Below are 230,686 nucleotides of genomic sequence, written 5' to 3' on the forward strand. Positions count from 1 at the left end.
CGATTCTCCATAGAAAGGAGGTGATCCAGCCGCACCTTCCGATACGGCTACCTTGTTACGACTTCACCCCAATCATCTACCCCACCTTCGGCGGCTGGCTCCCTTGCGGGTTACCCCACCGACTTCGGGTGTTGTAAACTCTCGTGGTGTGACGGGCGGTGTGTACAAGACCCGGGAACGTATTCACCGCGGCATGCTGATCCGCGATTACTAGCAATTCCGACTTCATGCAGGCGAGTTGCAGCCTGCAATCCGAACTGAGACTGGCTTTTTAGGATTCGCTCCAGATCGCTCCTTCGCTTCCCGTTGTACCAGCCATTGTAGTACGTGTGTAGCCCAGGTCATAAGGGGCATGATGATTTGACGTCATCCCCACCTTCCTCCGGTTTGTCACCGGCAGTCACCTTAGAGTGCCCAGCATGACCTGCTGGCAACTAAGATCAAGGGTTGCGCTCGTTGCGGGACTTAACCCAACATCTCACGACACGAGCTGACGACAACCATAAGGGATGTCAAGACCTGGTAAGGTTCTTCGCGTTGCTTCGAATTAAACCACATACTCCACTGCTTGTGCGGGTCCCCGTCAATTCCTTTGAGTTTCAGTCTTGCGACCGTACTCCCCAGGCGGAATGCTTAATGTGTTAACTTCGGCACCAAGGGTATCGAAACCCCTAACACCTAGCATTCATCGTTTACGGCGTGGACTACCAGGGTATCTAATCCTGTTTGCTCCCCACGCTTTCGCGCCTCAGCGTCAGTTACAGCCCAGAGAGTCGCCTTCGCCACTGGTGTTCCTCCACATATCTACGCATTTCACCGCTACACGTGGAATTCCACTCTCCTCTTCTGCACTCAAGTTTCCCAGTTTCCAGTGCGACCTGAAGTTGAGCCCCAGGTTTAAACACCAGACTTAACAAACCGCCTGCGCGCGCTTTACGCCCAATAATTCCGGACAACGCTTGCCCCCTACGTATTACCGCGGCTGCTGGCACGTAGTTAGCCGGGGCTTTCTTCTCAGGTACCGTCACTCTTCTAGCAGTTACTCTAGAAGACGTTCTTCCCTGGCAACAGAGCTTTACGATCCGAAAACCTTCATCACTCACGCGGCGTTGCTCCGTCAGACTTTCGTCCATTGCGGAAGATTCCCTACTGCTGCCTCCCGTAGGAGTCTGGGCCGTGTCTCAGTCCCAGTGTGGCCGTTCACCCTCTCAGGTCGGCTACGCATCGTCGCCTTGGTGAGCCAGAGGAGCAAGCTCCCCATCAAGTCCGCTCGACTTGCATGTATTAGGCACGCCGCCAGCGTTCGTCCTGAGCCAGGATCAAACTCTCCAATAAGGGTAGTTCGACTTGCTCATTTCAAAACTGACGAGATATTACTATCTCATGTTTGATCTTGCTAAAAGCAAGATCGGTTTAACTCACTCGTTGTTCAGTTTTCAAAGATCAACTTCTTCAATGTTGCTTGGCAATCTCTCGCTTCAGCAACTTTTATAATATATCACGTTCTTACTTATTTAGCAAGCTTTTTTTTATTGAAAATTTCAAAATGCAATGCTGTGATATATTAGATCCGCTTTAAGCGGCAAAAAATAATATATCACAGCATTAAGTTAGCAGTCAACCTCTATCGTTAGGAAATTACTTCCTCTATGAACAACTGGCGCTGCTGCATGAGATTGACTATATTTCCATTGATCGAGACCATAGGTCTTGTCGGGTTCTGGCTGTCGGTAAATACAATCTCGCCCACTTCGTTTGAGCTCAGTCTCACTCTCGTACCATTGTGCAGTGCCGTTACCTTATGGATAAAGGTCTGGACAATAACCGGATCCAGTTTCCCGAAAGCTTCCAATTGAATTTGCTCCATAACAGCATAAGGGGATTGGGCATTACCGTAAAACTTATCCAGCGTCATCGCATGAAAGATATCTGTGATCGCTACGATTTTCGCATAGATATGAATCTTGCTGCCTTCCAGTTTTAAAGGATATCCTGATCCGTCAATCTTCTCATGATGCTGTAGTGCTGCAAGACGAACACCTTCATTCACGGCAGCCACATTCTTCAGAATCTGATAGCCGTAGGTGGTATGCTGGCGCATCTCTTCATTTTCCTCAGGGGAGAGCCGTGTGGGTTTATTGAGCAGCAGCGGATCAATCTTTGCGTTTCCGATATCATGAAGAAGTCCAGCAAATGCGACTTGAATCCACTCCTTCTGAGGCAGCCCGATCCATTGTGCCAGCTTATATGAAGAAAGTGCGCACAATACAGCATTATGAAAACGGTAATCGTTACGGCTGGTCATCCGGGGTGCGAATTTTAACACAGCAAAATCCTTCTGGTGCGCAAGCAAGCTTTCCATCTGTTTGCGGACTTCATAAATACGAATTTCCCCGGCGATGGCAGACTGAAAACTGCTTTTCACCAAAGACAGCATCTTATCATACTCGTCGTGCAGGGGCTGATCCTTTCTTGGAAGGCTGTCTTCTGAACTAGACGCTCCTTTTGGATCTGAAAACAGGAGCGACGGCTTCTGTCCTGCTGATTTAATCGTCGGTATTTTTCCGGAATCCCCTTCTGCGCCTTCAATCTCAACCTGCTGTACCATAAAAGCTTTTAACACGTCCAGTTCTCTGGGCAGAAGAATCTTGCCTTTTTGCAGCAGGACGCCTCCCAGAGGTGTATGTACATCTTGGGTTAGTTTAACCCCGGCTTTTAAATCACTAACGGATTTGATCGTCATGATTGAACCTCTCCATCTGATCTGTCAGGCTGATCAAAGCCCTTAGGCAGACAATATTTTACTTATTTGCTCCATATCATATTACTTCAGTTGTAGGTGCCTGTACAAGATCTGAATAAAAGAAAGCATGGATGCCTTTGTGCACCCATGCTCCAGTCTTGTTGTCTATTCCGTCGAATCATTGTCGATAGATGGTTCTCCGCCTTCTTCACCGGCTTCAAAACCTTCTTCATCCAGAAGATCCGGCTCATCACTCTTATCCACCCGACAAACGGTCGCAACCGTATCGTCTTCACGAATGTTGATCAATCGAACGCCTTGAGCATAACGTCCCATTGTCGAGATACCGTCCATGCTGGTACGGATGATGGTGCCGCTTGCCGTGATAATCATCAGATCCTCTTCTGATTTTACAACTTTGAGGCTGACCACAGGGCCATTCTTCTCCGTAATGCTGATCGTTTTAATCCCGCGGCCGCCCCTTGTTTGTGAACGGTAATCCTGTGCTGGTGTACGTTTCCCAGAGCCTTTGCTGGTAACAATCAGCACATCAAGCTCTTTATCCACTACATCCATACCGATGACAGTGTCTTCCGTGCCCAGGGTGATCCCTTTGACACCTGTAGCGCTCCGTCCCATAGAGCGGACATCACTCTCTTTGAACCGGATGGACATGCCCATTGCGGTTCCCATGATGATCTCCTGCTGCCCATCGGTCAGCTTCACATCGATCAGGGTATCGTCTTCACGAAGGTTAATCGCGATCAGGCCGCCTTTGCGAATATTCACATAATCCTCAAGCGGTGTTTTTTTCACAATGCCCTGCTCTGTTGCAAAGAACAGATAATTATCATTTTCGAAGCTCTCGACCGGTATGACCGCATTGACCGTTTCTCCCTGTTCGATTTGAATCAGATTGATAATCGGTGTTCCGCGCGCCGTCCGGCTGAGCTCCGGAATTTCATACGCTTTTAACCGGTAAGCCTTCCCTTTATCGGTGAAGAACATGAGATAGTGGTGAGAATTTGTCACGAACAGATGCTCCACGAAATCCTCGCTCTTCGTTCCCATGCCAACGACACCGCGGCCCCCTCGCTTCTGGCTTCGATACGTATTGGCCGGAAGACGCTTGATATATCCAGTGTGGGAGATCGTAATGATCACTTCTTCACGAGGAATGAGATCTTCATCCAGAATGCTGTCTTCCCCTACCGTAATTTCAGTGCGGCGCTCATCATTAAAGCGGTCTTTAATCTCCTGAAGCTCATCACTAATGATCTGCAGCACGAGATGTTCATTCGCCAAAATTTCACGCAGCTCCGCGATTCTCTTCTGAAGTTCCTGATACTCATTCTCGATCTTCTCACGTTCCAAACCGGTCAAACGCTGGAGACGCATATCCAGAATCGCCTGAGCCTGCTCATGGCTGAGTCCGAAACGTTCGATCAATCCTTCACGAGCGGCTTCAGTCGTCTGGGAAGCACGAATCAATGCGATGACTTCATCCAGATGATCCAGAGCAATCCGCAGACCTTCGAGAATATGAGCACGAGCTTCTGCCTTTCTAAGGTCAAACTCCGTACGCCGGCGAATGACGACAACCTGATGCTCCAAATAATGATGCAGCACATCACGGAGATTCAGGATCTTCGGTTCATTATTTACAATGGCCAGCATGTTGATGCCGAAGTTGGATTGCATTGCGGTATGCTTGTACAAGTTATTCAGCACGACGTTCGGATTGACATCCCGTCTCAGCTCGATGACAATACGCATTCCGTTCCGGTCAGACTCATCCCGCAGATCCGTAATTCCGTCGATCCGCTTCTCACGCACGAGTTCGGCAATTTTCTCTACCAGCCGAGCTTTGTTGACCTGATAAGGAATCTCATGAACGACAATACGCGCTTTCTGATTGTTCTCCTCAATGGTCGCCTTGGCACGCATCGTGACAGAGCCGCGGCCGGTCTGGTAGGCCTGCCGGATTCCTGAGCGTCCTACAATATATCCTGCGGTCGGGAAATCAGGGCCTTGAATATAATCCATCAGCTCCATTGGCGTAATATCCGGATTGCGGATCATGGCCTGGACGCCGTCAATCACTTCACCAATGTTATGAGGCGGAATATTGGTCGCCATACCGACGGCAATACCCGAAACCCCGTTGACGAGCAGATTTGGATATCTTGCGGGGAGAACCACAGGCTCATGTTCTTCACCATCATAGTTAGGTGCAAAATCAATGGTTTCTTTATTAATATCCCGCAGCATTTCCATCGCAAGCTTGGATAGACGAGCTTCTGTATAACGCATGGCTGCCGCCATGTCGCCATCAATGGAACCGAAGTTCCCGTGACCGTCGACCAGCATATACCGCATGGAGAAGTCCTGCGCCATCCGCACCATAGACTCATACACCGCAGAGTCGCCGTGTGGATGGTACTTACCGATTACTTCACCAACAATCCTTGCGGATTTTTTGTACGGTTTATCCGGGGCCATACCGAGTTCTGACATTGCAAACAAAATACGGCGGTGAACCGGCTTCAAGCCGTCCCGCACGTCCGGCAGCGCCCGGCTGACAATGATACTCATCGCATAATCCATAAAGGATTCGCGCATCTCCGTACCGATGTCCCGATCTTTGATTTGGGAGAAATTTTCTTCCGCCATGCTGGGCCTCCTTCATTTTCCTATCAACCATGCCTTCATCTATGTGAAAAAAGCAGAATAGTAATTACGATAACGTCCAGTACATCATTAATTATATTACTTTCACAAAAAGAGTACAATTAAACGTCACAGCTGTGCAGCTTGTTCAATCTGTACTTTTTGTCCCCGGACTAGGGATACGCCCTGCCTTTCATACACACTTACACATACAATGCAAAGCAAAGGATTATAAAAATCATCATGAAGCCTACAAATCTTCACATCTTTATATTATACCATTGTTTCCGGCCCTTGTCCTGAGTTTTCAGGGTGCCCTTTGTGAAGGGGATGATTTTTGATGTTCATGTTGAATTCAGATAATCGCCTGACCCAAATGAAACCGGAAAGGATGAATACGGTTGACTGTACAACGCGTTTCAAGCAAGTGGGCCAAGACGACGATCCTGCTCAAAAATAAGGGTTTGGCCTCCTACGTACCGACTACCCGACTGTACTCGCTCGATGAGCTTGCATATATGCTGGAGACGCATACGCTTGTCTATATCAAGCCGGACCGGGGTACTTACGGTAATGGAGTCATGTGTGCGGAACGGGTAGCTGTTGATGAAGGCGGCGACAAAGAAAGCGTTCATTATATTCTCCGGTATGAAACCAAGACCGAGCAGTATGCTGATCTGGAACAGCTTCACCGTGCGGTCTCTCTTCTCTGCCAGGGAAAAGAATATCTGATCCAGCAGGGTATCCGGCTATTAAAATACAAGGGCTGTTCCTTTGATCTGCGCGTGCTGGCACAGCGGACGCCCCTGGGCAGATGGGAGAGCACCGGCATCATCGGACGTGTCGCAGCCTATCAGAAAATCGTAACTAATCACCACAGCGGCGGCACCGTCAAGCATTACAAAACCCTGATGGCTGAGCATATGAATGCAGATGAAGCGGAAAATATCCGCAGAGAGTTAAAAGATCTCGGTGTCAACGTCGCCTATCAGCTGCAAAAGCAATATAAAGATCTAAAGGAAATTGGCCTGGATGTCGCCATTGATGACCGCTGGAATATATGGATTCTGGAGGTCAATACCAAGCCGGCGCTCTTTCCATTCAAGAAATTTTTCAAAAACAAAGACATTTACCGCAAAGTTAGAAAATATGCCCACGCCTATGGACGTAAGGTTTAGCTGTAGTGCAGACGTATAAAAAGCGTGCCCGTTCCTCATCGGAGCCGGCACGCTTTGTGTGTAGTCATTAAACGTCCAGATTCCGGACGGTTTTGGCATGTTCCTGGATAAAGTCACGCCGCGGTTCTACATTGTCTCCCATCAGGGTATCAAAGATACTGTCTGCGAGAATGGCATCTTCAATGGTAACCTGCAGCATGGTGCGGCTTTCCGGATCCATGGTAGTTTCCCACAGCTGACCGGCGTTCATCTCGCCAAGTCCCTTGTATCGCTGGACATTATACTTGGCGTTCTCTCCAAATTCGCGGATAATTTCTTCCCTCTCTTTCTCAGAGCCGGCATAGCGCACAACTTTGTTTCGCTCAATCTTGAAGAGCGGAGGCTGTGCGATATAAATATATCCCGCTTCCACGATTTTGCGCATGTACCGGTAAAAGAACGTCAGCAGCAAGGTCCGGATATGCGCACCATCCACGTCAGCATCGGTCATAATGATGATTTTGTGGTAACGGGCCTTGTCGAGATCGAAATCATCAGCAATACCAGTTCCCAGTGCGGTAATGATCGCGCGAATCTCTGCATTGGACAGAATGCGGTCCAGCCGCGCTTTCTCTACGTTCAGTATTTTGCCACGCAGCGGCAGAATGGCCTGGAAGTGGCGGTCCCGCCCCTGTTTGGCAGATCCGCCTGCCGAGTCACCTTCGACAATGTACAGCTCACTGATCGAAGCATCCTTGGAAGAACAGTCCGCCAGTTTACCGGGCAGTGCGCTGACTTCCAGTGCGCTTTTGCGCCGTGTCATCTCACGGGCTTTACGAGCGGCTTCCCGTGCCCGTGAAGCCTGAAGTGATTTCTCCAGAATGCGTCTGGAGACCGAAGGATTTTCCTGCAGGAACTCCTGCAGCTTCTCGGCGAACAAAGATTCCACAATTCCCCGTGCCTCGCTGTTACCCAGCTTGGTTTTCGTCTGACCCTCAAACTGCGGTTCCGGAATTTTGACGGAAATGATAGCCGTCAAGCCTTCACGCACATCGTCTCCAGTCAGATTGGCACTGTTATCCTTAATCAGACCCGTTTTTCGGGCATAATCATTGATGATACGGGTCAACGCACTTTTAAAGCCAGATTCATGCGTACCGCCTTCATGGGTGTTAATGTTGTTCGCGAAAGAGTAAATATTCTCGGTATAGCTGTCGTTGTACTGAAGCGACACTTCCACCTGAATGTTATCCCGGGAACCTTCCACATAGATCGGTTCTTCATGCAGCGCTTCCTTTTTCTCGTTCAAAAACTTCACATATTCGATAATCCCGCCGTCATATCTAAAGCGGTTGCTTGCACCGGTACGCTCATCGGTTAACGTAAGCGCAATGCCCTTGTTCAGAAAGGCCAGCTCGCGGATCCGGGTCAGGAGCGTTTGATAATTATATTCTGTGGTTTCCGTAAAGATCTCGGGGTCTGGCTGAAAGGTTACCGTCGTTCCATGATCATCGCTTTCTCCAATGACCTTGATTTCATACTGGGGTACTCCCCGATGGTATTCCTGCTGGTAAATATGGCCGTCGCGTTTCACCTGAACAACCACCTTGGCAGACAGCGCATTAACAACCGACACGCCGACACCATGCAGTCCGCCCGATACCTTGTATCCGCCGCCGCCGAATTTACCGCCGGCATGCAGCACGGTCATCACGACTTCCAGGGTCGACTTCTTGAGCTTTGCGTTCTCACCGACAGGGATGCCGCGCCCGTTATCAATAACCGTGACACTGTTATCTTCATGGATAATGACCTCGATATGATCGCAGATACCTGCCATCGCTTCATCGATGCTGTTATCCACTACTTCCCATACCAAATGATGCAAGCCCTTTTCACTGGTGGATCCGATGTACATACCCGGACGCTTCCGGACCGCTTCCAAACCCTCCAGTACCTGAATCTGGTTCTCATCATAAGTCGGTTGATTCATAGACATGCCTTCACCTACTTCTACAGATTGTTAAGCATTTGCAATAAATAAATTTGCTCGTTTCTTGAGCGTTGCGGAAGAAATGGGAGAATAATAAACGATGCCTTTGGTGACGACAATGGATTTGGGATCTTCCTCACCAATAAATTCAACTACCTTGCTCTGTCTGGCATGCGTAATGAACTGCTTGGAGACCTTTGAGGATTTCTCAATCGAAATATCAAAGATGCCAACCAGCTCCGAGGAACGGATAATCTTTTCGCCACCCAAATGAATATAGATCGGAATCACTCCTTAAGCGTCAACCTGTCCGCTGTGAACCTGAAAAATGCGGGCATCCTTTAATTTATCAGCATTGAGGCTTTCCACCCCTGTTGCCGTTATGAAGGTCTGTACCTTGCTTTGAAAGGTTTCGATCAGCTGTGTCTGACGATAGGGATCCAGCTCTGACAACACATCGTCCAGCAGCAGGACCGGGTACTCTCCGATTTCCTCCTGGATCAGTTCAATTTCCGCCAGTTTCAGAGACAGTGCGGTCGTCCGCTGCTGGCCCTGGGACCCGTATATCTGAACTTCATTGCCGTTTATATAAAAGGCCAGATCGTCTCGATGAGGACCTGCCAGCGTTATACCGCGCCTTATTTCTTGGTCTTTCACTTGTGATAATTTTATCATAAAAGCCTCAAATAAGACAGCTTCATCTTCTTCCTCGGGATCGGAGAAAGACGGGATATACTGGAGTTTCAATTCCTCAAGCCCGTTGGTGATCCCCTTGTGGATGTATTCCGCCCATTTTTGCAGCTTTTTTATAAATTGTTTCCTCTTCTTGACGATTTTAACACCATGCTCGATCAGCTGGGCATTCCAGACATCCAGCATCGCCTGCTGGGAGGCTTCCTTGCCCCACAAGGTTTTCAGCAGATTGTTACGCTGCACGAGTATCTTCTGGTACTGCTGAAGATGAAACAGGTAGCTTGGAGTCACCTGCCCGATTTCCATGTCAAGAAACCGGCGGCGGACCCCCGGCGTTCCTTTTACGATCTCCAGATCCTCTGGTGCGAACATGACCACATTGAGCGAACCGATGAAGTTGCTCAGCTTGCGCTGCTCGAGACCGTTGATTTTGGCTTTTTTGCCTTGATGAGAAAGAGACAGCTCCAGCTTCAAGCTCCCGTACTTCCTCTCTATTTCTGCCGCAATGTGTGCATAGCTGCTGTCAAAAGCAATAAGCTCCTTATCTTTGGAGGTACGATGGCTTTTGCTCAGTGCAAGAACGAACAGGGCCTCCACCATATTGGTTTTGCCCTGTGCATTTTGACCGATGATTAAGTTGACGTCTCCAAAGGAGTCCAGCTGCAGCCGTTCATAGTTGCGGTAATGCTGCAGGCTGATGTTGTTCACAAACATGCTTGTCCACTCCTTACTCTTGCAACACACCCGAGCGAAAAGCGTGCGTTCCCCTCTTATTCTGCAGCAATTTTGAAGGTACCGCAATCCTCGACCTGGATGATATCTCCGGGATACAGTTTGCGTCCGCGGCGTTCTTCCTTTTCGTTATTCACAGAAACCATGCCCTCCTGAAGCAGTGCTTTGGCCATTCCGCCTGTGGATACACAGTCTGCCAGCTTCAAGAAGGAATCAAGCTTGATATATTCGCTGTGGATCGTGATCGACTTCATCTCTTCATGTTCCTTTCAAGTTCCCGATCTTTGGGATTTCCTTTAGTTCGTTGTCCGGTACGGCAAAATAATATACATGCTCCGGCTGTCGTCCATCGGCTTGAGGATGATCGGGCTCATCACCCCTGTAAAGGCGATCATCAGCTGTTCGCTCTCCACAACCTTCAGCACATCCAGCATATATTTGGAGTTAAACGAGATTTTTAAAGGCTCCCCTTTAAAATCAGCCAGCTCCAGCTCTTCACGAACCTTACCAAGCTCCGAAGAACTGGATGAAATCTCGATACCCCCGTTTTCTATCGTCTGCATCCGCACAATATTTGTTTTTTCCTCTTTTGACAGCAAATAAGCACGATCGATGGACTCACTCAATTTTTTCGTGTCCAAAATGAGTTCTGTTTTGTGGCTGGTTGGAATAATTCTAGTAGTGTCCGGATAAATACCGTCCAGAATCCGGGAATAAAACAGGACACGGTCTATTTTGAACAGCACCTGGTTATCTGCAACGACAATATCGACCAGCGTATTCTGGTCAGGCACGATCTTGCTCAGCTCGTTGAGCGTCTTGCCGGCAATGACGATGTTATTAAATTTAACCTCGCTTGTGCCGTCCATTTTGGCGGAACGTGTGGCAAGGCGGTGGCGGTCTGTCGCTGTAAATTTGAGCTCATCATCTGCCAGGTTCCACAGCACCCCGGTCAAGATTGGAGTCGTTTCATGTGTGGAAATGGAGAAGACGGTCTGCTTGATCATATTCTTCAGCAGATCACCCGGTACGGAAATGCTGTCACTGTCATCCAGGCTAGGCAGCACCGGAAACTCCTCCGGATCCAGGCCTACCATCTGAATTTCAGTCGCACCTGCAGAAATAAAGGTTTGGAAATTGTCCTTAACCTCCATCTGCACTTCCTGTGAAGGGAGCTTTTTGATGATCTCCACGAAAAACTTAGCCGGAAGCACAACACTGCCAGGCTGCTCCACCTGTACAATAGTCTGCTTCTCATCCTCTGCCGGTATAAACGATTGGATCGATATATCCGTATCACTTGCGGTCAGTGTAACCCCCTGATGATTAACGTCCAGCTTGATGCCGCTCAAAATCGGAATGGTCGTCCGGCTTGAGATTGCTTTGGAAACATGCTGAATAGATTCGTTCAAAAAGGTTTTTAGGATACTGATTTTCATAGTTTCACTCCTTGCGGATTTTGGAAGGTTTTAAGTTGACGGCATGGCCGTAATTCACGGACTGCTATAAGGATAATCTTTATTAATTATTAATAGTAATAGTAGTAGGGGCACTGAATATGTGGATAAGCCCGCTGAAGCCCATAAAATTAAGCCTATCCACATGTGTATAGATTGTGCATAGGCTTTTAACTTGTTCAGGTAGGATTTTTGATTTTCTCTGTAAGGTTGTTGATAACTTTAAAGAGCTCCTGGTCTACTTTTAAAGCTTGAGTGATCTTCTCATGCGCATGGATGACGGTGGTATGATCACGGCCTCCGAATGCTTCCCCGATTTTAGGCAGGGAATAGTCCGTCAGCTCACGGGACATGTACATGGCAATCTGTCTCGGAAATGCGACGGCTTTTGTTCTTTTGCGCGCCTTAAAATCCTCCAGACGCAGATTGTAGTACTCTCCCACCCGCTGCTGGATATCCTGAATTGTAATGATGCGGGGACGGCTGGATGGAATGATATCCTTCAGCGCCTCTGCGGCCAAATGTGTCGTTACATCCTGATTCGTTAGTGAGGAATAGGCAACAACGCGAATGAGCGCCCCTTCCAGCTCCCGGATATTCGTGTCGATCTGATTGGCGATATACATCATCGCTTCATTCGGAATATCCAGATTCTCGGCCTTCGCTTTCTTACGGAGAATGGCAATCCGTGTCTCCAGATCCGGCGGTTGAATATCTGTGATCAGTCCCCACTCAAAGCGGGAACGGAGCCGTTCTTCCAAGGTTGGAATCTCTTTGGGCGGCCGGTCACTGGAAATGATGATCTGTTTCCGTTCCTCGTGCAGGGCATTAAAGGTATGGAAAAACTCCTCCTGCGTGGACTCTTTACCGGCCAAAAACTGAATGTCGTCAATGAGCAGAATGTCGACATTGCGGTATTTGTTGCGGAAGCTTTCCGCCCGGTTGTCACGGATGGAATTAATAAATTCGTTCGTGAACTTCTCGGACGAGATATAAACGACCTTGCTGCTGGGATTATGCTCCAGAATATAGTGCCCGATCGCATGCATCAAATGCGTTTTGCCTAGTCCGACGCCGCCATAAAGAAACAGCGGGTTATAAGCTTTCGCCGGTGCTTCTGCCACAGCCAGTGAGGCAGCATGAGCAAAGCGGTTCCCTGAACCAATAACAAAGGTATCAAACGTGTATTTCTGGTTCAGCATATGGGACTGAATTTCATCACTGGTTACTTGCAGGGCCGGTGCAGGCTGCTGCGGTGCGGGCTCGGCTGACTTTACCTCTTCGATCACAAAGCGTACATCCACCTGTTTGCCCAGCACTTCATAGACAGTAGAGCTTACCAGCTTGGTATATCGGCTCTCCAGCCATTCCACGGCGAACGTGGTCGGGGCGGAGATGACAACGGAGTGATCGTTCAGCGTCATCGCTTTCGTAGCTTTAAACCAGGTATCGAAGCTGGGCTTGCTCAACTTGGTTTGAATTATCGATAATATCTGCTGCCATAGTTCGGAATGGCTTTCCAAAACCGTCACTCCTTTAAATCTCGCAAATCCGGCCCTTGGGCCGATGAAGAATGTCGAAAGAAAATGAATGTTGTAGATTTATCCCCAGAGTTAGACTTCTATAAAAACAAAAAAAGCTGGATAAATTGAAATTGTTCACAACTTTATCCACAGCCTGTTGATAATATAAAGGGTACATTCACATATTCACATCCAAAAGTAATATCATCATAGCAAAAGAGTGGCATGTTTTCAATGGATGCAGAGATTTTATCCACAAATTCAAGACGTTGTGCATAATTTTTATTCACACCACTATATATTGTTTATAAACTGTTCAGGTTTCGACAACATACGCACCTAGGCGATAAAAATTATGCACAGCTTTTCCGGAATATTAGGCGAAATAATTGTGAAACTGTCGGGTTGTGGCTGGTGGATGGCGGGAGATGCCTGTGGGTAACTTTTCCCTGTGTCAGCAGCTTTACCCTTCATTAGTCGGCAGATGAGCCGAAGAGGATGCGCGGTGTCGTTAAATTAGAGACTATGACCGAGGGCAGAGGATAAGGATTATTTGAAGTGGATCAGGATTACAATGAAACGAAAAAAGGATTCAGAACCCGAAATGGGTCTGAATCCTTTTTAGTATATGGTGATGGGCAGTATGCCGTCAGGGGCGAGGACAGAGAACAGAGAACATGAGGATAGGCTCAGCTGCCTCTCAGGCTTCCTTCTCGAAGCAGATCAGCATTATATGAATCTAAATGCCCTTTATTCCTCCTGCCTGCGCTGAAATTCAGCTATGGCCTCGTAATCTTCCTCCAGTTTTCGGGAAATACGAATGAAAATCGGAAGCAGATCTTTATACAGCCCGGCGTTCTTTTCAATCGGCCGGTGTTCATAGGTGCCGCCGACCATACGTCCCACGATATCGAGGGTATCGGTTCGTCCTGTGGCGTACAAGCCCAGCACAACGGCTCCCAGGCAGGAGCTCTCGTAGCTCTCCGGGACGATGACCCGCTGATCAAAAATATCAGCCATCATCTGACGCCAGATAGGGGAGCGGGCAAATCCGCCAGTAGCATGGATCACAGACGGGCGTCCGACCTGTTCCTCCATGGCCAGCATAACCATGTACATGTTAAAAATGACACCTTCGAGCACAGAACGGATCATATGCTCCTTCTGATGGTTCAGCGTCAGGCCAAAGAAGGAGCCGCGTGCATTGGGATCCCACAGCGGTGCCCGCTCACCCGTTAGATAGGGGTGGAAGAGCAGTCCGTTGCTGCCGGGAGGGACACGTTCTGCAATTTTCGTTAATACATCATAAGGGCTGATGCCAAGACGTTTTGCCGTCTCCACTTCCGAAGCAGCCAGCTGGTCACGGACCCAGCGGAAAATCATACCGCCGTTGTTCACAGGTCCCCCGATTACCCACTTGTCTTCGGTAAGGGCATAGCAGAAGATCCGTCCCTTCGGATCAGTCATTGGCTCATTCACCACCGTGCGGATCGCTCCGCTTGTACCGATCGTGGCGGCCACGATTCCGGGCTTTGTGGCATCGACCCCCAGATTAGAGAGGACACCGTCGCTCGCTCCCACCACAAAAGGGAGGGATGCAGGCAGCATCATCGCCGCAGCATATCCAGCATTCAAACCTTCAATAATATGGGTGGTGGGTACCAGCTGGGATAGCTGTTCAGCCGTAACGCCTGCGATATCCAAAGCCTCGTGGTCCCATTCTAACGTTTTCAGGTTCATCATACCTGTAGCGGAAGCGATCGAGTGATCTACTACATACTGGCCGAATAACTTATAAAAGATATACTCTTTTATCGATATGAACTTGGCCGTATTTTTGAAAATATCCTGTTCTTCCTGGCGCAGCCACATCAGCTTCGTGATCGGAGACATCGGATGAATCGGCGTGCCGGTCCGCAGGTACAGCTCATGTCCGTTCATGTCATTTTTCAGAAGGGTGGAATATGGCGCGCTGCGGTTATCTGCCCAGGTGATACAGCGGGTGAGCGGTTTGCCGTCTTTATCCATCGCAATGACACTGTGCATTGCCGAGCTGAAGCTGACAAAGAGCACGTCGGTGTCATTAATGCCGCTGCTCACCATCACTTCTTTAACAGAGGTAATCACCGTTTGAAAAATCTGTTCCGGATCCTGTTCCGCTATAGATGGTGATGGGGTAAGGAGCGGATATTCTCCGCCGGATTTTGCCACCAGCTCCCCATTCTCCTTAAATAGTACCGCTTTGGTACTGGTCGTTCCAATATCTACACCGATCATGTATTTTTGCGTGTTCACGGACGGCATTCCTTCTTTCTGATCATATTTCGGCTTAGAAACGTAATTAGGGCATTATCATATTCGGCCGCATGCTTACCAATCCATATAAGATGGCCCCATGAGTCCAGAATACATATTTGAGAATGGGGCTGCAGCGCTTTTACATGGTTTGGGTGACTTAATGGCACAGAGCTGTCATTTTGACTATGCATGACCAGGATCGGTGCTTGGATGCTCGCAAGCTCTCTGGAGTAGTCTTGCTGGCATTGTTCCAGATCGATTAAGAAACCTGAACAGGAACGTTGTCGATTGTTCATTGCCCTAAACATGACGGAGGACTGACTGTCCAGCCGTTTGGAAATTTCCCGGTAAGGCAGTTTTGAAAAGGAGGATGCCATCATTCTGAACGTCAGCTTAGGCAAAAGGTTATTCATCGCAGCAAGCATCATCCATGTGTTTTTTTCCGCTCCCGGCTTAAAGATGCGTTTGGCTACTTTGTATTCTTTATCCTGGGGCGTGAGCCACGGTTTGGTCACCGCAGATTGAAGTGTGAAGCTATAAACTTTATCCGGAAACATAGCACAGAAAAGTATTCCAGTAGGTCCTCCTGCAGAAACAGCAATGACGTGGACTTTATCCAGTTCGAGATGCTCCAATAACAACTTGTAGTGACTGCATGCTTCTCTCAAATCACCATTCGCTGACGTGAGGCCGTATCCTGGACGAGAAGGTGTAATGACAGAGAAACCTGATGCTGCCAGTTTTTCTAACCCGAACTCCTCTTGGCACCCTGAATGCCCACCATGAAATAGTAAAACGGGGGTTCCTTTGCCAAAAACCGAGTATTCCAGATTACTTTCTCCGCATTTCATTATACTAATTTCCCGCCTGAAAATGACCATCGCCCTCTTTCACTTCTCGTCATTTATAATAAGGTTCATTGTACCATAATCGGCGTCGTTTGTTGTTCATGCAGCATATGTGACACGGTTTATCAGACACCTTTAAGCACCATCAACTCAGTATATATACGTTCTGAAAAACCATATCTGCTGAGATATAGTTCTGTTAAATCGAACGTTTTTCGACACGAAATGCTGTCGATTGTCGTAGCTGCATGACGATGGATATTAGAGAGCTGCAAACATGATGAAGGGATTATATTTATATGAAGAAAGATAGAGGTGTCAGCAGGAGGAGGAAAATAAAATTATCCCCATGTGGATAATTCTAAAACTCTTCATTATAGAGGGAGAGGTTGTTTTCGTTTAAGGTTTGACTTTGGCCTGGGAATATGATTAAATATATAAAGGCATTTTCTGTGAGTTTGTGAACGGATTTTAATCGTGAATTAACGAGAGAATAGACCGTTTCTGCTTGGATATGGCAAGTTCAGATTCCTGTAAGGAGGTGCAACCGATCATGAAACAGACTTTCAAACCGAATGTAAGCAAACGCAGCAAGGTCCATGGATTCCGTAAAAGAATGAGCACGAAGAATGGACGTAAAGTATTGTCGAACCGCCGTCAAAAAGGCAGAAAAGTACTGAGCGCTTAATTTTGTGCCCTGAAGACCACCTCGGTGGTCTTTTTTTCGTCATGGGTGAAGAGCCGTTTGGTATGCGGCATTCATGACGATACTGTTTTAATAGAAGAACATGCTGTTCCAGCGGGCAGGGAAACCCGCCTTATGACAAATGGCAGACAGGGAGAGACTGGTGGAAAAAAAACTTCGTTTACGAAACCGGGCCGACTTCAGCCGTGTATACCGGCATGGAAAGTCTTTTGCCAACCATCAGTTTGTGGTGTACTGGTTCCGCAAAAAAGAGGTTGAGCAGTTCCGGGCCGGGGTGTCGGTCAGCAAGAAGGTAGGAAATGCTGTCGTCCGCAACCGGATGAGAAGGCTCGTCAAAGAGATTGTTCGTCATCACCAGGATGAGATTATCGAGCACATTGATTTGATCTTTATTGTACGGAAAGGCGCGCTGAATAAAACTTATCAGGAACTTGAAAAAAGTGTGCTGCACGTATTGCGCAAATCGTCACTGTTAAAGGCAAAGAAGCGGTGAGGTTGTGTTTATTTGTGCATATAAATATGGTATGATTTACGGTGGAATGGAATGGTTAAGAGAGGGGTTATGAAGTGTCGCTAATGAAGACAAGACGAGGAAAGTGGTTCCTCATCACAGCTTTGCTGGTGCTGTCTATGGCTGTGTTATCCGGGTGTGCACCTGGAGATGACCAGATGCGCAGTATCGAGGACCTGAGGAACGGGGGCTTTTGGCAGAGCAACGTCGTTTATTATTTTACTTTAGGACTGGACACCTTCGCCGAATGGTTTAGCGGAGAATATGGTTTTGCCATCCTCGTGATGGTGCTGATCGTTCGTACACTGATCCTGCCGCTGACGATGAAGCAGGTTCGAAGCTCAAAAGCCATGCAGGCGATTCAGCCTGAATTGATGAAGATTCGTGAGAAGTACAAGGATCAGCCTGAAAAAGTTCAGATGGAAACGATGAAGCTGTTCCAGGAGAACAAAGTAAACCCGATGGCGGGATGTTTACCGCTGATCGTTCAGATGCCTATCTTTATCGCATTGTATCAATCTATCTATTTTAATGGACCGCTAAGATCTCATGAATTTTTGTGGATGCAGCTCGGTGAACCGGACAAGCTCTTTATTTTGCCGGTACTTGCCGCAATAACGACCTATTTGCAGACCAAAATGATGATCAAGATGAATCCGTCTCCACAGATGGGAATCATGCAGTTCATGATGTTCGTATATCCGATTCTGATCTTTGTCATGTCGTTCCAGTTCCCTTCAGCACTGCCGCTGTACTGGTTCTACAGTAACCTGTACACCATCGTGCAGAACTACTTCTTGTACCGTAACAATGACAAGACCGTTGCAACCGCCAATGTGGCAGCAGCAACTGTAAGTCAAAGCAAGGGGCCAAAGGGACCCAAGAACGGTAAAAAAGGCAAAAAAGGAGCCAAGAAGTCAAGATGAGTAAACTCGTCGCAACAGGAAAAACCGTTGAGGATGCTGTCAACCAGGGACTGACCCGGTGGAATGTAGGCCGAGAGCAGGTATCGGTTCAAATTGTAAGTCAGCCGTCAAAAGGATTCCTGGGGCTGTTCAGCAGAGAAGCCAAGGTGGAACTCACGCTTCTCTCTGACAGTACAGGCGGCGATTCACTTGATCAAGGCAAGGCACATATTTCTGGGGCCTCACCTCTTACAGCGTCTGAGCTGCAAGAAGGGGCTCGCAAGACCGTCTTGGAGAAACCAGAGACATCACAGCTTACGGGGATCCTCTCTGATGACGATCGTGAAAGCGGCCCGGATCCTTACGAAGAAGCCGTGCGGTTTCTGAAAGATACCGCACAGGCGATGGGACTGGATATCGGTGTGGATGTGGATCATGGGAAGGACCACACCACACTGCAGCTTTCCGGTGAAGGACTGGGGATGATCATTGGCCGCCGAGGCCAGACGCTGGATGCTCTTCAGTACTTGACCAATATCGTGGCTAACCGGTATGGCAGCAGTTATGTGCGGATAATTCTCGATGCGGAGAACTTCCGGGAACGCCGGAAGAAGACGCTGGAGGGCTTGGCCGACCGGCTCGCGAAGCAGGCTGTCAATACCCGCAAAGAGATTGTGCTGGAGCCGATGCCGTCCTCTGAGCGTAAAATTATCCACGCTCGTTTGCAGCATCATTCCGCTGTCAAAACTGTCAGTAAGGGTGATGAGCCGCATCGGCGTGTCGTGATTATGTACAAGCGACCGTAAAGAATATGAATGCCAATGACTCCTTGACTATGTAAGGAGTCATTGTTTTTTATTTTACAAGCTGGAATCAGCCGATGATATAGAAGGAAAGGAAGGTGCATGCGCATGATGCTGAGTGATACGATTGCTGCAATTTCGACAGCGGTTGGTGAAGGCGGTATTGCCATCATACGTGTCAGTGGACCGGATTCAATCGTTGAAGTAGAGAAGTTATTGAAGAGCCGAACCCCGCTGTCTCAAGCAGAATCGCATACGGTTCATTATGGTCATATTGTGGATCCCGAGAAGGGAGAGCATCTGGAGGAAGTGCTGGTTACCGTAATGCGGGCCCCCCGTTCGTTTACAACCGAGGATGTTGTAGAGATCAGCACACACGGAGGTGTGATTGCTGTGAAGCGGGTAATGGATCTCCTGCTGCAGACCAATGTGCGACTGGCAGAGCCCGGTGAGTTCACCAAGCGGGCATTTTTGAACGGACGAATTGATCTCTCCCAGGCAGAAGCGGTCATCGACCTGATCCGTTCCAAGTCAGACCGGGCATTCTCTGTTGCATTGAAGCAGGTGGAGGGGAATCTGTCGCGCCGGATCAACGAGCTTCGCCATACACTTGTGGAGACATTGGCTCACATTGAGGTCAATATCGATTATCCAGAGCACGATGTGGAGTCATTTACTTCAGAGTTAATCAAGGATAAAAGCCGGCATGTGATGGATGAAATCGACAAGCTGCTCAAGACAGCCGAGGAAGGCAAGATTCTCAGAGAAGGTATTACGACAGCTATCGTCGGCCGCCCGAATGTCGGCAAGTCATCACTGCTGAATACGCTGGCTCAAGATAATCGGGCCATTGTGACGGATATTCCAGGTACGACGAGGGACGTTATTGAGGAGTTTGTGACGATCAACAATATCCCTCTGAAGCTGCTGGATACGGCCGGCATTCGTGAAACGATGGATGTCGTAGAGAAGATTGGTGTCGAGCGCTCACGGCATGCAGTGAATGAAGCCGATCTGATTCTGCTGGTGCTCAACAGCAGCGAGCCGCTGCATGAAGATGAATTGGCATTGATGGAACAAATACGCGGTAGACAATGCATTGTCATTTTGAATAAAATGGACTTACCGCATCAGCTGGATATGGACATTGTCCGCCGTTATTATCCGGATGAACTTATTGTTCCGATGTCCGTAAAAGCTCAAGAGGGGATCGATTCGCTGGAAGAGTCCATTTCAAACCTCTTCTTCAGCGGCAAGATCGAAGGCGGCGATCTGACCTATGTCAGCAACGTCCGTCATATTGCGCTGCTCAAGAAAGCCAGGAAGTCTTTGGTGGAAGCCTATGAGGCTGCGGATGAGCTGATCCCGATTGATATGATTCAGATCGATGTGCGGATGGCCTGGGAGCAGCTGGGTGAGATATTGGGTGAAGCAGTGGGTGATTCGCTGATCGACCAGATTTTCTCCCAGTTTTGTTTGGGTAAATAAGGCGGCTTAATCGCCGCTGGATATGAATAGAAATGCTGCCTTGCAGAGACGTAGGGCTCTATATATGGGAAAAGGCAGGATCAGCGGATTTGTTATCTTTTCCGGTGAGATCCGCAGCTGCCGCTCCAAGACTACAATAGAAAATAGGAGGGTTTATTATGAGTTATACAGGAGGCACTTATGACGTTATTGTCGTGGGTGCAGGCCATGCAGGCTGTGAAGCTGCACTGGCATCCGCTCGGATGGGTGTCCGCACATTGATGGTTACCATTAACCTGGATATGGTTGCTTTTATGCCATGTAATCCTTCCATTGGCGGACCAGCCAAAGGACATGTGGTGCGTGAGATCGATGCACTCGGCGGAGAAATGGGACGCAATATCGATAAGACGTTTATTCAAATGCGCATGCTGAATACAGGTAAAGGGCCGGCGGTTCATGCACTGCGGGCACAAGCAGACAAGTTCTCGTATCAGCATACGATGAAAGAAACGATGGAGAATGAAGACATGCTGACACTGCGCCAGGGTATGGTAGATCGTCTGATCGTGGAAGAGGGCGAATGTGTTGGGATCGTTACCCAGACTGGCACGGAGTACCGCGCCAAGTCGGTTGTGCTGACAACAGGGACCTATCTGCGCGGCAAAGTGATCATGGGTGAGCTGATGTACGAAAGTGGTCCTAACAACCAGCAGCCGTCCGTGAAGCTTGCAGAGCATCTGCGTGAGCTCGGATTTGACCTTGTCCGGTTTAAGACAGGGACACCGCCGCGTGTGCACCAGGATACGATTGATTTTTCCAAAACCGAAATTCAGCCTGGTGATGACAAGCCGAAGTTTTTTTCTTATGAAACCAAATCTTCTGATAATGAACAGCTGCCGTGCTGGTTAACCTATACATCACTGGATACCCACAAGATTATTAATGATAATCTGCATCGTGCTCCGATGTTCTCCGGAGTGATTGAAGGTACTGGTCCGCGTTACTGTCCATCCATCGAAGATAAGATTGTGCGTTTCGCGGATAAACCGAAGCACCAGATTTTCCTGGAGCCGGAAGGCAAGAATACGAAGGAATACTATGTTCAGGGGCTGTCTACCAGTCTGCCTGAGGATGTTCAGCTGGCCGTCCTGCGCTCTATTCCAGGCATGGAGAAAGTAGAAATGATGCGTAACGGTTATGCCATTGAGTATGACGCGATGGTGCCTACACAGCTGTGGCCTTCGCTGGAAACGAAGCGGCTTCTTGGGCTATTTACAGCGGGACAAATTAACGGAACTTCTGGTTATGAGGAAGCAGCAGGCCAGGGCATTATGGCTGGTATCAATGCTGCCCGCAGGGTACAAGGCAAGGATGCGGTCGTTCTGGACCGTTCTCAAGGGTATATCGGTGTGCTGATTGATGACCTGGTTACCAAAGGCACCAATGAGCCATACCGCCTGCTAACCTCACGCGCTGAATACCGGCTGCTGCTCCGCCATGACAATGCCGATCTGCGTTTGACGGGAATTGGCCATGAGATCGGACTGATCTCCGAAGAACGTTACAACAAGTTCCTCCGCAAAAAAGAGCTGGTTGAGCAGGAGATCGAACGTTTGAAAGCAGCCAAGGTGAAGCCGGTGGAAGTGAATGAAATGCTGGAAGGTGCAGGCTCTGCTCCTATACAGGATGGAAGTACATTGCTGACCCTTTTGCGCCGTCCGGAAATTACATTTGACCGTATTGAATCCTTGTCACCGTCTCCATATGAACTGGATGAGGAGATGAAGGAACAGGTTGAGATTCAAATCAAATATGCCGGATATATCGAGAAACAGCTGGGGCATGTCGAGCGTCTGCAGAAGATGGAAAAGAAGCGGATTCCGGAAGATATCGTCTATGAGGATATTCACGGACTGGCGATGGAAGCGAGACAGAAACTGAACAAAATCCGTCCAATCTCAATCGGCCAGGCCTCCCGAATCAGCGGTGTGACACCGGCGGATATTTCCATTCTTCTGGTTTACCTGGAGCATTACAACAGGGTGACTGCAGCGAAAGGAACCGCCTAAATGAGGGATGCCGTTCAGGAAGCATTTGCAGACAGGCTGGAACAGCAGGGGATATCGATCAGCGATGCACAGCTGGAACAGTTCGAAGGTTATTACCGCATCCTGGTAGAGTGGAATGAGAAGATGAATTTAACCGGGATTACCGAACGGGAACAGGTATATACGAAGCATTTTTATGATTCAGTCAGCCTCGCTTTTTTTGTGAATATGCAGCATGTATCTTCACTGGCAGACATCGGATCTGGGGCTGGGTTTCCAGGTATTCCGTTGAGGATCTGTTTTCCGCATCTGCAGCTTACGATTGTAGATTCATTGAACAAAAGAATTAACTTCTTAAAGCATGTCACCGAGGAGCTTCAGCTGAAGCAGGTTGAAATGCTGCACGGCAGAGCGGAAGAAGTTGCCCGCAAGCACAAGTATCGTGACGGGTTTGACCTAGTAACTGCCAGAGCAGTTGCCCGGTTATCTGTACTGAATGAGTTCTGCTTGCCCTTTGCGAAAGTAGGCGGTCAATTTGCTGCCATGAAGGGAAGCGACCCGGCCGAAGAAGTGAAGGAAGCAGCACGAAGTCTGAAGGAGCTGAGAGGCAGAATGAAACAGGTTCATTCTTTCTCTCTACCTGTTGAAGATTCTGCTCGTCACATCATTGTTATTGATAAAACGGGACCTACGCCAGCCAAGTATCCTCGCAAGCCGGGGACAGCTGCTAAAACTCCAATTATATAGAAGTTATGAAAAGGGAATGTTTCACGTGAAACATTCCTTTTTTGCTGTGAGATTTGTAAGAATGCACCAAAAATGAAGGAAAAAAAGGTGACTTTGTAGAATAGGATTATAGGACAAATAGTGGTAGAATAGAAACATAGCATTAATTTGGATATTCAGATATTTTCATTTCCATAGACTTGAACACAATGCAGGGATTGCCGAGCTCTGCCAAAAGCAGAGTATGAAACCGAAGATAGCGCTGAATGAATAAAGTGGTATCTGAACGTTGCAGTGCCCGTTGGAGCTTGTCATACATAAGACCGAGGCGGGCTTTGGCGTCGTCCATGCAATCATGAAATTAGGTGGTAATATACGGGATGAAAGAACAATTTTCGAAGTTGTTTGGGTTAACGGCGGATCGGACACCGGGGGATGAAATTAAACAAATTCCAGTCAATGATGTGGTAAGCAGTCCATATCAGCCGCGGACCATTTTCGATGATGAGAAGATTGATGAGCTGCTTCAGACCATTAAGACCCATGGCGTTATACAGCCAATTGTTGTGCGTATGCGAAACGGTGTGTATGAGATCATTGCTGGTGAGCGCCGCTGGCGTGCAGTGAAGAAGCTGGGGCTGGATACGATCCCCGCGATTATCAGGGACTTTAATGATTCTCAGGCAGCCTCTATTGCCCTGATTGAGAATTTGCAGCGCGAAGGCTTGACCTCGATAGAGGAAGCGGTTGCCTATCAGAAGCTGATTGATCTGCATCAGCTCACACAGGAAAGTCTAGCCCAGCGTCTGGGTAAGAGTCAGTCCACGATAGCGAACAAGATCCGTCTGCTTCAGCTGCCGGAAGAAGTGAAAAACGCACTGATGGAGCGTAAAATCACCGAGCGCCACGCAAGATCCCTTTTGTCACTGGATCAAGTGGAAATGCAGTTGAAGGTGTTGGCTGAGGTCATCAGCAAAGAACTGAATGTGAAACAGACCGAAGCTCGGGTCGCTTTCTATAAGGAAATGACCCAGGCCAAGAAATCTAAACGGATTTCGTACAGCAAGGATGTCAGGCTGGCCTTAAATACTATTCGTCAATCCATTGATATGGTATCCGGGTCCGGCATGGCAATCAAGACGACCGAGAATGATCATGAAGATCATTATGAGATTGTGATCAAGATCCCGAAACGATAGCAGCACATCCTGCCAAACAGATGAAGACATGAGAGCGTGAAGGCGGTATTCATGATGCCGCTTTTTCTGTTGACCTCAAAGGAGAACTATTGAATATGATCCTTGGGAAAACAAAATGCGATATCTGGAACGGTTAGAAATGACGAATATAACGCAGAAGAAAGCGGATCTATAGATTGAACTTAAGAGACCAGCCTTCTATGATGAGGGTGATCAGGGACTTTGGAGAAGCGGCACGGGTCGTAAGAATGCTTGCCATCACAGCAATCCGGAGAGGTAACTTTTAACTTCAGTCTATACAGCTGATCTTTTGCAACCAACTTGAAGAGTCTTCCTACATTGAGGTGAAGTAAGTGTCAAAAACAATTGCCATAGCTAATCAGAAGGGTGGTGTCGGTAAAACTACGACCTCCGTCAATCTGGGCGCTGGACTGGCTTCGCTTGGCAAACGAGTGCTGTTGGTAGATATTGATCCACAGGGTAACACAACGAGCGGCGTGGGCATTAATAAAGCAGACGTCGAAAACTGCATATACGACATTATCATCAATGATGTCCATCCCAAGGATGCCATCAATCCAACAAACATTGAGGGTCTTCATATCATTCCTGCAACGATCCAGCTGGCAGGTGCGGAAATTGAACTCGTACCTACCATCTCTCGTGAAGTGAGATTGAAGAAGTCTCTCAGCTTGGTCAAACCGATGTATGATTATATTCTCATTGACTGCCCGCCATCGCTTGGGATCTTGACCATCAACTCATTGACGGCAGCGGATTCTGTCATTATTCCGATTCAATGTGAATATTATGCGCTGGAAGGGTTGAGTCAGCTGCTCAATACCGTCCGTCTGGTACAGAAACACCTGAACACCTCATTAAAGATCGAAGGTGTGCTGCTTACGATGCTGGATGCCCGGACTAACCTCGGGATTCAAGTCATTGAGGAAGTGAAGAAATATTTTCAGGAAAAAGTGTATCGTACGATTATTCCGAGAAATATTCGTTTGAGCGAAGCTCCGTCTCATGGACAATCCATCATTACCTATGATCCCCGCTCTAAAGGTGCGGAGGTATACCTGGAATTGGCAAAGGAAGTGGTCTCTTATGAGTAAACGTTTGGGAAAAGGGCTGGATGCACTTATTCCTTCTTTGTCTATTAATGAAGATGATAAGGTCGTTGAGATTCCGCTAGGTCAGCTGCGGGCCAACCCCTATCAGCCACGTAAAACATTTAATGATGAGGCGATTCAGGAATTAGCAGAATCCATTCGGCAGCACGGGGTAATTCAACCGATCATTGTTCGGAGTGTGCTGAAAGGCTATGAGATTATTGCTGGTGAACGACGGTTTAGAGCCTCCCAATACTGCGGAAAAGCAACGATACCGGCAGTAGTACGTGCTTTCAGTGACCAGCAGGTGATGGAGATTGCTCTTATCGAGAACCTTCAGCGTGAAAACTTGAATGCGATGGAAATTGCGGTAGCATATCAAGGGTTAATGGAACAATTTTCCTTAACGCAAGAAGGACTATCGATGAAGGTAGGCAAGTCACGTTCACACATCGCTAACTTTTTAAGATTGCTGTCACTGCCGGATGAAGTGAAGGAAAATGTTTCACGTGGAACATTATCCATGGGTCATGCCCGCGCTATTGTCGGTTTGAAGGATCCGGTATTGGTGAAGCAGCTTGCCAAGCAGTGTGTACAGCAGGAATGGAGTGTCCGCGAGTTAGAAGAGGCGGTTCAAAATCTGGATCGGAAAGCCTCGGAAAAAGAAAAGACACTGAAGGCCAAAAAACGTGATCCTTATATCGATCATATGGAAGAAGATCTGAGGGAACATTTTAAAACGACAGTGAAAATTAAACATAACAAAGACAAAGGCAAGATCGAAATTAACTATTACAGTAAGCAGGATCTGGAACGATTGTTGGAACTGCTGAAGTAAAAGTGATTGCAACGGATAAAAGGTGAAGTATTGTATTTGGAATATCACATCTGGATGGAGAAAGACATGTCGGTGTTCCTGGTTAGAAGGGATGCCAGCATGTCTTTCTGAAGTTTGAGGGGGAATTGTATGAGCTCGGTGATCTATCTCGATCATGCTGCCACCTCTTGGCCGAAGCCTGATTCTGTCATGGAGGCGATGAAGACGGCGATGGAGGAGGCGGGGGCCAATCCTGGCCGCGGCAGTCATAGGATGGCGGTAAATGCGTCGAGAGTGTTATATCAGGTTCGTCATCGCCTGGCTTCGTTATTTGCGGTGCGGAATCCGAATGATATTGTGCTTACGCCGAATACAACGGCTGCCTTAAATCTTGCAATTAAAGGATATTTGAAACCAGGGAATCATGTAATAGCAACGATGGTGGAACATAATTCGGTGAGACGACCGCTGGAATATCTGAAAAGGACTGCTGGCATAACCGTTGATTATATTGCCGTCAATGAGGAAGGGGATATCGATCTAAAAGAGGTAGAGAGGTCGTTCCAACCTAATACGGCATTGGTCGTCTGCAGTCATAGCTCAAACCTCTTGGGTTCCATTCTGCCTGTAGCTGAGCTTGGGGAGATGGCAGTACGCCATGGTGCGGTATTGCTGGTCGACGCAGCCCAAAGTGCCGGCATGCTGCATATTGATGTGGAAGAGATGAATATCGGTATGCTGGCTTTTCCGGGTCATAAAGGTCTGCTTGGTCCTCAGGGGACTGGGGGCTTGTATGTGTCATCTCATGTTGAACTTGAACCGCAGCTTCATGGCGGAACGGGAGGGCAGTCAGAAGCACCGGAACAGCCGGATGTACGTCCTGACCGTTATGAAGCAGGTACGCCGAATACGATCGGTTTTGCAGGGCTTCAAGCCGGTGTGGAACAGGTGATGGAGTGGACGACAGAGCATATCTATCGCCATGAGTGGGAGCTGACCCAATATATGATGGAAGGTTTGTCTGCGGTTAATGGGCTGAGAATGCTGGGACCCAAACCAGGCAGACCCAAAACGGGGATTGTTTCTTTTGTTCCCAACAATATTGATCCTGCTCTACTTGCATTTCGATTGGATCGGGAGTACGGCATTGCCGTGAGGGCAGGGCTGCACTGTACACCTCTGGGCCACCAGGCATCCGGCACGGAAATCACCGGTGCGGTAAGAGCAAGTGTAGGGATATGGACAAGCAGGCAGGATATAGACACCTTGGTAGATGCCGTAACCAAAATTATGGAGTGAACGGCCAGACTTTGATTGAGGAGAAGGAATGAACGAGCATGTCTGAATGGAATGAATTGATCCTGGAACAGCTTCATTGGTTTATCGTCGGAATGGTATTGGTCATCCTGCTCTTATGGGTGATGGTGATGGTCCACGGCTCCAAATTAAGAAACATGAGAAAAAAATATAATGCAATGATGTCTGGCAGCGGAGTGGAGGATCTGGAGTCTCTGCTGCTCCAATTGAAAATTCAGATGGATGCGGTGGAAGAGGAGCAAGGTCAGCACCGTGTACAGCTGGATGGCATCGGAAATAACCTGAAAGGTATCAAAACCAAAACAGGCATTGTTCGATACAATGCCTTTGGTGAGCGGGGGAATGATCTGAGTTTCTCAGTCGCATTGTTAAGTGCGAAAGGGGACGGATTCGTATTAACCGGTCTTTATAACCGCGAGAATTCATTTGTCTACGCAAAACCAGTGAATAACAGTGAGTCCAAGCATGCATTATCACCGGAAGAGAGGGAGGCTATCCGTCTTGCGCTGCAAGAAGGTTAGACCGGTGCCATTCTTTCATTGCACGAAATAAACAGTTCGCAATAATATCTGATAACCTCATGACGAGACTCAGACGTGTGTTCTGTAATACAAAGTACTCCATAAAGCCGCCGACGTTAACGATGCCCGTAACATGGATATCGCCAACAGGCGGCAATTCTTTATTTACACCGGCTCCAGGCTTTAAAGGACCATCACTGATTTGGATCGATCCTACACTTGTTGTTTGGCCCAGGCAGGCATCTATGCCAATAATGTATGGATCATCAAAGGTGTTGTAAACGGTAGTCAGGGTATCGCTTAGATTCATAGCATGTACAGGCTCATCCAGTGTGCCGTAAAGATGAAACATGGAACTGTGGTACCGGGCAAGCGATGTGCCGACCAGAGGGCCGAGACAGTCTCCTGTAGAGCGATCGGTTCCGATACAGATGACAACAAGGGGGCGTCGGCCGACTCCAGCTGAAAGATGATAGAGCAGACGATGTATAAGAGCTGAATGGATTTCAGGGTCTGTATGTGGTATTTTTAAGCTTGAAAACTCCGGAAGGGACGGGGAATTCGCTGAACGTTTCAATGGAATCTTCCTTTCGTCTGCAGGTGGTAGTATTCAGTATATGGATGGAAAAATGTTTTTATACTTGCTGCTGAAAAGAAAGATTGTGAATTTCAATAGAGGGGTATATCTTGATATAAAAGAGAGGGAAAACTGCAGATGGAAGAGATCATGCTCATTGCTTTTGACTCCACACAGCAGGCGCTGCGGGCTGAAATGCTGCTGGACTATGCCGAGATCGAGATCGACTTATTCCCGACGCCGAAAGAAATCACGGCAGGTTGCGCCTTGTCCGTACAGTTTCCGGAGAATGACCTGGAGGAGGTGCGGCGCATTATCGTGGAAGAACACGTAGAAATCCGGGGGATTTTTAAACAAGATGCTCCGGGACACTTTCTGCAGGTCGGCATCTAAGCAGGTAAAGACAGAGGTTGGAGGTAGGCTTCAAGATGAAGATGCATACACACTTTTATGCCATGGAGCAGGGGACCGAAGAAACACTGAGGGAGGCGCTGGGTTTGGGAGAACGCTTTTGGAACTGGATGACCAGTCCGGAAATGTGGATGGTGATCATGTTCGCTGCTATTCGGATTCTGATTATTTTCCTGCTGACTCGAATTGTCATTCGTGTTGTATATCAAATGATCGACCGTTTTCTGGCGAGACAGCAGAAGAGCCGGATCAGTGTAAATCCGCGCCGGTTTATTACTGTAGGGGAACTGCTGAAAAACATAACCTCTGTGGTCTGCAACTTTGTAATGATCCTGCTCATATTATCCGAGTTTAATTTCAAGCTGGGGCCGCTTCTTGCAGGGGCAGGGGTGTTGGGACTTGCGATCGGTTTTGGAGCCCAGAGCCTGGTTAAAGATGTGATCACTGGCTTTTTTATTATTTTTGAAGATCAGTTTGCGGTGGGTGATGTGATTAAGAGCGGCGAGTTCCGCGGAACGGTAGAGATGATCGGCCTGCGCACGACACGGGTGAGAGGACTCAACGGAGAAACCTTCATTATTCCCAATGGTTTGATTACGAGCGTTACCAATTATTCATTATCGAACTCTCTGGCGGTGGTTGATCTGCCGGTTAAGAACGAGAAGAGGGTGAATGAAACCTTGTCTCTCATCGAAGGGGCGCTCTCTGGGATCGAGAATCGGTTGACTGTATTAAAGCAGCGGCCGGAGGTGCTTGGTGTTCAATCGCTGACCACTTCGGAATATGTCCTGAGAATTGCAGCAGAGTGCAATCCGAATGCCAAGGAAATCGTGGAGCGTGAGATTTATAAAGAAATCAAGCAGGCGATGGAAGTCAGTGAGATCGGGTCTTCGGCAGAGGGATGACAGGAACAGCAGGCTGGTGAGCCAATAAGCTTGTTATTGATGTTCAAAGAATGGGGGAGGACAGTCCATGGAGCGGAAGGTTTTTCAATTAGGGGATGTCGTGCAGATGAAAAAACCGCATCCCTGCGGAAATAATGAAATGGAGATCATTCGGATGGGAATGGATATCCGGATCAAGTGTACCAAGTGCCAGCATAGTGTATTGGTTACTCGTGCTAAATTTGAGAAAAATATGAAAAAAGTGCTTCGTTCCAAAGAGGATGGGCAGGACGAGAGCTGATGACGTCCAAGGATGGAGGCTGGACAAGGCATTGTTTTCCCGCCCGCCTGCGGTGAGAGATAGTGCCTTGTCTCAAGTACAGAAGCACCCGGACCGCAATTGACAGCAAGAGAGATGAATGATATAATGAATCTTGCTGTGGAAAGGTACCCAAGAGGCCCAAGGGGGCTGACTCGAAATCAGCTAGGCGTCGCAAGGCGTGCGTGGGTTCGAATCCCACCCTTTCCGCCACCAACTGCTTTAATGAAATACATACTAAGATGCGTCTGATCTTGAGGCATCTTGTTGATACCAGAATACCTCTTACGTGATCGTGTGATTGCGCAGGAGGTATTTTTGCTTTGGAGGGAAAAGTGAACAAGAAGTATTATGCTAAAGGTAAAAAAGTAATACAAAGTGAAGAAGGGCCCTTTCGGGCCCTTCCTGCTGGTTAGACGGTGCATGTGATTTGTTCGAATCTGTAACTAACACACTGGCAGTACATTGGTCAACAGCGTTTCACTTGTCCTAAAGGTCAAGCTTTTTGCTAAATCCCTCCGCATGCTTAACGTGCAGAGCTAGATCCTATGCGTAATTCTGCTGCATCGTCCAACGGAACCACACCTCTCTCATTGCACCGTCTAATTATATTGTACCCATGCTGCTGGAAGCTATACATCGGTGCTCCATTTTATTTTGGCTGCACACGGCGTTTGTTTTTCCATACCCGATCTTCGTTTGATACGTCCGGAAATGTATCCCCGGCCTTCATCTTGATCTGGTTTGGATCCTCAATGCCCATAATATGATCGTTCTCTCCTACTTCGATGTACACACCATTGTTTGGAGCCTTGTCGCCTCCGCGAAATTTGCTTTGTTCACCCATGATATGATCCTCCTTCGTGAATAGAGTCGCTGCGTACTTAGCATGTACGATTTATCAGGAAACATGGCAGGGAATGAGCGGAAGGAAAGGAGTTTAGCCTTGCATCCGATCATCCGTTCTGGTATACTATTTTGGTGCGAGTTAGCGCTCGCTCCTTGCTCCCAACCTGGATTGGGGGCCGAAGTCCATAAGGAGGTGTAAAGTTATGCGCAAATATGAAGTGATGTATATTATTCGTCCTGACATTGAGCAAGAAGCTGTTCAAGCTGCAGTCGAAAAATTCCAAGGCATCATCTCCAACGGCGGAGAAATTACAAAGCACGATGTAATGGGTAAACGCCGTCTTGCGTATGAGATCAAGAAATTCCGTGATGGCGTTTTCGTTCTGGTTAACTTCAGTGCAGAGCCTGCAGTAGTTAATGAGCTTGAGCGTATCATGAAAATTTCCGACGAAGTAATTCGTTATCTCATTACGAACGACGTAGCCTAAGACGGAACCGATTTGTAATTGAATTCGTTCTAAGGAGGGGATTGGATTGTTGAACCGTGTCATTTTGATCGGCCGGCTGACCCGGGATCCTGAGCTGCGTTATACGCCAGCAGGAGTAGCGGTCACTCAGTTTACGCTTGCAGTAGATCGTCCGTTTACCGCCCAAGGCGGGGAACGTGAGGCGGATTTTATTCCGGTTGTTACCTGGAGACAGCTTGCGGAGACTTGTGCGAACTATCTGCGTAAAGGCCGTTTGACGGCTGTAGAGGGACGCATTCAAGTACGGAATTATGAGAATAACGAAGGTAAACGTGTATACGTCACTGAAGTTATTGCAGATAATGTTCGTTTCTTGGAGTCTAACCGTGACGGCAGCGGTGGCGGAAACGGAAACCAACGTGAGGAATCATCGTACAGTGGAGGAAGCAGCAGCAGTAACAGCGGCAGCGGAAACCGCGGGAACGGTGGCAACCCATCACGCAACAATCAGGATCCTTTTTCCGATGAAGGAAAACCGATCGATATATCGGACGATGATTTGCCATTTTAATAAGGAAGGACTGACTACACATGGCTTTCAAGCAAAGAGAAGGCGGAGACAACGACAAAAGACCGGCACGCCGCGGCGGCCGCAACAAGCGTCGTAAAGTATGTTTCTTCACTGTGAACAAGATCACTCACATTGACTATAAAGATACAGACCTGCTCAAAAAGTTCATCAGCGAGCGCGGCAAAATTTTGCCACGTCGTGTAACTGGAACTAGCGCGAAGTATCAGCGTGCTCTGACGATTGCGGTTAAACGCTCCCGTCAAATCGCATTGCTTCCATACACTACAGAGTAGTCCTCTGTGACTAAGCAGTCTGCCTTACGGGGCAGGCTGCTTTTTTGTTTTTTCTTTGAAGAAGTGAGTGAATGTGGGGTGTCCATCTTGAATAGACAAACGCACATAACGTGTACGATATGAATGTATATAAATCCAAGTAGTAGAGCTCGAATACGTATGAAAGCAACAGCTGTAATTATATTTATATAACATGATTTTATAAATTTTATGATATTAACTACATGGATTTTAAAATATCCTTCTATATATATCTTAGAGTTCTGTCTGCTGTGGACATCGTTGGATAGTAAACACAATAGAAGGTGTCCTCATGAAAAGGACATTTAAAGTATGCATAAGATTCCTCTTTTATCCAAAAGCTAATGGATATAAAAGGAGGAAGAGCAGCATGTGCAGACGGTTTTCCATGTCATCGAGCAGGGATGAGATTAGCAAGCATTTTGGACTGAGCCGTATGAGATATCTTTACAAAAGCCGGTATAATATTAGTCCGACCCAAACTATGCCGGTGGTGGTGATGGACCAAGGGGAGCGGGTGCTGGATGAATTCCGCTGGGGGCTTGTGCCTTATTGGGGCAAGGCAGCAGTGAATGCAGACCTCCATGCCGTACATGAAAACCCGACTTATCGCAAGACGCTGGATCAGCGCCGATGTGTCATTCCGTGCAACGGGCTGTATTACTTGCGAACGATTGGCAAAAAGAGCTATGCTGTGCGGGTCGTTACCGAGAATCACGAACCCTTCGGAGTAGCCGGTTTGTATGAGAGCTGGAGAAATGCGAAAGGGGAAGAAACGACGACCTGTACGATGTTGATGACAGATGCGAATGTATCGATACGGGAGTTCGAATCCCGGATGCCTGCTATTCTGTCCGAAGAGGATATCGAGAAATGGCTGCACCCGGATTCAAAAGGGATCCATAACCTGCAGCCGCTGCTGAAAACTTATGATCACACTATGAAAATCTACCCGGTTACACCGTTAGTGGTCAATGACCTGCATGATCATCAGCAGTGTATTGAGGAAATGGACCTAAAATCAGCCTGGATCAAATCGGTATAGCTTATCTTTCAAGAGGGGCCCAGAGACATGGGCTCTTTTTTGTGGTTTCTATTGATAAAAGATAACATTTAACGGATTCATTACACCCTAAATGCTCAATCACGTAAAGTAATATCTCTCAATATCCACCCAATCATTGGAATGTACCAAAAAATTCATGAATATCAAGTTCAATTTGGTAGCAATATGTTATGTTAGTTAACATAAAAGTTTGATTTGCCTTATAAAGTGACTCTATAACTGTAAATTCATGAAATAAATCAGAAGTGGTTCATCATTTTCAGCACAATGATGAGAATCATTGTGCTGCGTGCAACTTAGTAAATACACGCAAAGTCGCGCTGCAAAACATTTTTTAAAACTTTCTTTCAAAAAATGATTGACGTCATCTAATTTTACACGTATCATAACATTAATTTTACAAATTAGAAGATATGTTTAGAGACTTTGGAACTAATTGACCAATGGTATATTTTTTGGATGGGACCAAAGTTGACCTCAAGGCTCAGTCATCACTTTCTAACCCGTAATTATGCAAGGGTAATTTCCAAATTATCCTGATAATTTATAGCAACATCATTTTTAGAAGGAGGATTAGCATGAAAAAAAGAATGTCGCTGCTGCTCGCGATCATGCTGCTTACCATTTCTGTATTGGCTGCATGCTCCGGGGGTACTGCTGAAGAGCCGAACCAAGGGGACGAAGGAACACAGCAAGAAACGCCTAACACCAATGAAGGGGAAAATACAGAAGAACCCCCTGCAGAAGGTGAAGATGAGAGCCAAGGTTATTTTGAAGCAGAAGATCCTGCTGCTAACCCTGATACCGCCAAGAATCGTACAGACACATTGATCGTCGGTATGACTTCTCCGAAAGGGGTATTCAACCCTTACTTCTGGCAAACCGCGTATGACAAGTACGTTGTAAACACCGTATTTGACACACTGCTGGAAGTTTCCGGTGATGGAACTTACACGGAAAGCCTTGCTGAAAGTGTAGAAGTTTCTGAAGATGGATTGACTTATACTTACAAACTTAAGCCTGATGTTAAATACTCAGATGGTACTCCGGTAACGATGAATGACTATCTGTTTGCGATGAAGATCATGCTTGATCCTAAATATGATGGCGAATCCGACATGATGTCCTTGAACATCGTCGGTGCTGATGAGTATAAAAACGGCGATGCTACTGAAATCTCCGGTATCAAAGTGATCGACGACCTCACGGTGGAAGTAACGGTAACAGAAGCAACAGCGGTTACCCGTGACTACCTGGGAGATGTGGCACTGCTTCCTGAGAGCTACTATGGTAAAGACTTCAAAAAAGGGGATATGGATTCCCTGAAAGCAATGCATGACAAGCCAGTGGGAAGCGGTCCTTATGTAATGACCAAGTTCTCCCCAGGGCAAGAAGTGGTTTTTGAAGCTAACGAAAACTATTTCAAAGGCGCACCAAAAATCAAAAACCTCGTATACAAAACAACAACAGAAGAAACTAGACTTCCTATGCTGCAGTCCGGTGAAATTGATATGGACATGATTACAGTAAGTGAAGATAACGTTGAAGAAGTGAAGATGATGGGCTTTATTGACCTGAACATCTTCCCAACAAACGGATATGGATATGTAGCGTTCAACCACAATCTGGAGAAATTCCAGGATCAAAAAGTGCGTCAAGCTTTGATGTACGGTTTGAACCGTGCTGAGATTGTTGAAAGTATCTATGGTATTTATGCTAACCCTCTGAACATTCCAGAGTCCAGCGTATCTTGGGCTTACACAGATGAGGACGTTGAAGCTTACGAGTTCGATCCAGAGAAAGCAAAAGCACTTCTGGAAGAAGCTGGCTGGGCAGCAGGTGCTGACGGCACGCTGGAAAAAGACGGCGAGAAGTTCACCATTGATTTCTCTGCAACAGCTGACAATCCGGTTGTAGAAGCACTGCTTCCAATCATGACAGCAAACTATCAAGACCTGGGTATCGAAATTAAAGCCGAAACGCTTGATTTCAACGCGATTATGGATAAGAAAGACCAAGGTAACTTTGAAATGTTCTTCGCTGCTTGGGGTCTGACTCCAGATCCGGATAACACCGTTTATATTACGGATGGTGCCCAGAACGATACGGGTTACTCCAACGAAACGGTCGACAAGCTGATGAAAGAAGGTAAAATGAACCTTGATGGTCCTGAAGCACGTGCAGGCATCTACAAGCAAATGTACCAGGAAATGAACAAGGATCTTCCGAACCTGTTCCTGTATCAAAGACGTGATGGCTGGGCAATCAACAGCCGTGTAAACGGTCTGGATATCACAGCGTATAAGGATTTCCCTTTCAGCCTGTACCAAGCCGAACTTGAACAATAACATCTAGGAAGGATATGCTCAGCTCATTAGAGCTGGGCATATCCACTTATATGCCGGGAGGAATATTATGAAGCAGTACATTATCCGGAGGCTGCTGCAGATGATCCCGACGCTGATCGGGATATCCATACTTGTCTTTGCCATATCCTCTATGGTACCAGGCGATTATATCACTGCAAAGAACAGTCCGAGTATGACGGCCGAGAAGAAAGCCGAGCTCCGGGCTATTTACGGTTTAGACAAGCCGCCCGTGGAGCGTTATTTTACGTGGGCCGGCAATATGGCAGTCGGTAATCTGGGGGATTCCCTCCAGCATAAACAGCCAGTCACCAAAGTTATCAATACCTATGTATGGAACTCTTTTATTATTGCTTTTTTCAGTTTGATCTTTAGTTGGATTATTGCTGTGTTTACCGGGGTATTATCGGCAAAGTTCCAATACTCCTTCTTTGATAAGATGGTCACGCTCCTTGTATTTTTGTGTATGTCTCTGCCTTCATTCTTTATCGGTCTCTTATTGATCAAGGTGTTTGCGCTGGAACTGGGATGGTTACCCATCGGAGGAATGACAACGGCCGGCTCCAAAGCAACAGGCTGGGGTTATTTTGTGGACGTGCTTGAACATTCCTTCTTACCGATCCTCGTACTTACGATGATCAGCACAGGAAGCCTTACCCGTTACTTCCGTACCAGCATGCTGGAGGTCATCCGTCAAGATTATATTAGAACAGCCCGCGCCAAGGGTTTGAAAGAGCGTACGGTTATTTTTAAACATGCGCTTCGGAATGCGATGCTGCCTGCCATTACACTGATGGGATTTGAACTGCCGGCTCTGTTCGGCGGAGCGATTATCCTTGAAAAAGTGTTTGTATGGCCGGGTATCGGTCAGGTTTACCTGGAATCCATCACGGTGCGTGATTATCCGTTTATGCTGGGCTTTACCATTTTCCTGGCTGTTCTTACATTGATCGGAAACCTGATTTCCGATGTTCTGTACGGAGCCGCTGACCCAAGAATCCGTTTAAAGTAGGAGGAGATTACTTTGTCCCTGGAGGCTGCACCTCTTGATATGAAAACTCAAGTCCCAGCGAAGCAGCCGGATTCTCCGTGGCGAATTGCGATCCGCCGATTCACACGCAACCGTCTGGCTGTTATTGGACTTTTAATATTGGTCGTTATGGTTCTCTTTTGTGTTGTAGGACCATGGTTTTCACCTTATGATCTATTAGAATATGATGTGAAAAATAAGAAAAACCTGGCACCTAATGCCGAACATTGGCTCGGTACAGACAAGCTCGGCCGTGACACGCTGCTCCGTTTGATGCTGGCAGGAAGAATTTCACTGCTGGTAGGCCTTGTGGCGACGGCGATCTCCATCTTGATTGGAGCTACGCTGGGCGCCTTGGCAGGCTTTTACCGCAGATTTGCAGACACGATCATTATGCGTATTGCTGATGTATTTATGGCACTGCCAACGCTGCCGATCTTGATTATTATGGGAGCGATACTGTCTGACTTGAAGGTAGAGCCGAAGCACCGGGTTTACTTTCTGATGCTGATTCTCGGTGTGCTGGGCTGGACGACGATTGCCCGTCTCGTTCGGGGACAGATTCTGACCCTGCGCGAACAGGAATTTATGCAGGCTACCGAAGCTTTAGGGCTTCGCGACCGCCGCAAAATTTTCCGTCATCTGATGCCGAATACGATTCCTATCATTATCGTAACGGCTACACTGGGTGTGGCTGGAGCCATTATCGCCGAATCGGCGCTCAGCTTCCTCGGAATCGGGGTCGTTCCTCCGACACCATCATGGGGGAACATGATCACTTCTGCCAACAGTCTGATTGATTTCCGCAGAAGACCATGGCTGTGGATTCCGCCGGGCATGTGTATCCTGATTACCGTGGTGGCAATTAACCTGATTGGCGATGGTCTCCGCGATGCTCTGGATCCAAAAATGAAGAAGTAGGAGATGCGCTCATGGCAAAAGATTTAGTAGAATTCCGCAACTTAAAAACGCATTTTCATACATCTGCTGGCACCGTGAAGGCCGTTGATGATGTCAGCTTTAAGATAAGAGAAGGCGAAACCGTTTGTGTGGTCGGCGAGTCAGGCTGCGGCAAAAGTGTGACGGCCATGTCACTGATGCGTCTGATCGATACACCGCCGACAGGTGGAGAGATTCTGTTCGAAGGCAAGGATTTATTAAAAATGGGTAAAGGGGACATGAGCCGGATTCGCGGTAATGACATTGCCATGATCTTTCAGGAGCCCATGACCTCACTGAACCCGGTATTGACCATTGGTGAGCAGATTGTTGAACCGATCATGCTGCATGAACTGGTCACCAAGAAGGAAGCGCGCACACGGGCTATAGAGCTGATTAACCTGGTTGGTATCCCGCGTGCTGAGAAAATATACGAGTCGTATCCCCATGAACTGAGCGGCGGCATGCGCCAGCGGATCATGATCGCGATCGCACTGAGCTGTAATCCGAAGCTCCTGATCGCAGATGAACCGACGACGGCGCTTGATGTGACCATTCAGGCACAGATCCTCGATCTGATGCGCGGCATTAAGGAAAAGTTCAATACGTCGATTATGCTGATTACGCATGATCTGGGTGTTGTAGCTGAAATGGCGGATTACGTGGTCGTTATGTATGCTGGTAAAGTGATTGAGCAGGCTCCGGTTATTGAGCTGTTCCAGAATCCGAAGCATCCATATACGAAAGGGCTGCTGAAAGCCAAGCCGGTAATCAATCAGCGTCAAGAGCGTCTGTATTCGATCCCGGGTTCGGTGCCCAATCCGGTGGAACTTGGCGACAACTGCCACTTTCACGACAGATGCGAATTCTGCATGAACATTTGTGTGGAAAAGGAACCCCCGCTTGGTACGGATCCTAACGGTCATAAAGTCGCCTGCTGGCTGTATGAAGAGGAGGGGAAAGCACAATGAGTGAAGTGCTGCTCGAGGTCGATCATCTTAAAAAATACTTCCCCATCACCGGCGGCGTATTTCAGCGCAGAGTCGGAGACGTGAAAGCTGTCGACGATGTCAGCTTTACGATCAATAAAGGGGAATCCTTCGGCCTGGTTGGTGAGTCGGGATGCGGCAAAAGCACAATTGGCCGTACCATACTCCGGCTGCTGGAAAAGACCGAAGGCAAAGTGATCTTTAACGGACAGGATATTCATAAATTATCCAAGGAACAAATGCGCGGCATGCGCACCAAGATGCAGATTGTATTCCAGGATCCATTCAGCTCACTGAATCCGAGAATTAAAGTCGGTGAGGCGATTGGCGAGGCACTGCTGGATCACGGTCTGGTCAGACGCAAGGAGCTTAAAGCACGCGTCATCGAGACCCTGCAAATCTGTGGGTTGGCAGATTATCATTATGACCGCTATCCCCATGAATTTTCCGGGGGTCAGCGTCAGCGGATCGGGATTGCCCGTGCGCTGATTATGAATCCGGAATTCATCGTGGCCGATGAGCCGGTATCTGCGCTGGATGTATCCATTCAGGCACAGATCATCAACCTGCTGAGCGATCTGCAGAGAGACAAGCAGCTCACGTATCTGTTTATCTCCCATGATCTGAGTGTCGTTGAACATTTATGCGACCGGATCGGTGTTATGTACTTAGGTTCTATGGTAGAGATGGCGAGCAAGGACGAGCTGTTCCGCAATCCGCTTCATCCTTACACCAAAGCGCTTCTGTCGGCTATTCCGGTTCCGGATCCGACGCTGAAACGCGAACGAATTGTTCTGAAGGGCGATATTCCCAGCCCGGCCAATCCACCGTCTGGCTGCAAGTTTCATACCCGCTGCCCGCTGGCATCGGATATCTGCAAACAGGAAATTCCGGAATACCGGAATGTAGGGGATAATCATTTTGTCGCCTGCCACTTTGCGTAATATTATAGAGTCATTTATTGAAAAAGGAGCGGCCCTCTAAAGATCGTAAGATCTTGAGGGCGCTCCTTTTTTCATGCGCCCGGGATCGGTGAATTTTGCGCCCTGCATAAAAAAATAAAAAAAATTTAAAAAATAGAAGACCAAACCGCCTTTTAAACCGTCTAATACATATGGAGGGTATTTCATATGAAAAACAGATGGTTGTGGATCGTGATTCTTATACTTTGTATGATACCGGCAGGCCTGTTCCTCACTGCAAATATTGAACCTGTGGGCAGGGAACCGGAAGTGGAGGCTAAAGCTGTCGTTTTGATCGATGCAGACAGCGGCCGCATTTTGTTCAGCCGGAATGGAGATACCCCTTTGCCTCCGGCAAGCATGTCGAAGCTGATGACAGAGCTTCTGATACTGGACGAAATCAAGGCAGGTCATCTTAACTGGGATGAAGGGGTGGTTGTCAACCGTCATGCAAGCCATGCTAAAGGTGTACGCCTGCCTCTTCAAGAAGGCGATGTCCTCACGGTCAGGGAGCTGTTTCAAAGCCTTGCCGTATATTCCGCCGATGATGCTGCAGCTGCACTGGCAGAGCATACAGCCGGGTCACAGGACAGGTTCATTCAAGAAATGAACCGAAAAGCCAAGGAACTGGGATTGTCGAACCAAACCTTTTTTCAAAAAAAAGCAGGGATAGCGGAGACTACTATGACCGCCAAAGATACAGCCAGGTTAGCTGCCCATCTGATCTCTCAATACCCGGAAGTCCTGAACACCTCCAGCAAGACACAGATCAAGCTGGCGGGACGGGACGTATACTTAAGCAGCAGCAACTGGATGCTGCCATCCCTGGCAGGTCCCTATTCATACGAAGGAACGGATGGACTGAAAGCCGGATTTTCGGAGCAGGCCGGGTATTGTTTCACGGGAACGGCAGAGCAGGGCGGAACGCGTCTGATCGCGGTCGTGCTTGGAGCTGACAGCAGGGAAGCACGGTTTGAGGAGACCCGTAAGCTTTTTGATTATGGATTTACCAAAAGCTTGACCTGGAAAGAGCGGCTGAATCACTGGTTCCGAGAGGACCCCGTATCGGCTGCTCTTTCTCGTTGAATAATATGGTGGAATTATGGAAGTTCTGCCTGAGACTTCACAGAAAGGCCCCTCATCGTTTACAATAGAGCAGATGTATATTCATGCATATGCAATTTAAAACAGGACGCTGGTCATGTGTCATACACATGCCTAACCGTTTAATGAAAGAAAGGGGGCGAGCTAGAGACAGCGGTGCTTCCGCTATCCTCGGTTTCTCTCAATAATCGGTTTTTATATTATAAAAAAAGAAGGAATTGAACTCATGAAGAGGAAATCAATATATATAACGTTGGCTATTTTATTGGTCGTGGGCGGTCTTGGATTTGTATTCCGCACCCAGCTGACCATCCTGGCATTTGACTTGTTTATGGCGGAAAAAGTGGAAAATTCCCTGCAGCATTCCTATAAGCCGCTGCAGAGCGAGCAGGCTCCCGAGCCGACGGTTCTGCAGAGCGAGCCGTTCAGTGTGATGCTGCTGGGGAGCGATCAGCGGGAAGATGAGGCAGCCCGCTCCGATACGATGATTCTGGCGGTTGTTCGCCCGAAGGAATCGAATATCCTGCTGATCTCGGTTCCGCGTGATACGTACGTCGATATCGTTGGCCGTAACCACAAAGATAAAATCACCCATGCATTTGCTTTTGGCGGTCATCAGATGGCAAAGGATACGATGGAAGCCTTTCTGGATGAAGAGATTGATTATTATGCCTCCATTAACTTCACGGGACTGAAAGATGTCATCGATGCGATGGGTGGCGTAGAGCTGCCAATCGGCAAGGACATTGTGAACAAGGGATGGAATCATGACAAGTTCACCATCAAGGCGAATCAGCCGATCTATATGGGTGAAGACGCGCTGAACTATGTGCGTTACCGGGAAGACAGTGATTTTAACCGCACAAAGCGTCAGCAGGTGTTCCTGGATGCTGCAGCAAAACGCTTGAAACAGCTGGATCAAATCGGAAAAGTACCGGAATACATCGAAGTGATGGGCGACAATTTCCAAACGGATATGCAGCCTAAATTTATTGTAGATCTTGCCAAACAGCTTATGGCTGGCGGTAAACCGGAAATGACGAGTATGACGGTCATGGGAAAAGGAGTTCGTTACAGCGGTGTCTATTACAATGAGCCTTTCGATGAAGACGTTCAGGAAGCCAGAGATATGATCGACAACTGGATGGACCCCAAGACCAAGGAGTCTGAATTGATGAAGCCTGAGAAATCAGACGAGTCGGAGGCACTTGGAACGGTTAAGTAAACAGTGAACAGTTCCGGTCTTATAGGCAGGCAGCATAATGTGTGTACATTTCAATCAGCAGTCCGGGTTGTCTGGCTGCTGATTTTGTGTCCCTATGAGCCCGGTGTCTGTCTTTCACTGTAAGGGAAATAAAGCGCTTGCAAATTAACTTCGATATGTAGGGACCATCTGGCATAGGTATGTAAAGAGAGAAATGAGACTTTAGCAGAGTCAGGTTTAAGTAATAAGGAGGATTCAGGAATTATGAATATCGCGTTTTTTTTGCTGCCCAAACAGGAGGTCATCTGTCTGACGTGGGATAATACGCTGCGGCAGACGCTGGAAAGGATGGAATACCACCGATATACGGCTGTGCCGATTCTGGACAATGATGGGCAGTATGCCGGAACCGTGACAGAAGGCGATCTGCTGTGGCACATGAAAAACTCGGATGGAAAGATTACATTTGAGAATTCGTCAAAGTTTATGCTGAAGGATGTCCCGCTGCGCATGGAAATTAAGGCCGTATCCATTGAAGCCAATATGGAAGACCTCATCAATCTGGCCAAAGTACAGAACTTTGTACCGGTCGTGGATGATATGAACCGGTTTATCGGAATTGTCAGACGGAGCCAGGTTATTGAATATTGTGAGAAGTTTGTCTCTCGGGAAGAAACCGTAGAATCAAGCGGCGCCACCTCCTAAAAGAGAAATCAAATATAGAAGGAATTTCTGATGCAGGCCTGTGATCGCGAACAAAAGCGATGCAGGCTTGTACTGTATAAAGACGATGCACCGGGCTGGCTGCACTTTGTGTAGGCAGCACTCTTTTGTGATATAATCGGGAATAAAGCTTTTTTCAGGGAGAGATGGGACTTGCCGAATATGCCGAAGGATTTGGATGTGGCCAAGCGGGCCAAGGTAATTGAGTGGCTGAAGACCGAAGTTGTCGACAACGTATCCCGGTTGTTCAAGGCTCTGTGGGAGGGAAGTACGGCGAAGGTGGGCGACAGTCTGGCCAGCCTGATCATGAGCTCCTACATATTGGGCCGCAGACTGGGTGTATCCTATAAAGATCTCGATGATCTGCTTCTCGAAAAGTTGAAAAAGCATAAACAGGAAGGACATCAGCTGGAAGATTGGTATCAAGATATTTCTGGTCTCCAAGAACATTTGCGTAAGAGGTGAACCTATTGAAACAGCGTTATACGACCGTAGTCTGGAGTATTATATATCTGCTCCTGCTGCTCTCGTTACTCACTCCATTTTCCATGATAACGGCCTTCCTTCTAGTCGTGCCGGTTGCTTTGCTGTTCACGGCTCTGAATAATAAATCATTCATACTCCATATCGCACCGGTATGGCTGGCAATTGCGTTAATTCATCCTGTTTATCTGGTGATGGCTGCTTTTTTCCTCATACCCGGTATTGTGATGGGGTCTTTGTACCGAAAACGTGCCCCTGCCATGAAGGTGCTGCGTTTCGGGATGTCCGCGCTGCTCGCAGAACTGCTGATTCTGCTCGTGGTTGCAACGGCATTTTTCCAATTGAATTTAAATGAATACGTGGATGAGATCGTTAAAATAACGACAGACCCGCTGAGAGAGATGGGCGTCAGCGGAGGATTTACCGGCGGAATGACATGGACGGCAGAGCAGACGGAGGCGCTCAGCCGCATGACGATGCTGATGGTCCCTTTTGCCATGATTGTCAGCTCTTTTCTGATTACGGTCGTTACACACGCTATAGCGCGTCCGGCGCTGAACCGTATGGATATCGCTGTACCGTCACTTAAGCCCGCAAGAGAATGGATGCTGCCGCGTTCGCTCATCTGGTATTATCTGCTGGTTGTTATTCTTGATTTTGCCAACCAGGATTCAGGTAACCGGTTTATACAGGTCCTTGTGGTAAATGCAACGCCTTTGCTGCAGATGTGTTTCATGATTCAGGCGCTCGGATTTTTCTTCTTTCTGGCACATACGCGGAAATGGCATCCCGTCATTCCCGTGCTGACGGCGATTCCGATCGTGCTGTTTCCGCCGATGATCATCATCGGTATTCTGGATCTGGTGTTTCCACTGCGGCAAGCATTCAGTAAAAACAATAGATAGGGTGATCAGTCATGCCTAAATTTCTGCAGAAACGCTGGCACGGCTATTATACCGTCTGGGCGTTCACGCTTCTGCTCCTGCTCGTCATATTCGTTTCCGTTTATAATACCTGGCTTGGCCTGATCGGTCTGTTTCTCGCATTAGCAAGCGGTTATGGGATGCTCAAGGCAGAAATGAAAGCCCGTCACGATCTGGTGGAATACATCGGTGAGCTGTCGTTCCGCATTCGGCGAGTGGAAGGCGAAGCTGTCAGCTCGCTGCCCTTCGGAATCATTCTGTACAGCGAAGATAAGACCGTGGAATGGAGCAACCAGTTTGTTGCAGGCATGTTTCCTCATCAGCATCTGGTCGGTGTATCTCTGCATGATCTGCTTCCTGAACTGTTCGAAGCGCTTCGGGAAAAGAAAGATAAGAAAGAAAGTCTCCCTCGGGAAATACGGCTGGAAATGCGCCATGGTGAACAGTTTTACGGGGCTACGATCATTCCGGAAGAACGCTTGATCTATCTGGATGAGATCACCGAGCTGGTCATTCTTCGCCAGACCTATGAAGAGGAGCGGCTTGCGCTTGGCATCATGATGATGGATAACGTGGACGAGGCGACCCAGGGTATGGATGACCAGCAGCGAACAGCGCTTCTGGCCAAGGTCAGCAGTGAGGTCACCGATTGGGCCCGTGAGTTTAACGTATACCTGCGCAGACTGTCCTCAGAGCGTTTCCTGATGATGCTGAACAAAAGATCACTGGATGCACTGGAGAACAGCCGCTTTGTGATCTTGGACGAAGTCCGGGAAATGACGGCAGACCTGAAGGTCCCGCTGACCCTGAGTGTAGGGCTGGCCTTTGGCGCTGACGATGTAACGGAGCTGGGACAGCTGGCTCAGTCCAGTCTGGACATGGCACTGGGCCGCGGCGGCGATCAGGCTGCGGTGAAGGCGGGACAACGCCTGTCGTTCTACGGCGGTAAGTCCAATGCGGTGGAGAAGCGGACTCGGGTGCGTGCACGGGTTATCTCCCATGCTCTGCGGGATCTGATGCAGGAAAGCGACCGTGTCATCATTATGGGCCATAAGCTGCCGGATACGGATGTTATCGGCGCGTCGATCGGCGTGCTGAAGGCCGCTCAGCTGTATAAGGTGGAAGCCTATATCGTGCTGGAAGGGCTGAATCCGGCCGTTCAGCGGATTATGAACGAGGTCCGGAAGGACGAGAACTTGTCTTCACGGTTTATCTCACCGGAACAGGCTATGCAGATGTTGACTCAACACTCGCTGCTGGTCGTTGTCGATACGCACAAGGCATCCATGACAATGGAGCCGCGGCTGGTCAAGCAGGCAAGCCGTGTTGTCGTCATCGATCATCACCGCCGCGGTGAGGAATTTATTAACGATGCGGTCCTCGTCTATCTGGAGCCTTATGCGTCCTCAGCCTGTGAGCTGGTGACCGAAGTGCTGCAGTATATCCATGACCGGGTATCGCTGACCCCGCTGGAGGCGACAGCGCTCCTGGCCGGGATAACGGTCGATACGAAGCATTACGCCCTGCATACCGGCTCCCGCACATTCGAAGCTGCGGGCTTTCTCCGCCGTCACGGAGCCGATACGGTCATGATTCAAAGAGTGTTAAAAGAAGATTTAACAGAATTTATCGCTAAGGCAGAGATCATAAAACATGCTAGAATGGTATATGGGCATATTGCCCTTGCGGTAACGCAGCCCGGTCAGCAGATATCACAGCTGCTGATTGCACAGGCAGCTGACATGCTGCTCAATATGACGGATGTTCAGGCATCCTTTGTCATCAGTGAACGAACCGACGGACGGATCGGGATCAGTGCCCGGTCGATGGGCCGGATGAATGTCCAGATGGTAATGGAACGGCTTGGAGGCGGAGGTCATTTGACCAACGCGGCTGTTCAGCTGGACACGTCACTGGAAGAGGCGGAAGCCTCGCTCGTGGAAGTGCTGTCCGATATTGAAGCGAAAGAGGGGTTGTTTGAATGAAGGTTATCTTTATTAAAGATATGAAAGGCCAGGGCAAGAAGGGCGAAATCAAGGAAGTGTCGGAAGGATACGCGAATAATTTTCTGTTCCCGCGCGGTGTGGCGCGTCCGGCAACAGATGGCAATATGAAAACACTAGAGCAGCAGCATGCCTCCGAAGAAAAGCGCAAGCAGCAGGAGAAGGATGAGGCGCTGGCGCTGGGTAAACAGCTGGAAGAGATGACGATTGTGATGAAAACCAAAGCCGGTGAAGGCGGCCGTCTGTTCGGCGCCGTTACCAGCAAGCAGATTGCCGAAGCGCTGGCAGCACAGAAGCTGAAGATCGACAAGCGCAAAATCGAGCTCGGCGAGCCGATCCGTTCCCTGGGTGTTACCCAGGTTACTGTGAAGCTTCACCCTGACGTCAAGGCGACGCTCAAGGTACAGATTACGGAGGAATAATGAGCGGAGAAGCTTATTTCGATCGGGTCCCTCCCCAGAATCTCGAAGCTGAACAGGCGGTGCTGGGCGCAGTCCTGCTGCAGAGCGAGGCGCTGATTACGGCGATGGAACGGGTCCAGAGCGAGGATTTCTATGACAAGTCGCATCAGATGATCTATGAGGTCATGGTGCAGCTGAGTGAAGAAAGCCAGCCGATCGATCTCGTGACCTTGACCTCCCGGCTGCAGGATAAAGGGCAGCTGGAGGAAATCGGCGGCGTCAGCTATTTGGCGAAGCTGGCCCATGGCGTACCGACTGCGGCGAACGTGGACTATTACGCTCAAATGATTGAAGAGAAGTCGATGCTGCGGCGTCTGATCCGTACCGCTACCCAGATTGTCAGTGAGGGATATACGGGCGGAGAAGACGTATCCGGTATGCTCAGCGAAGCAGAGCGGCGGATTCTGGAAATCTCGAACCGCAAATCGGGCAGCGGCTTTATTGCCATACGTGATGTTCTGATGGAAGTGTTCGAGAAGGTGGAAGTGCTGCATCAGAACCGCGGAAACACAACCGGAATTCCCTCCGGATTTGTCGATCTGGACAAAATGACGAGCGGATTCCAGCGCAATGATTTGATTATCGTAGCTGCGCGTCCTTCTGTAGGTAAGACGGCCTTTGCGCTGAATATTGCGCAGAACGTGGCCATTCGCGCCAAGGAGACGGTCGCCATCTTCAGTCTGGAGATGTCTGCACCGCAGCTGGTACAGCGGATGATCTGTGCTGAGGCGAACCTGGATGCAGGTGTGATGCGGAATGGTGATTTCAAAGGTGATGAAGATTGGTCGAAGCTGACGATGGGCATTGCTGCCCTGTCTGAAGCGGAGATTTATATAGACGATACGCCAGGCGTTACGGTGGCAGATATCCGTGCCAAATGCCGGCGACTGAAGAAAGAGAAAGGGCTGGGGATGATTCTGATTGACTACCTGCAGCTGATCCACGGCCGCGGTAAAGCGGGCGAGAATCGTCAGCAGGAAGTATCGGAGATTTCCAGAACCCTGAAGCAGATCGCGCGGGAGCTGGAAGTGCCTGTTATAGCCCTGTCCCAGTTGAGCCGGGGCGTAGAGCAGCGTCAGGACAAGCGTCCGATGATGAGTGACCTTCGGGAATCAGGATCGATTGAGCAGGATGCCGATATCGTTGCTTTCCTGTACCGGGATGATTACTACAATCAGGAGACCGAGAAGAAGAATATTATCGAGATTATTATCGCCAAACAGCGTAATGGTCCTGTTGGCACGGTAGAGCTGGTCTTTTTAAAGAATTTTAACAAGTTCGTCAATTATGAGCGGACGCATGCCGACGCTTTTGCCGCCGGGTAGCTGCTAGTCCCAATTCCGAACAATCGTACATTAAGATGTGCGATTGTTCGTTTTTTATTTGACATAAAAAAAAGAGGCTGTTACACTGATATTGCTGCCTTACGGTGGCAGATTAACGGCAGTTTTGTGCCTGAGATACGAATATAGGCTGATATCCAACTATGAAATGTTAACGTACATCGAGAAGTCATGAGAGACAATATATGGTGAATCATCACCGAGCGGAGGAATGAATATGTCAACGGTAGTCGTTGTGGGAACGCAATGGGGAGATGAAGGAAAAGGGAAGATCACGGATTATCTGGCGGAAAGCGCTGACGTGGTAGCCCGCTACCAGGGCGGTAATAACGCCGGCCATACCATTCTGATTGAAGACAAGAAATTTAAACTCAGCCTGATCCCATCCGGCGTGTTTTATGAAGATAAAATTTGTGTCATCGGCAACGGTATGGTTATCAATCCGGAAGCGCTGCTGCAGGAAATCCAGTATATTCACGAATCCGGATTCAGTACGAACAACCTGGTCATCAGTGACCGTGCCCATGTCATCATGCCATATCACATGATCCTGGATGCGCTGGAAGAAGACCGTAAGGGACCGAACAAAATCGGTACAACCCGCAAAGGCATCGGCCCTTGTTATATGGATAAGGCAGCACGTAACGGCATCCGGATCGCGGACCTGATGGACGCGAAGGAATTCGAATTGAAGCTGCGTCATATGATGAATGAGAAAAACCAGGTCATTACCCAGGTATACGGCGGAAAAGCACTGGACGTTGAGGAAGTGCTGAAGCAGTATCTGGAGTATGCGGAACAGGTTCGTCCGTATGTGCGTGATACGTCTGTCGTACTGAATGATGCGATTGATGCAGACAAAAAGGTTCTGTTTGAAGGCGCGCAGGGCGTCATGCTTGACCTTGACCAAGGTACATATCCGTATGTTACCTCGTCGAATCCGTCCGCTGGCGGCGTATGCATCGGCTCCGGTGTAGGCCCGTCCAAGATTCAGCAGGTTATTGGTGTAGCCAAATCGTATACGACACGTGTAGGCGACGGACCATTCCCGACAGAGCTGAATAACGAGATCGGCGATTTCGTCCGTGAAAAAGGCCATGAGTACGGCACTGTTACCGGCCGCGCCCGCCGTGTCGGCTGGTTCGACAGCGTTGTGGTTCGCCATGCGCGCCGTGTCAGCGGTATTACAGGCCTGTCCCTGAACTCGCTGGATGTACTCAGCGGTCTGGAAACCGTAAAGATCTGTACCGCTTACAAGTTCCGCGGGGAAGAGATCACGCATTACCCGGCAAGCCTGAACATGCTTGCTGAATGTGAAGCGGTTTATGAGGAGCTCCCGGGCTGGAGCGAGGATATCACCAGTGCCAAGACGCTGGAAGATCTTCCTGAGAACACCCGCCGCTATGTAGAACGTGTAGCAGAGCTGACCGGGATTCCGATTTCCATCTTCTCCGTAGGCCGGAATCGCGAGCAAACGAATCAGGTGCGTCCGATCTACGAGTAAAGATTGTAGCTATATAGAGGGAAATGATGAACTGGAATAAGAGCAAGTAGGTAAAATATTCCCTCGATCGCTGTTGTTCCTAGATTTCAAGTATTAAGCCTGCCGGTAATACACGGCAGGCTTATTTTTGCTGAGCGGGATAAAAAAGATACTGTGGGGCAATTTAAGAGGTTGAACCTGCTTTGTGCCGTCCATACTGGATAAAGAGCTGGAAGATTCCGGCTTGGACAAGGTATGCACAAGGGAGGTAAGCAATAATTATGAGAATACTTAAATGGCTGCTCAAAATCAGCGTGACCGCTGTTCTGGTCAGCACACTGACGATCCTGACGACAGGACTGGTCGTCAATGCCTATCTGAAGTCGGTGCTCGCCAGCTTTAATATTGAGCTGGAAGGCCAGCCACTGGGATTTGGAGGCATCGTGAACAATATATTCAGCAATCAAGCAGCAGGCGGCGTTCAGGGGACGACGGCTGCGGAGAAAGAAGCATCCGAGAAAGAAGCATCGGAAAAGGAAGCGTCCCGCCAGGGCAAGGATGACTCGGTCAACGAAAACCCGGTGAGAGATACGGAATCGGAGAGTGATCCGGGTAAAGGAACGGCAGAAAGCGGAGAGCCGCCGGACAACGCGCTGCCGGTTATGGGCAGCGGCGCCGATTCCCTAGAAGGGGAAGAGATTGTGATGACGCCCGATGAGCTGGGAAGCAAGAAAAGCAGCTTGACGATGAAAGAAAAGGAAGAAATTTTCACTCTGCTGATGAGAAAACTGCCCCAATCGGAAATGCAGAAAATTTCTGCGGCGATGGAGGGCGGATTGACGGCTTCCGAGCTGAAGGAAATGGAAAGCGGGATTGCCCAATATTTGAGTGAGGAAGAGTTTCAGAAGCTGATGGAGATGCTGCAATAAAGCCTGTAATCCCAAGAGGCGACATGCTGCTGTCACACTTTTGTCACCATTTGATTGGTATAGATCCGAAAAATGGAAAGAAAACCCGCGCTCTGTGCGGGTTTTTGCCGTTTTTTACATACTTGCTTCCCTTCTTGCCGCTATGTTAAAGTTAACGAAGAGTAAAAAGGTTAAGATTTTGACACCTTTAAGCAATCGTTACCTATAAATAATCACGGTTTCTTACATAAGGTTGTCCAGTGGAAAAGGAGACAAGCATGAAAGGTTTTCAACATTCGCGGTGGTATCAGAGCATCAAGCATCGCTTGAAGAGCCGGTCAGCCGCCGAACCAACGCAGCAGCCCCCTCATGAATCTGGCGTCCAGGTGACGAAGACATCAGCGGGTGAAGAACCTCGTTTATCTGTCTGGCAGAAATCACGTAAAATCATATATATATCGGCAGCTGTACTGCTGACGGCCGGAGGCATTTTCACCGCAAACCGTCAGTATGTGAATGCCAACACGGTGTCTTTCTATCACGTATATGTGAACGGAGAGAGTATCGGAAGTATTCAGGATGACAATCAACTCGATGAACTGTTTGCTTCCAAGCAGCAGTATTATGAAGAGAAGTACCCGGATGCCAATATGGTGCTCTTCACGGAAGGCATCACGACGAAGATGGACCGGGATTACAAACCGGATATCCAGCCGGAAGCGACACTGGACAAGCTGGATGGTATGCTGAAAGCCTACGCCCGAGGTGTGGAGCTGAAGCTGGACGGAGAAGTGATCGCCATCGTCAAGGATCAGGAAACGGCGCAGGCCGTGATGGCTGCAGCTAAAGCCAAGTTTGCACCAGAGCCAGAGACCGTACAGGCGGCCAAGACATCCTCCATGTCGCTCCAGCGTGTCAGCGCATCGGCAGGAGATTCTGATTCTGCTGTTAAGATCAAGGAAGAATTCACGATATCATCGACCAAGGCTGATCCCAATAAAGTGCTGGATCTGGAAGCTGCGGTGGAGCTGCTGACTACAGCCAAGGACAAGCCCGTTCGATATACTGTACAGGAAGGGGACACCATCTCCTCCATTGCCAGGGAACACGGAATGAACAGTGAGGATGTATTGAAGCTCAACCCCGGACTGCAGGAGAAATACGTGCAGATCGGCACCGAACTGACACTGACGTCTCCCACAGCACCGCTTACGGTGCAAACGGTGGAAATGCTGACAGAGAAGATGCCGAGCAAGCCGGAAATTGAGGTGCGTAAAAGCGATGAACTTCCACTGGGCAAACGCAAGGTGGTCCGTCCCGGCCGTGACGGGGTGAAAGAAGTTCAATACAGAGTGATCAAGGAAAACGGCAGGGTCGTATCCAGAGAGTGGATCGGCCAGGAGGTTGTACAGCCTTCGCTGCCGGAAGTCGTATATAAAGGAACAAAGGTGGAGAAGAAAGCTGCTCCGGCCGCCATGTCTGCAGCATCCAAGGCTGCTTCCTCCAGCGGCAAGAAGTTTACCTGGCCGGTAAGCGGAGCAAGAATCACCAGCTCCTACGGGCCTCGCTGGGGCCGGAAGCATGAAGGCGTGGATTTGGTGGGAGGCCGAACTATTATGGCTGCAGCGGGAGGCAAAGTTATTTTTGCCGGAACGCAGGGCACGTATGGAAAGGCAGTCATCATTGATCATGGTGATGGTTATCAGACGCTTTACGGGCATTTGAGCAGCATTTCGGTCCGCAGCGGCCAGTCCATCAGCCAAGGCGGCAAGGTGGGCATCATGGGCAGTACCGGGCGTTCTACCGGCATTCATCTGCATTTTGAAATTCGTAAGAACGGAAATCAATTAAACCCTATGCAGTATCTATAGTCTTGTGCTATACTGTCACTACGACAAACGACATAAGCCATTATTGGTTTTATATATCATAACTTAACCAGAGAGAACCGCTCCTTCACAGGGGCGGTTCTCTTATTGTTAAGGTGCTGTTTTGGCAGCCATACTGGATGTAAGAGACCAGCAGGTATGGTAAAATAGGGTCATCAACCGTTCAGGTAAAGGTATGAGGTGAAGAGGGACATGCAGGGAAACATTCTGGTGGTGGATGACGAACAGCCCATCGCTGATATTTTAAAATTCAATCTGGAAAAGGAAGGCTATGAGGTCATCTGCGCCTTTGACGGGATCAGTGCCGTTGAGCTGGCATTATCCCGGCGTCCGGATTTGATGCTGCTCGATCTGATGCTGCCCGGCAAGGATGGCATGGATGTGTGCCGTGAGATACGTGCCGCCGGCCTGCAGACACCGATCATCATGCTGACCGCCAAGGACGGAGAGATCGACAAGGTACTCGGTCTGGAGCTCGGTGCAGATGATTATGTGACCAAACCGTTCAGTACACGGGAGCTGCTGGCCCGGGTCAAGGCGCAGATGCGCCGCCAGAACAAGAATACCGGTGCCGACGACGCAAATGGTGCAGCAGGAAACGGTGACAAGCAGGGGCTTCGTCTGTTTGATCTGTTCATCGATACCGATATGTATATGGTTTACAAGAGCGGAGACGCGCTGGATTTAACTCATCGTGAGTATGAGCTGGTCTATTATCTGGCCAAAAACGCCGGAAAAGTGATGACCCGAGAGCATCTGCTTCAGGCGGTCTGGGGCTTTGAATATTTCGGAGATGTCCGGACTGTGGATGTCAGCATCCGCCGGCTGCGTGAGAAGATTGAAGAAAATCCGAGCAAGCCGGAATATATTTTGACCCGCCGGGGGCTTGGTTATGTGATGCGCAGTCCGAAAAACGGAGGACTGTAATGAAGTGGCTCTCCTTCTTCCGCACCATTCAGGCGAAGGTGATCATCATTTATGTTCTGCTGATCCTGATTGCGATGCAGCTGATCGGCGTCTATTTTGTCAGTGCCATGAAGAACTCGCTCACGAGCAATTTCACGACCGATTTGCAGGAACGCGCAGAGCTGATGTCGGTGCTGGCGGCAAAAACGCTGGCCGGAGGCAGTGATGCCGAAGAAAACCCGGTGGACAGCCTGCAGGTGATGGTCAACAATCTGTTCAATCTGGACGGTGCCGAGATTCAGGTGCTGGATGCAACCGGACGGGTGCTGACGACATCGCTGTCTTCACAGGCCGATTATGTGGGCAACAAGAATACGCAGACCGTGGTCAGCCGCGCCCTTCAGGGGATCCGTGATAACGAGGAAAATATTCTGGACGATGACGGAATCCGGAAGAAGGTGGTCGCCAAGCCGGTCATCCATAACGGGAAGATCGTTGGCGCCATCTACATTGTCGCCAGCATGAGCGAGCTGTATGAAACCATGCAGTGGATCAATAACATTTTTATATCCGGGATTCTGCTTGCGCTGGGACTCACGGCCATACTCGGCGTCATCCTGTCCCATACGATCACCCATCCGATTAAAGAGCTGACGAAGCATGCGCGGGCGGTGGCAGAAGGACGATTCACGGAAAAGACGCCGGTGTTCGGCAGTGATGAAATCGGCCAGCTGAGCCAGGCATTCAATTATATGACAGGGCGTCTGCGGGAAGCTCTCTCCCAGAATGAAGAGGAGAAGGAGAAGCTGGCATCCATTCTGACCAATATGAGCGACGGGGTTATTGCAACAGATGAAGCGGGACGCGTCATTCTGATGAACCGGCGGGCAGGTCAAATGCTCGGTGTCGAGGGTGAGGAACTTGCCGGCCGGGAGATTGCCGCACTGCTGGGACTAGACGATAAGGAAGCCGAGGCACTGGCCAGAGGAGAAGGCAGTGATTCCAAGCTGCTGGAGGTTGCGCCGCGTGAGGGAGATCCGGCTCTGATGATGCGCGTGACGTTTACCCCGATTCACCGCCGGGACACCGGCATCACGGGTACCATTGCTGTGCTTCAGGATGTGACAGAGCAGGAGAAGCTGGAAGCTTCCCGCCGGGAGTTCGTGGCGAATGTCTCTCATGAACTGCGCACGCCGCTGACCACCATCAAGAGCTATACCGAAGCACTGGAAGACGGGGCGCTGGAGGATCGCCAGATGGCTCCCCGTTTCGTCCATGTCATCCAGAATGAAACCGGGCGGATGATCCGCTTGGTGACAGATCTGCTGCATCTCTCCCGCCTGGATTCGAAAGAAGCTGCCCTGCGCAGGCAGCAGGTGGACATTGTGGAGATGCTGGAGGATGTCGAGGACCGGTTTTCTTTTCAAATGCAGCAAAAAGGGATTACGGCCATCATTGACGTCAAAGCTGGTGTTTCGAAGGGGATGCTGGATCGTGACGGGATTGACCAGGTGCTCGACAACCTGATTTCGAATGCGCTGAAATACACACCTGATGGAGGAACCATCACGATGGAAGCGGCACTGACCGAACAAGGCATGCTGTCCCTGTCTGTAAGCGATACGGGGATCGGGATTCCGAAGAAGGATCTGGACCGGATCTTCGAACGGTTCTACCGTGTAGATAAAGCAAGAACCCGAAATATGGGTGGGACCGGCCTTGGACTCTCCATTGCCCGGGAAATGGTCCGTGCACATGGAGGCAGCATTTCCCTTCAATCCGAGCTGGAAAAAGGCACAAAGGTCACTTTTACGCTGCCTTTGGTCGTTGAAGGAGGCGAAAGCGCATGATGGAGAGAATCAAGACGTCGTTTTTGGCCTTTCTGGTGCTGTGCAGCCTGATTCAGAGTTATTTTCTCATCTACCGTCTGCCGGGCAGCGAATCTGTTGTTCAATCTGGTAACTCATATATCGAAACCGATGAGATGGGACCGGAAGAGAAGACGGAAAACCTGATCTATCCGAAAAATATGGTCGTGCATCTCGGAGCAGACAAGCATACGATGTTCTATCCTGGTCAAATGTTCTATGATCTGATTTATAACCGGGTAAAAGGCCGTTCCTTTGACAGCTTTCAGCGGCGTACGGTCAGTAATATGGACTGGTCGGCCCTGCGTTCTGCAAACAAGGGCATTGAGCTGAATTTCGGCTCCGGCATTCCAGTCACACTACTGCAGCGGGTCATGCAGATTTCCCCCGACTCGCTGTTTGAAGGGGAGAGCATCCATAAAATGTGGCTGTACAGTGTGGATGGGGAGCCAAAGGTGCATGCGCTCTTCTTCAGCACCGAAGGAAATGTCGTGTACGAAGCGGCCCAGGCCGACCTGACGGTACAGGACATCGGGCAGCTGGTCGATTTTGGCCAGGAATGGGTGCCTTATACGCTCAGTGAGGACGAAAGCTACTATATTCCGGAGCAGCCGGTGGATATGGTCTCCCTGGAGCTGACGACCGATCTGTATACCGTCGAACAGATGCAGCGAAGTCTGTTCTTCGATCCCGGGATTACCCGAAATATCCGCGAACGTGATGGATCCGAGATTTATACGGACGGCAAACGAAGTCTCCAGGTCGACGAGAGCCAGCACTTTATCAACTATACCGATCCCGCGGCACCGCCGTCGGGAGAGAGCAACCCCGGGCGAGATGTGCTGACCGCCATCAACTTCGTGAATCAGCATGGGGGTTGGAATGGGAGCTATCGTCTGAGCGGGACGTTGGAAAGTCAGGACCGGACTGCGGTGGAATTTCAGCAGTATTACCGGGGTTATCCGATTTTGGACACACCCGGTCTGAATTATGGCCTGATGGTGATGGAACTGCAGCAGGGTACCGTTACCTCTTATGAACGCTCCCTGCTTCATGCAGAGCGGCAGGAGCAGGAGAAGCGGATTTATAATCTGCCGGGTGGAGACAGGCTGCGGGAGCTGCTGGGTGTCGTACCGGAGAATGTTAACATAACAGCGCTGCAGCCGGCGTACCGGCCGTCCCTGCAGGAGGATCAGCTGCGGCTGACGCCAGTATGGGCCGTGGTGCTGCAGGATGGAACAATGAAGGAGCTGACCAGTTTCTAGATATATGACACGGATAAGAGCAGGAGGGTGAGAAATGGATTGGGGACGAGCCAAAAATGTGCTCATATATGCGTTTTTGCTGTTAAATCTGGTGCTGGGCTATCAGCTGTGGATGGATCTGCGCGATCAGGCCGGAGCAAGCCCTGATTTCACTGCTCTATCCGTGGCCACACAGCGGCTGATGGAGGACAACCGGATTCAGGTGCTCAGTCCGATTCCGGTCGAGACGCCGCAGCTGCCCAAAATTTCATACACCTACAGGCCGGATGCACAGGGGGACCCGGTCAAGCTGACCCAGGCCGTGGACACCAGGCTCATTTACGGTGAATTTAAGGACCTGCAAAATGCGATTGGCGATGAGATTCCCAACCTGGATCAATACCGCCATGATCCCCAGTCCGACCGGGAGGATGCCTTTGTGTACCGTCCGCTGGTGAACGGCAAATGGCCGCTGTTTAATGTGGACCTGGAGCTGTTTCATCAGAGCCAGAAGATTGAATATTTCCGGGAACCGGTGCTGGACATCAAGCCCACAGGGGATGTGGAGGAGCAGAAGGTGCTGTCTGCCTCCAAAGCGCTCGGTACGCTGATTGAGCGGAATGTGATTCCGCCCCGGTCTGCGGTGAAGGACATCCAGCTCGGGTATTATGGCCAGATGTTCGATACGGAAGTGGAATTGGCGGCGCCAGCCTGGCGGTTTACGCTGGATAACGGCGAGATGATTTATCTGCAGGGTATAAGCGGGGACGTATTCACCCCGAAGAGTGATAAAAGCGATCAAGCAAAGGAGTAATCAGTCATGGCGATATCTTTTTCCGTGCTGTCGAGCGGCTCGACGGGCAACGCTACTGTTGTCCGTAATGAGGACACGACACTGCTGATCGATGCCGGGCTTAGTGCACGGCGGATTGATGAGCTGCTGAAGGAGCGGGATATGTCGGGCGAGGAGATTGACGGCATTCTGATCACCCACGAGCACTCGGATCATATTAAAGGACTCGGTGCGGTGGCCAGGAAGTACAATCTCCCCATCTATGCGAATGAAAAAACATGGGAAGCCATGAACCGGTCCATCGGCAAGATCGCCGAGGAGAACCGGATCGTGCTGCAAAGTCATGAGGTGAAGGACTTCGGCACCCTTCGGGTGGAGCCGTTCGAGATCTCGCATGATGCGGCAGAGCCGGTAGGCTACTGCTTCTATGATGGAGATGAGAAGCTGGGTGTAGCGACCGATCTCGGTTATGTCAGCGATAAGGTGAAAAGAGCGGTCGAGGGCTCTGATGTGCTGGTCATGGAAGCCAATCATGATATCGAGCTGCTGCGCATGGGACGCTATCCCTGGAACACCAAACGCCGTATTCTCGGCGATATGGGCCATCTCTCCAACGAGTCTGCCGGCGACGCGCTCAGCGAGCTGATGACAGGCGACACCAAGCGCGCCTATCTCGCGCATCTCAGCCGGGATCATAACATGATGGACCTGGCCAAAATGACGGTGCGCGACACGATGGAAGACCGCGGCTGTTTCTTCAAGGACAGCGAGTTCAAGCTGTGCGATACGTATTATGACCGCTCCACACCGTGGGACAAGATCAAGGATTGAGCAGATTGAAGTTTAAAAGTTATCGTTCTGAATGACTGCGATGTCAAGTGTTCTTAGGACCGCTGTTGCTTAGAGAGAGTTAATAAAAGCCCCGGACGCAGAGACTGTCTGCGAGCCGGGGCTTTTATTGCTCATTTTCCGAACACAATGCCGATCTGGTCGTCCTCGACGATAACCTTATAGATCTTCACGCGGACGCGGCTGCTGAACAGGGACAGGCCGGTTTTGATGTCAAATTCCCAGCCATGCCACGGGCAGCGAATGATCTCGCCGCTGCGCCCATGCTGATATTCATACACCCCGGATGCCAGCGTGGTGCCGGACACATACCCGGCGCACATAGGCGCACCCTGATGCGGACAGTAATTGTTCAGGGCGAAGAACTCACCATTCACACGATACAATCCAATCTCCCGGCCCTCCAGCTGGAGCAGCAGATGGCCGCCCTCCGGCACATCCTCACTTCTGGCTACGATATGAACCGCCATATGAACCCTCCCTTCAGGGGAATGTCTCACCATGTTAATTAGAGGTGGAATGACCTTTGGTTCAGTTTAGTCGTACCCTCCTGGTGACTTGGAATTTTTAACGGACTGAATGTCCGTTAGAGCCGAAAGTTATCTTAATGTGTTTAAAAGATGGGGCGCAGACAGTCAGCAGCAAGCAGCAAAAACTCGCAATTGACAGCCACAGACAGCCAACAGTAATCAGCGAACGGCAACCAGCAAACAACGGCAACCAGCAACTGACAGTCAATAGTAATCAGCAACTTCTAACGGACCCTCAGTCCGTTAGAGTGTCGATTTGAGCTCTGTTCCCAATCTAACGGACATACAGTCCGTTAGATTGCTCAAAGAGCCCTTTTCTAGCATGATTTGTAGCTCTAACGGACTCAATGTCCGTTAAAAATTAGAAACATCGGTTTTATTGGCTCTAACGGACTGAATGTCCGTTAGAGCCGAAAGTTATCTTAATGTGTTTTAAAAATGGGGCGCAGACAGTCAGCAGTAAGCATCAAGCTGCCACCAGCCACCAGCCACCAGCAACTAACAGCCAGCCACCAACTAGCAACGAGCAGCCAGCATCCAACATCAAGCAGTCACCAGCCAACAACAACCAACGACCAGCCTAAAGTTTGTACAGCTTCTTGGCATTATCATAGAAAATTTTCTGCTTGGCCTCGGGACTCAGCTTGCGCAGAATCATGCCGGGATCATCGAAATCCCAGTGGGGATAGTCGCTGGAATACAGCAGCATGTTCTCTGCATCGAACATATTGAACAGGTCGATCAGGTGCTGCGGGTTCTCCGGCTCCTCAATCGGCTGTGTGGTCAGGAAGCAGTGCTCCCGGATGTATTGGCTGGGAAGCTTCGTCAGCCAGGGAACGGTGGAGCGCAGCGCTTTATAGTTCTTATCGAGCCGCCACATGAGCGGCGGCAGCCAGGATACGCCGCCCTCAACGAGGACGAGCTTCAGCTCGGGGTACTTCACGAATACGCCTTCGGTCACGATGCTGACGAGATGGGCCATAAAGGTCTGCGACAGATTCGTATGCCATTCAATATACCTCGCGGGATACCCGACGGAGGTAGGAGCGGTAGAACTGCCGGCACCCTCAGCCCCGGGATGCACGGCTATAGGCAGGCCATTGCGTGCTGCCGCTTCATAAATCGGATGATAGAAGCGGTGGCCCAAGGGCATACGTGCCGCGCTGGAGATGATGACCTCCACGATGTCCGGGTGGCTGCCGACACGGTCGATTTCCCTGGCTGCGAGCGCAGGGTCCAAGGTGGACACGGCCAGGGCTCCCTTGAATGCAGGGTGGCGGCCGAGCCATTCGTTCATGAGAAAATCATTATAGGCCGAACAGATCGCCGCGGCGAAATCCGGATCGTGTGTAGCCGAGATGTTATATACGACACCGGTCAGGACGGCATACTCTACATCGTAACGTTCCACCAGCTGCTGAACCATAAGATCGGGGTCACTTCCGGCTTTGCCGCCTCCCGGCGGGATCGCGTCTTTCTTCATCACGCCCACAGGCGAGTAGTAGCCGGAGCCGGCATAGCCAACACCGGACTTCGCCACACGGGAGCGCCAAGGCTCTGGCAGGTAGGGGACCAAGGCGGCATCATCTTGCTCGTTATGCACATCAGCGTCGATGACTTTCAAGGGACGGGACAATGAGAACACCTCCAGGATAAAAGTTTAGGGACGGACAACGTTACAGCGGCGCCGCACCGCGAGGGCTAACCGGCGACTGGGCGTGCGCACCAAGCGTGTGCACCAAGCGTATGTACCCAAGCGGCCCGACCATGCACAGCGAGTGACTCGATCATGTGCAGCAGGGACCCATCAAGCACACTGGGCTGCCAGATCAAGCAAACTGAGCACTCGATCATATGCACTCCGTACAACCCGATCAAACAACCCGATCAAGCACACCAAGCGGCTTCATGATGCACAGCAGGCGGTCCGATCAAGCGTTCTGATCAAGTGCACCGGACGTACACAGCGGACGTTCTGGCTGAACATCCGCTGTATACCGTGCATCCATGACCTAGTTAAGCGTTATTTCCCGCCGTACGTGCGGTCATAGGCGGTATTATACATATTCAGCAGATCATCCGCGCCGAGCTTCTTGCACTCGTCCAGGAACTGCTGGTAAGCTTCATCGGTCATTGGCGTTTTGCCGGTGACGAACTCGGTCAGGCGCTGCTCCAGGAACTTGTTCAAGTTGTTCAGCTTGGATTTCTCCAGCTCCATCTCTTCTTCGGTCTTGACGATCTGTTTCGGTGCCGGAAGAATGAACGGCTCATACAGCTTGTTGATCTCCTTGCTCTTGTCGCTCAAACCGCGCTCCCATACTTCGCGGGACTTGGCGTTGTTCAGCGTAATCAGGTCATACCAGACGCCCCAGTCCTTGCGCAGCGTATTGAACGGAGAAGCGCCGAACTCCTTCATAAAGACCGGTTGGCCGTTTTCGATCGTATACGTCTTGCCCTCAATGCCGAGGGACAGTAAATTCGAGCCTTCTTCGCTCTTCAGGTAATCCAGGAACTGCACAGCGCGCTCCTTGTCCTTCACCTTCGCCGAGATGGCACGGCCCACGCCTCCGATCACCGGACGGGAGTACTGATAATTCTTCACGCCGTCTGCGGCAAACATCGGAATGGCATCCAGCTCGTAGTCCGCAGCGCCCGCTTTACGGGCCTTATCGGTCAGCGATTCCAGATCGGCCTTCCAGAAGTAGGTGACGAGCGATTTGCCGGTCAGAATCCGTTCTTCCCACTGCGCCTGCGTCAGCAGCGAATATTCCGGATCCAGCAGCTTCTCGGTATACAGCTTGTTCAGGAACATCAGCGATTCTTTATAGCCGTCATGATATGGTGCGAAAGCGTAGCTGCCTGTGGCCGGGTCGATGTTGAAGAAGCCCTGAATGCCGGTAAAAGCCCGCCCCATCACGGTATACAAGCCCGTATCGCCCACGATGGCGTTCGAGATCAGCGGATAGGAATTCGGCTCCTTTTCCTTGTAGGCCTTCAGGAATTCGTAGAATTCATCCGTCGTCGTCGGCGCTTTCAGACCATGTTTGTCCATAAGGTCCTTCCGGGTGTACCAGATGAAGTTAAAGCCTTTGCCTTCGGCATCGCCTTCAATGACAGGCACGCTGTAGATTCCGCCGTCTGCGCCGGTGGCGACAGCCTTGGCTTCCGGATAATCCTCGAAGAATTTTTTCAGATTCGGTGCCCCATCCAGATAGTCATTCAGATTCAAAAAGACTTTCTCCGGCCCGTGCTCCCGGCCTTCCTGCGTATCCACCTGCATAATGTCGGTCACGGAGTTCGTGGCGATCATAATCTGCTTCTTCTCCTGCAGACCCTCCTGGCTCACGATCTGAAAATCCACCTTGACCCCGGTTTTCTCCTGCAGCTCCTTGAAAATCTCCCAGTCGTCCCGCACCTTGCCCTCCACCCGGTCATACACCAGCCAGGACAGCGTCACCGGTTTGTTCGGATCACTGCTGCCGCCGGCGCTTTCGCCCCCGGAACAACCTGCCAGCAGACCAGACAGCAGTCCAGCCATAAGGATCATGCTTAAGCCTCTCTTTTTCATAAAACAGCCTCCCTTTGGATCAGATATGGGTCAAACCTGCAAACCTGCTAACCTGTAGTGCGGTATATCAGCAGATGGACGGGACCTCAAGACAACTAGCCCTTGATTCCGCCAATCATGGTGCCCTGGACAAAATATTTCTGGAGAAACGGATACACACACAGAATCGGAATTGTGGCAATCATAATCATGGCGTACTTCAGCGTCTCCAGGTGACTGAGGTCACCCTCGCCCTGTACGTTGGTGCCGGCAATGAGAATGTTGCGCAGCATGATCTGCAGCGGATACAAATCCCGGTCATTCAGATAGATCAGTGCATCAAAGAACGCATTCCACTGATTGACCGCCGTGAACAGCCCGATCGTGGCCATGACCGGCATCGACAGCGGCAGCACGATCCGCAGCAGCACCTGGAAGGAACTGCAGCCGTCGATAGTGGCCGCATCCTCCAGTTCCTCAGGGAGCCCTTCAAAGAACGTCCGCATAATGAACAGATACCAGGTACTGACCAGCGAAGGCAGGATAACAGCCCACAGGGTGTCCAGCATGCCGAGCTTCTGCACGACGAGGAAGGTCGGAATCATGCCTCCGCCGAAGAGGAGCGTAAATGCAGCCAGCAGCAGAATGATGCGGCGGCCGGGCAGCCATCTTTTGGCGAGTGGATAGGCCATGGCTGACGTGACCAGCAGACTGAGGAACACCTGCATTGCCGTGTAGCGGATCGTGTTCCAGTAGCTCATCCACAGATCCGGGTTATAGACCAGCTGCTCATAGGCGATCAGTGTGATCTCCTTGGGCCACAGCAGCACCTCGCCGCTGGCGACCAGCGCATTGTTCGAGATGGATGCAGAAAACACGTAGACAAGCGGGTACAGCATAACGACGACGAGCACCAGCATCAGCAGCGTATTGAACACATCGAACACTCTGGAGCCCAGGCTTTCCTTGATTTTCATTGGTTTTTCCCCCTCTACCACAGACTCGTCGCAGAATATTTACGGACAATCCGGTTCGCAGCGACAATCAGGACAAAGCCGATGACCGACTGGAACAGTCCCACAGCGGTGGCGAAGCTGAAGTCGGCATCCAGAATCCCGCGCCGGTACACGAAGGTGTTAATGACGTCTGATGTCTCATAGTTCATGGAGTTGTACAGGAGCAGGATTTTGTGAAATCCGGTTTCCATAAAATTGCCCAGCGTGAGCACGAACAAAATAATCATGACCGGCAGCATGCCGATGAGCGTAATGTGACGCACCTGCTGGAAGCGGTTTGCGCCGTCCATTTTGGCCGCCTCATACAGGGTTGGATCAATGCCTGCAATCGCAGCGAGGTACAGGATCGTGCCCCAGCCGACTTTTTGCCAGATTTCTGAACCGACGTAGACACTCCGGAACCACTCCGGAATCCCGAGGAACATGATCGGCTCCATACCGAATACCCGGACCAAAAAGTGATTGACGACACCGGTCGTGGGGGACAGAAATGTAACGAGAATGCCCGCAATGACGACGGTAGACAGAAAATGCGGCATGTAGCTGATGCTCTGCACGAACCGTTTGAAAAATTTGCTGCGAATTTCGTGAAACAGTATGGCCAGGATAATGGGTGCCGGAAAATGAAACAGAAGATCATACACATTGAGCATCACCGTATTGCGGATCAGCTTCCATGAATCCGGCGTGACATAGAAAAATTCGATAAAATGCTTCAGCCCCACAAACTTGCTCTCCAGGATGCCGCGGCCGACGGAATAGTCCTGAAAAGCGATGATGATGCCGTACATCGGAATGTACTTGAAGATGATGTAGTACAGGATTCCGGGCAGCATCAGCAGGTACAAAATTTTGTGCTTTTTCATCATGGACCACAGTGATCTCTTATTAGTCACCACGCAACCCCCTTCATGATGGTCTGCTGCTCTTTGGGCTCGACCTTGATGGCCTAACTATAAGCAGGGCAGAGAGGGGCGTAAAGACGGCATATTTGGGGGAGGGTGCTTTTTTTGCAAAGCCTGTGGGAGCGGGAAAAAAGGACCTTTTTCGAAAAAAAAGAGACTCCCGAAAAAAAGGAGTCATCCCTTTACTGGTGCAGCATCCGGTACTTCGCGGGCGTAATGCCCTCGTATTTGCGGAACATGCGGATGAACGAGTTGCGGCCCCAATAACCGACCTTACCGGCAATGTCATCAATGCGCAGATCGGTCTCCCGCAGCAATTCCTTGGCTTTCATCAGACGGTAGCGGGCAAGGTATTCTACATATTTCTCCCCGACCTCTTCCTTAAACGTGCGGCTGAAGTGACCGACCGACATGTTCAGTGTCCCGGCAAAATGCTCAATTGACAGCTCTTGGTCATAATGCTCGTGGATATAGGCCACAATGTCCGCGAATTTCTGCGGCTTCTCGTCTGCCGGCTCTTGAAGAGGAAAGAGCAGGGCATGGATGCTGCCCAAGGTCGTTTTCAGCTCCTCCATCGTCATGCACCGGTTCATCTCCTCAAACAATCCGGCATAATAGAGGACGTCAAAATCCTTCCGCTCATGCTCCACCGCACGAATCCACGTATTCAGCATGTCGGTGCAGTGCTGTTTGATCTGCAGAGCTGTGGCATTCGCGGCCGCTCCCTGATCCAGGGTCTGCAGGGCGGTATGCAGCACCTTGTCGTACTCCCGGCTCTGCACCTGGTTCAGCATGCGGTTAATGTCCTGCAGCGAGAGGAAGCTGTCATAAGGAGCCTCCGGATGGCTGGCCGCAGAGCAGATTTCCACACCGGAGTGAAGACGTCTGCGCTGCAGAACGGAGAATCCCTGTTCATAGGACTGGTGCAGCTCCTCCAAATGGTGAACCGTGCTTCCGACCCCGATGGTCGCTTTGAAATACTGGCTGTAAAGCTGCAGCGCCAATTTTAGAATATCGGCACATTCCTCCGGGGACATTTGCAGAAACGGGTCATGGTGCATAATGACGGCCAGCATATCCGGCTTGCTCTGGCACAGCCACAGCTCCAGCGGCACCAGCGCGCACATCCGCTCCTTCAGCTCGGTCATGAGAAAGGATTTGGACGACTCAGACAGGACCGTGAACATGGGCTCTACATGAAAAGCGACACACAGGACCGTACGGGCAGGCTTGCGATTGTAGGAAAAGCCGATCTCTTGGGCATACGTTTCAATGGAAAGCGGATCCCGAAACTGTCCCTGGAGCACTTTCGTCAGAAAATGCTCGTGCACAATCGGTGTCATGCCGTTGACACGCTGGGAAAGCTGCTGGTTCTCGGTCAAGATCAGCTTCGAGTAGCGCTTGATGACGTCGAAGTCATTCCGGCTGCCCGCTTGTGTTATCTGATTGGACTGGCAGGCGAGGCCTTCCTTAATTTCCATAATAGGCTTGTAAATCCGCCGGCTCAGATAGTAGGAGACAATACTGCCGACGACCAGAAAAAAGAGCAGAAACATCCAGCTGACGAGCCGCGTTATGTGCGCTGGCTTCATCAGGGTGTTCAGGTCGATCACGCTGAGATAGGACCAGGAATCATCGAATGTGGAGGGGACCAGCGAGACTGCCTTATCACCGGCTACATTAAACAGTGAATTTTGACCGCTGATGGCGGACAGCAGTTCACGCGGAATGACGTCCCAGGCGCTCTCCCCTCCGGCTTGCCGCAGCACCTGTCCTTCCCGGCCGAGGATGGCCGTGCCTGCCGCCCACTCCTGCTTCACATCAATCAGCTGCTGCAGCCGGCTTCCGTTCAGGTTGACGACCAGGTAAGCATCCGGCGTATCCGAATTGAAGGGATAGCTCATGAGTGCAGGGAGATCCTGACCCTGGGCCGGCAGGAAATCCATCATTTTTTTACCGGCCAGACGGGAGAAAAGCTGATTCTGGTCCTGTTGTGACAGCGGATGCTGGAGATTGAAGTAGTACGACTTGCTGGTGTACGTCTCGGCGTCAATGACCAGATCGTGCTGGGGAAATATGAGGTAGGCCTTGGACACCAGCTCATCCGCCTGCAGCTTGATCAGCTGCTTGCGAAGCCCATGAATCATCTCGGAGCGCTCCGTATTGTCCAGGGAGGAATCCCTGGCCTGTTCTTTCTGCAGACTGCGGATGCTGGACATGCTGAGCATGTTGATCATGTTGGTCTTCAGGGTGTTCAGCTCTGTGTCAGCCTGCTTTGTGAACTGGCTCATAATCACATCGCTCAGCTTGCGGGCATCCTCTTCAATCAGCCGTACGACCAGCACATGGGCCAGCATGCTGGCGACAATGACAGGAATCAGGATCAGCACAAAATAATTGGCAAAATGCCGCCAGAACAGATTGGCCCGCAGCGATTTCAGCTTGGGGAGAGGAAACATACCGGTCACCAACTTTCTCGAGATATAAGACAAGAGATAACCTGACATGAGAAGTAAGAAAGCGTTTACAACTTAGATTATATTATTATATTTGTGTTGAAATAATACTTCAACAGATTTAACTATAATAAAATTTTATTACAGAATGTGGATTTTACTATGAGGGAATACAAGTTCGTTTCTGCTAGGAAAGATGTGCCTGAATTCCAGCTTGGTTTTTTCTTGAAATCGTACGCCAATCAGACACATAAAAACAGGTGAAAACCCCTGCGGTTGTGGTACAATGAACGAGGTTAAGCAAGAGATCGGCCAGCGAATAAAAATGCTATATGGCACAGAATGAGCATGCCGGAACAGCGGTATGTTTATTTCGTTCTCCTTTTTGTGGAAAACTGGCTTATTTTTCGTAAAAAATGATCTTTTTCGAAAGTTATCTGAAAATAGACGCTTACCAGGCGGGGAACGGTGGTATAAAGATGTAGAGGTTTTTGCATGCGACCAAAAATAATGTATGACGTATTGAATAAAAGTCTGTTTTTATTGCAACTTTTTCAGCTGCATAAGTGTTATAAAGGTATACACCTTTGGACAGGTCGAAAGGGGGATGGATGAACATGGGATTGTTTGATGATGATTTTTATTCGACGAAAATATCCAGACGGGGAAACAAGGAAGATAAGAAAAGCCCCGCCCCGACGAAATGGCGGGTCAGCCGCCGGCGCAAGGGACTGTCCACGCTGCAGATATCGGCGCTCAGCTCGGTCTGCAGTGCATTGATTGCGGTACTGCTGTTTAGTCTGCTGACTGGACATTCGTCTGGTTCAACAGGTGCAGCAGCGATAAACGGACATTCTGTTACGCAGACCAATGGCGATCCTTATGAGCGGCTGGTGAATGCGGCTGCGAAGGTTCGGCCTGCGGTGGTCAGCGTCGTTACGCATATGGATCCGGAGCCCGTTCTTCCAGAAGAGCAGGAAGAGACCGTGCCGGAAGAACCGGCAGCTCCGGAGGATGAAGAATGGCTGGAAGAGCTGCCGGATGATTTTGATTTCGGCGAGGAGTTTGATTTTGAAGGGGAATTCGGAGATGACTTCGGCGGTGCCGTCGAGGAGAGCTCCCTGGGCTCTGGCGTGATTTTCAAGAAAATCGAGAATAAAGCGTATGTAGTGACGAACAATCATGTGGTGGAAGGCGCAGATAAGCTGGAAGTGGTTACGGTGAATGGCGAGAAGAAGCCGGCTGTGCTGATCGGAACGGATAAAGTGAGCGATCTTGCCGTGCTGTCGATCGACAGCAAAGGCATTGGCGAAGTCGCGGAGCTGGGCGACTCCTCCAAGCTGCGTCTAGGCGAGACGGTGATTGCCATCGGCAATCCGCTCGGACTTGGCGATTCCCTGACCTCCGGGATTATCAGCTATACGAACCGGATTATCCCGGTATCGCTGAACCAGGACGGTGTCTATGACTGGGAGACTGAGGTTATCCAGACGGATGCAGCCATCAATGAAGGCAACAGCGGCGGTGCGCTGGTCGATCTGAATGGCCGCGTCATCGGCATCAACACGATGAAGATCGCGGAGACGGGCGTGGAAGGACTTGGTTTTGCCATTCCGATGAATGAAGCTACCGAGATCGTGAAGGAGATTATGCTGACTGGCAAGGTAGCCCGCTCGTATCTGGGCGTATACACCGTGGACCTCGGCAATCCTTACGCACCGCTCAGCAAGCAGGATCTGAAGGATCTGAAGCTGCCAACAACCGTGAAGGACGGTGTCGTGGTCCTGGATTCCCTGGGACCCGCGAAGAAAGCCGGCCTGCAGCTGAACGATGTGATTACCAAGTTCAACGGCAAGCCGATCACCACAACGTTGGAGCTGCGTAAGTTCCTGTACCGTGAAACTAAGATTGGCGACAGCCTGAACGTCACCTTCTTCCGCGAGGGCAAGGAGCAGAGCCTGAAGGTGAAGCTCGAGGAGAAGCCGGCGGAGTAGGGTGCGGATGTGATAAAAGTATTAGGTACGTGTGGAATGAGGAAAGAGAAGCAGGTAGATAGGGAAGTAAGTAATCAAGAAGTTATGGGAGTATCCCCCGCGAGTGTGAAGGAGTATGGGGCAGTGACGCGGGCGGGGATGATGTCATGGAAGGGTAGGAAAGAGCGCAGCGGCGCTCTTTCTTTATGGTTGGAGGTTTCTTTTTGAAGTAGAGTGTGATAGAACTGAAGAGTGGTCATACTGTAAAACAGCAGAAGCTGGACACAACCACATCACAATGATGGAACAGACAGAAAGGGATGCTAATCATGTACGTCGTATGCAAAGAACATGTGGAATTGGCCATTGAGAATTTCGTGGATGAGTTCGAAGATGCTCCGGATATCGTCGATTTGAAGGAGACCGAATTCTCGGATTGGGATCCCCCGGTGAAGTGCGTGGAGTGTGAGAAGCATGCGGAATTTTTGGTCGTGTGATTAAGGTGATGAGGGGCCCAAGAGCCCAGTTGAAGGTAATGAGATGAAGTTATAGGATGGCATAACTCGATATGGAGAAGGCCATTAACATGAGTGAACTTATACGGGATAACCATCATGGATGCAGAGATGTCCCGCGGTTCGGATTTGGCAGTACATGGGAGTGCTTGGTGATGAATGAAAGCAGAAGCGAGTGGTTGCAGCGTGTGAAGTGGTCATCCAGTCTGCGGGTGCCTGCGAGCGTGCTTGCTTTTATTTTGTCCGTCGGCACCGTCGTAGGTCTGATCTACCTCGCCAAAACCCTGATCCAGGATGTGCTGCACCTGACAGGCTGGGTTCAAACGGTTACCCAGGTTATTGCGATTATTGTGGCGTTATATCCGGTCAAGTTTGTGTTTAGGCGTGTGGTGCGTAAGCTAACTACTGATGACCATGTAAAGCCCGAGTCGGGGACATAGATAGTATGGATGAAGAGCGTGATGCAGCGCTCTTTTTGTTATATATGGGGGTGTGGAAGGTAACTTTTGGGGTTGGTGCGGGCGCTTGGGTGGCTGTGTTGTGCGGTGGAGTGGTGTGAGTAGTGTGCGGGCGGGATTGTCGGAGTTTTGTGTGAAACGTCGTATAAAATGTGCGGCTGGGTGGGTGAATTGGTTTGACTTGTGTGAAACGTCGTACAAAATGTGCCGTTTGGTGAGTGGACGCGCGTAATTTGTGTGATAAATCGTATAAAGTGTGCGGTTTGGTGGATGTAAGGGCAGAATTTGTGTGAAGAATCGTACAGGATGGGCGGTTTGGTAGGTAGAATAGCAGAATGAGTAGAAAGTCCGATAGGATGAGTGTTTCGGTGGGGGCGTTGGGCTAGTGCGTTGACCGGTGAGAGTGGTGAGCGGGCGTACAAATGTGCTGCTGAATAGGCGAATTGGTGTGACTTGTGTGAAACGTCGTACAGGATGAGCAGTTTGGCGGGTGAAGTGGCGTAACTTGTGTGATAAATCGTATAAAGTGTACAGATTGGTGGGTGGGGTGGCGGAACTTGTGTGAAGAATCGTACAGGATGGGCAGTTTGGCAGCTGAAGAGCGGAGTTAGTCTGAAGAAACGTGTGTGTAGAAACATATAGAATGTGTGATTTGGCGTGAGAAGGCTGGAACGTGTGTGAAAGGCCATATAGGATATACGGTTGAGCGGGTTCAATAACGGAGTGTGTGCGAAAACTCATATACATAATAGCGCTACGACAGGGTTAAGCCTTTTGCATAGGGGAGTTTGTTGACTGCTGGTCGTGGTGAATGTTACTTATCTAAGGGGGATGGACCTATGTTGATACAGATTATCGGAGTCGGGAAGCTGAAGGAGAAGTATTTGGTGCTGGGTATTCAGGAGTACGCGAAGCGCCTGGCCCCGTATGTGAAGTTTCAGGTGCTCGAGGTGCCAGACGAGAAGGCACCGGATAGCCTGAGCGAGGCAGAGGTCGCTCAGGTGAAAGGACGCGAGGGGGAACGAATTCTCGCGCTGATCAAGGAGAGCGCGCATGTGATCGCGCTCGACATTGGCGGCAAGCTCTGGAGCTCGGAAGAGCTTGCCGCCGAGATCGACAGGCTCGGCACGTATGGGACGAGCCATGTCGTGTTCGTCATCGGCGGGAGTCACGGGCTCGCCGATGACGTTGTGCGCCGCGCGCAGCAGCGCTTGAGCTTTGGGCGTATGACGCTGCCGCACCAGCTCATGCGTCTCGTGCTGGTGGAGCAGGTGTATCGCGCAGTGAAGATTAATCGGGGGGAACCGTACCATAAGTAGGGCGAAAAGATCTGGTTTAGCCTCTGGTTAATAGAAGTAGCTTTATTGTTGAGTTTTTTAAAAAAACGCTCCGGTTCCCTCGTTTGTTAGACAGGGATCCAAGTCTAAGTAGCCAGTTATCGGAAATGAACCGGCGACTGGTTACTTAGTTTCGCATTTTCTATGTTTAGCAAGAATATCTTAATTAGTTTCTTCCCTGTATTACGTGCATTAGAAGGCTACATTAAATTATTATTCTTGACGAAGGGTATCCGAATTGCTAAGAGAAATGGGTTTGATGAGCATATATTTTGTCATGATCAGAAATATTTTTTAAGGCCAGATAAAAGAGCCCTTATAAATTGTGAGGCTACGTGTGCAGCAATTGAAAGATCATTTAATTATTTTAACGAACATAGAAATGGACTATTTCATGCTGATGGAATTGACGCCAATATTCGACTTGTGGAAACAAAACAAGAAGCGGATCGTATAATAAATATAACATTTCAGATAATTGAGGAAACTTATAGTAAACTTCCGGTGGAATCAGCAGTTAGTTAAAAGGAGGGTTGGAATTGATGACTTATGAGATACAAAAAATTGGTCATAACTCAACTTATTCATTTCTTGTTCTCTCAACAAGTTATTTTAGCCCTCTTGATTATTTAGACGAAGTAGCAGATACATTAGGTAGTGAATGCGAAGGGAAAATACTTTTTGATTTGTTACTTTCTAATGGAAACTCCTCTAATCGGTATATAGAAGCAACATTTAACGGACGGGAATTTGATTATTTCAGCTTTAAAATTCCATCGAATATTGATCTTGAAACCAAAGGGATTTCAGTGTGTTTTTACAAAGATCATAAACAGTTTTGGGAAAGTAACATTGTTAGTAACTCTTTCAAATTCTTGTTAAAAAAGGGTGTACTTTCGTAGGTTTAGCTAAAAAACATCAAGAACAGTACTTATGTTCTTGATGTTTTTTTATTATGGAACAATATATATATTAGGCCTTGTTGAACAAAATAGATAAAATATTTCTTGATACGGTTGTTTATTTAATTTTCAGTTTACAACTACCTCCCGAATTTGATCGCCGCGAGTCCTTCTGGTGAAGCGTGAATAAACATAGCTTATGAAGTGCCAGCTCTAGAACAGATCAAATGTGGTTTCCATAGGCTCAAGTAGCACATTTCAATTCAGAAACAAACCCACTATTATAGACATTAAAGATCCATAATAGTGACAACAACATTTGTGAAGGGGGAGGGGATTTTGCAATTCTCTAAAAGTACAGATTATGCGCTGCACGCCTTAATTCATCTGGGACTCTCGGAGAGAAGCCATCATGTTGGAATAAAGGAACTATCGGGATCGCTTGGCGTATCTGAAAGTTATTTATCTAAAATCATGTCCAAGCTAAGGCAGGACGGAATCGTACGTGCCGTACCCGGAGTGAATGGCGGTTATGAATTAGCCAGACCGGCGGAGCAGATCTCGTTTCTGGATGTGATTCAAGTGATTGAAGGAAGGCAGCAGCTGTTCGAATGCTCAAATTCCAGTTCACAGCAGCATCAGTTGTTGGTAGAGCAGGGGTCTGCACCGGACGAACAGAGAAATTTGGCAAGGAAAGATTGTCTGATTGAGAAAGTAATGCTGGGAGCGGAACAGCAGATGCATCAGTACATGCGGGAGCATACGATCCAGTCGGTACTGGATGAAGCTGTAGAACGTCGTAGTCATGAGGCAAACAAGAAGTGATAGGCTTCTTGCGCTTTAATTATGGATATTACAGATCTATTAAAGGAGTGATTATAGATGGACAATCAAGTTTATGATGTAGCTATTATTGGCGGCGGGCCAGCTGGACTGAACGCAGCTCTGATGCTTGGAAGGGCGAGAAAAAGCGTAGCTTTAATTGATGAAGGCCAGCCGCGCAATGCTGTAACGCACGAAATGCACGGTTTTCTTACCCGTGACGGGATCTCGCCGAGCGAGTTCAGACGGCTTGCACATGAAGAGATCGCTGCTTATCCCTCCGTATCATTTTTTACAGAACAGGCAGTGAACATCACCGGAGCCGACGGCCGATTTGAAATGGAGACCATGCAAGGTAAGCGTTTGGTAAGTAAAAAAGTACTGTTTGCCGTGGGCATGAAGGATCGGCCGCTACATATCCCGGGACTGAAGGAAGTGTACGGAAAAAGTGCATTTGTCTGTCCATACTGCGACGGCTGGGAATTGAGGGATCAGCATCTTGTTGTCATAAACAAAGGGGCAGAGCTTATGCATTTCGTTCCACTCCTGTCCGGATGGACGAATCATATTACGGTTTGCACGAATGGCCCTGATGAATTAACAGAAGCCGAGCGAGAGGAACTTAGACAGCATCAAGTGCTGTTGTTTGACTCCCCGATTCGGCAGATTGATTCCCAGGATGGAATTGTGCAGCAAGTTGTTCTTGAAGACGGCTCGTCCCTAGCATGCAGAGGTATCTTCTTCAAGCCAGAACTGGTGACGGGATGTAATCTGCCGAGAGCGATCGGGTGCGAGATGACGGAAACGGGAGCCGTGGTTGTTGATGATTTTGGCAAAACGAACATCCCGGGTGTGTATAGCGCTGGGGATGTGACATCCCGATTTCAACAAGCTGTAGCAGCAGCTTCACAGGGGGCAATCGTCGCTGCGATGATCAACAATGAGCTTAATGGAGCAGCCTGGAGATCGAAGAGCGCGCGCATGTAATTGCGATGGACATTGGCGGCAAGCTCTGTAGCGGAAGAGCTTTGGTTATGGGGGAAAGCTAGGAGAGTATTGATATAGGGAAGGAACGGATTCAGTTTCTTGTCAGTGAATCAAAAAAAGTGATCAAGGCAACAGGGCTCACCCTTATGCCAAGATCACTTTTTTGTTCTTTCCGCAAGCCCCGTAATCGACTCAATGTCTTGATCGGTTAACTTATCCAGAAAATGCTTGCGTATTGCCCGTGAAACGATGGGAAGGGCATCATTCAAAGCTGATTTTCCGACAGATGTAATGACGACCTCAACACCGCGATTAGCGTCTAATGGTTTCCTTAGAATAAGCCCGCGTTTTTCCATCCGAGTTAAATGGTGAGATAGCCTGCTCTTATCCCAGTCCATCGAGTCAGCTAGTTCCTGTTGCCGAAGCTTACCATCTCCGAGTTGGGCTAACCGGTCTAATACTCCAAAATCCCCCTCAGATAGTCCAGTGTGTTCAGACATCTCTTTCACAACGAGACCGAAGATTCGTTTGAAGGAGCCCTTCCACATATTCCATATTCGCATTTCATCTTCATTCACTTCGTTAATATTCATAAAAGTATATTACCACAGTTGACATGTCAACTACAAGGTGATAAAGTGCATCTAGGTTGATACGTCAACCTAGATGAGGGTGTGCAAAATGTAGTCGAATACTTCATTTTATGGTCAGATTCTAATTATACTTAAGGAGTGTGTTATGGAATGGAATATGTAAAACTTGGACGCAGCGGATTAGAGGTTTCAAGGTTAAACCTTGGAACCATGAGTTTCGGAGTACCTGAACGCGGTAATACCCCATGGTCATTGAATGAAGAGCAAAGCAGGCCGATTATGAAAAAGGCACTCGAATTGGGCATTAACTTTTTTAGTAGTGCTAATATGTATTCCGACGGGACAAGTGAAGAATTTCTCGGGCGTGCTTTACATGATTTCGCTCGTCGTGACGAAGTGGTCATCAGTACAAAGGTATTTGTTCCCATGCGCAAAGGTCCGAATGCAATGGGGCTTTCCCGTAAAGTCATCATGACCGAAATTGACAATAGTCTAAGACGGCTTGGGACAGATTACATTGATTTGTACCAGATCCACCGCTGGGATCCTAATACGCCAATTGAGGAGACCATGGAGGCTCTTCACGATGTAGTGAAGTCTGGCAAGGTTAGATACATCGGGGCATCCTCCATGTTGGCGTGGCAGTTTGCCAAAGCTCAGCATGTCGCAGAACGCAATGGCTGGACACGGTTCATTTCTATGGAAAATAGGCTTAACTTGCTCTATCGGGAAGAAGAAAGAGAAATGCTCCCACTCTGCAAAGATGAAGGAGTTGGCGTCACGCCTTACCTGCCTCTAGCTGCGGGTCGGTTAACCCGTGATTGGAATGAGCAGACCTCGCGATCCGAGATGGATCAAGTGGCAAAAGGATTGTTTGTTCATACGGAAGAGGCGGATCGTAAAGTCGCGGAAAGAGTTGCGGAAGTTGCCGTTAGCCGAGGAATTCCACGAGCACAGGTTGCTCTTGCATGGCTGCTGCAAAAAGAAGAGGTTACAGCCCCGATTATCGGAGCGACCCAAATCAGCCATCTTGAAGATGCGGTTTCAGCATTGTCGGTTACATTGTCGCCTGAAGAAATCAAGAGTTTAGAAGAACTGTACACACCACATCCATTGATGTAAATTGCGACCCCTCAATGTTAAAGGCGAGATCTTGTGGAATGAACTCTTCATGGATATAGTTCATGAAGAGTTTTTTCATTTTTTGTGGTGATATGGTGAACCGTATCACAAGGAAGGGCAAGTTTTTTTATTGTACTAAACACCGACTAGGTTTAAGAATGGCAGACTCATTCTTTAGAGTAGGACGTAACCCCCTTTGAATAGAGGTTGTCCACTAACTTGAAAAACTCGTTTGACGATAAATCCTTTTGTCGCTGGACCCAAAGACGAAACAAGGAAAAGGAGGTTGACAGGTAAAACTCTATCAAGTATGGCGTTAAGGAAGGGTTTTGCGGCGGAACATTTAATTCTAACCGATTTAGAGTGATTTCTTTTTTTAGGCGTGTTAAAAAACGGGGACTTCCATAATCACCTAAAAGGGCATTGAGAACCAAGAGATGTTCGGGTTTGTCCAGACAATGGAGCGCATCTTGAATCGTATGCATCGATAGTTCTTTATTCTCCACTCCTTCTCTTATGTCGTTCAATAAGTCATTTTCAACAGCTTCTAACAATTCGTAAATATCAGTAAAGTATTGATAAAAGGTGCTGCGGTTATATCCTGACTTATTCGCAATTTCCTGTACTGAAATTTTCTCGATTGGTTTTTGGCTATATAACTCACAAAAAACGTCAACAAAGGTTTGTCTTGTCTTCTCGGTTATTTGGGGCTGCTTTTTCATGTTTTCCTCCTGCTGGCATCTAAGAATATCATCCGACAAATCATAAAAAACTGATGGTTGATCAATGAATAATGAAAATTTATAATCACATCATACAACATGTTGTCGGGTAATTAAATTAGAGGTGTTAGTAAATAGGAGCGGTTTTAATGTCCAATAAACAAGTTCGAATTTTAATTTTTGGTGCAGGTGTCATCGGGAGCATGTACGCAATGAAGCTTATTGAAGCAGGGTGTGACGTTACCCTGTTTGCACGTTCTAATAGATATAAATCATTAAGAAAAAATGGCCTGCGATATGATGAAAAAGGTACAGTGAGATCGGTAAAAGTGAATGTCATTGATACACTCGAAAACGACGATGTATACGATTTTATTTTCGTTACCGTTCGTTATGATCGGTCCGAATCAGCGTTGTTCACGCTTAAAGATAATCAAAGCAAAAATATAGTTACGATGACTAGTAATTCAATTGGATTTTCTTCGTGGCTGGATATCGTTGGTGATAGACTTTTACCCGCTTTTCCGGGCTTCGGCGGACAGATTAAAGATGGAGTATTGCATGCTCGATTTCTACCAAAGATTTTAGCGGCAACTGCATTCGGAGAAATTAATGGTGTAGTGACAGAACGGATAGAAAAACTCGCAATAATATTGAAAGCAGCAAAGCTCCCTTACGTTATTAAAAAGGATATGCAGGCGTATCTCATCACACACTCCGTATCAGACATTGCCATGTTGAGCTTTTTGCAATCCGACAATAAGTTAATGGACAAAAAAACAGTCAAAACCAGAGATACGGCACGCAAAATAACAGTCACTTTAAAAACGCATCTAACTGCAATACAAAAAGCTGGCGTTTCAATTGATCCACCCATGCTTAAAAGGGTGCTTAAATTTCCAAACTTATTTTTGGATTTTTTCTTTATGATCTGGCTGCGAACTAAAATGGTTAGAGATATGATGCTGCCGGATTATAAGAAAAATGCTAACAATGAGATTGTGCAGCTGAGTAATGATTTAATCAAATTTTTAAGTCAAAATGGTATCAAATCAGAAATGAATATTCAGTAATTAGATGATGACGATCAAGAGGATATTGCGACTAGTAGTCGACAACACATCAATGAAGATGATCCGAGATAGATTGAGCTTCGAAATTGGGTAAGAGAACAAATAACGCAAATGCTTTCTAAAATCCATTAAAAAAAGAGTGAGGATATACTCCTCACTCTGACGGAAGTCTAGCTGTAGAATTGCCAGAATACAAGCTGTCCCACCAGAACAACCATAATACCAACAGGCAGGATGGCGGACCACTTGCCCGAGGCCATTGTAGCAGATCGATTCTTCTTCCAGGATAGCAGCAGCGTACAGATGAATAATGCAGCCAGTCCAGTCAGAACATAGTTGATTATAATATGCGGATATACTTCGGCATAGGCCCGCTCATAGTTGCTGAGCATCCGTAAGGCGAGAATCAGATTGTTCAACACGATGCTGGTACCCGTCAAGGTGAGTCCGACCACCAGCTTACGGCTGACGGCACGAGGTGCAGGGGGTATTCCGCCTCTCCGCCGGTTCATCACCCCCAGTAGGAGCAAGACGAATGGGGCGATCAAGAAGTAGGCAATGGCCAGCACCGCCAAAGCGGCACTCAAGATCAGCACCGGCATGGATTTACTGGCAGGCAGCGGCAAATAATCAGAGGTATATACCGAGACCGCCTTCACTTTGTCATCACGGACCGTGGCATACAGCATTGGCCAGGCATCGAGCGCAGCGTCACCGCTCACTTTCTCATAGAGGTAAGGCTGAACCTGCTTATAGCTTCCGGTTAAGCCCGATAGAGTCACCTGCAGCTGATCTGCTCCCTGCGGCTTAAGCTTCATCAATGTAAGATAGGGAAATAAATTCATGAAGCCATGCTCCGGGCGGCGTGCAGCTACGAACTCGCCTTGAATCTCTGACACATCCGGCAGATCGACAGCATCCGCTTGCTTGTATGTGCCTACTATCGCTTTGGTCAGACCATGAACAATATTGGATTCACCGGCCTGATTGGTCATAATGATGATCGCAAACCGGTCTTCAGGCACAATCTGCAGATTGGTGGCAAAAGCAATCGTGTTACCGCCATGTCCCAGCGTCCGGTGTTCTCCGGGATATTCCCAGAACCCATGGGCAATCCCCGGCATTCCTTCAGCGGGGGTATAGCTCTGGGTGAGCATCTTGTCCAGCGTCTCCGGTTTCTTGAACAAAGGGGACTGTTGTCCGTCTGGCGGGAGGAGTGCCATCGCAAATGCAGCCAGATCTTCCGCAGTACCATTATTGCCGCCGTTGGGGTACATGGACATATAATTCCATGGCCCAGGAGTAAAGGCGCCCTCTGCTTCAAAGAAATAACCTTTAGCTTTACGCTTAAGCAGCTCCGGGCGGTCCTCTACGACGGAATGTGCAATGGAGTCCCTCATGCTCAAGGGATCAAAAATGTGCTGCTGGACGTATTCATCAAAAGGCTGACCGGTGATTTCCTCCACAATATACGCAGCCAGTGAGCTGCCATAGTTCGAATAGGCCACAGCTTCACCGGGTCTGTATATCTGTGCCGGCTGGGCAAGCTGCAGCCCGTCCTCCAGCGTCCGTACTTCCTCAGGGGATTGATAGGCCATATCGAACATATACTCTTCAAACCCGGCATTGTGATTCATCAGATGGAGCATCGTTATGGGATCGTCATAGTTCAGCCTGGTTAGGAAATTCACGGGCAAATAGCGCCGGATATCTTCATTGAGATCAATTTCCCCTTGTTCCGCTAACTGCATCACGGAGGTCCATACTGCAAGCTTGCTGATGGAGCCCCACTCCATGACCGTGTCCGTCGAGACAGGGATCTGCTGCTCCACGTCTGCGTAGCCGTAACCCTTGGACAGCACCACTTCGCCATCCTTCACCATAACAATGGATGCGCCTACCGTTTGTTTTCCTATGTACTCTTTTACGTAATTGTCGACAAAGTCTTCCAAAGCGGTCAACGGAATCCCGGAAGGAGTTGCTTCCCCCGTTCCCCCGCTGGTCTTCTCTGCTGCAAACACTGTGATACTACTGCATAACAACAATAGTATGGTGAACACGAAGGTACATCTTTTTCTTGACAAGAAATCCTCTCCTTTAACCCGCTTAAATTCCTGCAGCACTTCTATTTTAGCAAAAATACCCAATCCAAACCGTTTAATATTGTAAATTGAAGGAGTTGTACTTGATGGAAGCACGATCGTTAGAGATACAATTCAATTGTACTTGCCCCCAATCAGTGTTACTCTGAGAATCGAAAACCTCAATCGTACGTTTACAACACTTCCAACCATAAACCCCATTTCAGATACCAAGAAAGGTAACACCATGATCAAAGTTGAACACTTATCCTTCTCGTTCCCGCAAAAGGAACTGTATACCGACATTTCATTCACGCTCGAAGAGGGGCAGCACTGCGCCTTTATCGGCACAAGCGGCAGCGGAAAAAGTACGCTGATCGAAATCTTGATGGATCCGGAAAAACATTTGTTCGACGGCAAGCTGGAGATCGATCCGGACTGTCGAATCGGATATGTGAGTCAGTTCTCTCAGGTAGACCCAGCGGCAGAAATGACCGTTTTTGAATATATCGGGGCAGAATTTATCAAGCTCCAGGATGAAATCACAGCGATGTATGCAGAAATGGCAACTACGCCGGATATGGATTCACTCTTGGAAAAGGTTCAATCGGCTCTGGACGCACTTGATGCCATGGGTGGAGATGATTTCGAGAGTACCATTCATAAACAGCTGGGTCTGGCCAACCTCATGAAGCTAAAAGACGTTAGCGTAACCTCTTTGAGTGGCGGGGAATTCAAGCTTATTCAAGTCATGAAGGAAATGCTTAGTAGTCCCGATCTGATGATTATGGATGAACCGGATGTATTTTTAGACTTTGAAAACCTCAATGCGCTCAAAAAACTGATCAATTCTCACAAAGGCATGCTGCTGGTCGTTACGCATAACCGCTATCTTTTGAACCATTGTTTCAACAAAATCATTCACCTCGAAAACACGGAACTCCAGGAGTTTGAAGGAAGCTATATCGAGTACAATTTCTCCTTGCTTCAGACCAAAATCGAGCTGCAGGAGATCGCGGTTGCTGAAGCGGAAGAGATCGAGCGATACGATCAAATCATCGACAATCTTAGAGAGATCGCGACGAATGTAGCAGACGCTTCCAGAGGCCGAGCGTTAAATGCCAGAGTGAAGTTCCAGGAAAGATTGGAAGCGCGCAGAATCAAAGCGCCGTTTGTCGAGATCAAGCAGCCGAATATTGCGTTTGATCTGGATCATGAAGTCGAAGACAGCATCGCAGTAAAGGTGAATAACTATAACGTTTCCTTTGACGAGCTGTTGTTGAAAGATGTGAGCTTCGAGATCAAATCTACAGATAAAGTCGCCATGATCGGTCCGAACGGTACCGGGAAGACGACTCTGCTCCGGGATATTTTCAAGAACAATCAGGATTCCATCGAGATCCATGACGATGTCAAAGTGGCTTATTTATCCCAGCATCAAGGCGAAACGCTGAAAGGCTCAAATAGTATCCTCCATGAATTCATCGACGCCGGATTCCAGACGTATGACGAGGTCAGAGCGCATCTGGCGAAATACGGTTTTGAAGGTGAGATCTTGGAGCAGAAGATACAATCACTATCCGGCGGCGAAAAAAACATACTTCAATTGGCTAAAGTCGCGGCTACTCAAGCCGACCTGCTGCTTCTTGACGAACCGACAAGCCATCTGGACATCTATACGCAGGTCGCACTGGAGAAAGCCATCATCGACTATAAAGGCGCGATCCTCATGATTTCCCATGATTTTTATTCGGTCGTTAACGGTATGGATTATGTCCTCATCATTGACAACAAGACGATTCGAAAAATGAGTATGCGCAAGTTCAGACAGATGATTTACGCCAGTCATTTCGATAAAGACTACTTGGAAATGGAGCAAAAGAAAAAGGCCGTTGAAATGCAAATCGAATTGGCTTTGAAAGATACGGATTTTGAACGCGCAAAAGGATTGATCGAGGAGTTGGAAGGGATCATCGAGCAGCTTTAATTATAGTAGTAGAAAAGTATCCATACCAAAGACACTGAGGAGCAGAACTTCAGTGTCTTTTGTTATTTATCGAAGTTATTAAATTCTTTAAACACCGAATTGTGACCACGTTTATTGATATATGCGGGTGAATGTAATTATGTTCAATTCTCCGAAAGTATCCTAATTACTGGCTTATTAGTGCTTAAACTAGTAATTATAGTAAATAAATAAATTTGAAAACGAACAATCTTTATATTAGAATGTGTAATGTTCGTGTTTTGGCCTTTTGTACTGTATACACCGTAATAGATTCACCAGTAAGCTTTTGATGAATGGATTGGGGGAACTTGTGTTGATTTTCAAAAACCAGTACGAGGATATTAAGAGAATGGCAGAAGACATTTATCATCATCCGGAGCTGGGATATAAAGAAGAACGAACGAAACAAAAGGTAATCGCTTATCTAAAACAGCTAAATCCGGATATTCAGTTGGAGGAATTCAGCACAACCGGCTTCCGAACGACGTTAGGTGATTCCAGTAAAGAGCTGCATGTTGCGTTTATCGCAGAATTGGATGCGGTATATGCTCCTTCACATATGTATGCCGATAAGGCTACAGGCGCTGCCCACAATTGTGGTCATTACACGCAGGTTGCCATCGCGCTTGCTCTATACAGCTATCTTGTGAATAGCAAGGCGTACGACCATTTTGATTATAAAATATCCTTTATTTTTGTGCCGGCGGAGGAGTATTTGGATCTCGCTTACCGGGATGAGTTAATGAAGCAGAACAAGATCACTCACTACGGCGGAAAGCCGGAAGCCATGAAGCTTGGCGTCTTTGATGATATTGACGCGGGGATTTGTGTGCATGCGATCGGCGGGGAATTTGCGAAGCGAACCATCAATACCAACTGCGATTTGGCTGGTTTTCTGTATAAAAGATATACCTTTATCGGAAAAGCCTCTCACGCGGGGTTCGATCCTTTTTCCTCAGTTAATGCTTACAGCATGTCCACCTTGTTTAATGTGGCGGTCGGCTTAAGTCGTCAGCAGCTTAAAGACTCAGAAAAAGTACGAATCAATCCGATTGTCATGAATTCCGATATGTCCACGAACGTCATTCCGAACGGTATCACCGTAGGAACGGATTTGCGGACTTTGTCCGTTGATTATATGAAGGAAGCTGCGGGAAGGCTGGATGACGCCGCCAAGGGAAGTGCTCTCGCCCTGCAGGGAGATGTAGAGATCTCCACCCAGATGGGTTATCTGCCTTTTAGCCAAAATCGTTACTTGTCCTCTTTTGTTAAAGAGGCATTTAAGAACACACAGGACATTGGAGTGCTGTTGGATGAGGATTCGATCAGTGCAGCGGGGGATATCGGGGACCTGTCCTACATGCTTCCTTGTATCCAGATCGGTTACAGCGGCTTTACCGGAACGATTCATGGCGATGACTTTATCGATATTGATCCTGAGTTTATCTATGAAATTTTCCCGAGGTTTCTGGCACAGGTGTTTGAGAAAATGAACGGAGCATTGGATAGAACCAGATTGTACAAAAGAAGTTATGAAGAGTATGCCCAATTGATTCAAGAGATTATTTGTGAAGAGGAAGGACGTCATCATGAAGAAAAATAACTTTATCTACCTTATCATCTTTGCATTATTGGTCGTAACGATCTCTGAAATGATTGGCTTTCAGAGTATCTCGATCGGGGGAGTATCCATCGGCCTGCTGCCTCTCGTGTTTGCTATTTTGATTACGATGATACTTGGGTTGAATATTTTGCGAAAAGGCTTCTGGAAAAAGGTGTACAGCAAAGAAAATATCGAGTTTGCCGGCAAATATCTCATCTTGATTATGCTACCGCTTATGGCGAGATACGGTGCAGATGTTGCTCCTAAAATCGTTGATATTCTTGAGATCGGGGGGATTTTCCTCGTTCAGGAGCTGGGTAACCTGGGCACCGTGATTTTCGGACTTCCTATTGCGATTCTGCTAGGCCTGAGACGAGAGGCGATTGGCGCTACATTGGGCATTGGACGTGAAGGTGAGCTTGCGTACATCTCGGAAAAGTACACGCTGGATTCAAAAGAAGGAAGAGGCGTATTGTCCTTATATATTATTGGAACCTTGTTCGGCACGATATTTTTCAGCATATTTGCACCGATTCTGCTTAACTTTGGTTTCCGCGTTGAAGCCTTAGCGATGGCATCTGGAGTGGGTTCAGGAAGTATGATGAGCGCATCATCGGCATCTCTAGTTGCTCAAGTTCCTGAAATGAAGAGTACAATCCTGGCCTACGCAGCCACAAGCCAGCTGCTGACCAGTTTTTTAGGAACCTTTACCATGGTATTCCTTGCCGCTCCTTTACAGCAATTCCTATATCGAATCTTCACACGAGGTGACCAACATGCAAAACGCGCTGCGTAACAAATACATCAAATACGGTCTGATTGTTCTCATAAGTATTGCTTTGATTCTGTTTACGCAGTCCATAAAGCTTATGAAGAATCCCGACTCGGCACCTGTCACTTGGATGACCATAGCAGGACTGCTTTCCCTTTGGGCTTTCTCCATGATCGGAATCTTTATATCGGAGAAGTTAAATTCTTCGTCCGTTAAAGTATTGAGGGAATTTCCGGTATTGGGATGGGTATCCATCACTTCTCTTGTCATGTGCTTGCTTTCTGATTTTTTTGTCGATGCTATTCGAGCAGTTGATTTCCTTTCGATTACGACACCGATCCTTACGTTTGCAGGCATATCGGTTGCTAATCGTCTTGTTGATTTAAAGAATACTTCCTGGAAAATTGCTGTTGTTGCGATATTCGTATTTAGCGGAACCTACATTGGCAGCACCATGGTGGCAGAACTCGGGTTGTACATTTCTGGAAAGTAAGAGTAGCTTGCAGCTTGCTTAGAAACCACTCCATCATGATGGAGTGGTTTTCTCATTAAGTGAAGGTTACGTTCAGCAAATTCTTCCACGTTCTCGTGGTATGGATCCATCGTCAATGAGACGAAGATTCCGCGTTTCTTTAGAAGTAAAGCAGATATAATTGGAGGTGAAGATTCATCGGGGAGAGCCGTACCCTAACAAACAGCAAGTTAAGCAACCCCACAAATCGGTGCATGAGATGTCGGATGTGAACTTTTTATTCTTGATATTCTATACCTGAAGGGAGGTCATTCATATGGATTGGCTCGGAGACCTGAATAGAGCATTACAGTATATTGAAGAGAATCTGGAGGAAGACATTGATTTGAAGGAAGCGGCGAGACTGGCTCATTGTTCGGACTATCACTTTTCAAGAATATTCTCTTTCCTTGCGGGCATTTCCCTGTCGGAGTACATCCGCAGGAGACGCCTCACGCTCGCGGCATTTGAGCTTCAAGCTGGAGACTTGAGAGTTGTGGATGTGGCCGTGAAATACGGTTATACATCGGCAGACGCTTTTTCCAGAGCTTTTCAGGCATTGCACGGGATATCGCCTTCTTTGGTCAAGTCTCATGCCCCATCTTTAATAGCCTATCCACGAATGACCTTCCAATTAACGGTTCAGGGAGGAAATGCTATGAATTATCGTATCGTTGAGAAAGAAGCGTTCCGTATCGCAGGTATTATGAAAAGGGTGCCGATTCAATTTGATGGGGTCAATCCTGAAATTGCATCCATGTGGAAAAGCCTAACCACTGAGGATATCGAACTATTAAAGAAGCTTTCGAATATTGAACCACAGGGATTGATTTCGGCTTCGGTCAATTTTTCTGAAGGGCGAATGGAGGAGAAGGGAGAACTCGATCATTATATAGGCGCAGCTACATCCAAGGAGTGTCCTGAGAATTTTTCAACATTAGAGGTTCCCGCATTAACATGGGCGGTGTTCGAAGCTGTGGGACCGTTCCCGGAAACGTTACAGCATGTCTGGGGCCGAATCTATTCGGAGTGGTTTCCTTCTGCAAGCTATGAATTGGCGAGGGGACCGGAAATGTTATGGAACGAAGGCAAGGATGTATCTTCACCCCAATACCGAAGCGAGATTTGGATACCCGTGATCAAAAAATAATAGACTTGAAAATTCCCAAGAGTTGACATGGAAATTCTTCTTATGCTAGCATACACGTAACTGATTGGAACGGAGGGGTTACGTGTGTTGAACTAATTCTTTGATTTTCTTTGCGCAAAGGAACGAATAGTGGTTTAAGGCTATTTTGTGTGCATAGTAATCGAAGAATGGTTTGCCTTCACGGTAACCCGACTTAATTATATGATATGGAGGACAGAGAGGTCTCTGTCCTCATAGCTCTTTTTCGATTACCAATGCACAGGCTAATAGCCTGTGTTTTTCTTTTATTACAGGTATGGGAGGGAATCATATGAATGAACAAGTAATCAAAATTGATGGAATTGAAATATGTACAGACTGTTTTGGAGACCCTGCTAACCCGGCTATTTTATTAATTATGGGTGCCCAGTCCTCCATGATTTGGTGGGAAGAGGAATTCTGTCAGCGCCTGGCGGATGCAGGTCATTTTGTTATTCGTTATGATAACCGGGATGTGGGTCGTTCAACAGCTTACGAACCGGGTCAACCGAAGTACACGTTTGAAGATATGGCAGACGATGCCGTTAACGTATTGGATGCTTATGAGGTGGAGCACGCGCATATCTTAGGCATGTCCATGGGCGGTATGCTGACGCAAATGATCGCGCTGCGGCATCCGGAAAGAGTGCTAACCATTACCCTCCTATCATCATCCAATTTTGCACCGCATTTTCCCCCGATGGAGGAGAAGGTGATGGAGTTTTTCTCGAATATGGAGGCAGTCGACTGGACAGACGAACAATCCGTAGTTGAATTTACGATGGCTAGATCAAGAATCCTCGTTGGTTCAAAGCATCTCTTCGATGAGAACAAAGTTAGTGAATTAAGCAGGAAAGATTTTAGAAGAAGTAAAAACCCGGCTAGCATGACTAATCATGCGTTGCTGTCAGGTGGAGAGTCTTATCTTGCGAGGGCTGGGGAAATACAAGTTCCCGCTTTGATTATACATGGAACAGAAGACCCCGTTATCCCTTATGAACATGGAAAACATCTTGCTAACGAGATTCCAGATTCCGTGTTACTGTCACTTGCGGGGGCAGGGCATGAACTTCATTACGATGACTGGGACATTGTTATTGATTCTATTGCAAAGCATACTTCAAAGCGATATCGCTAATCAGTACAATAAGGCCGCCGATTACTTCGGCGGCCTTATTGATGAGTTGTTATTAGGATGGAAGAAAAGGAACTCTTGATTTAACGTTTACACGAACATACTGATAGCCTCTCTCATTACGAACATCCGTGATCCAACCTAAGGCGTCCACTCATCATGCACAATGCCCACCAGCGAGCGATCCATGCCGTTCTTCTCAAATACGAGACGCAGGCTGCGCCAATCCACGCCGCCGTATTCGGGGTTCACGCCCTCAATGTGGTACTCTACGAAATCATGCGTCTCCTTCGGGTACACTTCGTTCAGATTGTTCACGGTCGTCCCTTCGCCGAGTGATTTGTTTAAACCGACCTCTGCATCGTCGAAGAAGTTGGCATCATACACAAATTTCTCGTGGTAGTCGGCGTAGGTTAACTCGATCTCCTTACCGCTTCCAGCGAACTCTCCCCATTTGCGCGCCGTATTGCTCGACATGACATCCGACATTTCCTCTCGCGTCAAAACCTGATCCTTCTTGGGATCAATGTAGGCATAGGGCGAGAAGCGGACGCCTCTCTCCGGATGAGCCCAGGCTGCCACCGTTTCCATATCGCCTGACTTCAAGGCTCGAAGCACGGTCGTTGCTGCTTCCTTCGCGGTCGGCGGCATGCCTTCGTCTACGGCTTCCTGCGGTTCTTCCACCGGCTGTTCAGCCTGCGGCTCTTCCTCCACTTGAGGTTCTTCCTCTTGTTGAGGCTCCTCCATCTGAGGCTCCTCCGCTTGTGGCTGTTCGGCTTGCGGGTTCTGCGGCTGTGACTGTTCTGACGGCTCCGTTTCGCTGCAAGCGCTCAGCACCAGCACCCCTGCAAGTACGGATATATACCAGAATTTCTTCATAGTACCCATCACCTGCCCTTTCTCCAATGTACATATTAGACGCGTGATAGCGGAAGGATGTTTCAGATAAACATCTGAACACGATAAATAGGTTATACTATATAGGATGAATTAAAGAAAAACCTTCCTATAGCGGAGGTGACAAGTGATTCTGGAGAAGCGAAGCGTCCGCCTTTGCCTCCAAAATGCCACCATAGACTATAATTCAAAGCATTTTGGAGGCAACAGCGGTCGTAAGAACACTTGCCATCGCAGCCACCAGGGAGAGTAACTTTTAACTTCAGTCTATATAGAGCTTGAAAAACCAATCGGATGATTACATAAAAGGGGTTTACGTATGAGTGAGCAAGGCTTTCAGGATTACAGGTTAGGCGAGGACATTACCCGTGCTTTAAACAGCCTCGGATATAAGCAGCCAACAGAAGTGCAGCGCAAGGTGATTCCTTCCGCGCTGGAGCAGAAAGATATGACGGTCAAGTCCCATACAGGAAGCGGTAAGACGGCGGCGTATGCCATACCGATCTGCGAGATGCTGAAGTGGGATGAGAATCGGCCGCAGGCCCTGATCCTGACGCCGACGCGAGAGCTTGCGGATCAGGTTACGCAGGACGTAATGAATATCGGCAGATATAAGCGAATCAAGGCTACCGCTGTGTATGGGAAGCAGCCTTTTTCCAGGCAGAAGGTGCAGCTGCAGCAGAGAAATCATGTCATTGTCGGCACACCGGGGCGGTTGATCGATCATATCGAGAAGCAGACAATTGACCTGGAGCAAATCCGGTATCTGGTGATTGATGAAGCGGATGAGATGCTGAACATGGGGTTCATTGAGCACGTGGAGAAGATTATCCGCGAGCTGCCGCTGGATCGAATGACAATGCTGTTCTCGGCGACGCTGCCTGGGGATGTGAAAAGCCTATGCCACAAGTATATGGATCATCCGCTGGACATCGAGGTGGTAACGGAGGCCAGAACGACAAGCCAGATTGAGCATGCGCTTTACCCGGTTCGGGATGAGAACAAGCTGAGCCTGCTTCGGGATGTTACCGTGGCGGAGAATCCGGATAGCTGCATTATTTTTTGCCGTACCCAGATCCGGGTTGAAGTTGTGTTTAAGGAGCTGGATCAGCACGGATACCCTTGCGGCCGAATCCACGGCGGCATGATGCAGGACGATCGTACGAAGGTGATGAACGCGTTCAAGCAGGGGGCCTTCCGCTATCTGATCGCGACGGATGTCGCCGCCAGAGGAATCGATATCGAGAACATCAGCCATGTGATCAACTATGATTTTCCGCAAGAGAGCGAAAGCTATGTTCACCGCACCGGCCGAACGGGAAGAGCCGGACAGTCGGGGACCGCGATCTCCTTCGCCACACCGAAAGAAGATAAATTCGTAGCCAGCGTCGAGCGATATATCGGATTTGAGATTGCGAAGCGGGACAAGCCTTCTGCAGAAGAGGTATCACGTAACCGTCCTGCTTTTGAAGCGAAGATCACAAAAGCAGCAGCGATCAAGAAGGACCGGAGCTCGCGTGCGAATCAAGAGGTGCTGAAGCTTTATTTTAACGGGGGAAAGAAAAAGAAGATCAGAGCAGTGGACTTCGTCGGCACGATTGCCAAAATTGACGGGGTGTCCGCGGATGACATCGGAATTATCTCGATCGAGGAGAACGCCTCCTACGTGGATATTCTCAACGGCAAAGGACAACTTGTGCTCGCTGCAATGAAGGAGACGACGGTGAAAGGCAAGCTGCTGAAAGTGCATGAGGCGAACCGGAAGTAAAAAGGCGGCGTAGAGCTTTGAGCAAAGCAATAGACACCGTTCATGCGCTCGGACTTCCCAATATATCTAGTGGTTCTCTATCATGATAGAGAGCCCTATTGGTATTTCAGAGCTGCTTAAATAACGGGCAAAATGTTTAATATCCAATAAAAAAGGAGTGGAGAATCATCATCTATAGAGCGGCTCCCTACACTCTAATGCTTGGTATGTTTCTTATCGCTTTGGATGGTCTCTGGATCATGGATAGCTATGATTACATAGATATGTATCCGAGGAGAGCATATTTTCTGTTAATTCTCGGACTAGGCATGATGTTTATCTCTCATTGGATCATTCAGCATGAGCGCAAGGGTGCTGTACATACAAAGAATGAAAGCAGCCATGAAGAAGCAGACAAGACGGCTGCTCAGCGATTTGTGAACCGCATGTGGGAACAACGAGAGACCGTCGGAGGCAAATTGCTCCTGTCTGTTCTTGTGATCTTGGGTATTATGGCGATTGTTGATCTGGGGATGGCGCTGCGCATCCTGCAGCCGGTCCTGTTTGTCGGCATGATTGTGACTTCATTTATCTATATCATGAATGATGAGGGCGAGAAGGTGAAGGAGGAGGAGCTTGAACCCGAAAGTCACACCATGCGGGTGATTCTCCGTCTGATCGACTACAGAAGGCATCCTTTCAGCCTAGGCCTGCTTATCTTCCTTATCATTGTGGTAACGGTGCTGCTGTCCAAGGAGCTCGGATTCACGTTTAGTCTGGAGACCGGCGGCCATCCGAGATACACCATGAGTTTACCCGTGGCGGCCTTTCTCTTATCCGGGTTAACCATGGCCTGTGGATGGATATATATCAGGCAGCACTGTGATTTCTTCGGTCTTCGTCAGGCCGAACAAGGTCCTTATAAACTTTTTCATATTCATTTTTTCGAAATTGTCCTTTGCGGAGCCTCGTTTTTTATCTGGTTGTTCGTTTTAGTGATAGAATTGTTTTTGAATGGATTGTGAGCTTGAGCTGGCGATGTAAATGCTCAGTGACAAAGGAGTTTTTTTCAAATGTACGGAACAGAACAACAAAAACAAGTCGATAAGGTGCTGCAGTATATTGAGCAAAATTTAAGTGAACCACTCCCTCTCGAGAAGCTTGCAAAAATCTCCACGTATTCAGCTTATCATTTTCAGAGGCTTTTCAAGTCACTTACCGGCGAAAACCCTGCAAGCTATGTAAAAAGGCTCAGGATGGAGAATGCGGCCCATTTATTAATCTATGAGTACAATATTTCTGTTACCGATGTAGCCTTCATGTCAGGTTTCACATCCTTGTCTTATTTTACGTACGCCTTTAATCAGCACTTCCATACGAGTCCGAAGAAATGGCGTGAAGGCGCCTATCTGGAACGGTTTCCTCGAGCATATGATAGCAAGAATTCTAAACCTAACCGCAGTATTAAGAAAGAAGAACAATCATCGACTGACTATAATAAGTTTACATGGCTGGATTTGAATAATGTGAAGACTATGGAGTTTCCAGTCTGCCTAACTATCAATAGAAGGAGGGTAGGTCCCTATACAGAAGGAATTACGAATGTGTGGGAAGATCTTTATCATTGGGCAAATTCAAGGGAATTCATTAAGTCGGATACGTTGATTTTCGGGGTTCCCAGGAACAACCCTTATATCACCCCTCCGGATAAAAGCCAGTATGATTGCCGGGTTGAAATTGATGAGCGTGCAGTCCAGGCATTCCATCATGAAACCGTTTATCCGTTCATGGGCGGCAAGCATGTGGTCTATACGTTCGAGGAGCCGGTCGATTACAGCGAAAGAAGCCTGCTGATCGAATGCTATTCCGAGCTCTACAGCTTTTGGCTGCCGAAAAGTGGATACAGATATTTAGGGAATCCGATTGAATTGATTCAAATGAAACCTGTATGTGGATCGCTGTCCGTTGAGTGCAAAATTAAAGCGATCTGTTTAGCTATTGAACCGAAATAAAGGGGGATTTCTGTATGATCGATTGGGGAAGTATCAATTACTTGCCGGTTGTCGTCGGCGCAATGATCTACATTGTTTATGGGGGGGGTTATTATTCTATCTTATTGACAGGCAAAAAGGGAGACAGTCATGGAATGGTACCGAGTAAGGGGCCCTTTAAATATATTTACTCCATCATCATAGCATGGGTCAGCTCCTATCTGCTGGCTGTACTCGTTCAATCCATCGACTCTGCCGGGGTGATGACAGGAGCGTTGATAGGGTTTATTATTGGGATGATCATTACCATGGTCTACCTTAAAAACTACCTGTTTGGACTAATGGGTAAAACGTCGTTTCTGACGGCGATTGGAGATCACCTCGTGATCTTCACCCTATTGGGAGCAGTGCACGGAGCATTCATTTAAAGAATCAGGTTATCGTCTGGTTCTTTTTTTGTACATATTTTTAGGCAAAACCGAACCTTTTCGCCACATGGAGCCAATATAGGTCAAAGCTAAATTTTAGGGAGGGCCCCCCGATGAAGGAAGTGAATGTCCAAGCGCTGCTAACGCGGATGGCGGACGGGGATGACAGAGCGTTTGAGGAGCTGTATATGGAAACCCGGCATGATGTCTACCGGATGGTCGCTTTTCTGATCCCGGATTCGCACGATGCGGTAGAAGTAGCCAATGAGGTATACGTTCAATTATGGAAGTCATTTCGCACATATGACGGTAACCGGCCATTTCATTTCTGGCTGCATGGGATCGTGGTTCGCCTGGTGAATAATCACCGGAGAAGCCTGTGGCGCCACTTCCGCAGGCACGACATGCTGAAGCAGACTCTTCGTACGAGTGATCCGCAGCATCACGAACCGATGAATGATGTAGAAACCCGGGATGAGATGATGTATCAGGTCATGAAGCTGTCCAAAAAGCTGCGTACCGTTGTGGTGCTGCGCTGCTATCAGGATTACAGTTTAGAGGAAATTGCAGATCTTCTGAATATACCAGTGGGTACCGTGAAATCTCGTTACCATGCCGCGATCACGAAGCTGCGAACAACGTGGAATCACATATCGGATGAAAAGGTGGAGAGCTCTCATGAATATCGAATCACACATTCGTAAGTCCTTTCAAAGGTATGCCCCAAGCCTGGATGTCCCGGCGGAACTGGACACGAAAGTTGCCAAAGGCTTGAGACGACAGAGGTCCCGTGGCAGAAGAGTCGTGAGAAAATTCCAGCGTGTCGTGTTTATTGCTTTACTCTCTGCGTGCGCTGTTACGGCAACCGCTGCTGCTGCCAGCCCGGAGTTCGCTGACCGCATTTACGGCTCTTTTGAAGAAATTAAGAAGAACGTTGCCACGATGACGATCCAGCAGTACCAAAAGGTCGGGATGAAGTTTGCCGGGGCGCAGAAAACGCTGGGTGAAGACTACCCTGTATTTGAGAAGCTGTCCAAACAAATGGTCGCCTATAAGGTGGAGTATGCCAACAAGCACTGGCAGGTTGATTTCTCCGTCCTTCCGCCTGACACATACGCAGCACTAAAGCAGCTGTATGGGGATATCCAGCCGTATTTTGATCGCTTGAATGACCTGCCGGCTGCCCGCGATGTGCTCACCCCGGAGGAGTATGAGATCTACATCTCAGCACAAGTGCAGCGAGAGACCATCATGTCGAAGGCCGGGGTCAATCCGAGCGATGGTCCCGTGCAGCTGAAGCAGCTGCCAAAGGAACTGCGCTCTGAATACAAGAAGGCTAAGAGCACGATCCTGGGGGTAGAAGAGCGCCTCATTCAGATGAAAGATCAGAAATAGGTCATTAAAAACATGCTATGTCACCGCGAAGGCTGCCGGGTTTATCGGCGGCCTTTGACGCCTGCATAAACTGCCGTCACGAACAGCACGGTGGGACGTGCCAGAAGGCAAGCAGGCCAAAGTGATACAACAGCAAGGAATTTTGCAATGCGGTACAGAAATAATTACAGGGTTACATTTCTCTTCATGTGATACAGAAATAGTTATCGTTACATTTATGATAGAAAGAGAGGAAGTCGTTATGATGAGGGTTCAAAACCTGATTTGCTTGAGAATATTCTCGGCGCAAGGTTTCAGTACTCGCTCCATGCAAAGTCTACGTGACAAGCGAGATCGGTTATTTGCATGGAGCAGTGTGATATAGCCGAACAAGTTCCGTGCAGCTAGTAAGCTTGTCACATGGGCTTTGCAACCTGGCCATCTCTATCATGGTAAAAGGGGCGAAGCCGATGAAATATGTATCAGCAAGTAAGATTTTACCCGATGATTTACTCCATGAAATACAAAAATACGTACATGGCAGTGTGCTGTATATTCCTTCACCGGAAGGGCGCAGAAAAAAGTGGGGACAGGTCTCGGGGCAGAGAGAGTATTTGCAGAAACGAAATTTAGAGATCAAGCAATTATTTCGAATGGGCCATAGTATTCAACAGCTCACAGATTTGTATTGCTTATCTGAAGATACGGTCAGGAAGATTGTATACAAAAGAGAGAAATAGCAGCAGGCTCGTGTTGGAATCAAATCCGATGCGAGCCTTTTGATGATTTCGTAAACGGTTATAAGCATTGTTTGCCTACTTTTTGATATCGAGGGCCTGTATACTTCTGGATATATAATGGCGTCAGCCAGGGAAAGGAAGGGGTCAGCCATGAAGGTAGAGCTGCAGCTTAGCCGTATGGAAGACAAATTTATTATCAACAATATTTATCCTTTATATCTGTATGATCTATCCGAAATTTGGGGGCATCAAACCAATCGGTACGGCGTGTTTGAAGAGGACGATACTCGGACATTAGCCGAACAAAACCGGGTTTTTGATATATGGTGGGAACATCCGGGCGTTTTGTTTCCTTATCTCATTAAGGTGAATGATCTCCCTGCGGGGCTTGCTTTTGTGGCAACTTCGCCCTATACGCCATGTCCGTCTTACATTGATTACTATTTGAACGAGTTCTTTCTATTGCGTCAGTATCGAGGAAAAGGAGTAGGAGAACAGGCAGTACGGCAGCTGATTGACAAAATGCCAGGTCATTGGGAGCTGCAGACTAATCCCACAAACCGAAATAAGCGTGCGCAAAAATTCTGGCGTAAGACGCTGGCTGTCTGCACGAACGGCGACTATAAGGAAGAATTAGGTCATCAGCAAGAACACGGGGAGATGCTTATATTTCGTTTTCTCAGATAAATTTGTCGATATTGGTTCACTCAATGCAGACAGTAAATTGTTTCTGAGACAGAATGCATCTATCTCCGTGTGGCTCACACGACAGACCGTGGTTATATGTCTTCTTTTATTATCATGGGAGGTTGATGGAGTGCTCCCCACTCACATAACCCCTCCAGAATGGGGAGCAGGGTTTTCGCTTTTTCAGTAAGCCGGTATTCCACTTTTGGAGGGACTTGGGGATATTCTTTTCGTTCCACCATCCCATCCTGCTCCAGCTCTTTAAGCTGTGAACTTAGTGTTTTATATGTAATCGCCCCGACTTGTCTCTTCAGATCGTTAAATCGAACCGGCTCGTTCTCCGCCAAGAGGTAAATAATAACCATTTTCCACTTGCCGCCAATGACGGACAGTGTATAACCGAACGGAGTGTCTTTAAGATGCTTCACTTTGCCCCTGTACTCAGCCATACTCATGCGAACACTATCCTTTCTGGTAGTACCTATCTTTAAAGTGCGTACTACTTTTTTGTTTGCCACCATTTTATACTAACCATACTTTGAACGGAAGGGGAACAAAAATGAGGATAGCAAAAACGTTTGATCACGGTGTTGCATGGGAGGAAGGCAGCGGCATATCACAGGGCTATTCGATTAACGGCACGATCTATGTTTCGGGTCAGTTTTCTCACGATATGAAGAGCACATTCGTCGGTGCAGGAGACATCAAGGCGCAGACCAGGCAGACACTTGAGAATTTAGATCGCGTACTGGCAGGGTTCGGTGTCACGAAGTCAAACCTTGCTTATGTTGAGATATACCTGACAGACGTACAAGAGCATTTCGAGCCTTGCATTCAGTTGTTCGCAGAATATATGGGCCAGCATCGTCCTGCGGGCAGTCTCATTGGCGTGAACGCGCTGGCGTTTCCTGAGCAATTGATTGAAATCAGTGCTGTCGCTCACACGTAATGAGCACGGTCATCGCGGACCGATTGAGTAATTCTCCGCGAAAAAATGAAGCTCGGCACTGCAAAAGAAATGAGTGACGTCCTAGCTTATAGCTTGATCACAGGGGAGAGGCCAAAGGGGTCTCTTCCTTTCGGTAGGTTTAAGCACCACTTCCCCGTATCTGGTACGAAAGTATACCATCACCCCCTCTAAAGAACTCTTAAAAAATCACTCTCATGACTGACGTGACAGATTGGTATAGGCGATATAATGAGGACAGCGAATCGGTAACAACCTGAAAGGAGGACGCCTGATGAAGACAAGGAAATCGCGGATATGGATTGCTGGTGTTTCGTTAGGAATTTCCTCTGTGCTGGTCCTTGGCATTGTCAATGGTCAAGCTAATGTCGGATCGCTGATGTCGAAATGGTACGCCGATAGTTCTCATGGGATCCAAGAGATGCTGAACGGCATGTCGATTCACGCTATGAAAAAAGGTACGGCGGAAGTAGAGAATTATGTAAGCGCATTGTCGGAAAGCTCAGGGCAAGAGCTGTCCAACGCTGCGGACAAAGCCTTGTACAGGATGGATCAAAGTATCAGCCGTTACAGCCAGTATTATATCGAGCAAATCGATAGGGCCGAGGCCGAACTTGGCCGGAATTTGGAACAGGAGCTGGAGCAGTTCAGGGCAGAGACTTCAAAAGAGCAAAGTGAGCAGCTGGAACAACTTGCTGAAGATACCATCAACGAGCTGACACAGCAGCTAAATGTAAGCGGCGGGCTTAGGTAATCAGCAATTGAGTCATAAGGAATGTTATTTAACAGAACTATAAATGAGGAGATGATTTAAATGAAGAAGATGAAGAAAAAGGTAGTAGCAGGGGTAGTCACGGTTGGGATGGTAGCTTCGATGGGAACCGCATTTGCAGCAACAGGTGCCGGGGTTCAAGTACAGAACTGGTATACAACTGCATCAGGCGTTGTAAAAAGCATTGTTTCCGGCAACTTTGCTACCTACTATGCGAGCGAGAATGATATCCATAATAACAAGGTTAACAGCTCGATCGGCCAGGCACGCCAGGATATCCGCGACGCAGGGAACGCCGAGAAGAGCAGAGCAACTGATGCGGTAAATGCTGAAGTGGATGCATACATCGCGCAAATCCAAGGTGCTCAAGCAAAAATTGAGGCTAGCATGCCGCGTGAATATGACGCATACGTTTCTGTGACGAACAAAGAGACGAATACAGAAGTTAATAAAACGGGTGCAGCCAACGAGACAGCCCTGAATAGTGCGATCAAAAACCATCAAGGCGTATACATTGGCCGTCTGAATGAGGGTGTAGCTGCAACTCAGGACGCAGCAGTTAACGAATTGAACGAACAAATTCAGGCAACAAAAGATGCATTGAGCGCATTACTTGCTTCCGAGGGCGAGAATGCACAAGGTGAAATTGAAGAAAACCTGCGCAATAAGCTTGATGCTCTGCAAGCGAAGCTTGCCAAAGTTCAAACAGCTGGCGTAAACAACGCGAAGAAGGCAATTACAGACCGTGGAGCGGAGCTGGAGCAAGCAGCAAAAGCCGAACTGGACAGTATCGTTCAAGGCATCGCTATGGATCCTAAATAATAAAACTGGACGCACATAAACCGACAGAAGCCCTGTACAAACAGGGCTTCCCGGTTATTTTTAATCGAAAGGAGCATTAGAGATGGCACGCAGCAGACGAAGAAAAACAACAGGCTTCACCGTTAGAAATAAAGTCGCAGCCGGAATTCTCTCTTTAACAGCCGTTCTGATGGCCACGGGTATAACATACGCAGATATCGATCTTGCAGGCACCATGAAGGCATGGTTCACCCAAAAAACCGAGATAGCCCAACAAAGCCTGCAGCAAAGCATTCAATCCGAGACGGATCAGCAAAAGGCTCTGTTAAAGGCGGAATTGCAGCTTCGACTTCAGACATTATCTAATGAGCTGGATGCGTACACGGAGGAAGAGAAAAAACTCAGAATTGCGGCTATTGAACAATATGCGGCATCGCTGCTGGAGAGCCTCAACATTCAAAATGCCGAAGATCGGGAGCAGATCCTGAGCAAGCTGGAAGCCATTGCACAGAGCGCGCTCACGGCGATGGATTCCCTGGCTGCTAGCTATGTGGCGCCGGACTTAACATTTGTCCCAGCACCGAAGGAAGTACCGGTAGAAGACCCAGAGTCAGCGTCACCGGAGGAAGCATCGGAAGAAACACCGAAAGAAACACCGAAAGAAACACCAGTAGAATCGGCGGAAGAAGCACAGAAGGAAACGCCGGAAGCAGCTCCAGAGGTTAAGCAGCCAGAATCGTCGGCGGAACAAGCAGCTGAGCCTCAGCCTGAGCAGACACCAGAGTTACCGGAGGCTGCGCAAGAGTCTTCCGAAAAGCCGCCCGCAACCGAATCTAATGAGACACCGGAAGCCAACCCGGTAGACGAATCGGCACCTGTACAGGAACAAGCGCCAGCGCCGGCAGTCTCGCCGGAGCAGTCAGACGAAGCAGCCAGCGAACAATAACCGAAGGCGGTGCAATCCGGATTGGAACAAGTGAACGACAAGATCAGCGAGAATTCCCCGGCAGTCAGTGAGAAATCAACCCTGTGGGGATGGGTGAAGCTGATCCTTATTATTGGAGCGGTATATCTGGTTGTAAACAATATAACTGGACTAGACAGGGTTTCGGGCAACTCGATGAACCCTACCCTGCAGAATGGCGACGTCCTGGTTTTAAATAAGTGGTCTCTACTCTTCAAGCCTCCCCAATATGGAGATGTCGTCATTGTCCACGAAGAAGAACTCGGTTACAGCATCGTAAAAAGGGTTATCGGCGTAGATGGTGACCGAGTAAGGATAACGGACGGTATTACATATGTGAACGGGACGCCGCTCTCCGAGCTATATACCTATGGAACCTCGGAGGATGTGAACGAAGTCACCGTCGGAGATAATGAGCTCTTCGTAGTGGGCGATAACCGCAATCTTGGCGAGAGCTTGGACAGCAGAGATCCTGGTCTGGGTCCAGTCCATATCAGCAGTGTAAAAGCATATGTGTGGTTTTCGCTATGGCCGATGCACGGCATAGCGAAGCCCTTAGACCTATAAGAAAAGGAAAAATCCGACGGTAAGCGGCGGATTTTTCTTTATATCTCTAAGAAGGGCTGAGCTCGAACTCGACAAGTCCATGAGAGAGTGCGAACAAGGCGGCTTGGGTTCGATCCGTGAGGGATAGTTTGGACAGAATTTGACTGACATGCTTCTTGACGGTGAATTCGGTAATATGGAACTCGCTTGCGATTTCTTTGTTTGAGCGTCCCTTTCCGAGTGACAGCAGCACTTCAAACTCCTTGGGCGTAAGTTCATCAAGAGCTGGTTTACTATAGCTTGGTGTCGTTGTCTCCATTAAAGCTTCCATGCATACGGGATCGTAATACTTGCGACCGCGTGAGACCACGTCGATTGCATACAGCAGATCCTCTGGTAGCGCTTCCTTCAGGCAAATGCCTTCAACCCCCAGCTCTTGTGCCATGCGCAGCTGCTCGCTAGTAGCAGAGGAGGTCAAAACAATATATTTGCATTGAAATTTATTCTTTCTGGCATGGCGAATAAATTCAAGCCCGTTGTCTCCACCCAGATTTAAATCGACCAATACGAGTCCAGGGTTGGCGCTTGACATCAATTCCAGAGCTTCTGACGGGTTTGCGGCTTCACCGACGATATGGATGTTGTTCTCGGTGGATACGACCATACGAATCCCATGGCGAACAAGAGGATGATCGTCAAGAATCATTAAATGAATCATGCCTGGTTTCACTCCCTTACTTCAAATCGTATGATATACTTGAAAATAGTAAGAAGTGCCTATTATTGCTATATAAGTATTGTAAATGAAGCAAGACCTTTTGCCTACTAAAATATTCATCTTTAGGAGAATTCAGGAATGGTACATCGGATGCAGAATATATCTCTCTCGATCATATGGAAGTGGATCCTATTGTTGTCCTGTTTTATGCTGTATTTGGGATCTCGCCAGGAAGAGCCGGTTCAACCGGTTCTAGCAGCAGCTGGCATGCAAGCGGCGTACAGCATCGCGGTCTTCAGCAGATCATCGGCGCGAAAACTATCGGCCCTTATGTTCGCTGGAGACCTCCTCGTTCAAGCATACCTCCTATGGATGACTGGGGGGACTTCCAGTCCGTTCCTTCTATATAGTCTCGTAAGCTTAGCCATGATAAAACTGCATGTCCGCTGGAATTGGTATTATATTGCATCCTGTGCGTATCTTTCGCTGATACCCATTATTTTCGCAGCAGCGGATGGCATAGAAATCAGTATATACATCGCTAATAGCCACACTTACCTGATGCTGTGTTTTTTATTTTTTATCTTCTCCTTGGCCGTACACCACGGCGTTCAAAAAATAACACATCATATCCGCCTGATGACTTCCATCTATATTTCTCGTCCATTGCCGCTCCAATCCAGTCCTTCGGCAGCGGTTGAGTATGTTGAAAGAGCACTCAAAACAATTTTAAAAGACCGCCCGCTCTGGCTCTGCCTCAATACATCAAACCTGGAGCCTGAGGATCAAAGCTGGATTCACGCTTATTACAAGAATCAGCTTATGCTCCAATCGCCCTTGAATCACAAGACCAATCTTAGCTTGGTTTCGCCGACGGGTGAAGCGCTGGACATGCTCGTACAGCCCTTAAGAATCCGTAGCGGCAGGAAGTATGGCTGGCTGCTGATAGCAGCGAAGAAAGGCGAACTCCCGCTGTTTGACCAGATGTATACCAAGTTGATACTTATGAAGTTTGAAGCTTATTTTGATATGAACAAACAGGTAAAGGAAATTCAGTACAAAGCTGTTGCGAACGAGCGCGAAGTGGTGGCCCAGAATATTCATGACGGCATCGCCCAGGAGTTATTCTTCCTGTCTATTCAGCTGTTCCAATTCAAGGGCATGCTTCAGACGAAGAGCTCGGAAGAGCTGCTGAGTATGGTATCCGAGATGGAGAAACGGGTGAAAGAGAGCCATGGTGATATTCGGAAGCTGATTACCGAGCTTAAGGGAGAGAAACGGAGATTCAACCTTAACGAAGCGATCGAGAAGATGCTGCATCGCATCGCCGGTTCTGCCGGTGTAGATTTAATCTTTGAAAATGCGGGATGGACCTCGAAAGAAAACGTCGAAATCGAGGAGACTATTTATCACTTTATTGAGGAAGCGGCGAACAATGTTATTAAGCATGCACAGGCTAACAAGCTTTTTGTCCGCCTGGAGGTCACGAGCGTCCAATGGACCATTGTGGTGAAGGATGATGGTGTTGGATTGAAGAATAACGGTAACCTAGAGCAGCAGGGCAAATTTGGTATGATAGGTATGAGTAATCGGATTAAAGCGCTGGAGGGGTCGATCTCTGTTCATTCTGATGATGGGAGGGGAACTAGAATAACCGCCACAATCCCTCGGGAGAGGAGTTTAACGTATGTTTAAAGTTATCATCGCGGACGACCGTCCACATGCCCGGCTGGGTCTCCGAATGCTGCTGAGCGCAAGCCCTGAATATCGTATTGTGGGGGAAGCTTGTAATGGTACGGAAGTACTGGAGTGCTGCAAAAGATTACTGCCGGATCTGCTGCTTACGGATTTGAAAATGCCGGGCCTGTCGGTCATTGAAGGTGCAGAACGTCTGAAAGCCAAAGATGCAAATATGAAAATTATCATACTGACAGCACTCGACGAGTGTGAGGATATCTATAAGGCCGCCAAGGCCGGCGTAGACGGTTATTTTATGAAGGATACCGATCCCGGACAGCTTTTGTCTGCGATTCAGTGCATCATGGGAGGGGCCAAACTCTATCAGACGAAGGAGAATATTGATCATGCGCAGGACAGGTGGAATGCACATGCTGGTAAATAGACTGTTCGCGGAGCCTCCGCATCGTCTGCTTCTGCTTCTGATCAGCTCCATCTTCGCGATTCTGGCACTCTTCGAGCTGGTGAATACGGCGCTCGCGGAACGTAACGGATCCAGCGAGCTGGCTGCGACGCTGGCAGTGCTGTCGGTCGTTTCAGGAGGGCTGCTGTATGTAGATAAGCGAACCAAAGGGTATCAGAATCCCAGTCGGAAGGTAATTGCATTCATCGTTTTTTTGCTTATCATCGGAGTGTCGATATATTTTCACCCAGGAATATTCGATCAGGCATGGACGTTCCTTTTATTTTATCCTGTCATGCTCGGCTTGATTGCGAGTGGACGAGAATATAAGCTCTATTCTCTGCTCTACCTATTGTTGTTTTTCGGTTTAGGCATAGTGAGACACGAGGGTTCGGAATTCTCAGAAAGCTCCATGATTCAAACCGTCGAATTTCGGATTCTGATCTCCTTGGGCAGCGTACTGCTTGGAGGCATTGCAGTTCTGACCCGCGAACAACAAAAGAAACATGTTGAAAGCATTGCTCTACAGCAGCAAAAGCAGCAAATTATTAACCTGCTGCAAAGCTTCATTTCCGTTGGCGAGCGGAAAACACAAACCTCACGCAAAGAAATCAGTGACATGAGCCATCTGCTTAAAGCGCTTTGGAAGGAGCACCAGGGCAACACTTCTAAAGACTGGGAAATCGATATGCTGTCCCTATTACACTTTGTGAGCCGGGTAAAGCTGCCGGATTATATGTTTGAGAAGGAAGGAAAGTTGTCAGAGTTCGAGCTGGAGGTTGTCCAAGAGCACTGCTTCATGGCGAGGGAATTGTTCGGAGATGTGCCGGATCTCCTGGACGCTCAGAACACATTTCTCTATCACCACGAGAAGGTGAATGGCACCGGGTATCCCTACCGTCTGAAAGACGACCAAATCCCGATCCTCTCACAAATGCTCGGACTGGTGGAGGTGTTCCTGGCGATCACGACGCCGAGATCTTACCGGGACTCCCTGTCCAAAAGTGAGGCTTATGAGGAAATAGAAAGCTTGGCCGGTACCGCCTACAGAAAAGATATTGTCGAGGCCTTCGGACGGATCATTAACAGAGAGCCACCGAGAATTGAACGCCTGAAAGAAATCATTCATACTCGTGAGCCGCAGGCGCGGGCAGATGACTATAAATTGGATGTGAGAGAGAACATTGCATACAGCGGTCTGCAGGAGGAACAAGAGTAGCGTGAACCTATAAGCATTGGACATTAACAAAACAAAGATGCCTGCACCTATATCGATGGGGACAGGCATCTTTGTTTTTCAGCTTTGTCTTTCGCATCAAAGAGACAGCGTATCCAGCGGAATTTCGAATGCGTGCTTAATAACTAATCCGGCTGCAAGCTTGGTTTCGTCCGGTTTATCCTGAAGGTGAATCAGCTGCACGTTATTAACCGTTACAGGCAGCTCGTGCAGCACGCGGGCCTTGATCTCGCTGAACATTTCGGGACTGATGGCTGGAATGACGCGGCCTGTCATAAGCACACTGTCCGGATTTATAAATGTGATGATATTGGTAACGGCGATGGCAATGCCATTCACAATTTTCTCATATAAACTAAGGAACTTTGGATCTCCTGTTCTGATCCCTTCTGCGAACTCCTCTAGTGTGCATTTGATAGAAACGCTAAGCCCGCTGCTGGAAGCCAGCGTCGTCAAGCATCCGGATCTGCCGCAGTGACATGGATAAGCGTCTTCTCCATAAAAACCTTTATAATGCCCGAATTCACCTGCAACAAAGCTCGAGCCCGATATAATTTGCTTGTTCTGGACGATGGCGCCGCCAGTACCATAATCAAATTTGATCGTAATATTGTTGCTGGATTCCTTCAAAGAGCCGTTCATATTTTCATTGACAGAGAGAAGATTGACATCGTTCTCGATGTACACAGGAATGTGATATTTACCTTCAAGCAGCTGCTTGAGCGGGAGGCGATGAACCCCAATACCGGGTGTCCGCAGAACGATACCATGCTGAGAATCTACGAGACCCTGCATACTGATTCCAATTCCTTTTATTTTGGAGGGGTTGGGCACCTGAGTGAGCAGCTCATCGATTACTTCATGCAGCAGCTGCATCAGCACATCGATCGAACCATATTTGCTGCTTGTGCGTTCAGCGGAAGCGACAGCCTCTTGACGCAGGTTGTATACTTTTCCGCGAATGTATTTGCCCGCGAGTTCAAGGCCGATGGCATAATAGTGACCGCTATTAATGTGAAGGCCGACTCTTTTTCTTCCGCTGCCGACCTCCAAATCCATAAGCTCACCGGTCACGATGATTTTGTCTTCCAGCAGCCGATTAACGATATTGGTTACCGTTTGTCTGCTTAGTCCTGTCTTTTCCGCAAGCTCTACTCGAGAGATCGGGCCTTCTGAATAGATGAGAAAAAGAACCTTCTGCTGATTAATGGATTTCAATAACATATGGCTAGTTTGTCTGATCGTATCCTTCACGGTAAGCATCCTCTTTCCAGCAACATTTTATCTATAGTAATTCAAAACATTTGACAAATTAAGTCGGTCTTTGTAATAAGTGTAGCATTAATTATATGGGAATTAAAGTTCCAATCCATTGTATTGTTCTTGTACAAACTAAAAATTGTGTTGACATTGTCATCAGATGATATATTATATTTGTAAACTGAATTGATTAAATGAATTTTCAACTGCAAGCTATAAGAGATGGCTTGGACCAGGGAGGTTATATACTCAACCTAATAATTCTCGAACAAAGCGGGAAGTTTCTTATTTTTACCAAAATGTAAGCGCTTGTATGAATGTGAAGAAATATGATAAGCCGTCTAACATCAGTAAATATTTACAAATGATTTACCGGGCTTTGACAAAAGCCGAACAAAACAGCGTTATGCTGAAATAGTTAATCCAATATATTTATTAATTAATTGGGGGTCGAAGAAATGTTGAATGGAAACAAGAAACGGTGGATGAGCTCGGGTATTGCAGCATTATTATCCATAGCCATGCTGGCGGGCTGTGGCGGAAACAGCGGAACGAACGAGGGCGCATCAGGTACAACCCCTGGCTCGGATAAACCAGGTGCAGAAGTCGAGCTTTATGAGAATGGATTGCCGAAGAATGAAGAAGTCACGCTGAAGGTGGGTCTCTTTGTAGGAGGCTATGGCCGGGATTTTTTTGACAATGCCGCTGAATCGTTCAAAGCCAAGTACCCCAATGTCAAATTAGACATCACTGCTTCAGCAGACATGAAGACGATTCTTTCCACCAGGATCTCCGCAGGAAATGATAAAGATATGTTTGATCTGTTCAATACAGAGCCGTCTGGAGGCATTGTCGGGCTTGCGGAAGCCGGCAAGCTGGAACCGATGGATGATATCTGGGAATACCCGCTTCCAGACGCACCGGACAAAAAGGTCAAGGATCTCATGATGCCGGGTATGTACGAATCCACACCGCTGATCCAGGGGAAAAGATATGAATTTACGACAGCGAGCAGCTTCGGAGGATTGTTCTTTAACAAAAAGCTGTTCGAGGAGCACGGCTGGAACCAAAACCCGAACACATGGGATGAATTCAAGACCCTTCTGGCAGATATTAAAGCGGATGGCATTGCTCCCATAACGTTCCCGGGCATTCATCCAAGCTACCATAACTGGGCTTTCGGCGTTGCGAAAAACTTTGAGCTGGCTGATATCAATGGACATGTGGATGAATTTATCGAAAATTACAGAACGTACGGTTTGCCGCAATACACCAATCCAGAAAACATTGAAGCCTGGACGCGCTTCTATGAGCTTGGCAAAGAAGGATATTTTGCTGAAGGACTTCCGGCCTTGAACCATACCCAATCCCAAATGCAGGTGATTCAGGGGCAGGCCGCCATGGTATCCACAGGGACACATGTTGAGAATGAGATGAAAGAAGCGACTCCCGAGGACTTTGAATGGGGCTACATGGCGGTTCCTTTCCGAGAGAACACGGATCAAACGCTCTGGATTCGCAGCGGAACGACCAACTTCAACTATATCTGGGCAGCGAAGCCGGACTTGAACAAAAAGTGGGCAAAAGAGCTGATCGCATGGATGGTTACGCTTGAGAATCAACAGTTCGCTGCCGAAAATGCAGGTGCTTTGCCAATGCGTAAGGATCTGGCGGAGGACCCTGAAAGAGCAGCTAAACTTACCAGCTCTGCGCAAGCTGTACTGAAGTACATTGCAGATAACAAAGCTCAGACCTATAAGGCAAGCCGGTCGATCAGCATTTCTGATCCGAATCTTGCCCAGGCAGAAAAATTAATGAATGAGAATATTGTGAAATTTGCGATGGGCCTGCAGGATCCGAAGCCGATTCTGGAACAGGCGGAAGAACTGCTGAAAAAAGCGGTGGAAGCTGAAAAGAAATAAGATTGGGCGAAGCGGGGAGAACCTTCTCCGCTCTTCCTTTTTAAAAAGATAGGAGTTGAGCTCTTGTGTCGGATTCAACTGTTGTGAAGGCACCAAAAGCACCTGCGCGCAAGCGTTTAGGCCTCGATAAAGCGAATACGCAGAAGTGGATATTTCTGATCATAGCCATTGTGCCTCCCTTTGGCGGCTATCTGCTCTTTACCTTATTTCCGAACATTCTGTCCGTATATTATGCGATGCTCGATTGGGATGGATTTACAGATGCGACGTTTGTCGGGCTGTCCAATTTTGTTACCGCGTTCCAGGATAAGTATGTATGGCGTGCGCTTACCCACAATTTGATTTTTATGATTACAGTGCCTTTCTTTGTCATTGTCATTTCCTTGCTGCTCGCCTATTTAATTACGAACAAGACGTATAAAGAAAATAAGTTTCTGAAAGTGTTGTTTTTCTTCCCGAACGTATTATCTACCGTCGTTGTTGCGCTTCTCTGGGCTTTCATTTATGACGGATCGTACGGGCTGCTCAACGGGGTTCTGAAGTTTGTCGGAATCGATGTCGGGAATTTCTACTGGCTGGGCAATGAAAGCACGGCGCTGCTATCTATTATTCCGGCTTGGGTTTGGGGCGGCGTCGGCTTGTACGTCATTATTTTTGCCAATGCGATGCTCGGAATTCCGAAATCATTGTACGAGGCGGCTATTCTTGAAGGAGCCGGACATATGACACGCTTGATGAAAATCACCATGCCGCTCGTTACGCCCATTATCCGCGTCAGTGCATTGTTCCTCGTCGTCGGCACCATGAAGGGTTTCGAAATTATCCTCATCATGACGAATGGGGGCCCCTTCGGGTCAACAGATGTCATCGGCCTCTACATGTTTAACCTGGCGTTTGGTGTTGAATATCGGAATTACGGCTACGCGTCTGCAGTCGGTATGATTCTGTTCGTGATCTTGGTCACGGCCAAGCTGTTAATTGATAAATTTGTACCGAATAGAGGCTACGAGTACTAATTCGCATATGAAGGTTCGGAGGGATTTCATTGAAGGAAAAACGAACATTAATGGACATCGTATGGCGATTGGTGCTGTATGCCTGGTCGCTGACCATACTATTCCCCTTGATTTGGATAGTTTACGAATCGTTTAAAAGCAATCCTGAGTTTTTCAAAAATATATGGTCACTGCCTTCGGAACTGCGTTGGCAAAATTATTCGAAGGCCTGGAACCAATACGGCTTCGGACAATCACTCTTAAATACCCTTTATTATGTTGGGGGGAGTATGGTGCTGGGGCTGTTCTTCACAACCATTAACGCCTATGCACTGACTCGGATGCAGTTCAGGGGTAGAAAACTGATTTGGGGCTTGATTATGCTGTCCCTGTTCCTGCCCGGCATCAACGCGCTTGTACCCCAGTATGTCATTATGCGGGAACTGGGCTTGACCAACAGCTTGACCGGATTGATTCTTCTGTCCAGTCTGGGTGAAAGCGTGTTTTACCTCATGCTGCTCGGCGGATTTATGAGTTCTCTGCCCGTGGAGCTGGAGGAGAGCGCAACGATGGATGGCGCGACATTATTTCAAAAATTCTGGCGCGTGATTGTTCCGCTGTCTACACCGGGTATTGTAACCGTCGGTGTATTCAAGTTCTTAGGCTTCTATAACAATTTCCTGGCACCATTTATCTATTTGAGTGATCCCGGGAAGTACCCTATTGCGGTGCAAATGTATTCTGCCAATAAGCAAATGGAGTTTACAGCAGACTGGGTAACCTTGTTTGCCGGTGTAACCATTGCGATGGTACCGTCCATTATTATTTATATCTTATTCCAGAAACTGCTGATGGAAGGCGCAACCATGGGAGCGGTAAAGGGATAGCAGCACATTAAAGTAAGGGAGTAGACATAGATGACCGTTCAATCGAAAGACGTAAACCTGGATAAGCTGGGCGGAACGTTATACCCGGAGACCAAAAATAGCGAGCAGTTGAGATGGCATTCTCCGCTTGAAGCGCCTTTTCACATCGCGGGCTTCCCTTGGCTTGCGGAGGATGGCATTTACAGACGCCTCCCCTTGGCTTCCAGTGAAGTTGTGCCTCCTGCGGTGGATACCCTTGCTTATTGTACGGCAGGCGGTCAAATTCGCTTTCGCACCAATTCTTCCAGGCTGGTGATCCGGGTGCGGCTTGCCGGACCAGCCAATATGTATCACATGGCGCCGACAGGGCAGTGCGGGGTGGACTGCTATATTGGAGAGCAGGGAGAGCAGAACTTTATCACCACAGCGAAATTAAAACCGGCGGAAAGTGAATATGAATCACAGCTTTATCACTGGGAATCTCCCAGAGAAGTGGCGGTCACCTTGAATCTGCCGCTCTACCAAGGGGTAGAAGAAGTGTGGATCGGTGTAGATCAGGATGCTGTCCTAAGTCCTGCACCTGCCTATGCAAGCAGCAGACCCGTTATTATATATGGAACTTCCATCACGCAAGGAGGCTGCGCCTCCCGGCCGGGTATGGCCTATCCCAATATTCTCAGCCGTATGATTCCGATGGAGTTCGTCAATCTTGGCTTCTCGGGAAATGGAAAGGGTGAGCCGGAGCTCGCACAGATCATGGCGGACATCGAGGATCCTGCGATGTTCATTCTGGATTACGAAGGGAACACAGGGAAGTCCGAGAACATTGCAGGAACACTGCCTGCATTCATTCAGATTTTGAGAGATCGGCATCCTGAAGTCCCTATATTGGTTGTGTCCAGAATCTGCACTGCGGAAGACCAGTTCTACTCTGAAAGGAGGGAGCTTAATGATACCCGCAGGCTGATTCAAATACAGAATGTTGAGCAGCGGCGGACAGAAGGAGACCAGCATATCCATTTCGTCGACGGTTCTGAGCTGCTGGGGAATGACTTCGTCAATGACTGCACGGTTGACGGAACACATCCAACAGACCTCGGATTCCTGCGCATGGCACAGTCGCTCGCCCCCGTCATTAAGGGGCTGCTGCAGCTGTAATGAAGCCGATAAGGGAGAGGATTTAATTTGAAGTCTCAAAGAAGAAGACTGCTCTTTGTTGTGATGGCTTGTGTTATTGCAGGTGTGTTTAATCAAAGTAATGGCATCAATGTGTCCGCATCCTCAGATCAGGATGGTGTTTCTAATGAGGGTAGAGCCACACACTTAGGGGCTTCCCTTTACAAAGGTCATTTGCATTCTCACACATCGCTAAGTGATGGAATACTGCTGCCTAATGATGCTTACAATTTTGTGAAGAACAATACAGACTTTGATTTTTTTGCCGTGACTGAGCATGACGTGACGTATGACATCAGTACAGGCAGTGATTTTATTACCAATGTTCAAGACTCTTATTCCGACGAATACAAGGTACTGCATGAGCAATCCGATGTCCATAACCATGATAACGAATTTGTGACGCTGCCCGGTACGGAAGTGACGTGGTACGATGAATCGGGCCATATGAATTTATTTAATGCAGAATGGTTTGCCAGAACACATGGAGCAGGTGCGGACGGCACGTGGGGCTGGGGCGATATTAAATATGATCTGCCCACCTTTTACGCAAGACTGGCTCAGGATCCTCAAGCGATAGCTCAGTTTAATCATCCGCGCTTCACAGGTAACTGGAGCTTCCAGGACTTTAAACACTTTAACCAGGACGTTGACAACAACATTAATATGATGGAATACAAATCCGCCAATGATTTTGCAACCTATACCAAGGTGCTGGATCGGGGCTGGCATGTCTCTCCTGTATTTGGCGGAGACGAGCATAAAGGAAATTGGGGCATGGTTCAGCCTCATGTGACAGGAATGTGGGGAGATCAACTTACTCGGGAAGGTCTTTACGATGCGATGCAAAACCACCGCACCTATGTATCCTTTGACCGCAACCTGGAGCTGGCAGTTTCCACAAAAGGTAAGATGATGGGATCGATCCTTCCGGCTAAGACAAAGAAAATCAACCTAAAGATCGAGATCCATGACCCGGATGCAAACGATCATCTGGACAAAGTTGTGGTCTACAAAAACAGCGGTGAAATTCTGCAGGAGTACAACAATATTGCCAGCAGTTCATTTGAAAAGAATGTAAACCTGGACAGCGAAAATGGGGACTATTTCCTCGTCAGAGCTTTCCAGACCGACGGGGATGAGGCGATCAGTGCTCCGATCTGGATTGGTGAGGAAACGAGAGGTACGGTACATGCGCCTGAAATTACGGTTCAAGGACAATATCCGGACACGATCCAGCTTGGAAATCAAGTGGAGGTGCTGGGCGCTTCCGCGACGGCGGATGGCGGTCAATCCTTAACGGTTGAGGCTACCGTATTGAACGATAAAGGAGAAGTACCAGTTTCAAATCAGCAGTTTAACGTGGACATGTATGGTGAATATTTTATTAAATATGCAGCCACCGACGCCCAAGGAAATACGCGTGTGGAGCTTGTTCGATTGCTTGTAGACGCACAAAATCTGGATGCAGACAGCATTCTGGATGAGTTTCAGCCTGTGGTAAATGTAGGCGGAAATGAACGAGAAGTAGGCATCAATATTGTGACCGATAAGGCACTTGAAACAGCGTATGTGCAGTATAAACCGGAGTCTGAGGCATCCTGGGACAATGCGGACCTCGTACAAGCGGGCGCCTCTTATTTTCAAACTGCCTATGGCGATACATTTGCTGACAGTAACTATCGGGTGCTGGCAGCCCATGAAGTCAGTGTCACCGATCTCGACTTAGGGACAACATATGACTATCGATATGGCATGTCACCAAGCGGCCCTTGGAGCAGCAGCTACAGCTTTAAGACCGCTGCATCCTCTGAGGAAGCTGTGATGTATGTCATGGGGGATCTTGGCGTCCCGGATCGCAATTCGGCAAGCTTCCAGCTCTTTCAGAATATGCTGAACGTGCTGCAGTCTAAAAATGCAAACGGCCAGACGGTGGTTCAAGTCGGAGACTTGGTCGAGACCGGCGGCAATATGTATGCATGGAATGATGTGTTTAACAGCATTTATAACAACGATCTGGGGCTGGTTTCAGCTCATGTTGTAGGGGACCGTGAACGTTTGACGGATCGGAAATTTGGATCATTCTCCGGGTTCTTCAACCTGCCGAAGAACGGCGAAGGCAGTTACCGGGAAACGAATTATTCGTTTGATTATGGCGATATGCATATTGCGGTTCTGAATTCTGTACTGGATTTTGACAAGCAGCTGTCTTGGCTGGAGAAGGATATGCGGACAACGGACAAGAAGTGGAAAATTGTGATGGGACATTACCCTTATTATGGCGGTCAATCTGGCGATGAGACCGGTATGGACATGATGAGAGGGAAATTGTCTCAAGCATTTGAACGGCTTGGCGTCAGTTTGTATATCGGGGGCCATGATCAAGTATACAAACGGACCACGATACGAGACGGAGTCAAAGATTTATCGGCTGAAGCGATGAATTTAGGGACCACTTTTGTGACCGTGGGTTCATCAGGTCCGGCGTTTCAGGATAACAAAGTATTTGACTGGGATCATATCGTATATGACGAAAACAAGCAGACCGGCGTTATTTTGGAATCAAATGATCAAGCTCTCACATTGAGGGCTTACAACAGCGACGGCACTGAAATTGATGCATTTACGATCAATCAGCCTGTAGATTATTTGAACCTGACGAGCGCGGTGGTAGACAATAATGTCCTTGAGGGTGTCGGCGTCCTGAATTATCCGAGCTCGCTGGCGACGGTGACCGTGATTGCAGAAAAGCGGGATCACACGGGTGAACAGCTGCTGGAGACGGTGGTACAAGAAGCCACGCTGGAGCATCTCGGACGTGAGCAGATCATCGTACTCGATACCCCGCTTGCGTTCAGCGATGAACATACGATCATTGTAAGATTGGTGAATAATGCAGTCGATAAAGAGCCGTTAGCAGACCCTTTAACGGTGAAAGAGGGCATGCTGGGCGATGGTTCGGCAAGCAATCCGTATCAAATCAAAAGTGCAGGCGGACTCAACAAAATACATGAGTTCCCGGACAAACATTTTGTTCTGGTTCAGGACATTGATGGTCAGGGTGTGTTCTTTGAAGCGATCGGGGCGGATGGAACGCCATTTACCGGTACACTGGATGGACAGGGACACAGCATTACAGGCGTCAACGTATCTTCGGGCGGCGCGGGTCTCTTTGCCATCAACGAAGGCACAATTACCAACGTAGGCATCCATGCTAATATTGATGTTCGCCGAAGCAGTATCGGGATTCTGGTGGATCAGAATGATGGCGTTGTGGAGTATGCCTATAGTACGGGATCGATTAAAGGCAATTCCACTGTGGGCGGCCTCGTGGGCTATTCAAGCGGGACTGTGAGAAACAGCTATTCAACTGCTTCCGTCACTGCACGGGGTAAGCAGGCCGGCGGCCTGATCGGGATCACCAACCGGGGAAGCACAACAGAACAGGTGTATGCCAAGGGTGCTGTTAAAGCAGAAGAATCCAATGCTGGCGGGATCAGCGGATACGCATATAACAGTACGGTTATTCAAAACAGCATCGCACTGAATCCGTCGATTGTTACAGGATCTGCATCCAACCGGATTGTCGGAAGAGTGTTAGCTGGGGAAACAGCAACGCTTCTCAATAATTATGGTGATGAGAACATGTTTGTCAGCAGTGAGAATGTGACTGTCAATGATCCGAACAATGAGAAGGGACAGGGAGTCAGTGCAGCAGCACTTTCGAGTTCAGCTTTGTATATCGGATCCCTGGGCTGGGATTTTGATTCGGTCTGGGTCTGGAATGAAGATGCGAAGCGTCCATTGCTGCAAAGTAATCTGGAGGAATTGAACGAAGACAATATTCCAAGGCCGGATCTGGATCAGAATGAAGATGGCTACTACATCATCTCTTCGGTGAGCGAATTAAGTACCATCTCAGAATTCCCGAATGAAAATTATATTTTGGAGAATAATCTTGATTTTGCAGGGCAGCTGTTCGAGCCTCTGTTTAAGGGAACGCCTTTCCTTGGCGTATTTGATGGAAACCATAAATCCATACTCAACCTAACTTCAACTCAGGGCGGCTTTTTTCATCTCAATGGCGGTGTGATTAAAAATATTGCTGTGGTCGATGCAAACGTCACTGGGGCAAGCAACATAGGCATACTCGTGAATACGAACAACGGAACGGTAGAGAACAGCTATGTAACGGGCTCCATCGAAGGTGGCAGCACCGTCGGCGGTCTTGTCGGCTATTCCAACGGTACGGTAAGAAACAGCTACGCTGACGCAAATGTTACTGCGCGGGTGAGTCAGGCCGGCGGCTTGATCGGGATTACCAACGCAGGCAGTCTAACAGAAAACGTTTATGCAGCTGGAGCTGTTCAGGCACTGAAAAGTAATGCAGGCGGTGTGACAGGCTACGGCTATAACGGAACCGTTGTCCGAAACGTCATTGCGCTGAATCCCTCCGTGACAACGCCAACGATGGCGAACCGGGTGATGGGACGAGTGCTTTCGGGACATACCGCCACACTTCAGAATAATTATTCATCAAACAGCATGACCGTGAATAAGGAAGGTGTCACTGCAGGATCACTAACCAACATTAGAGGGTTAGGCCTGTCTGTAAGTGAAGTAGAGACGCTGTCCACCTATACAGGACTTTTAGGCTGGGATTTTGACACGGTTTGGGAATGGGATAGTGCCGGTAAACGCCCTGTTCTGCAGTCGATGTCAGCGGCAGCCGAAGTAGAGTAAGTTAGCAAGGTTTCATGATTGAGCTAAAGGCCCTCTTTACAGAGGGCTTTTTTTCTTGGAATTTCTCACGATCCTTTGGCAGGGCCTTTTTTACGTAAATAAGGGACACGGCGCAATACCTCTTGCATCCTGGTGGCTTCTCTGTTATTTTGTTAGTAACAAATTGTAAATATCATATTGATAATAAGTTAGAAGTGACCAGGGAGGGATATTTCATGAAGAAGTACACAGGTAACTGGAAGGCATTCGAGCTTCTTTGGCTGGTTTTGTTCACATTGATTGCTGTCAGCATTACAATTGTATCCAAGGACACTCTGTTTGGTTTCTCGGTCTTTATAACCGGAGTGCTGTGCGTGGTGCTTACGGCAAAGGGGAAGCTGATGAGTTATGTGTTCGGTATGTATAATACCTTCGGGTATGCTTATTTGTCGTATACCAACGGATTGTTTGGTGAAGTGATGCTGAATCTGCTGTTCTTTGTCCCGATGAATGTGGTTGGCTTCTTGATGTGGCGAAATCATTTTCAGAGCGGTAAATTGGTGATGCGCCAGATGGATGTCAAAGGCATTCCAATCGTTGGGGCGGTCTGTATTGCAGGCTTCCTGTTACTGGGGTATGGCCTGTCGCTCATTCCGGGGCAGAACTCCCCCTATATTGATGCGGTTACAACGGTACTTTCGGTAGTAGCCACCATTCTGATGGTGAGAAGATTCAAAGAGCAATGGCTGCTCTATATTGTGCTCAATATATTTACGGTGCTGCTGTGGGTAATCCGAACACTGGACGGCAGCGACGATGGTGTGATTATGATCGTGATGTGGAGTGCGTATCTGATGAATGCGGTCTATGGTTACTATAACTGGAACAAAGGCGCGAAGGAGGCGTTGGCATGAAGACGCTCGGATTAACACTTGGGAAGTTCGCTCCGCTGCATAAAGGGCATCAGTTCATGATCGAAACGGCACTTCAGGAGGTCGACGAGCTGATCGTGGTCATTTATGAGACAACCGTCTCTCCAATTCCGCTTCATATCCGGGCGAACTGGATTCGACAGCTTTATCCTGCGGTTCGGGTTATCGAGGCTTGGGATGGTCCGGATGGGTATTCCGATGACCGGGAGCATGAAATGCGGGAAGAGCAGTATATTCTGGGGCTGCTTCAGGGTGAGCAGGTGACCCACTTTTATTCCAGTGAGTTTTATGGCAAACATATGAGTATAGCTTTGGGTGCTGTCGACCGCCGGGTGGATGAAGCGCGCGGGCAGGTACCGATATCGGCGACGATGGTCCGCTCCGATCCGTTTCAATATCGGGATTATGTCAGTGATCTCGTCTACCGCGATTTAATTACAAAAGTGGTGTTTGTTGGCGCGATGTCGACCGGCAAGTCGACCATTACCGAGGCGTTGGCCCGTCGGTACGGCACGACGTATGCCAGTGAGTATGGACGGGATTACTGGACAGCGCATCAGGAGGACCGGCGAATCGGGTTTGAAGCGTTTGATGAAATCGCCGTGGGCCATATACAGCGGGAAGAGGAAGCCATCCTGAACGCGAACCGGTATCTTTTTGTCGATACCAATGCAATTACCACGTACAGGTTCGCTATGGATTATCACGGGCGGGCACCGGAGCTGCTGACACATCTTGCCTTGGAGAACGCGCAGCGGTACGATATATTTTTCTTATGTGATGATGATATTCCTTATGACGATACGTGGGATCGCAGCGGGGATCAGAAACGGCATGTGTTTCACAAGCAGATTATTGCGGATTTGAAGGAGCGGCGCATTCCCTATATCACGCTGAGGGGGACGCTGGAGGAGCGGATGCACAAGGTCGATGAGGTGCTCAGGAAGTTCCAGCCTTACAGCAATTATTTTGGCGACAAGAGCGATTATAAAAACACTTGCCATCGCAGCCACGCAGAGGGGTAACTTTGAATTTTAGTCTATATGTAGGAAGATTAGGAGGCGATGATTCTTGGACATGGTGGATCGCGAAGGACTGACAGAGCGTGAATTCCTGGAGAAATACCGGGCAGGGAACTATGAGCGGCCTTCCGTAGCGGCGGATACGGTGATTTTTACGGTTACACATACGGAGACGGACAATTACCGCAAGCTTCCGGAAAAGGAGCTGCGTATCCTCCTCATTCGCCGCGGAGGGCATCCCTTCCTGGGGAAATGGGCGCTGCCTGGCGGTTTTGTCCGGCCGGAGGAGACTGCGGAGCAGGCAGCGGCGCGTGAGCTGTATGAGGAAACCGGAGTGAATGATGTCTACTTGGAGCAGTTGTATACCTTTACGGATGTGGGGCGGGATCCCCGCACCTGGGTCATGAGCTGCAGCTATATCGCACTGATCGACAGCAGCCGGTTTTCTCTGCAGGCGGGGGACGATGCCGAAGCTGCAGCCTGGTTCCAGGTGAGCTATCGGCTGCTGCGGGAGCAGAAGGAGCTTCTAGACGAAGGTTATATCCAAACCTTCAGCTATGAGCTTAAGCTCAGTGCCGAAGGGAAGGAGCTTACGGCTGTGATCGACCGGATTGTGACGGCCAAGCCGACTTCAAGGTCTACACAGTACGCCATCACGTCCAATGATGGATTGGCGTTTGACCATGCCAAAATCATTGCCTGTGCCCTCGACAGGCTTCGAAGACAGACGAATGATACCGACCTGGCCCTGCACTTGATGCCAAAACAGTTCACCTTAACGGAATTGCAGCAGGTGTATGAGGTGATTTTGGATAAAGAGCTGCTGAAGGCAGCCTTTCGGCGTAAAGTGGCCGATCTTGTGGTTGAAACCGACCATTACACGGAGAATGTCGGACACCGCCCGTCGCGGCTGTACCGAAGGAACTGGGAGTCACTTTGATGCAATGAAAGCCCTCTGCGAAGAGGTGCTTTTTTTATTTCAGAATTTTATCGATCTCCTGCACTATATTGACCAGATTTTTTGGAAATACAGACTTATGGGTAGTGACTGCATGTCTGACTATGGCGATGTCACTTTTTAGCTTGATCGGCGTTGGATTCATGCTACGTTATTTGTTGCGAAAATAACGCAATAGCAAGAGGAGTATAATAATGATATAATATCGTCAGAATTATATCATTTCAAAGGAGCGAAATGAAATGAATATTAAGCCGTCCACGACCATTCGACAGGATTACAACGGGTTTTCTAAATATTGCCACGAACTTGATGAGCCGGTTGTATTAACTCGGAATGGTGAAGCTGATTTAGTGGTTATGAGTCATGAAGCTTACAGACGGATGGAGGCTCGCATTAAGCTCCAATCCAAGCTGTTGGCAGCAGAGAAACAGATTGCTGAAGGGGAACCGTTACTTGACCATGAACAAGTCATGGCAAGGGCACGGAGGAAAATCAATGCCGCCAAAGAATAAGGTCAAATATACGCCTGCGGCGGTCGATGACATTGATGAAATTTTTTCGTATATATCCAGTGATGACGTTAACGCTGCTGAACATTTGCTGCAAAAGTTAGACCATCACATTTCGAGTCTGGCGGACTTCCCTGAAATGGGATCTGTCTTGTCGGAAGATCGCTATACTCTTGTTCAACGGGGGTATCGTTTTATTGTAGTCCATCCTTATCTGGTCTTCTACCGAGTTGTTCAAGAAAACATAATTATCCACCGCATACTGCATGGACGAAGGGATTATCTTCGGGAATTATTTGGCTCATTTGAATAATGGGAGACGAGCGCCAGGCATCTATGCTACGATATCATTCTATACGTAAAGAGGACGTGATAAAAGTTGATAACCATTACAATTCCAACACCAGAAGTCACTATTCACAAGCAGGAAAATCCTGAATTAAGTCACATTTACGGCTTCACCGATTTCCACCTGATCACCAGGGAAAAAGGCGGCATCTTCATGTTCTACAACAACCAGGATGAGCTGCTCTTTGTCGGGAAGGCCCGGAAGCTGCGGCAGCGGATCAAGAAGCATTTTGAAGATACCGTCTCGCCTATGAAGAACCATAGAAATGAAGTCGTGAAAATAGAGGTGTACATCGTCGAGGATCCCGTGGAGCGGGAGATTTACGAAGTTTATGCAGCGAACAAGCTGGGCGCAAAGTACAACGTGGATAAGCTGGTTTAATATTATACACGCTGATAGGCAGGAGCAATGTGCTGGTCCCGATGGGAGTGGTGCATTGCTTTTTGTGTTAATAGTTGCAGCTGCAGGAGTGTTGACAAAAATCACCACAAAATACGCAGAACTAGATTATATATGTCTTTTTTCCTGGTATAATAGGGAAGATTCTGCATGCATGAGTACATAAATAGGTCTTTCGTCAAGTTACAGCGGTAAGAAGGAGGCAGCAAACGTGAAGCTTAATATGGAGCAAAGGCGAATTGTCGAGCTGGAGCCAAGTGGGCATATGATGATCAAGGGAGTCGCTGGTTCCGGGAAAACAACGGTGTCGATCCGCCGAATCTCTTTTTTACATCGTCATTACTGCCATGAAGCGGATGATAAAATTTTACTGGTTACATATAACAAGACACTGCTGAACTTTATTAAATATCAATATGATAAGTTTGTGGAAGGGGAAGAGGTGCAGCAGTCTGAGCTGTGGTTCACACCTAATCCTGAAGTGGAAATTACGACCATAGACAGTCTGATGTATCGGTATTATATAAATTATCAAAATCGAACGAAGCAATCACTTCAAGTGGCTTCAGGCCATGTTGAAAACCAGATTATGCTGAAAGCCATTCAGCTTGTGGCAAATCAGTATCCTGGAAGCAAAATCCTGTCTCCCAAGAATAGCAGTTTCTTACGGGACGAAGTGGCATGGATTAATGCATGTCATATTACAGACGCAGAGACGTATCAAAATATAGATCGGATTGGCCGGGCGACAGGCGGGGGCGGAACACCACAAAAGCTGCTAAAAAACTCAGAAGTGCGTGCTGCTATATTCGATTTAATGGAGACCTTCAATCATATGCTCATGCAAGAGGGGTTTATTACGTTTAAGCAGATGAATCTTCTGGCCTTACAAGAAGCACAGCAGATGAATTATGGGAAATACACTCACATTATTATTGATGAAAGTCAGGATTTAACGAAGGTGCAGCTGGATTTCTTAACCTGTATTTATCACGAAAAAAAGCATTCATCCATCATGTTTGTGGCAGATAACACGCAGAGTATATACTCCCAGTCCTGGCTGGGCAAAGGGCGTCCCTATACGTCCATTGGGTACGATATGAGCGGAAAGTCAAGAATACTGACGAAAAATTACCGAACGACAACGGAAATCTCAACGGCGGCCTATGATCTTATTGAGTGCGATGCCAACATCAGGAACAATGTTGACTTCGTCAAGCCTTCCTTAATTGACAGACATGGGCACCCGCCGATCTATCGTTTTTTTATGACAAGCGACGGGCAGCTTTCGTACTTGGTTGGAGAAATAAACAGCTTGTTGAATGATTACAGCTATTCCGATATTTGCATTGTTGGGCGTGAAAAGCGTCTGATTGAAAGCGTTTGTTCTGCATTAGCGGAGTACGGCCTTCCTTCTGAGATCTTGAATGCGTCTGTGCCTGATTTTGAATCGGACAGCATTAAATTAGTTACCATGCACTCTATTAAAGGATTGGAATTTAAGGTTATCTTCCTTATTGACCTTAATGAAGGGATCATTCCGAATGACCGACTGTATGATTTTGATGATGAAGACACATTTGACTCTGAAGAACGCAAGCTGCTTTATGTTGGCATGACACGGGCCAATGAGCTTCTGTACATGTCATCTGTAAGAAAGCCTTCCAAATTTATAAAAGAGCTAAATGTCGAGAATTTAAGAATCAAACGTGATTGCAAGCTAAAACCATTTCAGTCGACTGGAATTCAGAACTACCAGCTGGTGGATCAGATTATGGACGTGAATGCAAAAGAAGAGGTAGTACGTCAATGGCTGCTTAAAGAGCTTCAGCAAACATACAAATATCCCTTAGAGCTGATTCAGTTCGAGTATCCCGTACAGCAATTTTCCAGGAAAGGATATGTTGATCTGGTCGTCAGCATTTATGTGAATGGAGAGAAAATCCCTTATATTTTTGCTGAGGTGAAGCAATTTGGCGCAGGGATCGAGGACGCAAGCCTCCAGCTGAAATCATATATGGATGTCGTTCCAAAGGTACGGTACGGGATTGTGACAGACGCTTTAGAGGTGAAGTGTTTAGATCGCGAAGGTGGGACACTAAATGATCTGCCGCCTTTCCAGCCGCAATTTCTTCCCGAGACAAGAGGCCGCAGACTGTACTGGAACCTGAAGAATGGGAAAAAATATGTATATGCAGCAGACTTAGAGGATAACGAGGATATTGAAGTCAGTGATGCTGAGAATGGGCTGTATGTCGATTGCGACAGCAAAGTCATGATCCCGGTGGTCGGCAATGTAGCGGCTGGGGTGCCCATTACAGTGCATGAGCAGTATGTGAGAGAGTTATGCGTACCCCTAGATTGGATCTATGCAAAACAAGATACCTTTGCTTTAATCGTAACGGGCGACAGTATGATAAACGCCGGTATTGATAAGGGCGATCAAGTTATTGTGCACCGGCAGAACACGGCGTCTAACGGAGATATCGTCATTGCGATTATAGATCAGGAAGCCACGATGAAAAAGTTCATGCTCATGGGCGATTCCGTGCTTCTCATCTCAGAAAACAGCAGCTATGAGCCTATCCAGATGAAGCGCGAGGACGTCTTGATCAATGGTAAAGTGATTGGGGTATTAAAATAAACGGGCGGACAGCGTGCAGCGCGACCTAAAGCAATGTTTCTCCCGACTGCTGCACCCATCGAAAAAGCCCCTTCGACCTTAGCGGTGGAGGGGCTTCTAGCATAACAGGAAGAATGCCATGGCCTGCAAGCAACATGAGTGCATTTGGGCGGGCGAATGGCGAATCTCACAAGATAAGCTTGAAAATCAGTCTTATTTCTTCCAATTTCCCTGCTTCACGGAGTTTAAGCGTGAAAATCAATCTTAAATTAGCAGATTATCACAAATCAGACGAAAAATGAGCAGAAGTCGCAGCTTTAAGATTGAAAATCAATCTTAACCCTGAAATTTCGCCTGTTTCGAGGTAAATAAGCGTGAAAATCAGTCTTATTTCCTGGGAGACCGGTACAGAAGCGAAGATGGTGGGGTCACTGATGCTAGCAGGCCGGTACAGGAGTGCGACAATGGTGCAGTCATTTTTGCCTGGAAGCCGGTAGAAGAGCGACAAGGGTTTCGGTTACTGATGCCTGGAAGCCGGTACGGAAGAGCGAAGGTGCCGCGGTTATCTTAATGCTGTCATGCTAGCAGGCGCAGGCCGATCCCTAAAAGCGAAGCGGCTGCCGGCCCATCAGCACTTGCCGCTGGCCGGAATCGCCAGAGTAAAGCCAGACATCCGCCGCTACTCCACCTCGATCGCTTTCACGGTTTCACCTTCAATGAATTCAGGCTGGTAGTAGGTAACCGTGGACAAATCCTTTTTGCCCTGTAAATGTTTAATGATCCAATCGGCCGCGTCGCGTCCCATTTGTTCTTGAGGGTGAGTGAGCGTCGTGAGCTGAATATTCGCGTTCTTGGCGATGTAGGAATTGTCCTGGCCGACAATGGATAAATCGTCCGGAATGGAAATGTCCAGTTTTCGGCAGACGTTTACCACTTCCAGCCCCACCTCATCGTTGTAGCAGACCAGCGCGGTCAATTCATCCCGATTGTCGTTCAGATACGTTTCCAGGTTAGCAGACAAGTCCGGCTTCGTATCGGTATCAAAAGAAAGTACATGCTCGTTCTGGAAACGTAATTTGGCTTCTCCCAGCGCTTTGATGAACCCCTTCATACGCAGCTTCCCCTGCAGATCATCCATCTTCGAGATAATGCCGATCTGAGTATGCCCTTTGCTGATCAGCTCCCGTGTGCCGAGATAGCTGGACTGCACGTCATCAAGACAGAAGAACGGAACCTCTAATTCTTCATAATAGGCATTGATCATAACAAAAGGCAGCTCCTGCTCCTTGCAGGACAGGTAGTAGGCGATATTGGGGTTGTACACATTGCTTCGGGTCGGCTCAACAATCAGTCCGTCCACGCCGTAGGACATCATCATTTCGAGCGCTTTTCTCTCCCGTGTAATATCATTATTCGTGCTGGCTAACAGCAGGGAATAGTTGTCTTCATTCAACCGGCTCTCAATGCCGCGAATAATGGAGGGAAAGATGTAATCCGAGATGTAAGTCGTGATGACGCCGATCGTCTTATTGGTGGTCTTGGCCCCCGCTTTGGACCGGTATTGGCTGCTGACGTAGGTGCCGGATCCTCGCTCACTTCGCAAATACCCTTCGTTGGACAAATCCAGAATGGCTTTTCGAACCGTCTGCCGGCTAACCTGATAGCTTTCCTGCAAAACGATCTCTGAAGGGATCTTCTCGCCAACCTTGTATGTCCCAGAGAGGATGTCTTTTTTAATATCTTCTATTATAAGCTGGTATTTCGGCTTCATCATGTCCACTTCTTTCACAATTGTTCAAAAATATAAAGTTGTGCGTACATATTCTAGCATAAGGTGAGTGAAATGCAAGTGCAGCGTCGCAGGTTATTAGCTTTAAGGTGCAGAATACCCGGTAAGTTTTGCCTCCTGCGGCGATGGTCACAAGTGATTGTAACGCCTTATCAAATCATGTCAGTATAACTCTTAAACCTCGTTGACAAATGTACGTACAGAAATTATACTGGTGCTGTTGGAAAATGAAACCGCATTCTCACGGTCAAGGCATGTCGGTTGTCTACTCAATTGGCCGATTTATCAAGAAAGCAGTCCGTACCGGATTTTTGATTTCTGTGCAAACCGCGAACAGAGAGGGGATAACGTGTATGAGTCAAGTGGACGTGAAAGAGGCGATAACCAGGGGAGAAACCTCGCTGGGTATCGAGTTCGGATCTACGCGGATTAAGGCAGTGCTGATCGATCGCCGTTTTGAGACCATCGCATCCGGCAGTTTTGAATGGGAGAATCTGTTGAAGGACGGATTTTGGACATATAACCAGGAAGATATGATTACAGGTCTTCAAACCGCTTATCGTGAGCTGAAACAGGAAGTGGAACGGGAGTACGGTGTTTCTCTGGAGACCGTTGGTTCGATCGGCTTCTCCGCCATGATGCACGGTTATCTGGCATTCGACAGCACAGGGGAGCTGCTTGTGCCGTTTCGGACCTGGCGCAATGCAACGACGGGCGCGGCAGCAAGGGAGCTAACGGACTTGTTCCAATTTAATATTCCCGAGCGCTGGAGTATCGCCCATTTATACCAAGCGATATTAGATCAAGAGGAGCACGTGCCGCGCGTTGATTTTGTCACGACGTTAGCCGGGTATATCCACTGGCTGCTGACTGGCAATAAAGCGATCGGCATCGGCGATGCTTCCGGTGTTTTTCCTATAGATGAAGCAGCCCATAACTACCATCCAGCGATGGTGAAGCAGTTCGATGAATTAATCGCGGACCGGGGCTATCCGTGGAAGCTGGAACAGCTCCTTCCCCGAGTGTGTCTCGCCGGCGAGCAGGCTGGTGAGCTGACGGCAGAGGGAGCGGCCATTCTCGATCCTACCGGAATGCTTCAGCCAGGCATTCCGCTCTGTCCGCCGGAAGGCGATGCCGGAACAGGCATGGTGGCGACGAACAGTGTCCGAAAGCGCACAGGCAACGTCTCCGTGGGTACTTCGGTTTTTGCCATGATCGTACTGGAGAAGGAATTATCTAAGGTGTATCCAGAAATCGATATGGTCACGACACCGAATGGCAGTCCGGTCGGCATGGTGCATGCCAACAACTGCTCCAGTGATCTGAATGCCTGGATGGGACTGTTCCGTGAATTTTCCGAGGCGATGGGATTCAGCGCAGATTCCGGCAAATTGTTCAGCGTGCTGCTGAATAAAGCGCTGGAAGCTGACCCCGATGGCGGCGGGCTGCTGAGCTACGGTTATCTCTCCGGCGAGAACATCACAGGGATCGATCAAGGCAGACCGCTGTTCGTTCGCTCACCGGAAAGCCGATTTACGCTGGCGAACTTTATGCGAACGCACTTGTTCACCGCTTTCGGAGCATTGAAGATCGGCATGGACATTTTGACAGAAAACGAACAGGTAGCGATTGACAGTATCCTGGCTCATGGCGGTCTTTTCAAAACACCTGTCGTTGGACAGAAGATGTTAGCCGCGGCGCTGAACGTACCGATCTCGGTCATGTCTACGGCTGGCGAAGGCGGGGCATGGGGTATGGCGCTTCTGGCTTCTTACATGACAGGCAAAGGTCCGGAAGAGAAGCTGGAGGAGTACCTTGAGCAGACCGTCTTTAAAGATGCTGAGGGACAAAAGCTGGATCCGGAGCAGCGTGATGTCGAAGGGTTCGGGGCGTTCATCAAGCGTTATGAAGCAGGCCTGGCCATTGAACAGGCGGCTGTCGACCATCTGGTAGAGAACGGGAGGGGTTAAGAAATGTTAGAGCAGCTAAAAGAACAGGTCTATGAAGCGAATTTGGAGCTGCCGAAGCATGGCCTCGTGAAGTTCACGTGGGGCAATGCAAGCGCGATCGATCGGGAAAGCGGTCTGTTCGTTATTAAACCGAGCGGCGTCAGCTATGAACAGATGAAGCCGAGCGATATGGTCGTGATGGATCTGGACGGGAATGTGGTCGAAGGAGAGATGAGGCCCTCCTCCGATACCGCGACGCACGCCGTGCTGTATAAGCATTTTGAGCAGATTGGCGGCATTGTGCATACGCACTCCAGTTGGGCCACAATCTGGGCGCAGGCGGGACTGGATGTGCCTGTTATGGGGACGACACATGCGGACACCTTCTATGGCGCCATACCGTGCGCACGTTTCCTGACACAGGAAGAGATTGACCGTGGGTACGAAGCGGAGACGGGGAACGTGATTATCGAGACGTTCGAGAAGCGCGGATTAGACGTGATGGCCATCCCGGCCGTTTTGCTGCAGGGACATGCGCCATTCACCTGGGGAAAAGACGTACAGTCCGCTGTCGTGAACAGCGTTGTGCTGGAGGAAGTGTGCAGAATGAATTTGTACGCGCGGCAGCTGAACCATTTTGCCAAAGAACTGCCTCAAGGCATTCTGGATAAGCACTATCTGCGGAAGCACGGGAAAGATGCGTATTACGGACAGAAATCATAGCGTTATCCAATCCTAAATGAAGAAAGAGGTTGATCCCATTGACAGTAACAGCAGCAAAACAGTTTTGGTTTGTCGTCGGTTCACAGCATTTGTACGGAGAAGAAGCGCTGGGTGAAGTAACGGCTCATGCTCAAAAAATGACAGATGCCCTGAACAACAGCGGTGTGCTCCCTTATAAAGTCGTGCTGCAGGATCTGGCTGTCACTGCGGACAAGATCACGAACATCATGAAAGAAGCCAACTATCGCGACGAGGTAGCGGGGATCATCACATGGATGCATACATTCTCACCTGCAAAAATGTGGATCCGCGGCACAAAGCTGCTTCAGAAGCCGCTGCTTCATCTGGCCACCCAGTACAATGAAAGCATCCCTTGGGCTACCATTGACATGGACTTCATGAACCTGAACCAGGCGGCTCACGGTGACCGCGAGTACGGCTTCATCAATGCCCGCCTGAACAAGCAGAACAAAATTGTTGTCGGCTACTGGGAACGCCCGGAAGTGCAGCGCCAGATTGCAGATTGGATGGATGTGGCGGTTGCTTATAACGAAAGCTTTAATATCAAAGTTGCTCGTTTCGGCGACAATATGCGTAATGTTGGCGTTACCGAAGGCGACAAGGTTGAAGCTCAAATTCAGTTCGGCTGGACCGTGGACTATTATGGCATTGGTGATTTGGTGCAGTACGTAGATGCTGTCTCGGAAAAAGAAATCGATGATCTTATGGCTCAATATGCCGAGCTTTATGATTTTGATTACGGCACGTACAGCAAGGAAGACTGGGAAGGCAGCGTCAGAGTCCAGGCAAGCTATGAGATTGCCATCAAACGTTTCCTGGATGACAAAGGGTACAATGCCTTTACGACGAACTTCGAGGATTTGTATGGCATGAAGCAGCTGCCAGGCCTTGCCGTCCAGCGCCTGATGGCGCAGGGTTACGGATTTGCCGGCGAAGGCGACTGGAAGACAGCGGCGCTGGACCGTCTGCTGAAAGTCATGAGCCGTAATCAGAATACCGGCTTTATGGAGGATTACACGTACGAGATGGCAGAAGGTCAGGAAGCGATCCTGCAGTCCCATATGCTGGAGGTCGATCCGTCACTCGCAAGCAGCAAGCCGAGAATTGTGGTGTCACAGCTCGGCATCGGCGACCGTGAAGACCCGGCACGTCTTGTATTCGATGGCAAAGCCGGCGATGGCGTGGTGGTATCCATGGCAGACTTCGGCACTCATTATAAGCTGCTGATCAATGAAGTTACCGCATTCGAGCCGAATGTTCCCGCTCCCAAGCTTCCGGTCGCCCGCGTCCTGTGGCAAGTAAAACCGAACTTCCAGGATGGCGTGAAGGCCTGGATCGAGAATGGCGGCGGCCACCATACCGTGGTGTCGCTCAATCTAACGACAGACCAGATCGTCACCTACGCCAAGCTCGTGAACCTGGATTACGTCGTCATTAAGTAATCCGCTAATACACAACCGCTTCTTTCGTGAAGGGCTGAGCCCTTTGACGAGAGAAGCGGTTTTTTCGTATTCGGGAGTGCTTTGATTTACGTTCAGCCGAGAGATAAGCTACTATATAAATATCTGAATAGATATTTATATGCTCTTAAACTCATGGGAAGGAATGACAAAAATAATGCTTTATTTATTCCTCTTTATAGCTCTGGTCATTCTTGCCGCTGTATTGTTTATAGCCATACACCCAACGTTTGGCGGCAGTCCAGCTAAAGAACAAAAACAGGTGTACAGCGGGTTGGATAATTTCTCTAACGGGAGATTTGTGAATCAGGTTCCAACCAAGATGAACATGAGTTCCAGGGACGCCCTCTATATGATCAAGGAATCCATTTCAGGAGGAAAAGATCGCAGACCCAGCAGTCCGATCCAGGTTCCGGACATCGATTGGAACAAAATAAACAGCGAAGAAGATAGCTTAACCTGGTTCGGGCATTCTGCTTTTCTGCTCAGTATAGATAACAAAAAGCTGTTCGTAGATCCCATGTTAGGACCCGTTGCTTCACCGGTTTCCTTTGCAGGCAGTAAGCGGTACAGTCAGAGTATGCTCCATTTTATTGATGACACGCCATTTATAGATGACACGCCATTTATAGATGCGGTGTTGATTACACATGACCATTACGACCATTTAGATTATCCATCCATTAAGAGATTGAAAAGCAAGGTAGAACATTTTTTCGTTCCTCATGGCGTAGGTGCTCACCTCAACAGGTGGGGAGTGGCAAAGGACAAAATAACAGAGCTCAATTGGTGGGATGAAGTGACGTTTCAAGGATTAACGATGGCTCTAACGCCTTCGAAACATTTTTCGGGCCGGGGGATTTTGAATAAAGATACAACCTTGTGGGGCGGTTGGGTTATTCTTGGAGCACGTACTCGCTTCTATACCAGCGGAGATGGCGGATACGGCTCACATTTTAAGGAGATCGGGCAGAAGTATGGTCCCTTTAACCTGACCCTAATTGAAGGCGGCCAATATGACGAACGATGGTCCTGGGTACATATGACACCCGAAGAAGCGGTTCAGGCTCATCTAGATGTTCAGGGTGAGCGTATGATGTTAGTTCATTGGGGAGCGTTCACCCTTGCATATCACAGCTGGACAGACCCGATAGAACGAGCCTTGCAAAAGGCAGACGAAGCAAACGTTACATTAATTACGCCTAAAATTGGTGAAACATTCCCGTTAGATGGAGCGTTTACCGTTCCTTTTTCATCATGGTGGAAAGCTTAAGCTGGATACTTTATTCTCAATAAAATATCTTAGTATTAATAAATATACCTAAAAGTATAAAGTATACTTTACATTTTTAGGTCGATATTATAATAATAAGTGTGAGAGGGGGTTGGAGCATGAAGAATTTGATTACGGATGAGAATATCCTGCAAGTATTAAGAGGGTATAACAGGTGGTGGGAAATAGGTGAAGTTCCTGAGGATTTCGCCAAACCTGTAAAACGATTCGCATACTATGATGCCAAACAAAGTTTCGAGCACACAACGATTCGGAGGCATGTCATATTAACAGGACCACGTCGAGTGGGAAAATCAACCATCCTGTATCAGACCATACAAGAGGTACTGGAATTGGGGGTACAATCAAAGAATATTCTTTATGTTTCTTTTGATCATCCCATTCTTAAAGTTTCTGATATAGACCGAATCCTGAAAATTTTTATCAACAATATAGCCATCGACGAAGGTGTTCACTTGTTTTTGGACGAGATTCAATATGCCCAGGATTGGAATGGGTGGTTAAAGACGATATATGATAACAACCCTTCGTACCGAGTTATGGCAACAGGATCAGCAAGCCCGGTTCTGAGTGAGAAAATGCCGGAAAGCGGGGTTGGACGCTGGGTCCAAATTCGGATCCCGACTTTATCTTTCTATGAATATCTTGAGCTCCGAGGGATTGAGAACCCGAAAATAGATGAAAACATCAGACCGACAGCGTTAAGCGAGTTAAGTCACAAGGAACTAGTCGGGCTTATGGGGAGCCTCCAACCGTTGGAGCGTCACTTTCATAGGTATTTATTGATTGGCGGGTTTCCAGAAATCGCACAAAGTGACGATCTGTCCTATGCGCAAAGAATAATTCGAGAGGACATTGTCGATAAGGCATTAAAAAGAGACATGGTGTCTCTTTTTAATGTACGGCATATCGATGAGCTGGAACGGATTTTTTTATATTTATGTATGACCACAGGAAACATTGTGGAAGTATCAACTATATCCAATAACATGGACATCACTCGGCCAACGGTTCTGAAATACCTTCATTTCCTGGAGCTGGCTAATCTTATTTACACCGGCTATCCCGTTGATATGGCTGGGAAAAAGTTGAAAGCAAAACCGAAGGTTTATTTGGCGGATGCGGCTATCCGTAATGCTGTTCTTTTACAAGGTGAGGAAGTGCTTCAGGATCCAGAACAGATGGGCATGATCGTGGAATCCGCTGTGTATAAGCATATCAGCACATTCTGTTATAACTTCAACCCCAAGATTGGATATTACAGAGATTCTAGTTCGCAAAAGGAAATCGATATTGTAGTGATGATGCCCAACTCTAAAATTCTGATTGAAATCAAATATCGGGAGAATCCAAAGATAAAAGAGAGCGAGGCTATTGTAGATTGGTCTAAGAAAGATAAACTGGCATCGGCCTCTTTATTGGTAACCAAAAATGCGGGAGATTATGGTTTACTGGATCATGCCCCTATTATGAGAATACCTGCGTTTGCTTTCTTATACTTGCTTGGCCACGCGGAGAAAACTCGGTTTAGAAAACCACAATGATAGCGATGAAGTCAAATAGGATTGCGTAAGGGGAGAAATGGTATGAGCGAGAAAGCATTGGATCTGCAGCTACTGGAGGGGCTAAGGCCGGAGTTAACCTCTTTTTGTTACAGAATGCTGGGATCGATGGATGACGCTGACGATGCTGTTCAGGATACCTGCATCCGGGTCTGGCAAAGCTGGGACTCATTCAGACAGGAATCGTCTTTTAAAACGTGGATTTACCGTATCGCTTCAAACGTATGCCTGGATAAGCTAAGGAAAGCTAAACGACGTACTCTTCCTGTAGACCTGACTGAACCGGCGGTCTCCATGGTTGTGCCTCATGAAACGCAGCCGGATTCTTCCTGGGTATGGGTCGCTCCTGATTTTGGGGAAAACCCTGAGGACATACTCGTCCGGAAAGACACCCTTCAGCTATGCTTCATCGCACTCTTACAAACCCTGCCTCCCCGCCAGCGGGCGGTCCTTATTCTGAAGGATGTATTTGAATGGTCTTCTAAACAAATCGCGGAGACGTTAGGGATATCCGCAGCAGCCGTTAACAGCGCACTGCAAAGAGCCAGAGAGTCGATGAATAAAACCAAGCTCCGATCGGATGAACTCAGCAAGATGGATGCCGAACCGGATCACGAGCTGCTGTCACGGTATGTGGAAGCCTTCGAACAATTTGATATCGATGCGCTTGTAGCGTTATTTCATGAAGAAGGCTGTATGTCCATGCCGCCTTTCGCCATGTGGATCCGCGGCAGGGACGATTTGTTTCAGTTTTTCTCCCTTACCCGAAGTCATTGTGAGGGTTCAAGGTTTGTTCCAGTAACAGTGAACGGCGGCTATCCTGCCCTTGCGCAGTACATGCCTAGCGAGGATGAATCCATTCTGATCCCATGGGGTATTCACGTTTTGGAAATCAAGGATAAGAAAATACTCCACGTTCAGAATTTTATTAAAACGAAATTATTTTCTCGATTTGGGCTGCCGGATCAAATATACCGATGAATTTTGAACCCGGATGACGTCTATATCATTGAGAAACATAAAAACAATTAAATTGAACGGGGAGTGTTACAAAAATGGAATCAAATAAACAGGCGCAAGTAACCGTTGAGGCAGTCATTCTGGCACCGATTGAAAAAGTATGGACGTACTGGACTGAACCGGAACACATCATGAAATGGAATCAGGCTTCTGAGGATTGGCATGCACCCCGGGCGGAGAATGATTTGCGGATTGGCGGCAAGTTTGTGACCAGAATGGAAGCCAAAGACGGCAGCCAGGGGTTTGATTTTGGGGGAGTGTATGACAACGTAAAACCGCATGAGGCGATAGCCTATACCATGGAAGATGGGAGAAGGGTCGAGATCACCTTTACCAAGCAAGGCGATCACACACAGGTGAGCGAAACTTTTGATGCTGACAGCACTCATCCCGTTGAGTTTCAGCAGGCCGGCTGGCAGGCGATTCTGAACCATTTTAAAAGCTACACAGAAGCTAGATAATCAGCTCCTTTCGAATAAAATTCGTTGCTGTGTGCATAATACAATACCTTATGTATTCCACGTATATAAGGGAGCAGATGTGTGTGAAGAGGAAAGAGCTGCTGGCGATGCTGTTATGCGGGGCAATTATTGTGGGCATGGCATGCAACGATGGCGATGAACAAAGAAGCGGATAGATGATATCGCAACGTTTCTAAGCGAGGCTAATCCGAACTTTAGCAGATATCCTGACAGAGGGCATAGTTAAACAGTTTCCGGAGAAGTTTTAAGAGGTTGCAGCCGAGTTCAAGCATTCGGGAGAATTTCTGTATCGAATAAAAAGGCACACGGGTGGGGTGCCTTTTTTTTCTGCGCTGTACTTTTTTCCATTAAAAACGGATGAGTCCACTTGCGCTTCTAGTTCAGGCCTCTTCCATTTTAACAACAGGAATCCATACTTGCATTTCATACATATTACCGCCATGATCATACGTCATTTCCATCTCAGGACCATTGGCGAATTCGTAATTGGAACTTGGAAACCATTCACTCCAGATCCGTTTCCACAATCCGTGAATATCATTCTGTCCGTCAGGATTGACTCCGGTTGAGAAGATCGCGTAGGTTTGAGGAGGAATAGACAGGGTTTCAAATTCCTTAGGCACTCCAGTTTCGGGCAGGAAATAACCCATCATATAGGAAAGCTTCTCGCCATCATTGTTGTACAACACCGCATGAATCTGGCCATTCTCCCCTAGCCCCGCTGCTGTACGAATACGATCGACGGTGCCATCAGCAATCCGCTGCCTCCAAAATTCAGGTATTTCTACAAATGGCTTCTCGCCATCTGCATGGATCAGAGTAGAAACACCGAACATCTCAAATCCTGCTTTATCCTCAATCTTGTAATTCATCTCTTCATCACCCCGTATCGAAATATGAAAGGTTAGCCGGGGATAGGCTTTTAGTGAAACGCCCTTATCGCGCGCTGATATAGGCATTACACCCTGCATTTTTTTGAACGCTCTGGAAAAAGCTTCTGGTGATTCGTAACCATACTTTGCAGCGATATCAATAATCTTCGTACTGCTTTGTTGAAGTTCGAATGCAGCAAGAGTCAAACGCCGGCGCCGGATATATTCCGAAAGCGGAACATTTGTGATGAATGAAAACATACGCTGAAAATGATACGTGGAACAGCAGGCCAATAGAGCTGCCTGATCATAATCCACCGCTTCAGTCAGATGAGTTTCGATATAATCCATAGCGTGGTTCATGCGATCCAGCCAATCCATATTCCAAGCCTCCTTTCAAGGTTTACTATACGAGGTACTGAAAGAGGTTGCCTTGCTATCTCTGCACCAAAATATCATGTTCTACATAGGGTTTGTAAAAACCTCTTAATATAGGTCTGTTCTGGTAGAATGCTTTATGGTTTAAGGGGGGGCTATATGTAAAGCTTCTTTAATCTATATACGGCCTATATGCCGCCTCACTATCGATGATATTCTTAACCTGTATCAGATGCGCACCTGATCATCATTTATGGAAGTGGGGATGGAAAATGGGTAAGGATACGGTCATTCGATCATTGCTGTCGGAACAGGTGAGTATAACGCCGAATGGATTTGTCGCAGATCTGCTGACTCCTGAACAGTTTACGGCGCACCATGAATTGTTTTTTGATAAACTGTTGGAGATACATGCTTCTGATCTAGCAGGCTTGGAGGGCTACGGGGAGTTTGATGAAGAGTGCAAAACAGGATATAAATCCTGCGAGGATTTCTTGATCCATACCTTTGCGGATGATCAGGAGGGCTACTGGTATCATTGGAGAGAGATGTTTGATACCACGATTCTCGAACGGGAGTTTTTCGAGAAATATTTTAATGAAATGACAGCCAGAATTCCTTATTGTGAAGGGCATCGTTATCTGGTTAACAATAATACATTTTTTGAGATCATGATCACGGACGGGAGGTCTACACTCGGATTTCCGGATTGGAGCAGATCGGGGATCTGTGATTTCTTACTCGATTGGAACTGTTGAAGCAAGTTCAGAAATATGCGGCGGGCAAGCTTCTTTATATTCCCTCCGGGGAGGAAAAAAGAGCTTGGGGCGAAACGACCGGCTACCGGGAACAACTGCAGAAGCGCAATCAGATGATTCGTAATAAGTACGCACATGGGCTTACGGTTTCAGAACTTGCGGACGAATACTGTTTGTCCCTGGATTCGATTAAAAAGATTCTTTACTCCAAGAACCGAGACAAGAATTTGAATTATGTTCCCACTCTGGAATCCGCTGTACGCTACGCGAATGCCGGGATGCTCGAAGAGTGGGCCCAGTCTTATTTACTGCTTACCCAACAAGCGCTGCTCGCTGCAGAACACGTTATTCAAGAAAATGCTCTATATTTTGGGGTGATTAAGTTTCCCCTGCGTCTCATTCAATTTGAAACCCAGACCCAGGATACTGTGGGGCTGAAAGATGATCATGATGAGCTCAGAGGGAATGCGGAGTATAAAAGGTTCATGAAGTACTACGGAAACGTATTTATCTATATCAAAAATGTTTGATTTGCATTTGAATCGTCAATGAACATGACCTCTGTTCTTGGCGTTTTTTTACTTGAAAATATTGTTAATCGGACAGCTTTCGTGCTATGATAAAAGTAATTCAAATTGATTAAGGTTACTTAAATCAAAAGAAAAGAGGGTGGGAATGGACAACGATAATACGGTCAAAGTGGGGGTCTCTAATAAAGAGGGGCAGTTAGGTTTTATGTTCACAAGAGGCGGTATACGTGAAGGCTCTGGACGAAAGAGCATCGGTGTGACAAAGAAAATATCATTAACCTTACCGGAGGAGCTGTGGGCGGAAATTGAAAAACATGGCACTGAACATCAACAATCCCGGTCGGAAGTGATTCGCAATATTTTGGATTCCTATTACTCCCGTTAAATCGAGCTTGAGGAGAGATGAGGTTAATGTGGGTTCAACTAACCAAGGATAATCTAATCCACGCCATGCAGCATGTTATAAAGGCGGTATCTCTAAACAGTCCGATACCTATACTTACGGGTGTACATATTCAAGCGCGTCTAGACGGAATCACGTTTACGGCGAGCAATACAAGTATGACGATACAGACGTTGATCCCTCAAAACTGTGATTCCGTTCATATTCAGCGGGAGGGAGTCGTCGTTATACCTTCAAAATATTTCTATGAAGTAATTCATAAGCTTAATGCAGAGACGGTTATTATGGAAACTAAGGACGCACAATTAATGAATCTGTTTAACAGGCTAGGCCGATATCATTTTAGGAAGCTCATTCTTTTAAAGGGGGAAATAACATGGAAGTGTTTGCCGAATTTTTAAACAACATCGATAACCCGGAGCATCGAGCGCGTATGGAAGAGGTTTTATCCAGCGTTATACATAAGTTCCCGGATCTTGTGCCTGTGATCAAGTGGAATCAGCCTATGTTTACCCATCACGGAACCTACATTATTGGCTTCAGTACCTCAAAAAAGCATATGGCTGTATCCCCGGAGAGTGCGGGCATGATTCACTTTTCGGAAGAGATTAGTCAGGCTGGTTATGACCAGACGAAGCAATTAATACGTATCCCGTGGAATCATCCGGTTGATTACGAATTACTTGCGAAGATGATCCAGTATAATCTGGAGGATAAGGCAGACTGCACGACATTTTGGCGATAGTTCATGAAGTCAACATTAACAAAGCCGGTGCACTTCTCAATGGAAGTGTACCGGCTTTTAACGTTCTCTATTACATAACCCACTCTACGATTTCTTCGATGGCTCTTCTTGCTTGCGGGTGTTTTGGATCTTCCGCACGATATCCAAATGCAACCATCACAGAAAGCTCATAGGTTTCGTCATCCAGCACATCGGCTTCTTTTAAGATGCGGGTTACTTTATCAAGATTAAACCCTTCCATCGGGCAGGAGTCGATACCAATTTGAGCAGCAGCGGTCATCATATTGGCGAGGGGAAGATAGGTCTGCTTGGATGCCCAATCGATCAGGGTTCTTTCATTGTCGAGAATACGGAAATCATTTCTTTGGAAATCTTCATAGACGACGGGTATAGGTTTAAATGCTTCTTCTGAGAATCCTTTAATGTTCTTATAGATGTATTCTACATATTTAGAATCATATCGGGCGTCTTTACGTGCCAGCAGAACCACCAGATGACTAGCCGTCGGAATTTGTCCTTGCCCGCCGAAAGAAACTTCACGAATCTTCTCGCGCAGTTCTTCATTTTGCAGAACGAGAAATTTCCAAGGCTCAAACCCGACAGAACTCGGTGATAATCTCCCAGTCTCTAAAATAAATTGAAAATCCTCATCTGATATTTTCTTGGACGGGTCGAACGACTTTGCAGCATGACGGAAGGTGAAAGCCTCCAGAATTTCTTTTTTCTTTTGCTGTATATTCATAAGGATTCATTCCTTTGTATTATATTTTTTTCAACATTGTGTTGAGGTCATTGCATATGTTAAACTGCGTATAGTTTTTGAACAAGTACGCACATTTTTGTTTTGTAGTATTAAAAATGTAATGTAGTATCATTTTATATACCGTAGATATGTCTTGGAGGGAGGGGCTAATTGATGTCCGATGCTGCGAATCATACTGGCGTGGTGAATGCCGGGTGTCCGGTGACGGTGACGGTGGATGTGATCGGCGGGAAATGGAAAGGGGTGATCTTGTATCACTTAAGCTCCGGCGCCAAGCGTTTTAACGAGTTAAGAAGATTAATGCCAAGCATAACGCAGAGAATGTTAACCCTGCAGCTGCGGGAGTTGGAAGTGGATGGGGTTGTGCATCGGGAGATTTACCGGGAAATACCGCCCAAAGTCGAGTACTCTTTAACATCGTTTGGTGAAACGTTAAAACCGATCCTATTCATGATGAGAGACTGGGGAATAAAAAACGAGGAAGTCATTGTTACTAATCGAAATACGATGCTGGATGCTGGCCGCGAAGAATAAACGTTAGAATATAAAAAACGCAAGCGCCGTACAGGCTGCAGCTTACATGCAGTCTGTCGCACTTGCGTTTTTTAATATGCGTCTATCCTTTAACAGAACCCAGCGTCATGCCTTTAACGAAATATCGCTGCAGGAATGGATATACGACCAGAATCGGAACCGTAACGACCATGGTGATGGCCATCTTCACGGATTCCGGCGAAACCTGGTTCATGACTTCGCTCATATTACGGCCATGGACGGAATCGACATTCGTCGTTGTACTCTGCAGCACCTTCATCAACTCGAACTGGAGGGTGGTCAAATGCTTGCTTTGTCCGTTAAACAAATAGGTATCAAACCATGAGTTCCATTGTCCGACGGCAAGGAAAAGTCCGATCGTCGCCAGCGCCGGCTTCAACAGCGGAAGAATGACCCGCCAGAAGATCGTCCAGTCGTTGGCACCATCCAGCTTAGCAGATTCCTGAAGTGCATACGGGAGACCGTCAATGAAAGAACGAATGACGAAGACGTTGAAGGCACTCACGATGCCCGGAAGGACATATACCGAGAATGTACCCAGCATATTTAAATCCCGCATCAGAATATAGAACGGAATCAATCCGCCTGAAACATACATGGTAAGTGCGAGGTAAGTGGAAACAAACTTACGTCCGATGAAGTCCATTCGGCTGACGGTAAAAGCAAGCATAGCGGACGCGGCCAGACCCAGCAGCGTTCCGATAATCGTACGGAGAATCGAGATTTGCAGACCGGTGATCATTCCTCCGTAGGCGAAAATGGTCTCGTAGTTTTTCAGTGTGAATACTCTTGGATAGATGGTGATACCGCCACGGACACTGTCCGTAGAATCGTTAAGCGAGATCGCCAGTACGTTAAGAAATGGATATAGTGTGACAATGGTAACCAGAAATAGAACAGTGTAGACCACGATATCGAATACCCGGTCGGACCAGGATGTTGTGGAGCGAGATTTACTTGAACTTGAAGCCATCCGGCGTTCCTCCCTAAAATATACTTTCCTTACTCATCCGCTTAAACATTCCATTGGCGAGCAGCAGCAGCACGATACTGACTGCCGAGTTCAGCATGTTGATCGCCGTACCGAATGAGAATCGTCCCATCCCAAGTCCATAGTTAAGCGCATATAAATCCAGGACCTGCGAGTAATCGCTGACGAGCGGATTTCCGAGCAGGAATTGCTTCTCGAAGCCGATACTGATCAGATGGCCAATCGACATAATAAGGAGAATGATAATCGTCGTTCGAATACCCGGCAGTGTAATATGCCATGCTTGACGAACGCGGCTGGCCCCATCGACACGAGCCGCCTCGTAGAGCTCAGGCCCGATTCCGGCCATGGCCGCCAGGTAAATAATCGCATTCCAGCCCATTTCCTTCCATATGTCAGAGGCAGTTACGATATACCAGAACCAGCTGCCCTGTGCCATGAATTGAATCGGTTGATCGATCAGATTCAGTGAAAGAAGCAGGTCGTTGACAGCTCCCTCTGAACTCAGCATCTTGGTTACAATCCCCGCGACCACGACCCATGATACGAAATGGGGAAGGTAAGAGACAGTTTGGACAAAACGTTTGAGCGCCATGTGCCGCACTTCGTTCACGATGATGGCGAATAAGATTGGAACGGTGAAGCCGGCTATTAAGCCCATGAAGCTCATAGCGAGCGTGTTCCGCATCACGAGATAGAAGGTTGGATCCTCGAATAACGATTTGAAATGCTCAAATCCGACCCATTCTTGTTCGAAGAATCCGCGCGCAGGGCGGTAATTCTGGAATGCCATAGTCCATCCCCACAGGGGTAAGTAACTGAAGACGAACGCCCAGGCCACGAATGGCATCGACATAAGCAGCAGATATCTCTGCTGCACGATTTTGTGCCATAATCCTCGGCTTTTTGCAGGCACAGGTGCTTTCTCGTCAGGTGTAACGTTTTCCATCGAAATCCTCCTTGCAGAATACTTATCAAAAAAAAACACCCGGCCGATCAGGAAATCGTACCGGCCAGATGTTTCACATCATCTTATTTCCCGCCGCTGCCCCACAGTTCGACGCGGCCTTGCACGTATTTCGTAAATTCTTTTTCCATCTCTTCGACGCCGGATGCTTCGATTTCTTTCATGTAGTCATCCCACAGCTGATCGAATTGATCTGGCTTTGCTGTAATGATCTGCGGAATGCGCTTCCATGTGATATCCTGCATCTTCTTGCCGATAATTGTTGCTTTGGAGTCTGCCGGTGTTGAAATATTCCATCCAGCACCATATGCTTTCTCCTTGAATTCATCCTCTTTCGGGAACAGGTCTTTCCAGTTCTTAATCTTGTAAGCGGCTAACGTTTCTTTCTCTGCGGTATTATTGCTCGTATCTTCCATATCCGGATTGTTCTTTGTGAAATAATTTCCGGTAGAATCCTTCACACCATCACCATAATGCACGCCGATGTTCCAGTAGTTGCCCAGACCGGATTCTTTATAAAACGCGTTGCTGTCGCTGTTAATGCGATCTTGTACTTCTTTCGGAACGACACGCTTGCCGTTTTCAACAACATAATGTTTGCCTTCGATACCCCAGTTGGTCAGGATTTGTCCTTCTTCAGAAGCCAGGAAGTCCAGGAATTTGATAATGCGGACCGGATCCTTCGCCGTGCTGGAGATGGCGATACCATAGCCGCCCATGAAGCCCGTCGGCCAGAAGTATGGATGCTTAATATCTTTGGACAGGGTTACAGGGTAGTAGCCATAGGTTTTGTCAAACTGGCCGGAAGCGGATAATGAATTGATTGCCTCGCCGATCTGCCAGTCCTGATCGATTAAGCCAAGGACGCGTCCGGAAGCGATCTTTGCCTTATACTCATCATATTTCTGGGTAAAGCTTTCCGGATCGAGCAATCCTTCGGCATTGATATGATTGAGCCAGCGGAAGTACTCTTTCTCTGCAGGATCACGATAGTGATATGTTGCTTCATACGTTTCCTGATCGATCTTGAACTCCCCGTCTTCCGGCTTGCCGGTATGATACATCGCATTGTTCGTTACCGTAATGAAAATGCGCCAGTCGTCTGCAAGCAGGGATACGCCGATATTTTTGTTGCCGTTCTCGTCGGTCGGATGTTTCTCAAGATATTCTTTAATTACGCGCTCGTAATCTTCGACCGTCCGGATTTCCGGATATCCAGCTTCTTTCACAACACGATGCTGCAGCTGGGAACCGCCGCCAGCGTTAAACTTGACTTCATCAATGGCGGAATAGGTTGGAAGCGCGTAAATAGCGGGATCTTCCAGTGAATATTTCGCCCGGTTCATATAGTCTCCCATAACCTTCTTGATGTTAGGGGCATGCTCATTAATTAAGTCTGTCAAATCGATAACCGCTCCGGCATCAACGAGTTTGTTGATATCGCCTTTCGCGGAAATAATGTCGGGATATTGGCCGGATGCGGCCATCATCGCAATTTTGGCTGCAGGGTCACCTACTGCAAACTCTGCATCCAGGGTAACGCCAGTACGTGCTGTGATTTCTTTGGAAACTTCGTCATTCATGTCGTTCCAGTTTGAAATCGGATCTTCGCCGAAGAATGTAAACGTGATCGGCTCCAGGCTGTCTCCATTTGCGGACGCTCCGTTTGATGTTCCTTCATCTACGGAATTCTTTGTCGTATTGTCGCCCCCGGTGCAGCCTGCCATTAGACTCGCGCTCAGCAAGAACGTCGTAAACAGCGCGACGACTTTCTTTCCCTTCTTTATCATGTGATACCCTCCCCTGAGAATGTACGGGTCTTTATGAGGTGCTTTTCCTCTGACGCCATAGTTAAATGATAAATTCGTACGAGTCTGGCGAATATGATAAATACCTGACATTCATAACAAATATTTAACATGAACGTGAATTTCTTGACAAAAAACCATATCGGCGCAAAAATGCGGTCTTTTTAACATGGGTTTATGCCGTTCCGCGAATGTCCTCTTTTCCATAACATTAGGTATATGTTCAGGGGAAGGGTGACGATATGACGTTGTTCCAGACATCCAAAGACCGGTTGTTAAGGAATGTGGGAAGACTGAAGAGCAATGAGTTCACGTTTATTGGTATGGGTGATAGTTGGGCAGGGAATGGCCAGTCCAGCAATGCAATATTTACGGCAGCATTATCCGCTGTACGAAACTTGAAGAAAAAGCCATTATTTATTTTGCACAATGGAGATGCCGTATTCACGGGAACCGTACAAGAATTCAAGACAGGAGGCACCTATTCCGGTGTACCGGTAAAGAGCCTGCTGCAGATGATTCAAGATCGTAACAAAGGTGTACCAGACATTCCCTTTTTCATCGTTCCTGGGAACCACGAGCACACAGGTATTAACGGCCCGCTAACGAACTTCAGAACCTATATCGGTCCTACGCATTTCGCAATCCACCTCCCGAAGATCAAAACGAGCATCATCGGCCTGGATAATTCACAGGTCATCGGCTCCAATGGGAGTGGGCAGTCGATCTATGGTTTTGCACCCGGGGAACTGACTTTTCTGGAAAATGAATTGAAACAAGCGCAGAAGAACACGGTATTGACCATGCATGTTCCTCCGAGGATCGGGAAATGGGGTGATCCCCGTTATTTTAAGGATCCGACATCGACGTTCGGCAATGCCCGCGGCCAATTGACCAGGTTTCTGTCAGCGGTTCGCGGCAAAGTCGCTTAAGTTCTGGTGGGCCATGTTCATGCCCTGGATCAATTGACCTTTCAAGGTACGAGGTATCAGTTGTCTGGTGGAGCAGGTGCAGCTCTTGTCAAAAAAGGTTTTCTGAAAGGTGCGCCGACTCCGATCTTCCACATCATCGAATTCACTGTAAAAAATGGTGTCATTGTTAAACGCCGTGTCATACCGGTGGGTGAAACAGCATAGATTAATGTAAAAATAGGCACCTCGAGACCCTATTTTCATAAATTATGACTTGTTTTCAATGAAATACATTCGATTTTCACTATGATTTCTTTTAATAAAGGCGTATACTTGATTGTACACACCAGTGGTGAGGGGATGGACTAGAGGCTCTGCCTCTTCCGATCCATGGTAATCATGATGTGATGTAAATGAGAAGGAGGCGGTAGATATGATATGGCTGCGATTTTTTGTTGTCGGGATGTTCTCGGTGACTGCGCTTAGCTTACTTGGCTACCAAGTCGTCGAAATTACACACGCCGTTGCAGATGTTATTAAAAGCTATAAAGCTTAATATGTACAACAGCCTATGTGAAGCGCCAAAGAACAATATCCATGTTCTTGGCGTTTTTTTGTTTTTATAGTCAGGTATGCTCCTCTTTGCATAAAATTCGGGGTTGCGCACATAATACAACAGCCTATGTATTTCACGTATATGAGGAGCAGATGAATGTGAAGAAGAAAGAATGGCTTGCCATGCTGTTATGCGGGGCGCTTATTGTTGGCATGACACAAGCCGTGATGCCTGTGTCCGTGCATGCGAAGATGGATGAAATCAAGAAAGCGGATGGCCTGAGTCCCGCGATGGTGCAGTTGAAAGCAGATATGCAGAGGGCCTGGATTGACCATACCATATGGACGCGAAGCTATATCGTGAGCGCCCTTTCTAATCTTCCTGATCAGAAGGACGTATTGGCTCGGCTTTTGAAGAACCAGCAGGATATAGGCGATGTGATCAAACCGTACTACGGAGAAGCTGCAGGCAGCAAGCTGACGGCTCTTCTGAAGGAGCACATACTGATTGCAGGGAAGATCGTTGCAGCGGCCAAAGAGGGTCATTCTTCAGATGTGAAAAAGCTTGAGGCAGAGTGGCACAAAAACGCCGACGATATCGCAAAGTTTTTAAGCGGAGCCAATCCGAACTGGGACTTTAAAGAACTGCAGGATATGCTGTATACGCATCTTCAGCTGATCACGGAAATCGTCCTTGACCGGATTAAAGGGGATTGGACAGCGGATATTGCAGCAACCGATAAAAACGAGATCCATATGATTCATCTAGCGGATATTCTGACAGAAGGCATGGTTAAACAGTTTCCGGAAAAGTTTTAGAGGGTGCAGCTGAGCCCAAGCAGGCGGCTGTTGTTATATCAAAAAAAGGCACCCAAATTTGGGTGCCTTTCTTGATTTGAACACGATCTGTGAGCTTGCTGCTGCTTGTGAATTTCTTTTTTAACGTGTAAGCAAATTGTAGAGCACTTGTGCCATCTCCGCACGGGTTGTCGTGCTTTTCGGATTGAGCTTGCCGCCGCTGCCGGTGATCATTCCACTTTGTATCAAGTGGTCCATTGCTTCCAGGGCGTAGCCGGAAATTTGACCTGCGTCGCTGTAGTCACCCGCAGTCAGATTTCCCTTCTCTCCTGGAACTTCGCCAAGCAGCTCAAGTGCCCGGTAAAGGAGCATGAACATGTCTTGTCTCGTAATCTCGCGCTCGGGTGCGAACTTGTTACCCCCCACCCCGGTGGAGAGGCCAAGCCGCTTGGATGCTGCGAGATAATCCGAGTAATAGGTATCTCCTGCATCGGAGAAGTTGTTCGCTGCATTCTCATCGGGCTCTATACCATAGGTGCGCATCAGCATGACGATGAACTGGCCGCGGGTCAGCTTCGCGCCTGGGCTGAAGACGTCTTTTCCCGTGCCGTCTGTAATCTCGCGCGCTGCGAGATAGGTCACCGCAGCATGACTCCAGTGCGCCGGTGCCACGTCGCTAAACGTTACCTTATGGTAGCCGATGGCGAATGTGGATACATTCCCGGTCGTCAGATCCATTGTACCTGCAGCCGCATTATAGTTGCCACGGATCGGTTTCAATGTGCCGTTCTCCTGGATGGAGTAGACCAGAATGGCGTTTGGATCTTCGTTTACACTTGGTTTATACGGCAGACGGATGCTCGCTCTACCATCTCCGAGCTCGGTAACGTCCCGGCTGCCGGAGGATACACTATAGCCGTACACCGGACGATTGCCGATTTTCGCTGCTGCATCGCCCGTAAGTCCCGAGGTGTCCTTCCGGTCCACGCTAATTTTAATATCGCCGGAGATTGCTGCCGCGTTGATGGCATCAACCGCTGCAGCATCAAAGGTCAGTGTTCCGAGGATTTCGGCATTCACCATGAGCTCGGCGCTTGTGTCAGTCGCAAGGCTGCTGAATGCATCCTTCGGGATGGTGAGATCTACCGCCTGGGCTGATGCTCCCGGCGCAAGCGTTAGCTTCACCACCGCCTTATTGCCTGCCAATTCTGCTTGACTTGCGCTTTCGATCAGCTTTGATACGACGCCTGACGCTGCACGTGCCTCCATTCGGCCGGAGCTGCCCGCAGTGCCGGGAATGGTGCTGCTGATCATTGTTGTTCCGCCCTGTGTGCTGCTGTCAATAACAGGGTTACCTGTTGCAGGTGTCTCTCCGCCGCTGCCCGGATTACCGACAGGCGGAGGCGTTACACCGCCGCTGCCTGGTTGCTCAACAGGCGGAGGATTACCGCCAGTTTTCGTGGAAAGCTGGCTGTAAGCCTTGCCTGCAGCGTTTGCTGCAATGGCAATCCAGGATGTTCCTGAAGGCAGGTTTCTGGACTCAAGGGAAGCTTTCGCATCCATCGCTTTCACCGTGCCGAGAGCGTTGTTGTCATACAGAACAGCATCCACAGACTTGACGTTCAGCGTCTTCGGTGCGGTATCGAAATTCATACGGAGCTCGTAGGTGTCCAAATCAGTCGCCTTCAGGCCCGCATCGTAAGAAGGCAGCTTGGGCACATTGTAATAACTGAAATCATCCAGCTTCGGTGAATAGGAAATGACGTAAATCTTTCCGTTCGCAAGATCGAAGTACAGTGTCTGATAGTAAGCATCTCCGCCTTCATTAGCGGACTGGTAATCGGTCAGGATCTGATACACGTTACGTTCCTTGATTCCATCCCCACCGTCATCAAAGCCGGCAACGTTGATGGCGGCTCCGTGATAATGCCCGTTGAGCACCATGACGACATTCGGATTCTTGGCGACCACTTCATTTTGGAAAAAGAGGCCGTGTGCGTCCTGCTCTCCTGAACCATTGGTATAACTGTGGAAGGCCAGCACGGCCTTGCGGTTCGGATACTTGGCAAGAACCTCGTTGATCCAGTCCGCTGCACTCCGGTCATAATCGTAGCTCATATACACGAAAATCATGTCCTGGCCGCCGGCGGTCACCAAATCGTAATGGCCCAGGTTATTGTTGTAAGACTGTCCATAGACGGAACTTCCGCTAAAGCGGTCCGCTCCGAAGTAATGCTGGTAATTTTCATATCTGGCGTTATGGTTGGCGATGTCATGGTTACCGGCTAATACGCCATAAGGCAGCCCTGCATCCTCCAGAATCTTCATGTACTGATCGGCATGCTCCCATTGATAGGTCTCGTCAATATCGTCTACAAGGTCACCGGTATTCACAAGATAACGGAGATCCATGCGTTCCTTGTTGCCCGCGATATAGCGGTTGCGGATATCAAAATTCCACGGGTAGCTCTCCGAGTAATACTGTTCGTCGGTGGTCCAGGCAATCGCAAAGTCATACTGCTCCGGCTCCCGGGTGCCATCCCAGACATAATCGTTCTTCACGGTGCTTGGGCGGCCGGCATTCGTGGCAGGCGGCAGCTCAGCGCCTCTGCCCTGGGCCAGCACGTAGACTTTACCGTCTGCAGCGTATTCTTGGGTCTCAAATACCGCAGCAATCTTGCCCTTCTCCTCGGTGGACGGAAGCGGGAGCCAGCGGCTGGCATCACTGCTGCGCACATAGAGGCGGACATCCTTGCCGTAATCCGTATCAGCATGCAGCTCCATTCTTAGAGAATGGTCTCCATCCTTGACATCCAATTCATACAGCTGGTAAGGCAAGCTGCCGTTTGTCGAGGAAACCGTTCCAATAGTACCGGTTTCCGCGGCCGCTGTGTCGTCGCCGCTTCCCTGATAGACGGTGATGCCGTTGTCTACGGTAAGGGCTTTTGCTTTATGGAAGGACACCTGTGCATCCTCTCCTCTGCCAAGAACAGCGGTCAGCTTGGCTGAATCCGCATTTACGCCGGTAGAAGAGACCGACGAGAACGATGGAATGTTTACGCTGGATGTAAAGGTCCACGTACGTGTGCCCGTATTTTCGTGAACATCCTGTACGACAGCTGTTAATTCATGATTTCCCGGTGCGAGGGAAGAGCCGTTGAAGCTTAGTTCATCCAGCGGTGTTCCGTCCAGTTTGAGGATCAGGGTCTCCTCCAGCACCTCGGACGCATCACTGTAATGAGGTTTGAACGTGAACGCGCCATTAATATGCTCTGGAACATCGGCTCCAATAACCGGTGCCGTGTTATCTACAACGACGTTAATGTCCAGGCTTTCTGTACCGGAAGACAGGGAAATCGTATGGTTTCCATCTGTGAACTCTGTCGTGTCCCAGGTCATGCCATTAGCATCCATGGATCCGGACGGGACCGTAAAGTGCAGCTCCACGGAGCGCTTGCTGCTGTTCAGCGTGATCCGGTCCGAGGAGTGGACCGCGCCGTCAGGCTGCAGCTTCGTTCCATCGGGCAGCACCAGCTGAAAGCCTGTCATATTGAAGTTATCGCTCTGGGTGCCAGGCGAAATATCCAGTGCATCAATTTCCGTACCGGCAAGGATCTGAATCGTCACTTCAGCGCTGCCGTCAGGATTGACTTGAAAGAGCTGATGGTGAATCTTGATAGCACGGGAAGGCAGCACATTATACCAGCGCGAGAACACCTGCACGAGGGTCCCGTTCGCCATGACGGCATTCTTGCGCCCGTCCAGTCCACTGATATCCAGGGTGAAGTAAGCACCCTCCTCCAGTGTGCGTGAGCTGTCAACCGCAGCACCGTCGATCTGGATGTCAACCTCTGCGTTGTCACCGGACCTGCCTGTGATGTCGACCTGGCCGGAGACAATCTGACCCTCCGACAGATTAGCGCGCAAGCCTGTAACCGGTGGATTACCAGCCACATTTACCCGATGAACAGGAGAGCTCGTTGTATGGAAAATATTTTGAGCTTCCAGGTAATATTCAATATAAGAGGCATTCAGAAACCGGTCAGCACCGATCTCTACATAGAACTTACCGGGTGTTCGTGTGTTGAATGAGTTGGATGGCTGAGCTGTCCAATCATCGGATGAATCCGTACGGTAATAGACGGTGAAATTCCGAATACCGGTAGAATCCGCGTAAGCATAAGGGATGCTGAGATCTTTCCTCGCCTGAATGGCGTTAAATTCGCCGTCATGTCCAAGTAGGGTCAGCTCAGGAACGATGCCGGAATCCTGAATCGTACTTTTCTGCTGGTCGCTCACCCGTCCGGCGGTAGGAGCGGCCTTCTTGGCAATCGGGACAGCGCCAGCCACGCCCTCTGCTGCCTGAAGCTGAACGCTGCTGCCTTCTTCAGAGCCGGCATCGGCAGAGATGTAGGCATATGAAGATATCGTTTCCTGGCTGCCTTTGGCCGTGATGGAAATACGGGCGGTCGTATTCTTCAGCGCTTTCTGATTGTTCACCGAGAAGAGAGGCACACCCTCGGGTACACTGAGGCTTGCACGGAAGTCGGCTTCAGACGGCATCGTAACGCCGTTTTTCTCCAGATCTACACGGCGGACCCAGAATATCGCTGCGCTTTGGGCCGGGATTTTCACCTCGGCTTCATTAAAGGTCAGCGGCAAGTCAGAGACCACGGCTGCATCCATGTCGGTATAGACCAGGTCGAAGCTGCTGCCAAAGTCCAGCTCTGAATCGGATGTGTTATAGACCTCAATGTAATCCATGCTGTCAATCGTAGCACCGCTCAGTCCTGTGTAGGACTCATGGCGCGCGATGTCATTGGGATAAATCTCGGTCAGGTACACTCCTCCGGTTGCAGCCGTTACATAGGCCGGAATAGGAATGAGCAGTGGCTGGCTTATTTCGCCGGAGGCGTCCTTCACCACAACATATAGATCCTGAGCACCGGCAGGGAGCGTTGTAAGCGGGATACTTTGCTCGCCTGCATCGATTAATGTGCCGCTTCCTGCCGCATCGATCGCTGGAGCGACATCGCCGCGGGGCACAGCAGCGTAGTAATAGGCCCCCGCTTTGCTGGAAGTAAAGGTTACCGTTGCTGAGCTGTCACTTGTGCGGTTTACGGTGCCGGCAGTGAGCTGCGGCTTAAGAGGAAGGCTTGTCTGCTCCTGGCTCACCTGTCCAGCTGATGGAAGAGCTTGCTTGGCAATGGCAACAGCGCCCGGGGCATTAGCTGCCGCGCGGAAATGCACACTGGTCCCTTCCGTCGCCCCGGCATCTGCGGTCACGTAGGTGTAGGAAGAGATCGTTTCGCTCGTATTCTTGGCCTTGATCGTCACCGTGGCGGTCGTGTTCTTGAGCGCCTTCTGGTTATTGACCGAGAAGACGGGCACACCCTCCGGCACACCAAGGCTTGATCGAAAATCGGCCTCGGACGGCATCGTAACGCCGTTTTTCTCCAGGTCTACACGACGAACCCAGAACACAGCTGCGCTGTGAGCCGGGATCTTCACTTCCGTTTCATTAAACGTGAGCGGCAGTTCGACTCCATCAGCGTAAACCAAGTCGTAATCTGCGCCGAAATCAAGCTCTGTGTCAGAGCCGTTATAAACTTCAATATAATCCATGCTGTCAATGGTACTGCCGCTGAGTCCTGTGTAGGTTTCATGGCGCGCAATGTCATTGGGGTAGATCTCGGTAAGCCATACCTTCTGTTCGATTGAGGGGATCTCCGGGTCAGCCGCTTGCACAGCAGTATGAGGCCATACACCTGCCATAATGGGCAGTGTCAAAAATGCAGCTAAATATTGTCTAGTTCTTTTCTTCATGCTGTTTCTCACCTTTTTCCTGGAAGTAAGTGCTGGTTTGCTTTTATTTAAAAAATGTCCTAACACCCATATGTAAGCCAGTTTGATGTATGGACTGTCCCCTTTCTGGCATAGTTATCCAATCCTCTGAATAGGACCAGTATAAAGATCAACTGTTATCGCCTTGTAAGCTAGATATAAAGCATTTGTAAAATCGGTTTTGCAAACACAAACAGAATGGTATGATTTGGATATATAGAAGGGAGTGATGTGGTATGCGTAACATTCATGCTCTGTTGTTCGGTTTAGAGGAACTTCACTATTGATCGCAGAGGAATCGTTCCTCTGTGAAGTCAAATTCGGGAGGAAGATGGGATGGGAATTGATCTTAAGCCAGTATCTGTCCAGAACTGGTATGCATGTACGAAATTAAAAGTGACAGAAGAACAACGAAATGTATTTCCAGCACCTGTTGTTTACTGGATTGCTGAGTCGAAGTTTGTGGATGATTTTGAGCTGCGTGCGGTGTACTGGAATACGGACTTAGTGGGATTTATTGTTTTTTGTAACAGGCCCGATGAGGACGGGAATTATTGGATCCCCGCATTGATGATCGATGAGCAGTATCAAGGCAGAGGCTTCGGGAAATCTGCAATGGACAAGCTTATTGAGCATATGAGCTCCATGAATTGCAACAAGATCATGATCGGACACAGACCGGATAATCTGCTGGCGGCACAGTTGTATGAATCTCTGGGATTTAAAAAAGTCAGTGAAGAAGTCATCGACGGTGAAATCATACGTTTACTGGAACTTACTTAAGCAAATCCATTCAGGAAATCAGATCGCAAGAGCGATGGGAGGAATGATTCGTACCCGCAGTGTCTCTAAGCATCAAATGGGACAGCCCTTTAAACTTGCCGTAGCAGGAAATGAACCGTATCATGAATAGTGTTATTCAATACATTGTAGAAGGCAGGATGTAATTCAATTGACAGATCAACATAAACAACAACAAAGCTATCGCTTTAGTGAAGCGCCGCTATGGAAGATTCAACAGGAATATTATGAAGAAAAAGGCATGAAGGCATGGGACAACGATCAGGTCCCCCAATATATTACGAGCAATCCGATGATCGCTGCTGCTTATGCAGACATGATCTTCGGATTTTTGCAGGATCGCGTCAACCAGGAAGGTTCCTCTGACGAGCCTGTGTACATCGTTGAGCTTGGGGCAGGGGCAGGACGATTTGCTTATCATGTCATACAGGAGCTTTGTCAGTTAAGGGATCTGGCTGGCAGTTCGCTGCCTCCTTTTCGTTATATCATGACAGACTATGCGATGAGTAATGTGAAGGCTTGGCGGGAGCACCCTGCACTGCAGCCGCTCGTTGCCGAGGGCCTGCTTGATTTTGCGCGATTTGATGCCGTTACAGATACATCTCTAAGTCTTGTTGAATCAGGGACTACCATCAAGCCGGGAGATTTGAAGCAGCCGCTGCTGGTGATCGCCAACTACTTGTTTGACAGCCTGCCGCAGGAATTGATGTATATCGGGGACGGGCAGACGTATGAAGCTGACGTATTTGTGGAGTATCCAGCCGACAAGGACGCATTGAATCGGACAGAGGTTTTAAATGGGATATCGCTAAGTTATGAGTACCGCCGGACGCCGCATTATGAGCAGGAGAACTATCCTTACCGGGATGTAGTCGCCCTATATCAGGAGCAGCTGGAAGATTCCCATGTCCTGTTTCCTGAGGTGGGATTAGGCTGTCTTGAGCGGCTCAATGACTTGTCCCAGTCTGGATTTCTGTTGATTACCGCGGACAAGGGAGATCATCTGCTGGAGAACTGGAAGTTTAACGATCCGCCGGAGCTGATTATTCATGGTAGCTTTTCGCTCACGGCCAACTTCCATGCGTTTCAGCACGTGTATGAACGCAAGGGTGCCCTGGTCCTGTTCCCGCCGCATCATTATAAAAATATTAACGTTGGCTGTATTCTCCATGTTGATCATGCGCAGGACTATCTTCAGGTTAAATTGGCATACCGCCGAGCGGTAGAGCGGTTTGGCCCCGACGAATTTTACAGTCTGAAAGAATGGGTAGACCGGCATCTAGAGAGCATGGGCATGCAGCAGCTGTTAAGCTTCTGGCGTCTTGGCGGATATGATGCGGAATTTTTCATCTACGGCACTGCACGGATCTCCAGCCTGCTGCCGGAAGCAAATGATGAGGAAAGACAGGATCTATGGCGAGGTATCCAGCTGATGTGGGCTTCTAACTACGTCATGGAGCAGCGGTATGATCTGGCGCTCGATATCGGATTGCTGCTGTTCGAAATGGACCTGTACAAAGAGTCCAAACGATTCCTGGAAATTTCCGTGAAGCAGAACGAGGATGAAGTCGTATCCACGGTATTTTATTGCCTGGCGATTTGCTGCTTTGAGCTGGAATGGAATGAAGAGGGATTGGAGTACATCAGGAAATTGCTCCAGCTTGAGCCTGATAATGAAGAGGCGCTGGCTTTGTTGAATGAGTTTTATTAATTTTTAAAAGATAGATTGACCTCGTCCAAAGCGATCCTGAGCTTCGGCATAGTACTTGGACCGACGCCGTGCAGCTTCAAAATGTCTGCCTCGGTATATTCAGATAGGCGCTCGAGGGAGGTGATGCCTTCCCGTTCAAGAGCCCTTCGGGCAGGTGCGCTGATGTTGGAGAGAAAGGAATTACTTTCTGTCATGGCAATACCGCTCCTTTGAAGAATTTACCTTTATTTTAGCGGCTGTGTGTATACTCTGCAAATAATGCATGGAGGATTGGAGATAAGCCCGATTTTCGGGCTTATTTTTTTATTCCATATGATGCCGCCAGCCCCTGTCACACATCAATCCGGCTAATCGTCATGTATGTATCAGACTCGAAAGGAATGGTACACATGATTCAAAATCACAGCGACCGCGATTGGGATGTGATCATTATCGGAGCCGGAGCCGCAGGATTAACCGCTTCGGTGTATTTGGCGCAGGCAGGAAAAAGCGTACTGATGCTCGAAAAAGGAACACATCCCGGAGGACGCGCTATTTCAACGGAAATGGCGGGGGCACGCGTAAATCTGGGCGCTCATGCCCTGTTCAGGAGTGCATTGGATATTTTGCAGGAGATTGGCGTCACGGTTACCGGCTCAGCACCGAAGCCGCCAGGGCTGCTCATGTTTAAAGAAGAGGACGGCCATGTCAGAGCGGTTCCGCTCACGCAGTTACTGCTCGGATCGTTCTTGACGTTTCATGAGAAAATCCAGCTAATTCGATTTTACAGTCGTCTTCGCAAGACGGATACATCCACGCTGCACACTGTGACGCTGCAGGCCTATCTGGAATCACAGCTGGCCAGTCTACGGGTGCGAAGTGTCGTTGAAGGATTATTCCGGCTGTCCACGTACTGCGAAGATCCCGAGCTGCTAAGCGCCGGAGCGGCTGTCGAACAGCTTCAGCAGGGCCAGGTCATGTACATCGACGGAGGCTGGCAGACACTGGTGAACAAGCTGGTAGAGAAGGCGCAGAAGACCGGTGTATGTATCCGTGCAAGTTCCCCCGTCCGGGAAATCAGAGGCAGCTCCCCCGACATGTGTGTCGTCTTGAAAGATGGAACAGAGCTGAGGACCCGTCAAGTTTTATCCACGGCAGGACCTGAAGCTGGGCTGTCGCTCCTACATCCGGCTCTTTCAGCGGAAGAAGCGGCAGCGTATGAGCAGCATGTTCCTGTTTATGCCGCCTGTCTGGATCTAGTAGTATCCGGGATGCCTCGCCCAAAGATAAAATTTGTAATCGGTGCAAATGTGCCGTGGTACTACGCCAACCATTCCGCGGCGGCTGCACTCTCCGGACCCGGTAAAAAGGTCATCCATGTTATGAAGTACCTGCCGGCTCATGACCAGAGTGACCCCAAGCAGAATGAACTTGAACTCGAAGGTTTTCTCGACAGCATTCAGCCGGAGTGGCGCAAGCATGTCATCCAGCAGCGTTTTCTGCCGCGTATGCTGGTATCGCATGGCATGGCTATGGCTGCTAACGGAGGTCTTTCACGCCGGCCCGGACCTGAGGTGAAAGGGCGGCCGGGGCTGTATATGGCCGGGGATTGGGTTGGCTCCCAAGGGCTGCTGCTTAATGCATCTTTAAACAGTGCAAAAGAAGCTTCAAAACAAATGATAGCTCAGCGTGAATGATGCTTGAAAGGAGGGGGAACCTTGTGGAGATAGATTCCGCGTACAGGACCTATCGGCCTCTTTTGCTTTCTATTGGGTACCGTATGTTAGGATCCGTCACGCAAACCGAGGACTTGGTGCAGGATGTGTTTATGACACTGCAGCAGCAGAATCTCCATCAAGAAGAGGGTGGAATCCGCAGCCTGAAATCCTATCTGTGCAAAATGGTAACCAACCGCTGTCTCGATTATATGAAGTCCGCCAGCCATAAAAGAGAGGTGTATGTAGGACCCTGGCTGCCAGAGCCCCTGGTGCAGGACGTTAAAGACATTCCAGGGTATGCGCCGGGACAGGATCCGCTGCAGAAAATCGTTCTGGAGGACACCATTTCCTATGCTTTTATGGTTATGCTGGAGCGGCTGACACCGATCGAGCGGGCCGTCTTTATTTTGCGGGAGGCGTTTCAATTCGAGTACCGGGACATCGCAGATTTTGTAGACAAAAGCGAGCTTGGCTGCCGTAAAATCTACAGCCGCCTCAAGCGGAAAATTGGGGAGGATCGGCATGCTGCCGAGCCCTCCGCCGGTGATCGGTCCGAGCAGCTTGTCCTGCAGTTTCTCCATGCGGCTTCAACCGGGGATATGGATGGGCTCTTTGCCTTGCTCGCGGATGATATTGTGCTTTACTCCGACGGCGGAGGCAAAGTTCTTGCGGCGATCAAGCCAGTCACAACCAGCAAGCGCGTATTGGCCTTTATACAAGGCTTGTTATCCAAGGAGAGGGGGGAAGGCGCCGTACGTCTGGTGAAAATCAATGGTCAGCTGGGCTTTGTGATCAGCAGTTCTACCGAGAAGTTCCCGACCATTGTCAGCTTGGATGTGAAAGGTGGTACCATACAGCATATGTACATGCTCCGCAATCCAGATAAAATGCAGCATTTGAACTTGGGATAGAAGCTGACATGTGGGCATATGGTCGACAGCCATCCAATCCAAGCATGTCCCGAGCCACGCACCGTGCGCACGATGTTCAAATTAGCTTTCGACAGAAACAGTGGCAGCAGCCGTGGGCGGGAAACCTAATATCTCAGGCTTATATTAAGCGCGAAGTCGAGTGATACAGCGGCTTATGTTTAGTCAATAGGAGGCTGCTGCCCTGCCTAGCCGTCCGCTAATAAGATTGTTTTTCAATCTTATTTGTCTATAAAAAAGGAAAATCAGGAGATTAAGATTGTTTTTCAAGCTTAATCTCCTGATTTCTACCAATTTCACAGCTTGAGGCACCATAACCTGCAGTTTAAGACTGAATTTCAATCTTAAACACGGCACGTTAGGCAGATCACTAAAAATAAGATTGGTTTTCAGGCTTATCTGCTTAATTTAATGGGAAAGCGCACCAGCCCGCACCAGCCCGCCCTCTTTTCTCTCTTCACTAGATAGTTCTAAAGACGTATAATAGGCTTCGGGACTCATTTTCTTATGTTGGATCTATAAGAAATGAATCTATCATCATCGCAGGCGTCATAGGAGGAAGCATACAATTGAAAAAAACCGTTATTTTGTTCATTTGTTTTACACTGCTGTGGCCGCTGCTAGGCTCCGGTCGTGAAGTGTCTGCTGCACCCAAGGGGAGTGTGGACCAAATTACGCTGAAGGAATCGCCATATTCTTTAGGTGAGGGCTGGACCCTGGATGCGTCGTACAGCTCGAGTCCCCCATATTCCCTGGCGATCGGGAAGAGGGAATATTTGGCCGTCGGTCCTTACGGGACCGTGATGAAATCCAAGGACGGACGAAGCTGGAAAGCATTATCGAAGTTCGGTAACTACCAGCTGACCACGATCGCCTGGAATGGCAGCAAGTATGTGATATTCGGCTCGAACACCGAATATGCCAGAGAGGCAGCATATGCGCCTTCCGAGGGATTTGTTTCTGCCGACGGACTGAAGTGGACCAAAATCGCTTTTGAGCCGGGTGAAGCCATTCATTACGCAGCAGCGGGTAAAGGTGGCTTTGTCGCTGTTGGGCGGGAGCACGTGTTCACATCCGGCGACGGGGTAAAGTGGACCAAGACACTGACGCTGGGCTCCACATACGGGTCCAACTCCATCAAGTATGTGAACGGCACGTATTTTATTTTTGGCTATGAAGAGAAGAAGATTTATATCTCCAGGGACGGACGGAAATGGACAAGCAAGCCTATGAATACCGGGGCAGGCATTAACGATCTGGTATGGACGGGCAAGCAGTACCTGGGGGTCGGCAATGGAATCTATACCTCGAAAGACGGCGTGACCTGGAAAAAGCAGAGCAAATCACCGGCCGGCGTCCAATTTCAATCTATATTCACCAACGGAAAAACCTATATTGCGGTCGGTTCTGCCTCGGGCAGTCTTTCAAGCGGGCAGGTTTCGTATACCTCTAGTAATGGTGCAAGCTGGGCAAAGCATGATATATCCCATGTAGCCTCCGTATATACCATGTATCCTGTATCCGGCGGTTTCGCCGGTATCGGTTCGAACAAGGTGGATGGGATTTCTTCTGACGGTACATACGCCCTTTTTACAAGTGACGGCAAGAAGTGGAGCTACAGGCTGGCCGGCACATCCGGCAGTGGAGACTTCAGAGGCATTGCCACGAATGGAAAAAGAACGGTAGCTGTCGGTTTGGACGGAAGCGTGGTCTACACGGTCAATGGAAGTCAGTGGAAGAGCAGTCATCCGTTCTCTTTTTCAGAAAGACTGGGCAGAGCGCATCTGTTTGATGTAGCTTGGGGTGCAGGCAAGTTCGTAGCTGTCGGCAACGGGGGTGTGTATGTGTCTGCCGATGGCGTCAGCTGGAAGTCTGTGCGCGTGCCTTTTAAAGATCAGTATGGAGGTTTACGACAAATCCTGTGGACCGGGAAGTTCTTCGTGGCTTCGGATCAAGTCTATGGTGTCTATACATCAAAAGACGGACTCAAGTGGACCAAGGTCAGCAGTGTCAGCAAATCGGATTACTGGCTCACCTCGATGGTGTGGGACGGAAAACGCGTTGTGGCTGCATTCCAGATGTACAATAACGGCAAGCAGTATACGAAGATCATGCAGTCCACCAACGGAACGACATGGGCAGAGCTGGCAAGGCTGCAATTGACGGTAGCAGATATGGCGTGGAATGGAAAAGGGTATGTTGCCGCCGATCTCACTTCACCCACCAGAATGTGGGTGTCCAAGGATGCTAAGCGGTGGACGAAGGCGGGATCTGGATCCGGACTGGATCAGCAGGACAGCTTTCAGTTCATCACATCCTTTAATGGGCAATTTTTTGCATTCAATGATTCATTGAAGGAAGCAGGCGGGGATTATGTCACGTATCATGCCTACTACGTATCAAAAGACGGCCTGAAGTGGAAGGAGATCCCGGTTCCCGACAAGAATTCGGACGTGGACACTCGCGGGAATGAGATGATGTATGACGGCGTGAAAGCCCATGGTAAATATATTTTTGTAGGTGCACACGGTCATATTATGTATACCAAGACTTTGAAACTTTAAACTGTGCTTTGTTCAAACAGCCCCGCTGGAGGATCTCTCCTCAGCGGGGCTGTTTGTGATTGCCGGGATTGGATGATTCAACCGGTTATGCTCTGCCAGCGGCAGCGTAAGCAGCAGCAGAGGCAGGCTGGGCATGGTATCGCCCGATCGGCACCACCAGAGGAGAGCCGGACACCGGATCTGCAATGACGGTGCAGTCCAGCCCGAAGATGTCCTTCACAGCGGTACTCGTAATGACCTGGGACGGTTTCCCTTCTGCCACAAGCGTTCCTTCCCGAAGTGCAAAGATATGATCCGCATACCGTGCAGACAGATTGATATCATGAAGAACCATAACCATGGTGATGCCAAGCTTTCGATTCAGCTCGGTGAGCAGGTCCAGAATTTCGATCTGGTAGGTGATGTCCAGATAGGTTGTCGGTTCATCGAGAAAAAGGATATCGGTCTGCTGCGCCAGGGCCATGGCAATCCACACCCGCTGCCTTTGGCCGCCGGACAGCTCATCGATATGATGGTTGGCGAAGTCTGTAATGCTCATGATGTCCATCGCTTCAGCAACGGCCTCCATGTCCTTTTTACTCCAGCTGCTCAGCCAGGACTGATGCGGAAACCGACCTCTTCCCACCAGATCAGCGACGGTAATACCTTCAGGGACAATGGGGGATTGCGGCAGCAGTCCTACCACCCGGGCGAATGACTTGGACGGGATATCATCCAGCGGCTTTCCGTTCAGGGTAATGGTTCCGGAACTAGGCTTAATGAGGCGGGCCAGTGTTTTCAGAAGTGTGGATTTTCCGCAGCCGTTGGCACCGATCATGACACTGATTTTGCCGCTGGGAATCTCGAGGCTGATGTCATGGAGAATTGTTGTATGATCATAGCCCGCAGTGAGGTTCTCGGCTTGAAATGTATGGGTAGGCTGCATTACAAATCCCCCTTTCGATTCATTCGGATTAACAGATAGATCAGATATGGCGCACCAAGAATGCCGGTGATGACGCCAACAGGGAATCTGACCTCGAATGCGAATTGTCCGATAAGATCGGCCGCCAAAACCAGATTAACCCCGACAAGGCCGGCAGGAACGACACTGGAAAAACCGGCTCCGACCAATCGTTTGGCGATCGGCCCGGACAGAAAAGCGACAAAGGCAATGGGCCCCGTGATCGCTGTGGCCACTGCAATCATGCAGACGGAGCTCAAGATCATCGCAATGCGGGTTTTATCTGTCTGAACACCAAGCGAAGCAGCGGTCTGCTCCCCCAGCTCCAGGATGCTGAGATGTCTGCTCAGCAGAATAATGACCGGTGTACCCACAAGGACTGCGATCATAAGAGGCGGAAGCTCATGCATGCGGGATCCGTTCAGGCTGCCGGCGAGCCATCGGAGTGCTGCAGGAATATCCTGCTGGCCGCCAATGAGCAGCAAATAGGATATGAATGCATTCAGCATCGCCTGTATGCCAATGCCGACCAGGATCAGGCGTCCGATAGAGAAGGATCTTCCTCTCGAAAAAACATAAATCAGAATGACGATCAGCAGGCCGCCAATGACAGAGGCGATAGAAACCATCGCATCGCTGGACTGCAAGATCAGGATGCAGAATACCGCCGCCGCACTGGAGCCTGCTGTAATGCCAATGACATTGGGATTCGCAAGCGGGTTGCGCAGCATCGTCTGAAAGGTGGCTCCCCCGACACCGAAGGCAAATCCGGCAAACAGGCCTGCCAGCATCCTCGGCAGACGGATACTATTGACGGCAAACGACACGCCCTTAATCTTTTCACCCGTCAGGGCCAGGATCACATCCTGCAGCGGATAGAGGGTGCTGCCCAGAAGGAGCATGGCACAGCACAGAAGGCATGCCAGGATGACAAGCAGGGTGGTAACAAAGACAAAACGTCGGCGCCGCTGACGCCTTCCCGCCATAATAAATGCAATCGCTGTATTTGTCATAAGGAACGCACTTTCGATTTCATCGCTAAGAGTATGAGCAGAGGTGCTCCAACAAACGCCGTAACGACACCGACCTCCAGCTCGCCGGGGCTGCCAAGCAGCCTGCCGCTGACATCGGACACCGTTAAAATAATGGCCCCTGAAACCGCGGACAGCGGAATAATGAAGCGCAGATCAGGACCCAGGATCAGGCGGATGACGTGGGTGGACAGCAGCCCGACAAATCCGATCGGACCTGCCAGTGCCGTAGTCGCTCCGCACAGCAGCACACCGCCCAAAGCAGCAATGAGACGCAGGACCCCGGTGCGGACACCGAGACCTGTCGCCACATCATCACCTAGTGCCAGTGCATTAAGCGCCGGAGCGGTAAGGAAGCCGATCAGCAGGCCGATCAGAAGAAAAGGAATAAAAGCGGCAATCACGCTCCAGCTCCCTGAACCAACGCTGCCCACCTGCCAGAACCGGAATTGATCCATCACGGACGAACGCGGGATCATGACAGCACTGACCAGGGAGGACAGGGCTGCACTGGTGGCCGCTCCCGCTAACACAAGCTTGAGGGGCGTAGCACCGCCGCGCCCCATGGAACCGATGCCGAAGACGAACACGGCGGTCATGACCGCGCCAGCCAGGGCGAGCCCAATATACTGGCCGGCGGTGCTGATGTTCAGGAACGCGATGCCGCATACCACGAACAAGGCAGCCCCTGTGTTGACGCCCAGGATGCTGGGATCTGCGATCGGATTCCGGGTCACCGCCTGCATCAGTGCCCCGGATACGCCGAGGGCCGCACCGCAAAACAAACTGAACACGGTGCGCGAAACCCTTTTGCGTACGATGTCAGCCCCATAGGAGTTGGAGCCCGGGTAGAACAATCCATCCATCAGTTCATGCCATCCCACCAGGCGCGAACCGAAGACGAGGGAGGCTATCGCGCATAAGAGAAGCAGGATAACAGAAAGGACAAGGACTTTTCTAAAATGCCGGGGTACCGCCTGGATCAGCCGTTTGTCTGCTGTGGCAAGTGCTGCATTATTCATGGATCTTGTCGGCAGCGCCTCCGATAAGCTTCAGCAGCTCATCAATCGTGTACGAGATGGACAGCGGATTGGGATTGCCGGCCGCTGCCAGCGGTGTGCCGTTACCAATAAATACAACTGAACCTCGCTTAATCGCTGGGATTTTGCTCAGCAGCGGATCAGCTTTTACCGCTTCATACAAGCTCTCATCACCATATCCGACCAAGATATCTGCATCGTAAAGGCTGTCAGCATTCTCAGAGCTGAGCGTCAGGGCAAAGCTTGCGTCATCCTTAATCTGGCTTGTCACGCTCTCTGGATATTCCATGCCCAGCTCGATCAGAAAAGCGCCTCTTGGGTCACCTGGAGTATAAATATGAAATTTGGACAAGTCGTTTGCTGAAAAATTGACCCATGCCACTTTTTTGCCCTGCAGATCCGGGTACTGGCTGGCTTTATCCTGAATCAGCTTCTCGGTGTCTTTAATGAGCTGCTCGCCTTCGGCTTTCATGCCCATACCTGCTGCATTATAGAGCACCTGCTCGCGCCAGGTCGTTACCCAAGGTGTTGTCTGGTAGGCCACGACCGGAGCAATTTCACTCAACATATCATAATCTTCCTGCGTGATTCCGGAGTACGCAGCGAGAATGACATCCGGGTCAGCATCCGAAATAGCTTCGAAATCCAGGCCGTCCGTGTCCTGAAAAACATTCGGGTCCGTGACGCCAAGCTCCTTCAGCTTCTTCGCTGTCCAGGGCAGCAGCCCGCTGTCATCCTGCACGCCGTAGTTGGCTGCCGAGAAGCCTACAGGCACCACGCCTAGGGCGAGCGCAACATCATGGTTTGCCCACTGGATGGTAGCGACCCGTTCCGGCTTGCTATCAATCACCGTTTCCCCGAACGCATGCTTGATGACGATTGGATATTCCGTGTTTTCTGCATCCGAGGAAGGCGTTTTCGATGCGGCTTCGGATGTAGTTGCTTCTGTGCCTTCAGGAGTATTGGCAGTCGGTGCCGATGCAGGTTCGGATTGCTGCGTGGAGCAGCCCACCAGGAGTAGAAGCAGCATAGCTGAAAATACGAACGATCTTACAGAGGTTTTTTGCTTGGTATTCATGTACAAATCCACCCTTATCCTATGTATTTTAAATGATAATGATTATCAACATCATTAACAATACTATCCTTTTCCATCGTTGTCAATGAGAATGTTTCTCAAATAACAAGTTATATAGACTATCCCTTGATTGCGCTTCATAATGGAGCTATATCTATGTGAGAAAATTCGGAAGGAAAGGAATTGTGGGAGTATTGATGAGAGAAGCATGTAAGCGATTGGTGGAGCACCGTTATTTTCAAGCTATTGTGATTGCAATAATTCTATTGAACGGTGTCATTATTGTTGCCGAAACTTACGAACCGGGCAGCTCCGTTCTGATCACCCTCGATAAAATGATCCTATTGATCTTTGTACTGGAAATTGTGGTGAAGGTTATTGGGCTGGGGTTCAGGCGTTACTTTTCCAGCGGATGGAACTGGTTTGATTTCATCATTGTGGCCGCCAGTCTGGCGTTTTTGGCTGCACCATTCGTAAGTGCACTGCGCCTGGTCCGGGTTCTGAGGCTGTTCCGCATGATTCCGGCCATCCCGTCACTGCGCAAAATTATCGATTCACTGATGCGGTCGATTCCGGCCTTAACCGGTGTGCTGGGGTTAACACTGCTGCTATTTTCAATTTATGCGATTATTGGCACCACATTTTTCAAAGATGTGCTGCCTTATGAGTTTTTCGGGAGTTTCCATACTTCGCTGTTCACCTTGATGCAGGTTGTGACGTTTGAGTCGTGGGCTAGTCAGGTTGCGAGGCCGATTATCGAAGAGATGCCGTGGGCCTGGATTTATTTTGTCACGTTTATCATTGTCGGTGCGCTTGTTATCCTGAATCTTGTGGTGGCGGTCATTTTGAGCTATCTGGGGCAGGAGGACGATGCAGATCGTGATGAGCGCCTGGATCGGCTGCTGCAGGAGAATACGGAATTGAAGAAGGATGTTCAGGAGATCAAGCAGCTGCTGCTGGAGCAGCGGAGAGATTGACGCAGATATAAAACTCACAGTCGAACAGGGAGAGAACAATATGATCAAAAAAAGAATACTGCCCGTTATGATAACCACCTTATTGCTTGGTGGATGTTCAGCAGGTGAGATGGAATCGCTCCAATCTGATGTGGAGGCGATCAAGCAGGAAGTGGCTGCACTCAAGGAGCAGATTAGGAACTGGGAGACCACAACAACGAATGTCGCGACTCAGCTTAGCGGTTCCGGAGAGCCGGCTGCCGTACAGCAGAAGGATTTGTTTGAGCTGGGGGAGCCATTTGAGTATGAAGGGGTTACATACACGTTCACAGAGGGTGAGCGCAAGCAGAAGTTAGGGGAAAGGCTGGCTGCTGACGAGGGACAGGAATTCATTGTAATCAACTCTGAAATTCACAATACGAGCGGTGAAGATTATAAATACAGCCAGACCCATTACAGCATCGTGACAGGGTCGGGTGAAATTAAACGCAATTATCTAATCATTGACACGAGAGATCAATATGATGACTTAGGTAATGGAGACCTCGCACCTGACGGAAAACGGTCAGGCTGGATCGCTTTTGAGGTGCCTCAAGGAGATCAGCCGGCAGAACTGAGGTTTGAGTTGCACACCTTGACAAGCCAATCCACCTTTAAAGTCAAGCTAAAATAGAACCGTTGAATCAGCCTTCTCTATGATCGCTGTTCAGCAAGCCAACCTGGCTTGGCAGTTTAAGTAAGATTGTTTTTCAATCTTATTTCTTTGAAAATAGAAGCCATTATCTCAATAAGATTGATTTTCAGGCTTATTTTTCACTTTTTTGCCCATTCATCGTATGTAGGAAGACATTCAGGTGTTTTTAAGATTGTTTTTCAATCTTAAACTGCTACACAGCGGAAAAATGAGAGAAATAAGATTGTTTTTCAATCTTATTTCTCTCGGCCCTCACGGACATGAAGCAAATTTGGACATGTGGTTAGATGCTGAGCATTCCGAACAACGGCCATATGCTTTTCACAACATTCATTCCGATTCGGATCATCGGCATATATTTATTAACTGTGTTGAAAATCCCCCCGAACCCGAGGCCCGCACCGGCGCCAGCGTTTGGTGCCGATCCGCCCTCACCGCCTGCAGATACCGGACCTGCGCCGCCTCCGCCTCCACCGAAGAAAGACGGTCCTCCTCCGCCTGCACCACCCGCGGGTGGGAAATTTCCGCCGAACGGTGCCGGACCTGGGCCAAATCCGCCAAACATCGGACCGAACAGACCGGATGTTTGTGCGCGCTTCTTCGACTTACGCTTTTTGCGGCTGTTTCCCTTCCCCTTAACCTGGGACAGGGTTAATTGGTGTTTATTTATTTTCTCCAGTGTTCCAATATAATAGCTGCCATCATTCAATAACAGGCAAACCGGATGTCCAACCCATTGCTTTGCTGCTGCATGGTATGCCAAGGCACTCTCCTCCTCTCTCGCAATCCACGTATTACATGAGCATTTTATTCAGAGTATGGGTCACATGTTTGTACGCTTGTAACGGGTAAAGCGGGCTTAAGCTGGATATCAGGTGCGTAATACGCTGTTGCCAAATTCCCGGCGTTTCGTTATGCTGAATTTAAATGAAAATAGAATGCGGGTGCTGGATCAAGTCCGGCTGAGATTGGAGCCTTATGCTTCGGACCGTTAATCTGATCCAGGTAATGCTGGCGTAGAGAACCTCATTCGAATTGTCCAAGCCATTCGTGTATTCTCGAATGGCTTTATTGCATATCCAAATTAACCGCACATAGAACGATTGACGACAAAGGGGATGAATGACATGAAAGAGCGGTATTCCAGACAAATGTTATTTTCTCCGATTGGGGAAGAAGGACAGGAGAAGCTTGCAGCAAGCGCGGTGTGTATTGTCGGCATGGGTGCGCTGGGCACCGTTCTGGCCAACCATATGGTCCGCTCCGGGGTAGGGCGGGTCCGTATGATTGACCGGGATTATGTGGAGCCCAGCAATTTACAGCGGCAGATGCTGTTTGACGAGCAGGATGCTGCAGAGGCGCTCCCGAAAGTCGTAGCAGCTCAAAATAAGCTTAAGCGTATCAACACGGAAACCCGGCTGGAGGCGGTGTTCACGGATGTGACGTCTGCCAATGCCGCCGAGCTTCTTCAGGATATGGACCTGGTGCTGGACGGGACCGATAATTTTCAAACCCGCTTTCTGCTGAATGATGCCTGCTTTCGGGAAGGGGTTCCTTTTGTATACGGCGGGGCAGTCAGCTCACGGGGTATGAGTGCCATATTTGTGCCGGGTGTGACGCCATGCCTGCGCTGCTTCATTCAATCGGCGGATTCCGGGGGCCAAACCTGCGATACGATTGGCGTAATCTCTCCGGTGGTCGATATTATCGCTTCGTATCAGGCGGTGGAGGCGCTGAAATACCTGGTGGGTGCCGCGGAGGCGAGAAGAGACAGCCTCATTACGCTGGATGTGTGGCATAACCAGTACCATGCGATGAAGCTGGGGAAGCCGCGAGTGGACTGCCCGTGCTGCGGTCTTCATGAGTATCCTGCACTGCAGGAGGAGAGTGATGCGGCCTTATCGCTGTGCGGTCGGGATTCGGTTCAGATTGCCGGCCATGAGCCGTTCGACCTGAAGCTGTGGCAGGAGCGGCTTGAACCGGCTGTAGTGAACATGAAGGTGAATGAATACCTGATCCGGGCGATGCTCCCGGAAGGCGAACGCCTGGTGCTGTTCGCAGATGGCCGGACGCTGGTGCAGGGGACGAACGACCTCGTCAGGGCGAAGACGATTTATGCCCGTTATATCGGCAATTAACGAAGATTAGAACAGGAGAGAAAATCAAAATGCCAAATTTCAGATTGTATGGAATCACCGGCGAGAACTTTCACCCTGGCCGGAGCCTTGTGGACGTGATGGAAGAAGCTATTCTGGGAGGCGTGGATATTGTTCAGTTCCGCGACAAGAGCAGCAGCAAGGAGGAGCTTGTACGTAAAGCAAAAGCCCTTCGGGCGCTGACTACAAGGTACGGCGTTCCTTTTATCGTGAACGATCATGTCGACCTGGCGCTGGAGGTAGATGCCGACGGCATTCATCTGGGCCAGGGAGATATGCCGATCGCAGAGGCCCGGCAGCGGGTCGGCAGCCGGATCATCGGCATTTCGACGCATGCCATCGGCGAAGCGCTGCTGGCTGAACAGCAGGGTGCCGATTACATTGGGGCGGGGCCCGTCTATGCTACGGCAACGAAAGCTGATGTCGTGGCACCGGTCGGTTTATCGTACATCCGAGAGGTGGCGGAGCAGATATCCATTCCGTTCGTAGCGATTGGCGGAATCAAGCTGGATAACGTGGAAGAGGTTATCCGCGCCGGAGCGACCAGAATCTGTGCAGTTAGCGAGATCGTAGGGAGCACGGACGTTACAGGAACATGCCGGACGTTCCTTACGAAGCTGGATCGAAAAGGGGTAGACACATGGAACTGATCATCAATGGCAGCAGGCGGGAAATGGCAGCGGGCAACATCGCTGATGTAATCGAGAAGCTGGGTTTGACCGGCAAGCCGGTCGTTGTGGAGGCTGGCGGAGAAGTGCTGGTGGCGGAGCAGTGGCCGTGCGTGAAAGCCGTGCCAGGTATGACGATCGAGATTGTCCATTTTGTAGGAGGGGGTTAAAGGAATGAACCAAGATACTTGGCGTATCGGGAATCATGAGATGTCTTCACGTTTTTTTCTGGGGACGGGTCTCTTCCCCAGTCCATTTGTCCAGAATGAAGCGATTGCGGTGTCGGGTGCAGAAGTGCTCACCTTTGCCATCCGCAGAGTCAATCTGGATGCGGTGGAGGATGATTCTATTCTGCAGCATGTTGAGCCAGAGGCTTTTCAATTTCTGCCCAACACATCGGGAGCCCGGACGGCAGATGAAGCGGTCCGGATCGCGCGTCTGGCCAGAGCTTCGGGCCTCAGTGACTGGGTAAAGGTGGAGATTAGTGCCAGCGAGCGGACACTGCTCCCGGATCCAATCGAAACGCTGCGGGCTACAGAAATTCTGGTGAAGGAAGGCTTCACGGTACTCCCCTATATCTCGGACGATCCGGTCATCTGCAGGAAGCTGGAGGAGGCCGGAGCTGCCGCCATTATGCCGGGGGGCGCTCCAATCGGGACGGGACTTGGCATTCTGAACCCTTACAATATCAGCCTGATTGTAGAGGAAGCCAGCGTACCGGTCATCGTGGATGCAGGGCTGGGAACCGCCAGCGATGCCGCCTTGGCGTTGGAGCTGGGCGCATCCGCTGTCTTGATGAACACGCCAGTCGCCAAGGCCAAGGATCCGGTCGGCATGGCGCTGGCCATGAAGCTGGCCATTGAAGCAGGAAGGCTTACGTATCTGTCCGGCCGGGTGCCGAAGAAGCAGTACGCATCCGCCAGCAGCGGACTGGAAGCCATGGTGAGCCGGCCGTCTTCCCCGGATGTACTTTAGACAGGAGTGGAGCAGATGAAGGATCTCATCTTGGTCATGGGCGGCGGCATTATCGGGCTGTCATGTGCCCTTGAACTGAGCCGCCGCGGCGTCAACGTCCGGCTGCTGGAAACCGGGCGATGCGGCGGGCAGGCCTCCGGCGCAGCCGCCGGGATGCTGGCACCCTATTCAGAGAATGTGGAGGCGCCGGATGAATTTTTTATGCTGTGCCGGGAAAGTCTGAGCCTTTATCCAGCCTGGCAGCAGCTCGTGCGGGAATGCTCGGGGAACAGCTTCGAGTACACGCCGAGCGGCAGTCTGTATGTCGCGTACCATGAGGCGGACCTGCTGGGTCTGCAAAGCCGGATGAACTGGCAGAGAACGTGCGGATCCAGTGCGGTCATCCTGCAGGGAGACGACCTGTTCGAGGCAGAGCCCGGCTTGTCCCGCAAGGCCTTGGCAGCGCTGTGGACACCGGAAGAGAGTCACATTTATGCGCCGGATTTTGTAACCGCCTTGAAGTCAGCCTGCCTGAGTTCAGGGGTGGACATTCAGGAGGAGCTGGGCGCGCTTGATCTGGCGGCATGGGAAGATCACATCGAGGTACAGGCAGCAAGCGGTGAGATCTTTACAGGGGATCAGCTCGTGGTCTGTACCGGTGCCTGGGCGGGAGAGCTGTCGGGCAAGCTGGGCATGCGGATTCCCGTTCAGCCGATCCGGGGACAGATTTGTGCATACACCTGGGATGCGGAGCAAACGCCGCTGAACCATATGGTGTTCAGCAGTCAGGGGTACCTGGTGCAAAAAGCCAACGGTACGCTCGTGTGCGGAGCCTCGGAGGATATCGCCGGATTCGACACCAGCGTGACGGACAGAGGCATCCGTCGTCTGCTGCAGTGGAACAAGAACGTAGTTCCAGCACTGGAGCAGGCAGAGCCGTTCCACCGCTGGGCGGGACTGAGGCCGTCCACGCTGGACGGGCGGCCGCTGATCGGCCGTGTGCCGCAGGCGGAGCGCGTGGTGTTCGCGGCGGGGCATTACCGCAACGGGATTCTGCTGAGTCCCGTGACCGCCAAGCTGGCCGCAAACTGTGTAGAAGGCAGGCCATTGCAGGCCTGGCAGCATGCATTTCGCCCGGACCGGTTCGGGGTGGCGGCGAAGGTTTTACGATCATGACACACGAGCATTTTGCCGTTTATGGATACCGGTTTCTGGATACGCTGGAGAGCTCCTTTTATCAGCTGTTCGCACTAGGGAGGGAACATATTCAGACCCATGCTTATAACTGGGATGGTATGAAGCGGATTGACGGTCCGCTCTATCTTTTTCAATACACGGTGTCCGGCCAGGGCGCTGTTTGTATCGAGGGTCAAACGTATGATCTTAAGCCAAGAACGGCTTTTATGGTGGAAATCCCCGGTGAGCACCGTTATTTCCTTCCGGAGACCAGCTCGGAGTGGGAATTTTACTTCATTCTGTTTCGTCAGAAAAACCTGAGTGAGCAGTGGGCTGAACTCGTTACCCGGCTGGGCCACACTCCTTGCATTCCAGAGGATTCGGGAGCCATCGGATTATTAAAGGACATGTTTCATGCATCTGCAAACCACAGGATTACCGATGGGTATATCGCCTCATCGCTCGTTTACCGCTTTGTGATGGAGCTGTTCCGCTTCAGCGAGACCCGCCGGAAAGAAAAGGCGTCCTGGCCTCTGCCGGTGCAGCGCGCGGTACAGCAGCTTGAGACATCCTATTGTGAACTGCAAAGTCTGAATGAGCTTGCCAGCAATGCAGGCTTGTCCAAATACCATTTTACGCGTGTATTTCGCGATGCCACAGGGCTTACCCCGATCTCGTATTTAACGAAGATCCGGATCGAACGATCCGTCGAGCTGCTGCGGAGCACTTCACTGAGCATGGAGGAGATCGCAAGAGAGATCGGATATTCCAGCGGAAGCTATTTCATCAAGGTGTTTCGAAAATGGGTCGGTTACCCGCCGGGTGAAGTTCGCGATGGTCGCGAGATCGTCGGGTTTCATCATTTGAAATTCGACTAGAACAGACCGCAATATTGTACATACCGAAGCAAAACATTGCTGTAGACGCGGCCGCGTTTTTCCCTCTATGCTACTTGTACAAGCTTTAATCACGAGTAGGAAAGGAAGTGCGCAAGTGAACCATCATGACTTTGCTCAAACACCGCCCATGGGCTGGAACAGCTGGGATTGCTACGGGGCCAGCGTCACCGAGGAGGAAGTGCTCGGCAACGCCCGCTACATGGCAGAACATCTGAAGGACTATGGCTGGGAGTATATTGTTGTCGATATTCAGTGGTATGAGCCTACCGCAAAATCGTCCCAATATAATGCTTTTGTTCCTTTGGAGATGGATGAGTACTCAAGATTGATTCCAGCCGTGAACCGGTTTCCGTCCTCCGCGGGAGGCAAGGGCTTCAAACCGCTTTCCGATGCTGTCCATGACCTCGGGTTAAAATTCGGTATTCATATTATGAGAGGAATTCCGCGTCAGGCCGTTCATGGTAACACGCCGCTGCTCGGCACTTCTCAAGGCGCGCGTGATATCGCCCATCCGAACTCGATTTGCCCGTGGAACACCGATATGTACGGCGTGAATGCGTCACGGGAAGGCGCACAAGCTTACTATGATTCTCTGTTTCAGCTGTATGCAGAGTGGGGAGTCGATTTTGTTAAGGTAGACGACATTGCCGCTTCCCGTTTATACGGTATTCACGGCCGCGAGATTGAAATGATCCGTAAAGCCATCGACCGCTGCGGCCGTGATATGGTGCTGTCGCTCTCCCCGGGACCCGCACCGGTGGACCATGAGGAGCTGCTGAACCGCAATGCGAATATGTGGCGGATGACCGATGACTACTGGGATTTGTGGGAGCTGCTGCATGACATGTTTGACCGCTGTGAACAATGGTACCGTCATGTCGGTCCCGGGCATTGGCCGGACTGTGATATGCTGCCACTGGGCCATATCGGCATCCGTTCGGTAGACGGCGGAGCCAGCGACCGCTGGACGCGGTTTACGAAGGATGAACAGCTGACGATGATGACACTCTGGTCCATCTTCCGCTCTCCGCTCATGTTCGGCGGCGAGATGAGGGATAACGATGAGTGGACACAGTCCCTGCTGACGAATGAGGAAGTGCTTCAGGTTCACCGTGAAGGCGTGGATGCAAAGCCGGTATATCGCAATGGCGATATCATTGCCTGGATGTCAACGAACCCGGCGGGCGGCACGTATGCCGCATTGTTTAACGCAGGGGAAGAATCGGCAGAGGTTGGTGTCACCTGGGAGCAGCTTGGCCTGTCAGGTCGCAAACAGGTCCGCGATCTTTGGAAACATGAGGATCTTGGAACGGCTGAAGCGTCATTCTCCAGGGTCTTGGCCCCGCACAGTGCGATGCTTCTCAAGCTGTCCTAGATTCTTAACTTCTTCTATATATACACGCATGAATCCAACCTTCTCCATCTACCGTGGGGAGGTTGGATTTTTCAGCATATCCTCCATCAACTATTCATAAATTCATATTCAATTCCAGATATAATAGTGATACACTAGGGTTACGTAACCTCGTTCCAGAAAAGATGCGTGACCGGGTGCGCCATGATCTGTTGTGGCGGCTAAGCTGAGGAGTCTACATTCTTTTTTGCAAATCTTAGGCATAAGGAAGGTAAAAATGAGCAACAGACAAACCGAAACAGACGTTATCTTAATTGGTGCCGGTATCATGAGTGCGACTTTAGGGACACTGTTGAAAGAATTAGTACCGGACTGGAAAATCACGGTGTTCGAGAAGCTGGCAAGCGCAGGAGAAGAAAGCTCGAACGAATGGAACAATGCAGGTACAGGCCATGCAGCGCTGTGTGAGCTGAACTATACCTCCCAGAAAGCGGATGGTTCGATAGATATAAGTAAAGCGGTAAAGGTCAATGAGCAGTTTCAGGATTCCATGCAGTTCTGGTCCTATCTTGTAACCCGCAAGCTGATCACCCAGCCGCAGGATTTCATTATGCCGCTGCCGCATATGAGTTTAGTGCAGGGGAAAGACAATATAGATTTTCTTAGAAAACGTTTTGAAGCGATGTCGGCCAATCCTTTGTTCCATGGAATGGAATTCTCAGAGGATCCGGAAATCTTGAAGACATGGATTCCTTTGATTATGAATGGGCGGCCATCGAATGAGCCAATAGCGGCTACCCGCATGAATGCAGGTACCGATGTGAACTTCGGGGCTTTGACTCGTATGCTGTTTCAGCATTTGAAGCAAAAGAACGTCGATATTCGCTATCGTCACAGCGTAGATGATTTGAAGCGTACGAGCGACGGGAAATGGGAACTGAAAGTTCGTAATGAAAGCGGTAAAACCGAACTTCACACCGCTAAGTTCGTGTTTATCGGCGGCGGGGGCGGCAGTCTGCCGCTGCTTCAGAAATCCGGTATTCCGGAAGGCAAGCATATTGGCGGATTCCCGATCAGCGGACTGTTCATGGTGTGCAATAATCCGGAAGTGGTTGCCCAGCATCATGCCAAGGTATACGGCAAAGCGAAGGTAGGCGCACCTCCGATGTCAGTACCGCATCTGGACACCCGTTTTATCGATAACAAGAAGTCCCTGCTCTTTGGACCTTTTGCGGGCTTCTCGCCCAAGTTTCTGAAAACCGGGTCCATGTTTGACTTGATCGGCTCCGTGAAGCCGAACAATGTGCTGACGATGCTCGCAGCAGGCGCGAAGAACCTGTCGCTGACGAAGTACCTCATCCAGCAGGTCATGCTGTCCAAGGAAAAGCGGATGGAGGAGCTGCGAGAGTTTATCCCGAATGCCAAAAGCGAGGACTGGGGCATGCTCGTAGCCGGCCAGCGTGTACAGGTCATCAAGGATACGGAGGCTGGCGGTAAAGGTACGCTGCAGTTCGGTACGGAAGTGGTCAGCGCAGCCGACGGTTCGGTCGCCGCACTGCTCGGCGCTTCGCCGGGTGCTTCAACCGCGGTGTCCGTAATGATTGAAGTGATCCACAAGTGCTTCCCGCAGCATGTCAAAGCGTGGGAGCCGAAGCTGAAAGAGATGATTCCTTCATACGGCGCACCGCTGCTCAACAACCCTGAGCTGATCAAGCACATTCATACTTCGACCTCGCAGGCGCTTGGACTGAACGATGACACACCTTCTCAGCGGGACAAGCGTAATAAAGCGAGTGTATTGTAAGAAGCATAAAATTTATGAAGCATCCTTGCCATCGGGGCGAAGGATGCTTCTTTTTTTTGCGCACGATTTCAAGAGGATGAGCCTTGAAGGATCCGATCGTCTTGGGTCTTTGAGACCATAGTCGGATTCGATAATACCTTCTAGAGGGAGGAAAGTCACATTTTTCCTTTATTGTCTTCTTTTCGGCTCGGTTGCTTTTGACAACACGTTGATAAGCATGACAAAATGTTTATATTATACAAGGGAAAATGTGGAAGTTAGAGGGGGTGCCGTATGTCAGAAGCTGTAGAGAATACTCAGGAATGGGTGCGCGAAATTGGGCAGCGTGAGCTGTTTTTTTTAATGAATATGGTGGAACATAACGGGATTGCCGGATTTTCAGATCCGTATTCCGGATATTTGATAGATGAGCTGGAGGATGAGTGGGCCAAGATCCGGGGGCAGCTGCTGGAGCGAGAGCTTCTCATGGCAGATGGAGATGATCTGGCGATCGAGCCGGTGCTGGAGGCTTTCTTGGCAGTGCTGGACAGTTCGTATGCGGTACGTCTGGAGTTAAAGCGCGGCGGGAAAACCGTCTACGATGCCTACCTGCATCTTTTGCCGCAGATGGTGGTCGAGCGAGTGCAGACTGACAGCGGTGATGGGGAAGGGAATCACGCCATTCGGTTGAGTGCCATAGCGAGCCTGGAGCTGTCCTTGCCTCTCATCGAGCAGGTGTTTCCGGCAGAAGCCGCAGCACAAGGAACGATCAAGCAGCCTTTTACACTTCCGGTTGAGGTCTATGACAGCCTGATGAGCGGCAGTGAAACCGAAGGAGCAAAGGCCCTGGATCCCGGGCTGAGCCCGGATGCCAAAGCGCTGAAGTCTCTGATGGAGCAGGCGGACTTTCAGGGGCGAATGACCTTGATGCAGCGCAGCGGTCCGGTGTGGCGCCAGCAGGTGATGACCTGCGGGATCGGAGAAGATGGCGGATGGATCGCAAGGCGTGACGAGGAGCAGGGCGTACGGGTGGAAAATTATCGGCGCGGGAAGCTGGGCCAGGCTGTGAGAGCTCTGGTACAGGATGTGCTTGCGAAGAGTAAAGAGGATGGCGGAGGTGACGGGCATGACGAAAATCAAAATTAATCCCGAACAATTGGACGAGGCAGCTGCTCGATTCTTGGCATGCAGCCAGAGCAACCTGGATATGGCAGTAGAGCTCAAAGGGATCATTGACGGAATGTCTGGTGAATGGGAGGGCGTGACCCGAGAGCGATTTTATCAATCCTACACGGGATCTCATGAACAGCTCCAGAGTGTATCCGAGACGCTGAAGACGATCGGGGACGAGCTGAAAGCCATTGCAGACCGGTTCCGGAGTGCGGATGAGAGCTCCTAAGAGACAGAAGTTGAAAGGAGTGGAACGATGGTGTCGAGAATTCGTGCGAATATTGCGGCCTTGGAGCGGGCGGCGTCCCACTTTGCGGCGGCTGGGCAGCAGCTGGGGCAGATTGCCGGAGAGCAGCAGCAGCGGAGAGCTGCTATTAAATGGTCGGGCCGGGCGGAGCAGGAATATTCAGTCTCATGGAATGAGAGTGAAGCTACAGTCAAGCGCCTGACGGTGCTGGCCTCACAGATGGCCTCACAGTGCCAAAGCGTGGCCGAGGCGCTGCGCCGGGCGGATGAGGAGGAACGGCGTAGAGAACGTGAAGGCTGATGAAGACTTTCGTTGATGGGTAGTCAGGGAGGAGAGGATGACACTTGCGTATCATTGTGGAGCCGGGAGAACTGGCGGACCTGCGCAAAAAAATGAAAAGTGCGGCGCATGACATCGAACGCCTTGGCCGCATGCTGGAGCATACCTGGCGCAGTGTGGATTATGAAGGGTCGCAGCGGGGAGCGCTGGACGCGACATGGGCAGAAATGGCGGGTCTGTTCGGTAAGCTGGCTCAGCAGTATGAGGACATGGCATCGTTTTTAAATAAGAAGAGCCAGGATTTTGCCGAGGCTGACGGGCAGGAAACCGGCTTCTCGGCTGGAAAGCTGCTGAAGTGGGCGGCTGTTGTGCTGGGAACTACGCTGGATTTTGTTCCGGTGGTCGGTAATGTGAAGGGCATTGTGGATGCCGCGGTGGGATACGATGTTTTTACCAAAGAAAAGCTGACGAACGTGGAGCGTGTGCTCAGCCTGCTGGGGCCGGCGGGCAAGACGGTGAAGAAGGGCTCGCAGCTGGTCGGATTTATTGATGATGCCGCGAGCATCGCTAAACACGGAGAACACGCGTCTGATGCCGTTCGAGCCGCCGACCGTGCCGGTGACACCGCTAAAGCGGCAGACTCTGCGGGCGATGTCAGCAAAGCAGCAGATCGTGCCGGCGATGCGACCAAGGCGACGGACCATGCGGGAGACGCGGCCAAAACAGCAGATCAGGCAGGGGATGCAGCCAAGACAGCAGATCATGCGGGCGATGCATCCAAGGCGGCCGACCATACGGGCGATGCGGCCAAGAGCGGCGGAGATGCTGCGTCAGGACCGGTTACCGTGAACGCTGCGCCAGGAGCGGCTAGGCATGGAGATGAGGCTGCAGCGGCAGCAGAGACTGGTGTGAAGCACGCGGACGAAGCGGTAGAAGCCGCCACAGGAACAGCGGGCATGGCAGCTGCTGGAAGTGCCACCGCGGCAACGGGAATTGGAATGGTGCGCAATCCCCGCTCGGGCGCATCTGCCGGCACCCAGATTCAGAAGAAGGACGGCGTTAATCCGCGTTCCACCGCAGGCGACCCGGTCGATACTTCCACTGGAGCCCAGATTATTGAGCACCCGCTGCTGCATATCAAGGGCGCCGAGGATATGGCATTCTCGATGAACTATAACTCTCTGCTGAAGGGCAGCGGAGCTTTAGGCCTGGATTGGAGCCATAACTACGAAATTCGTCTGGAACAGCGTGCTGAAGGTACATTGGAGGTCTGGTGGAGCAGCTTCCGCAGCAACACCTATCAGCGTGGAGAAGATGGGATATTCCGAAGCGAGGATGTGGACGTGCTTCATGACCGGGTTATCCTAACGGATGGAGGCTACCGGCTCGTCAGGAAGGATCAAAGAGTCCTATTGTTCAATGCAGAGGGGCAGCTGGAGGAAATCTGCAATCCGGCAGGCCAGGCACAGCATTTGTCTTACGATGCACAGGGCCGTCTGCTTGAAATCAAGGATGTCTTGAGCGGCAGATCATTTCAATTATCCTATGGTGAGTCAGGACTGCTTCAATCTGCTGTCGATCCGCTGGGTTATACGGCTACCTTTCATTACACGGAAGGGCGGCTTACGGATATCACGCCGCCGGATAACAGCCGGATCAGCTGTGCATATACACCGGAAGGCCGCTTATCCTCGATGCGCAGCGGAGAGGGCATCGTTTATTTTGTCAACGAATATGACGATGAAGGGCGTGTGGCCCGTCAGAAGGATGCATTGGGTAAATGGTGTTCTTTTGACTATGATGAGGAGAGCCATCCGGGATGGATCATCACGACATTCACGAACCGGGAAGGCGCAGCCCGGGTGTTTACTCACGACGATCGGTACCGCCTGATTGCACTGCAGGATGAGCTTGGACATGTCACACGGTATGAATATGATGAGCAGGGGCTCTGCACCCTGGAGGTGGAGCCGGACGGCAAAGAGAGCGCGTATGTGTATGATGAAAAGGGACGGCTTCTGGAAAAACGCATCAACGGACAGCTCCGCGACCGCTACCGTTATGATGAATTCGGTTCCTTAATTTCTTACATAGACGGTGAAGGAAATGCCATCGTTTTCGAGTATGATGAACATCACCGGCCGATCCTGCGGAAAGACCCGGAAGGCGGCCTGACCCGGATCACCTATAATGAGCAGGGGCTCATGGAGACGATGGAGGATCATTCCGGTGCAGTAACCCGGTATGCCTATGATGCATTCGGGAACCTGGTGACGGTTACGGATCCGCTCGGCTATGCCACCCGCTATGAGTACGATGCCGGAGGGCGCATCACCCAGGTGACTGATCCTGCCGGAGGCGTGATCCGCCAAGCCTACAATGTCAGCCATCAGGTGGTCTCGGTAACCGATCCGCTGGGTGCGGTCACCCAATATGATTACGACAAGGAAGGTGCGCTGCGCAGACAGATCGATCCGCTCGGCCATGCCCGGCTGTTCAAGTACAATGCGGCAGGACACCTGACCGAAGAACAGGACGAGCTTGGGCGTACGGTCCGTTACCGGTACGATGACGAGGAGCGCGTGGTTCAGGTTGTTCATAAGAACGGTGGTTCCACCCGTTATGCATATGATGGGGCAGGACGTCTTCTGCAGAGCACCGATCCATCCGGTGTGATCACCCGCTATCAATATGATGCGGCTGGCCGTGTAACGAAGGTTACGGATGGCGAGGGATATGTGCTGCGCTCCATGCAGTATGACAAGGACGGCAATCCGGCCGCCGTGGCGAACGCGCTGGGGCATGTGGTGAACTACCGTTTTAACCGGCTGGGACAGATCCTGGAGGAAGAGAACGCGAAGGGCGATGTCACGGCCTATGCGTATGACGGCCTTTCCCGCCTGGTGCGGGTGAATCAGAGCGGCCAGGAGAGCAGCCGTGCCTTTACCGCAGCAGGACAGCTGACAGGCTACCGCGATGCGGCCGGAAATGAGACGAGGTTCCGCTATGATGCGGCGGGCAGGCCGGCAGAGGAGATCACACCGGCGGGCACGCAGCTGGCCTATGAATATGATTCCCGCGGATTTCTCATCCGCCGCAGCAGTGCACGCGGCAGTGTCACCACCTATACGCCGGATGCAGCCGGCAGGCTGCATAAGCAGGAAGACGGGGCCGGAACTGTCGAGCATCAATATGATGCGGCCGGGCGCCTGATCACCATCAGTGAGCGTGCAGGAGTCGACGCACGAGCGCGGGTAGAGAAGCGCACCTACGATCCGCTGGGACGGGTGACTTCTTACACCAATGAACGCGACCAGAGGATCCGTTATGAATATGACTGGCTCGGAAATCTGTCTGTGCTGCACTACCCGGACGGCAAAAAAGTCACGTACCGCTACGATGCAGCAGGCCGGATGACCGAGGTCCGGGACTGGAAGAAGCGGGTAACCGCCTACAGCTATGATGACAGAGGCCAGCTGGTCCGAACAGACCGGCCGAATGGCACCGCAGAGCTGCGGGCCTACGACAAGGAGGGCCAGCTGATCTCGCTGCTGGACACGGGCGTAAAGGGACGGCTGCTGCAGCAGTACCGCTACTCCTATGACGCCGCAGGCCTGCTGGTCAAGGAGAATGAAACCCGGTACGATTATAATGCCTGGGGAGCGCTCATCGCGGCGAACGCCAGCCGGTACACCTACGATGCCTCCGGAAACATGACCTGTATGGAGGAGGGGAATTCCCAGCTCCACATGTCCTATGCTGCAGACAACCGCCTGAGAAGTGTCAACGGCGAGGACATGGTCATGGACGAAGACGGCAACCTGCTCCGCGGCCCGCTGCGGGAACGGAGCCAGGACTTTGTCTACGATGTCCGGGACCGCCTGGTCCAGGCTGGCAGTATTATGTATGGCTACAACGCAGAGAACGAGCGGACCTGGATGGTCGTGAACGGTCAGACCACCCGGTATGTTGTGAATCCGCATGCGGAGTACAGCCAGCTGCTGCTGGAGACCGATGAGGCGGGCAGCGTGAGCACCGCCTATGTCTACGGCCTCGGCCTGATCGGCCGCGAGAGCGCAGACGGACGCTACCACAGCTACCATTACGACCTGCGCGGCAGTACAACCCTGCTCACAGACGAAGAAGGCAGCGTCACCGACCGCTACACCTATGGCGCCTTCGGCGAGCTGGTGAAGCATGAGGGCAGCACCCGCCAGCCGTTCGCCTACAACGGCCGCGATGGCGTACAGACCGACGTAAACGGCCTGTACTACATGCGCGCCCGCTACTATAACCCGGACATCAAGCGGTTTATGAACCGCGATGTGCTGCGTGGAGATCTGAGCCTGGGGCTCAGCATGAACCGCTTCGCGTATGTGAACGGCAATCCGGTGACGTTTGTGGACCCGCTGGGGCTGGATGCGATCCAGGCGAGGAAGAGCGGGGGGATGGGTGATTCTAACGAAAATATAGTATATCGTGCATTAAATCAGAAAGATGCCGATAGACTTAGTCAGGGATTAGGATTAGAAGCTAAAAACCCAAATGGAATATGGAAGCTTGATGAACATCTTGTTGGTGGTTCTGGTAAAGGCTCGTGGGCAAATGATCCGTATATTTCTACAACAACAGATATTGATGTTGCAAGAGGATTTAATCAATCAGGGAGTAATTTAGGAATAGTTGAAATCGATTTGAATAAGGTACCGACTCTTGCTTTGAAAGGATATGAATTATATCCAAGAAAAAATGGTGTAGAAGGATTGCCATATCATTATTCAATTTGGCAACAAGAAGTTTCTGTACATCAAAGGATACCAAAAGATGCAATAAAGGGGTTTATTAAATGATAAATGATAGAATGATTGAAATTGAAGAAGCAATAAATAAACTAACAATTGAGTTATTGGTTCCACTTAGAACTTCAAAAAAGGTAAATAAAGAAGCATTCGATAAGTTGTATGCACTACTAGAAGAATTAAAGGAACTTGTTAAGGGAGAAGTTTTGATTAGAAGAAAGTTAGCAGGTTTGTTGTTCTTTATATATTCATCTATTTCTGCAGAAGGAGAACACACCCATTATTCAGACCCTATTTTTATTGAAGCTGGAAAGCTAGAAGACTATTTAAGTAAAATACTTTGGGATTCACCGTTTGGTAAAGGATTCTGAAAATTATTGACTGCAGGGGTGATGATATGACTATATACTTCTATAAGATAGATGATGAGTATGGTTGTTTCTCTAACTTCTCTCCACACGGATTTGAATTAGATGGTGTGTTTTGGAATACTAGTGAACACTACTTTCAAGCTCAAAAATTTGCCGGAACTGAATATGAGGATCAAATTAGGCACTCCTTATCGCCAATGGAAGCCGCTAAACTGGGGCGTGATCGGAGTAAACCACTTAGGAAAGATTGGGAAGATATCAAAGATGAGATTATGAAGAAAGCAGTTCAGAAAAAGTTTTCTACGCATAAGGACATACAAAAGGTACTACTTTCAACTAAAGATAACGTAATTATTGAGCAAACGTCTAATGATTACTATTGGGGGTGTGGAAAGGATGGAACAGGGAAGAACAGGTTAGGTTTAATCTTAATGGAAGTTCGAGAACTATTAAAAAAGTATGATTAAGTCTAATCACTAATTCCTTTTAACAAAAAATGATACTGCCAATAAAATTGCGAGTAAATTCATTCCAAAGATCGATTGCCTATCTTTTTTAGTGTCTTGGATCTTCGTCCGTACGCGAAAGAACTGAGAGGCCGTTCACCCCGAGGGGCTGGGGGCCATTGCAGAGAAGGTATCTGCGTGCACTTTTGGCTGCTCCTCTTGAGCGTATTCAGACCTTTACTGGCCTGCATTCTGGGGAAACTTAGTTCAAAGAATTATCCGAATCCTGACCCAGATATGTCAGTTCCTCCAGTACGATATGAACCACAGTCATTTCACGAAGTCATCAGAATGCGTCAGGGTAAAGGACCTACAACCAAGGCTACCCATGGTACACAAAATATTGAGGCTCATCACAGACAGCAGATTCCAGTTCATAACGGTGGTATACTGGATGAGTTAGAACAGAATGTTCATAGAGGGGCTGGCAATCATACTCGACATCAATTGCCGTCTAATTTGACACCTGCTCAAAGAGCCAAGGAAATTCGTGAGCATTGGAAGCAACGCGGTAGTGAGTACATTCTTCCAGGAGAAGGGATTTAGGGGGAGTCATGACGAAAGACGAGATCGAGTTAATATTAAAGTCGTTACTTGATAAAGAAGATATAGAATATAACCCGCCTTCAATAAATGACTGGAGGGAACTGGAAAGAAAGTTTTCATGTGTGATTGGTGAAGATTTTAAGTTGTTTATTGACTTAATGTCAAAGTACTCATTTCCAGGGGATATTCTAAACGTCTCTACTGGTTTAACAAATAGTAATGATACGATTAGTTTTACTTACGACTTCGAGATGAACCAGGGCGGAAAATGGAAACCTGAAATGATCCCATTTTACTCGATAGGTAATGGTGATTACTTTTGCTTAAATTCAATCGAGTCGCCAGATTCACCAGTATATTATTATTACCATGAAGACTTTTATTTTGAAGAGTATACCGAGAATTTCGCGTTATGGATTAAAGCGCTCCCTGAGTTTTTATCTTAAATCGAGATAATCTTGACTGGCTCTGCCTTTCGAGGTTTATCTCTTAACCCAATGACATACCTGGGGACCACACACCGCACATTATATAGGTTTAAGAGAAGCGAAACTATATATCCTGTATTATTTAATAAGTAAGTGGGGTGGAGAGTATGGATGTTGAATCGGAATTAAAGAAAATCTACACAAATAGACTATTACAATCTCAACAAGAAATATCCTCATTTGAAGAAGCATTAGTTAATCTCATTGGTTTAGAGGATAAATCAGTTATTACAGGATTATGTATGGGATTTGATGATGATACTGAACAATATGAAATAATGTTCGGATTAGTACATGGCATAGAGCATCTCTATAAAGATAATATTGAAGAGGGGTTACATTTAATCGCTTTAGCTATCCCACGTGTTATTGATAGGGCAAGAGAATGGATAGAAGTTTTACATTACAGAATTTTAAATCATGAACAAGTAAGAAGAATATACGGTAGTGTACTATCTAAGCTAGATGTCACAACAAAAGAGATAATAATAAACTCATTAAGAGACATAAAAAGTGAAGACCCAAATATGTTTAGCGATTCTGTAGATGAAGTATTAAAATCAATATAAAAAAACCACCTTAATTGGCTAAAGACCTTTTAAGGTGTTTTTTTTAGAGTCTGTAAAACAGAATGTGTAAACTCCCGAAACAATTTGCGAAGGAAAAATCAGGCTGAATTATGGTCATTTTCTTCCTAAAAAGAGCCTGGGGCTCAGCATGAACCGCTTCGCGTATGTAAATAGTAATCCGGTGACGTTCGTGGACCCGCTGGGGCTGGATGCGATCCAGGCGAGGAAGACTCAGGGTACGGAACAAGTCGTAAAAGAGTATGATGTGGTTTCTTATCGTCCTGCAAATGGAAAGCATGGTCTTGAAAATCATCATGGAGTAATGAATGAGTGGGCAAAACAAAACATTCTAGGATATAAGGAAGAGGTGGGTAAGTCACCGACAGTGGCTCTTTCAGATAGGAATAATGGTGGGATGCACGAAGAAACTAAAAAGGTTATAGAGAATGGCTGCGGGAGAGAACAGGTAGACCTGTAGGAGCGAAAGTTGATTGGAAAAATGTTAGCCCTAAAGAGATACAAAAATTATCAGAAGATATGTTTGATGCTGCAAAGGTTCCGGAAATAATCAGGAAAGAATATTACAGACAATTAAGTAATTTTTTATATTCACTCGACTAATAATTAGGAGGATATTATGAATATAAGAGAGATTCTTCAAAAAATAAACAAAACACAATACTGTAATGTTTACCCGCCTCAAGGACCTCCAGAAAATATTGAAAAGGGTGCCATTCTTCCGAAAGACTTAGTTGAATTTTATACGATCTGTGGAGGAGTGGAATTGTTTACTAATGCAGACTTTGGTGTATCTATCGTTACTCCGGATAAATTTGTGCTAGCAAACCCTATAATTGTAGGGGGAAAATGCGAATACGATATTTCCTCACATTGGTACATTTTAGGTGACCTAGGTAGTGGCAATTATTTATCGATTGATTTACATCCTGACAGGTTAGGAAAATGCTACGATAGTCACTGGGATTCCCATGGCGTAGTAGGAAGCAGTACAGTTGTGGCAATTTCATTTACTGACTTGTTAAATAGAATATTAGTAAGTAAAGGCGAAGGTGAAAGCTGGTATTGGTATAGAGATGATTTTGAATCACTAGGAGATGCTTATGATGGAATAGAAATAGAATAGATTTAATACTTGTTACCTTGATTGGCTCACAGCTTTTCAAGGTTTTTATTTAATTCACTCGACTTTCGCAGCTTAAATTACCAAACAAATTCTTGATATACTAAATGAGTTGTTAAAACAGAATGTATAAATAAATAGAATAATTTGTAAATAGAGAATCAGGTTACGGTCATTCTCCCCCTCAAAAGAGCCTGGGTCTCAGCATGAACCGCTTCGCGTATGTGAACGGCAATCCGGTGACGTTTGTAGACCCGCTGGGGCTGGATGCGATCCAGGCGAGGAAGAGCGGGGGGATGGGGAGTTCCGGGGCAGACAATATAGCAAAGTATCCGAAACTTAAAGAAGATCTGAAAAATGAAGAATTTACTTCTTTATTTAAAGATAGTTCGCTTCATCCCGAGGTAGTATCAAAATCGGTACCTATAATTCCAGGAAATCAGTTAAAAGATGTGAATGTGATACAAGCATTAACAGAGCGTGGAAGTTCGATGTGTGATTGGGCAAAAATGGAGTCGCCTACTTACAGTAGCCCTTATGGGAATTTTAAATTTCACTTTTATCAAAATTTAAAGACTGGAGAAGTCAGTCCTTTTGATAATAAAATGAAAATGAACGGGGTCGATAAATCTTATATTTATCCGGAACAAATGTATCCTAAAGGTTAAAATTTAAAGAGAGTTGGGCAAATTAGCTTGCTCAACTCTCTTTAAACAAGGGAGAGGATCACTTGAGAGTTGAATGCTTGAAAAGAAAAATAAATGATAAACTTTACGATTCTATAACTTTGAATAAGAGTTATATTGTTTTATCAATTGAAGTTTATGATATGAAGAATTCTAATTTTGCCCAATCGGTAGGTAACCACATTTTATATAGAATAGAAAATGATAATGGAAGTGTTGTACCGTATCCTTCTGCATTATTTCAAGTGAAATCCGGAAAATTATCAAAGGGATGGGCAGCAATTCAAAGTCATGAATGCTTTCAATTAATTCCCGAGAGTTGGACTATTGATGGTTTTTGGGAAAAATATTATAACGATGATAATAAAACATTAGAGTTATACAAAAAAGAAAAACAAAGTATTTTTCTAGAAGAATTAACAACAAATGAAATTATTAATATTATTATGCGAAATGAGGATTCAATGGATAAAGAAACAATTTTGTATGCACTAATAAATCATAAAGATGAACGCTTTATAGATACTATACTTGAGTACTCAAGAAAATCTCTACAAAATGATATCCATTACTATTCATCAATTGAGGTTTCACACTCATTGGTTTTAGCGTTTATTTATCTAAGTAAATTTAATAGCTCTAAAGTAGAAGACTATTTTATCGAATATTTATCGGAGCCTGCCCTAAAAAAGCAACTAACAGATATAGTTAATAGTTATTTCACATAATGCATTTAAACAGGGCCTTTGAATACTCACAATCAATATTATTGATTCATTTAAACAAGTTAATTATGGGTCAGTTACCTCCATGATTGGCTTCATGTCGTTCTAGGTTTCTTTTTTTAGTGGGGGCTAAAGTGACTTTTTCCCTGATGCAGCTGCAATTATAAAAGAAAAATACTGAAGCATGAGGGCAGCACCCGCCAGCCGTTCGCCTACAACGGCCGCGACGGTGTACAGACCGACGTAAACGGCCTGTACTACATGCGCGCCCGCTACTATAACCCGGACATCAAGCGGTTTATGAACCGCGATGTGCTGCGTGGAGATCTGAGCCAGGGGCTCAGCATGAACCGCTTCGCGTATGTGAACGGCAATCCGGTGACGTTCGTAGACCCGCTGGGGCTGGATGCGATCCAGGCGAGGAAGAGCGGGGGGATGGGTGATGGTGCTCATAAATCTAGCTCACTGAAATTGAATTTACAGTTGTTTGGTGGTGGAAGAGGGAAAAACAATCTCAAGCCTGACCTTGATGCGATTGGTGACCACATTGTCTATAAGCGAGATTTTGTTACTGGAAATATAACAAATTATGAGACGTTTAAACTTCAGACAAATCCTAGAAATCCAAATCCGTTTGAATTTGATAAACGTTTTGATGGAGTTGGTGGAAGTCACTATGATAAATCAACAGGGCAAGAGATCCCAACCCCTCATGTCCATGAGGCGATAAATCCTGGAGGCGCTAGGATACCCTACCCTAACGAAATACCAAAAAGGAGATGAGAGATTGGACGTAATGAAATGGATAGAAGATTGGTTTTCTGAAAATTGTGACGGTAATTGGGAACATTCACAGGGGATTAAGATATCAACACTCGATAATCCAGGATGGTCAGTTTCAATTAATTTAGAAGGAACTTCATTAGAATCAGAGACGTTTACACCAGTAATAATTGAACGCAGTGAAACAGATTGGGTTCAATGTAATATTCAAGAAATGACATTTAAAGGATATGGTGGCATTCATAATTTAAATGAGTTGCTAATTATTTTCAGGCAGTGGACAGAGTCCTTAGAAATAAGTTAATACATTTGGCCACAGTAGAGGTGCGTTTGTACTTACTGTGGTCGTTTTTTATTAGTAGGTGTCTCAATTAAAAAAAGATAAAGCCAAGAGACCACCCGGTATGTCGTCAATCCGCATGCGGAGTACAGCCAGCTGCTGCTGGAGACCGATGAGGCGGGCAGCGTGAGCGCCGCCTATGTCTACGGCCTCGGCCTGATCGGCCGCGAGAGCGCAGACGGGCGCTACCACAGCTACCATTACGACCTGCGCGGCAGTACAACCCTGCTCACAGACGAAGAAGGCAGCGTCACCGACCGCTACAGCTATGGCGCCTTCGGCGAGCTGGTGAAGCACGAGGGCAGGACCCGCCAGCCGTTCGCCTACAACGGCCGCGACGGTGTACAGACCCGACGTAAACGGCCTGTACTACATGCGCGCCCGCTACTATAACCCGGACATCAAGCGGTTTATGAACCGCGATGTGCTGCGTGGAGATCTGAGCCTGGGGCTCAGCATGAACCGCTTCGCATATGTGAACGGCAATCCGGTGACGTTCGTAGACCCGCTGGGGCTGGATGCGATCCAGGCGAGGAAGAGCGGGGGGATGGGTGATGGATTAGTAGGTAGAGGCTATACACCAGTGCCTGGAGAAAGAACACATCCAAGCCTGAATTTCAAGAAGCATCCTTCGCCGCCAGAGCAAAGGATGCTTCTTTTTTACGTGCGTGTGGAATTGTATTACATCTTCGCCTTAAAGTGCACAACCGCGGTGTAAAGCACCTTACTCCGATTTGGATCGAACACGGTCTGATGCTGCACGGCTGAGACATCCAGGAGCAGCGCTTTGTTGTTCTCGATCTGGCTGTCGATCTGCTGCTCCAGTGACTTCAGGTCATACGACTGGAAAAATTCCACCTTGTTTTCGATACGGCTGAGTGAAAAATCCATTCTGATTCTCTCCTGTCCTTGAAAATGGCGCTACACCGGATAGACAGTCTGGTGATCGGCTGTAATGGTGAATCTGCCCTCGTCCTCCGCAAATGTAACATTGCCCTCAGAAGAATAATACCAGGTTTTGAGATGATCCTGCTCCACATGAAAGATATTCAGTTCATCCCGGAACTGCAGCAGGATATCAGCGTCTTCAGCGCCGATGGGGAAAGAGATACTCCAATGTTCTCCGTCCTCCATAATCTCATACTCCGTCGTCTCATAGAACAGCCGGCTGCCCACAGCATGTCGAACGTACAGCATCAGTCTTCACCTCCTGGAAGATCGATCAGAAGGAAGAAAGCATCCTGCTTGGCCTTCAGGGTCAGCTCATGAAGGTCAGTGATTCTGACCTCATCCCGCTGCGCAAGCGTCACCTCGTTCTGGATCAGAACCTCGCCTTCAATAAGGAAAACATAGATTCTCCGACCTTCCTGCTGGTGGAACTGAAGCTCATTTCCAGCGTCAAGTCTGGATAAATAAAGCGTAACGTCCTGATGAATCAGCGCCGCCTGTTCTCCGGGGTGGCTGGAGAGGACAGGGTGTAGTGCATTCTTCAGCTGCTGGTCATCAAACGAACTTTCCTCATAAGAGGGGGGCAGCTGTTTTTGGTCAGGAATAAACCATAATTGCAAAATATGCGCTTCCTCATCCTGTGATGGATTAAACTCTGAATGGAGAATGCCTGTACCGGCGGTCATGCGCTGAATCTGGCCGTACCGCAGGATTCCCACATTGTCCAGACTGTCTTCATGCTTGAGCTGTCCTTTGAGAACGATCGAGACGACTTCAGCTTCGCGGTGTGGATGAATGCCAAAGCCCTTGCCTGGCTGAATAATATCGTCATTGAGTACCCGCAGCGGGCCGAAGCGGATATTCTCGGGATCGTAATAAGGGCCGAAGGAAAAGCTGAAATGGCTCTCCAGCCAGTCGCTTTTAGCTGCATATCGGTCATGGGCAGGTTTAACCTGGATCATATGAAAGTCTCCTCTCGAATTTGGACGTTCTTTGGTTGATATCTTTAATTAAAGATATTATACAGTAATGACGGGGCATTTACCAATTTTCCTGCCGTCACGCTACCTTGATACGTTCAGGTCTTCAAGCGAAAGCGGATACACGGTATGCAAGCTGTGATATTATAGGGGACAGGTATTTTGAAAGGGGAACTTATGAACCGTATAACGATAGGCATGTTCGCTCACGTGGATGCAGGTAAAACCACACTGGCCGAACAGATGCTGTACCATACACAGAGTATCAAAGAGCGGGGACGTGTGGATCACCAGGACACGTATCTCGACAGTCATGAGATCGAGCGGGCCCGGGGCATTACGGTGTTTGCGGACCAGGCGGTCATGTCTTATAAAGGGACGACTTATTATCTGGTGGATACGCCGGGGCACGTCGATTTTTCACCGGAAATGGAGCGTGCTGTTCAAATTATGGATGCCGCTATTCTGGTGGTCAGCGCGGTGGAAGGGGTTCAGGGACATACGGAAACGGTGTGGCAGCTGCTTCATAAGCACGGGATTCCGACGTTCTTTTTCATTAATAAAATCGACCGGGCTGGCGCAGATGTCAAGCGGGTAAGGGAGGAGATTGGCCAGCATCTGACCAGCGATATCTGCGTGCTGGACGAAAGCTTGGCAGGCGGCTGCGTGAGCGAAGCTCTGATTGAACACATGGCGGAACGGGACGAGGAGCTGCTGGATGTATTTCTGGAGGGGGCAGGGGATGAGTCATTCTGGCTATCGGCTCTTCAGCGGATGATCCGGGAGCATCGCATCTTTCCGTGTGTAAGCGGGTCGGCTCTGCAGGATGAAGGTGTGAAGGAGTTTCTGGATCAGCTGCATCAGCTGGCTGCTGTTTCCTATGACGAGACAGCTTCCTTCGGAGGCCGGGTATACAAAATCCGCCACGATGAGAACGGGGTGCGGCTGACCTACGTCAAAGCGCTCTGCGGCACGCTAAAGGTTCGTGATGAGCTGATGTATCTCAGCGGAGAAGAAGAGATGTCTGAGAAAGTGACGAGGCTTGCGATTGTGAACGGAAGAAAGCTCCAGACCGTAGATCAGGTGAACGCCGGGGATTTGTTCGCTGTGGTTGGACTTTCCGGTGCAGAAGCAGGGCAGGGTCTGGGAACCTGCTCTGACAAGCTGGTTTATGAAATGGTGCCGACGCTCACGTCAAAAGTCATTTTCGATGATTCACTGAACGTGAAGGATGTGCTGAAGTCTTTTCAAATGCTGGATGCCGAAGACCCCTCCCTGGCCGTCATCTGGGAGGAACGCCTGAAGGAAATCCATATTCATGTCATGGGTGTCATCCAGCTTGAGGTGCTGGAGCAGCTGGTGAAGGAGCGGTTCGGATTCAATGTCTCTTTCGGTCCTCCGGTAATCCTGTACAAGGAGACGATCGCAGCGGAGGTAAAAGGATACGGCCATTTCGAGCCGCTCCGTCACTATGCCGAGGTGCACCTGCGGCTGGAACCCGGAGAGCGGGGAAGCGGCATCACCTTTCACAGCACCTGCCATGTCAATGAATTAAGTCTGGGGCATCAACGTCTGATTCAGAGTCATCTGGAGGAGCGCGAACATCATGGTTTACTGACCGGGATGCCGCTGACGGATATCTCCGTGACACTGATCAAGGGAGCTGCTCATAACGAGCATACGCATGGCGGTGACTTCCGGGAAGCGACCTTCCGGGCACTGCGGCAGGGCCTGGAGAAGGCGGAGAACCTGCTGCTGGAGCCTTATTATGATTTTAAGATCAAGGTGGATATCGACGACCTCGGAAAGGTGATGTCCGATATTCAGCGGTACTCGGGCCATTTCGAGGCCCCGGAGACTAGCGGGAAGCATGCTGTCATCAAGGGCAGAGTTCCGGTGGCTACCTTTATGAATTACAGCACAGAGCTGGCTTCGTTTACACACGGCAAAGGCATCCTGCAGCTGAAATTCGGAGGCTATGATGTCTGCCATAATGAGCAGGAGATTATCGAGCGCAAAGCATACCGGAAAGACGCAGATCCGCTGTACACGTCCACCTCGATTTTTTGCGCGAAGGGAGCCGGGTATGCGGTGCCTTGGGATGAGGCGGAGGCGAAGATGCATTTGCTGTAAGTTTCTTATCAAGGAAGGTGCAGCAAAGGTTTGGAGAAACAGGGCAGGATAAAGGTATAAAGCTACATTCAGCTGCTGTAAAAGGTTACCGTATGATTTCGATCGCCCGTAATGATGAGCTGGTTCGCGTAATCTTTGGCTGTGAAAGATGGCGGGAGGGGATAAGGGATACTGCTCTCCTTGATCTCGTAATCGTAGTATTTTCCAACCGTGAGATGTCTCCAGGCATCCTCAGGCCCTTCCCAGGACACGCCGCTAAACACATATTTGCCTTCCTTCAGCAGTCCGTTGAACCGGGCTTGTTCCTTCTTCTTTCCGGTCTCGATCTGATGTTTGATTTCCCAATTCTCCATAGCGAGCGCGTGTAAGGCGGACTTCACTTCTTCCAGCTGTTCTTTTACCGTATAATCATCACGGCTAGTCGCGAGCTGCTGTTCCAAGCTTCGTTCATTTGAATCACCTTGTTCGCTTTTCATCATCTGGTATAGAGGACTGTCTGGGCTGAGAACAGAGAGCAGTTTATCCAGAGGAATTCTGACTTCAGGGATACCTGCTGCTTCCGGGCTGTACAGGCCCATAGGATAATAGAGAACCAAATCGTGATTCGTTATATAATACCGCCGATGATTAGAGGGTGGAGGATTGGAGAATGGACCGTTTGCCGCTAAAAGGAAGCGGTTTAGTACAGCCTCATATGACACTCCTTTTGCGAATAATTCTGATAAATCATAAATTTGGCCTGTCTTCGTATTCAAGAACAAAGAATCTTGGACTGTTTGGGAGTGTGCACTTCCGCTGGCATAAATATCAAGGGTAAGAACAAGGCTGAGTAGATCATGATTATTGTAGGGAACGCTGTAACTTCCTTTTACAATATAGGAAGAGCTCGAAACGGCTTGGCCCATCAATCGGATGATTATCGAAAGAATCAAGCTGTTGATCTTGCCGGACATGTGCTTATGGATCAGTTCTACCTGTGGGAGTTCAACTGTCAGCAAGGGCCGCCTCAGCTGGGCAGAAATAACCTTGGTTTTACCGGGACGGATCCTCCTCACGGTTATGGCCTCGATTCTGACAGTGACCGCGTGGTTCCAATCGAAGCCGGGGACGATGTCGATCTCCACAGTTCCGGGTTTGATCATCATGGCGGCTGCGCGTCTTTGTATAAAAGCAACCAAATTGTCTACATGCTGTTCGCTCCGTATCCTGATCTGATCACAGGGCGCGCCCCAATCGGTCCTTACGATCTGCACCACGGTACCGACGGGAACGACGAATTGTTTACTCTTGATCCGCACCTGTCCATAATCGTCGATGGCATATTCAATACGCAAAGCTCCAGGGACACTAGGAAGCAAATAAGGAATCATGACAAAGTGCTCTCCCTGCCTGATCCACTCCCCATACTTGCTGCATTCCTTGACCAGCAGTCTTCCCTGCTCTAGCCATATGTCGCCTGAGGCAATGCCATCCACCTTCAGAAGCTCGAGCAGTTTTCCGTTCACTCGTCCGAACACACTGTAATATAACCCCCCACCTCCGGTAATCGTATAAAGCACGACTACATTGTTCATGATGGCGTTCCAGAATCCAGTAACCATGTCTACAGGCATGGTTTTTTCTCGTGTCAATTCGGTAACCCATGTATGTGTGTTTTTATCATAGTGCTGGAAATGGATGGCTTGATCTGACTCCCATATCCTTTCCGTGCCAGGTTCACCTCCAAGATGGATGATCGTGATGCGGCTGATGGGGTCTGTATTTACGGTGTATCTCCAGGAATAGATCATGGATGATGTCACACTCCTTCAATCCTTATTTTCCTGCTCCAGTTTATACACAGTCTTGTATAGGCGTTCCAAACCGGGATAGCCCTTATTAGGCAGATGTCTATTCATGACCGGGACATACACCCAGGACCCTAAAAGGAATACACTGTGATCAGTGCTTTTCAAATTCCAAAATCTGGGGGGGTTATTTTTCATGAATCATAATCATTATCATAATCAGAATGTTCCATGCGGCTGCAGATCGGTCGGCTATCTTCAAAATCCGATGATGCAATATTCTGCATACCCATATCCACATGAAATTATCTGGGTTCCTATGGTTCCTCTGCATGCTGCTATGATTCAGAATCCGGCGCTCACAGCCAAACAGCCTAACCAGACCTGGCAAAAGTGCATGGCCGATCAGGCAGCGATGGGCAACAAATATGACGTGGCGTATCAAAACTGTCATTGGGCCACGATTCCTTAATTGTGAACCTGTTTCAGAGAACAGAAGGTCTCCGTGATACAAACGGTTTTAGACTGGCTGTATTCAGTGTTAGCACATTAAATGCGCCCTGCATCCCTCATCTTTCACACAGCGATGCGCTTGTTTTTCGGGACTTTTTGATGGATAAGGGATGGCACCTGTGTTATGAATGCGGCGATAGCCTCGTAACAGAACTCCTTGTCCGGCAGGCTGGGAGCAGCAGCGATTTCTTGATGTTCACAGGTCATGGTTCAGAGAACGGAGATCTGGCTCTGTACGATTATGGCCTTCATCAGCCCTGCTGTCCGTTTCAAGTAAAGGTGAATTGGGACAGTGTAGGTGACAGTTGGTACTGCGTGAAATTTGCCATGTTTCTCGCTTGTCTCGTTTTGAACAAAGCGGAGTGGGGAAGCATCCTGGGGAACGGCATGCATCACATTCTTGGATATACTGGGGATTCCCATGAACCGCTGGATGCATTGGTCGTGGAAATGTTCTTGTCCAGGTGCTATGGCGAAGTCGGCAAAGAGGCGGTTTTTGCACCGCGCACGGTACTTGACGCATGGCGATATGCGAATATCCTTGCAGACGAAAATCAATGGGCTGTAATTGGACATAACGGTAATGGTAAGGACTATTTATTTGGCGTTAAGGGAGGACCCACGCCAGATGTAAGGGGAACAGGGGATATTAAACGCTGGCGAATGGGAAGTGCACAGAGCATCTTTTTAAAAGATACGAAAGCTGTCACTTCCAGTAGTGCTTCGGCTGCTGGGAGAATCGGCCGCATTCGGGGAATTCGACGAATACCGGAGGCATATCGCTGCTGGTCTGGCAGAACCTTCGGAAATGCGAACCTCATTCCGCTGGAGTACGGAGCTGTTATCTATGAGCGGGACAGCTGCGGTTTGCCTTATCGTGGTAATCCAGCCGAGGCAATTGAAGAAGCAGAGAATTTTATACAGCGATTCGGCGGCCTTCCTGAGGATGCAGGCATCCGGCATATGCTCCCGATATTCGCAGAGAGTCTGGTTCATTCGGGCAGAGAGATCATCGCATATCTCATCGTCTACAAACAGGTCTTTAACGGAATAGAAGTCGACGGTTTGGCCGGAAGCTCCATCAAGGTTTTGGTGGATAACCATGGCGTTGTTTTCTTTTATCGCTATTGGCATGAGCTGCTGGCGGAGGTGGAAGGGTCAGAAGATGACATAATGACTACCGTGGAAGCCATAAACCAATTCAACAGGCTGCATCAATTTCGTTTTAAAACGGCGGAAGCGCCTAGCGTGAAAAAAGCCGAATTGGTGTATTGGTCTGCACCGCACTGGCTGCCAACAGATGAATGTGTCCCTGCCTGGAGAATGCATACTGAAGCTGGCGGTGTTCTATTTATGGATGCTCACAGCGGGGAGTATCTGAATGAAAGAAAAGTGACTTCAACCTAACGGGGGGATTACCATTTATACGTACTCAAATATGTATCCTAACATCGTGTGGGTTCCTATGGTCGTGAAAAAGCCGTGGCCGCCAGACATGTCCCATGTTCCGGGCTGGAATCCGTGTTATATTGCCTGCCGTAATCGGGGACAGTCCGATCAAACATGCCGAACATATTGTAACCAAATCTTCATGTGGCAGTACCACCCTTGAAACCGAGGTGTGTGAATAGTTTGAAAAAAAGGCGTCCATAAGGACGCCTAAGACTCTAACTCATCAATCCGGCTGATGAACTCTTCTGCCGCGCTGTAGCCCAGCTGCTTCAGATACCAGCTGTTGGCAGCGGCCTCGATCAGGCCGGCCACATCGCGTCCGGGCTGGAGCTGGATCTCGATGTACGGAATCTGGACACCCAGATAATCCGTTTGTTTGTGCTCTACTTCCAGTTCATTGTTGAGCGCGCGATCCTGCCAAGAGGTGAGCTCGATGTCGAGCACGATTCGTGATTCATCCTGAAAGGCGGTCCGTCCGTACTGGCGGACGACGTTAATGAGCCCGATGCTTCGCAGGGCGAGGAATTCACGAGTCGTCTCATTATGCGTGCCGAGCAGGGTTCCTGGTCCGAGCTTTTTCAGCACGACGATATCATCGGCTACAAGCCGGTGTCCCCGCCGGATGAGCGTGTGCGCGGTCTCGCTTTTGCCGATACCGGATTTGCCGCGCAGCAGGATCCCGATGCCTGCCACATTCAGGCATACCCCGTGGATCGACATCTCCGGCGCCAGCTCCTTCGTCAAGTACCGGTCGACCTTCGCAATAAACTCCGTTGTGGTATCTTTCGTACGCAGCAGCGGAATACCTTCCTGTTCACAGAACAGTGTAATATACGGAATCTCCTGCTGATTCGTAGTTACAATAAAGCAGGGTGGATGATATTTAACGATATTGCCGATATGCAGTAAACGTTCTTCGACGCTGAGTGTAAGCAGATAGGTGATTTCTTTGCGGCCGAGCACCTGTACCCGTTCCATAGGGAAAAAATCAAAATACCCGACAAATTCGAGTCCCGGTCTATGCGCTTTCGAGCGGGTGATCTCGCGGTCCATGCGGCCGGATCCGGCCAATACTTCCAGATGAAAAGCTTCACACAGGCTTTGAACAGTGATGGATTTCATGATGTTCCCTCCTTTCGGTAAATCGCTTGAACCTATATTCTACGGCAAAAGGAAGCATTCCTGCAAAGGCCGGGTCATTGAGCGCGAGCCTTCGTTCTCCTGGCCGCCAGCTAGAACAAAAGCCCTTTCTGAAGGCTGAAGCCAGTCAGAAAGGGCTTTTTAGCAATTTTGCGTATATTTAGAGAGGTTTTACAGGGATTCCCCGTTCAGATAACGGAAGAACGGCTTGTCCACCCAGAACTTGTACGGGGTGATGACGGCTTCCGGATCAATCTTTTTGAGTCCTGCAACGACCTTCGCAGACTCCTCGTTCAGCGAGAACGGGTTCACGGTAAATGTGCTGTCCGGATCGGTGATCAGGTTGTTCGTAATTTGCTCATAACCTGCAATCGGCGTGCTGGAATAATACAGCGGCTGCCACCACGAACCATAGATCAGGCCTTGCTGGTCAGCAGCATTTTTCTTCGCAAACTGCTCAATAATACCGTCGAATGCTGCTTTATCAGCTGCAGTCGCAAATTCGAAGGCCAGATCGTATTCTTTTGCAAATGCAATATAGTTGCCATTCTCAATCTGTACAACGTTCGGACCTGGATCGCCCCACTCCGCCAGGAAGAGGAACGCGGATGTTTTTGGCTCGAATTGTACTTTTGCGTCGAGGCCTTCACTGCGCAGCAAACCGATAAGCTGACGTGCATGTTTGAAATCGGAATGTCCGTAGATCAGGGAGAGCGATTCAATAAAGTTCGCATCATAGCGGGTATCCTTGATGTTGTAGCCAGTGACCAGTTCCTGCTCCAGTGCCGTATTGACCAGATCCTGAAGCTTAGGTGCGTTGATCAGATCAGAGGTCTCGTAGGCTGTGGCCAGCTTGGCATAAATGTCGGAATCGCTCGTGTAGCCGATATACTGCTTGTAGAGGCCCTTCTTGATCAGCATTTGGCCCAGCAGCGTCTGGATCAGCTCATCACTTGCCGGAGCGTTTGGCTTAAAGCCTTTGCCTAGGGAAACTGGCAGCAGGCCCGTATCCAAAGCAGCAGCAACCTCTTGTGCCGCTTTTGTGCCGAGTGTACCCTTTTTCACGTTTAGTTTGGCAAGAGACTGATCGGCTTTCGATGCCGGATAGGAGAGCGCAAGCTCTTTCAGATCGGCAGCCCGCAGTGCAATCGCAAGGGCGACGTAATTGGTGAGCGGCTGGTCCGCTTGAATGGATGGTCCTGTCAAAATGCCTTGGTCATACAGTGCGGCTGCATCATTAAACAGCGTCTCGCCGGCACGAAGATCCGTAAAGGTTACGGCTTTGTCTGAAGGCTTCGCATCCAGAATATCAGCAACAGCAGCAATCAGGTCACCTTTGGTTACGGTGCCGTTAAGCTGGATGCTGTATTTCTCCTGAAGGAACTGCTTGTACTGTTCAGCGCCATCCTTCGCTGCAGCTTGGGCCTGTGCGTGAGCGGCTGATGCTTCAGGTGCTGCTGGTGACGCAGGTGCTGCGGCCAGTGCGCTTGCCTGTGTAAACAATAAAGAGCAAGAGAGCAAAAAGGCAGCAAACATTTTGGTACTGGAAAATGGTGTGCGGGACATGGTGTCGACCTCCATCAAAGTAATAATTCCGACAAAAATAATCGGGTTATGTAATGTGACATAGTATAGCAATGTACTCATAATTATGTCAATGAAAATTATAATGATATAATCACAGCAACAGCACTTAATAGGAGGCGAAAAGGTTGAGAGAAGAGCTTTTGACACAGCTTGAAGAGTGGCATGAAGAGGACGAATTTGAGGAAATTGTAGATGCCATCACGAATATTCCGGCTGAAGAACGGGATTATGAGCTGATCAGCCATCTGGGGAGAGCCTACAATAATCTGGAGCGTTATGAGGACGCTATAGAGCAGTTCCTGCTTGTGGAAGAAGAGGGAACAGACGATCCGCTCTGGCACTACCGTATGGGGCTGGCCTATTACTATCTGGAGAGATATGAGGATGCAGAGCGGGAATTCCGGATTGCTGACCGATTGGAGCCCGGAGATGAGGATACATTGGAGTTTCTGGAATGGATTGAGCGTGAAAAAGCGGAAGACTCCGGTGAAGAGTCTGTCTCAGCTGGCGAAGGTACTATAGCCGAAGACGGTGCTCCGCTTGAAGAAGAAGGCGCCGCAGTTGGAGAACCGGCTGCTTCTGGAGCTGCTGCACCTGTCGTAAGGGCGGCAGCATCTGCTGTTCCGCTTGACCTGGCCCATGATCCATTGAGCTTCTGGAATGACGAAGCTCCGGCGGCGGAACTGTATACATCTGCCCCGCCTTCGGACGAGCTGATTGCTTCAATAGAGGAGGAATTGGTGTTCAAGCTGCCAATCTCCTACATCTCTATGATGAAACAGCATAACGGCGGAGCTCCCCGAAACCGCTTCTACCCGGCAGCAGCTGTCGGTACCGGGGAAGCTATAGAGATCACCGGAGTGCTTGGCATAGGGCGGGACAAGAAGCGTTCGCTGTGCGGTACCTCCGGCAGCCGGCAGATCATCGAGCAGGGCGGCTATCCGGAGATTGGTGTCGTCATCGCACAGGGACCTTCTGGCAATGATATAATTATGCTGGATTACCGGGAGGCCGGCAATGACGGTGAACCGGAAGTGGTTCATATTGATAAAGAGCATGGCTATAAAATGACGACACTGGCCCCGAGCTTTGAGAGCTTCATTCAAACATGGGCGCAGGGCTGACTGATCCATAACCAACAAGGAGCCTTCGTGCGAAAGCGCGGGGGCTTTTTTCGGCACATACACGGCTGCACGTACAGAAATAAAGGAGGGATTGGACTGTATGAAGACAACCTTACATGAAGATCGCAGCACGGAAAGAAGGCAGACCGCCTGGTTTGCCATGGGCTGCTTCTGGTCACCGGAGGCACTCTATGGTGCGCGTCCTGGTGTTCTCTCAACACGTACCGGCTATGCCGGTGGAACGCTGGATAATCCGACGTACAGACAGATGGGTGACCATAGTGAAACGGTAGAGGTGACATTTGATCCTGGCTTGATCACATATTTGGAACTGGTGGAGCAGTTCTGGAATCACCATAATCCTGACAGCATCAACGACTATAAAGGACGGCAGTACCGCTCCATGCTCCTATATAACGGTGAGGCACAGCGGGAGGTTATTGCCAAGGTGCTGGAGGAGCGCAGCCGAACTGGCGGTGGGAAGCCTGCAACCGAAATTGTACCGTATACAAGCTTTTATCCTGCAGAGGAGCGTCATCAGAAATATTATTTGAAACGTTTTCCGGATGCCCTGGAGAAGCTGGAGACTCTATATGCTTCTCACGAAGACATGCTGAGTTCGACGCTCGCTGCCCGGTTAAACGGATTGGCGAAAGGGTTCACGAACCGGGAAATCATCCTGCAGGAGGTGCGGCAATGGGACATAGCTGACGACGAGCGAGACCATATCATGTCGCTGATCCGGAGTATGCGGTGGTAATTCCACCCATCCCGAATGACAAGTGCTGTAAAAGGTTAATGTAACTTTGAATGTAAAATGTTTGACACAGGAGGAGAAATAAACATGTCCAAAAAAGTATTGATCGTCGTTACGACCGCAGACGAGATGGCAGAAGGTCACAAAACAGGCCTCTGGTTGTCCGAATTCGGTGAAGCCTATCTTGAATTCAGTAATCAGGGCTATGACATTACGGTAGCCAGTCCCTTGGGCGGTCAGGTGCCTTTGGATGCCAGCAGCCTGGAAGGCGATGTGCCGCAGGAAATGCTGGATACGAAAAAGTATCTGCAGGATACAGCCAAACTGGCGGATGTAGAGAACATCTCTTCTTTTGATGCGATCTTCCTTCCTGGCGGCCATGGTACCATGTTCGATCTGCCAGACAACGTGAAGCTGCAGGATGCGATTCGTACCCTGTATGAAAACGGCAAGATTGTTGCCGCGGTATGTCACGGGCCAGCGGGCCTCGTAGGTGTGAAGCTGTCGGATGGAGCTCCGCTTGTCGCTGGGAGAACGGTAACGGCTTTTACAGATCAAGAGGAAAAAGAGACGACGCTGGACAAATTTATGCCATTCCTGCTGGAATCCCGGCTGCGTGAACTGGGAGCCAAGGTGGTCACTGCCGCCAACTGGAGTGATCATATGCAGGCAGACGGCCGCTTGATTACAGGACAAAACCCGCAATCCACCCTGAGTGTAGCCAAAGAGGTTGTACGCCAGCTGGGATGAGTAAAGGAGGCTTCACATGTCTGCAATAACAATTGTGGCGATTATGAAGGCCAAGACAGGAAATGCGCAGCAGCTGCGCGGGATCATGGAGTCCATGATACGTCCCTCGCGTGGCGAGTCTGGCTGTGTGGAGTATGTGCTGCACGAGTCCACGGACGATCCGGAACAGTTTGTTTTTTACGAAACCTGGCAGGATGAGGCGGCTTTTCAATCCCATATCGAGAGCCCGCATTATAAACAGTATCGGCTGGATATCGAACCGCTCATTCAGAGCCGGGAGGTTCACCGCTTGCGCAAGCTCACTTCCTAGTACAATTTAATCGGGGCTGCTCCACTAAGATCATAGATCTTTGTAGGGCGGCTTCTTTTTTCAAGTAATATAGAATCAATAAACAATAGTTGCAAAAATCAATTATTGTTGTTATACTTGGATCCAGGTGATGACCATGAAAGAAAATTCTCGTTACGTTGCCGTTCGGGAAGTGTTCCAGCAATTCGTAAGAATATTCGGTCAGCTGCAGCGAGGCGGAGCACAGGATTGCGGCATCTCTGTCATTCAGAGCCATATCCTGTATGAGCTTGGCAAGCGTCCGAACATTTCGCTTAACGATCTGGCCGCACTTCTCCATACCGACACCAGCTCGCTCAGCCGTCAGGTACAGCAGCTTGTAGAGTATGGTCAGGTTAACCGGCTGCCGGATCCCAAGGATCGGCGTTATGTGGTACTGTCACTGACTGCAGAAGGGGAACAGAAGCAGCAGTATATTGCTGAATTTATGGAGACCTTTTTGTCTGAGGTGTTCTCGAAGATTCCTGAGGATCAGCATGAGCAGGTTTTTCAAACCCTCGAGGTTATGAAAACCGCGCTGAACAGCACCAGCAGTCCTTGTCGTAAAGAGCCTCCCTCTTCTTAGGAAGAAGGGATGCTTTGATCCAATAGTTGCAAATTTCAACTATTGGATCCGAATGAACAGGAGCGAAATGGTAAACGCTGATTAGGTAATAAGCACACGCTCTTATTCCTAGGCGGCACAGCACGGAAACATCTTAGCTAGATAGAATGAAAATAAGAATTACGCGTCAACGGAGATTGAGAACCGATCTGGAGAAGCGAAGCGTATGTAATTCATAACTTCATGCTGTATAAACACTACTTTATTAAGGAGCTGGTATATATGAATAACGAAGTATACAACACATTAATGAATCACCGTTCCATCCGCAGCTACACAGACCGTCCTGTCAGCGATATGGATCTGCAGCAGATTATCGAGTCTGTACAGGCCGCACCATCGTCCATTAACGGACAGCAGGTAACGGTGATCAGTGTCCAGGATCCGGCCACTAAAGCGAAGATTGCCGAGTTGGCAGGCAACCAGGTCTGGATTGCTCAGGCACCCGTATTCCTGCTGTTTTGTGTAGACTATAACCGGGCCCGTATCGCCGCCGACTTAAATGGTGAAGAACTTGTCATTACCGATGCTGTGGAATCTCTGATCGTCGGCGCGGCTGATGTCGGCCTGGCGATGGGGAATGCGATTGCGGTCGCTGAATCTCTGGGTTTGGGGATTGTACCGATCGGAGGGGCACGCAGACAGCCGCTGGAACTTATTGAGCTGCTTGGGCTTCCGGAATATGTATTCCCGGTCAGCGGTCTGGTAGTCGGCCATCCGGCCGATCTATCCGAGAAGAAACACCGTCTCCCGCAAGCAGCAGTGTGGCATAAAGAGAAATACCATACTGAAGATCTCGAAGAACTGATTAAACATTATGATGAAGAAGTATCTGCTTATATGCAGAAACGGACAGGTGGTAAGGAGTCTCGGAACTGGTCGCAGACCATTTCGTCCTTTTACAACCGGATTTATTATCCACAGGTTCGCCAAATGCTGGAGCAGCAGGGTTTTGATTTTAAATAATAGGAGGCGTATTTATGATACATTTACAAGTGCATATGCATGTTAAACCAGAGGCGCGGCAGGATTTTGCAGAGAAAGCCAAGGCGTTGATTACTTCAACACAGGCCGAAGCAGGCAATATCAGCTACGCGCTGTATGAGGATGTTTCCAGTCCGGGCCGTTTTGTCATGATTGAAGAATGGAAGGACGAACAGGCCATCGAGCAGCACAATCAGACAGAGCATCTTACAGGCTTCTTCGCCTATGCCCGCGATGTGCTGACAGAACCGGTCAACATCCATCGTTTCTAAATCAGTGTCACACACAATACCAAAAGGGAGGGGCCGTAAAGGCTCCTCCCTTTTTAGAGATAAGGTTATATATGGGTTCTTCCACCTGCTGCAGCAGCATGCTAGCCGGAAAAGCTTACAGTCCAGGCAGGATACCGGAAAACAGGCTCAGGATAAATACCGTAGCTAAAGCCGTCAATCCTGCGATAAATCCGCCCAAGGTCCAGGCCTGCAGGGTCTGGGTAACAGTCAGCTTGCCGAAGCGGCTGACCACCCAGAAGCCGGAGTCATTCGGCAGGGACAATCCGATTCCGCCCGCACAGATGGCGAGGCCGAGCAGGATTGGAGAGACGCCCAGATCAACGGCCATCGGGCCGAGAATGCTGGAGGTGGTGACCAGAGCCACGGTTGCCGACCCCAGTGAAGCCCGCAGGATCTGCGAGAAGATGAAGGCAAGCAGCAGGACAGGAATACTCCAGCTCTGCATGGTCTGAATCAAGTAGTCTCCGATACCGCTGTTGTTGATGACAGCCCCGAACGCTCCGCCCGCACCGGTGATCAGGATAATAATCCCGGCCGAGTTAATGGCTTCGGAATACAGGCGGCTGTAGGGAATCGAGATGTAAGGACGCAGCAGGATAATGGCCGCAAACACACTGATCAGCAGGGCGACGTTCTTCTCACCGACAAAGCCGAAGAAGTTGGCAATTCCGGTGTCCGGAGCAAGCAGTTTCGATACGGTATTTGCCAGAATCAGCATGATTGGTAGCGCTAACATAAAGAAGCTGAGACCGGTGCTGATTTCTTTTTTGGGCAGATCTGCTTTATCGACTTTGATTTCTTCCATCTCACCGGAGTGCTTTATACGCTTGCCGATGAACATGCCGTATAGGTAGCCGCCGACCAGTGTAGCTGGAATCGCTACAATAATTCCATACAGGATAAACAGTCCAAGCTCGGATCCCGTGTTCTCGGCAACTACCAGCGGTCCAGGTGTAGGTGCGATCATGTTATGCGAGACGATCAGGCCTATGCCAAGCGCGGTGACGAAGGAGACGACGGTAATGCCGGTTTTTGTAGCCAGACTGCGGACCAGGCCGCTTAGAATAACGAAGGCCGCATCGAAAAATACCGGGATCGAAACCGCGGTCCCTGTTAAGGCAAGGCCTGCAGGGGAGCCTTTTATACCGAACACTTTCAACACGGACTGGGCAATTTTCTCAACCGCACCGGACGCACCGAGGAACTGGCCGAAGATAACACCAAGTCCGATCAGAATACCGACACCGGTCAGCGTATTACCGAATCCGGTCGTCACGGTAGAGGCCACTTCGTTCAGCGGCATTCCTATGACCAGGGCCGTGCCCATCGCGACACCGATAAGCGACAGAAATGGCTCGATTTTCAGCTTCAAGATGGCAAAGAACAATACAGCCAAGGATGCCAGAAAGATCACAATTAACAGGTTACCCGTAACCATGGATAACTCCCCCTTATTTATCAATATAAAATATTATGTCCGGTTCTCAAGCATAGCGGCCACATCTCTTAATGTGGTGACCGCGCCTACATTTCCGGGAAAGATTACATAAGGCAGATGCGGAAATTTGCTTTCCTCTCCTGTGGTCCATACCGGAATGCCGGGAGCAACTTGACCAGCTACGTCTGCCCGCTTGACACCAAGACCACGGGTACCGATGTCGCTGGAGGTGATGCCGCCCTTGGCAATCAGATAACGCGGACGGACCGTAAAGTTCTGTACGATCGATGTCACGGCACGCGAAATATCTACGGAAAGCTGAAGCTCCTTTTCTTTCATATTCTCTCCAAGATCCAGCCGCTCACGACGGGTATAAATTACAGTGGTGACGCCTTCTCTGACGTTCTCTTCAGCATCGAGACGGACACGTTCCACTTCCTCACGGAACCGTTCGGGCTCCAGCACCAGATGCGCATCCAGCTCAATGAAATGAAGCTGGGGCAGCTCTTTTAGCTTATGAAGCTGATCGGTTGTCTTCTGGACGTGGGAGCCCACCATAATCAATCCTCCCGAAGCCGAGTCCGGGTCTACCAGCTCTGATGCGGTAAGCAGCGGTCTGGAGGTGATATCTCCGATAACCTTGGTGAACGCAGCCGCAGTCCGGTACAGAAAGCGCTTGCCCTGCTTCAGCGCACGCATGAGCGCGATGGCGAATACCCGCACATCCTGCTCCTCAGCAGCATCCACCACAATCTTATTAAAGCCGTTAACGTTCATCAGCAGGTCGGTAATCTCATCGACAGCCAGCTTGCGGATCAGATGCAGCGGAATGAGCGTCACGTCTTTGGCCGGGAATCGTCCTCCGGTTTTCTCCTCTACATAATCCGCGAGATGGCTTGACCTGTACCCGAAGGTGCGGTCTTTCGCAAACTCGGTTTCCCCGGCGGGAATCAGTTCATCCTCCTGGCGTACATAGTGCACACCTTCAATGGTCAAGCGTCCGCCTTCATAGAAGAAGGGCAGGATCACCTCGCCGTCAATGGAGTCGCCTTGTTCTTTCAAGGTTTGGTACAGCACCTCCGTTTCCAGCGGATAGTGACCTCTCAGGGTAGAATCCCCGCGGCTGATCAGCAGATAAGGTCTGTTCAGCTGCTTACTGACGGCTGCTGTGCGCTCTGCAATATCCTGGTGAACCCGGCGCGTCTCTTCTTCGGAAAAGGCGCGCGAGTTGGTCAGAATGAAGAAGATGTCATTGTCTTCTAGAAAACCTTGTTCGATCGATTCCTGGGTCCAGTCCGTATAGACCGACACCCCATGCACGGTCTGTACGCCTGTCGGATCATCATCGAGTACAATGATTTGATGTGTGAATGAAGACCGTTCCTTCTCCCATAGAGTGTCTACTGCCTGCTTGGAGAGAGCTGGATAACGGGACAGTATATCTTTGGCTTGAATATTCATTGGTCATCACCTATATCACCTGTGACTTGAAAGTTAGCAATCTTTTCATAGTATTGCACCAATCCGCCGTGATCATCCGCTGCCTTGCCGTCGGCTTTCAGGGAGTGGAACATTTCCAGCACCTGGCCGGTGAGAGGAAGAGGCACCCCGATGGCATGGGCTGTATCCATAACGTTCGTCAGATCCTTAGCATTAATGTCAATTCGTCCGCCTGCCACGAAGTTACGCTCCAGAATCAGCGGTACCTTCGCGTCGAGCACCGCACTTCCGGCGAGTCCGCCCCGAATGGCTTCGTACATCTTCTTCAGATCGATTCCTGCTTTGGCCGCCAGGATTAAAGCTTCTGACATCGCCGCGATGTTCACATTGACCAGAATCTGATTGGCGAGCTTGGCTGTGGTTCCGCACCCGTGATCTCCAACCAGCGTAATATCTTTGCCCATATACTCCAGCACAGGCTTCACCTTGCTGAATACTTCTTCTTTCCCGCCGGCCATAATCGCGAGCGTGCCGTCCACGGCTTTCGGTTCACCACCGCTGACCGGGGCATCGAGCATATCCAAACCTGCCGCTTTCAGCGCCTCAGCAATCTCCTTCGAGACGACAGGTGAGATGGAGCTCATGTCCACCACAACAGTTCCCGGCTTCGCGCTATGAATGATGCCGCTTTCACCAAGCACTACACTTTTCACATGTTCGCCGTTGGGCAGCATGGTGAAAATGATATCACTGTGCTCCCCGACCTCCTTCGGTGTGGATGCCGCTCTAGCACCGCTTGTAACCAGTTCTTCTATAGCGCTTACATTAATATCGAAAACGGTCAGCTCATAGCCGGCGCGTACCAGATGAAGAGACATCGGTTTTCCCATTATGCCTAGACCAATAAATCCAATTTTCACAGGAAAGACCTCCTAATAGTTAAAATTCGTAGTTGTTTGATATCGCTTACAAGGTCATTGTACACAATAATATTAATTTTGTATACAAAATATTTAAAAAAGTATACACAATTAAAACTTTTCATGTCGAAAAGATCACATTATACTTGAATTAGCGGGCTTTTTTCGTGCTTTGAGCAGGGTGAAAGAATATCGCCATTTTAGGAGACGACATGACTTATGATTAAAAAATCATCCATCGCTTTTAAGAAATCTTATGAATATATTCGGGACCAGATTTTGAACGGAGAGCTGCCCAGGGGCACCAAGCTGATAGAAGAAAAGCTGGCCGAAGAGATCGGCGTGAGCCGCACACCAGTGCGGGAATCCATTCGCAGACTGGAACAGGAGGGCCTCATTCAGCAAAAGAGAGTGGTGAATCCTTCCGAAACGGATCTGCGGAATCTGTTTCAAGTCCGGATTCTGCTGGAGGGCTTTGCCGCCCGCTCTGCCGCACAGTTTCTGCGAGAAGAGGATCTGGGAGAGCTTCGGGAATGTGTGCGCATCGGCCGAAGCGGAAATGCGGAAGAGATTATGACTGCGAATGAACGTTTTCATGATCTAATCGTCCAGTCCACCCATAATCCGTTTATGATCGATACCATTGCGAGAATGCACTCCATCATCTATCTGTTTCGAAAGACAGTGGTGTATCACAAACGCCCTTTCCTGATTGATGAGCATGAACAGATCTGCCAGGCGATTGCCGAGCATCAGGGGGAACTGGCGGAACGGCTGATGCAGGAGCACCTGCAGGCTGACCTCGAATTCTGCATTCATCTGCTGAAATAAAGGACAGCATTTCCTTCAATAAGGCTGTTTTTCAAGCTTATTTACAGTGTCTCTTCAAGGATATAGGTAAAAAATGGGGCCGCCCCTCAAGATCCAGGATCTTTTGGGACAGCCCCATTGATTATTCAAATATCGATTCGTCCATCATCCCCAGCAGCATGCCGACCGGAATCATGGCATTCGTCCAGCCGCTCTCCAGGCAGTACGGCCCCCATCCGGTATCGCCGTTGTTTCCGAAATACTCCTCCAACTGCAGCGAGTAGGCACGCATCCAGCCGCCGTTATAGCGGGCATCATGACTGCGAATCTGAATCCGGCACAGGAAATCAGACAGCTGGTTATACCACTGCTTATATCGTTCATCTCCGGTTGCTTTCCAGCATTCCCACACATTCATCAGTAAAAAGTTGTTCGTATACAGCTGGTCGGCAATTCCTTCGCCATTATGGATGTAGACTCCGGCATCTTCTTCGCCAAACCGGTCCGGATCCGGATTATCCGCTTCCTGAATCGCTCCGGATGCATCCTGATGGGACAGCAGGTAGGTAGAAATATCCTCAAGGCCTTGACGGAGTTCACCGGATTCATCGAATTGCTGCAGGTAAGCCAGTGCCAGCGTAAACCGGCCGTAACCGGAGGTCTGACTGTACATAAACCACAGCTCGTCCCGGCGTCTGAGCAGCTCTTTGCTTCCGCGGACCGAGGTCTCAATATACTTCATGTCTCCGGTAACGAGGTAGGCTTGAATGTATGCCGTATGTGTGATGCTCTCAAAATGAGGACTCATGCTCGGTTCAAGCTCCTGTGCTGCTCGTTCTCGTCCCAGTTCCTCCAGCTGTTCTCCGATCATAACCTTGTGGCGCAGACCGCTCGGGTGCTGAGTAGCCATCATGGCCTCTGCGACCAGCAGGCCGTGGCGTTTGTATTCTTCCACACCGGTTTTACGGTACAGATACAGCAGGGCCACACAGACCCAGGCATTATCATCGGTAAACATTTGATGAGGCTGTTCATCCGGGAACTGATACCATTTAAAAAAGCCATAAGAAGACGATGCCGGATCCATGTCCTGAAATCCGTTCTCGAACAGATACTGCAGCAGGCCATGGGCCGCTTCGATCCATTCTTCCTTGCCGCTGTGAGTTCCGTACAGGTAGAACATCAGTACAGCATGCGCATGGCAATCCGGCCGGTAATCCCGGGAGAGTGCGCCGGTTACAGAATGGATATTTTCCAATACCCCGGCAGAGCCGTCAGCCTTCGGCAAGATGCCAGAGCGCACAAACCAGTCTGCGCTTCTCGCAACCGCGCCTTCGGGAGACTGCTGGCCGGACGTAGTGATCTGCGGCTCCCACATCACGAACGGAATGCCGGTCTTGTCCGACAAACCCCGGATGACCTGAGACCAGCGGCTGTGCGGCCGCAGCGGCGTCAGATCTCCCGTGCCGAACAGAGAGAAACAAGATGATACAACCAGCCCGTCCCCGATCCGGCGAAAACTCAGTGCCGGAGAGGTCTTCGTTTCCCCCGAGCTTGTCGATACATGGGTTTCCCGGAATCCGCCAACTTCCAGCAAGGGCTCGGAATCTGCCGAGAAGCCCAGGGCAAAAGCGCCGTCCCACTCCAGGATGCTGCCCTTGTCTAAACCGCTGCCTTCTGCACCGGTTGTCCGCAGTTTCTCCAAGGTGCGGCGGCTCTTGAGGAAGTCCTGCTTCCAGCCAAGAAGACGTGAGCTTGGGAAGTCAAAAGCCGAGATCAGCTCGGCGTACAGCCGGCCGCCCTGTTTGACATAATGCCAAAGCGCATGCGATTCCTTCAGGGACAGCACAGTTTCTTCGTCCAGGGAGCCGGTCCCGATCAGCAGAATGGCATCATAGCCGGAAAGCTCGCTTTGTTCCAGGGATGAAAAGGGCTTCCATTCTGCACCTGTGACGATATCCCGCTTAGGCTGAACTTGTGAAAATATCATAGTTTTCATCTTGATTGATTCCTCCATGTTTTTTTATCGTGTTGAACACTCGATACTTTTCACGTTGAGATAATATCATTCCTTAACATTTTCCTTGTCGAAGGCGCAATCTCCTTTAATTATGACAGTATATCACCAATTTTTTATATGAAAATAAATAAAATCTCCTTTTTTTAAAATGAGGTGTTGGGAAATATGAACGGTGCTGGAGAAAGTCTGTGCGCAAAAGGCGATCTTTCACGCTGCGAGGGGTATAATAGTTTATAAGACATCCTGCACCAGAAAAGGAGCATACTATGACACCATCACAGACATCGGCAGAAGCCGGCTGGAATTTTGACAACAGTTATGCACGCCTGCCGGAGACCCTGTTTACGAGACAGCATCCGGGTGCGGTTAAAGCACCGGAGATCGTGATATGTAATGAGGATTTGGCCTCAGCGCTGGGATTGGATCCGAAGGCCCTGCAAACGCCCGCCGGAGCTGCGGTACTTGCCGGAAACGACGTGCCTGAAGGGGCTGACCCTCTGGCACAGGCTTATGCCGGACACCAATTCGGTTATTTCAATATGCTTGGCGATGGCCGGGCGGTGCTGCTCGGAGAGCAGATCACGCCTGCCGGAGGCCGCTATGATATTCAGCTTAAAGGATCAGGGCGCACACCGTACTCCCGCGGCGGCGACGGGCGGGCCGCGCTGGGACCGATGCTGAGGGAGTATATAATCAGCGAAGGTATGCATGGGCTTGGCATACCGACGACACGAAGCCTCGCGGTCACGGCGACCGGACAGGAGATCCAGCGGGAAATGTCGCTCCCGGGAGCAGTATTAACCCGCGTGGCAGCAAGCCATATTCGGGTTGGGACATTTCAGTATACTGCTCAATGGGGGACACCTGAGGATCTGAAGGCCCTCGCGGACTATACGATAAACCGTCATTATCCCGATGCGGCACAAAGCGATCAGCCATATCTATCCCTGCTGCGGGAAGTCATCCGCCGTCAGGCTTCACTGATTGCCCAGTGGCAGCTGGCTGGCTTCATTCACGGGGTCATGAACACCGATAACATGGCGCTTAGCGGTGAAACGATTGATTACGGGCCTTGTGCGTTCATGGACGTATATCACCCGGCGACGGTTTTCAGCTCGATCGATACCCAGGGACGCTATGCCTACGGGAATCAGCCGTATATCGGTGCGTGGAATCTGGCCCGGCTGGCCGAGCCGCTGCTGCCGCTCATTCATGATAAACCGGAGAAAGCGGCTGAAATGGCTGAAGAAGAAATTGCCAGGTTCGCCGGATGGTTTGAAGAGAACTGGCTGCACGGCATGAGAGCGAAGCTGGGACTGTTTAATGAGGAAGAAGAGGATGGCAAGCTGATCAGCAGCCTGCTGGATTTGATGAAGGAGCATCGTGCAGACTACACGAACACGTTCCGTGCCTTGACGTTAAGTGAAGAGACAGATATGGATGGCATCGAGGCATTCAGCCAGTGGCTGGAGCAGTGGAAGCAAAGACAGCACCGTCAGGAGGAATCGCTGGAAGCTGCCTGGCGCTTGATGCGTGGAAGCAACCCGGCAGTGATTCCAAGAAATCACCGTGTAGAAGAGGCCTTAAGTGCTGCGGGGCAGGGGGATCTGACGGTGATGCAGAAGCTGTTAGCTGTACTCGCGAACCCGTATGCCTACTCCTCTGAACAGCAGCCTTACTGCATGCTGCCTGGACCTTCAACCCGTGCGTACCGCACGTACTGCGGGACCTAAAGCAGGCGCAAACGAGCCACAAATGAGTGCAAACCTGACATCATAAAGCATACAAGCGTGAAAAAGCGGCCTATCCCTGGTGATCTGTGGATAGGCCGCTTTTGTTAAGTTTTAGAGTCCCGCCGGACGCTGCATAACGGGGCGGTCCTGCCGGTACAGATCAAGATCAGGATGGCTGCCGTTCGTGATAGCCCCTGTAATAATCTTGGAGAGAGCTCCGCTGTAGACCAGACCATTGTCGCCGTAGGCGAACAAGAAGTAACAATTCGGAAATTCCTCGTATATGCCGATCATGGGCAGACCATCATGGGTCCCGCCGTAAAAAGAGGCATAGTAGTACTCCGGTTTAACGTCAATGCCAGGAAACAGCTTGTTAAACTCCTTCACCAGCTCATCCTTGCGGTGCATCAGCTTGGCATCACGGTCTTGGGGACGTGTCGCATTGTCATCCAGGCCCCCGATGATAATACGCCCGTCCTGCGTGGTGCGCATATAAATGTACGGCCTGGCCGTTTCCCAGATCAGGGTTTGCTGATACCATGCGGACAAATCCAAGACCGGGTTCGTGACGACGGCATATGAGCTCGTGAGCACACTGTTCTTTTCCTTCCGGATCTCCTGTCCTTCATATCCAGCAGCAATGATGACCTGCCCTGCATCAATACGGTGGCCGGTGTCTGTATAAAGAACAGCCTGCTCTGAGCCGAACTTTTTGCCGGTAATCCGGGTGTTTTCATACACCTTGACACCCTTTTGACGTGCCCGGTCCAGCAGTCCGTGATTATATTTATAGGGATTGATGACGGCATCATCATAGAGATAGAGCGCCCCCTGCTTCGAGAAAGGATAACGCTCCGCAATCTGGGACGCCTCCAGCCAATCGACTTTAAAACCATGCTTCTTCAGCAATTTCAGCTCATTCTGCAGCTTACCCACACCTGCGGCATCGCTGGCATAATACAGACTGTCCCGCAGGACAAACTCAGGATCGATGTCCAGGGTCTGAGAGATCTTCTCCATGTCCCGGATCGCCTGCTCGCACAGCTTGGTATGCCGGATTGCGGCTTCCTCGCCGAACGAATTCACCAGCTCAAACAGCATTTTATCTCCCAAATATTGAATCAGCGCGGTATTGACCGCTGTGCTGCCTGAACCGATGCTCCGTTTATCCACCACAGCGACCTTTAGTCCGGTTTCACTGAGCAGATGAGCACATTGGGCGCCGGAGCTTCCCCCGCCGATAATGAGCACATCGCACTTGAGATCCTCTTCCAAGGCAGGATATAGGGGAGGGTCTGGAAGTGTAGACGGCCAGTAATAGTTCCCATTATGCAAATCCATGAGTTCATCTCCCAAATGTCAGATTACAGGTATTATCTCCCGTTAAATACCTTCCATATACGTGAATGAAGGAGTCGCACCCGGCTCAGTCATAAGGAGGCGAAAATGTTCCTTGTTCATGCGAGGATATTCCGATGTGTTGGGATATTCTGTCATGCTATAACTTACACATGGAGTCGCTGCAGACCGTGATTCTTAAAAACCAAATCAGGTCAAGGGGGATTAAAAACGTGAGAAAGACCAAAAAATTCATGAGCCTGGTGCTCGGACTCACATTGACGATGGGACTCGCTGTCGGCTGTAATAATAACAATTCTGGAGGCACTGAACCTGCCAAAACAACCGGAGAAACTCCTCCGAAGACCGAGACAGCGAAGGTAGATGAAATTTACTTCCTGAACTTCAAACCTGAAATTGCACAGGTCTATGAGAAAATTGCCAAGGATTATGAGGCAGAGACCGGCATTAAAGTAAAAGTGGTGACCGCAGCAGCCGGAACATACGAAACGACGTTGAAATCCGAAGTTGCAAAATCCGATCCGCCGACCATTTTTCAAATTAACGGACCTGTCGGCTACAACAACTGGAAGGACTACACAGCAGACTTGAAGGATTCCAAGCTGTACAGCTTCCTGTCCGACCAAAGCCTTGCCGTGAAGAGCGGTGATGGCGTTTACGGTATTCCTTACGTTGTTGAAGGCTACGGCATTATCTATAATGACGCTGTGATGAAGAAATACTTCGAAATGGCTGACAAAGCGGTATCCATCTCATCGGCATCCGAAATCAACAACTTTGCTACCCTTAAAGCGGTGGTAGAGGACATGACGGCGAAGAAAGATGCACTGGGCATCAAGGGTGTATTCGCATCCACTTCCCTGGCTCCTGGTGAGCAGTGGAGATGGCAGACACACTTGGCAAACCTCCCGCTCTACTATGAGTTCAATGACATGGACGGGTTCGACAACACCGTACTTGCTGGTCTGGATGCTAAGGAAATTGAATTCAAATACGGCAGCAATTACAAAAATATTTTCGATCTCTACATTAACAACTCTGTAAGCAAGAGCTCCATGCTGGGCAGCAAGTCGGTTGCTGACTCGATGGCAGAATTCGCACTCGGTCAAGCAGCGATGGTGCAGAACGGAAACTGGGCTTGGTCCCAAATCAGTGAAGTCGGCGGCAACACAGTAAAGTCAGAGGATATCAAATTCCTGCCTATCTACACAGGTATTGACGGTGAAGAAGAGCAAGGCCTGGCTGTTGGTACTGAGAACTATTTCTCCATCAACAGTAAAGTGTCCCCTGAGAAGCAGGAAGCTTCGCTCGCGTTCCTGGAGTGGTTGTTCTCCAGTGACAAAGGGAAAGAGTATATCGTGAAGGAACTGGGCTTTATCGCACCATTCAACACATTTGCTGATGACGAGAAGCCTGCTGATCCGCTGGCAAAAGAAGTAACGAACTGGATGGATCAAGGCAAAACATCCGTTGCCTGGACATTTGCAGCCTTCCCGAGTGAAGACTTCAAAAACCAATTCGGTGATGCTCTGCTGCAATATGCACAAGGCAAAGCAACATGGGAGCAGGTAGCGGGCACGGTACAGGAAAGCTGGAAAGCTGAGAAGGCCAAAACAAGCCAATAAGATGTTCAAAGTTCAAGCCACTGCGTACCTCATGTGCGTAGTGGCGCTTCTCTTTCGGATTTCAACGGCGATAGGAGAGTCAAAATGGAGAAATCAATCAAAAGATATTTCATACTGTTCACGTTTCCGACCCTGCTCGCATTTACGGCCCTGTTCATCGTACCGTTTGTGATGGGCATCTATCTGTCATTTACCGAATTCACGACGGTGAATGATGCTACATGGGTAGGCCTCAGCAATTATTCCAAAGCGTTTGCCAACCAGGATTTCCAGAATGCCCTATGGTTTACGGGGAAATTCACCGTGGTCTCCATGATTACGGTCAATATCCTGGCCTTTCTGCTGGCGCTGCTGCTCACACGCGGTAAACGGGGCACGAACCTGTTTCGTACGGCTCTGTTCATGCCGAACCTGATCGGCGGCATCGTGCTCGGCTACATCTGGCAGCTCATTCTGAACGGTATCTTGTACCGCTACGAAGTTACACTGACCTATGATGCCAAGTATGGCTTCTGGGGACTGGTCGTATTAATGAGCTGGCAGCTTATCGGATACATGATGGTCATCTATATTGCGGGCATTCAGAGTATTCCGAAAGACCTGTTTGAAGTAGCCAAGATCGAGGGTGCGGATCGCTGGGCGATCGTGCGCCATATCACCATTCCGATGATTATGCCGGCGATTACCATCTGTTTGTTTCTGACGATGACCAATTCCCTGAAGCTGTTTGACCAGAATTTGGCGCTGACAGCAGGGGCACCGGCCAAGGAAACGACGATGCTGGCCCTGGATATTTACAATACCTTTTACGGGACACCGGGCTGGGAAGGGGTAGGTCAGGCTAAAGCGGTTGTGTTCTTCGTATTGGTCGCGCTCATCGCCATGATCCAGTTATCTGCAACCAGAAGAAGGGAGGTTGAGCAATAATGCAGAGAGAGACCGTCAGAGACAACTCCATCTTTGTTCTGTTTCTGGCCTTGATTGCTGTATTCCTGTCGCCGATCCTGATCGTGGTCATGAACTCCTTCAAGGGGAAATTTTACATCAGTGACGCGCCGTTTAAACTTCCAGACAGCACCACCTATGTCGGATTGGAGAACTATGTAAGCGGCCTGGAGAAGACCAACTTCTTCAACGCCTTTGGGATGTCGCTGTTTATTACCGTATTCTCGGTTGCGGTCATCGTATGGCTGACAGCCATGACAGCCTGGTATATTACCCGTGTGAAAAGCCGATTCAGCAAAATGCTCTACTTCTCCTTCGTATTCTCCATGATCGTTCCTTTTCAGATGGTCATGTTTACAATGACGAAAGTGGCCAATGTACTCAACCTGGATAATCCGCTGGGCATCATTATTATTTATCTGGGCTTTGGCTGCGGTCTGTCCGTCTTCCTGTATTCCGGCTTTGTAAAGTCCATTCCGATTGAAATCGAGGAGGCTGTCATGATTGACGGAGGCAACCCCCGGGAAATGTTCTTCAAGGTTGTCTTTCCGATTCTGAAGCCGATCGCCATTACGGTGGCCATACTGAATGTGATGTGGATCTGGAATGACTACTTGCTTCCATATCTGGTCATCGGCACAGAATACAAGACGATTCCGATTGCAATTCAATATCTGAAAGGCGGTTACGGCTCCATCGACATGGGTGCGATGATGGCCATGCTCGTTCTGGCCATTGTACCGGTAGTCGTATTCTACCTGTTCTGTCAGCGCTATATCATTGAAGGCGTCGTGGCAGGCGCGGTTAAAGGTTAGAAGGTTAAGGGTGTGACGCTAAGTCACCCCTTTATTTTTCTTTTCAGGGCTTTGGCAGGAGGAACATTTTACCTGTCGAAATGTAGTACAGAAGATGGGCGCATAAAGCTAGTTATGAACGACACCGTGACCGGAACACGGATGCAGGAGGAAAGCTATGTGGCTAAAGAAAAGTCTGCTGACAAAATTACTGCTTGGCATGCTTGTATGCGCGATGATCCCGCTGAGTGTATCGATTATCATCTCTTACCGGACGACGACAAGTTCCGTGCAGAGCCAGATTGCGGATATCAATCGGCAGGCGATGGACAGCAGCACCTATTATCTGCAGCGCTATCTGGATAATCTGGATCAGATCACGCTGTCTTTTTATTTTGACCCCGTGATGATGGGTTATTTAAGATCTCCTTCGCCGCCGGACTATGCGGAAAGGCTGTATATATCCAACCAGGTCTATACCATCTCCAAGGAGCGTCCGGAGTTTCGGGCGGTACGCTTTTCGAGTGCGCATACGGGGGAAGTGTACACCAACTCGGCGTTCCTGCGTTTGGGAGAGGGGTACACCTCCGGAACCGGGTCCACGCCGGAGAATGACCCGGAAGGGTGGGGGGAGACTTACGGCTACGAAGTCGTATCCATGAACGGGGAACGGCTGCTTGCATTTCACAAGCCCATTATTGATTATCCAAGGACCACGCTGTTAGGTGTGCTGACGATGTATATCGGATCCGATGAACTGGAGCAGCTGGTGCGGTCCGGGGCGGCATCAGAGGGAGAGCAGGTTTTTCTGATGATTCGTAAAGACCGGCAGCTGCTGTATTCCTCCGATGGCTCAGTGACATCTGAACAAGAAGCGCAAGCCGCTGCGGCTGCCGGAAGCGGAGCACGCGGTGCTCTCAGGGCGGAGTGGAAGGGTCAGCCGGGTGTTATGGTGCATGTAAGCAATGATTATAAAGGCATGCCGCTGACTTTGGTCAAGTTCATTCCTTCCGCAGTGATGAATGAAGCGGCTGACCGGAGTCTTCGGCAGTCCCTCGTCATTCCGTTGATTATGACAGCTCTGGTGCTGATCTGTTCATTTTTGCTGTCGTATATGTTCATGTCTCCGATTAAGAGGCTTGTCCGAAGTATTGCCCAGGTTCAATCGGGAAACTTTGATATGCAGCCTATTCCTGCACGGCAGGATGAGCTTGGTGTGCTGGAGCACCGTTTTCAGGCCATGATCCGGGGTCTGGATGATTTGATGAACCGGGAGTACCGCCACCGTCTGGAACTGACGACGGCCCGGCTGAAAATGCTGCAGGCCCAGATCAATCCCCATTTTTTATATAATTCGCTGCAGTCTATTGGAACGCTGGCTTTGCGGCAGGGCGCCCATGATGTGAACGACAAGATTGCCGAACTGGGCTTCATCTTGCGTTACAGCATGGATATAAGCACGGAAACTGTACCTTTGAAAAAAGAGATTGAGCATATTGAGCATTACATGTCCCTGCAGCTGGGGAGATTTAAAAATCGTCTGTCATATACAATGTCCTGTGCGCCGGATGCCCTCCATATTCCTGTTCCCAAAATGATTCTTCAGCCGCTCGTCGAAAACAGCATCATTCACGGGATCGAGCGGGGCCATGGTTCGGGAAGCATTCATATCAGCATTGAGCTTCATCAGGAGCTGATCATCCGGGTCATGGACAATGGAAAGGGAATGACCAGGGAAACCATCGAGAGCATTCGCAGGGAATATGGCGGAAGGCACCGGACTGCAGGCAAGGAAACCGGCATCGGGCTGATCAATGTGCTGGAACGGCTGCGCCTGCGGTACGAAGGGGGATTTGGTTGGGACATCCGCAGCACCCCTTATGAAGAGACGGTGATTCAGCTCTGCATTCCGCAGGAGTACCTCTGGGAAGAAGCGTTGTCCTCAGGGAAAAGGGAGGAGGAATCAGCATGAAGGTATTGATTGTAGATGATGAGGAACATGTTCGGGAAGCGATCGAGCTGTCCATAGACTGGCAACAGTACGGCATTACGCAGCGGTTGATGGCTGGTGACGGCATGGAAGCGATGAAGCTGATGCGTGAGCACCGTCCTGCAGTGATTTTTTGTGATATGAGTATGCCCCGGATGGATGGAACCGAACTGCTTCAAAGGCTTCGGGAGGAGAACGGGGATGTGCAGGTGATTGTCATCAGCGGCCATGATGATTTTCGTTATACCCAGGCAGCGATACGTGCGTGGGGTGTCGACTATTTGCTGAAGCCATTCCGCAAGAGCGATCTGGAGCGTGCACTGGCCAAGGCGGTTTCCGTCTGGGAGGAGAAGCAGTCCAGCCGCTCGGGCCGCCGGGAAACTGCCTATCGAATGAAGCAGGTGGATGCCCTGCTGGAGGAGCAGCGGCTGGCCGCTTATTTGAAAGGCGAGATTCCGTATCATGAAGGAATTCGCAGTCTTCTGAACAGCCTTGGCCGCCTGGAAGAGGGTGTTCGGATAACGCTGATTCTGCCGCGCAACCGGACCGAGATCGTGAACCGGCGTTTCGACGGGGACGCCGAGCTGTTTGTATTCGCAGTGCATAACATCGCACAAGAAGTGCTGACTTCCTGCGGAGCCTATTCCTTCTGCCGGCTGGACTCCCATCAATGGGTGCTGCTGATGTCAGAAGGTACCCGGAGCCTGCCGGCGTCAGGGTCGCATATAACCATCCGGGCATTATCCGATGCCTGGAGGAGAACACTCGGCTTGACCGTATTTACAGGGTCTGCGGAGGAAGAAGCGTTGGTGGAGCATCTGCCCAGGGCATTGAGCGAAGCCAGAATCTCTCTGCTGAACTCCCCGGTTCTGGATTCTGGTGCAGTCCCGGCTGAGAGGAGTCCCGTTCTTCGTTTGTCTGATCAACAGGTTCTGCTGGAAGCGGCATTGCATAGCGGGAACAAAGCCTATGCAGCTGAGCTGATCGGATCGTTTGTAAGGTCTATCCGTGAACGGGGAAGTCTGACGCTGAAGGAGCTGCAGGCGTACACCATGGAAGGGAATCTGCTGCTTGATCATGCCAGCCGTCTGCATCATGGGGGTCAGAGCAGGGCGGATTTGCAGCTGCCGCTGTGGATCTGCGACCTGGAAGAGTGGGAGCGCTTGCAGCTGCAGCAGTGGTGGCGCCTCATGGAAGAGTCGGGCAGTGAAAGCACGGGTACCCGGAGTGTGGAATCCATGCGGGATTATATGAATCAGCACTATCAGGAAGACATCTCTTTATCGAGCCTTTCCGAACGTTTTCATTTCAGTCCGCAGTACATCTCGAAGAAATTTAAAGAGATGTACAATACAACGGTGGTTACCTATCTGACAGAGCTCCGGATGGAGAAGGCGATGTCTCTGCTGATGCATACCGGCATGCCGGTAAGTGAGATATCCGAACGGCTGGGATTTGCCGATGAGAACTATTTTGGCAAAGTATTCAAGAAGCATACCGGCTGTTCGCCTGTACAGTACCGGAAGCAGGGGCAGCAGAAGGGGGCAGTGACATGAGCAAAACCTGGCGGGCCTTCCTTCTGGCCGCTCTGCTTGTGCTGGCAGCCGGGAGTTATCTCGTGATGGGATCAGGAGATCGGGAAGATGACTACCAGTCTACAGCTGCCCCGGTTGAACCGGAGAGCAAGACGACCATCCGTCTGCTTCAATTCAAGGTGGAAATTACGGAGCAGGTTCTGGCCATGGCGGAGGATTACATGCGTGAGCACCCTGATGTGATCATTGATGCCCAGGTATTAAAGGATTACGATACAACGCTGATCACCCGATTTGCGGCAGGAGAGGCACCGGATATTTTCTCCATCAAATCGTTTACCGATATGCAGGACTGGTCTCCGCGGCTGGCAGATCTCTCCGGTGAACCCTGGATGTCTAAGGTGGCGCCCGCTGCCGTGCAGGGGATGACGGTGGACGGGAAGAAGCTGGGGTTCCCGATCTCTTTTGAAGGATATGGATTTATTTATAACAAGGATCTATTCGCCAAGGCTGGCATTGAGCAGGTACCCAGGACACTCAGCGAACTCAAGCAGGCCAATCAGAAATTGAAAGGGGCCGGAATTTCCTCGTACACCGAAGGCTACAAGGAGTGGTGGATCCTGGGCCAGCATCTGTTAAATCTGCCATTTGCCTACGAGAGGGATCCGATTTCAACCATTCAGCGCCTGAACCAGGGCGAGACGACGGTGGACGGTCTTGCGTACATGAACGGATTTTTTGATGTGCTCGATATGACGGCAGATTTCGGTAAAGGAAGGGACTCCACGCTGATTAGTTATGACGATCAGGTATCTGATTTTGCCACAGGCAAGTCCGCCATGATGCAGCAGGGGGTATGGACGATTGAGACCATCACCAAGATCAATCCGCAGATTCGAATGGGGATGTTCGCCATTCCGCTCAGTGAGAACCCGTTGGAAACGAAGCTTCCTGTAGGTGTGCCGGGCTATTATGTGCTGAACAAAAACTCGCCTCATCTGGAGGAGAGCAAGCAGTTCCTGAATTGGCTGCATGAGAACGGACAGAAATACCTGGTCGATTCGTTCAAGAGCATTCCCGCTTTTACGGATCTGAAGACGGAAAACCTCGGGCCGCTGGCCGCGGATCTTGATGGGTATGTGAAGCGAGGCGAGATCATTCCATGGGCGCATGCGCTGTGGCCATCAGGCGCTAACCCCGAGCTCGCCAAGCCGCTACAGGCCTATGTGGGCGGCGGAATAGACCGCAAACAGACGCTTCACCGGCTGCAGCAGGTTTGGGAAACCCAGGTGAGCCGCTCCTTGTCAGCTCCTGCCCGAGAGGAAGGGCCGCCATGAAGATCAGTACACTCTGTCACCGGAGGTATCGGTGGAAGCAGAGTGTTCTTTGCTTATAATATTCCTTTACAGGAATATTCCTGTTATGGTATATTCGGTGTGAGAAAAGGAAATTTGCGGAAAGTGGTGATGTGACGTGTTGTGTTGCATACAGGCTGTAAGACGATGATGGACACGGCAGCACTAAGCGCACTTTCGGAGCCTAAACGCCAGCAGATCGTGGAGCTTTTGGCAGAGGGGCCTTTAACGGTGGGCGAGATTGCGGAGACCCTGTGCCTTAGGCAGCCTCAGACATCCAAGCATCTGCGGGTTCTGCTGGAAGCTGGCATCGTGAACGTTCGGGCAGAGGCCAACCGCCGCAGCTATTCTCTTCGGCCAGAACCGTTCCAGGCCATGGATCATTGGCTGAATGCCTTTCGGAACCTATGGATGGAGCGGCTTGACAACCTAGATCATTACCTTCAGCAGCTGCAAAGCAAGGATAAGAAGCAGGATCGATAACGGATGTTCAAGGAGGATATTCATGATGTCAAATCAAACTATGGTCAAAGTGGAAGGCAATGAACTTATTCTGGAGCGTGTATTTCAGGCACCGAGAGAGCTCGTGTTCAAAATGTTTTCAGAGGCGGAGCATCTGAAGCACTGGTGGGGTCCGCGAGGCTGGGAGCTGACAAAGTGTGATGTGGATTTCCGTCCGGGAGGCGTATGGCATTACTGCATGAAATGTATGGATCCGAATCAGGGTGATTTTTACGGTTTCGAATCCTGGGGCAAAGGGGTGTATCAGGAGATCCATGAACCGCAGGAGTTCGTATACATTGATTATTTCTCGGACGCACAGGGCAATGAATCGAAAGAAATGCCGGCTACCCTCTGTACAATGACATTTATCGAAGAAGACGGAGCGACACGTCTCATTAACCGCTCCAAATACGATGAGCCGGAACAGCTTCAAAAGCTGCTCGAAATGGGCATGGAACAGGGAACACGGGAGACCTGGGATCGTCTGGACGAATACCTGCAGACCCAGGTATAGACAGAATGCTTCCACATATAACAAAGGACTCAACCCCGTCGCCAGGCAGGGTTGAGTCCTTTTTTTGTGCTTTGCGGCTGACCTTATTCGGAGGATATTTCTTCCTCCGGGACGATCACTTCCACTAGCCGGGACATAATGTTCATCTCAATCGGCAGAGGGGGACCTTCTTCACCATCCACATTCGTTTTTACAGGTTCTGGGGAGGTTACGGTCACCTTCTTGGCTGTGAAATAGATCACGTCCTTATGATTTTTCAAGCTGCCGAACAGCAGGGAAATACTGGCTGTTACGGTATTGAACAGACCCAGATCCTTGACGATAAAGCAGTGCAGCAGGCCGTCATCCACGGAGGCTTCGGGCGCGAGCTTCTCAAATCCGCCGACCGAATTGGTCAGCGCAGCGAGAAACAGCGGGGATTCGCCTTCCCATACCTGATCATCATACGCGATTGTCATAGGAATCGAGTGGTTGCCTACAAGCTCTTTCAGGCCTTCTTTTATGTAAGCGAACGAACCGAACCGGGATTTGTCCTCCGAGGTGACAGCAGACAGGGATTCGGCAAGGGAGCCGGCGGCTACGACATTGACGAACAGCTGATCATTGAGCCTGCCCAGATCCACTTTTCTGACGTTTGTGGACGCCAGGGTCTGAATGGCCTCTTCTGGATCTAAAGGAATATGGAGCGCACGTGCGAAGTCATTGACGGTTCCAAGCGGCACAATACCGAGCTTAGGCCGATGATCTCGATCGATAATTCCATTGATGGTCTCATGAAGGGTGCCGTCCCCGCCGATCGATACGACCAGGTCAAAGCAATCGTCACATGCGGCAATGCAGAAGTGGGTCGCATCCAGTTCCTTGGCGGTTTCTTTTATGATGACATCAAAGCCTTGATCCAGCAATAAGGCTTCCACCGTTTGGACATGTTTCAAAGCTTCCTCTTTCCCGGATGAAGGATTTATAATAATCATGGCCTGCTTCATAAACACACATTCCTCTCTATTGCGGGTGATATGTATTCATTACCCGGATTCCGGGTGTTTGATGAGATCTTTTTTTTGCTGGCTAAATAAATATGGATGCAGGAAGGGCCCGTCAGTGATATGATGGATGCAAAACCATTAATAAGAAGAGGTGGCATCATTTGATAGGTAGAAGCGGGAATCCAACCTTAAATGAGAGTACGTTCGAGCGGGATCATTCCTATACCGGGGAAAAACGCATGACGATTGACGGCACGGTACACAGGACCTTGATTACGCTTGTTCTGCTGCTGGCAGGAGCCTTCAGCTCCTGGAAAATGTATTTTGAAGGACAGAATGTATTTCCCTATGCAATTGGCGGGTTAGTCGTTGGACTGATTCTAGCTCTTATTATTTCTTTCGTGCCTAAAACTGCGCCTTATCTGGTGCCATTCTACGCAGTCGCGGAAGGGCTGTTCCTGGGTGCTCTTTCAGCCAATTATGAGTACGCCTACGATGGAATCACCCTGCAGGCAGCGCTGCTGACCATGGGTGTTTTCGTGGCTCTGCTCCTGGTATACAGACTGCGGATCGTCAAGGTGACCGAAAACTTCAAGCTGGGTGTTATTGCTGCAACTGGGGGAATCGCCCTGGTGTACCTGCTGAGCTTTGTGCTTGGGTTCTTCGGGATTACCGTTCCCTTTCTGCACGAAAGCAGCCCGATTGGTATCGGGATCTCGATCGTCATTGTCATTGTGGCTGCGCTGAATCTGGTTCTGGATTTCGACTTCATCGAAAACGGAGCACAGCAGGGTGCGCCTAAGTATATGGAATGGTATGGTGCGTTCGGTCTCGTGGTGACGTTAGTATGGCTGTACATCGAGATGCTGCGTCTGCTTTCCAAAATCTTCAGCCGTGACTAGATGACTAACGTATGGGTCAAAGAATAAAGGCATGATCGTGCCGGGATGATCTCCCGGACAGTATCATGTCTTTTTTTCATTGGAACGATGATTACATAGCAACAGGCGGCGGTGGCGTAAACTGGTGGATCATATCATTAGCCGGCATCGGCTTGCTGTAGAAGTAACCTTGGGCATTGAAGCACTGCAGTTCCTTCAGCAGCCCCACCTGATCTTCGGTTTCGACGCCTTCGGCCACGATGGTGAGGTTGAGCTGTCTCGCCATGGAAATGATCATTTCGGCAATGGCTCTGCTGTCAGCATCGGTGGTCAGCTTTTTGATGAAGGAACGGTCGATCTTCAGGCACTGGATAGGAAGGCTGTGCAGGTAGCTGAGCGAACTGTAGCCTGTTCCGAAATCATCCATCGAGACGGAGATGCCTGCCCTTTTTAAATCGTTCAGGATCTGAATGACATGCTCTTCGTTATACATCATGGCACTTTCCGTAATTTCCAGCTCCAGCAGGCGGGTGTCGAAGTCGAGTTCCTTGATGGTGCTGGTAATAGATTGGAAGATCGTCGGCTTCATCAGATGAATCTGCGAGATGTTGACAGCAACCGGAACGACACTGTAGCCGTCGGCTTCCCACTGCTTGATCTGTTCCAGCGCGGTCCGCAGTACCCATTGTTCCAGAGGAACAATAAAGCCTGATTTCTCGGCTAAGGGGATGAATCGGTCTGGAGGAACCATCCCCAGCTCAGGATGATTCCAGCGCAGCAGGGCTTCTACCCCGGTCATCTCGCCTGTGCGAATATCCATTTTGGGCTGGTAGTACAGCTGCATCTGATTTTTCTGAATGGAATCTTCCAGGTCATTCTCCAGCGTGATCTGTTCCATGCTGGTCTGGTCGCGTTTGGCATCATAGAACTGATACTGCGCGCTGCCGTTCTGTTTGGCATCATACATCGCGGCATCTGCACGTTTGATGAGGAGATCCGCATCGCTGCCATCCTCCGGATAGCGGGCAATGCCTACCGATGCGGACAGCTTGACCGTATGATGACCGACAGGAAACGGCTGTGTAAATTCGTCAACAAGCCTGGACCCCAATTGTTCGATGTCCTCCCGCTCATTCAGTTCCGGAATCAATATGGTGAACTCGTCCCCACCCATGCGGGCAATCGTTCCGTGAGGCGGCAGACAGCTTTTCAGCTTGGCAGCAGCTGTCTTGATCACTTCATCTCCAAAAGCATGGCCAAACAGGTCATTCACCCGCTTGAAACGATCCAGATCGATAAAAAAGACGGTGAATGCACCAGCTGGCTCATCATCCTCAGGCTGAGTGCATGCACTCAGGAAATTTTGGAAGGAACGCCGGTTGGACAAGCCGGTAAGCTCGTCTTCATAGGCGAGATGCCAGATGGTCTCCTGATCTTTTTTACTCCGGGTGATGTCCTTGATAATGCTATAGGCTCCCTGTAAGGAACCTTCGATCACTATGGGAAGTGAGGTCAGGGATAAGGTCAACAGCGCACCGTCTGCTGCAGGGGCCTGAAGTTCAAGCTCTGCCGATTTACCCTGAAGAACCTGCTTGTAATGCGCAGCGGCGGCTTCGCGGGATTCACCCTGAACCACATCGCTAAAAGCAAATCCGACCAGCGGCCTGCCGAGCGTCTTGGCCAGATGTTCCGCTTGACGATTCTGCATGGTAATGATCCCTTTATCATCAAATGCAAGCACACAGTCCGGATTATACTCGAACAGGGACATATAATGCTGCTCTGTCTCCATAATGCGCTGGTTTTGAACATTTTGACGGGTATCATGATAGGTGTCCGGAATCATCAGCAGGCCTATGGATACAAGCATGGTCAGAATATGAGGAAGCAAAAACGCATAGCTGATCACCGTTGTGCCCTCCACAGGCAGAACAGAGAAGGCGGTCAGCATCGGGAATCCCATAAGCGCTGCAGCAACGAGCAGAATGCCAGGTATGGTTGTTTTTGAATACAGATTCAGTTCCCGGTTGCGGTTGGATAATGCCAGCAATCGGACAAGCGCCGGACATAAGAATAATACGATAATAATCGTCAGCAAAAGCAGTCCGGGCCTGAATACGATGGCGCCCCGAAACAGAAACAGGGTGTTTAAATAATCAAAAATCAGGATCGTAGCGCCAATGGCAAAGCCGGTTCTTATGTAATGTGCGGTTTTGTTCCGCGGGAGCCTGGCATACCAGATGCCAAAGTATGTAGCAGCATAACAGCCAGCGAATGTAAACAGGATATGTATGACGTAATAATGCGGTGCAACAGGTACATTCAAAGCAAGCGGCACAAACATGTGAGACAAACTGAAGGCTATGGCACCGATCCATACCGTAATGTGGTAAAAGGTTTGATATTGGCTTCGCCGGGCGGACGTCTGGGAGGGCACCGAGCCGAGTGTGATGACGGCCGTTCCCACCAGGCTTGCCACAAATGCGATCGCGAGCTGCAGCCAGTTCATCTGAAGCGGTTCCAAGTATGTCATGGGAATACCTTCTTTGTATTAATGTATTGGGTTTGGGCTTAACGAACCAGATAATAGGTCTTTCATACTATGGGACTTTACTCATAATTAAACAAGCAAGCATGACTTTAATCAAATACTTTTTTTAGCACGATTTCTGAGAAGGAGTATTCTTGAACCGTTAGCTGTAAATGGCATGAAAAATCAGCCCGGGTGGATGGCATATGCCCGGGCTGAGGTGCTGGATTCCACAATAGTCAGGAATTAAAAACGAGCGACATAAACTTCCCGGTCAGCAGGCACGTTGCGGGTAACCTGGAGTTCACCGTCTGCATTGCGAATTCTCAAAACATACGAAACGGTAGTCAATGTGCTGATCGTGTCGAAGCGAGCGACACCAAAGTCATCGAAGTTCGCTGTAATGGTCGTGGTGCCGCGTGTCAATGTGGCTGTCCATCCGGTTGTTGTGCGCGGTACATCGTTATTGTTCGTGGCAATTACCACAAACCGGTCCAGTGTCTGCCGGATACGTCTTCTGCGTCTGACCGCTGCGGACCTTACAGGCTTTTTCAGCAGGCCTCCGTTTCTTGTGGCTGACGTCTTGCGAATGGTCATAATCAATCACCCTTTCTAAAAAGATACTATAGTAGATGCTGAACCGGTTCGGCCCGAGACGATCAAACGTCCTGAAGGATAATAGATTAGGAGAATGGCCAATAGAATCAGAGACTAAACTGGTGTAAACCGATCCTATTGACTCCGCATAAAATGGATAGGAAAAACATGAAAGAAGGGCTCCCGTCATGAATGGAAGGAAAGGGTCTTCCCGGGATATGAATAAATTAAGCCGGTCCTTAAGGACAGTGCTTTCCAGGAACAAAGAGTTTAACAGCAGCAAGCCGCCGGCTTACCGGATCATCATTCAGATGAAACAGGGCTTGTCGCAGGCCAGTCTGCGGGAACTGCAGCAGGCTGCCGCGCCGGAAACAATCCGAAGGGTTCGGCATCTGCCCCTGATCCGGGCCATATCCGCCCAGGCAGCGGAGTCCTGTCTGCTCCGGCTTTGTGCATGTGACAGCGTGAAGCGGATTTACCCGGACCGGCTTCACCGGAGTTCTCTGTACATTGCAGCACCGGCTATCGGAAGCGATACTGTGCGGAAGAAGCAGGGATATACCGGCAAAGGCATCCATATTGCGGTGCTGGATACGGGTGTGTACAATCATCCCGATTTGACGAAGCCGGTAAACCGCATTGTGGGATTTAAAGATTTCGTGAACGGCCGCAAGCTGCCGTATGACGATAACGGACATGGTACCCATGTGGCTGGCGATGCAGCAGGCAATGGGTGGGTCAGCAAGGGAAAGTATAAAGGGGCCGCTCCGGAAGCCGGCATTGTGGGGGTTAAGGTGCTGGATCGTGAAGGCAAGGGCTATGATTCAACGATCATCCAGGGGATTCAGTGGTGCATGGCCAATCGCAATAAGTTGAAGCTGCGTGTTCTGAATCTATCGCTGGGAAGTCCAGCCCTGGGTCCCTGGAGTGAGGACCCCATGTGTCAGGCTGTGGAGAAGGCGGTACAGGCGGGGCTGGTCGTAACGGCGGCTGCGGGAAACAGTGGACCGGGAAGAGGCAGTGTGGAATCGCCGGGAATCAGTCCATCCGTGATTACGGTTGGCGCGGTGGATGACCGCCGGACGGTGACCCAGGCAGATGATGTGATTACGGTATTCTCTGGACGAGGACCCGCCAAGGGCGGAGGGGTTAAGCCGGACCTGCTGGCTCCCGGCGAAACCATCATCTCCCTGCGCTCACCGGGTTCGCTGCTGGATCGGGAACTTCCATACCAGCGTGTGGGCAGAAGCTATTTCACTTTATCCGGCACCAGCATGGCCTCACCGCTGGTGGCTGGGGCAGCGGCACTGCTGCTGCAGAAACAGCCAGGGCTGTCTCCGCAGCAGGTGAAGGAGAAATTGAAACGACATGCTTATTCCCTTGGACTGGATGCCAACACAGGTGGAAGCGGTGAGGTCAATGTAAGGTTTCTCATTCCAGGTGCGAGGATTCGGCACAGGCCCAGACGGACAGCCAGGCACGCTCACCGCAGCTGATGTCGATACCACAAACTGCAGAGTTGAGGTAGGTGCAGTCCAGCTACTTGCGGTTGGCTTCCATCCATGATACTGCCCAGTCGACCAGGTCCCGCTGTTCCAGCAGTCTAGCCACTGCGTTTCCGATCCGGTGCACTTGTACGTTCCTTAGCTGGTCATAGGCAGCGCCCAGATCACGGAAATCGGCGTCGTCGACAGCCAGGGTCTCATAGGTAACCCACTGGCGCTGTCCATCCACCAGCATGGCGCTGCTCTCCTGCATGGAGGATTTACCGGGATAATGGGCCCGAGTTTCCACCAGATGGAGGGATGTGCACTTATCGTAGCCGACGCCCAGAAGCAGAATATGTCCGTTCAGCTGATACAGTTTATCCAAGGGAGAGTCCTGGCCGAAAATGTTGCTGAGATCATGGTTCGCAGTCAGGTATTCGGCATGCCGTCCAACGGCCGCGAAGGAGCGTGCAGGATGGTCCGAGCGGAAAGCGCCTGGCCAGCGGCGCAGCATTTCGGCTGTGACGCCCATTCCGATGGCGGGAGTCACATGCTTATCGTATGCGGGCCAGTGCTGTCGGATGGTCGGCCACCATTCCTGAGGCTCTTCCCAATGCACGCCAGCAGCCGGATCGAGGTTCTTCCAGGTCTGCGATGGCACCATCAGCGTGCCTTCCGGACCTACGATCTTCAGCATGGCGCGGATCAAGGTTTCAGCACCTCCAACCACAAACCCGAGCTTGCTCAGTGAAATGTGGACAATCACCGTCTGTCCTTCCTTTAGTCCGGCCTGAGTGAGATCAAACATCAGATCTTCCTGTGTCCAAATGTTTCGCTCTTCATTCATATTCATAGCTATCCCTCCCGGATAAAAATAAAACAACCCCGCTGCGCGCAGCGGGGTTGTCACTAGCCGATACTAGAAATCAGGGCCCTTAGGTTGATGAATTGGCTATATCGTATCAGATGCAGGGAATGCCTGCAATCTCTTTTTAGACGTTTGTATCCGACAGGGAAGGGCGTATTATGGCAGTACGTTGCCGGCTGCTCTGTAAATTTCATACCATTCCGGGCGGGAAAGAGTAACATCAGCTGCCCTACAGCAATCTTTCAACCGCTCAAGGTTCATGGTACCAACTACAGGCTGCATGCCCGCCGGATGGCGCAGGAGCCAGGCGATCGCGATCGTCGTGCTGCTGACATTGTATTTTTCCGCAATCTCGTCGATCTTGGCATTGAGCTCCGGAAATTTATCACTGCCCAGGAACACACCTTCGAAGAAACCATACTGGAACGGTGACCAAGGCTGAATCGTGATATCGTTTAACCGGCAAAAATCCAGAATACTGCCGTCACGGTTTACGGCAGCCTCATTCTCCATATTCACATTCATGCCGCTGTCCATCATCGTGGTGTTGGTGATGCTCAGCTGAAGCTGGTTGGCGACCAGCGGCTGCTTGACGAATTTTTGCAGCAGCTGAATCTGCATCGGATTCTGGTTGGATACCCCGAAGTGGCGGACTTTGCCGGACTGCTCCAGTATATCAAAAGCCTCGGCAACCTCTTCCGGCTCAACCAGCGTATCCGGCCGGTGAAGCAGCAGAACATCAAGGTATTCGGTTCTTAGCCGCTTCAGGATCTGGTCGACGGAATCCAGAATATGATTTTTCGAGAAATCAAACATTCCCGGGCGGATACCACATTTGGACTGAAGAATGATCTTTTCCCGAATGTCATCATTCATATGTATAGCATCCGCGAAGATTTCCTCACATTTCCCGCCGCCGTAAATATCTGCATGATCAAAGAAATTCGCGCCTTGCTCCAGTGCTGTCTGTACAAATGTTTCCGCTTCCACAGGTTCCAGCGAATTAATACGCATACAGCCGACCGCTACCACAGGGACTTCCAGATTGCTGCTTCCAAGCTTCATTGTTCTCATACTCATATGATAAGTGCCTCCTTCAAGTCTGTGTTTCTATATCCATTGTGACATAGGTGTACAGGCTATTTCAATGGACGGTGTTTGTTTAAACGTGAGGCCGTTGGAAAAGGCTTGAAATCATCCTGGAAAAAGTTCAAACTAGTAACATATACACAGAAACTTACCTCAGGTAAGCAAGTGAAACGGCAGGAGGAATATACGATGGAAATTGGAATTAGCACGTTTGTAGAGACACTGCCTGATGTGCATACAGGCGAGACGATCAGCCATGCCCAGCGTCTGCGGGAGGTTGTGGAAGAGATAGTGCTGGCTGACCAGGTCGGACTGGATGTATACGGCGTAGGAGAGCATCACCGCAAGGATTATGCGGCTTCTTCTCCTGCTGTCGTTTTGGCTGCAGCGGCTGCGCAGACCGAGCGCATCCGTCTGACCAGTGCCGTTACGGTGCTGTCCTCTGCAGATCCGGTTCGAGTCTTTCAGGACTTCGCCACACTGGACGGCATTTCGAATGGACGTGCCGAGATTATGGCAGGGCGGGGGTCCTTCATTGAATCCTTCCCGCTGTTCGGAAATGATCTGAACGATTATAATGAGCTGTTTGATGAGAAACTGGATCTGCTCCTCAAGCTGAGAGAATCAGAGAAGATCACATGGGAAGGCAAACACCGTCCTTCCATCCAGGATCGCGGCGTATACCCGCGTCCGGTTCAGAATCCGCTTCCGGTATGGATTGGGAGCGGAGGCAATCAGGAGTCCGTGGTTCGCGCGGGGCTGCTCGGACTGCCGCTGGTGCTGGCGATTATCGGCGGACGTCCGGCACAGTTCGCACCGCTGGTAGAGTTGTATAAACGGGCAGCGGCGCATGCCGGCCATGATGCTTCAAAGCTTACCGTCGCATCGCACTCCCACGGTTTTGTAGGAGCGGATGAGCATGAAGCGGTAGAGAAGTTCTTCCCGCCGACCCAGGCTGGCATGAACATCATCGGACAGGAACGCGGATGGGGCCATTACAGCCGTGCCACTTATGACGCTGCCCGGAGCCCGGAAGGTGCACTCTATGTCGGCAGTCCGGATACCGTAGCGAAGAAGATCATTGATTTGCGCCAAAAGGTGGGCATTACCCGCTTTATGCTTCACGTCCCGCTGGGCACCATGCCTCATGAGGATGTGATGCGTGCTATTGAGCTGCTGGGAATGGAGGTAGCCCCCCGGGTTCGCGAGGAAGTCGCAGCATGGGAGGCGGCGGGAGGCAAGTAAGCCATGTGAAGCATGGCAGGGAGGGCAGCCCAAAGGAGACCCTGCCTGCTGTGTGTCATGTGCGTGCCTTTGCTCACTGCTCAACCTGAAGTAACTGCCTGGCGGCTGGTGTAGGATGTACGGACATGGATACACGGGATATGGGATGATCACGGCATACGAAATGACCTCGGAAGCTGTGGCTCAACGGAATACTGTGGCTCTGCGGGGAACTGTGGCTATATGGAACACTGTGGCTCTAAGTAATACTGTAGTTCTACGAGAAACTAGCTCTACGCAAAACAATGGCTCTAGAGGTAACTGTGGCTCTGCGGGAACTGTAGCAATACGGAACGCTGTGGCTCTACAAGAAACTAGCTCTACGCAAAACAGTGGCTCTAGAGGTAACTAACTATGTCTCCGTGGGTAACTGTGTTTTTACAGGTAACAAAAGCGGCTGTCTCCTGAGTAACTTTCCCTTACTTAAAGAGACAGCCAGCCCAAGGGATGAAGAATTCGAATTGTAATGAGATATTCAGATTTTTAGAAATTTAGATAAGGTTGTTTTGCAATCTTATTTCTATAAAAAATGAACCTGTTGCCAAAATAAGCCTGATTTTCAGGCTTATTTTTGTATTTCACACCTATTTCCTGCCTGAAGTGAGATTTTCAGCTAGTTTAAGATTGATTTTCAATCTTAAACTGCCACTTAGCGGGAAAATGAGATAAATAAGATTGGAAATCAAGCTTATTTATCTCGCCTCTTCACGAACGCCAGTCCATGTGGAAGTGAGACTGCACGAACGGTGGCAGAAACGATTACCACCCACAGCATTTTATAGTCAGCACAAGGGTCGCCCCGGAATCCACAGGATTGAAAAAACCTTGATACCGAGGAAGTGCTATCGTGAACTGAACGGTCAGTTCACGTGAAAGCAGCCCCGATACTCCATGGGTATAGCGCCCTGAAAGGAGTGGACCTTAACGGCGGCTGGAGACAATAGCTTCCACCGGAACAGACTGTATAGGGTTTCCTACGTAGTCTGTCAGGCCAGACAAGATGATGTGAAGCTTCCCGCCTTGCCCATACATAGCCAATTTTTCTTTTCCTTCAGAGGTTAGTTCAATGTCAATGCTAATTCTTTTCGTAGTCAAAGGATTCGTGATATTAAAATCGATACCCTGAATTAATGATACTGGAAGGTCCTCACCATTGGGATTAAACTGTATGTCTGCATTCGCGCTTCCGTCGGGTAAATAGAGGAGCTCTTCGCTGTTCACCGTGATGATACCTAAATAATATTCATAAGTTGCCCTAGTTGCCGTCGGCCCTGTCAGGTCAAACTGGATAGGCAGCTCAATACTTCCGATTTCCTTGCCATACTGGAAAATCCTAAATCGAAGCTCAGCATCATAGTTTCCATGCCCGACTACTGCTGCAGGAGTAATAGTCACACCATTTGAGACTTTTGTAACCTCCATCGATCCATCTTTAGACTCGATTTCAACGTGACCAACTACCCGGTAATCTACTTTGACTTCAAACTCTTCTAAATTCGGATTATATTCCACGTATGCTGCTTTATTCGCCTGCTTTAACTGAATAAGATTCTTGATGTTACGTACGTGGTAGGAATCTTCTGCAGCGTGGATAGCGGTGATCGTTACTTCATCCGGGTTTCCGTTCAACACAAAGGGTGTTGCATTCTTGGCCAGCGAGTATGTTATTGGCTCGAAAATATTCGTGGCGTTATACAGATTATAATATGTACTCTGAAGTTCTGTCTTAGGCGATTGCTCATTCTCCAGCACGTCTTTGGCATCTGCTATACTGTGTCCCAGTGTCTCTGTAATATCCGGCGGATATGGTACTGTGAGCTCTTCGATCTGAGCCAGCAGTTCCTCTGCATCTTCCAGTAAACCTGCTAGAGCTGAACGCAGCTGCTCTTCATCAGGCTGCTGGAAAAGCACAGTCCCATATTCAACAAATTCGGGAGATTCTCGGCCTTCAAGGGTCCGAATTCGTTGATCATGCTGCGGAGAATTTTTATAGGAAACGTTTAAATCAAAAAGGGGCAATGAATATTCGAGCCTGATCCTCACGGAGCTGCCATTAATAGTTATCTGTTCAATAGGAAGATTAAGATTATTGTAGGCTTGAATTGAGATCAAATCCTTTGTTGGAACATAAAGAGGATCAAGCTCGTTATCATACTCATACTCATACTCCAGCGCAAGCGTCTTGTGATCCACCAGAATCAGCTTAGGAAGATGCATGGCATTTGCAGCAGATTCTACTTTAATGGTGCTTGACGGAGCAGAAACATTGCCTGCTGCATCCACGGCGTAAACTTTATAATCACCAGGCAGCAATCGGTTGGTGGGAAGCTCGGTTTCGGTATTGGCTGCCGAAATGGTCGCTTTGGCTGCTTCCTTAAGATTCCCTGCGATTTCTTCCAACGATGTACGTGCAGGCTGATTCAGCGATGAAGGCACGAGATAGACCGTACCGGCTTCAGAGCTTTTGACCTTGACCGATGTTCCGATGCCCGTTATAGGCTGAGAGACTAGAGTAAGGGTAGGGGATGTCGTGTCTGGCTGCGGCTGTTCCGGATCGGTCGGCGGGTTCGGGTTCGGCGGGTTCGGTGCCGGTGGATTCGGGTTGCTTGGCTGGCTTGGCGTGCTCGGTGCAGGTGTGGATCCGCTTCCCGGTGTGGACGGCTGTGTCGGTTCGGGTTTTGGCTCTTCCTTTACCGGGGGAGTGTTTTGATTGTTCTCCAGCTCCTGCTTGGTTTCCAGGAAACGGCTGGCAACCAGAGCAACCGATTGACGGTCTGCACTGCCCAGCGGGTTAAACGTTCCGTTCGGGTTACCGGTAACCAAACCAAGTTCAACGGCGGCACCCACAGCGTCTTTGGCATAACCCGAGATCTGGCTAGCATCGGTAAAGCTCAGTTGGCTGCCCATACCTGCGGAATCAACCCCCAGAGAACGGACGAACAAGACGGCCATATCCTGACGTGACAGATTCTGTCCGAGCCCAAACCGACCGGAACCTTGTCCCTGAATCAAGCCGGCTTGTACGGCTGCTTCGACATAGCTGAAGGAATAATGCTCGGCCGGAACATCGTTGAACGTGGGTCGGGATGGGGTGGAAGAGGTGTCCAGCTCCAGAGCTCTGGCCAAAATGATGGCAAAATCCTGTCTGGAGATTTTACTGGTTGGATCAAACTTCCCGTTTCCTTTTCCGTTGATGATGCCTTTCTCAACCAGCTCAAGAATGGCGTCCTTGGCATAAGAGCCTTCGATGTCCGTAAGATTTACGTCGGCATAGGCAGGAAACGTGCAGGCACTGAGCAGTGCTGCTGTCGTCATGACTTTCACGAATAATCTGGGTCTCAATGGAGATCCTCATTGAAATGATGGATTGGATGAATTTTCCTATATCATATAATTCAAAGCTGTTTACAGGCAATAAGTTTTTTCGACAAAATGAAAATAGGATCAAAACCAAGAAAATAAGATCAAAAACACGAAAAAAAGAGAACGGCTAAAGCGCCGTTCCCTGTATGACCAGGCATCTCAATTACTCTTTACAGCTGAGCTGCCAGAGAAATCAGAATATCTGCATGTTCCTTTTGAATTTGGTTTCCGCTAAACGCCTTTACCTGGTTTGTGAATGCATTCAGCATATTTTCTTTCAGATGCATTTTGCCCTGCTGCTCTGCAGCCTGAGCATCTTCCAGCTTTTTATTCAAGATTCTTGCCTTTACACTGTCTCCTTCCAGGAACTGGTCCACAAGGCCTGACACACCGGAGTAGGAAACATGAATGGTAACCGTGGCTGTCACTTCGGACACGTTGCCTGCAAGATCTTCAGCCGTGACCGTCACATCCTGTGCAGCCAGCGTATAAGCAGGACCTTCCAGCAGCGGAGCTTCACATGGATTTGAAGAGAGACCTGACAATTGATCAGAAGCCTCACAGCCAATAGAGACGAACTCGTTCACTTCATATTCCGTCTTGCCGGTGATCTTCAGCTCAGGTCCGGTTTTATCAATCTTAACCTCCAGTGTTTGAGGTGTTTCCTGAACACCGGTTGCTCCTTCTGCACCGTAAGTGACGGTGGTCACGCCCTCTTGAGTAATGTTCAGCTCGGCAGAGGTGCCGGACACCGCCGTGCTTTCCAGCGTTTGGGCACCTTCAGCGGAATACATGATC

211 protein-coding genes, 1 tRNA gene, 1 rRNA gene and 4 pseudogenes (1 of these 217 cut by a window edge) are annotated in these 230,686 nt (G+C 49.2%); 159 read left to right on the forward strand and 58 right to left on the reverse strand.

The window, feature by feature from the left end; genetic code table 11:
• Positions 1-13: 13 nt before the first annotated feature.
• From HII30_RS00005 to gyrA, 3 genes are all read right to left on the reverse strand, one after another.
• Positions 14-1,335, reverse strand: a 16S ribosomal RNA gene (locus HII30_RS00005).
• Positions 1,336-1,630: 295 nt separating this feature from the next.
• The gene (locus HII30_RS00010; protein ID WP_169502882.1) at positions 1,631-2,743 is read right to left on the reverse strand and encodes an HD-GYP domain-containing protein; all 1,113 of its coding nucleotides are present in this window, start codon (positions 2,741-2,743) and stop codon (positions 1,631-1,633) included.
• Between the two features lie 165 nt (positions 2,744-2,908).
• Positions 2,909-5,416 (reverse strand): DNA gyrase subunit A, encoded by a 2,508-nt coding sequence (gene gyrA, locus HII30_RS00015; protein ID WP_169502883.1) that lies wholly within the window; start codon positions 5,414-5,416, stop codon positions 2,909-2,911.
• A gap of 398 nt (positions 5,417-5,814) precedes the next feature.
• Between gyrA and HII30_RS00020 the strand changes: the two genes are divergently transcribed.
• Positions 5,815-6,591 carry a YheC/YheD family protein gene (locus HII30_RS00020; protein WP_169502884.1) on the forward strand — a complete coding sequence of 259 codons (777 nt, stop codon included), beginning with the start codon at positions 5,815-5,817 and terminating at the stop codon, positions 6,589-6,591.
• Between the two features lie 67 nt (positions 6,592-6,658).
• Here the strand turns inward: HII30_RS00020 and gyrB are convergent, their stop codons facing one another.
• The 8 genes from gyrB to HII30_RS00060 all read right to left on the reverse strand — a co-directional run bounded on the left by gyrB (position 6,659) and on the right by HII30_RS00060 (position 16,117).
• Positions 6,659-8,569, reverse strand: a complete 1,911-nt coding sequence (gene gyrB / locus HII30_RS00025; RefSeq protein ID WP_169502885.1) for a DNA topoisomerase (ATP-hydrolyzing) subunit B — start codon at positions 8,567-8,569, stop codon at positions 6,659-6,661.
• Positions 8,570-8,593: 24 nt separating this feature from the next.
• Entirely contained in the window at positions 8,594-8,845 is a 252-nt protein-coding gene (gene remB, locus HII30_RS00030; RefSeq protein WP_169503242.1) for an extracellular matrix regulator RemB, read from the reverse strand.
• Positions 8,846-8,857: 12 nt separating this feature from the next.
• A complete protein-coding gene (gene recF, locus HII30_RS00035; RefSeq protein WP_169502886.1) occupies positions 8,858-9,970 on the reverse strand; it encodes a DNA replication/repair protein RecF in 1,113 nt (370 codons plus the stop codon).
• A gap of 56 nt (positions 9,971-10,026) precedes the next feature.
• On the reverse strand, positions 10,027-10,242 hold the full coding sequence (gene yaaA, locus HII30_RS00040; protein WP_169502887.1) for a S4 domain-containing protein YaaA: 216 nt from the start codon (positions 10,240-10,242) through the stop codon (positions 10,027-10,029).
• 42 nt (positions 10,243-10,284) lie between these two features.
• Positions 10,285-11,427 (reverse strand): DNA polymerase III subunit beta, encoded by a 1,143-nt coding sequence (dnaN, locus tag HII30_RS00045; RefSeq protein ID WP_169502888.1) that lies wholly within the window; start codon positions 11,425-11,427, stop codon positions 10,285-10,287.
• 197 nt (positions 11,428-11,624) lie between these two features.
• Complete coding sequence (dnaA, locus tag HII30_RS00050; protein WP_169502889.1) at positions 11,625-12,968, reverse strand: chromosomal replication initiator protein DnaA; 1,344 nt, start codon at positions 12,966-12,968, stop codon at positions 11,625-11,627.
• Between the two features lie 750 nt (positions 12,969-13,718).
• Complete coding sequence (gntK, locus tag HII30_RS00055; protein ID WP_211184342.1) at positions 13,719-15,272, reverse strand: gluconokinase; 1,554 nt, start codon at positions 15,270-15,272, stop codon at positions 13,719-13,721.
• Positions 15,260-16,117: an alpha/beta fold hydrolase gene (locus HII30_RS00060; RefSeq protein WP_246245884.1), complete on the reverse strand. Its 858-nt coding sequence runs from the start codon at positions 16,115-16,117 to the stop codon at positions 15,260-15,262. The genes gntK and HII30_RS00060 overlap by 13 nt, the downstream gene beginning before the upstream one ends.
• Before the next feature lie 550 nt (positions 16,118-16,667).
• Here HII30_RS00060 and rpmH point away from each other — a divergent pair.
• From rpmH to HII30_RS00120, 12 genes are all read left to right on the forward strand, one after another.
• Entirely contained in the window at positions 16,668-16,802 is a 135-nt protein-coding gene (gene rpmH, locus HII30_RS00065) for a 50S ribosomal protein L34 (protein WP_169502892.1), read from the forward strand.
• 160 nt (positions 16,803-16,962) lie between these two features.
• A complete protein-coding gene (rnpA, locus tag HII30_RS00070) occupies positions 16,963-17,313 on the forward strand; it encodes a ribonuclease P protein component (protein ID WP_169502893.1) in 351 nt (116 codons plus the stop codon).
• Positions 17,314-17,387: 74 nt separating this feature from the next.
• The gene (locus HII30_RS00075; RefSeq protein ID WP_169502894.1) at positions 17,388-18,257 is read left to right on the forward strand and encodes a membrane protein insertase YidC; all 870 of its coding nucleotides are present in this window, start codon (positions 17,388-17,390) and stop codon (positions 18,255-18,257) included.
• Entirely contained in the window at positions 18,254-19,042 is a 789-nt protein-coding gene (gene jag, locus HII30_RS00080; RefSeq protein WP_169502895.1) for an RNA-binding cell elongation regulator Jag/EloR, read from the forward strand. The genes HII30_RS00075 and jag overlap by 4 nt, the downstream gene beginning before the upstream one ends.
• A gap of 108 nt (positions 19,043-19,150) precedes the next feature.
• Positions 19,151-20,527 carry a tRNA uridine-5-carboxymethylaminomethyl(34) synthesis GTPase MnmE gene (gene mnmE / locus HII30_RS00085; protein WP_169503243.1) on the forward strand — a complete coding sequence of 459 codons (1,377 nt, stop codon included), beginning with the start codon at positions 19,151-19,153 and terminating at the stop codon, positions 20,525-20,527.
• A 158-nt stretch (positions 20,528-20,685) separates the two neighbouring features.
• Entirely contained in the window at positions 20,686-22,578 is a 1,893-nt protein-coding gene (mnmG, locus tag HII30_RS00090) for a tRNA uridine-5-carboxymethylaminomethyl(34) synthesis enzyme MnmG (protein ID WP_169502896.1), read from the forward strand.
• Complete coding sequence (gene rsmG, locus HII30_RS00095; protein ID WP_169502897.1) at positions 22,579-23,304, forward strand: 16S rRNA (guanine(527)-N(7))-methyltransferase RsmG; 726 nt, start codon at positions 22,579-22,581, stop codon at positions 23,302-23,304.
• 359 nt (positions 23,305-23,663) lie between these two features.
• The gene (gene noc / locus HII30_RS00100) at positions 23,664-24,482 is read left to right on the forward strand and encodes a nucleoid occlusion protein (RefSeq protein WP_169502898.1); all 819 of its coding nucleotides are present in this window, start codon (positions 23,664-23,666) and stop codon (positions 24,480-24,482) included.
• A 353-nt stretch (positions 24,483-24,835) separates the two neighbouring features.
• Complete coding sequence (locus HII30_RS00105) at positions 24,836-25,597, forward strand: AAA family ATPase (RefSeq protein ID WP_169502899.1); 762 nt, start codon at positions 24,836-24,838, stop codon at positions 25,595-25,597.
• On the forward strand, positions 25,590-26,432 hold the full coding sequence (locus HII30_RS00110) for a ParB/RepB/Spo0J family partition protein (protein ID WP_169502900.1): 843 nt from the start codon (positions 25,590-25,592) through the stop codon (positions 26,430-26,432). Before HII30_RS00105 ends, HII30_RS00110 begins: the two co-directional genes overlap by 8 nt.
• Positions 26,433-26,561: 129 nt before the next feature.
• On the forward strand, positions 26,562-27,710 hold the full coding sequence (locus HII30_RS00115; RefSeq protein WP_169502901.1) for an aminotransferase class V-fold PLP-dependent enzyme: 1,149 nt from the start codon (positions 26,562-26,564) through the stop codon (positions 27,708-27,710).
• A gap of 38 nt (positions 27,711-27,748) precedes the next feature.
• Positions 27,749-28,249: a DUF4446 family protein gene (locus HII30_RS00120; RefSeq protein ID WP_169502902.1), complete on the forward strand. Its 501-nt coding sequence runs from the start codon at positions 27,749-27,751 to the stop codon at positions 28,247-28,249.
• On the opposite strand, the gene yyaC is transcribed toward HII30_RS00120, so the two are convergent.
• Positions 28,221-28,826 carry a spore protease YyaC gene (gene yyaC / locus HII30_RS00125; RefSeq protein ID WP_169502903.1) on the reverse strand — a complete coding sequence of 202 codons (606 nt, stop codon included), beginning with the start codon at positions 28,824-28,826 and terminating at the stop codon, positions 28,221-28,223. The genes HII30_RS00120 and yyaC overlap by 29 nt on opposite strands.
• A gap of 138 nt (positions 28,827-28,964) precedes the next feature.
• Here yyaC and HII30_RS00130 point away from each other — a divergent pair, with 138 nt between their 5' ends.
• The 4 genes from HII30_RS00130 (at position 28,965) to HII30_RS00145 (ending at position 30,653) form a co-directional block, all read left to right on the forward strand.
• Complete coding sequence (locus tag HII30_RS00130; protein WP_169502904.1) at positions 28,965-29,219, forward strand: putative Se/S carrier protein; 255 nt, start codon at positions 28,965-28,967, stop codon at positions 29,217-29,219.
• 35 nt (positions 29,220-29,254) lie between these two features.
• Positions 29,255-30,142: a mechanosensitive ion channel family protein gene (locus HII30_RS00135; RefSeq protein ID WP_246245887.1), complete on the forward strand. Its 888-nt coding sequence runs from the start codon at positions 29,255-29,257 to the stop codon at positions 30,140-30,142.
• A gap of 67 nt (positions 30,143-30,209) precedes the next feature.
• Positions 30,210-30,422 carry a DUF951 domain-containing protein gene (locus HII30_RS00140; RefSeq protein ID WP_169502905.1) on the forward strand — a complete coding sequence of 71 codons (213 nt, stop codon included), beginning with the start codon at positions 30,210-30,212 and terminating at the stop codon, positions 30,420-30,422.
• 140 nt (positions 30,423-30,562) lie between these two features.
• Positions 30,563-30,653, forward strand: a tRNA-Ser gene (locus HII30_RS00145).
• 439 nt (positions 30,654-31,092) lie between these two features.
• Here HII30_RS00145 and HII30_RS00150 read toward each other — a convergent pair.
• A complete protein-coding gene (locus tag HII30_RS00150; protein WP_169502906.1) occupies positions 31,093-31,287 on the reverse strand; it encodes a YjzC family protein in 195 nt (64 codons plus the stop codon).
• 205 nt (positions 31,288-31,492) lie between these two features.
• On the opposite strand from HII30_RS00150, the gene rpsF reads away from it, so the two are divergent.
• The 25 genes from rpsF to HII30_RS00275 all read left to right on the forward strand — a co-directional run bounded on the left by rpsF (position 31,493) and on the right by HII30_RS00275 (position 58,159).
• The gene (gene rpsF, locus HII30_RS00155) at positions 31,493-31,777 is read left to right on the forward strand and encodes a 30S ribosomal protein S6 (protein ID WP_169502907.1); all 285 of its coding nucleotides are present in this window, start codon (positions 31,493-31,495) and stop codon (positions 31,775-31,777) included.
• Between the two features lie 46 nt (positions 31,778-31,823).
• Positions 31,824-32,327, forward strand: a complete 504-nt coding sequence (ssb, locus tag HII30_RS00160) for a single-stranded DNA-binding protein (protein ID WP_169502908.1) — start codon at positions 31,824-31,826, stop codon at positions 32,325-32,327.
• Positions 32,328-32,347: 20 nt separating this feature from the next.
• Entirely contained in the window at positions 32,348-32,620 is a 273-nt protein-coding gene (gene rpsR, locus HII30_RS00165; protein ID WP_023960207.1) for a 30S ribosomal protein S18, read from the forward strand.
• A gap of 391 nt (positions 32,621-33,011) precedes the next feature.
• Complete coding sequence (locus HII30_RS00170) at positions 33,012-33,686, forward strand: SOS response-associated peptidase (RefSeq protein WP_169502909.1); 675 nt, start codon at positions 33,012-33,014, stop codon at positions 33,684-33,686.
• Between the two features lie 599 nt (positions 33,687-34,285).
• The gene (locus HII30_RS00175) at positions 34,286-36,055 is read left to right on the forward strand and encodes an ABC transporter substrate-binding protein (RefSeq protein WP_169502910.1); all 1,770 of its coding nucleotides are present in this window, start codon (positions 34,286-34,288) and stop codon (positions 36,053-36,055) included.
• A gap of 67 nt (positions 36,056-36,122) precedes the next feature.
• Positions 36,123-37,085, forward strand: coding sequence for an ABC transporter permease (locus tag HII30_RS00180; RefSeq protein WP_169502911.1), 963 nt, complete (start codon positions 36,123-36,125; stop codon positions 37,083-37,085).
• Positions 37,086-37,124: 39 nt separating this feature from the next.
• Positions 37,125-38,024, forward strand: coding sequence for an oligopeptide ABC transporter permease (gene opp4C, locus HII30_RS00185; RefSeq protein WP_211184345.1), 900 nt, complete (start codon positions 37,125-37,127; stop codon positions 38,022-38,024).
• An 11-nt stretch (positions 38,025-38,035) separates the two neighbouring features.
• Entirely contained in the window at positions 38,036-39,013 is a 978-nt protein-coding gene (locus HII30_RS00190) for an ABC transporter ATP-binding protein (protein ID WP_169502913.1), read from the forward strand.
• The gene (locus tag HII30_RS00195; RefSeq protein WP_169502914.1) at positions 39,010-39,975 is read left to right on the forward strand and encodes an ABC transporter ATP-binding protein; all 966 of its coding nucleotides are present in this window, start codon (positions 39,010-39,012) and stop codon (positions 39,973-39,975) included. Before HII30_RS00190 ends, HII30_RS00195 begins: the two co-directional genes overlap by 4 nt.
• A gap of 186 nt (positions 39,976-40,161) precedes the next feature.
• The gene (locus HII30_RS00200) at positions 40,162-41,079 is read left to right on the forward strand and encodes a D-alanyl-D-alanine carboxypeptidase family protein (protein WP_169502915.1); all 918 of its coding nucleotides are present in this window, start codon (positions 40,162-40,164) and stop codon (positions 41,077-41,079) included.
• 244 nt (positions 41,080-41,323) lie between these two features.
• The gene (locus tag HII30_RS00205) at positions 41,324-42,322 is read left to right on the forward strand and encodes an LCP family protein (protein WP_169502916.1); all 999 of its coding nucleotides are present in this window, start codon (positions 41,324-41,326) and stop codon (positions 42,320-42,322) included.
• A 243-nt stretch (positions 42,323-42,565) separates the two neighbouring features.
• Positions 42,566-43,006 carry a CBS domain-containing protein gene (locus HII30_RS00210; RefSeq protein ID WP_169502917.1) on the forward strand — a complete coding sequence of 147 codons (441 nt, stop codon included), beginning with the start codon at positions 42,566-42,568 and terminating at the stop codon, positions 43,004-43,006.
• Positions 43,007-43,186: 180 nt separating this feature from the next.
• Entirely contained in the window at positions 43,187-43,489 is a 303-nt protein-coding gene (locus HII30_RS00215; protein WP_211184367.1) for a MazG-like family protein, read from the forward strand.
• On the forward strand, positions 43,486-44,412 hold the full coding sequence (locus HII30_RS00220; protein ID WP_343045021.1) for a DUF2232 domain-containing protein: 927 nt from the start codon (positions 43,486-43,488) through the stop codon (positions 44,410-44,412). Before HII30_RS00215 ends, HII30_RS00220 begins: the two co-directional genes overlap by 4 nt.
• Positions 44,413-44,423: 11 nt before the next feature.
• On the forward strand, positions 44,424-46,415 hold the full coding sequence (locus HII30_RS00225) for a DHH family phosphoesterase (RefSeq protein ID WP_169502920.1): 1,992 nt from the start codon (positions 44,424-44,426) through the stop codon (positions 46,413-46,415).
• A complete protein-coding gene (gene rplI / locus HII30_RS00230) occupies positions 46,412-46,855 on the forward strand; it encodes a 50S ribosomal protein L9 (protein ID WP_169502921.1) in 444 nt (147 codons plus the stop codon). Before HII30_RS00225 ends, rplI begins: the two co-directional genes overlap by 4 nt.
• Entirely contained in the window at positions 46,855-48,219 is a 1,365-nt protein-coding gene (gene dnaB, locus HII30_RS00235; RefSeq protein WP_169502922.1) for a replicative DNA helicase, read from the forward strand. Before rplI ends, dnaB begins: the two co-directional genes overlap by 1 nt.
• 235 nt (positions 48,220-48,454) lie before the next feature.
• Positions 48,455-49,741 carry an adenylosuccinate synthase gene (locus HII30_RS00240; RefSeq protein ID WP_169502923.1) on the forward strand — a complete coding sequence of 429 codons (1,287 nt, stop codon included), beginning with the start codon at positions 48,455-48,457 and terminating at the stop codon, positions 49,739-49,741.
• A 260-nt stretch (positions 49,742-50,001) separates the two neighbouring features.
• Positions 50,002-50,649 (forward strand): hypothetical protein, encoded by a 648-nt coding sequence (locus HII30_RS00245; RefSeq protein ID WP_169502924.1) that lies wholly within the window; start codon positions 50,002-50,004, stop codon positions 50,647-50,649.
• A 257-nt stretch (positions 50,650-50,906) separates the two neighbouring features.
• Positions 50,907-52,499, forward strand: coding sequence for a M23 family metallopeptidase (locus tag HII30_RS00250; RefSeq protein WP_169502925.1), 1,593 nt, complete (start codon positions 50,907-50,909; stop codon positions 52,497-52,499).
• 210 nt (positions 52,500-52,709) lie between these two features.
• The gene (gene yycF / locus HII30_RS00255; protein WP_169502926.1) at positions 52,710-53,444 is read left to right on the forward strand and encodes a response regulator YycF; all 735 of its coding nucleotides are present in this window, start codon (positions 52,710-52,712) and stop codon (positions 53,442-53,444) included.
• A complete protein-coding gene (walK, locus tag HII30_RS00260) occupies positions 53,444-55,273 on the forward strand; it encodes a cell wall metabolism sensor histidine kinase WalK (RefSeq protein ID WP_169502927.1) in 1,830 nt (609 codons plus the stop codon). The genes yycF and walK overlap by 1 nt, the downstream gene beginning before the upstream one ends.
• On the forward strand, positions 55,270-56,556 hold the full coding sequence (locus HII30_RS00265) for a YycH family regulatory protein (protein ID WP_169502928.1): 1,287 nt from the start codon (positions 55,270-55,272) through the stop codon (positions 56,554-56,556). Before walK ends, HII30_RS00265 begins: the two co-directional genes overlap by 4 nt.
• A 34-nt stretch (positions 56,557-56,590) precedes the next feature.
• Positions 56,591-57,349 (forward strand): two-component system regulatory protein YycI, encoded by a 759-nt coding sequence (gene yycI, locus HII30_RS00270; protein ID WP_169502929.1) that lies wholly within the window; start codon positions 56,591-56,593, stop codon positions 57,347-57,349.
• Positions 57,350-57,355: 6 nt separating this feature from the next.
• The gene (locus tag HII30_RS00275) at positions 57,356-58,159 is read left to right on the forward strand and encodes an MBL fold metallo-hydrolase (protein ID WP_169502930.1); all 804 of its coding nucleotides are present in this window, start codon (positions 57,356-57,358) and stop codon (positions 58,157-58,159) included.
• A 131-nt stretch (positions 58,160-58,290) separates the two neighbouring features.
• Here the strand turns inward: HII30_RS00275 and HII30_RS00280 are convergent, their stop codons facing one another.
• The 6 genes from HII30_RS00280 to HII30_RS00305 form a co-directional block, all read right to left on the reverse strand.
• A complete protein-coding gene (locus HII30_RS00280; RefSeq protein ID WP_169502931.1) occupies positions 58,291-58,647 on the reverse strand; it encodes a Rieske (2Fe-2S) protein in 357 nt (118 codons plus the stop codon).
• Positions 58,648-59,287: 640 nt separating this feature from the next.
• Positions 59,288-60,343, reverse strand: a complete 1,056-nt coding sequence (locus HII30_RS00285) for an amidohydrolase family protein (RefSeq protein ID WP_211184346.1) — start codon at positions 60,341-60,343, stop codon at positions 59,288-59,290.
• A gap of 387 nt (positions 60,344-60,730) precedes the next feature.
• Positions 60,731-62,275, reverse strand: coding sequence for an extracellular solute-binding protein (locus HII30_RS00290; RefSeq protein ID WP_169502932.1), 1,545 nt, complete (start codon positions 62,273-62,275; stop codon positions 60,731-60,733).
• 95 nt (positions 62,276-62,370) lie between these two features.
• On the reverse strand, positions 62,371-63,231 hold the full coding sequence (locus HII30_RS00295) for a carbohydrate ABC transporter permease (RefSeq protein ID WP_169502933.1): 861 nt from the start codon (positions 63,229-63,231) through the stop codon (positions 62,371-62,373).
• Between the two features lie 14 nt (positions 63,232-63,245).
• On the reverse strand, positions 63,246-64,139 hold the full coding sequence (locus HII30_RS00300) for an ABC transporter permease (protein ID WP_169503246.1): 894 nt from the start codon (positions 64,137-64,139) through the stop codon (positions 63,246-63,248).
• A 218-nt stretch (positions 64,140-64,357) separates the two neighbouring features.
• Positions 64,358-66,682 carry a helix-turn-helix domain-containing protein gene (locus HII30_RS00305; protein ID WP_246245889.1) on the reverse strand — a complete coding sequence of 775 codons (2,325 nt, stop codon included), beginning with the start codon at positions 66,680-66,682 and terminating at the stop codon, positions 64,358-64,360.
• A gap of 566 nt (positions 66,683-67,248) precedes the next feature.
• Here HII30_RS00305 and HII30_RS00310 point away from each other — a divergent pair.
• From HII30_RS00310 to HII30_RS00345, 8 genes are all read left to right on the forward strand, one after another.
• Entirely contained in the window at positions 67,249-68,625 is a 1,377-nt protein-coding gene (locus HII30_RS00310) for a S1C family serine protease (RefSeq protein WP_169502934.1), read from the forward strand.
• 308 nt (positions 68,626-68,933) lie between these two features.
• On the forward strand, positions 68,934-69,101 hold the full coding sequence (locus tag HII30_RS00315) for a CxxH/CxxC protein (RefSeq protein ID WP_169503248.1): 168 nt from the start codon (positions 68,934-68,936) through the stop codon (positions 69,099-69,101).
• Positions 69,102-69,190: 89 nt separating this feature from the next.
• Positions 69,191-69,559 (forward strand): disulfide bond formation protein DsbD, encoded by a 369-nt coding sequence (locus HII30_RS00320; RefSeq protein ID WP_169502935.1) that lies wholly within the window; start codon positions 69,191-69,193, stop codon positions 69,557-69,559.
• Between the two features lie 857 nt (positions 69,560-70,416).
• Positions 70,417-70,896, forward strand: coding sequence for a 23S rRNA (pseudouridine(1915)-N(3))-methyltransferase RlmH (gene rlmH, locus HII30_RS00325; protein ID WP_169502936.1), 480 nt, complete (start codon positions 70,417-70,419; stop codon positions 70,894-70,896).
• A 162-nt stretch (positions 70,897-71,058) separates the two neighbouring features.
• Positions 71,059-71,439: an RNase LS family HEPN domain-containing protein gene (locus HII30_RS00330; protein ID WP_169502937.1), complete on the forward strand. Its 381-nt coding sequence runs from the start codon at positions 71,059-71,061 to the stop codon at positions 71,437-71,439.
• A 17-nt stretch (positions 71,440-71,456) separates the two neighbouring features.
• Positions 71,457-71,816: a type II toxin-antitoxin system RnlB family antitoxin gene (locus HII30_RS00335; protein WP_246245921.1), complete on the forward strand. Its 360-nt coding sequence runs from the start codon at positions 71,457-71,459 to the stop codon at positions 71,814-71,816.
• Positions 71,817-72,155: 339 nt separating this feature from the next.
• A complete protein-coding gene (locus HII30_RS00340; RefSeq protein ID WP_169502939.1) occupies positions 72,156-72,641 on the forward strand; it encodes an RrF2 family transcriptional regulator in 486 nt (161 codons plus the stop codon).
• 57 nt (positions 72,642-72,698) lie between these two features.
• The gene (locus HII30_RS00345; protein ID WP_169502940.1) at positions 72,699-73,625 is read left to right on the forward strand and encodes an NAD(P)/FAD-dependent oxidoreductase; all 927 of its coding nucleotides are present in this window, start codon (positions 72,699-72,701) and stop codon (positions 73,623-73,625) included.
• Between the two features lie 155 nt (positions 73,626-73,780).
• On the opposite strand, the gene HII30_RS00350 is transcribed toward HII30_RS00345, so the two are convergent.
• The gene (locus HII30_RS00350; protein WP_169502941.1) at positions 73,781-74,218 is read right to left on the reverse strand and encodes a MarR family winged helix-turn-helix transcriptional regulator; all 438 of its coding nucleotides are present in this window, start codon (positions 74,216-74,218) and stop codon (positions 73,781-73,783) included.
• A 150-nt stretch (positions 74,219-74,368) separates the two neighbouring features.
• Between HII30_RS00350 and HII30_RS00355 the strand changes: the two genes are divergently transcribed.
• Positions 74,369-75,340, forward strand: a complete 972-nt coding sequence (locus HII30_RS00355) for an aldo/keto reductase (protein ID WP_169502942.1) — start codon at positions 74,369-74,371, stop codon at positions 75,338-75,340.
• Between the two features lie 167 nt (positions 75,341-75,507).
• Here HII30_RS00355 and HII30_RS00360 read toward each other — a convergent pair whose 3' ends face one another.
• Positions 75,508-76,062: a TetR/AcrR family transcriptional regulator gene (locus HII30_RS00360; protein WP_169502943.1), complete on the reverse strand. Its 555-nt coding sequence runs from the start codon at positions 76,060-76,062 to the stop codon at positions 75,508-75,510.
• 149 nt (positions 76,063-76,211) lie between these two features.
• Here HII30_RS00360 and HII30_RS00365 point away from each other — a divergent pair, with 149 nt between their 5' ends.
• Positions 76,212-77,135: a ketopantoate reductase family protein gene (locus HII30_RS00365; RefSeq protein WP_169502944.1), complete on the forward strand. Its 924-nt coding sequence runs from the start codon at positions 76,212-76,214 to the stop codon at positions 77,133-77,135.
• 170 nt (positions 77,136-77,305) lie between these two features.
• On the opposite strand, the gene HII30_RS00370 is transcribed toward HII30_RS00365, so the two are convergent.
• Positions 77,306-79,219, reverse strand: a complete 1,914-nt coding sequence (locus tag HII30_RS00370; RefSeq protein WP_169502945.1) for a serine hydrolase domain-containing protein — start codon at positions 79,217-79,219, stop codon at positions 77,306-77,308.
• Between the two features lie 244 nt (positions 79,220-79,463).
• Here HII30_RS00370 and HII30_RS00375 point away from each other — a divergent pair, with 244 nt between their 5' ends.
• The 6 genes from HII30_RS00375 to mle all read left to right on the forward strand — a co-directional run bounded on the left by HII30_RS00375 (position 79,464) and on the right by mle (position 86,416).
• A complete protein-coding gene (locus HII30_RS00375; RefSeq protein ID WP_169502946.1) occupies positions 79,464-81,203 on the forward strand; it encodes an ABC-F family ATP-binding cassette domain-containing protein in 1,740 nt (579 codons plus the stop codon).
• Between the two features lie 334 nt (positions 81,204-81,537).
• Positions 81,538-82,827 (forward strand): M20/M25/M40 family metallo-hydrolase, encoded by a 1,290-nt coding sequence (locus tag HII30_RS00380; RefSeq protein WP_169502947.1) that lies wholly within the window; start codon positions 81,538-81,540, stop codon positions 82,825-82,827.
• On the forward strand, positions 82,814-83,623 hold the full coding sequence (locus tag HII30_RS00385; RefSeq protein WP_169502948.1) for a DUF3100 domain-containing protein: 810 nt from the start codon (positions 82,814-82,816) through the stop codon (positions 83,621-83,623). The genes HII30_RS00380 and HII30_RS00385 overlap by 14 nt, the downstream gene beginning before the upstream one ends.
• Entirely contained in the window at positions 83,604-84,092 is a 489-nt protein-coding gene (locus HII30_RS00390; protein ID WP_169502949.1) for a hypothetical protein, read from the forward strand. Before HII30_RS00385 ends, HII30_RS00390 begins: the two co-directional genes overlap by 20 nt.
• A 295-nt stretch (positions 84,093-84,387) precedes the next feature.
• A complete protein-coding gene (locus tag HII30_RS00395; RefSeq protein WP_169502950.1) occupies positions 84,388-85,260 on the forward strand; it encodes an AraC family transcriptional regulator in 873 nt (290 codons plus the stop codon).
• A gap of 310 nt (positions 85,261-85,570) precedes the next feature.
• Positions 85,571-86,416, forward strand: a complete 846-nt coding sequence (gene mle, locus HII30_RS00400; RefSeq protein WP_169502951.1) for an alpha/beta fold macrolide esterase — start codon at positions 85,571-85,573, stop codon at positions 86,414-86,416.
• Between the two features lie 138 nt (positions 86,417-86,554).
• Here the strand turns inward: mle and HII30_RS00405 are convergent, their stop codons facing one another.
• Positions 86,555-87,292: a hypothetical protein gene (locus HII30_RS00405; protein ID WP_169502952.1), complete on the reverse strand. Its 738-nt coding sequence runs from the start codon at positions 87,290-87,292 to the stop codon at positions 86,555-86,557.
• A 337-nt stretch (positions 87,293-87,629) separates the two neighbouring features.
• Between HII30_RS00405 and HII30_RS00410 the strand changes: the two genes are divergently transcribed.
• From HII30_RS00410 to HII30_RS00445, 8 genes are all read left to right on the forward strand, one after another.
• Positions 87,630-89,078: a DEAD/DEAH box helicase gene (locus tag HII30_RS00410; protein ID WP_169502953.1), complete on the forward strand. Its 1,449-nt coding sequence runs from the start codon at positions 87,630-87,632 to the stop codon at positions 89,076-89,078.
• A gap of 206 nt (positions 89,079-89,284) precedes the next feature.
• Positions 89,285-90,082: a hypothetical protein gene (locus HII30_RS00415; RefSeq protein ID WP_169502954.1), complete on the forward strand. Its 798-nt coding sequence runs from the start codon at positions 89,285-89,287 to the stop codon at positions 90,080-90,082.
• Between the two features lie 48 nt (positions 90,083-90,130).
• On the forward strand, positions 90,131-91,069 hold the full coding sequence (locus HII30_RS00420) for an AraC family transcriptional regulator (RefSeq protein WP_169502955.1): 939 nt from the start codon (positions 90,131-90,133) through the stop codon (positions 91,067-91,069).
• 14 nt (positions 91,070-91,083) lie between these two features.
• On the forward strand, positions 91,084-91,476 hold the full coding sequence (locus HII30_RS00425; RefSeq protein ID WP_169502956.1) for a DUF1761 domain-containing protein: 393 nt from the start codon (positions 91,084-91,086) through the stop codon (positions 91,474-91,476).
• A 113-nt stretch (positions 91,477-91,589) separates the two neighbouring features.
• The gene (locus HII30_RS00430) at positions 91,590-92,180 is read left to right on the forward strand and encodes a sigma-70 family RNA polymerase sigma factor (protein ID WP_169502957.1); all 591 of its coding nucleotides are present in this window, start codon (positions 91,590-91,592) and stop codon (positions 92,178-92,180) included.
• A complete protein-coding gene (locus tag HII30_RS00435; RefSeq protein ID WP_169502958.1) occupies positions 92,155-92,871 on the forward strand; it encodes a DUF3600 domain-containing protein in 717 nt (238 codons plus the stop codon). The genes HII30_RS00430 and HII30_RS00435 overlap by 26 nt, the downstream gene beginning before the upstream one ends.
• 377 nt (positions 92,872-93,248) lie before the next feature.
• Positions 93,249-93,590 (forward strand): CD3324 family protein, encoded by a 342-nt coding sequence (locus HII30_RS00440; RefSeq protein ID WP_343045023.1) that lies wholly within the window; start codon positions 93,249-93,251, stop codon positions 93,588-93,590.
• 150 nt (positions 93,591-93,740) lie between these two features.
• Complete coding sequence (locus tag HII30_RS00445) at positions 93,741-94,277, forward strand: GNAT family N-acetyltransferase (protein ID WP_169502959.1); 537 nt, start codon at positions 93,741-93,743, stop codon at positions 94,275-94,277.
• A gap of 92 nt (positions 94,278-94,369) precedes the next feature.
• On the opposite strand, the gene HII30_RS00450 is transcribed toward HII30_RS00445, so the two are convergent.
• Positions 94,370-94,732 carry a winged helix-turn-helix transcriptional regulator gene (locus HII30_RS00450; protein ID WP_169502960.1) on the reverse strand — a complete coding sequence of 121 codons (363 nt, stop codon included), beginning with the start codon at positions 94,730-94,732 and terminating at the stop codon, positions 94,370-94,372.
• Positions 94,733-94,836: 104 nt separating this feature from the next.
• Between HII30_RS00450 and HII30_RS00455 the strand changes: the two genes are divergently transcribed.
• From HII30_RS00455 to lepB, 5 genes are all read left to right on the forward strand, one after another.
• Positions 94,837-95,226, forward strand: a complete 390-nt coding sequence (locus HII30_RS00455; protein ID WP_169502961.1) for a RidA family protein — start codon at positions 94,837-94,839, stop codon at positions 95,224-95,226.
• 292 nt (positions 95,227-95,518) lie between these two features.
• Complete coding sequence (locus HII30_RS00460; protein ID WP_169502962.1) at positions 95,519-95,998, forward strand: hypothetical protein; 480 nt, start codon at positions 95,519-95,521, stop codon at positions 95,996-95,998.
• Between the two features lie 69 nt (positions 95,999-96,067).
• Positions 96,068-96,838, forward strand: coding sequence for a hypothetical protein (locus HII30_RS00465; protein ID WP_169502963.1), 771 nt, complete (start codon positions 96,068-96,070; stop codon positions 96,836-96,838).
• A gap of 82 nt (positions 96,839-96,920) precedes the next feature.
• Positions 96,921-97,763 carry a hypothetical protein gene (locus HII30_RS00470; protein ID WP_169502964.1) on the forward strand — a complete coding sequence of 281 codons (843 nt, stop codon included), beginning with the start codon at positions 96,921-96,923 and terminating at the stop codon, positions 97,761-97,763.
• Between the two features lie 9 nt (positions 97,764-97,772).
• Positions 97,773-98,348, forward strand: coding sequence for a signal peptidase I (gene lepB / locus HII30_RS00475; RefSeq protein ID WP_169502965.1), 576 nt, complete (start codon positions 97,773-97,775; stop codon positions 98,346-98,348).
• Positions 98,349-98,394: 46 nt separating this feature from the next.
• Here lepB and HII30_RS00480 read toward each other — a convergent pair whose 3' ends face one another.
• Entirely contained in the window at positions 98,395-99,045 is a 651-nt protein-coding gene (locus HII30_RS00480; RefSeq protein WP_211184347.1) for a response regulator, read from the reverse strand.
• 176 nt (positions 99,046-99,221) lie between these two features.
• On the opposite strand from HII30_RS00480, the gene HII30_RS00485 reads away from it, so the two are divergent.
• The 4 genes from HII30_RS00485 to HII30_RS00500 all read left to right on the forward strand — a co-directional run bounded on the left by HII30_RS00485 (position 99,222) and on the right by HII30_RS00500 (position 102,404).
• Entirely contained in the window at positions 99,222-99,455 is a 234-nt protein-coding gene (locus HII30_RS00485; RefSeq protein WP_169502966.1) for a hypothetical protein, read from the forward strand.
• Positions 99,456-99,636: 181 nt separating this feature from the next.
• Positions 99,637-100,740, forward strand: coding sequence for a sensor histidine kinase (locus HII30_RS00490; RefSeq protein ID WP_169502967.1), 1,104 nt, complete (start codon positions 99,637-99,639; stop codon positions 100,738-100,740).
• Positions 100,733-101,167 (forward strand): response regulator, encoded by a 435-nt coding sequence (locus HII30_RS00495; RefSeq protein WP_169502968.1) that lies wholly within the window; start codon positions 100,733-100,735, stop codon positions 101,165-101,167. Before HII30_RS00490 ends, HII30_RS00495 begins: the two co-directional genes overlap by 8 nt.
• Positions 101,154-102,404 carry an HD-GYP domain-containing protein gene (locus HII30_RS00500; protein WP_169502969.1) on the forward strand — a complete coding sequence of 417 codons (1,251 nt, stop codon included), beginning with the start codon at positions 101,154-101,156 and terminating at the stop codon, positions 102,402-102,404. The genes HII30_RS00495 and HII30_RS00500 overlap by 14 nt, the downstream gene beginning before the upstream one ends.
• A gap of 96 nt (positions 102,405-102,500) precedes the next feature.
• On the opposite strand, the gene HII30_RS00505 is transcribed toward HII30_RS00500, so the two are convergent.
• A complete protein-coding gene (locus tag HII30_RS00505) occupies positions 102,501-103,646 on the reverse strand; it encodes an ROK family transcriptional regulator (protein ID WP_246245892.1) in 1,146 nt (381 codons plus the stop codon).
• 494 nt (positions 103,647-104,140) lie between these two features.
• On the opposite strand from HII30_RS00505, the gene HII30_RS00510 reads away from it, so the two are divergent.
• The 12 genes from HII30_RS00510 (at position 104,141) to lexA (ending at position 120,179) form a co-directional block, all read left to right on the forward strand.
• Entirely contained in the window at positions 104,141-105,604 is a 1,464-nt protein-coding gene (locus tag HII30_RS00510; RefSeq protein WP_169502971.1) for an ABC transporter substrate-binding protein, read from the forward strand.
• Between the two features lie 65 nt (positions 105,605-105,669).
• Positions 105,670-106,620: an ABC transporter permease subunit gene (locus HII30_RS00515; protein ID WP_169502972.1), complete on the forward strand. Its 951-nt coding sequence runs from the start codon at positions 105,670-105,672 to the stop codon at positions 106,618-106,620.
• Positions 106,621-106,649: 29 nt separating this feature from the next.
• The gene (locus HII30_RS00520; protein WP_169502973.1) at positions 106,650-107,486 is read left to right on the forward strand and encodes a carbohydrate ABC transporter permease; all 837 of its coding nucleotides are present in this window, start codon (positions 106,650-106,652) and stop codon (positions 107,484-107,486) included.
• Positions 107,487-107,516: 30 nt separating this feature from the next.
• Positions 107,517-108,623 carry an SGNH/GDSL hydrolase family protein gene (locus HII30_RS00525; protein WP_169502974.1) on the forward strand — a complete coding sequence of 369 codons (1,107 nt, stop codon included), beginning with the start codon at positions 107,517-107,519 and terminating at the stop codon, positions 108,621-108,623.
• A 27-nt stretch (positions 108,624-108,650) separates the two neighbouring features.
• Positions 108,651-113,384 carry a CehA/McbA family metallohydrolase gene (locus HII30_RS00530; protein ID WP_246245894.1) on the forward strand — a complete coding sequence of 1,578 codons (4,734 nt, stop codon included), beginning with the start codon at positions 108,651-108,653 and terminating at the stop codon, positions 113,382-113,384.
• A 215-nt stretch (positions 113,385-113,599) separates the two neighbouring features.
• On the forward strand, positions 113,600-114,277 hold the full coding sequence (gene pnuC / locus HII30_RS00535) for a nicotinamide riboside transporter PnuC (protein WP_169502975.1): 678 nt from the start codon (positions 113,600-113,602) through the stop codon (positions 114,275-114,277).
• Positions 114,274-115,320: an AAA family ATPase gene (locus HII30_RS00540; protein WP_169502976.1), complete on the forward strand. Its 1,047-nt coding sequence runs from the start codon at positions 114,274-114,276 to the stop codon at positions 115,318-115,320. Before pnuC ends, HII30_RS00540 begins: the two co-directional genes overlap by 4 nt.
• A gap of 46 nt (positions 115,321-115,366) precedes the next feature.
• The gene (locus HII30_RS00545) at positions 115,367-116,257 is read left to right on the forward strand and encodes an NUDIX hydrolase (RefSeq protein WP_169502977.1); all 891 of its coding nucleotides are present in this window, start codon (positions 115,367-115,369) and stop codon (positions 116,255-116,257) included.
• Between the two features lie 260 nt (positions 116,258-116,517).
• Positions 116,518-116,790 carry a type II toxin-antitoxin system Phd/YefM family antitoxin gene (locus HII30_RS00550; protein ID WP_169502978.1) on the forward strand — a complete coding sequence of 91 codons (273 nt, stop codon included), beginning with the start codon at positions 116,518-116,520 and terminating at the stop codon, positions 116,788-116,790.
• Entirely contained in the window at positions 116,738-117,100 is a 363-nt protein-coding gene (locus tag HII30_RS00555) for a type II toxin-antitoxin system RelE/ParE family toxin (protein WP_246245896.1), read from the forward strand. Before HII30_RS00550 ends, HII30_RS00555 begins: the two co-directional genes overlap by 53 nt.
• Positions 117,101-117,166: 66 nt before the next feature.
• The gene (locus HII30_RS00560; protein WP_169502979.1) at positions 117,167-117,517 is read left to right on the forward strand and encodes a nucleotide excision repair endonuclease; all 351 of its coding nucleotides are present in this window, start codon (positions 117,167-117,169) and stop codon (positions 117,515-117,517) included.
• A gap of 229 nt (positions 117,518-117,746) precedes the next feature.
• On the forward strand, positions 117,747-120,179 hold the full coding sequence (gene lexA / locus HII30_RS00565; protein WP_169502980.1) for a transcriptional repressor LexA: 2,433 nt from the start codon (positions 117,747-117,749) through the stop codon (positions 120,177-120,179).
• A gap of 658 nt (positions 120,180-120,837) precedes the next feature.
• Here lexA and HII30_RS00570 read toward each other — a convergent pair.
• A complete protein-coding gene (locus tag HII30_RS00570) occupies positions 120,838-121,929 on the reverse strand; it encodes a GntR family transcriptional regulator (RefSeq protein ID WP_169502981.1) in 1,092 nt (363 codons plus the stop codon).
• Between the two features lie 371 nt (positions 121,930-122,300).
• Here HII30_RS00570 and HII30_RS00575 point away from each other — a divergent pair, with 371 nt between their 5' ends.
• The 7 genes from HII30_RS00575 to HII30_RS00605 all read left to right on the forward strand — a co-directional run bounded on the left by HII30_RS00575 (position 122,301) and on the right by HII30_RS00605 (position 130,437).
• Entirely contained in the window at positions 122,301-123,917 is a 1,617-nt protein-coding gene (locus HII30_RS00575; protein ID WP_169502982.1) for a xylulokinase, read from the forward strand.
• 3 nt (positions 123,918-123,920) lie between these two features.
• Positions 123,921-124,619 (forward strand): L-ribulose-5-phosphate 4-epimerase, encoded by a 699-nt coding sequence (locus HII30_RS00580; RefSeq protein WP_169502983.1) that lies wholly within the window; start codon positions 123,921-123,923, stop codon positions 124,617-124,619.
• A gap of 38 nt (positions 124,620-124,657) precedes the next feature.
• Complete coding sequence (gene araA, locus HII30_RS00585) at positions 124,658-126,082, forward strand: L-arabinose isomerase (protein WP_169502984.1); 1,425 nt, start codon at positions 124,658-124,660, stop codon at positions 126,080-126,082.
• Positions 126,083-126,257: 175 nt separating this feature from the next.
• Positions 126,258-127,373 (forward strand): MBL fold metallo-hydrolase, encoded by a 1,116-nt coding sequence (locus tag HII30_RS00590; RefSeq protein ID WP_169502985.1) that lies wholly within the window; start codon positions 126,258-126,260, stop codon positions 127,371-127,373.
• Between the two features lie 119 nt (positions 127,374-127,492).
• Entirely contained in the window at positions 127,493-128,938 is a 1,446-nt protein-coding gene (locus HII30_RS00595; protein ID WP_169502986.1) for an ATP-binding protein, read from the forward strand.
• Between the two features lie 42 nt (positions 128,939-128,980).
• Positions 128,981-129,937, forward strand: a complete 957-nt coding sequence (locus HII30_RS00600) for a sigma-70 family RNA polymerase sigma factor (protein ID WP_169502987.1) — start codon at positions 128,981-128,983, stop codon at positions 129,935-129,937.
• Between the two features lie 74 nt (positions 129,938-130,011).
• Positions 130,012-130,437 carry an SRPBCC family protein gene (locus HII30_RS00605; protein WP_169502988.1) on the forward strand — a complete coding sequence of 142 codons (426 nt, stop codon included), beginning with the start codon at positions 130,012-130,014 and terminating at the stop codon, positions 130,435-130,437.
• A gap of 401 nt (positions 130,438-130,838) precedes the next feature.
• Here HII30_RS00605 and HII30_RS00610 read toward each other — a convergent pair whose 3' ends face one another.
• Positions 130,839-131,711: an AraC family transcriptional regulator gene (locus HII30_RS00610; RefSeq protein ID WP_169502989.1), complete on the reverse strand. Its 873-nt coding sequence runs from the start codon at positions 131,709-131,711 to the stop codon at positions 130,839-130,841.
• 269 nt (positions 131,712-131,980) lie between these two features.
• Here HII30_RS00610 and HII30_RS00615 point away from each other — a divergent pair, with 269 nt between their 5' ends.
• From HII30_RS00615 to HII30_RS00635, 5 genes are all read left to right on the forward strand, one after another.
• Complete coding sequence (locus HII30_RS00615) at positions 131,981-132,466, forward strand: hypothetical protein (protein WP_211184349.1); 486 nt, start codon at positions 131,981-131,983, stop codon at positions 132,464-132,466.
• Entirely contained in the window at positions 132,454-132,996 is a 543-nt protein-coding gene (locus HII30_RS21420) for a CD3324 family protein (RefSeq protein ID WP_211184350.1), read from the forward strand. Before HII30_RS00615 ends, HII30_RS21420 begins: the two co-directional genes overlap by 13 nt.
• Positions 132,997-133,141: 145 nt before the next feature.
• Positions 133,142-133,381, forward strand: coding sequence for a ribbon-helix-helix domain-containing protein (locus tag HII30_RS00625; RefSeq protein WP_169502990.1), 240 nt, complete (start codon positions 133,142-133,144; stop codon positions 133,379-133,381).
• A gap of 26 nt (positions 133,382-133,407) precedes the next feature.
• On the forward strand, positions 133,408-133,800 hold the full coding sequence (locus HII30_RS21975; protein WP_169502991.1) for a hypothetical protein: 393 nt from the start codon (positions 133,408-133,410) through the stop codon (positions 133,798-133,800).
• Entirely contained in the window at positions 133,776-134,144 is a 369-nt protein-coding gene (locus HII30_RS00635) for an iron chaperone (RefSeq protein ID WP_169502992.1), read from the forward strand. The genes HII30_RS21975 and HII30_RS00635 overlap by 25 nt, the downstream gene beginning before the upstream one ends.
• Positions 134,145-134,214: 70 nt before the next feature.
• Here the strand turns inward: HII30_RS00635 and HII30_RS00640 are convergent, their stop codons facing one another.
• A complete protein-coding gene (locus HII30_RS00640) occupies positions 134,215-134,886 on the reverse strand; it encodes an NAD(P)H-dependent oxidoreductase (protein WP_169502993.1) in 672 nt (223 codons plus the stop codon).
• Positions 134,887-135,060: 174 nt separating this feature from the next.
• On the opposite strand from HII30_RS00640, the gene HII30_RS00645 reads away from it, so the two are divergent.
• On the forward strand, positions 135,061-135,441 hold the full coding sequence (locus HII30_RS00645) for a winged helix-turn-helix transcriptional regulator (protein ID WP_169502994.1): 381 nt from the start codon (positions 135,061-135,063) through the stop codon (positions 135,439-135,441).
• Between the two features lie 82 nt (positions 135,442-135,523).
• Here the strand turns inward: HII30_RS00645 and HII30_RS00650 are convergent, their stop codons facing one another.
• From HII30_RS00650 to HII30_RS00660, 3 genes are all read right to left on the reverse strand, one after another.
• On the reverse strand, positions 135,524-136,435 hold the full coding sequence (locus tag HII30_RS00650) for a carbohydrate ABC transporter permease (protein ID WP_169502995.1): 912 nt from the start codon (positions 136,433-136,435) through the stop codon (positions 135,524-135,526).
• A 13-nt stretch (positions 136,436-136,448) separates the two neighbouring features.
• On the reverse strand, positions 136,449-137,402 hold the full coding sequence (locus HII30_RS00655) for an ABC transporter permease (RefSeq protein WP_169502996.1): 954 nt from the start codon (positions 137,400-137,402) through the stop codon (positions 136,449-136,451).
• A gap of 83 nt (positions 137,403-137,485) precedes the next feature.
• Complete coding sequence (locus HII30_RS00660; RefSeq protein ID WP_169502997.1) at positions 137,486-139,210, reverse strand: ABC transporter substrate-binding protein; 1,725 nt, start codon at positions 139,208-139,210, stop codon at positions 137,486-137,488.
• 260 nt (positions 139,211-139,470) lie between these two features.
• On the opposite strand from HII30_RS00660, the gene HII30_RS00665 reads away from it, so the two are divergent.
• The 3 genes from HII30_RS00665 to HII30_RS00675 all read left to right on the forward strand — a co-directional run bounded on the left by HII30_RS00665 (position 139,471) and on the right by HII30_RS00675 (position 141,513).
• Positions 139,471-140,160: a metallophosphoesterase family protein gene (locus HII30_RS00665; protein ID WP_169502998.1), complete on the forward strand. Its 690-nt coding sequence runs from the start codon at positions 139,471-139,473 to the stop codon at positions 140,158-140,160.
• A 6-nt stretch (positions 140,161-140,166) separates the two neighbouring features.
• Positions 140,167-140,364 carry a hypothetical protein gene (locus HII30_RS00670; RefSeq protein ID WP_169502999.1) on the forward strand — a complete coding sequence of 66 codons (198 nt, stop codon included), beginning with the start codon at positions 140,167-140,169 and terminating at the stop codon, positions 140,362-140,364.
• A gap of 489 nt (positions 140,365-140,853) precedes the next feature.
• Positions 140,854-141,513, forward strand: a complete 660-nt coding sequence (locus HII30_RS00675; protein ID WP_343045026.1) for a glycosyltransferase — start codon at positions 140,854-140,856, stop codon at positions 141,511-141,513.
• Positions 141,514-141,633: 120 nt separating this feature from the next.
• On the opposite strand, the gene HII30_RS00680 is transcribed toward HII30_RS00675, so the two are convergent.
• The gene (locus tag HII30_RS00680) at positions 141,634-147,318 is read right to left on the reverse strand and encodes an S-layer homology domain-containing protein (protein WP_169503001.1); all 5,685 of its coding nucleotides are present in this window, start codon (positions 147,316-147,318) and stop codon (positions 141,634-141,636) included.
• A gap of 354 nt (positions 147,319-147,672) precedes the next feature.
• On the opposite strand from HII30_RS00680, the gene HII30_RS00685 reads away from it, so the two are divergent.
• Positions 147,673-148,119 carry a GNAT family N-acetyltransferase gene (locus tag HII30_RS00685; protein ID WP_169503002.1) on the forward strand — a complete coding sequence of 149 codons (447 nt, stop codon included), beginning with the start codon at positions 147,673-147,675 and terminating at the stop codon, positions 148,117-148,119.
• Positions 148,120-148,288: 169 nt separating this feature from the next.
• Positions 148,289-149,848, forward strand: a complete 1,560-nt coding sequence (locus tag HII30_RS00690) for a tetratricopeptide repeat protein (protein WP_169503003.1) — start codon at positions 148,289-148,291, stop codon at positions 149,846-149,848.
• Here HII30_RS00690 and HII30_RS00695 read toward each other — a convergent pair.
• Positions 149,845-150,039 (reverse strand): annotated as a pseudogene (locus HII30_RS00695) (helix-hairpin-helix domain-containing protein); the annotation flags it as partial. The gene HII30_RS00690 and the pseudogene HII30_RS00695 overlap by 4 nt on opposite strands.
• A gap of 198 nt (positions 150,040-150,237) precedes the next feature.
• Here HII30_RS00695 and HII30_RS00700 point away from each other — a divergent pair.
• The 3 genes from HII30_RS00700 (at position 150,238) to HII30_RS00710 (ending at position 155,038) form a co-directional block, all read left to right on the forward strand.
• On the forward strand, positions 150,238-151,524 hold the full coding sequence (locus HII30_RS00700; RefSeq protein WP_169503004.1) for a phytoene desaturase family protein: 1,287 nt from the start codon (positions 150,238-150,240) through the stop codon (positions 151,522-151,524).
• 23 nt (positions 151,525-151,547) lie between these two features.
• On the forward strand, positions 151,548-152,456 hold the full coding sequence (gene sigJ, locus HII30_RS00705; protein ID WP_169503005.1) for an RNA polymerase sigma factor SigJ: 909 nt from the start codon (positions 151,548-151,550) through the stop codon (positions 152,454-152,456).
• A gap of 587 nt (positions 152,457-153,043) precedes the next feature.
• Positions 153,044-155,038 (forward strand): WD40/YVTN/BNR-like repeat-containing protein, encoded by a 1,995-nt coding sequence (locus HII30_RS00710; RefSeq protein ID WP_169503006.1) that lies wholly within the window; start codon positions 153,044-153,046, stop codon positions 155,036-155,038.
• Positions 155,039-155,123: 85 nt separating this feature from the next.
• Here the strand turns inward: HII30_RS00710 and HII30_RS00715 are convergent, their stop codons facing one another.
• Genes HII30_RS00715 through HII30_RS00730 form a run of 4 tightly spaced genes read right to left on the reverse strand, consistent with a single transcriptional unit; the run spans position 155,124 to position 159,130 of the window.
• Positions 155,124-155,963, reverse strand: coding sequence for an ABC transporter ATP-binding protein (locus HII30_RS00715; RefSeq protein ID WP_169503007.1), 840 nt, complete (start codon positions 155,961-155,963; stop codon positions 155,124-155,126).
• On the reverse strand, positions 155,963-156,994 hold the full coding sequence (locus HII30_RS00720; RefSeq protein ID WP_169503008.1) for a FecCD family ABC transporter permease: 1,032 nt from the start codon (positions 156,992-156,994) through the stop codon (positions 155,963-155,965). The genes HII30_RS00715 and HII30_RS00720 overlap by 1 nt, the downstream gene beginning before the upstream one ends.
• Positions 156,991-158,034 carry a FecCD family ABC transporter permease gene (locus HII30_RS00725; protein WP_169503009.1) on the reverse strand — a complete coding sequence of 348 codons (1,044 nt, stop codon included), beginning with the start codon at positions 158,032-158,034 and terminating at the stop codon, positions 156,991-156,993. The genes HII30_RS00720 and HII30_RS00725 overlap by 4 nt, the downstream gene beginning before the upstream one ends.
• Positions 158,027-159,130 (reverse strand): iron-siderophore ABC transporter substrate-binding protein, encoded by a 1,104-nt coding sequence (locus HII30_RS00730; RefSeq protein ID WP_211184351.1) that lies wholly within the window; start codon positions 159,128-159,130, stop codon positions 158,027-158,029. The genes HII30_RS00725 and HII30_RS00730 overlap by 8 nt, the downstream gene beginning before the upstream one ends.
• A gap of 197 nt (positions 159,131-159,327) precedes the next feature.
• On the opposite strand from HII30_RS00730, the gene HII30_RS00735 reads away from it, so the two are divergent.
• Positions 159,328-160,107, forward strand: coding sequence for an ion transporter (locus HII30_RS00735; protein ID WP_169503011.1), 780 nt, complete (start codon positions 159,328-159,330; stop codon positions 160,105-160,107).
• A gap of 40 nt (positions 160,108-160,147) precedes the next feature.
• A complete protein-coding gene (locus HII30_RS00740; protein ID WP_169503012.1) occupies positions 160,148-160,759 on the forward strand; it encodes a DUF4352 domain-containing protein in 612 nt (203 codons plus the stop codon).
• A 304-nt stretch (positions 160,760-161,063) separates the two neighbouring features.
• On the opposite strand, the gene HII30_RS00745 is transcribed toward HII30_RS00740, so the two are convergent.
• Positions 161,064-161,543 carry a hypothetical protein gene (locus HII30_RS00745; RefSeq protein ID WP_169503013.1) on the reverse strand — a complete coding sequence of 160 codons (480 nt, stop codon included), beginning with the start codon at positions 161,541-161,543 and terminating at the stop codon, positions 161,064-161,066.
• A gap of 355 nt (positions 161,544-161,898) precedes the next feature.
• Here HII30_RS00745 and HII30_RS00750 point away from each other — a divergent pair, with 355 nt between their 5' ends.
• From HII30_RS00750 to HII30_RS00855, 25 genes and pseudogenes are all read left to right on the forward strand, one after another.
• A complete protein-coding gene (locus tag HII30_RS00750) occupies positions 161,899-162,918 on the forward strand; it encodes a ThiF family adenylyltransferase (protein WP_169503014.1) in 1,020 nt (339 codons plus the stop codon).
• 29 nt (positions 162,919-162,947) lie between these two features.
• Entirely contained in the window at positions 162,948-163,586 is a 639-nt protein-coding gene (gene thiE, locus HII30_RS00755) for a thiamine phosphate synthase (RefSeq protein WP_169503015.1), read from the forward strand.
• A complete protein-coding gene (gene thiS, locus HII30_RS00760) occupies positions 163,577-163,774 on the forward strand; it encodes a sulfur carrier protein ThiS (RefSeq protein ID WP_169503016.1) in 198 nt (65 codons plus the stop codon). Before thiE ends, thiS begins: the two co-directional genes overlap by 10 nt.
• 4 nt (positions 163,775-163,778) lie before the next feature.
• Complete coding sequence (locus HII30_RS00765; protein WP_169503017.1) at positions 163,779-164,579, forward strand: thiazole synthase; 801 nt, start codon at positions 163,779-163,781, stop codon at positions 164,577-164,579.
• A 15-nt stretch (positions 164,580-164,594) separates the two neighbouring features.
• Positions 164,595-165,734, forward strand: a complete 1,140-nt coding sequence (gene thiO / locus HII30_RS00770; RefSeq protein WP_169503018.1) for a glycine oxidase ThiO — start codon at positions 164,595-164,597, stop codon at positions 165,732-165,734.
• Entirely contained in the window at positions 165,731-166,612 is an 882-nt protein-coding gene (locus HII30_RS00775) for an AraC family transcriptional regulator (RefSeq protein ID WP_169503019.1), read from the forward strand. The genes thiO and HII30_RS00775 overlap by 4 nt, the downstream gene beginning before the upstream one ends.
• Before the next feature lie 115 nt (positions 166,613-166,727).
• Positions 166,728-168,008 (forward strand): glycoside hydrolase family 27 protein, encoded by a 1,281-nt coding sequence (locus HII30_RS00780; protein WP_169503020.1) that lies wholly within the window; start codon positions 166,728-166,730, stop codon positions 168,006-168,008.
• Between the two features lie 241 nt (positions 168,009-168,249).
• On the forward strand, positions 168,250-169,791 hold the full coding sequence (locus HII30_RS00785; protein ID WP_343045043.1) for a malate:quinone oxidoreductase: 1,542 nt from the start codon (positions 168,250-168,252) through the stop codon (positions 169,789-169,791).
• A 273-nt stretch (positions 169,792-170,064) separates the two neighbouring features.
• Positions 170,065-170,916, forward strand: coding sequence for a hypothetical protein (locus tag HII30_RS00790; RefSeq protein WP_169503022.1), 852 nt, complete (start codon positions 170,065-170,067; stop codon positions 170,914-170,916).
• Positions 170,897-171,169: a WXG100 family type VII secretion target gene (locus HII30_RS00795; RefSeq protein WP_169503023.1), complete on the forward strand. Its 273-nt coding sequence runs from the start codon at positions 170,897-170,899 to the stop codon at positions 171,167-171,169. The genes HII30_RS00790 and HII30_RS00795 overlap by 20 nt, the downstream gene beginning before the upstream one ends.
• Positions 171,170-171,196: 27 nt before the next feature.
• Entirely contained in the window at positions 171,197-171,487 is a 291-nt protein-coding gene (locus tag HII30_RS00800) for a hypothetical protein (protein WP_169503024.1), read from the forward strand.
• A 44-nt stretch (positions 171,488-171,531) separates the two neighbouring features.
• Positions 171,532-176,316, forward strand: coding sequence for an RHS repeat-associated core domain-containing protein (locus HII30_RS00805; protein ID WP_169503025.1), 4,785 nt, complete (start codon positions 171,532-171,534; stop codon positions 176,314-176,316).
• A complete protein-coding gene (locus HII30_RS00810) occupies positions 176,313-176,636 on the forward strand; it encodes a hypothetical protein (protein ID WP_169503026.1) in 324 nt (107 codons plus the stop codon). Before HII30_RS00805 ends, HII30_RS00810 begins: the two co-directional genes overlap by 4 nt.
• 26 nt (positions 176,637-176,662) lie before the next feature.
• Entirely contained in the window at positions 176,663-177,103 is a 441-nt protein-coding gene (ybiA, locus tag HII30_RS00815; protein ID WP_169503027.1) for a riboflavin biosynthesis intermediates N-glycosidase, read from the forward strand.
• Positions 177,104-177,160: 57 nt separating this feature from the next.
• Positions 177,161-177,333, forward strand: a pseudogene (locus tag HII30_RS21980) (transposase); the annotation flags it as partial.
• A 100-nt stretch (positions 177,334-177,433) separates the two neighbouring features.
• A complete protein-coding gene (locus tag HII30_RS21425; protein ID WP_246245898.1) occupies positions 177,434-177,688 on the forward strand; it encodes a hypothetical protein in 255 nt (84 codons plus the stop codon).
• Between the two features lie 8 nt (positions 177,689-177,696).
• A complete protein-coding gene (locus HII30_RS00820) occupies positions 177,697-178,134 on the forward strand; it encodes an SMI1/KNR4 family protein (RefSeq protein WP_169503028.1) in 438 nt (145 codons plus the stop codon).
• A 149-nt stretch (positions 178,135-178,283) separates the two neighbouring features.
• Positions 178,284-178,745 carry an Imm30 family immunity protein gene (locus HII30_RS00825; RefSeq protein WP_169503029.1) on the forward strand — a complete coding sequence of 154 codons (462 nt, stop codon included), beginning with the start codon at positions 178,284-178,286 and terminating at the stop codon, positions 178,743-178,745.
• A 322-nt stretch (positions 178,746-179,067) separates the two neighbouring features.
• Positions 179,068-179,366, forward strand: a pseudogene (locus tag HII30_RS21480) (sugar-binding protein).
• A 16-nt stretch (positions 179,367-179,382) separates the two neighbouring features.
• On the forward strand, positions 179,383-179,889 hold the full coding sequence (locus HII30_RS00835) for an SMI1/KNR4 family protein (protein ID WP_169503030.1): 507 nt from the start codon (positions 179,383-179,385) through the stop codon (positions 179,887-179,889).
• 221 nt (positions 179,890-180,110) lie between these two features.
• Positions 180,111-180,554, forward strand: a complete 444-nt coding sequence (locus HII30_RS00840; RefSeq protein ID WP_169503031.1) for a hypothetical protein — start codon at positions 180,111-180,113, stop codon at positions 180,552-180,554.
• Positions 180,555-180,631: 77 nt separating this feature from the next.
• On the forward strand, positions 180,632-181,300 hold the full coding sequence (locus HII30_RS00845; RefSeq protein ID WP_169503032.1) for a hypothetical protein: 669 nt from the start codon (positions 180,632-180,634) through the stop codon (positions 181,298-181,300).
• A 174-nt stretch (positions 181,301-181,474) separates the two neighbouring features.
• Positions 181,475-181,642 (forward strand): annotated as a pseudogene (locus tag HII30_RS21985) (RHS repeat-associated core domain-containing protein); the annotation flags it as partial.
• A gap of 90 nt (positions 181,643-181,732) precedes the next feature.
• The gene (locus HII30_RS21490; protein ID WP_246245902.1) at positions 181,733-182,080 is read left to right on the forward strand and encodes a hypothetical protein; all 348 of its coding nucleotides are present in this window, start codon (positions 181,733-181,735) and stop codon (positions 182,078-182,080) included.
• Positions 182,081-182,093: 13 nt separating this feature from the next.
• A complete protein-coding gene (locus HII30_RS00855) occupies positions 182,094-182,384 on the forward strand; it encodes an immunity 53 family protein (RefSeq protein ID WP_246245931.1) in 291 nt (96 codons plus the stop codon).
• A gap of 63 nt (positions 182,385-182,447) precedes the next feature.
• On the opposite strand, the gene HII30_RS21495 is transcribed toward HII30_RS00855, so the two are convergent.
• Positions 182,448-182,717 (reverse strand): hypothetical protein, encoded by a 270-nt coding sequence (locus tag HII30_RS21495; protein WP_246245905.1) that lies wholly within the window; start codon positions 182,715-182,717, stop codon positions 182,448-182,450.
• A gap of 43 nt (positions 182,718-182,760) precedes the next feature.
• Between HII30_RS21495 and HII30_RS21500 the strand changes: the two genes are divergently transcribed.
• On the forward strand, positions 182,761-183,138 hold the full coding sequence (locus tag HII30_RS21500) for an RHS repeat-associated core domain-containing protein (protein ID WP_343045028.1): 378 nt from the start codon (positions 182,761-182,763) through the stop codon (positions 183,136-183,138).
• On the opposite strand, the gene HII30_RS00865 is transcribed toward HII30_RS21500, so the two are convergent.
• Genes HII30_RS00865 through HII30_RS00875 form a run of 3 tightly spaced genes read right to left on the reverse strand, consistent with a single transcriptional unit; the run spans position 183,102 to position 184,330 of the window.
• On the reverse strand, positions 183,102-183,311 hold the full coding sequence (locus HII30_RS00865; protein WP_169503034.1) for a DUF2536 family protein: 210 nt from the start codon (positions 183,309-183,311) through the stop codon (positions 183,102-183,104). The genes HII30_RS21500 and HII30_RS00865 overlap by 37 nt on opposite strands.
• A 30-nt stretch (positions 183,312-183,341) precedes the next feature.
• Positions 183,342-183,617 (reverse strand): hypothetical protein, encoded by a 276-nt coding sequence (locus tag HII30_RS00870; protein ID WP_169503035.1) that lies wholly within the window; start codon positions 183,615-183,617, stop codon positions 183,342-183,344.
• A complete protein-coding gene (locus HII30_RS00875) occupies positions 183,617-184,330 on the reverse strand; it encodes a pirin family protein (protein ID WP_169503036.1) in 714 nt (237 codons plus the stop codon). Before HII30_RS00875 ends, HII30_RS00870 begins: the two co-directional genes overlap by 1 nt.
• A gap of 195 nt (positions 184,331-184,525) precedes the next feature.
• On the opposite strand from HII30_RS00875, the gene HII30_RS00880 reads away from it, so the two are divergent.
• Positions 184,526-186,481, forward strand: a complete 1,956-nt coding sequence (locus HII30_RS00880) for an elongation factor G (RefSeq protein WP_169503037.1) — start codon at positions 184,526-184,528, stop codon at positions 186,479-186,481.
• 68 nt (positions 186,482-186,549) lie between these two features.
• Here the strand turns inward: HII30_RS00880 and HII30_RS21900 are convergent, their stop codons facing one another.
• The gene (locus HII30_RS21900) at positions 186,550-188,283 is read right to left on the reverse strand and encodes a DUF3298 domain-containing protein (protein WP_169503038.1); all 1,734 of its coding nucleotides are present in this window, start codon (positions 188,281-188,283) and stop codon (positions 186,550-186,552) included.
• 181 nt (positions 188,284-188,464) lie between these two features.
• Here HII30_RS21900 and HII30_RS00890 point away from each other — a divergent pair, with 181 nt between their 5' ends.
• Together HII30_RS00890 and HII30_RS00895 are read left to right on the forward strand one after the other, a co-directional pair.
• On the forward strand, positions 188,465-188,740 hold the full coding sequence (locus HII30_RS00890; RefSeq protein WP_169503039.1) for a hypothetical protein: 276 nt from the start codon (positions 188,465-188,467) through the stop codon (positions 188,738-188,740).
• A gap of 140 nt (positions 188,741-188,880) precedes the next feature.
• Positions 188,881-190,188, forward strand: coding sequence for a hypothetical protein (locus HII30_RS00895; protein ID WP_211184353.1), 1,308 nt, complete (start codon positions 188,881-188,883; stop codon positions 190,186-190,188).
• A 252-nt stretch (positions 190,189-190,440) separates the two neighbouring features.
• Here the strand turns inward: HII30_RS00895 and hprK are convergent, their stop codons facing one another.
• Both hprK and HII30_RS00905 read right to left on the reverse strand, forming a co-directional pair.
• A complete protein-coding gene (gene hprK / locus HII30_RS00900) occupies positions 190,441-191,355 on the reverse strand; it encodes an HPr(Ser) kinase/phosphatase (RefSeq protein ID WP_169503041.1) in 915 nt (304 codons plus the stop codon).
• A gap of 189 nt (positions 191,356-191,544) precedes the next feature.
• Positions 191,545-193,020: a hypothetical protein gene (locus HII30_RS00905; RefSeq protein WP_246245907.1), complete on the reverse strand. Its 1,476-nt coding sequence runs from the start codon at positions 193,018-193,020 to the stop codon at positions 191,545-191,547.
• A 65-nt stretch (positions 193,021-193,085) separates the two neighbouring features.
• On the opposite strand from HII30_RS00905, the gene HII30_RS00910 reads away from it, so the two are divergent.
• The 7 genes from HII30_RS00910 (at position 193,086) to HII30_RS00940 (ending at position 197,800) form a co-directional block, all read left to right on the forward strand.
• The gene (locus HII30_RS00910; protein ID WP_169503042.1) at positions 193,086-194,084 is read left to right on the forward strand and encodes an SMI1/KNR4 family protein; all 999 of its coding nucleotides are present in this window, start codon (positions 193,086-193,088) and stop codon (positions 194,082-194,084) included.
• Positions 194,085-194,184: 100 nt separating this feature from the next.
• Positions 194,185-194,844, forward strand: a complete 660-nt coding sequence (msrA, locus tag HII30_RS00915; protein WP_169503043.1) for a peptide-methionine (S)-S-oxide reductase MsrA — start codon at positions 194,185-194,187, stop codon at positions 194,842-194,844.
• A gap of 84 nt (positions 194,845-194,928) precedes the next feature.
• Complete coding sequence (locus HII30_RS00920; protein ID WP_169503044.1) at positions 194,929-195,591, forward strand: type 1 glutamine amidotransferase domain-containing protein; 663 nt, start codon at positions 194,929-194,931, stop codon at positions 195,589-195,591.
• A 16-nt stretch (positions 195,592-195,607) separates the two neighbouring features.
• Positions 195,608-195,901, forward strand: coding sequence for a putative quinol monooxygenase (locus HII30_RS00925; protein WP_169503045.1), 294 nt, complete (start codon positions 195,608-195,610; stop codon positions 195,899-195,901).
• A gap of 136 nt (positions 195,902-196,037) precedes the next feature.
• A complete protein-coding gene (locus HII30_RS00930; RefSeq protein WP_169503046.1) occupies positions 196,038-196,505 on the forward strand; it encodes a MarR family winged helix-turn-helix transcriptional regulator in 468 nt (155 codons plus the stop codon).
• Between the two features lie 261 nt (positions 196,506-196,766).
• Positions 196,767-197,510: an NADPH-dependent oxidoreductase gene (locus HII30_RS00935; protein WP_169503047.1), complete on the forward strand. Its 744-nt coding sequence runs from the start codon at positions 196,767-196,769 to the stop codon at positions 197,508-197,510.
• Between the two features lie 14 nt (positions 197,511-197,524).
• On the forward strand, positions 197,525-197,800 hold the full coding sequence (locus HII30_RS00940; RefSeq protein ID WP_169503048.1) for a putative quinol monooxygenase: 276 nt from the start codon (positions 197,525-197,527) through the stop codon (positions 197,798-197,800).
• 115 nt (positions 197,801-197,915) lie between these two features.
• Here the strand turns inward: HII30_RS00940 and HII30_RS00945 are convergent, their stop codons facing one another.
• The 3 genes from HII30_RS00945 to garR are packed head-to-tail and all read right to left on the reverse strand — an operon-like array spanning position 197,916 to position 201,619.
• The gene (locus HII30_RS00945) at positions 197,916-199,259 is read right to left on the reverse strand and encodes a GntP family permease (protein WP_169503049.1); all 1,344 of its coding nucleotides are present in this window, start codon (positions 199,257-199,259) and stop codon (positions 197,916-197,918) included.
• A gap of 33 nt (positions 199,260-199,292) precedes the next feature.
• On the reverse strand, positions 199,293-200,720 hold the full coding sequence (locus HII30_RS00950; protein WP_169503050.1) for a four-carbon acid sugar kinase family protein: 1,428 nt from the start codon (positions 200,718-200,720) through the stop codon (positions 199,293-199,295).
• Complete coding sequence (garR, locus tag HII30_RS00955; protein WP_169503051.1) at positions 200,717-201,619, reverse strand: 2-hydroxy-3-oxopropionate reductase; 903 nt, start codon at positions 201,617-201,619, stop codon at positions 200,717-200,719. The genes HII30_RS00950 and garR overlap by 4 nt, the downstream gene beginning before the upstream one ends.
• Positions 201,620-201,838: 219 nt before the next feature.
• On the opposite strand from garR, the gene HII30_RS00960 reads away from it, so the two are divergent.
• Positions 201,839-202,450, forward strand: a complete 612-nt coding sequence (locus tag HII30_RS00960) for a GntR family transcriptional regulator (RefSeq protein ID WP_169503052.1) — start codon at positions 201,839-201,841, stop codon at positions 202,448-202,450.
• Between the two features lie 121 nt (positions 202,451-202,571).
• On the opposite strand, the gene HII30_RS00965 is transcribed toward HII30_RS00960, so the two are convergent.
• Complete coding sequence (locus HII30_RS00965; protein ID WP_169503053.1) at positions 202,572-204,428, reverse strand: hypothetical protein; 1,857 nt, start codon at positions 204,426-204,428, stop codon at positions 202,572-202,574.
• A gap of 287 nt (positions 204,429-204,715) precedes the next feature.
• On the opposite strand from HII30_RS00965, the gene HII30_RS00970 reads away from it, so the two are divergent.
• Positions 204,716-206,182 (forward strand): protein adenylyltransferase SelO, encoded by a 1,467-nt coding sequence (locus HII30_RS00970; protein ID WP_169503054.1) that lies wholly within the window; start codon positions 204,716-204,718, stop codon positions 206,180-206,182.
• Positions 206,183-206,293: 111 nt separating this feature from the next.
• Here the strand turns inward: HII30_RS00970 and HII30_RS00975 are convergent, their stop codons facing one another.
• Positions 206,294-207,523, reverse strand: a complete 1,230-nt coding sequence (locus HII30_RS00975) for an NAD(P)/FAD-dependent oxidoreductase (protein ID WP_169503055.1) — start codon at positions 207,521-207,523, stop codon at positions 206,294-206,296.
• Positions 207,524-207,753: 230 nt separating this feature from the next.
• Between HII30_RS00975 and HII30_RS00980 the strand changes: the two genes are divergently transcribed.
• The 8 genes from HII30_RS00980 (at position 207,754) to HII30_RS01015 (ending at position 216,803) form a co-directional block, all read left to right on the forward strand.
• Positions 207,754-209,166 (forward strand): ABC transporter substrate-binding protein, encoded by a 1,413-nt coding sequence (locus tag HII30_RS00980; protein WP_343045029.1) that lies wholly within the window; start codon positions 207,754-207,756, stop codon positions 209,164-209,166.
• An 84-nt stretch (positions 209,167-209,250) separates the two neighbouring features.
• Positions 209,251-210,093, forward strand: a complete 843-nt coding sequence (locus HII30_RS00985; protein WP_169503056.1) for a carbohydrate ABC transporter permease — start codon at positions 209,251-209,253, stop codon at positions 210,091-210,093.
• Positions 210,093-210,926, forward strand: coding sequence for a carbohydrate ABC transporter permease (locus tag HII30_RS00990; RefSeq protein WP_169503057.1), 834 nt, complete (start codon positions 210,093-210,095; stop codon positions 210,924-210,926). Before HII30_RS00985 ends, HII30_RS00990 begins: the two co-directional genes overlap by 1 nt.
• A 157-nt stretch (positions 210,927-211,083) precedes the next feature.
• Complete coding sequence (locus HII30_RS00995) at positions 211,084-212,877, forward strand: cache domain-containing sensor histidine kinase (protein ID WP_169503058.1); 1,794 nt, start codon at positions 211,084-211,086, stop codon at positions 212,875-212,877.
• On the forward strand, positions 212,874-214,451 hold the full coding sequence (locus tag HII30_RS01000) for a response regulator transcription factor (protein WP_169503059.1): 1,578 nt from the start codon (positions 212,874-212,876) through the stop codon (positions 214,449-214,451). Before HII30_RS00995 ends, HII30_RS01000 begins: the two co-directional genes overlap by 4 nt.
• Positions 214,448-215,767 carry an ABC transporter substrate-binding protein gene (locus HII30_RS01005; protein ID WP_169503060.1) on the forward strand — a complete coding sequence of 440 codons (1,320 nt, stop codon included), beginning with the start codon at positions 214,448-214,450 and terminating at the stop codon, positions 215,765-215,767. Before HII30_RS01000 ends, HII30_RS01005 begins: the two co-directional genes overlap by 4 nt.
• Before the next feature lie 165 nt (positions 215,768-215,932).
• Positions 215,933-216,268, forward strand: coding sequence for an ArsR/SmtB family transcription factor (locus tag HII30_RS01010; RefSeq protein WP_169503255.1), 336 nt, complete (start codon positions 215,933-215,935; stop codon positions 216,266-216,268).
• 25 nt (positions 216,269-216,293) lie between these two features.
• The gene (locus HII30_RS01015; protein WP_169503061.1) at positions 216,294-216,803 is read left to right on the forward strand and encodes an SRPBCC domain-containing protein; all 510 of its coding nucleotides are present in this window, start codon (positions 216,294-216,296) and stop codon (positions 216,801-216,803) included.
• An 83-nt stretch (positions 216,804-216,886) separates the two neighbouring features.
• Here the strand turns inward: HII30_RS01015 and HII30_RS01020 are convergent, their stop codons facing one another.
• Positions 216,887-217,789 carry a diacylglycerol/lipid kinase family protein gene (locus HII30_RS01020; protein ID WP_169503062.1) on the reverse strand — a complete coding sequence of 301 codons (903 nt, stop codon included), beginning with the start codon at positions 217,787-217,789 and terminating at the stop codon, positions 216,887-216,889.
• 161 nt (positions 217,790-217,950) lie between these two features.
• Here HII30_RS01020 and HII30_RS01025 point away from each other — a divergent pair, with 161 nt between their 5' ends.
• Positions 217,951-218,691, forward strand: a complete 741-nt coding sequence (locus HII30_RS01025; RefSeq protein WP_169503063.1) for a Bax inhibitor-1/YccA family protein — start codon at positions 217,951-217,953, stop codon at positions 218,689-218,691.
• Between the two features lie 91 nt (positions 218,692-218,782).
• Here the strand turns inward: HII30_RS01025 and HII30_RS01030 are convergent, their stop codons facing one another.
• Together HII30_RS01030 and HII30_RS01035 are read right to left on the reverse strand one after the other, a co-directional pair.
• Positions 218,783-221,203: a putative bifunctional diguanylate cyclase/phosphodiesterase gene (locus HII30_RS01030; RefSeq protein WP_169503064.1), complete on the reverse strand. Its 2,421-nt coding sequence runs from the start codon at positions 221,201-221,203 to the stop codon at positions 218,783-218,785.
• Positions 221,204-221,446: 243 nt separating this feature from the next.
• The gene (locus HII30_RS01035; protein WP_169503065.1) at positions 221,447-221,797 is read right to left on the reverse strand and encodes a hypothetical protein; all 351 of its coding nucleotides are present in this window, start codon (positions 221,795-221,797) and stop codon (positions 221,447-221,449) included.
• 188 nt (positions 221,798-221,985) lie between these two features.
• On the opposite strand from HII30_RS01035, the gene HII30_RS01040 reads away from it, so the two are divergent.
• A complete protein-coding gene (locus HII30_RS01040; RefSeq protein WP_169503066.1) occupies positions 221,986-223,293 on the forward strand; it encodes a S8 family peptidase in 1,308 nt (435 codons plus the stop codon).
• A gap of 43 nt (positions 223,294-223,336) precedes the next feature.
• On the opposite strand, the gene HII30_RS01045 is transcribed toward HII30_RS01040, so the two are convergent.
• Both HII30_RS01045 and HII30_RS01050 read right to left on the reverse strand, forming a co-directional pair.
• Positions 223,337-224,137 (reverse strand): AAC(3) family N-acetyltransferase, encoded by an 801-nt coding sequence (locus tag HII30_RS01045; RefSeq protein ID WP_211184354.1) that lies wholly within the window; start codon positions 224,135-224,137, stop codon positions 223,337-223,339.
• A gap of 171 nt (positions 224,138-224,308) precedes the next feature.
• Positions 224,309-225,226, reverse strand: coding sequence for an aldo/keto reductase (locus HII30_RS01050; protein WP_169503257.1), 918 nt, complete (start codon positions 225,224-225,226; stop codon positions 224,309-224,311).
• A 204-nt stretch (positions 225,227-225,430) separates the two neighbouring features.
• Between HII30_RS01050 and HII30_RS01055 the strand changes: the two genes are divergently transcribed.
• Positions 225,431-226,486: an LLM class flavin-dependent oxidoreductase gene (locus HII30_RS01055; protein WP_169503067.1), complete on the forward strand. Its 1,056-nt coding sequence runs from the start codon at positions 225,431-225,433 to the stop codon at positions 226,484-226,486.
• A 960-nt stretch (positions 226,487-227,446) separates the two neighbouring features.
• Here HII30_RS01055 and HII30_RS01060 read toward each other — a convergent pair.
• Together HII30_RS01060 and HII30_RS01065 are read right to left on the reverse strand one after the other, a co-directional pair.
• The gene (locus HII30_RS01060) at positions 227,447-229,867 is read right to left on the reverse strand and encodes an S-layer homology domain-containing protein (protein WP_169503068.1); all 2,421 of its coding nucleotides are present in this window, start codon (positions 229,865-229,867) and stop codon (positions 227,447-227,449) included.
• Positions 229,868-230,058: 191 nt separating this feature from the next.
• Positions 230,059-230,686 carry the end of a PQQ-binding-like beta-propeller repeat protein gene (locus HII30_RS01065; RefSeq protein WP_169503069.1) on the reverse strand. It continues 2,618 nt past the right edge of the window, so 628 of the gene's 3,246 nt are visible here — the last part of the coding sequence; the start codon falls outside the window, past its right edge; the stop codon is at positions 230,059-230,061.

Origin of the sequence: Paenibacillus lemnae (genome assembly GCF_012933385.1) — a bacterium.
Taxonomy (GTDB): domain Bacteria; phylum Bacillota; class Bacilli; order Paenibacillales; family Paenibacillaceae; genus Paenibacillus_AQ; species Paenibacillus_AQ lemnae.

Coding starts and splice junctions, on each gene's coding strand:
- HII30_RS00010 (WP_169502882.1), bottom strand. CDS start 2,743: ATGACGATCAAATCCGTTAGTGATTTAAAAGCCGGGGTTAAACTAACC.
- gyrA (WP_169502883.1), bottom strand. CDS start 5,416: ATGGCGGAAGAAAATTTCTCCCAAATCAAAGATCGGGACATCGGTACG.
- gyrB (WP_169502885.1), bottom strand. CDS start 8,569: ATGTCTATGAATCAACCGACTTATGATGAGAACCAGATTCAGGTACTG.
- recF (WP_169502886.1), bottom strand. CDS start 9,970: ATGTTTGTGAACAACATCAGCCTGCAGCATTACCGCAACTATGAACGG.
- yaaA (WP_169502887.1), bottom strand. CDS start 10,242: ATGAAGTCGATCACGATCCACAGCGAATATATCAAGCTTGATTCCTTC.
- dnaN (WP_169502888.1), bottom strand. CDS start 11,427: ATGAAAATCAGTATCCTAAAAACCTTTTTGAACGAATCTATTCAGCAT.
- gntK (WP_211184342.1), bottom strand. CDS start 15,272: ATGCCGTCCGTGAACACGCAAAAATACATGATCGGTGTAGATATTGGA.
- HII30_RS00060 (WP_246245884.1), bottom strand. CDS start 16,117: ATGAAATGCGGAGAAAGTAATCTGGAATACTCGGTTTTTGGCAAAGGA.
- rpmH (WP_169502892.1), top strand. CDS start 16,668: ATGAAACAGACTTTCAAACCGAATGTAAGCAAACGCAGCAAGGTCCAT.
- jag (WP_169502895.1), top strand. CDS start 18,254: ATGAGTAAACTCGTCGCAACAGGAAAAACCGTTGAGGATGCTGTCAAC.
- mnmE (WP_169503243.1), top strand. CDS start 19,151: ATGCTGAGTGATACGATTGCTGCAATTTCGACAGCGGTTGGTGAAGGC.
- mnmG (WP_169502896.1), top strand. CDS start 20,686: ATGAGTTATACAGGAGGCACTTATGACGTTATTGTCGTGGGTGCAGGC.
- rsmG (WP_169502897.1), top strand. CDS start 22,579: ATGAGGGATGCCGTTCAGGAAGCATTTGCAGACAGGCTGGAACAGCAG.
- noc (WP_169502898.1), top strand. CDS start 23,664: ATGAAAGAACAATTTTCGAAGTTGTTTGGGTTAACGGCGGATCGGACA.
- HII30_RS00110 (WP_169502900.1), top strand. CDS start 25,590: ATGAGTAAACGTTTGGGAAAAGGGCTGGATGCACTTATTCCTTCTTTG.
- HII30_RS00115 (WP_169502901.1), top strand. CDS start 26,562: ATGAGCTCGGTGATCTATCTCGATCATGCTGCCACCTCTTGGCCGAAG.
- HII30_RS00120 (WP_169502902.1), top strand. CDS start 27,749: ATGTCTGAATGGAATGAATTGATCCTGGAACAGCTTCATTGGTTTATC.
- HII30_RS00130 (WP_169502904.1), top strand. CDS start 28,965: ATGGAAGAGATCATGCTCATTGCTTTTGACTCCACACAGCAGGCGCTG.
- HII30_RS00135 (WP_246245887.1), top strand. CDS start 29,255: ATGAAGATGCATACACACTTTTATGCCATGGAGCAGGGGACCGAAGAA.
- HII30_RS00140 (WP_169502905.1), top strand. CDS start 30,210: ATGGAGCGGAAGGTTTTTCAATTAGGGGATGTCGTGCAGATGAAAAAA.
- HII30_RS00150 (WP_169502906.1), bottom strand. CDS start 31,287: ATGGGTGAACAAAGCAAATTTCGCGGAGGCGACAAGGCTCCAAACAAT.
- rpsF (WP_169502907.1), top strand. CDS start 31,493: ATGCGCAAATATGAAGTGATGTATATTATTCGTCCTGACATTGAGCAA.
- rpsR (WP_023960207.1), top strand. CDS start 32,348: ATGGCTTTCAAGCAAAGAGAAGGCGGAGACAACGACAAAAGACCGGCA.
- HII30_RS00170 (WP_169502909.1), top strand. CDS start 33,012: ATGTGCAGACGGTTTTCCATGTCATCGAGCAGGGATGAGATTAGCAAG.
- HII30_RS00175 (WP_169502910.1), top strand. CDS start 34,286: ATGAAAAAAAGAATGTCGCTGCTGCTCGCGATCATGCTGCTTACCATT.
- HII30_RS00180 (WP_169502911.1), top strand. CDS start 36,123: ATGAAGCAGTACATTATCCGGAGGCTGCTGCAGATGATCCCGACGCTG.
- opp4C (WP_211184345.1), top strand. CDS start 37,125: ATGAAAACTCAAGTCCCAGCGAAGCAGCCGGATTCTCCGTGGCGAATT.
- HII30_RS00190 (WP_169502913.1), top strand. CDS start 38,036: ATGGCAAAAGATTTAGTAGAATTCCGCAACTTAAAAACGCATTTTCAT.
- HII30_RS00195 (WP_169502914.1), top strand. CDS start 39,010: ATGAGTGAAGTGCTGCTCGAGGTCGATCATCTTAAAAAATACTTCCCC.
- HII30_RS00200 (WP_169502915.1), top strand. CDS start 40,162: ATGAAAAACAGATGGTTGTGGATCGTGATTCTTATACTTTGTATGATA.
- HII30_RS00205 (WP_169502916.1), top strand. CDS start 41,324: ATGAAGAGGAAATCAATATATATAACGTTGGCTATTTTATTGGTCGTG.
- HII30_RS00210 (WP_169502917.1), top strand. CDS start 42,566: ATGAATATCGCGTTTTTTTTGCTGCCCAAACAGGAGGTCATCTGTCTG.
- HII30_RS00215 (WP_211184367.1), top strand. CDS start 43,187: ATGCCGAAGGATTTGGATGTGGCCAAGCGGGCCAAGGTAATTGAGTGG.
- HII30_RS00225 (WP_169502920.1), top strand. CDS start 44,424: ATGCCTAAATTTCTGCAGAAACGCTGGCACGGCTATTATACCGTCTGG.
- rplI (WP_169502921.1), top strand. CDS start 46,412: ATGAAGGTTATCTTTATTAAAGATATGAAAGGCCAGGGCAAGAAGGGC.
- dnaB (WP_169502922.1), top strand. CDS start 46,855: ATGAGCGGAGAAGCTTATTTCGATCGGGTCCCTCCCCAGAATCTCGAA.
- HII30_RS00240 (WP_169502923.1), top strand. CDS start 48,455: ATGTCAACGGTAGTCGTTGTGGGAACGCAATGGGGAGATGAAGGAAAA.
- HII30_RS00245 (WP_169502924.1), top strand. CDS start 50,002: ATGAGAATACTTAAATGGCTGCTCAAAATCAGCGTGACCGCTGTTCTG.
- HII30_RS00250 (WP_169502925.1), top strand. CDS start 50,907: ATGAAAGGTTTTCAACATTCGCGGTGGTATCAGAGCATCAAGCATCGC.
- yycF (WP_169502926.1), top strand. CDS start 52,710: ATGCAGGGAAACATTCTGGTGGTGGATGACGAACAGCCCATCGCTGAT.
- walK (WP_169502927.1), top strand. CDS start 53,444: ATGAAGTGGCTCTCCTTCTTCCGCACCATTCAGGCGAAGGTGATCATC.
- HII30_RS00265 (WP_169502928.1), top strand. CDS start 55,270: ATGATGGAGAGAATCAAGACGTCGTTTTTGGCCTTTCTGGTGCTGTGC.
- yycI (WP_169502929.1), top strand. CDS start 56,591: ATGGATTGGGGACGAGCCAAAAATGTGCTCATATATGCGTTTTTGCTG.
- HII30_RS00275 (WP_169502930.1), top strand. CDS start 57,356: ATGGCGATATCTTTTTCCGTGCTGTCGAGCGGCTCGACGGGCAACGCT.
- HII30_RS00280 (WP_169502931.1), bottom strand. CDS start 58,647: ATGGCGGTTCATATCGTAGCCAGAAGTGAGGATGTGCCGGAGGGCGGC.
- HII30_RS00290 (WP_169502932.1), bottom strand. CDS start 62,275: ATGAAAAAGAGAGGCTTAAGCATGATCCTTATGGCTGGACTGCTGTCT.
- HII30_RS00295 (WP_169502933.1), bottom strand. CDS start 63,231: ATGAAAATCAAGGAAAGCCTGGGCTCCAGAGTGTTCGATGTGTTCAAT.
- HII30_RS00300 (WP_169503246.1), bottom strand. CDS start 64,139: ATGATGAAAAAGCACAAAATTTTGTACCTGCTGATGCTGCCCGGAATC.
- HII30_RS00305 (WP_246245889.1), bottom strand. CDS start 66,682: ATGTCAGGTTATCTCTTGTCTTATATCTCGAGAAAGTTGGTGACCGGT.
- HII30_RS00310 (WP_169502934.1), top strand. CDS start 67,249: ATGGGATTGTTTGATGATGATTTTTATTCGACGAAAATATCCAGACGG.
- HII30_RS00315 (WP_169503248.1), top strand. CDS start 68,934: ATGTACGTCGTATGCAAAGAACATGTGGAATTGGCCATTGAGAATTTC.
- HII30_RS00320 (WP_169502935.1), top strand. CDS start 69,191: ATGAGTGAACTTATACGGGATAACCATCATGGATGCAGAGATGTCCCG.
- rlmH (WP_169502936.1), top strand. CDS start 70,417: ATGTTGATACAGATTATCGGAGTCGGGAAGCTGAAGGAGAAGTATTTG.
- HII30_RS00330 (WP_169502937.1), top strand. CDS start 71,059: ATGTTTAGCAAGAATATCTTAATTAGTTTCTTCCCTGTATTACGTGCA.
- HII30_RS00335 (WP_246245921.1), top strand. CDS start 71,457: ATGACTTATGAGATACAAAAAATTGGTCATAACTCAACTTATTCATTT.
- HII30_RS00345 (WP_169502940.1), top strand. CDS start 72,699: ATGGACAATCAAGTTTATGATGTAGCTATTATTGGCGGCGGGCCAGCT.
- HII30_RS00350 (WP_169502941.1), bottom strand. CDS start 74,218: ATGAATATTAACGAAGTGAATGAAGATGAAATGCGAATATGGAATATG.
- HII30_RS00355 (WP_169502942.1), top strand. CDS start 74,369: ATGGAATATGTAAAACTTGGACGCAGCGGATTAGAGGTTTCAAGGTTA.
- HII30_RS00360 (WP_169502943.1), bottom strand. CDS start 76,062: ATGAAAAAGCAGCCCCAAATAACCGAGAAGACAAGACAAACCTTTGTT.
- HII30_RS00365 (WP_169502944.1), top strand. CDS start 76,212: ATGTCCAATAAACAAGTTCGAATTTTAATTTTTGGTGCAGGTGTCATC.
- HII30_RS00375 (WP_169502946.1), top strand. CDS start 79,464: ATGATCAAAGTTGAACACTTATCCTTCTCGTTCCCGCAAAAGGAACTG.
- HII30_RS00385 (WP_169502948.1), top strand. CDS start 82,814: ATGAAGAAAAATAACTTTATCTACCTTATCATCTTTGCATTATTGGTC.
- HII30_RS00390 (WP_169502949.1), top strand. CDS start 83,604: ATGCAAAACGCGCTGCGTAACAAATACATCAAATACGGTCTGATTGTT.
- HII30_RS00395 (WP_169502950.1), top strand. CDS start 84,388: ATGGATTGGCTCGGAGACCTGAATAGAGCATTACAGTATATTGAAGAG.
- mle (WP_169502951.1), top strand. CDS start 85,571: ATGAATGAACAAGTAATCAAAATTGATGGAATTGAAATATGTACAGAC.
- HII30_RS00405 (WP_169502952.1), bottom strand. CDS start 87,292: ATGAAGAAATTCTGGTATATATCCGTACTTGCAGGGGTGCTGGTGCTG.
- HII30_RS00410 (WP_169502953.1), top strand. CDS start 87,630: ATGAGTGAGCAAGGCTTTCAGGATTACAGGTTAGGCGAGGACATTACC.
- HII30_RS00415 (WP_169502954.1), top strand. CDS start 89,285: ATGTTTCTTATCGCTTTGGATGGTCTCTGGATCATGGATAGCTATGAT.
- HII30_RS00420 (WP_169502955.1), top strand. CDS start 90,131: ATGTACGGAACAGAACAACAAAAACAAGTCGATAAGGTGCTGCAGTAT.
- HII30_RS00425 (WP_169502956.1), top strand. CDS start 91,084: ATGATCGATTGGGGAAGTATCAATTACTTGCCGGTTGTCGTCGGCGCA.
- HII30_RS00430 (WP_169502957.1), top strand. CDS start 91,590: ATGAAGGAAGTGAATGTCCAAGCGCTGCTAACGCGGATGGCGGACGGG.
- HII30_RS00435 (WP_169502958.1), top strand. CDS start 92,155: ATGAATATCGAATCACACATTCGTAAGTCCTTTCAAAGGTATGCCCCA.
- HII30_RS00445 (WP_169502959.1), top strand. CDS start 93,741: ATGAAGGTAGAGCTGCAGCTTAGCCGTATGGAAGACAAATTTATTATC.
- HII30_RS00450 (WP_169502960.1), bottom strand. CDS start 94,732: ATGAGTATGGCTGAGTACAGGGGCAAAGTGAAGCATCTTAAAGACACT.
- HII30_RS00455 (WP_169502961.1), top strand. CDS start 94,837: ATGAGGATAGCAAAAACGTTTGATCACGGTGTTGCATGGGAGGAAGGC.
- HII30_RS00460 (WP_169502962.1), top strand. CDS start 95,519: ATGAAGACAAGGAAATCGCGGATATGGATTGCTGGTGTTTCGTTAGGA.
- HII30_RS00465 (WP_169502963.1), top strand. CDS start 96,068: ATGAAGAAAAAGGTAGTAGCAGGGGTAGTCACGGTTGGGATGGTAGCT.
- HII30_RS00470 (WP_169502964.1), top strand. CDS start 96,921: ATGGCACGCAGCAGACGAAGAAAAACAACAGGCTTCACCGTTAGAAAT.
- HII30_RS00480 (WP_211184347.1), bottom strand. CDS start 99,045: ATGATTCATTTAATGATTCTTGACGATCATCCTCTTGTTCGCCATGGG.
- HII30_RS00485 (WP_169502966.1), top strand. CDS start 99,222: ATGGAAGTGGATCCTATTGTTGTCCTGTTTTATGCTGTATTTGGGATC.
- HII30_RS00495 (WP_169502968.1), top strand. CDS start 100,733: ATGTTTAAAGTTATCATCGCGGACGACCGTCCACATGCCCGGCTGGGT.
- HII30_RS00500 (WP_169502969.1), top strand. CDS start 101,154: ATGCTGGTAAATAGACTGTTCGCGGAGCCTCCGCATCGTCTGCTTCTG.
- HII30_RS00505 (WP_246245892.1), bottom strand. CDS start 103,646: ATGTTATTGAAATCCATTAATCAGCAGAAGGTTCTTTTTCTCATCTAT.
- HII30_RS00510 (WP_169502971.1), top strand. CDS start 104,141: ATGTTGAATGGAAACAAGAAACGGTGGATGAGCTCGGGTATTGCAGCA.
- HII30_RS00525 (WP_169502974.1), top strand. CDS start 107,517: ATGACCGTTCAATCGAAAGACGTAAACCTGGATAAGCTGGGCGGAACG.
- pnuC (WP_169502975.1), top strand. CDS start 113,600: ATGAAGAAGTACACAGGTAACTGGAAGGCATTCGAGCTTCTTTGGCTG.
- HII30_RS00540 (WP_169502976.1), top strand. CDS start 114,274: ATGAAGACGCTCGGATTAACACTTGGGAAGTTCGCTCCGCTGCATAAA.
- HII30_RS00550 (WP_169502978.1), top strand. CDS start 116,518: ATGAATATTAAGCCGTCCACGACCATTCGACAGGATTACAACGGGTTT.
- HII30_RS00555 (WP_246245896.1), top strand. CDS start 116,738: ATGAACAAGTCATGGCAAGGGCACGGAGGAAAATCAATGCCGCCAAAG.
- HII30_RS00570 (WP_169502981.1), bottom strand. CDS start 121,929: ATGAAGCCGAAATACCAGCTTATAATAGAAGATATTAAAAAAGACATC.
- HII30_RS00575 (WP_169502982.1), top strand. CDS start 122,301: ATGAGTCAAGTGGACGTGAAAGAGGCGATAACCAGGGGAGAAACCTCG.
- HII30_RS00580 (WP_169502983.1), top strand. CDS start 123,921: ATGTTAGAGCAGCTAAAAGAACAGGTCTATGAAGCGAATTTGGAGCTG.
- HII30_RS00590 (WP_169502985.1), top strand. CDS start 126,258: ATGCTTTATTTATTCCTCTTTATAGCTCTGGTCATTCTTGCCGCTGTA.
- HII30_RS00595 (WP_169502986.1), top strand. CDS start 127,493: ATGAAGAATTTGATTACGGATGAGAATATCCTGCAAGTATTAAGAGGG.
- HII30_RS00600 (WP_169502987.1), top strand. CDS start 128,981: ATGAGCGAGAAAGCATTGGATCTGCAGCTACTGGAGGGGCTAAGGCCG.
- HII30_RS00605 (WP_169502988.1), top strand. CDS start 130,012: ATGGAATCAAATAAACAGGCGCAAGTAACCGTTGAGGCAGTCATTCTG.
- HII30_RS00610 (WP_169502989.1), bottom strand. CDS start 131,711: ATGGATTGGCTGGATCGCATGAACCACGCTATGGATTATATCGAAACT.
- HII30_RS00615 (WP_211184349.1), top strand. CDS start 131,981: ATGGGTAAGGATACGGTCATTCGATCATTGCTGTCGGAACAGGTGAGT.
- HII30_RS00625 (WP_169502990.1), top strand. CDS start 133,142: ATGGACAACGATAATACGGTCAAAGTGGGGGTCTCTAATAAAGAGGGG.
- HII30_RS21975 (WP_169502991.1), top strand. CDS start 133,408: ATGTGGGTTCAACTAACCAAGGATAATCTAATCCACGCCATGCAGCAT.
- HII30_RS00635 (WP_169502992.1), top strand. CDS start 133,776: ATGGAAGTGTTTGCCGAATTTTTAAACAACATCGATAACCCGGAGCAT.
- HII30_RS00640 (WP_169502993.1), bottom strand. CDS start 134,886: ATGAATATACAGCAAAAGAAAAAAGAAATTCTGGAGGCTTTCACCTTC.
- HII30_RS00645 (WP_169502994.1), top strand. CDS start 135,061: ATGTCCGATGCTGCGAATCATACTGGCGTGGTGAATGCCGGGTGTCCG.
- HII30_RS00650 (WP_169502995.1), bottom strand. CDS start 136,435: ATGGCTTCAAGTTCAAGTAAATCTCGCTCCACAACATCCTGGTCCGAC.
- HII30_RS00655 (WP_169502996.1), bottom strand. CDS start 137,402: ATGGAAAACGTTACACCTGACGAGAAAGCACCTGTGCCTGCAAAAAGC.
- HII30_RS00660 (WP_169502997.1), bottom strand. CDS start 139,210: ATGATAAAGAAGGGAAAGAAAGTCGTCGCGCTGTTTACGACGTTCTTG.
- HII30_RS00665 (WP_169502998.1), top strand. CDS start 139,471: ATGACGTTGTTCCAGACATCCAAAGACCGGTTGTTAAGGAATGTGGGA.
- HII30_RS00680 (WP_169503001.1), bottom strand. CDS start 147,318: ATGAAGAAAAGAACTAGACAATATTTAGCTGCATTTTTGACACTGCCC.
- HII30_RS00685 (WP_169503002.1), top strand. CDS start 147,673: ATGGGAATTGATCTTAAGCCAGTATCTGTCCAGAACTGGTATGCATGT.
- HII30_RS00700 (WP_169503004.1), top strand. CDS start 150,238: ATGATTCAAAATCACAGCGACCGCGATTGGGATGTGATCATTATCGGA.
- HII30_RS00715 (WP_169503007.1), bottom strand. CDS start 155,963: ATGCAGCCTACCCATACATTTCAAGCCGAGAACCTCACTGCGGGCTAT.
- HII30_RS00720 (WP_169503008.1), bottom strand. CDS start 156,994: ATGACAAATACAGCGATTGCATTTATTATGGCGGGAAGGCGTCAGCGG.
- HII30_RS00725 (WP_169503009.1), bottom strand. CDS start 158,034: ATGAATAATGCAGCACTTGCCACAGCAGACAAACGGCTGATCCAGGCG.
- HII30_RS00730 (WP_211184351.1), bottom strand. CDS start 159,130: ATGAATACCAAGCAAAAAACCTCTGTAAGATCGTTCGTATTTTCAGCT.
- HII30_RS00735 (WP_169503011.1), top strand. CDS start 159,328: ATGAGAGAAGCATGTAAGCGATTGGTGGAGCACCGTTATTTTCAAGCT.
- HII30_RS00740 (WP_169503012.1), top strand. CDS start 160,148: ATGATCAAAAAAAGAATACTGCCCGTTATGATAACCACCTTATTGCTT.
- HII30_RS00750 (WP_169503014.1), top strand. CDS start 161,899: ATGAATGACATGAAAGAGCGGTATTCCAGACAAATGTTATTTTCTCCG.
- thiE (WP_169503015.1), top strand. CDS start 162,948: ATGCCAAATTTCAGATTGTATGGAATCACCGGCGAGAACTTTCACCCT.
- thiS (WP_169503016.1), top strand. CDS start 163,577: ATGGAACTGATCATCAATGGCAGCAGGCGGGAAATGGCAGCGGGCAAC.
- HII30_RS00765 (WP_169503017.1), top strand. CDS start 163,779: ATGAACCAAGATACTTGGCGTATCGGGAATCATGAGATGTCTTCACGT.
- thiO (WP_169503018.1), top strand. CDS start 164,595: ATGAAGGATCTCATCTTGGTCATGGGCGGCGGCATTATCGGGCTGTCA.
- HII30_RS00775 (WP_169503019.1), top strand. CDS start 165,731: ATGACACACGAGCATTTTGCCGTTTATGGATACCGGTTTCTGGATACG.
- HII30_RS00790 (WP_169503022.1), top strand. CDS start 170,065: ATGTCAGAAGCTGTAGAGAATACTCAGGAATGGGTGCGCGAAATTGGG.
- HII30_RS00795 (WP_169503023.1), top strand. CDS start 170,897: ATGACGAAAATCAAAATTAATCCCGAACAATTGGACGAGGCAGCTGCT.
- HII30_RS00800 (WP_169503024.1), top strand. CDS start 171,197: ATGGTGTCGAGAATTCGTGCGAATATTGCGGCCTTGGAGCGGGCGGCG.
- HII30_RS00810 (WP_169503026.1), top strand. CDS start 176,313: ATGATAAATGATAGAATGATTGAAATTGAAGAAGCAATAAATAAACTA.
- ybiA (WP_169503027.1), top strand. CDS start 176,663: ATGACTATATACTTCTATAAGATAGATGATGAGTATGGTTGTTTCTCT.
- HII30_RS21425 (WP_246245898.1), top strand. CDS start 177,434: ATGCGTCAGGGTAAAGGACCTACAACCAAGGCTACCCATGGTACACAA.
- HII30_RS00820 (WP_169503028.1), top strand. CDS start 177,697: ATGACGAAAGACGAGATCGAGTTAATATTAAAGTCGTTACTTGATAAA.
- HII30_RS00825 (WP_169503029.1), top strand. CDS start 178,284: ATGGATGTTGAATCGGAATTAAAGAAAATCTACACAAATAGACTATTA.
- HII30_RS00835 (WP_169503030.1), top strand. CDS start 179,383: ATGAATATAAGAGAGATTCTTCAAAAAATAAACAAAACACAATACTGT.
- HII30_RS21490 (WP_246245902.1), top strand. CDS start 181,733: ATGGGTGATGGTGCTCATAAATCTAGCTCACTGAAATTGAATTTACAG.
- HII30_RS00855 (WP_246245931.1), top strand. CDS start 182,094: ATGAAATGGATAGAAGATTGGTTTTCTGAAAATTGTGACGGTAATTGG.
- HII30_RS00865 (WP_169503034.1), bottom strand. CDS start 183,311: ATGGATTTTTCACTCAGCCGTATCGAAAACAAGGTGGAATTTTTCCAG.
- HII30_RS00870 (WP_169503035.1), bottom strand. CDS start 183,617: ATGCTGTACGTTCGACATGCTGTGGGCAGCCGGCTGTTCTATGAGACG.
- HII30_RS00875 (WP_169503036.1), bottom strand. CDS start 184,330: ATGATCCAGGTTAAACCTGCCCATGACCGATATGCAGCTAAAAGCGAC.
- HII30_RS00880 (WP_169503037.1), top strand. CDS start 184,526: ATGAACCGTATAACGATAGGCATGTTCGCTCACGTGGATGCAGGTAAA.
- HII30_RS00890 (WP_169503039.1), top strand. CDS start 188,465: ATGAATCATAATCATTATCATAATCAGAATGTTCCATGCGGCTGCAGA.
- HII30_RS00895 (WP_211184353.1), top strand. CDS start 188,881: ATGGATAAGGGATGGCACCTGTGTTATGAATGCGGCGATAGCCTCGTA.
- hprK (WP_169503041.1), bottom strand. CDS start 191,355: ATGAAATCCATCACTGTTCAAAGCCTGTGTGAAGCTTTTCATCTGGAA.
- HII30_RS00905 (WP_246245907.1), bottom strand. CDS start 193,020: ATGAGTACATTGCTATACTATGTCACATTACATAACCCGATTATTTTT.
- msrA (WP_169503043.1), top strand. CDS start 194,185: ATGAAGACAACCTTACATGAAGATCGCAGCACGGAAAGAAGGCAGACC.
- HII30_RS00920 (WP_169503044.1), top strand. CDS start 194,929: ATGTCCAAAAAAGTATTGATCGTCGTTACGACCGCAGACGAGATGGCA.
- HII30_RS00925 (WP_169503045.1), top strand. CDS start 195,608: ATGTCTGCAATAACAATTGTGGCGATTATGAAGGCCAAGACAGGAAAT.
- HII30_RS00930 (WP_169503046.1), top strand. CDS start 196,038: ATGAAAGAAAATTCTCGTTACGTTGCCGTTCGGGAAGTGTTCCAGCAA.
- HII30_RS00935 (WP_169503047.1), top strand. CDS start 196,767: ATGAATAACGAAGTATACAACACATTAATGAATCACCGTTCCATCCGC.
- HII30_RS00940 (WP_169503048.1), top strand. CDS start 197,525: ATGATACATTTACAAGTGCATATGCATGTTAAACCAGAGGCGCGGCAG.
- HII30_RS00945 (WP_169503049.1), bottom strand. CDS start 199,259: ATGGTTACGGGTAACCTGTTAATTGTGATCTTTCTGGCATCCTTGGCT.
- HII30_RS00950 (WP_169503050.1), bottom strand. CDS start 200,720: ATGAATATTCAAGCCAAAGATATACTGTCCCGTTATCCAGCTCTCTCC.
- HII30_RS00960 (WP_169503052.1), top strand. CDS start 201,839: ATGATTAAAAAATCATCCATCGCTTTTAAGAAATCTTATGAATATATT.
- HII30_RS00965 (WP_169503053.1), bottom strand. CDS start 204,428: ATGAAAACTATGATATTTTCACAAGTTCAGCCTAAGCGGGATATCGTC.
- HII30_RS00970 (WP_169503054.1), top strand. CDS start 204,716: ATGACACCATCACAGACATCGGCAGAAGCCGGCTGGAATTTTGACAAC.
- HII30_RS00975 (WP_169503055.1), bottom strand. CDS start 207,523: ATGGATTTGCATAATGGGAACTATTACTGGCCGTCTACACTTCCAGAC.
- HII30_RS00985 (WP_169503056.1), top strand. CDS start 209,251: ATGGAGAAATCAATCAAAAGATATTTCATACTGTTCACGTTTCCGACC.
- HII30_RS00990 (WP_169503057.1), top strand. CDS start 210,093: ATGCAGAGAGAGACCGTCAGAGACAACTCCATCTTTGTTCTGTTTCTG.
- HII30_RS00995 (WP_169503058.1), top strand. CDS start 211,084: ATGTGGCTAAAGAAAAGTCTGCTGACAAAATTACTGCTTGGCATGCTT.
- HII30_RS01000 (WP_169503059.1), top strand. CDS start 212,874: ATGAAGGTATTGATTGTAGATGATGAGGAACATGTTCGGGAAGCGATC.
- HII30_RS01005 (WP_169503060.1), top strand. CDS start 214,448: ATGAGCAAAACCTGGCGGGCCTTCCTTCTGGCCGCTCTGCTTGTGCTG.
- HII30_RS01010 (WP_169503255.1), top strand. CDS start 215,933: ATGATGGACACGGCAGCACTAAGCGCACTTTCGGAGCCTAAACGCCAG.
- HII30_RS01015 (WP_169503061.1), top strand. CDS start 216,294: ATGTCAAATCAAACTATGGTCAAAGTGGAAGGCAATGAACTTATTCTG.
- HII30_RS01020 (WP_169503062.1), bottom strand. CDS start 217,789: ATGAAGCAGGCCATGATTATTATAAATCCTTCATCCGGGAAAGAGGAA.
- HII30_RS01030 (WP_169503064.1), bottom strand. CDS start 221,203: ATGACATACTTGGAACCGCTTCAGATGAACTGGCTGCAGCTCGCGATC.
- HII30_RS01035 (WP_169503065.1), bottom strand. CDS start 221,797: ATGACCATTCGCAAGACGTCAGCCACAAGAAACGGAGGCCTGCTGAAA.
- HII30_RS01040 (WP_169503066.1), top strand. CDS start 221,986: ATGAATGGAAGGAAAGGGTCTTCCCGGGATATGAATAAATTAAGCCGG.
- HII30_RS01045 (WP_211184354.1), bottom strand. CDS start 224,137: ATGAATATGAATGAAGAGCGAAACATTTGGACACAGGAAGATCTGATG.
- HII30_RS01050 (WP_169503257.1), bottom strand. CDS start 225,226: ATGAGAACAATGAAGCTTGGAAGCAGCAATCTGGAAGTCCCTGTGGTA.
- HII30_RS01055 (WP_169503067.1), top strand. CDS start 225,431: ATGGAAATTGGAATTAGCACGTTTGTAGAGACACTGCCTGATGTGCAT.